The organism is Alcaligenes phenolicus (genome assembly GCF_032063905.1).
GTDB lineage: Bacteria > Pseudomonadota > Gammaproteobacteria > Burkholderiales > Burkholderiaceae_B > Alcaligenes > Alcaligenes phenolicus.
The window spans coordinates 1-169113 of the sequence record NZ_DAMBOE010000010.1; the positions used below are offsets into that span (position 1 = coordinate 1).

Below are 169113 nucleotides of genomic sequence, written 5' to 3' on the forward strand. Positions count from 1 at the left end.
AACAACAACAACAACAACAACAACAACAACAACAACAACAACAACAACAACAACAGGCACAGCATCGGGGCGGGTGTTCCCGTGCCTGGTGAGACACAGGAACACCCGCCCCCTTTAGTATCAGCCTGCGTGTCGTGTGCTCTGACGTTCAGCCACCAGATTCTGCACCATGGACTTGGGCACTTCCGCGTAGCGTTTGAACTCCATGCTGTACGTTGCACGGCCCTGGGACATGGAACGCAGCGTGGTGGCATAGCCAAACATCTCGGACAAAGGCACTTCCGCCTTGATCAGCTTGCCCGCCCCCACCATGTCATCCATGCCCTGCACCATGCCACGACGGCTGGACAGATCCCCCATCACATTACCGGCATAGTCTTCAGGCGTTTCCACCTCCACCGCCATCATGGGCTCCAGGATCACGGGTGATGCCTGCTTGGCCGCTTCCTTGAAACCAAAGATCGCCGCCATCTTGAAGGCTTGCTCGGACGAGTCCACGTCGTGATAGGAACCGAAGGTCAAGGTGACTTTCACATCCACCACGGGATAGCCCGCCAGTACACCACTGTTCAGGGCCTCCAGCACGCCTTTTTCCACCGCCGGGATGTATTCACGCGGAACCACTCCGCCCTTGATGGCGTCGACAAACTCAAAGCCCTTGCCCGCCTCTTGCGGCTCCAGGGTGAAGACCACATGGCCGTACTGTCCTTTACCGCCAGACTGACGCACAAACTTGCCTTCGACATCGCGCACGGTCTTGCTGATGGTTTCGCGGTAGGCCACTTGTGGTTTGCCCACATTCGCTTCCACGCCGAACTCGCGCTTCATGCGATCCACAATGATCTCCAGATGCAGCTCGCCCATACCGCCAATAATCGTCTGGCCCGACTCCTCGTCCGTGCTGACACGGAAGGACGGATCTTCAGAAGCCAGACGCGAGAGCGCAATTCCCATCTTTTCCTGATCGGATTTGGTCTTGGGCTCCACGGCCTGACGAATCACCGGCTCGGGAAACTCCATGCGCTCCAGGGTGAGGATGGCCGAAGGATCACACAAGGTTTCCCCCGTGCTGACCTCTTTCAACCCAACGCAGGCCGCAATATCACCGGCGTGCAGTTCATCAACTTCATGCCTGTCATTGGCATGCATCTGCACAATCCGGCCAATACGCTCTTTCTTGCCACGGCCCGGAATATAGACGCTATCGCCCTTGGCCAGCACGCCTGAATACACACGCACAAAGGTTAACTGGCCGACATAAGGGTCCGTCATCAGCTTGAAGGCCAATGCCGAGAACTTCTCATTGTCGTCAGATTGGCGAGTGACGATTTCGCCAGCCTCGTCCACGCCTTGCACTGCAGGCACATCTACAGGAGAAGGCAGCAGCTCCACCACCGCATCCAGCATGCGTTGCACACCCTTGTTCTTGAAGGCCGAGCCACACAGCATGGGCTGAATCTCTCCGGCAATAGTGCGCAAGCGCAAGCCCAACGTAATCTGGGCCACGCTCAAATCTCCGGTTTCCAGGTACTGATTCATCAGCTCTTCATTGGCTTCGGCCGCCGCTTCCAGCATGCGCTCGCGCCATTGCCTGGCCGGGGCGAGCAAATCCGCAGGGATGTCCTCAAAACTGAATTTCATGCCCTGAGAGGCCTCGTCCCACACAATCGCTTTCATCAAACGCAGGTCAATCACGCCCTTGAAGCCATCTTCAGCCCCCATGGGAATCACCACAGGCACGGGATTGGCCTTGAGGCGATCCACCATCATCTGACGTACACGGAAGAAATCCGCCCCCACGCGGTCCATCTTGTTGACGAAGGCCAGGCGCGGCACCTTGTACTTGTTAGCCTGACGCCACACCGTTTCAGATTGCGGCTGTACCCCGCCGACGGCGTCATACACCATAACCGCGCCGTCCAGCACGCGCATGGAACGTTCAACCTCGATGGTGAAATCCACGTGGCCGGGGGTGTCGATGATATTGATGCGGTGCTCGGGCAGCGAGCCATCCATGCCTCGCCAAAAGCAGGTGGTAGCCGCCGAGGTAATGGTGATGCCGCGCTCCTGCTCCTGGCTCATCCAGTCCATAGTGGCCGCCCCGTCATGCACTTCCCCCAGCTTGTGACTGACGCCGGTGTAGAAAAGAATGCGCTCGGTGGTGGTGGTTTTGCCAGCGTCAATATGCGCCGAGATACCAATGTTCCGATAGCGAGTGATGGGTGTATGGCGAGCCATGATGATTGTCCTTGGAGTCGACCTGCCTTGCGGTGCAAGGCACCTAGGCTCCGGTTGTTCCAGTGGTTGATAACAATCAGATAGTACGCCTACAATCGTACTATTAACAAGATTTTTTCCACGCACTCGTGCATCCAAACCACAGCACAAGGCCAAAACGGTACGTGGACACAGGTACAATCACCGCGACGAATAATGACAGGACTCTACATGCTTCCCAATCATCCCGAGCGCGCGCAGATTCGCTTGGAAAATGTACTGACTGCCCTGGGCAATCCCTTGCGCCTGGCCGTTGTGCGCGCTCTGGCCTCTGAAGGCGAACGCGCATGTGGCTCGCTGCTGCAAGGTCAAACCAAATCCACCATGACGCATCACTGGCGTGTCTTGCGCGATAGCGGCGTGATCTGGCAACGGCCTTCTGGACGAGAAAACCTGCTATCGCTGCGTAAGGACGATCTGGAGGAGCGCTTTCCCGGCCTGCTGCATTCCTTGCTGGGCGCGCTGGAAAATGATCCGGTGACTGAGGCGACCACCGCGCAGCATCTGCAAAACGCCGGTAAGTAATAAAAGTACCCTGAAAATCAAACTGCCCGCCAAAGGTCGGATCAGCATCCAACTTTTGGCGGGCAGTTCACAGACAGGATCAGGATTCTCGGGACAAGAACCCAAGCACGGAATCAGACCCGTTCAAACGGGCTTACTTGCCGCGCAAGGCTGCTTGAGCACCGCGCAGCGCCGTGCGCAAGCCCTCTTCCAATACGGGGTGGTAGAACGGCATGGCCAGCATCTGATCCAGGGTCAGCCCCATCTGCAAGGACCAGGCCAGCAAGTGAGCAATATGTTCAGCTTGAGGCCCGACCATCTCAGCTCCCAGGAACTTGCCTTCCTTATCCGCATACACATGCAGCAAGCCACGGTTGACCAGCATCACGCGGGCACGGCCCTGATTGCCGAAGTTCACACTCCCTGTCACCGCGCCTTCTGGCAGGGATTTAAAGGGCGTGCCAACCACGGCCACCTGTGGATCCGTGAACATCACCGCCATGCGCGCACGACGCGCCATAGGCTCGTCCTGGCCATTGCTGACGGCCTGCAAAGCGGCCAGACGACCATCATCCGCTGCCTCGTGCAAGATAGGCGCACGCTGGTTCACATCACCGGCCAGATAAATGGAAGTGCCTTTCAGCTGCAGGCTGGCAGGGTCATACACTACTCGTCCTTTGCTATCCCACTGTGCAGGGGTATTGTCCAGCCCCAAATTATCCAACTGTGGTCTGCGGCCTGCGGCGCCGAGAACGTAGTCGTAATCCTCGACCAGTTCCTTGCCATCCACCTGCAAGCGCACGCGCGCCTTGCCATTGACGACTTCGCTGCCCAACACGGTTACGTCAGCGCGAATGTTCAGTTCCTGGTTGAAAATCGCCCGTCCGGCTTCACGCACCTCAGGATCAGAAAGACCCGCCAGGCTCTGGCTGCGGTTGATAATGGACACCTTCACGCCCAAGCGCGCCAGCGCCTGGCCCAACTCCAGGCCAATCACGCCAGTGCCTACAACCAGCACGCTTTCCGGCAAATCCGTCCAGTCAAAAACATCCTCGTTATTGATCAGCAAAGCCCCCAGCGGCTCCAGCTCCTTGGGGCGCACGGGCGTGGAGCCGGTGGCAATAATCACGTGCCCTGCGGTGATACGGGTATGGTCATCCACTTCCAGCACGTGCTCGGACACAAAGCGGGCATGACCACGCACTTTGTCTTCGGCATCAAAGCCTTCCACATCGTCCACGACAAACTGTACAAAGCGATCACGCTCGCGACGCACGCGGTCCATGACCTCCTTGCCTTCAATGCGGATATTGCCGTCTACATGAACACCGAAAGGAGCGGTATGGCGGGCATGATGAGCAGCGTCCGCTGCTGCGATCAGCAATTTGGATGGCATGCAGCCAACACGCGCACACATGGTGCCATAAGGGCCTGATTCAATCATCAACGTTCGTTTGCCGGCTCGTTTGGCCGTACGATACGCTGTCATGCCTGCTGTCCCTGCTCCAATTACGGCAATATCACACTGAATTTCTTTCATAACCGCTCCTTGAGTCCATACTAAGGCTATCAGGGGCCTGATGACCTGCCCGACCACCCGTTCTACAATGTGCAGAATTGACTCTTTCAATCATAACGCAGTCCCCTTGCACTGCCCGAGGAAAGCCCATGCTGATTAGTGAAGCGGCCCGCGTAACCGGCCTGACACCCAAAATGATCCGGCACTATGAAGATCTGGGACTCTTGAATAGTGACCGTGCTCCCAATGGCTACCGCGTCTATCAGGATCAGGACCTGGACACCTTGCACTTTATTGTTCGTGCCAAGGACCTGGGTTTCAATCTGGCGGACATTCAGCAACTGACCAGCCTGTGGCGCGATCAGCAACGCCCCAGCAGCGAGGTCAAGCAATTGGCCCAGGCTCATATCAAGGATCTGGAAAGCCGCGCGGCCCTGCTGCTGGACATGGCTGCCAAGCTGCGTGTGCTGGCTGAGCAATGCCAGGGGGACCAGCATCCAGATTGTCCGATTCTGGATGGTTTGGAGGGAACATGCTGTCATACAGATGCCTCGACCAAGGCTCAACCGCATAAACCTGTCCATCAGAAAACCAGTACTTAAGGCCTCAGAGCGGGTTTAGACAGGCAGGAATCAAGACAAGAGAGCGGAGAATAGGACAAGGAAGCTACCGCCCCCTGCTGCTCATCCAGCCTGCATCACTTACTGAACAAGAGAAGACAAAAAAGCCTGGGTTCGTCATTGAACTCAGGCTTTTTCTTCACAATCGCGAACTTGGCTCGCGCAGGCTACCCCGCAAATTTAAGCAGGCTGCCACTCCGTCACGAACTTTTGTGGCTCGGGACGCTGGGCAGGACCCAGATTGTGAATAGGCGTACCTACCGACACAAAGCCCAGGAACTGGTAATCCAGGGAATCGAAACCCAGGGCTTCAGGAACTTCTTCACCATAGGTGCCCAGGCCGGTGCTCCAGAAAGCACCAAAGCCCAGTTGATGAGCCGCATGCAGCATATTGCTGACGGCTGCGCCCGTTGCCAGAACACGTTCCAGTTCAGGGATTTTCTCTTCGCCATGATCGATGTGGCTGGCCACGGCGATCAACATGGGCACTTTGGCCAGCCAGGCGCGTACGCTAGCGGCTTTCTGCTCGGTCAAGGGATTACCGGCGCGCTCATTGGCGGCAATGGCCAGTTCACCCAAAGCCTGCACGTTTTCGCCACGAATCAGGCAAAAGCGCCATGGCTGCAAACGGCCATGGTCAGGAGCAACCATGGCAGCGCGCAAAATCAGGTCCAGCTCTTGCTCGTTCGGGCCGGGGCCTTGCACCAGCTTGATGGAGCGGCGGGACAATAGGGAATCAATGGTACTCATAGTGCTTCCAGAATCAGTTAAGAGTGCCCTGCCCTGATGGCAGGGCTCAGTCAGGCTTGAGCAGGAGCGCCCGCTTGCACCAGCAGGGCTTTCATGTCGCGCACGGCTTTTTCCCAACCGTCAAAGACAGCCTGGGCAACAATAGCGTGACCAATATTAAGCTCCGTCAGCCCCGGCAAGGCGGCAATCGCTTGTACGTTGTCGTAGTGCAGGCCATGACCCGCATTCACACGCAGACCTTGCGACACACCTTGAGCAATACCGGCACGGATACGTTCCAGTTCGCTGGCGGCCTGCTCGGGCGTTTGAGCATCCGCATAGGTGCCAGTGTGCAGTTCGATCACGGTGGCACCAACGTCGCTGGCGGCTCGGATTTGCGCCGGGTCGGCATCAATGAACAGCGAGACGCGAATACCGGCGCCCTGCAATTGCTGCACAGCGGCCTTGACCTGGTCCAGATGACCGACCACATCCAGACCACCTTCGGTCGTCAGTTCAGCACGGTGTTCGGGAACCAGGCAGACATCGTCCGGTTTGATACGGCAAGCAATGTCCAGCATTTCGGTGGTGATGGCGCATTCCAGATTCATCCGGGTACGCAGTACGGGGCGCAGGGCCTCGACGTCGGCATCCTGAATATGACGCCGGTCTTCACGCAGATGTAAGGTGATCAGGTCCGCTCCGGCTTCTTCTGCTCGCAAAGCGGCCTGAATTGGATCAGGGTATGTGGTCAGACGCTGCTGGCGCAGCGTCGCCACATGATCGATATTGACGCCCAGTTCTAACATTCCCCAAGGACCTCCGTAGTTTCAGGGATGAATGACCAGACGTATTATCGCCTGTTTACTCCGGTGCTGTCCCAGTGGCCTGGGTCTTTGTTTCAGACTTGACGGTTTCAGCTGTCCAGCCGCCACCCAAAGCCTTGTACAACTCGACCCGGTTCATCAGGGATGCCAGGCCAGTCTGAATGTAGGCTTGACGCGTACCGTACAGGCTGACTTCCGCCGTTTGCACCTGCAGGAAGCTGTCTATACCCACTTCGTAACGCAGCTTGGCCAGACGCAAGCTTTCGCTGGCAGCCTGATCGACTTCCTGCAAGGCGTCGATCTGCTGACCGTAGGTGGCTTCGCCCGCCAGAGCATCAGCCACTTCGCGGAAGGCTTCCTGAATGGTTTTTTCATACTGGCTGATCGCAATATCACGACGAGCCTCGGCCAGATCCAGATTGGCCCAGGTACTGCCCGAGAGCAGCGGCATGGTAATTTGCGGCTGGAACTGCCAGTAACGGTTACCCGAACTGAACAGACCACCCAGCTCGGGGCTCATGAAGCCCAGCAGGCCGGTCAGGCTCAGACGCGGGAAGAAAGCAGCGCGTGCTGCACCGATGCTGTAGTTGGAACCACGCAAGACGTGCTCGGCGGCCAGAATGTCAGGACGACGCTCCAGCAACTCTGCCGACAACCCTACAGGCAAGCCAGGCATCAGCTGAGCTCGGGTAAAGGGCAAGCCAGCTGGCAGGTCAGCCGGTATTTCACCGCCCAACAAGACCTGCAAGGCATTGAGTGCACGCTGACGATCACGCTCGACAGCCTGCATATCGGAACGCACGGTGTTGTATTGCACCTTGGCCTGGTTCAGGTCCAGCGCCGACACCGTACCAGCATCGTAAGAAGACTGCACCAGACGCAATGTCTCTTGACGGCTGCGCAAGGTATTGCTCATCAAAGCATGCAGTTCTTCTGCAGTACGTACCTTGAAGTAGGCTTCGGCGGTGCCCGCCACCAGGGCGATGTGGGCGGTGCGCTGAGCCTGCTCAGTGGCAAAGTACTGTTCTTGAGCGGCACGGGCCAGATCACGCACTCGACCAAAGAAGTCCAGCTCAAAAGCAGTAATACCGACACCAGCCTGGAAAGTACGGGTTACCGGGGCCGAATTTGGGCCACCTGGGCGCAGTTCAGCCGGTGTGTGGGTGGCCTGCTCGGCCGCCTGCACACCAATGCTGGGCAACTGGTCACTGCGTGCCACGCCGTATTGCGCGCGAGCTTCCTCGATGCGCTGAGTGGCAATACGCAGATCACGGTTATTTTCCAGGGCCTGCTCGATCAGGGCATGCAGACGCGGATCGGTAAAGAATTCACGCCAGCCCAGATCAGCAGCCTGTGCCGCATCCACCTGGCCCTGCTGGGCCAGAGGGAATTGTGCAGGCACAGGGGAATCAGGACGTTCGTACTTCGGTGCCAAGGAGCAAGCCGACAAGGCAAACGCCACGGCCAGCACCAAGGGGCTACGTAAAAACATGCTAGACATCAGTGCTGTCCTCCTTGCGAACCGGCCGGCTGCGCAGCTTGTTTGGCCTGTTCTTCCTCGTGCAATTTAGCGGCTTCGCCAAACAGACGGGGTTTAGTTTTAAAGAGCTTGAGGATCACGACAAAGAAGGTCGGCACCATCAAGACAGCCAAGGGCGTTGCGGCCAACATACCACCCAGCACACCCAGACCCACGGCGTTCTGGCTGGCAGCACCCGCACCAGTGGAGGTAGCCAGAGGCACCACACCCAGCACAAAGGCGAAAGAGGTCATCAAGATAGGACGGAAACGCAAGCGAGCAGCTTCCAGAGTGGCGTCGATCAAGGTAGCACCACGTGCGTAGGCATCCTTGGCAAACTCCACAATCAGAATCGCGTTCTTCGCTGACAGACCGATCACCGTCACGATACCCACCTGGAAGTACACGTCGTTAGGCATACCCAGACCGGAGACCAGCAAGACCGAACCCAGCATACCCAGCGGTACGGCCAGCATCACGGACAGCGGAATCGCCCAGCTTTCGTACAAGGCAGCCAGCAGCATGAACACCACCAGAACCGCCAAGCCCATCAAGATAGCGGACTGGCCTGCGGCCTGACGTTCCTGATAAGACAGACCTGTCCAGTCCACACCAAAGCCGCTAGGCAACTGCTTCATCAGGTTTTCCATCTCGATCATGGCTTCACCCGAGGTATAGCCTGGAGCGGGGCCACCACCGATACGGACAGACTCGTAACTGTTGTAGCGCACGATCTGTACCGGACCTTGTTCAGTCGTCTGGCTGACAAAGGCCGACAGCGGAACCATCTTGCCTTCGCTATTGCGAGCGTTGAGCTTGAGCACATCGTCGATGGTCATGCGATACGGCGCATCAGCTTGTACCCAGACACTTTGCACACGTCCCTGGTTGGTGAATTTACCCACAAAAGACGAGCCCAGGGCGCCACTGATCAAGGCAGAGGCTTCGCTGAAGTTCACACCCAAAGCAGCCGCCTTGTCTCGGTCAATTTCCAGACGGATCTGTTTGCCAGGTCCCAAGCCCGTGATACGCACACTCTGTGGATCGAACACAGGGCTTGCCTTGGCCAGGGCCAGCAACTGATCCGCGGCTGCCATCAGGGCATCGTGACCCATGCCGCCGCGGTCTTCCAGACGCATATCAATACCCGAGGAGTTACCCAGAGCAGAAATAGCGGGTGGCACAATCGCGATCACCATGGAGTCGGGCAAACCGAACAGCAGTTGGCCCATGGCCTTGCCGGAAATGGCTTGAGCCGAGTTTTCCTTGCCTTTACGTTCGTTGAAGTCTTTCAAGGGCACAAAGGCAATAGCCGAGTTCAAACCACTACCGTTAAAGCTGAAACCTTGCACGGCAATGATGTTTTCAACCTGAGGCTGCTCTTTGAAGTAGTCCTCTACCTTGGAGATGGTTTCAATCGTGCGGTTGGCCGTCGAACCGGCAGGCAGTTCGATGTTGGCAATCACGTAGCCCTGATCTTCCTCGGGCAAGAACGCGGTTGGCATACGCATGTACAGGAAACCCAGCACCAGCACCATGATCAGGTAGATGAACATCATCCGACCACCACGACGCAAGGTCTTGCCAATAAAGCTTTCGTAGCCGTTGGTGGTACGCGTAAAGACACGGTTGAACCAGCCAAAGAAGCCACGCTTGGTTTCGTGATGGCCCTTGGGAATAGGTTTCAACAAAGTCGCGCACAAGGCAGGTGTAAAGGTCAGTGCCAAAAAGCCGGAGAAGGCAATCGACACAGCCATGGCCACCGAGAACTGACGGTAAATCACACCCACCGAACCGGCCATGAATGCCAGGGGCAAGAACACGGCCGACAGCACCAGCGTAATACCCACAATAGCGCCACTAATTTGCGGCATGGCTTTCTTGGTCGCTTCCTTAGGCGAGAGCCCGTCCTCCACCATGATACGTTCGACGTTCTCCACCACCACGATCGCGTCGTCCACCAAAATACCAATGGCCAGCACCATCGCGAACATGGTCAGCACGTTCACGGACATGCCAAGGACCTGCATCACCGCGAACGCCCCCAAGATAGCCACCGGCACCACCAGTGCAGGGATCAGGGTGTAGCGCACGTTTTGCAGGAACACGTACATCACGATGAACACCAGCACCATGGCTTCCAGCAAGGTGTAGACCACCTGAGTGATGGACTTGTCCACGTAGGGCGAGGTGTCGTAAGGAATGTCGTAGCGAATGTTTTCCGGGAAGAACTCGGCCAACTTCTCCATTTCGACTTTAATCGCTGCGGCGGTATCCAGCGCGTTCGCTTCAGGCAGCAAGGAGATAGCAAAAGCCGCTGTCGGTTTGCTGTTCAGACGAGCACCAAACTGGTAGTTGTCCGCCCCCACTTCCACACGAGCCACGTCCTTGATACGCACGGTCGAACCATCAGCCTGCGAGCGCAGAATGATGTTCTCAAACTCTTCCACCGTTGCCAGCTGACCGTTCACCGTAATCGGAGCGGCCACACGCTGGCTGTCCTGATTAGGTGGGCCACCCAGAATACCGGCGGACACCAGCATGTTTTGCTGACGAATCGCGTTGGTCACATCTGCCGGGCTCATCTGGTAGCCGACCAGCTTGGCAGGGTCGAGCCACACACGCATGGCGCGACCGGCTGCAAACAGCTGGAAGCGAGCCACACCAGGAACACGAGAAATCGTGTTCTTGATATTGCGTTCGATGTAGTCAGCCAGAGCGGTCTGATCCAGACTGCCGTCCGTGGAGGACAAGGTCACCACTTGCAGAAAGCCGGTACTGGACTGCTCCACGTGCAGGCCCTGCTCCATCACCGCTGTCGGCAAGGAAGCGGTAATGTTGCTGACCCGGTTCTGGACGTCCACCTGAGCCATGTCAGGATTGGTACCAGGACGGAACGTGGCGGTGATTTCGGTCGAGCCATAAGAGTCACTGACGGACTCGTAATACAGCAGGCCTTTGGCACCGTTCAGCTGATCTTCGATCACACTGGCTACCGTACTGGCAACGTCTTCCGCGGTTGCACCCGGGTAGGTCGCCCGGATGGTGACCGAAGGTGGTGCCACATCGGGATACTGCGCTACAGGCATATTGGGCAAAGCCAATAAGCCAAATAGCGTGATCGCCAAGGCAACGACCCATGCAAAAATGGGCCTTTCAATAAAAAACTGAGGCATGTCGCTTACTCGCTAGACTTGGCTTCGTTTGGCTCAGCAGCGGCGGCCGGTTCCTGTGCGGGAGCCGCATCAGGAGCAGGTGCAGCGGCTGACTTGTTGCCCTTCCAAGGCATCGTCTGGACAGGGGCACCGGGACGAATCTTCTGGAAGCCTTCGACAATGATCTGGTCGCCAGCTTGCAGGCCTTTGTTGACCACATACTGACCATCGCTCTCAGGTCCCAACACGACAGGTACGGACTGGGCTTTTTCTTCACGAACTACATAAATGTTGGAAGCACCATCCGAGGTGTACTGAACAGCTTGGGCGGGCACCAGCAAGGCATCCGGAATAACGCCTTGTTCCAGACGTACGCGTACGTACATGCCGGGCAAGAGGATTTCGTCAGGGTTCGGGAACACGGCACGCAAGGTTACTTGCGAGGTGGATGGATCCACGCTGACACCGCTAAACAGCAAAGCGCCGTCCTGATCGTACAGGGAGCCATCTTCCAGAACGACCTTGGCCTTGGCCTGGCCTTCACCAGCCGACTTCAAGGTGCCATCGGCCATGGCGCGACGCAGTTGCGTCAGTTCAGCGGTGGAGCGCGTCACATCAATATAGACACGATCCAGTTGCTGCACGGTTGCCATATGCGTGGCATTGGCGGCCGAGACCAGAGCACCTTCGGTAACCAGGGACTTGCCGATACGGCCCGACACGGGCGACACAATCTTGGTGTAGCCCAGATCAATATTGGCGCTGTCCAGGGTCGCTTGTGCAGCGGCAATGGCGGCATCGGCCTGCATGGCGCGGGCCTTGGCGTTGTCGTAATCCTGGCGGGAAACCGCGTTTTCCTTGATCAGACGCTCGTAACGCTGGGCCAATTGCTTGGCACTTTGTGCGTCAGCCTGGGCGTTTTTCAGCTGAGCTGCAGCCTGGTTACGAACTGCACGGTACGGAGCCGGGTCAATGGTAAACAAGAGCTGGTCTTGTTTGACATCAGCGCCCTGCTCAAAGTTGATCTCTTCCACAATCCCGGAAACACGGGCGCGGATTTGTGCATCTTTAATTGCTTCGACTCGTCCAGGCAGCTCGGAGAACAACTCGGTAGAGGTCGGTTGGACGGTAATCACACTGACCGGGACCTTCATCCCGCCGGCCGGAGCTTGAGGCTCTTTGTTGCCGCAAGCGGCCAGAAGAACCAAGGAAGAGAAGGCAGCAATGCGAAAAGTCTGCCGACCCAACAAGCTTTGAAATGACATGAAGAACTCCTGAGCTAAGCGTTGCATGGGAGTTTAACGCTTAAACTGACTGGATTGTATGGTTTGGACAAGCAGCAAGTATATGTCGAAAAAGCGCAAATCAAACAGGAAAATTTGCGATGAGACTCATTTCGATCCTGCCATTATTTGGCGACTACGATTAGCCAGCTACCCCCTTGCACCCGCTCCGCTGTCTGCCTATGCCAAAAGAACACGTATTATCATATACCTAGGGTTTCTTGAATATAAAAAAACCGCGTTTGACCCCTAGAGCTCACGCGGTTTTCCAAATCCGGGATAGTGCTTTCTAACCTAGCAATAAACTATCGTCGGCTAAAGTCTCGCCCCGAACCCGCTCGAACATCTCCAGCAGATCTCGCACATCCAGGCCTTGACGCTGTTCACCACTGACATCCAGAACCACCTTGCCCTGGTGCAACATGACCGTGCGGTCACCCACATCCAGAGCCTGACGCATACTGTGCGTGACCATCATGGTGGTCAGGCCACCTTCACGCACAATACGATTGGTCAGTTGCAAAACAAAGTCAGCCGTACGCGGGTCCAGTGCCGCCGTATGCTCGTCCAGCAGCAAGATCTTGGAAGGACGCAAGGCCGCCATCAACAGGCTGACGGCCTGACGTTGGCCACCGGACAACAAACCGATGCGGTCTGTCAGACGGTTTTCCAGACCCAGACCCAAGGTTTCCAGACGCTCTGCAAATTCAGCGCGCATGGAGTGACGCACGGCACGGCTCAGACCACGGCGGCTGCCACGGCAGGTGGCCAGCGCCATATTTTCTTCAATCGTCAGATCTTCACAGGTACCGGCCATCGGATCCTGAAACACACGTGCTACCCAATTGGCTCGCTCCCAGACCGGGCGGCGAGTCACGTCTACCTTGTCGATCATGATTTGGCCATCATCAACAGACTGGTCGCCCGAGATCGCATTCAGAAAAGTAGACTTGCCCGCACCGTTGGAACCGATCACGGTCACGAACTGCCCTTCGGGAATGGTCAGGGACAAACCGCGCAAGGCACGGGTTTCAATGGGCGTACCTGGATTGAAAGTCAGGGACAGATCTTTTGCTTCTAACATTACTGGGCCCCCTTCTGTTTACGAGCACGCTTTTTCTTGAGCAATGGAATCACCAGCGCCACGGTAACCAGCAAAGCGGTGACCAGGTTCAAGTCCTGCGCTTTCAGGCCGACCACATCGGCATTCAGAGCCAAAGCAATAAAGAAGCGGTACAGAATCGCACCCAGCACCACGGCCAAGGTGGCGTAGAACAGTTTGCGTGCGGGCAAGATGCTTTCACCCACAATCACGGCAGCCAGACCAATCACGATGGTCCCGATGCCCATGGAGATATCCGCCCCACCCTGCGATTGTGCAAACAAGGCACCGGCCAAGGCCACCAGGGCATTGGAAATAGCCATGCCCAGCAAAAGCATATTGCCAGTTGCCACACCTTGAGCACGGGCCATACGCGCATTGGCGCCGGTAGCGCGCATGGCCAGGCCAGTTTGCGTACCGAAGAACCAATCCAGCGCCAGTTTGGCAATGATTACCAAACCAATCAGCATCAAGGGACGAGCAATATAGTCAGCGATGGATTCGGGCTGCAGAATCGTGAAGACCGTCGGCTCCATGATAAGGGGCACATTGGGACGACCCATGATGCGCAGGTTGATCGAATACAAGGCGATCATCATCAGGATACTGGCCAGCAGATCCATGATTTTCAGGCGTACGTTCAACCAGCCAGTAATCGTGCCGGCAATGGCACCAGCAAAAGTGGCTACTACAGTCGCCAGGAAAGGATCATTGCCCTGGCTGATCAGGATGGCGGCAACCGCCCCACCCAAAGGAAAACTACCGTCGACCGTCAGGTCAGGAAATCGCAGGATGCGAAAAGAAATCAGAACACCCAGAGCAACCAGTCCGAAAATCAGACCAATCTCCAGGGCCCCCCACATTGAATAAATAGACATATTGTTGGACGTCTAGGATACAAAAGAAACAGGCGGGCAGCTTGTGGCAACCCACCTGCAAGAAGCAGTCAAATCAGGCTTATTCGACGATTTTTGTTGCGGACTTCACGAAGTCCTCGTTAAGCGAAACGCCTTGGCGCTTGGCAGCGCCCGGATTGACATACAGTTCCAGATTGCTGCTGGTCTCCGAGGCCATATCACCGGGTTTTTCACCCTTCAGAATACGGATGACCTGTTGGCCGGTCTGCAGACCCAGGTTGTAGTAGTTCACGCCTAACGCCGCGATAGCACCACGGGCCACACTGTCGGTGTCCGAAGCGATCAAAGGCACTTTGGCGTCCACACCCACTTTGACCAGGGACTCGTAAGCCGACACCACGTTGTTGTCGGTATTGGTGTAGATCACATCAACCTTGCCCACCAGACTACGAGCGGCTGCACCCACGTCCACGGTACGAGGCGCAGTAGCTTCCACCAGCGTCATGCCGTGCTTGGGCAGCAATTCTTTCATTTCCTTGACGACCACGGCGGAGTTGGCTTCACCAGGGTTGTAAACCATACCCACGCGCTTGGCATCGGGGACGACTTTCTTGATCAGGTCTACCTGGGCTTCCAGTGCCAGGGCATCGGACACACCCGTCACGTTGGTGCCGGACGGAGCCATGCTGGGCACCAGATGCGCCACCACAGGATCAGTCACTGCCGAATACACCACAGGAATGGTCTTGGTGGCCGAGACCACAGCCTGAGCCGAAGGAGTGGAGATGGCCACAATCACGTCAGCCTTGTCACCGACGAATTTACGAGCGATCTGAGCCGCAATCGCAGGGTTGCCCTGGGCGGTCTGAAACTGCCATTTGAAGCCGGAGGCTTCGTTATAACCGGCATCGGTCAGCGCTTTGTGTACTCCATCCTTAATGGCGTCCAGAGCCGGATGTTCCACAATCGACGATACCGATACAGATTGCGCATGAACTGCAGCGCCCGACATCAATCCTACACAAGCCAAAGCGGCCGCCACCTGATGCACCGATCTGATCAGTTTCATCCAATACTCCTTAGATGCAAAAAAACGAAAATTTTAGGTGTTTAGTCTAACGCGAACGGCAGGACTTTGACCCTTCAGGTAATCCCTGCCCCGCAACCCTACTGGTCCTGCATCTGGCGACGGAACGAGAGCAGTTCCCTGGCCCAACGTGTAGCCGGCAAACCATAATCGGCCTGCACTTGCTCGGCCCGACTCAGCAGCTCCCCGGCCGTCATCTCCAGCGTGCTGCCTTTGAAGGCTAGAACCACCTGATTGCCCTCGTCCATTTCAGGCAAGAGCAATACTTTGCCATTAAAGGCTTCACGAATGTTGTCAATATTATGTTTGAAGCTGGGATGGGCACCAAAAAGATTCACCGTCATGATGCCTTCATCATCCAGAACCGCGCGGCAATCCTGATAGAACTCCAGACTGTCACGTACCGGGCCTTCGGCATGCGCGTCGTACAAGTCCACCATCAAGGCGCGATACTGACTGTGCTGATCGCTATCCTGTACCCAGACACCGGCGTCAGCCTGATCAATCAGAGACCGTGGGCTGCGCGGCAGCCGGAAGAAAGCATTGCACATGCCAATCACCGACGGATTCCACTCCACCGTCTGTACCTGACAGCTGGTCTGCTTCAGGCAGAAACGCAGCAGGGAACCCGCCCCCAGCCCCAGAATAGCCAGTTTGTGCTCGGGTTTGGGATCTTCCATAAATAGCAGCCAGGCCATCATTTGTTGTGTGTAAGCCAAGACCAATTCAGCGGGCTTGCGAATACGCATGGCGCCTTGAATCCACTCCGTTCCAAAGTGCAGATAACGGATCCCTTCGCTTTCCGACAACGTAGGACTATCGTCCCCCTGCTCACCAGCCATGAAACTCTTCCTTGCAAAGCAGTCTGGCAACTCGGCTCAAACGGGAGCAATGCGGCACCCCACACAATCCTGAACCTGGATATAGCCTGACGACAGAGAAAACAGCGCCGGAAGGCGGCATTGCGCCACTTCCGGCGTTTTTTAGCAAGGCGCCATCATAACAGCGATCACTTGATGAGAACGGCTCACTGACGTTCGATAATCATGGCCACTCCCTCGCTACCGCCATGACACATGGTCACCAGAGCATACCGGCCCTGGATACGCTGCAACTCGTGCAAAGCCTTGACCACCAGTGCAGCCCCTGTCGCCCCCAAGGGATGGCCCATACTGATACTGCCGCCATTCGGATTGACACGCTCCGGATCAAAATCCAGTTCCCGGGCAACGGCGCACACCTGCGCCGCAAACGCTTCATTGGACTCGATCACATCAATATCAGCGACCGTCAGTCCTGCTCGCTTGAGCGCCAGGCGAGTCGACGGCACCGGCCCCATGCCCGCAAATTGTGGATCCACGCCCGCATGCGCCCATGAGCGCAGCTTGCCCATGGGCTTCAAACCCTGACGGTGCGCCTGCCCCTCTTCCATCATCAGCACCACTGCCGCCGCATCGGCCAAGCCCAGGATATTACCGGCCGTCACCGTTCCCCCGTCGCTCTGGAAAATAGGCTTCAAGTCGGCCAGTTGCTCCAGACTGCCATCATGCCGAACACGCTCATCCTGCTCGAAGACGCTCCCATCGTGGGCCACCATAGTGACGATCTGCTCTTTAAAGTAGCCGTTTTCAATGGCACGAACCGCTCGACGGTGCGACTCCAGGGCCAGTTGATCCTGTTCACAACGAGACACACCGTACTTTCTGGCGACATTCTCCCCCGTCACCCCTACATGCTCCCCAGTCAAAGGGCTGATGAAAATTTCCGACAAAACATCAACCAAGGCCACATTGCCCATGCGGCTGCCCCAACGCTGGCTTGTCGCCATATACGGCATTCGACTGGTGCTTTCCACACCGCCAGCCAAGGCCACACCAGCCTCACCCAGTGCAATCGCTTGCGCTGCCGAAATAATGGCCTGCAAGCCTGATGCACACAAACGGTTCACGCTCATGGCAACCGCCTCCTGAGCCACTCCCGCTTTCATGGAAGCCGCCCGCGCCAAATAGATATCCTGGGGCTCAGTCAGCACCACCTGCCCCATCACCACCTGCTCCACTGCCAAGGCAGATACTCCGCTTCTTCCCAACACTTCTTGCATGACCGCAGCCCCCATCTCAACAGGCGGGACGCTCCGTAAGGCACCACCGAAGTTACCAAACGCGGTTCGACACCCCTGAACCAGGACGACTTCTTGCATACGAATCTCCTTTTAATCTGACCAGAGAAAACAAGGGCTTCATGCTCAGCGACGAAAGCCACGCATTACTTTTAAAACAATTCGATGCATTTGGCCGGATGCTTAGGAGCCGCTACAAAAACAAATAATCAAGTCGGCGTTTTTATAAGATTTACTTGTATATGCCGAAAAAAAAAGCCGGAAGTGGTTTGGCACCACGTCCGGCTTTCTTGCTCTCTAAACAAACGTTAGAGACGGTCTATCCGCAAGGCTCAAGGGCGCTCGAAAATAGCCGCAATCCCCTGCCCGCCACCAATACACATGGTAACCAGCGCGTAACGTCCTTGAACGCGCTGCAATTCATGCAAAGCCTTGACGGTAATGGCCGCGCCGGTCGCCCCGATGGGATGGCCCAGGCTGATACCGCTACCGTTGGGGTTCACACGTGCCGGGTCCAGACCCAGTTCACGCACGACCGCGCAAGCCTGAGCGGCAAAAGCCTCGTTGGACTCGATCACATCCAGATCCGACACGCTCAAACCAGCACGCTCCAACGCCAGACGGCTGGCCGGCACAGGACCAATACCCATAATGCTCGGGTCCACACCGGCATGTCCCCAGGACACCAGCTTGGCCAACGGCTTCAGACCACGTTGACGCGCCTCTTCCGCGCACATCAGCAAGACTGCAGCAGCACCGTCATTCAGGCCAGAGGCGTTGCCCGCCGTCACACTGCCACCTTCGGGCAGGAACACAGGTTTCAGGCCAGTGAAGTTCTCCATCGTGGCGTCCAGACGTACGTGCTCGTCCTGATCAAACACGATCTCGCCCTTGCGGCTTTTCTGGATGATGGGCACGATCTGCTCTTTAAAGTAGCCTTGCTCAATCGCACGACGGGCACGCTGGTGCGATTCCAGTGCCAGCTCGTCCTGGTCAGCACGGGTCACGCCATATTGGCGCGCCACGTTTTCGGCTGTAATGCCCATATGAACACGATCGAAAGGATCAGTCAGCGCGCCAGTCATCATGTCCATCATGACCGAGTCCCCCATGCGGGCACCCCAGCGATGAGCGCTGGACATATAGGGCGCACGGCTCATGCTTTCTGCTCCGCCTGCCAAAGCCACCTTGGCATCACCGACCAGAATGCCCTGCGCGGCCGACACGATGGCTTGCAGACCAGAACCGCACAAACGGTTGACGTTCATGGCCGGTGTTCCGTGTCCCACGCCCGCCTGCACCGACGCCACACGCGACAAGTACATATCACGTGGCTCGGTCTGAATGACCTGCCCCATCACTACATGCTGAACGTCTGCCGCCGACACGCCACTGCGATCCAGTACTGCGCGCAATACCGTCGCGCCCATCTCGATAGGCGACACATTCTTCAAAGCACCACCAAAGTCACCAATCGCGGTACGGCATGCCTGGACTACAACCACTTCTTTCATATGAATCTCCCTCAATCCCGGTGGGATATGATGACCAGCATAAAAAAGCCAAGCTGACAAAAACGTCCACTCGAATATACACGGCTGCCATGGAAAACCATAAAGCAGACACAAAGACCGTAATTCGCAGTATGGTTTGATACCTTACCCACAAGACACGTTCTTGATAACCCTTTTTATAGGATTCCCCCTCATGTACGAGCGTATCCTGGTATGTACCGACGGCTCAGAACTGTCCGCCCACGCTGTCACCCATGCCCTGAATCTGGCCAAGACCAGCGGCGCCAAATTGCTGGCCCTGCGCGTCATCCCGCGCTATCGCCAAAGCTACCTGGAGGGCGGCCCCATTATCGACCAGAAGCTCGATAGCCGTATCGAAGCCTCCTGGGTAGAGCACGCCCAATCCGAGCTGGCCGCCGTCAAGCAAGCCGGTAAAGACATTGGTGTCTCGGTCAAGGGCCTGGTGGTGAAGTCCGAACTGGTAGCCGATGCCATTATTTCTACCGCTGAAAAACAGAAAGCCGACCTGATCGTCATGTCCTCGCATGGCCGCAAAGGCTACAAGCGCCTGCTCTTGGGCAGCGAAACCCAGCACGTTCTGACCTACTCGGAAATCCCCGTTCTGGTTATCCGCAAGAAAGCCAAGAAAAAATAAAACGCGGCCAGGCATCAAAACGCAAACTCCGGTTTGCGTTTTTTATTCTCAGGAGTCCCGCATGAACGTCAGCACACAGGAAAAACGACGCCGTTTTCGAGCCTTGCATGAAAGCGGCTTACTGATTTTGCCCAACCCCTGGGACATAGGTGGAGCCAAGCGTCTGGAACGACTGGGCGCAAAGGCGATTGCCAGCAGCAGCGCTGCGTTTGCCTGGTCAAAGGGATTGGAAGATTTTGAAGTGGGCCGGGATGCCCTGCTGGCGCATTTGCGAGAACTGGCGGCCAGCACGAATCTGCCACTGAACGCCGACTTTGAAAATGGCTTTGCCGATGAGCCGGAACAGGTCGCCGAAAACGTCCACCTGGCTATTGAAACCGGCATTGCAGGTTTGTCCATTGAAGATCGCCATGGCGACGAACTGTATGAACTTGAGTTGGCTGTGGCCCGCATACAAGCTGCCAGGCAAGCGATTCTCAACAGTGGCGAGGACGTTCTGTTAATAGGACGCAGCGAAGGCCTGCTGATTGACGCGCTGGATCTGGAACAAACCATAACCCGGCTAAAAGCCTTTGCCCAGGCAGGCGCCGATGTGGTCTACGCCCCCGGATTACGCGAGCTGGACGATATTGCCCAAGTGGTCCAGGCACTGGCACCTACGCCCGTCAATGTGCTGCTGATTCATTCGGGACTGAACGTACCCGATTTGGCCGCCATCGGTGTACGCCGTGTCAGCACAGGGTCACAACTGGCTCTGGCCACCTGGAACCGCTTTGAAGAGGCCAGCCTGCAACTGCTGGAGCAAGGGCATCTGCCGGCCACCCAAGCCCATCGCCGCTGGTCCTGAGACAAGACAGGCAGGCAGGCATAAAAAAAGCGCAAGCAGCAAGGCTTGCGCTTTTTAACCTTTCAGTCAGAACTTAGCTGTCCTGAGCCTGGTCGCTGGACGCGTCCACTTTGGCTTCCTGATCGGTTTCTACGACTGCTTTCTTGGGAGCCACCCAATTCAGGGGCTCAACCTCAAAGGCCTGTTTACGACGTACTGGTTTCGATTTGCTCACGAATAACTCCTGCTCAATATCGACAGGGGGCGCTGCCCTTAGCGCCCCGATTTCTTTATTATATCAATGATTAGACCACAAATCAATTTTGATTATGATATGAGCGCATTATGGATGCAAATTAGGCGACGTTAGAACAAAATAAAGGCAATTCAAAACAAGGCTTTTCATAGACAATTCAAGCCAAAATAACTGCCCTGAATACGCGGCTGCTCACATAGCCCCCCAGGCGCCCTTGAAAACTCATTTTTCACCCATTTGAGTACAACAATAAAGAGACAATGGCATGCACGAATCCCGCCCCATCGATCATCTGGATCGCTCCTTGCGCTGTTTTTTACGCATTGCACAATTAGGCTCGGTCAGCAAAGCAGCTGATGATTTGGGACAAAGCCAATCCAGCCTGAGCAAACAATTAAGCTCGCTGGAACAAAGCCTGGGCCAAACCCTGTTTAACCGTACCGGGCGCGGAGTCAGCCTGAATGATGCGGGCGAGCTGCTGCGCCAAGCAATCGAACCGGCCTATAGCCGTATTGATAGCGCTGTCCACGCCGTGCGTCAGGAGCACGGCGTCAATTCAGGCACCGTGCGGCTGGCCACCGTCCATACCCTGAGCTACTACTTCATGTCCGATGTCGCTGCCACTTTCATGAGTTCGCATCCCGGCGTGAATTTGTCCTTATTGGGACGCAGTTCGCCCGAAGTAGTGGCTTTAGTGGAAAGTGGCAAAGCCGATGTGGGGTTTGTGTACGACTCGGCGGTGGACTGTGGCGGCTTGATCTCGCACACCCTGTTTGACGACCAAATGTGCCGCATCTCCGCCAAGCAGGAGCCTTTTCCCAGTGCAGATTTAAGCCACCAGGCCTTGCGCCTGATCGGTTTTCCGCCCCATTACGCCCTGCGCCGCATGATTCACAGCAGCGGCCTGCACCCCGAATTTGTGGCGGAGGTCGAAACCATAGATGCCATGTTGCGACTGGTGGCGTCAGGATTGGGGGACTGTATCTTGCCGAGCCGCATTCCCGACAACCTGCTGCACGAGCACAATCTGCATAAATACCCGATTGAGCAACCTGCCCTGCAACGCCGGGTTGTGGCGATCTTGCGGGCAGACCGTGATCCCCAGGCACTGACTTCACGGCTGCTGGAATGTGCCTTGCGCACAGCGCAAAGCCTGTAGCAAGCCTCTGCAACACAAACCTGTCACAAGGATTCGTGGCAGATAGACAGCCCATAAAAAACGGGCCTGATGACAGACACTTCAAGTCTGGAAGTCTTCCAGAACCCTGAACATCCCTCATCAGGCCCGCTTGCTTCACTGCTCTACCCAAAAGCCGATGCCCTGCCCCGGCCCTGGATAGCAAGCTGCTTTACTGTGCCACGCAGTCCACGTAGTAACGCTTCTGACCGGAGGCATCCACCTCTTCCACAAAACCGTGGATATCCGTACCAAAGCCAGGACACTGACGATGCAGTTCACGCGAGAACTTCAGGAAATCCACAATCGTCTTGTTAAAGGCTTCGCCGGGAATCAGGAGCGGAATACCGGGTGGGTAAGGTGTGATCAAGTTGGTCGTCACGCGACCTTCCAGTTGGTCAATCTCGACCCGTTCCGTACGACGCTGGGCAATGCAGGCAAAAGCATCAGCCGGACGCATGACAGGCACCACATCCGACAGGTACATATCGGTCATCAAACGGGCAATGTCGTGCTTGGCGTACAACTGGTGCACGTGCTGGCACAAATCGCGCAAGCCCATTTCCTCGTAACAAGGATATTGGCGCGCAAACTGCGGCAGAACTCGCCAGACAGGCAGGTTGCGGTCGTAATCGTCCTTGAACTGTTGCAGCGCTGTGACCAGAGAGTTCCAGCGGCCTTTGGTAATGCCGATGGTGAACATGATGAAGAAGCTGTACAGGCCAATCTTCTCCACAATCACGCCGCGTTGCGCCAGAAACTTGGTCACGATAGAAGCTGGAATACCGGTTTCACCAAATGTGCCTGTCAGATCCAGGCCGGGGGTAACAATCGTGGCCTTGATCGGATCCAGCATATTGAAGCCATCAGCCAGCGGGCCGAAACCGTGCCACTCGCTATGCTCCGCATCGTCCGTAATGATCCAGTCCTCAGGCTTGCCCACACCGTCTTCTGCCAGTGTTGGCGGGCCCCAGACCTTGAACCACCAATCGTCTTCATCAAACTGCGATTCGACCTTGCGCATGGCACGGCGGAAATCCAGGGCTTCAATAATGCTTTCCTCAACCAGCACACGACCACCGGGTGGCTCCATCATGGCAGCGGCCACGTCGCAAGACGCAATAATCGCGTACTGCGGGCTGGTGCTGGTGTGCATCAGATAGGCTTCATTGAACAAATGACGATCCAGGCTACGAGTGACCGAGTCCTGTGCCAGCACGTGGCTGGCCTGGCTCAAACCGGCCAGCAGCTTATGCGTCGACTGGGTGGAGAACACCATGGTTTCTTGCGGACGCGGACGGTTCTTGCCCATGGCGTGAAACTGACCATAGAAGGGATGGAAAGCCGCGTGCGGAATCCAGGCTTCATCAAAATGCAGCACTTCCACGTAACCATCCACGGCATTCTTGATCACCTGGGTGTCGTAAATAATGCCGTCGTAGGTGGATTGGGTCAGCGTCAGCACACGGGGTTTGACCGTATCGGCATCCAGATGCGAGAGCAAGGGGTGCTTGCGGATCTTCTCGCGAATGGTCTCGATATCAAATTCGCTGCGCGCAATCGGGCCAATAATCCCGAAGTGGTTACGCGTAGGACGCAGAAACACGGGGATAGCCCCCGTCATCACAATGCTGTGCAGGATGGATTTGTGGCAGTTGCGGTCTACCACCACCACATCGCCCGGAGCCACGGCATGGTGCCAGACAATCTTGTTGCTGGTGCTAGTGCCGTTGGTCACGAAAAAGCAGTGATCAGCGTTGAAAATACGCGCGGCATTGCGTTCGCTGGCGCCAATGGCTCCGTTGTGGTCCAGCAGTTGGCCCAGTTCCTCGACGGCATTGCAGACGTCGGCACGCAGCATGTTCTCGCCAAAGAATTGGTGGAAGATCTGCCCGACCGGGCTTTTCAGAAAGGCCACGCCGCCGGAGTGGCCGGGGCAATGCCATGAATACGAGCCATCCTCGGCGTAATCGAGCAAGGCTTTCAGAAATGGAGGCTTGACGCCTTCCACGTAGCTGCGCGCTTCACGCACGATATGACGCGCCACGAACTCGGGCGTGTCCTCGAACATGTGAATGACGCCTTGCAGCTCGCGCAAGATATCGTTTGGCATATGACGAGCCGTTTTGGTCTCGCCATACACATAGATAGGTACATCGGTATTGCGACGACGCACAGCCCGAATAAAGGCACGCAGATTGACCAGCGCCGGGGCGCTGTCTCCATCTTGCGTGAACTCCTCATCATCGATGGACAAAATAAACGCGCTGGCACGACTTTGCTGCTGGGCAAATTGACTCAGATCGCCATAACTGGTGGTTCCCAACACCTCGAAGCCTTCGGCCTCGATCGCATCTGCTAATACACGAATGCTCAGACCAGACGCATTTTCAGAACGAAAATCCTCATCGATGATCACAATGGGGAATTGATATTGCATGCCATGTCCTTAATACAAGGGAGTGCCGCAGGGGCGGCAAAAAAAGGGAGGGACGTCAGTCGCTTTTGCGCAGCAGATCGTACCGTGTTTCACGTCCCGTCATGTGACACTTGCTTTTCCCTACGTCCTTGGGCATAATTCTACATGTCCCAGGACAAAACAAAAGGCGTGGTGACAGATTGGCTATGTGACGGACTGCAAATCCGTTCAGGTTGGTTCGATTCCAGCACACGCCTCCATCTTGCTTGCATTCAAGACAGACAAAACTGGCCTTCTTTCCGGTTTTGATCACACAGAAAAAGTCGCCATTACGGCGATTTTTTTATTCCCTTTTCCTGCATATCAAATCCTTGTACTACGCGCTGCGGCCAAGCCCTTTCATCGGTTTTGGCCCACCGTTCCAACTTGGCCTGCAATTTAACACAAGCAGGCACGTGATCTGCGCAAAAAACCCTCTTTTTCGTGCCCTAAAAACATCAATCTGCCCCAAGCGCGCTTTGGGTCTTGCCGCCTGACTTTGTGGCTGTTACATGCAGATGGTTTGAGGACAAATTTATTGTCTGAAAATGTCTGTTTTTCACTACGACCTAGAACAAAGCCCCGGCTCATCGGCCATTTTCATCCTGTCGGTGGCGCTGGCTTTAAAACCAGTCCCTGGCTAGCGCTGATATGATGGCGGCATTCGCGCACGCTAAGCGCCATCCTGCCCGTTTCCAACAGGCTGATGGCCGCCTCTGCACTACCTTTATCGACAAAGCCCTGTACAAGCGGCTTTCTCTGATTTACCGAGATTGTCTGACACCATGAAACTCACCACCTGGAACGTGAACTCTCTGAACGTCCGTCTTCCCCAAGTTCTGGACTGGCTCAAGGCCAACCCCGTAGACGTACTGTGTCTGCAAGAGCTCAAACTGCCCGACGAGCGTTTTCCCTTGGAGGCTTTTCAGGAAATGGGTTATCACGCTCACTGGGCGGGTCAGAAAACCTATAACGGCGTGGCCCTGATTTCGCGTGAGCCTGGTACGGATGTGCAACGCAATCTACCCAACTACGAAGACCCACAGCAGCGTTTGCTGGCCGCTACTTACCCCTCGCCTGACGGCCCGGTGCGTGTGATCTGTGCCTACTGCCCCAACGGGCAATCGCTGGAAAGCGAAAAGTACACCTACAAGCTGGAATGGTTTGCCGCCTTGCACGACTGGCTGGAAAAAGAATTGCAGCAGTATCCCCGTCTGGCCATTCTGGGCGACTATAATATTGCCCCAGCCGACCAGGACGTTTACGACCCGGTCAAGTGGGGAGTCGATGTTCTGGTATCCCCGCCCGAGCGCGCCGCGTTCGAGCGTTTGCTGGCACTGGGCCTGCACGATGCCTACCGCCTGTTTGAACAAAGCGGCAGCCCCTTTACCTGGTGGGACTATCGTCGTTTTGCCTTCCGCCGCGATGCCGGGCTGCGCATTGACCACGCCCTGCTGTCCGACGCGCTCAAGGCCCGTTGCACGGCCTGCGATATTGACCGCGAACCGCGCGCCAATGAACAGCCCTCGGATCACGCACCCGTTACCGCTACCTTGTCTTTTAGCTGACACACTCATTTCATTATGCAAATTCAAAGCCAAATCATCGAGCAGACTGACTCGGCCTATGTGCTTGAGATCACCTTGGAAGAGGAGCACAAGGTCTGGGCCTATCTGGCCATCAGCGAGCCTGATCTGGATGCGGTCGCCCATATTGTTCCGCCCGAGCAATTCGAAGCCGGTGGCGATGTGCACGTGATGGCCATTGCCCAGCCCGAAGATGCCCCGCAGGAAGTGGAGGACGTTCTGTTCTCCATGAACCCCAATGACACGGTGGTCTTTCTGTGCGCGGACCAGGCCAGCGTCATGGCCGTCTTGAATGAGTTTGGGCAAAACGACCCAAGCAGCAATTAATTCTTTTATAAAAATCTACTTCTAGAGTCTGCTCTCCATGTCCACGAGCTATCCTGGCACTGTTTTTATGGTTGTCGCCCCCAGCGGGGCGGGCAAATCCAGTCTGGTCAACGCCCTTCTGGCCAACGATTCCAACATCATGCTGTCCATCTCGGCCACCACGCGCGCGCCTCGCCCGGGCGAGAGCGACGGCCAGCACTATTTCTTTGTGGACAAAGCGCGCTTTGAAAAGATGGTCGCAGAAAACGCGATGCTGGAATGGGCCAAGGTGCATGACAACTACTACGGCACGCCCCGCGAACCCATTCAGAAAGCCCTGAATGCAGGCCGCGATGTGTTGCTGGAAATTGACTGGCAAGGCGCCCGCCTGGCGCGTGAACATTTCCCCGAAGCCGTCGGCATTTTCATTCTGCCGCCCTCCTTGCCCACCTTGCAGGCCCGTTTGCGCAAACGTGGACAGGATAGCGAAGAGATCATCGCCCGCCGCCTCGAGGCTGCCGAGCACGAAATCGCCCATGTTCATGACTGTCAATATGCTATTATCAATGAGGATTTTGATACGGCATTACAGCAGCTATTGAGTATTGTGCAGGCCAGTCGTTTGCGCACTGCCACTCAGTCAGTACGGCATCGCCAACTCTTTCAACAATTAGGCGCAGATGCCCTGCTGAATCAGGGCTGATCTCCTTCTTATTACTTTTTGATAACAGGTCTACTATGGCTCGCATCACTATCGAGGACTGCCTGGAGCAAGTCCCCAATCGCTTTAAGCTCACCTTGGCAGCCGCCTACCGTGCGCGCGAACTGGCTCAAGGCCACGAACCACGCCTGGAAAGCAAGAACAAGCCTACGGTTACCGCCCTGCGAGAAATCGCCTCCGGCGCGACCGGTCTGGAAATGCTGCGCAAAGTTCCTACCTGATAGGCACAGGCGGAGCACGGTATGGCATTTTCTGGTTTACGGGGCGCATCGTCTGGGCTGTTGGCCGTCCTTAAAAAAGGTTCACGGCTAGGTCGTCGCAAGCCTAAAGACAAGAACACCCCGGCACTGGCACAAGCTGCCCAGGAAAGTGCCAGTCCTCCTATTGCCTCGCTGGCTCCGCTCACCAAGATCATCTCGCAGTACCTGGACCCGAAAGATGTAGAACGGGTACGGGAGGCCTATCGTTTCTCCGATCAGGCCCATTTGGGGCAGTTTCGCGCCAGTGGCGAACCCTATATCTCGCACCCCATTGCCGTCACGGAAATCTGTGCGGGCTGGAAGCTGGATACTGATGCCTTGATGTCGGCCCTGCTGCATGACGTGATCGAAGATCAGGACGTCACCAAGCAGGAACTGGCTGAAAAGTTCGGGACCGATGTGGCCGAGATTGTGGACGGCCTGTCCAAGCTGGAACGCCTGGAATTTGCCACCAAGACGCAGCAACAGGCCGACAGCTTCCGCAAGATGCTGCTGGCCATGTCACGCGACGTGCGCGTGATTCTGATCAAGCTGGCCGACCGTTTGCACAATATGCGCACGCTGGATGCGGTCAAGCCGGAAAAACGCCGCCGCGTCGCCCAGGAAACGCTGGATATTTACGCTCCGATCGCGCATCGCCTGGGCCTGAACGCCCTGTTCCGCGAGCTGCAGGATCGCTGCTTCAAGGCCATCTACCCCAATCGCTACAAGGTGCTGCACAAGGCCTTGCTGGCAGCGCGTGGCAATCGCCGTGAAGTGCTGGGCAAGATCACCGAAGCCGTCAAGATCGCCCTGCCTGCCGCCGGGATTGACGCCGAAATTTCCGGCCGTGAGAAGTCGCTCTACAGTATTTTCTGCAAGATGGTCGAGCAGAAGAAGTCCTTTTCGGACGTGCTGGATATTTACGGCTTTCGCGTCATTGTTCATACCCTGCCCGAGTGCTATTTGTCCTTGGGTACGCTGCACCAGCTGTATCGCCCCGTACCGGGCAAATTCAAGGACTACATTGCCATCCCCAAAGTGAATGGCTACCAGTCCCTGCACACTACCTTGATTGGCCCCTACGGCACCCCTGTCGAGTTCCAGTTCCGCACCCGCGAAATGGACCACGTGGCAGAAGAAGGCGTGGCCTCTCATTGGCTGTACAAAGAAGACGACGTTACCCTGAACGATCTGCAAAAGCGCACACACCGCTGGCTGCAATCCTTGCTGGATATCCAAAGCCAGACGGGCGACTCTACAGAATTCCTGGAACACGTCAAAGTTGACCTGTTCCCCGATGCCGTTTACGTCCATACGCCCAAAGGCAAGATTATTTCCCTGCCTCGTGGTGCGACTCCGGTGGACTTTGCTTACAGCATTCACACCGATATCGGCAATCACGCTGTTGCTTCCAAAATCAATGGCGAGTTTGCCCCGCTGCGCACCGAGCTGAAAAGCGGTGACTCGGTAGAGATCATTACCTCCCCCGCCGCTCGCCCAAGCGCTCAGTGGCTGAACTACGTCCGTTCGGGCCGCGCCCGTTCGGAAATCCGCCATTACCTGCGCACGGTTAAATACGAAGAATCCGTGGCGTTTGGCCGCCGTCTGCTGGATCAAGCCTTTGACCAGCTAAGCCTGCCACATGCCACCGACGACGATCCCAACTGGGACAAGCTGGCCAAGGGTTCGGGCGCCGCATCTCGTGAAGAAATTCTGGCCGATATTGGCTTGGGCAAACGTTTGGCCGCCGTTGTAGCGCGCCGCTTTGCTCCAGAAAACCCCTTGCTGGAAACTACTGCGGCCGAGTTTGACGAAATTAACGCCAACACTTCTGCACCGATTCTGATTCACGGTAACGAAGGTCAGGCTGTACAGCTGGCACCGTGCTGTGGCCCCCTGCCCGGTGACGCCATTATTGGCGGCATCCGTCTGGGTCACGGTTTGGTTGTTCATATGGCTGAGTGTGCGGTGGCACAACGCGCCCAGGCCAAAGAGCCCGAACGTTGGGTTCCTGTCATGTGGGACAGCAATACTGCCCGCCACCTGTCCACCCGTCTGGATGTCACTGCGATCAACGAACGGGGTGTTCTTGGCCGTCTGGCTGCTGAAATTACCGATGCCGACTCCAACATCCTGCATATTTCCATGCCGGACGAATCGGCTGCAACCTCGGTGCTGCACCTGACCGTTCAGGTTGATAGCCGTACCCACCTGGCACGCGTGATTCGCGCTATCCGTCACGTACCGCAAGTTCAGAAGATTGTGCGTGTGAAGGGCTAAACCCACTTGCAAACCAGCTTTCAGCCGTACAAAAAACGCCTGCTCAATAGCAGGCGTTTTTTATGGTTCAAATACGATCAAAGTCGACTACTAGGTCAAGGTCTCGCGCACATGTTGTTCCAAGGCCCGAATAAAAATATCCACTGGCTCATGCGCATAGTCGTCCTGCGGCAAGAATAGAGAGACGGACGGCAATGCAATTCCGTCGAAAGGCAAAGGGACTACTCGCACGACGCCCTGTTCGCTGAATTGTCGGGCTGAAATAGAACCCAGCAAAACCAATGCCTGGTTCTCGCGTAGCACCGTCAGATTCGCCAAGGTCAAAGTCGACTCCAGCAGACAGCGAGGCTCCTGAAAGCCCTGACGGGCCAACCAGAAAGCCAAAGTACGACGCAAAGGAGCACCTTGAGGGGGCAGGACCCATTCATAGCTCAGAGCATCTTCCCAATCCACCGTTGATTTGGAAAAAATAGGGTGCTGCGGCTCGGCTACCATCACAATAGATTCGTTATACAAATGCAGGGTGTCAAAGTCTTCCAGGTCCTGGCTATCCAGCACCCGACCCAAGACACAATCCAGGCGCCCGTCCCGCAAACGCTCCAATAGGCTGGCGCTGCTACCCTCCTCGATACGCAAAACCACATCCTGAGCAGCCGCCCGCATGGCGGCCAAGGCTCCCGGAATCACCGCCCCGCAGGCTGGCGACACCCCCACACGAACCCGTCCCTTTGCACCTTGTTGGGCGACCTGAACCTCTTCGCCCAAACCATCAACCAGCCCCAGAAAGCGCTGAGCACGCAGCACCAAGGCCGCACCCGCTGCAGTGGGTAGTACCCCACGATTACTGCGTTCATACAAAGTGGTACCGACCAAGGACTCGGCCTCCAGCAAAAGTTTGCTGGCCGCCGGCTGGCTCATGCCCATCATTTCTGCCGCGTGCTTCAGGCTTGCATGCTCCCCCAATGCTGCCAGCAACTCCAGATGTCGCAAACGAATACGACGCGACAAGGGAGGAAGTTGGGAGGAAATACTTGTATCCGCCATATCTTTACACTCCGTAAGCAGCTTCTTTGCCCCCAAGAAACTGAGCAAATAGAACCAAGGTTTGATGCAGCGCCGGGTCACCCCGAACATGAGGGCCCGGCACCAAGAATGCAGGGGCATCAATGCCTGAGTCACCCGCTAGTTCAATCGGCCTCGCCACTCCAGCCTGCTGCATAAAAGACGCCTGAGCCGCTGGCAAGCAGACCACGGCGTCTGATTGGGCCACTACTGTACTCAGACCGTGCCCGGCGGGGATCTTCCAAATGCGCGCAGGCGCTTCCATGCCGACCTTGGCCGTCCAGTCCTGGAACGCCCGATGCCAAGAAACCGCTAACGTTGGCAAAATCCAATCCAAAGCCTGTACATCCTTGGGACTCAAAGACTTACCCGTCTTCAACAAGGGATGATGCATTCTTAAAACAGGCACCACGCGACTGCTGATCCGTAACTGTCCAGCCCATTCATCATTCATAGGCTCGTCCAGCAAAACAGCATCGAGATCCGCCTGAAGCAAAAGCGGCAACACCTGTTCAAACTCCAGATCCAGCAAACGCAGCTTCAAGGATTGGGACTGACGCCAGCGCACAAAGGCATTGCCAAGCGCCATGCCGTGCAAATCCGACATATAGCCAATCTTGAGAACAGGGGCTTGTTTCTCGTGATGCCCAGCACCCCGATCAAGTACATCCAGCAAATGCCCCACACGTCGTAAAACCAATCTCCCTAGTGTTGTTGGCTCGATGCCTTGCCGACTGCGTGTAAACAAAGTCGCACCCATCTGCGCCTCGATCTCGGCCAAGGCCTTACTGACTGCAGATTGGGTCAAGGACAAATCGCGCGCAGCACTATGAATACTGGAATTCCGCCCTAAGGCGGCCAAAATCAAGAGTTGGCGCGGTTCCAACCGCTTCATCAGGCAGGGAAAAACACAAAGAAAAATTCGTTTCTGGTATTCATCATAGTTATAACAAGACGTGAATTTTTCATTAACTGGGAATAGATGGCTGAGCATACCATGAACTTCATGTTCAACACTTACCCGGATTTATCTATGTTCTCCCTTAAAACCCTGCTGATCGACCAAGCCCCTGTGGCCTGTTTATCGATAGACGGAAAGGACTACTCCATTAACGCCTTGTGCCAGCGTGTGAACTCCCCTGCCTTGCCTGACAGCGTGCTTGATCTGCTGGCACAGTGGGAGACGAATCTGCCCAAGCTAAAGAGTTTGGCTGAGCAAGCGGCAGCTCATACGGACCTGATTCTAAGTGAAGCAAACGCCACTCTGCCGCCCGTGCTATATCCCGGCAAGATTCTGTGTGCCGGCGCCAACTACTACGACCACCTGCAAGAAATGGGTGTGCCCGCAGAGAAAAAAGACCAGCGCCTGTTCTTCTTTTTCAAGCCCGCACGCCAGGCCGCCATTGGTGACGGCCAACACGCACCCATCCCCAAGAACTGCCAGAAATACGATTGGGAAATTGAACTGGCCATGGTGATTGGTAAAACTGCCAAAGACCTGACACTGGAAAACGCGATGGAGCACGTGGCCGGTTACACCATCGCTATTGACCTCTCGGCCCGCGACTTTGCCCGCGCCCCCGAGCAGTTCTACAAATTTGACTGGGTAGCCGCCAAAGCCAATGACGCCAGTTGCCCCATCGGCCCTGCCCTGATACCTGCCTGCTTCGTCAAGGATCCGCAAAACCTGGATCTGAAACTGGAGCTGAACGGCCAGCTCAAACAAGACGCCAACACCTCCGGCATGATTTTTGATCTGCGCGAGCAACTCGTGCGCCTGACAGAAATCATGACACTGGAACCCGGTGACATCGTCCTGACGGGCACCCCAGCTGGTGTCGGCGCAGCCCGAGGCGAGTTTCTGGCCCCCGGCGACCAGCTATACGCTCACATCAGCGGCCTGGGCACGCTGAGCACCACGATTGCCTAAGCCCTTTCTTTTCATCATCAGGAGATCAACATGAGCATTGAACGCTTTCACCAAAACAAGAACATGAGCAAATACGTCATTCACGACAAAATTGTGTATATGTCGGGGCAAGTCGCCATGGACCCATCCGGCTCGTTTGAAGAACAGCTGCACCAGATTCTGAGTCAGATTGACGAGCAATTTGAGGAAATCGGCATAGACCGTAGTCACATTCTGCGTGCCATGATCTGGATCGACGACTACAAGAAATGGCCCTTATTGAACGAGATCTGGAATGCCTGGATTCCCGCGGACAAAAAACCAGCCCGCTCCTGCGTTGAATCCAAGCTCGCCTTTCCACAATACCAAGTCGAAGTTGAAATAACCGCCGCACTCTGATTTCAAGGCAGAGCGCGACACCGGGAGACATTATGAAAAAAATCAAAATAAATGTGGGCGCAGCAATCATTACTTCCTTTCTCTGCGCTGGGGGCGTGGGGACGGCTCAGGCTGACTCGGCGGCAAGCGCCAGGATTCTGGTGGGCTTTCCAGCCGGGGGAAATGTGGATATGGTCGCAAGACTGATTGCCCCTGATCTGTCCAAAGCATTAGGACGACCGGTGATCGTGGACAATCGACCGGGAGCCTCCGGGCGACTTGCGATCAATTTGGCCACCACCTCGGCACCTGATGGCTCAACCTTTATTTTGACTCCCGGAGTGGCGCTCACCCTATATCCGCATACCTTCACCGAGCTACGCTACGAGCCCTTCAAGGATCTGACTCCTGTCAGCAATGCGGTGAACTGGAACCTGGGGCTGGCTGTGCCCAGCAGTTCGGGCATCAAGAACTTTGCGGACTATGTGCAAAGCATCAAAGCCGACCCGAATCAAACCTTTTTTGCCAGTTCCTCTACCGGCAGCGGTCAGCATCTGGCCGGACTGTACTTGGGACAGACTCTGGGCGTAGCACTGGAACATGTAGGCTACAAAGGAGCCAGCGAAGCCATCGTGGCTCTGGTTGGCGCACAAGTCCCGGCAGCAGTACTGAATATTGGAGAGCTGATTAAGCAATCCGAAGCAGGCAAGATCAAGGTACTGGCGCTATTTGACAGCAAGCGGGACCCCTTGTTGCCGGACACCCCTTCCATTGCCGAGCTGGGTTATCCGCAATTGGAAATCAATGGCTGGCTGGCCTTCTATGCTCCTGCAGGCACCCAGCCTGAGCTTGTACAAGCAGCACAAGCGTCCATTGCCACGACCTTGAACAATGCAGCGGTAAAAGAAAAGTTGCGTTTGGCGGGCATGCAAAGTGCCAGCAGCACACCCGAGGAACTGGACGCCAAAGGCAAGAAAGAGTTCGAGCATTGGCAGACAGTCATCCAAAGCCTGCCAAACTTCAGCAAGTTTTAAACAGGAATCAAACCGCCCTTGAAAAGGCCCAGGCAGGCAGCGGCAAGCTCAGCAATCCACTTCCGACCTGCCTTCAACCTGCTTCAAGGGCAAAATAAGGCTGAACTAAACGCCAACGTAAGCCACGCACAGGCCATAGGCCAGCACGCCAGTCAGTGTTGAACCCGCAATGCCACCTGGCCAGCGCCGGCCCAGCAGCACCCCTGCCAGACCTGCCAGCAAAGGCGGCAAGTCCAGGGACATATGTTCAGGGCGCAGCAAGGAGATCAGGGACACGACCAGCAAGGACACCACACCTGCCGGGCCAATGGCCCCAAACAGGCGTGGCCAGATCGAAGCGCGGCTGGGGTCCGCCTTGCCTTGTCGTCCACCCAGACGCAAAGGCAGGTAACGAATCAAAAATGTGCCCAGGCCCGCCAGCACAATCATGAGCAGAAAACTCCAATCCATCTCTACTCCTTAAGCGCGGCGCAGGGCCATCAAACCACCGGCCAGCATGCCGACAATAATCGCCAGATACGATGGCAAGAAAGCCATAGCCAGAACAGCCCCTGCAGCGGCAGCCACCAACACCGGCACAGGTGCAGATCGGCGGATTTCCAGCAACAGGGCAAAGAACAAGGCGGGCAAGACAAAACCCAGCGTCTTCTCCAGCACGGGAGATTGACCCAGCAAATCGCTAGCGAAGAAGGCCCCTACGGCAGTGCCCAGCACCCAGGACAGGTAAGAGCCCAGTTGCAAGCCGCAGTACCAGGACTCCTGCTCCTGGGCCGGTTGGCGGGCTACTCCGGCTGCGGAAGCGGCAAAGACCTCATCGGTCAGGCCGGGAGCCATGAACAGACTGGAGACAGTTCTTGGGCCGGTAAAAAAGCCCATCAAGGTTGGGCCATAGAACACATGGCGCAGGTTCATGAGTAGCACAATACCCAAAATGCTGGGATAGGCGGCACCTGCCACCAGCAGACTGATCAAAATGAACTGACTGGCCCCCGCGTACACAATCAGGGACACCATCACTGCCAGCCAGGGTGACAAGCCCGCGTGCACAGCGCTCAAACCAAAGGAAATCGCAACGGGGACATAGCCCAGGGCGATAGAGGCGCTGTCTCGCAAGCCCCGTCGATATGCCGAACCGATGATCATGAAAAACCTTGCAGGGCCTGCCTAGGCCTGGAATGCACCAATAAAGATGGCGGGGTCCACCCGTGCGTTATTCAGACTGACGTTCCAGTGCAAATGAGGGCCAGTCGCACGGCCCGTTGCGCCGGAACGCGCCACCACATCGCCCCTGCTGACACGATCACCTACGCGCACATCAAAAGCCGACAAGTGACAGAACATGGTGATCAGGCCCTGACCATGATCCACAAATACGGTTTTACCGTTAAAGAAGTAATCCGCCACAATGGTGACGATCCCGTCAGCGGGCACTTTTACTGCCGTGCCGGTAGGCGCGGCAAAGTCCAGGCCCGAATGTGGATTACGCTCTTCACCATTGAAGAAACGGCGCAAACCAAACGGACTGGTCAGGCGACCCGGTACCGGCTTTTCAAAGACCACATTGCTGGGGCCTTCTGTGCGGAAGCTGGCATATGCCTGCATCTGCTCCTCATATTCACGCTCAAAACGGGCTTGCTGTTGCGGGTCCGGATTCACATGCGACTTGTTTTTCAAGGTGATGCGCTGCTCGCGGTAACGCTTGCTGCCAACCTGAAACGCCACGCCCGACCGCCCTTGCACGGAAATGCTGTGCTGGCCTGCTTGGGTTTTCAGATCCAGTCCGACAATCGCTTTCCAACGCTGATCAGCATCCTGAATCACCAGCACACGGTTGCCATTGAAGTGCACCACCGGCGCTGAGCCACCCGCCCCAAGGTCCAGCACAGCCACCCCGCCCGGCACAGGGCGATGCAAGGTGCGTTCGATAAAAGTGCCCTGACCAGGCGCAGCATAGGCCAAGTACGGTGCCGTCAGGCCCCAAACAGTTGCGGCGCCTAAAAGGCGCCGCCGTACCAGGGAAATATCAGTGTGATTCATCAGAATGCTCTTTGAAAAACACCCCTGGAGCCTGCTGGCTCCAGGGTTACAGGCTCTGATTCAAGCCGCTTTATTCATTTTCGCCTGTGGAGGTCAACTCTTTTTCTGCTTCTGGCAGAATCTGAACCTTCTCTTCCACACGCATGGCTTGCAGAACGGCCTGGGTCTCGGTGCGTGCCATGGCTTGAGTCAACTGTGCTGTCAACATGTCCAGACCAGGGTTGCCGGACTTGCCGGGCTCATGGCTCAGAATCTGCACCACGGTGTAGCCCTGGGGCTGGCGATCCCCCACATAGGCAGGCAGCTTGTCCACGGGATTGGCCAGAACCTTGTTCAGCAAGGCTTCGTCCATCTCGGGGAATTCTGCACGGCTCACGGCAAACTGGGCCGAGAAGTTCTCAGGTTCGGTACCGGCTTGCAACTGCTTCAGGTAGTCCTCACCGGCTTGAACCGCCAAGGCAGCCGCTTTTTCACGGCGCAGGTTTTCCTCAGCAATAGTGCGTACTTTATCCAGTGCAGGCACATGAGCCTCGGTAACGTCGGTTACGCGCAGGGCAATCAAGGTGTCAGGCGACACCTCTACAACGCCTGCATTCTTGCGCGAAGCCAGAGTTTCAGCATTGAACAAGGCTTGGCGAACACGGCGGTCATCCAGCACGGCTGCATCGGGGCTATTGGCGGCGGCCAGCTCACCTTCAACTTGCGAAGCAGGAATCAAACCTTGGCGGCTGATGCCTTCAGCCTGCTTCAGAGTCAGGCCCAAGGCATTGGCGGCGGCTTCCAGATTGTCTTCGTTGTCGTAAACCAGATTGGTCAGCTTGCTGGCCATATCGGCAAAGCGCTCGGAAGCCAGCTGCTTGCGCACTTCATCCTGCACCTTGCTGCGAGCTTGCTCAAAGGACTCGCCTTGTTCGGGCTGAACTTCGTTGCTCTTGAAAATGTGGAAACCGTTGGGGCCTTCAATCACGCCAGACACATCACCTTTTTTCAAGGCAAATACAGCGCTTTCCAGCACGGACGGCCAGGAGCCTTTGCTGATCCAGCCCAGTTCGCCACCTTCACGGGCGCTACCCTCGTCCTGGGAGTTGGCACGGGCTAGGTCGGCAAAGCCTTCTTTATTGGCCTGGGCTTTTTCAGCCAGTTCGCGAGCCTTGGTCTGGGCCGCTTCACGTTCGGTATCGGAGGCACCGGCGGGCAATGTCACCAGAATGTGACTGATGTTCACACGGCCAGCTTGCACGTAACGAGCCTTGTTTTGCTCGTAGTATTGCTTGAGCTGATCGTCGGTAGGTGTCGCCAGATCTTTGGAGGCCGCTGCTTCATTCAGCAGCAGGTATTCCACTTTAACTTGCTGGGGCAATTCCAGCGATTGCTTGTTGGCGTCATACCAGGCTTGCAGATCGGCATCGCTGATCTGAACCTTGGATTCGAAATCACGGGTCAAGAAGCTGCGTGTGCGTACACCACGCTCTTCGGTCAGAGCGATTTCCAGCTTGTTCATCACGCTGGGCAGCATGGAGGAGCTGGCAGCCACGGGACCGAGCACGCGTTGCAGGGCCATCTGGCCGCGCTGGCTTTGCTCGAAATCACGGGTATTGATGCCTGCCGAAGCCAGAACCTGGCTGTAAAGGGCGGGTGAGAAAGAACCGTTTTCCTGAAATTCCGGCATAGTGGCGATATAGTCGCGCAGGGCAATGTCGGAGACGTTAAAGCGAGCGGCAGTAGCCACTTCAATTTGTACACGCTGATCAATCAGGGATTCCAGCAATGCACGACGGCTTTCCAGGCTGTCAGCCTGGGCCAGATCAAAACCGGAAGGATTGTTGCGCTGCATATCGTCCAGCTGCATGCGGCGCGCACGATCAAATTCCTGGGACGTAATGGCGCTATCGCCAACTTTGACAATATCGCTATCGCCAGAAACGTAGCTGGAGTAGCCGCTGACGCCGATCAGTACAAAAGACGGCAGAATCAGCACTAACAGGACCAGCTGCATGACGCGTTGGTTCTTACGGATAATCTCGAACATTAATCATCACCTACTTTCGCTTGCAGCAGGGCGCTGCGGGTGGCGCATCAGGCCGGTGAGCCGGCTCGGCCTGAAAATATACCGTATATGAAAACCGTACAGTGTACAGCCCCGGTTAAAATAGTACATTGGCTTTTTATCACGCCTCTTGCGAGTCCGCCATGTCTTCAATGAATCATCACTGGCCCTACCCCGCTTTGATCGCCCACCGTGGCGCCGGCAAGATTGCCCCGGAGAACACCCTGGCCGCCATTCGGGTCGGTGCCCAGAACGGTTTTCGCATGATGGAGTACGACGTCAAACTGAGCCGTGATGCGGTTCCCGTGCTGCTGCACGATGACGAGCTGGACCGTACTTCCAATGGTCAGGGTATTGCCTCCAGGCTAACCTTGGCCGAGCTGTCCGCCCTGGACTTCGGTGCCTGGCATTCCTCGGCCTATGCCGGGGAGCCCATGCCCACATTAAGTTCGATAGCCGCCTTCACCCTGGCCAATCAAGTTCACAGCAACATCGAAATCAAGCCGACCACCGGGGACGAAGCCGAAACAGGCCGACTGGTCGCCCTGGCCGCCCAAGCCTTGTGGGCGCAGGCCAGCTTGCCGCCGCTGCTGTCGTCCTTTTCTGAACAGGCTCTGGAAGCAGCGCAGCAAGCCGCCCCCACCCTGCCCCGTGCCCTGCTGATTGAAGAAGAGGTTCCGGCCGACTGGCCCGAACGTCTGGAGCGTCTGGGCTGCATGGGTCTGAATTTGAATGACCGCTTTGTCACTCAGGCTTTGGTTCAGGCAATTCGACAAAAAGGCTATACCGTGGCTGTCTGGACCGTAAACGATGCCGAGCGGGTGCGCGAACTGCTGGATTGGGGGTGCAATGGCATTTTCACTGATAAAGTCACCACCATTCGCCCCGACACTCTTTAATTAAACCGCAACACCAGGATTTCTCTTGTTCAGTTACCGTCACGCCTTTCATGCTGGCAATCACGCGGACGTGCTCAAGCACGCCACTTTGCTGCATATCTTTAATTACTACGCTCAAAAAGACAGCGCTTTCAGCATCATCGATACCCACTGTGGTGCCGGTATCTATGATCTGGAGCACGACTGGGCGCAAACCAAGGGCGAGTTCTACGACGGCCTGGATCGGGTCTTGCAGCATGACGACTACCCGGAGCTGGTGGAACACTATATTGACGCCATTGCCGACCTGAACCCGGACGGGACCGCACGCTACTACCCCGGTTCACCCTGGCTGGCGCTGGAGCGCTTGCGCACGCAGGACAGCTTTCACGGCTTTGAACTGCACCCATCTGAATTCGAAGTCTTGAGCGACAACGTGGCGCAACTATTCCCCCAGGGAAACCGTCGGGTGCGCCTGTATCCGGAAAATGGGTTTGAACAGTTGGGACGCCTGCTACCGCCGCCCTCGCGACGTGCCATCGTGGTAATGGACCCCTCGTACGAGGCCAAATCCGACTACCAGCAGGTATTGAACAGTGTCAAAAACGCACTCAAGCGTTTTGCTCAAGCCTGTATTGTCGTGTGGTATCCCATTGTGCAGCGGCCCGAAGTACAGGCCTTGCAACGCAAGCTGGAGCAACTGGATACGCCCTGGCTGCATGTCAGCCTGTCGGTTCGTGCTCCGGCCAAAAATGGGTTGGGTTTGCATGGCAGTGGCCTGTTCATCAGCAATCCTCCCTGGACGCTGCTCAAAGCTCTGGAACAAAGCATGCCGTGGTTAACAAAAACGCTGGCCCAGGATGACAAGGCCAGCTTTCAACTTCGTCACTCGGGGCTGTAAGCCGCCCCTTTGCCTTCAGGCCAGGCTCTCGGATTCTTTCATGTAGCGCCACTGGCCCATAGGCAGGTCGCCCAGCACCAGATCGCCAATACGCACGCGCTTCAGACCCACCACTTTCAGGCCGACCAGCTCACACATGCGGCGAATCTGGCGTTTCTTGCCTTCGCGCAAGATGAAACGCAGCTGGTCATCGTTCTGCCAGGACACTTGGGCGGGCAGCAAGGGCTTGCCATCCAGGCTCAAACCAAAGTTCAGCAGTTCCAGGCCGCGCTCGCTCAGCTTGCCAGTGACACGTACCAGATATTCCTTGTCGATGACCGAGTCTTCGCCAATAATCTGCCGCGCAATACGACCATCCTGAGTCAGAATCAGCAATCCGGTGGAGTCGATATCCAGACGACCAGCCGGCGCCAGACCGCGCAAATGCGCCGGATCAAAGCGCTGGCTGCCGCGACCACCCTTGTACTGCGTAGAAGCGCCGATTAGGGAAACCGCATTGCGATAACCGGCTTCGGCTTGCCCCGACACATAGCCCACGGGCTTGTGCAGCAAGATAGTGGCACGTTGGGTCTGACGCTGACGCGCTTGTTTTTCCAGTGTGATTTTCTGATTAGGGTAGGCTTTGCTCCCCAGTTCAGAGACGATTTGACCGTCCACACGAACCCAGCCGCGCTCGATGAAAGCATCCGCCTCACGGCGTGAACACATGCCGCGCTGGGCCATTAATTTTGAGATACGTTCTTTTTCCATGAGCGCTATTTTATGGCTTTGGCGATAATACAGGACATGAAATTTCCCTCCAGCACAAAAAAACCCTGGCATGAGCAGGTTCACCCCTCTGCCACCCTTGCTCAAAAGTACTGGCTACACCGTCCCGGCGCCCTGACGGGCGGTCTGCGCCGCTTGGGCAAAGTCGATCTGGAAGTGGTCAGCGAATACGCTTGTCGCTTGAACCCGCAAGAAGCTGCTTTGATTCAAAAGCCGCCAGGCACGCTGGCCTGGATACGCGAGGTGTCCATGGCGGTGGACGGAATCCGCTGCGTGATTGCCCGCAGTTTCACCCCTCTGCCCGCCTCACACAGCGTCTGGCAAGGCATACGGCGGCTGCGCAGCCGTCCGCTGGCCGACATGCTTTATAACGATGCCCAGATACAACGTTCCGCCTTTTTAAGCTGCCGTTTGAATCGCGGCATGAGCTTTTTCCGCACCATTGAGCGCGCCCTGCACCCCAGTGGCGAGCCGGTTCCGCAGGCTCAACAGATTCTGTCGCGCTGCTCCGTCTTCTGGCGGCACGGTCAACCCCTCCTGGTGGCCGAATCCTTTATGCCAGCCTTCTGGGCACGTGGTGCTACACTGGTTTAGCTCATATTCAGCATTAGCTAATAAAACAAAGTTATATACAGAAACCAACCATGTCCACGCAAGCCGATCCAAGCCGTCGCAACGCCTTTATTCTTTCTGGAATGCAAGCACTAGGCGGGGCAAACCCGGCCTTGGTGGTTGCACTCAGCAGTCTGGTGGGCCAAAAGATGGCCAGCAGCCCGGATCTGGCGACCTTGCCGGTAGGCATTTTCAACCTGGGTCTGGCTGTGGGCATTCTGCCAGCCGCCTATCTGATGCGCCGACTGGGACGCCAGGGTGGCTATATCATCGGTGCCTTGCTGGGCATAGGGGCTGGCCTGCTGGCCGCCGCCGGGATCTACAGCCTGTCCTTTGTCATGTTCTGTGTGGGCACTCTGCTGGCCGGGCTGTATGCCTCTTACGTGCAAAGCTATCGTTTTGCCGCGGCCGATGACGCCAGTGATGCCTTCCGTCCCAAGGCCATTTCCTGGGTCATGGCCGGAGGGCTGCTGGGAGCGATTATCGCCACGCAGACGATTATCCATACGCAGGATATCTGGCCGGAGCACCCTTTTGCCGCCGCCTTCCTGGCACAAGCAGCCTTGGCAGCCCTGGTCCTGCCCTTCGCCTTTGGCCTGCGCCTGGCACCCGGCACACGGAATCAGCAAGAGAAAATCCCCTACACCGGACGTCCCCTGCGAGAGATTGCCTCCAATAGCTACTTCATCATTGCGCTCCTGGCCGGGGTCGCTTCCTATGTGCTGATGAACTTTTTGATGACGGCTTCGCCCTTGGCCATGGTAATGCACGGCCATAGCCTGAAAGAGTCCACCTTGGGGATTCAGTGGCATATTCTGGCCATGTTCGGCCCCAGCTTCTTTACCGGCAATCTGATCAAGCGCTTTGGCAAAATCCCCGTCACCTTTGCGGGCGTGCTCTTGCTGGGACTGGCCAGCATTGTGGCGCTGCTGGGCATGACGGTGCCGCATTTCTGGGTCAGCCTGATTTTGCTGGGTCTGGGCTGGAACTTCGGTTTCATCGGTGCCACCAATATGGTGGTGGACTGCTACCGCCCCGAAGAGCGCGGCCGCGTGCAGGCCTTGAATGACTTCATCATCTTTACCTGTGTGGCCTTGTCCTCCTTCACCTCGGGCCGCGTGCTGGCCGTGTATGGCTGGTACGGCGTCAATACTTGGACGCTGCCGATCTCGGCAGTGGTGATGCTGGCGTTGGCCTGGCTGTACTTCAAGAACAAGCGTCAGCCCTACTTCGCCAGTTAAGCAAAGCAAGGGCTCATGAAAAACGGCCCCCAAGCCTGGATGAAATCCAAGGCTTGGGGGCCGTTCTTCTTGCGTTCAAATCATCGGTAAATAAGCAGGCTTGGGGCCGCGTGGAAACTGGGCATCCAGTGCCTGAATATGCTCAGGCTGCAATATCAGATCCCCAGCAGCCGCATTTTGCTGGGCATGAGCCACACGCGATGCCTTGGGAATCACAAACACATTGGGGTCACGCAGCAAAAAAGCCAAAGCCACTTGCCGCGCAGTAGCCTGATAATGGCTGGCAATCTCGGCCAACAAGGCCCCGCCTTGAGAGTCCGGCTCGGGAAAATCATCGTGACCGAAGGGACTGTAAGCCACCACGCTGACTTGATGCTCCTGACACCAGGGCATGACTGCGTGTTCAATCGCGCGCTCGTTCAGGTGGTACAAAACCTGATTACAGGCAATTTCGCCTGGCCCGACGATGTCATACAGCTCTTCCAGATCTGGCACATCAAAATTACTGACGCCCCACTGCTTGATCTTGCCTTGCTGAACCAGCTTGTCAAAGGCAGCGCAGGTTTCTTCCAAAGGAATCTGGCCGGGCCAATGCAATAAGTACAGATCCAGATAGTCCGTGCCCAAACGCTTCAGGCTGGCTTCGCAAGCGCGAATCACGCCCTGACGGCTGGCGTTAAAGGGCAAGACCTTGGACACCAGAAACGCCTCATGACGACGACCTTGCAAAGCCTGCCCGATCAAGGTTTCTGCTTGCCCGTCGCCATACATCTCGGCGGTATCGATATGGTTCATGCCTGCGTCCAGCCCGGCCTGAAACGCAGCTATGCTTTGCGGCCAATCGGCCTGCTCTACATACCAACTGCCCTGGCCCACCCGCGAAACACGGGGTGCCGATCCTAGTTGTTCATATCGCATCAGCTTGTCCTTTCATCACTACTGTCCAAACCCGTCTCGCCATGAGCACCTTACAGTGCGTCGCGACCGCTTTCCGAAGTACGGATACGGATAGCCTGCTCGACCGGCGTCACAAAAATCTTGCCGTCGCCAATCTTGCCCGTATGGGCGGCTTTGATAATGGCTTCGATGATCGCGTCACAGCGATCAGCCGCCACCACGATATCAACACGAATCTTGGGCAGAAAATCCACCACATATTCGGCACCGCGATACAGCTCGGTATGTCCCTTTTGACGACCAAAGCCTTTCACTTCAGTCACGGTCAAGCCGTTAACATCCAGCTCTGCCAGGGCTTCGCGAACTTCATCCAGCTTGAAGGGTTTGATGATGGCCGTAATTTGTTTCATGGTTACTCGCACGTCAAATTTAAAGAGGATCGTTGGCCCCGCCCGGCAAGGACGGGCGATGACTTTCTGCTGCCAGACTCAAGCCCAGGCTCAAGTCACGACCGGTAGGCGACTGGAACAGACGCAAGCCCAGCTCAGGCAGCACCGCCAGAATGTGGTCAAAAATATCGCCCTGGATGCGCTCGTGGTCCACCCAGGCGGTTTTATTGGTAAAGCAATACACCTCGATAGGGATACCGTCTGCCGTGGGCTCCATCATGCGCACCATCTGAATCATGTCCTGATGAATTTCAGGGTGACGCTTGATATAAGCCATGCAATAAGCACGGAAGGTACCCAGGTTGGTCAGGCGACGGTAATTGACCGCATCCAGACCCGCACGGCTCAGCTCCTGATTGGAGCGCTCCAGATCTTCTTTTTTCTCGTTCAGGTAATCGCGCAGCAAGGCAAAGCGCGACAGGCTATCGACTTCAGTTGGAGTCAAAAAACGTACGCTGGAGGCATCGATGCTCAGGGTGCGCTTGATACGGCGGCCGCCCGATTCAAACATCTGACGCCAGTTGCGATAGCTCTCGGAGAACAGCTTGTAAGTGGGAATGGTGGTGACCGTCTTGTCCCAGTTCTGGACCTTGACCGTGTGCAGCGCCATATCAATGACAAAGCCATCCGCCCCGGCCTGCTTCATTTCGATCCAGTCGCCGATGCGCAACATGTCATTGGTGCTCATCTGCGTGCTGGCCACCAGCGACAGCAAGGTGTCTTTAAAGACCAGCAAGAGCACCGCCGACAAGGCACCCAGACCGGAGAGCAGCAGAACGGGGGATTGATCCAGAATGATGGAGATCATGACAATAATGCCAATCGCCCACACCGCTATCTTGGCTACTTCCACATAGCCCTTGATGGACTTGGTGCGCCCCTTGCTGGAATTGGCGTAGACCTCTTGCCAGGCCCCCAACAGGCTGACAATCGCCATGATGAGAAAGACCAGAAAGCCCAGCAAGGCCACCCGCTCTATGATTTCCAGCAAGGTCTTGGCCAGGGGCAGCAAGGTCAGATTAGAGCTGACCACCAGCAAGGGCACGGCATAGCCCACGTTGCGCACAAAGCGCTTCTTGACCAGGGCACGCGCCCAATCGTCCTTGCCCGCCACTTTCAGCAAGCGCCGCACAAGGCGCGAGAGTACGGAACTGGTCAACCAGCTGACAATCCAGACCAGCACCGTCAGCATGGCCAAACCGGCCAAAATCTGTACCCAGCGATCCTGCGGTAAATACGCTTCGATCCATTGCCATCCCAACAAATCGGCAAAGGTGCGTTCTTGCTCCATGTATTCTTCCTTGTCCAGCCAACCCCAAAAAGGGCCCGCATGGTTTCCTAGAGTCTGAAAACTATCTAATATACTGCACAGCGTCTGTTTCCTGCGGGACTGGATGACCTGCGTCAGCCCGTCCGATCCACTATAATTGCCCTCTATGTCATCAAACACCCCCTCCTCTTCCCAAGACCAGTTCGCCAATAAGGCCATGGCCTGGTCAGCTCGCTTTTCCGAGCCCGTCTCTGACCTCGTCAAACGCTACACAGCGTCGGTGGACTTTGACAAGCGCATGGCCCGCTTTGATATTCAGGGTTCTCTGGCCCACGCCAGCATGCTGGCTGCCGTCGGTGTGATCACCGAGCAGGACAAGGCCGACATTGAACGCGGCATGAGCCAGATTCTGGACGAAATCGCCCAAGGCCAGTTCCAGTGGTTGCTGGATCTGGAAGACGTGCACCTGAACATTGAAAAACGTCTGGTCGAGCTGATTGGCGATGCGGGCAAGCGCCTGCACACTGGCCGTTCACGCAATGACCAGGTCGCCACCGATATCCGCCTGTGGCTGCGCAATGAAATCGACATTGCCCTGGACCTGCTGGCCCAGATGCAGCGCAAGCTGGCTGAATTGGCACTGGCTCAGGCAGACACTATTTTGCCCGGTTTCACCCACCTGCAAGTGGCACAGCCCGTTACTTTTGGCCACCATTTGCTGGCCTATGCCGAAATGTTCCAGCGCGATGCTGAGCGTCTGCAAGACTGTCGTAAACGCGTGAACCGCCTGCCATTGGGCGCTGCCGCTCTGGCCGGTACCAGCTACCCAATCGACCGCGAAATGGTTGCCAAGCTGCTGGATTTTGACGATGTGTGCCGCAACTCGCTGGACGCTGTGTCGGATCGCGACTTCGCCATCGAATTCTGCGCCGCTGCTGCCCTGATCATGACGCACATCTCCCGCTTCTCCGAGGAGCTGGTGCTGTGGATGAGCCCACGCGTTGGCTTTATTGATCTGGCTGACCGCTTTTGCACCGGTAGCTCCATCATGCCGCAAAAGAAAAATCCCGACGTTCCCGAACTGGCCCGTGGCAAGACCGGTCGCGTCAATGGTCACCTGATTGCCTTGCTGACCTTGATGAAAGGCCAACCGCTGGCCTACAACAAGGACAACCAAGAAGACAAGGAAGGCCTGTTCGATTCGGCTGATACCATTCGCGACACCCTGACCATTTTTGTCGACCTGATCTCGGGCATCAAGGTCAAGCCAGAAGCCATGCGAGCTGCTGCGCTGCAAGGTTTTGCGACCGCTACCGATCTGGCTGATTACCTGGTCAAGAAAGGCCTGCCTTTCCGTGATGCCCACGAAACTGTGGCTTTGGCCGTGCGTGAATGTGAACAGTTGGGTTGCGACCTGGCTGATCTGAACCTGGAACAGCTGCAAAAATTTGATAGCCGTATCGAGTCGGATATTTTTGGTGTGCTGACGCTGGAAGGCTCGGTCGCTTCGCGCAAACACATCGGTGGCACCGCACCTGAGCGGGTGCGAATTGAAGCACAGCGCATTCTGGATCGTATTCCAGGCTAATAAGAGCTTCGGCTGAAAGCAGAAAAAGCCGCTCCTGTTCCAGGAGCGGCTTTTTTTATAGGTGTTGACTCAGATTTGGGCTGACGTGTTTTGTCAGTTGCGTTAGGGTTGGGACTGGAACTGCTGCTTTCGGCCAAAAGCGGACACAACTCTACTGAGGTAAAACATGATGAATCAGGTCTTCCAGTCCGCCGTAGGAGTTGACCTTGGTGGGACAAAGCTACTACTGAGGTATCGAGATCACGTCCTGCGGTTCGAAACCGGACCCGATTTCGGTGCTGCTAATCTAAGGGATATCTTGAAGGATTTTATTGGGCAATACGTCGAACCAGGCGTTGTGATCGGTATCGCTGTACCTGGCGTCGTCGAAAACGATACTGTGGTTGCCTGTGATGTCTTGCCGAAACTTGCTGGGTGGAGAGCAAATACTCTGCTTTGCCAAAAAGTCGACCAGGTTTCTTTGGTAAACGATGCGAATGCAGCACTACACGCTACTGTAATTGACTTGGCTAGTGACAAGACAGCCGTCACCGTTATGGTGGGTACTGCCATTGGTTGTGGTCTTATGCTCGACGGCAAAGTATTCCGCGGTGCAAGGGGGTGGGCTGGCGAACTTGGATATTGGCCAGTGCAGGCATCTGGCTCACAGTGGAAAAGGCTCGACGACATCGCTGGCGGACGCCACATGGCCAATAGACTTAACGTTGACGCAAACCAGTTGGCACTGTTAAGCCAACAGGGTCATCCGGCGGCATTAGAAGTGATTGCGGAAGGAGGACGCGCTCTTGGACGTGCACTTGGGGGAATCATCAATCTATTGAACCCACATCGTCTTTCAGTCGGCGGGGGCACCCTCAAGCTTGTTAGGTATTGGGCAGAGGCGCAAACCCAAATCGAAGCCTCGGCGATCCCAAGCATGCTAAAAGAGTGCGAGATACGGACAGTTCACGAATTGGAGGATCTCGTCGCGATGGGCGCCGCTCAAATTGCGCTGACAGCTCCTCGCTGAGTTCGTGGCTCGCCACCTATTTCCGCTCTAGGTCGTTTTCTGCCTAATAGATCTGCCAGCGTCTGTCAGATCAACCTGAGTCAATAAATTTATATCGCTTCAACCCACTTCCGATCCTGCCCGGATTTGCAGCTTAGACTTCATACTCAGCTTCGCTCCTGATACTGACAGGCTATTTTTACTAATTTACAACTTCAGGCTACATCTCCTGGCCAGCTAAACCCTCCAGCAACGATCAAAGAAGCGGCACCGCCCCAAAGAGCAGGTGCCGCACCCAACTTTAAGGCTGAGGCTGAATCAACAGCATTGTGCTGCTTTGTGCGTTACGACGAATATCCGAGTGCGTCACATCCATGGTCTTGCACTCGAAGTTCTCGTACAACTTCAGTTGATCCTCGTAATGCGGGCTGCGCACACCATTACGGTCGGTGAAACCGCTTTGGCCGGGCGGCATGGCATCGCAGAACTCCACGCCCTTGGCATCAAACACCACACGGTTGTTCTCCGTGCCACGGTTCTGATAGCCGGTAAAGGCAAAGGTATTGCCCGACGTCGTCTGCGGAGTGCCCGTGAAGTTCTTGTCGCTGAAGCGATGCACCGAGGTCGGCATGGTCCAGCTCTCCATCTTGGCACCCTGCTCCTGGCTCAAGCGGGCCTGCGCATTTTGCAAAGCTGTGTGCATGATTTCCTGAGACGAACGCTCACCAAAGACATTCACACGCTTGGGATCAGGGTTGGCTTCCAACGCCAAAGCACGCAACAGAACCTTGGTGCCCATGCTCAAGTTGATCGAACCAGGGTTAGGACCTTGCTGCGTGGCAAAACCAGTCTGGCTGTACATGGCGCGATGCGATTCAGGTACCACCGGAATCAGAACAAGCTTGTACATTTCTTCCAGCCAGGTTTTGAATAGCACCCGTGCCGGTCCGGCATTTTCTCCAGCTTGATCATGTTCCATGCCGTCCCAGGCCAGCAAGGTCATCAACGCCGCCTGACCAGCATCATTGGCAGGCAGACTTTGCGCCAGCTTTTCCAGATGCGGCCGGAAATAGCGCCAGTTCACATCGCTATAAGACGCCTTTTTATTGAACTCCCAGATCTCCTGCACGCTATGGACGTCCTTGTCCTGATACTGGCTGGTCAACTCGTTCATGCGGTCACCATAGGTCCAGTAGTAAGTATCCGTATTGGTCTTATCCGGCGCAGGCTTGTTGTTCCAGTTGACCAGATAGCCTTGCGGCGGATTGTAAGCTTTAGGAATCGCGTCAAAACTCTTGATGCCCTGCCACTCCATGCTGCCGTCCCCTTTGGCTGGCACGCGGATGTCCTGATCGGCAGGACGTTGGGGCAGAAAAGCAGGCGATACGTAGCCGATATTGCCGTGCTTGTCGGCGTAGTACCAATTGATCGAAATCGCCATCTTGCTGGCCTGATCCAGAAACTCCGTCCAGTTGCGCGCCTTGGCTACATTCAGCCAAGCCAGCAAGGACTGCACCTCATAACCATCCCAGCTGCGTTTCTTGCTGTAAGCCGTGCCCTGTTCGTAATCAAACTGCATCACGGGGCCGTGTACAGTGCGCCAGACCGTCATTTCACGATCAGCCTGACCGCGTACCTGGATACGCTCCTTGCGCTGCTCCATCGTGCGCCAGGCATTGTTGAACCAGTACTGATCGGCGCGCGCCGGGTTCAGTTTCTCCTGGTACATATCCACCACGTCCTGGGGACCAGCAGTCGCCCCCCAGGCAATCTCGCTATTGGTACCGAACAGAACAATCGGATAAGCAAAAGGCGTATTGCCCACCACATCAAAACCCGCGCCGTGCAGACCAATACCGTAGGTATAAGCCGGGTTGTACCAGCCAAACTGCGGGCCGTTGATCAGAACCGTAGAGCCATCCTGAACACGCTCGGGGCGGGTACTCCACAGATTGCTGGCTTTGGGTGCAAAGTCCGGGCCACGGCCACCCCAGTGCTTGTCCTGACGCTCCAGCTCAGCAGCCAGAACTTGTGAAGAAACATGGGCCAAATTCTGTGCCTCTGCTTGCGCCTTTGGTTTGGACTCGGCGGCGGGTGCCGGAGCGGTGGTGGGCGCTGTTGTGTCATTAACCCACAGCAGTTCATCAAACAAGGCACGGCCACGTTCCGGGCCGTGCTGTTTTTCCAGAGACTGACGCATGGCCAGTGCCGTCACTTCCAGATTCGTGTCGGAAAAGCGATTGGCCATGGAGCCCACCCAGATCATGACTACATCAAAGTCCGTCAGTGGCTCGGGCTGGAAATCAAAATCCACATATTCTTTAGGCAGCAGTTCAGGACGACGGCGCACCTGCTCCAGATAGGCGTTATAGCCATCGGCATAGCCACGGAAAATATCGCGCTCATCCTTGGACAAGGCTGCTATCTGCCGCTGAATGGAAGCCGGGGTGAAGTTCTGACGCACCTGCATGTCGTACTTGACGTAGACATCCTGCTCGCCAGGACCCAGAACGGCGGCTGTTGTGCCTACAAAGGAGCGGCGCGCCATATCCATCTGGAACAGACGGTCTTGGGCGACCGCATAACCATAGCCGTAATACAAGCCATAGTGGCTGTCGGCAAAGACGTGCGGCACACCATAGCTGTCACGCATCACCTCTACCGACTGCACCTGCGCGTGGGCTGGTGCCCCCGCCAAACCCAAGATCAAACCAGCGGCCGCAACCCCGGTACGAACAAGCCCTTTCTGCATATCTGTCCCTTGTTTTTATGATACTGAAAATTCTTATGAACCTAAAATATTGAAGCCAATACAAATAGGAAATCACAATGTAAAACAATCAGGATCGAAAACAAGTAAGGGCTTGCCCTAGTCAGCGCTGCTAAATAGGGGCTTGAAAACGTATTTAAAAGGACACCAGACGACCGGGATTCACTGCACTCATCATGCCAATGGCAGCCTTGACCACAGGGATCGCCAGGCCGGATAACTGATGGCCCAGAGGAATGCTGCGGTGGGTAATATCCGTCAGCATGGCAAAGTCCTCGTTGCGACCCATGACGTCGTCACTAATGGCTTTACCAATACGCACGGTTTGCGCCACGCCGTGACCACTCCAGCCATGCACCATGTACACGGGTACCGCATCCTCGGTTTTACGCGAGTCAGTTGCCCCGTTCAGAGTAAAGTCACTGATCCCGCTCCAGGAAAAGTCCAGTTGCACCTGCTCCAGCTGTGGGAAAACCGTCTGGATACGATCCAGCAGGTAGTCATTGATACGTTCGGGGGACCAACTGGTGCCGGTGCCCTGCCCGCCAAACAGCAAGCGGTTTTGACGCACGGCGCGGTAATAGTCGATCTGGAATTGCGTGTCATACACCGCACGGTCTGTTGGCAGCAACTCGCTGACTGGACACTCCAAAGGTTCAGTCACACCCACATAGGTATAGAACGGGACAGTGGTATTGGATTGCGTCGGCAAGAACTGCGAAGTCGTATCATGCACGGCCAGCACCAAGGCCTGACGGGCCAGAATCGTGCCACCGGGGGTGATAGCCAAAGCGCCCTTTTCCGTCTGCTCGATTTCCTCGACCGGGCTGCCTTCGTAAACTCGACCGCCGTGCTGAACCAGGCCGTAAACCAGTCCGCGCAGTAGCGCCAGGGGATGTAGTTGACCACCCAAGGTATCCACCACGGCACCGTGATACAAGGGCGAGCGGATTTCCTGCTCCAGTTCGTAGCTACCCACAACTTCCACGCTGGTATCACCCAGATAGCGGCGAGCATCCGCCCCCTCTACCAATGCACCCATATGACCTGCGTGAACAGCAGCCGTTAAATGACCACGGCGACGATCAAAATCCAGCTCGTAATCCTGAGCAATCTGATCGAGCAGATCCATGGCTTCATGCGACGCGAAGCGCCATAAACGACGAGCCTCATCCAAAGGCAGATGGGCAATCATATCCGCGGCTTCCCAACGGGCCAGGCCGGGAGTCAGCTGACCACCGTTTCGACCTGAAGCGGCGGAGCCAATACTGTCTTTTTCTACCAGCACCACGTCCAGGCCGGAGCGGGCCAGGTGCAAGGCGGTAGAGGCCCCCAGCAAGCCACCACCCACTACCAGCACATCACATTGCGTGTCGGCTTGCAGGGGCTCAAAGCGGTTCCAGGGGGCAAGCGATGCTTCGTAATACGTCGCGGGCGCGACGGCTTCGTTCAGATGGCCTTGTCGCCAGTTCCACAATCGGGGGTTACTGACCAGCAGGCTCTCTGCATTGGAAACATCATTTAAAAGAGTCGGTTTAGAAATAAGCATAAATGTCCTGTGTCTGTTACGGCCTTTTGGCCGCCTGGATCACAGAGCGGAATGCTCCGGTGACGCCCCGTCAACGCGGCGTTCCGTTCTGTCTCGTTATCAACACCCCGTTGTAAAAACGGGGTGGAACGATCTTCTTCTACGCTGTAGAATTAATTTATTCTACTCTGTAGAGTTAAACTTGGCAAATCTGCCCTTTCCCTATCAAAGGAACTCTATTGGCCCAAGCACCCGCCACGCGCACACGCAAACTGAATAAGGACGAGCTGGTCATCGCCGCCGTCACCTTGATGGAGGAAGCCGGAGACAGCGGCTTTTCTTTACGCAAGCTGGGAGAGCGAGTCGGTTGCGATCCCATGGCCGTGCTCTATCACTTCAAGTCCAAGGACGGCTTGCTGCGTGCGATGGCAGATTATTTGACGGGCCGCATTCAGGCCGTGGATACGGGTCTGTCGTGGACAGAGCGTTTGTATGAATTGGCCCGACAGTATCGTGAGCTGGCCTTGGGCCACCCACAGACTTTTCAGCAAATGCAGCGTTTTCTGAATACCGGCAAGGCCGACTATCTGGTTCTTGAGCAGGTATACAGGGCCTTGCGCGATGGCGGTTTGAGCGATGCCGAAATCCCCGCCGCCTGTGTGGGCTGGTATGCCGCTTTATATGGATTGATTCAGGGCGAGCTGGGTGGACTTATCCGCCCGGTGACTGAAGAAGAGCTAAACGAACTGGAACAATGGCCCGCCGAGGATGTGCCTATGCTGCGCCAGATTCTGCCGCGCTTTGTGCATCTGCAATCCGAGCAGGTATTCAAGATGATGATGGAGCTGATACACGATGGCTTGATTGCCCATGCTGGTAAAGCGGCGACACCTGCCACCAAGCAGTAAAACCAGCAACGGACCGAATCAAACACACAAAACCGATCAGCCAGCCTAGCCTTCAAACGTGGTGATGAAAAGCATGTAGCTGCCGGCCACCTTGGCAAGGACACGGGCTGGCTCATGCCCACATTTCGAGAAAAACACCTGAACGGGACTGATCCTTCAGCCAGCCTTTAAAACGTGACACCACCGAAATGGTCGGTGTTGAAGGCAACAGCACCTTGGACGAACGAGCCGACAAAGCCCTCCAAGAAAAACAAAACGCCCCACAAATTGGAACTTTGTCCAATTCGCAGGGCATTTCATATCAAGCCTTCTTAGGTGTACTTAGCGGGTAAAGACTGCAATCGATTCCACGTGTGCCGTGTGCGGGAACATATTCACCACACCCGCCGATTCCAGCGTGTAACCACCTTGGTGAACCAGTACACCGGCGTCACGAGCCAAGGTGCCAGGGCTACAGGACACATAAACCAGACGCTCGGGGCGTTCGTGCTTTTCCAGCTGCGCCAAAGCAGTGGCGACCGCAAAGGCACCATCACGCGGCGGGTCAATCAACATGCGATCAAAATGGCCCAGGTCACGCAGCCATTGCACGTCCACCTCAAACAGATTCAGCGTTGTAAATTTCGCCTTGTCCTGCAAATTGTGGGCCAAGGCCGCTTCACCGGCACGTTCTGTCAAAGTGCTGCTGCCTTCAATGCCAACCACCTCGGCGGCACGGCGTGCCAGCGGCAGGCTGAAGTTACCCAGACCACAGAACAAGTCCGCCACACGATGCTCGGGCTTGACGTCCAGCAGGGTCAAGGCACGCGAGATCAGGCTGCGGTTAATGTCGTGGTTCACCTGCGTAAAGTCCGTAGGACGATACGGCATACGCAAATCAAATTCGGGCAGTGCGTAGGCCAGCTTGTCCGCATCTTCACGCAGCAAAGGATGCGCCGTTTCCGGGCCCTTGGGCTGCAGCCACCAGCTAATGTCGTGCTCCTGACCGAAGCTCTGCAAACGCTGGATATCCTCGCTGGTCAGCGGCTCCATATGGCGCAAGGTCAAGGTGGTGATCTTGTCGCCCATGGCCAGCTCGATCTGCGGCAAGCGATCCGGGCGGGACAGGCCTGCCAAACAAGAACGCAAGGGCTCCAGCAAGGCAGAAACTTTGGCGGGCAACACACGACATTCCGTCATGTCCACCACATAGCGACCATTCTTTTCACGAAAGCCGACCAGCACCCCACCCTTTTTGGGCACGTAGCGCATGGAGAACCGGGCGCGGTAACGGTAACCCCAGTAAGGGCCGTGCAAGGGTGACAGCACGCGACCTGGCTTTACCTTGCCAATATGACCCAGGGAATCTTCCAGCACGCGCTGCTTGACCGCAACCTGGGCCGAGGGCTCCAGATGCTGCATGGCACAGCCACCACAGACACCAAAGTTGGGACAGGGAGGTTCAGCACGCTGCGACGAGACTTTCAACAAGGCCGTCATGCGGGCTTTATCGTAAGAGTCCTTGGAGCGCACCGTCTCGGCCAGCACTTCCTCGCCGGGCAAGGCACCTTCCACAAACACCACTTTGCCCTCTTTGTGGGCGACGCCGCGTCCTTCCAGATCCAGCGATTCAATTAACAATACGTCAGACATTCGATAAAAACCTAAATAAGCGTCCTGCCAAGCAGAATGGCGCAGTTGCATTGCTGCAAACGATGGCGAATCGCTGATTTTACAATGAGCATTCGGCACAACGGGTAAAAACAAGCAGAACGCGGCCATAGCGGCTCGGCGACACGATGAAATCTGTTGTACCCGGGCTGAACAAGAGGCATGGCCTTCAAGCATGGAGGTGGATTTTAATTAAACGAGTCATTCCTCTCCGAGCGGCCAGCGACAAGGCACAAAAAAAGCGGCCAGAAGCCGCTTTTTTCAGTCCAGATACCCAGCTTATCGCGTAGGCAGGTACGAGATCGGGTTGACCGGCGTACCGGAGCGCCGAATCTCGAAGTGCAGTCGTGGCGAGGTGGTGTCAGATTGACCCAGATCGGCAATACGCTGCCCTTTCTTCACCTGCTGACCCGTTTTAACGTGCAAGACACTGTTATGGGCGTAAGCAGTAATAAAGCCATTGCTATGACCGACCAGAACCATGGAGCCTAAACCGCGCACACCGTTACCGGCGTACATGATCTTGCCATCCGCTGCGGCAACCACGGGGTCACCCACCTTGCCTTCGATATCAATACCCTTGGTCGAGGCATTGAAACCCTGGATGATCTTGCCACTGGCAGGCCAGCCCCAGGCGATCAGAGCCGCGTCGCTGGCGCGAGGCGCAGACACGGGCGTTTCAGTCTTGACCGGGGTGGCCGGGCTGACTGGCGAGGTCTGTGTGCTACCGCTACCGGCTGGGCGAGTCGTCACTGCCGCCATCGAGGTATTGCCGTCCAGACGCAAGGTTTGACCCACGCGCAACATGGAAGGATCCGTAATCTGGTTCAACTGGATCAGCGAGTTCACGTCCATGCCGTGCGCTTGTGCAATCTTGTAGAGCGTATCGCCGGGGCGTACCACATAGGTACCCGAGGCACTGCTGACGCTGCCTGCCGCCGAAGAGGAACTCAGGTCAGTGACTGGGGCACGCTCATTACGGCTTGCACAACCAGCCAGCAGGGTACTGGTGACCACAGCCGCCACCAGGCACTGACGGGGCGTCAAGAACCACTGTGTACCGGTGGAAGCAGCGGTTAACGGTAACCTGACTGCATGCTGCATATAAATCTCCTGAGAATATCTGACTAAATCTGGGTTCCGGCTCGCATCGGCACGAAGCGAACCGCATCAAGTTCTTCACGACGCCAAGTGGCCTGTCCGGTGCGTTCCACCAAAACCAGGCGCTGTTGTGTCGTACCTTCAGGGGCGATCAGTCTCCCCCCCAATGTTAATTGTTCCAATAAGGTTCTGGGAATGACCGGACCGGCTGCCGCCACAACAATAGCATCATATGGTGCCGCGGCAGGGTAACCTTGCATTCCGTCACCAAACATTATTCGAGCCCGTTGCGACAGCCCTAATTGGCGCATGTGATCGCGGGCCATATCACACAAGCCTTTGATACGTTCTACCGCATACACTTCTTTGACCAATTGTGCCAAAACAGCAGCCTGATAACCACATCCGGCCCCCACTTCCAGCACCTTGGTCGGTATTTTCTGGTCACACACCAGGCTGATCATATGGGCTACAACCCAAGGCTGGGAGATGGTCTGCGCAAAGCCTATAGGCAAGGCATCATCTTCATAGGCCCGACTGGCCAAACCCTGATCAACAAACTGATGGCGCGGTACTGCCTGCATGGCCGCCAGCACTCGTTCGTCGGTAATTCCCTGTCGGCGCAAGCGCTCGATCATCATGCCACGCGAGCGTTCCGAGTTCAAACCCAGGTTGACACTTGTTGACACTTGCGGTGACAAAATGGCCGACGGTGTCGGTTGTAACTGGCCCCGTTGCACAATACGGGTATTGCTGTTGCTGGCAGACAGGCCACTGCCCAGGCTGGACTTGCCAAACCGGTTCCGAGTGCCGTCTGCAAAAGGATAGCGCTTGCCTGGTTTACTTGTCATTGCATCCAGTCCCGCAATCCGGCCAGTTGCTCGTGGTGAGTCAGGTCCGCGCGCAAGGGAGTAATGGATACTGCACCTTGTTCGACGGCACCGAAATCTGTGCCCTTCTCGCTATCGGACACACCACCAACACGGCCAATCCAGTACACGGGCTCGCCATAAGGCGTCTGGCTTTTTACAACCGGCTCCGAAGGATGACGCTTGCCCAGGCGGGTGACTTGCGTGCCCTTCAAGGCTTCGTAGGGCAAACACGGAATATTCACGTTCAGCAAGGTATTGGCCGCCAACGGCTTCTTCTGACAGCGCTGTACCAGATCTCGTGCCACGCGCGCTGCGCTGTCCAGGTTCTTCCAGCCGCGTTCGATCAGGGAAAACGCAATCGCGGGAATACCGAACAAATGGCCTTCCATCGCGGCCGCCACCGTGCCCGAATACAAGGTGTCGTCGCCCATATTGGCGCCGTTATTAATGCCGGACACAATCAGATCGGGACGGAAATCCAGCAGGCCTGTCAGGGCCACGTGCACACAATCGGACGGTGTACCATTAACAAAATAAAAACCATTGCTGGCCTGGCGCAGCGACAGGGGACGATTCAAGGTCAGGGAATTGCTGGCACCGCTGCAATTGGTCTCGGGTGCAATGACAGTCAGCTCACCCAGTCCTTGCAAGGCTTCATACAAAGCCTCGATACCGGCTGCTGTATAGCCATCATCGTTGGAGACCAGAATACGCATGCTTTACTTTTCCGTTAAAAATCTAACAGGGGCAGCAAATTGTACCCGCTGCCTTTGGTATTTTGCTGCAAGGCCGGTAGAATCCGCGCAACAATAATTGTGGAGCTCAATCCTCATGAACGCCGTTTCTTTTGCTGTGGCCGCCCCGCTTGTCGCCCTCTTGTCCTATTTGCTGGGATCCCTGCCGTTTGCCGTAATCGTCAGCAAGATCATGGGCTTGCAAGACCCTCGCACCTTTGGTTCGAAAAATCCGGGAGCCACTAATGTACTACGTAGCGGCAATAAAAAAGCAGCTGTCCTGACCTTGTTGGGCGATGCCTTCAAAGGCTGGCTGGCTGTCTTTCTGACCCAACAGGCCATCGGCAACTGGGGCTGGGCACCGACTTTACTGGGTGTCAGCGCCTTTTTTGCCTTTTTGGGTCACTTGTACCCGGTCTTTCTGGGCTTTAAAGGCGGTAAAGGCGTGGCAACCGCGCTGGGTGTCATCCTGGCCCTGCTGCCCTGGCTGGCTCTGGCTACCGCCGCTACCTGGCTGATTATCGCTTATGTCAGCCGTTACTCGTCGCTGGCAGCCATCATCAGTGCCGTGTTCGCCCCCTTGTTTTACCTGCTCGGTGCCAAGGTGGTCTGGCCCATGAATGCCTCTATTGCCACGGCCCTGGTCCTGATCAGTGCCTTCTTGCTCTGGCGTCACCAGGAAAACATTCGTCGTCTGATGACGGGTAAAGAAAGCAAGATCGGTTCCAAGAAAAAATAAGCACTAGCGCTCTTGCTGGGAGACAGGCTGGTTCACACAAGCCAGATCCCAGCGAGGCCGGATGGCAAAGCCATGCTGGCTATCATCCAACGTCACCAAACCGTGCTTGACCCGCATGGCCGCCGCAAAAGCAATCATGGCTCCGTTATCGGTACAGAACTCCAGCGGTGGAAAGAACACCTCGCCCTTCAAACGCGCCACGGCTTTCTGTAAATAAGCCCGCAAGTGGCGGTTGGCACCCACACCACCGGCAACCACCAGACGTTTCAAGCCCGTTTGCTTCAAGGCCTTGATCGCCTTGGCGGCCAGCACGTCCACAATGGCGGCCTCGGTCGCAGCAGCCAGATCAGCGCGTTGCCGTTCGGTAATCCCGCCCTCTTCCGCTTCCAGCTTGCGCAAGCGCGTCAGCACGGCGGTTTTCAAACCACTAAAGCTGAAATCCAGATCCTTGCTGTGCATCATGGGACGCGGCAGCTCGTACACGCTGGGGTCACCCTGTTCAGCCAGGCGCGACAAGGCCGGGCCGCCGGGATAGCCCAGGCCCATCAGCTTGGCGCTTTTATCAAAGGCTTCGCCCGCTGCATCGTCCAGCGTTTCACCCAGCAATTCATACTGACCCACACCATCTACACGCATCAGCTGAGTATGGCCCCCCGAGACCAGCAAGGCCACAAAGGGAAAGTCGGGACGCGGCTCGGCCAATAAGGGCGAGAGCAAATGACCTTCCAGGTGATGGATAGCAATCGTCGGTTTTTTCAGCGACCAGGCAATCGACTGCGCCACACTGGCTCCCACCAGCAAGGCACCGGCCAGACCGGGGCCGGCGGTATAGGCAATGGCATCGACCTGATCGAGCTGCATATGGCAAGAAGCCAACACCTGCCGTGTCAAAGGCAGGACGCGGCGGATATGATCGCGAGAGGCCAGTTCAGGCACCACCCCACCATATTCACGGTGCATGGCGATCTGGCTGTGCAAGGCATGGGCCAGCAGGCCCTGTTCCGTGCTGACCAGCGCCACGCCGGTTTCATCGCAGGAACTTTCAAATCCAAGAATATTCATGGCGCTTATTTTAGCCTGCTGTATTGGGGAAAATAGGAATTTATCCCCTCAAGACAATCAGCGGATAGTGTCTGGGTTGTGCCGATACATCGCGACAAAGGGGGGCGACGCAGTGGCACACTCGTGGTTAAAATCCCGCATCGATAATTTCACGCTCCGATCGCCTAATAATCACAAGGAGGCTGCCCATGTTTGAACGTCTCTTCAAACTCACTGAGCATGGCACCAACGTCCGTACCGAGGTCCTGGCTGGTATCACTACCTTCCTGACCATGTCCTACATTATTTTTGTGAATCCAGACATCCTGTCGTCCACAGGGATGGATCGCAATGCCATTTTTGTAGCCACCTGCCTGGCTGCTGCTCTGGGCACGTTCATCATGGCCTTTGTGGCCAACTGGCCTATCGGCATGGCGCCGGGCATGGGCCTGAACGCCTTTTTTGCGTTCACCGTGGTCGCCACCCTGGGCTATACCTGGCAACAGGCACTGGGCGCGGTCTTTATTTCCGGCGTGATCTTCCTGATTCTGACAGTGACCGGCATCCGGTCCTGGCTGATTCGGGGCATTCCCAAATCCCTGCAAAGCGCCATTGCCGCCGGTATCGGCATGTTCCTGGGCCTGATCGCCCTGATGAACTCGGGCATTGTGGTTGCCCACCCCGCGACCAAGATTGGTCTGGGTGATCTGACCCAACCTGCTGCACTGTACGCGATTCTGGGCTTTTTCATTATTGCCGCCCTGGACGCACTGAAAGTACGCGGTGCAATCCTGATCGGCATTCTGGCCGTGACCATTCTGTCCATGCTGACCGGTCACAGCGAATTTGGTGGTGTCGTCTCCACCCCGCCCTCACTGATGCCCACCTTCATGCAGCTGGACATCATGGGTGCCCTGCACACCGGCTTTGTTCACGTGATTCTGGTTCTGGTTCTGGTTGAGGTGTTTGACGCCACGGGCACCATGATCGGGGTAGCCAAGCGCGCTCGCCTGATTGAAGAAGGCAAGCCCAATCGCCTGGGCCGCGCCCTTCTGGCTGACAGCACCGCCATTGTGGCGGGTTCCATGTTGGGTACCAGCAGCACCACAGCCTACGTGGAAAGCGCCTCGGGTGTGCAAGCCGGTGGCCGTACAGGTCTGACAGCGCTGACCATTGGTGTCCTGTTCCTGCTGGCCCTGTTTTTCTCACCACTGGCCGCGACCGTTCCCGGTTACGCCACCGCCCCCGCCTTGCTGTATGTGGCGTGCTTGATGATGCGCGAAATTACTGAGGTGAAATGGGACGACATGACCGAGGCCGTGCCTGCTGCCCTGGCTGCCTTCACCATGCCCTTCACCTACTCGATTGCCAACGGTCTGGCCTTTGGTTTTATCAGCTACGTGATCCTGAAGCTGACGACCGGCCGCTGGCGCAGTATCCACCTGGCCACACTGATTGTCGCCATCTTGTTTGTGATCAAGTACGCAATCGCTACGGAATGAAAAACCCTTTAGCAAACTCGTTTGGCGCTTTAGGGCTGCCTGGAAAACGAGTACACTGATTGCATGTTTAACGAAGCGGCTGAACACCATCAGCCGCTTTTTTATTGCGGAGGCTCCCCCATGAGCATCGTCGAACTGAACGAAGAAACATTCCAGGCTGCAGTAGAAGACGGCAAACCCCTGATCATCGACTTCTGGGCTCCTTGGTGCGGTCCATGTCGCCAATTCGCCCCTGTCTTTGACGCAGCAGCGGCCAAGCACCCCGGCGTGACCTTTGGCAAGGTGAACACGGAAGAAGAGCAGGAACTGGCCGCTGGCCTGCGTATTCGCTCCATCCCTACCCTGATGGTCTTCCGTGAAAACGTCTTGCTGTTCTCGCAAGCCGGTGCCCTTTCCGCTGCCCAGCTGGACGATCTGATCGAACAGGTCCAGGCTGTGGACATGGAAAAAGTCCATGCTGAAATTGCTGCCCAGCAAAACCAGCAGCCTGACCAGGCCTGATTTGCCCGGCCCCAGAAAAAACGCCAGACAAATCGTCTGGCGTTTTTTTTGCATGAATGCGATTTAGTCGCAGTTTTCCAGCTCGATAATCGCGAAGCCGCTGCGTTTGATTTCATTTTCGACCGGCGCAGAAGCCATTTCCGTATGGCAAAAGCGGCACTCGCGCGAGGTGAAGTTTTCCACATTCACCCCTTTGGCCGCCAGATAGCGCTGACCATAACTCAAGACCTTGTCCATATCCTTGGCATCGTCGCTGACCAAGATATCAAAGTGCATACGACGCCCATCAGGACGCACAACGTAGGTATCAAACACCGCAATCTTCATGACAAACCCTTTTCAGCAAAAAACCTAGTAGGTACAGGTCGGCCCGCAAGAGGAAGAATCCTGCTTGTCCGCCACCCCCTCTTTCTTGTCCGCTTGCGCCGGGCGGCGAGCAATCAGCTGGCCGACAAACGCACCCAGACGCAGATCGTCCAGATGGCCCAATTCCTTCAGAGCCAGATTGCCATCACGATCAAAAATAATGGTGGATGGCGTCCCGCCCAGGCCCCATTCCTTCATTGTGCGCGGCAAGGGGCCGCTGTCTGAGGGCTGATCAATAGCGATGGGGAAATTCAAGCGGTACTCGTGGGCAAACGCCTGCAAAGCCGCAGGGCCCATCACGTCGTGATGCTCGAACACGCTATGCAGGCCAATGATGCGTAGATCATCGCGCGAGAACAGCGTATCCAGCTTCTTGGCTTGCGGCAGGCTGTTGATGACACAGCCAGGGCAAAGCATCTGAAAGGCCGTGACCACCACCACGCGGCCACGCAAGGACGCCAAGCTTAATGGAGCGGTCGTATTGAGCCACTGACTGGCATGGATCTCGTAGGACATGGCTTACACCCACAATGCTGACTAAACCCGATCATACCCGCAGGCTGGATACAGACTTAGAAGGAATCAGAGGTATGTAGTATGGCCACTGCCTGGACGGTGCAGAGGGATAATCGTCTGGAAAAGATACCTTTTCGTCCAGAAAACTCCATCAAGGACGATGGCGACCAGAGGTCCATTGCAGACCTTGGGCAGAACCGAGGATGACTTAGGCTTGCTCCAGGGGTTCACACTCCCCCTGACCACGCGTCATATTGATAAAGGACTGTTGAAAATCCGCTTTATGCTCGACCGGCAGATTCAACAGCCACCGCACGCCTTCAGCATCGAATTGCTCGTCCTGAACCTGAACGCCAAAGCTGTCGAAACGGGATTGAACTAACGCCAGATCGGCAAAGGAGCAACGGCAGCGCAAAGCCGCCATGGGAATCAGTTCCTGTTTGTCAGCAAGACGCAAACATTGAGCGGCCACGCCGCCATAGGCGCGCACCAGGCCACCCGTACCCAGCTTGACGCCCCCAAACCAACGTATCACCAGCACCGCAACACGATCGCAATCCTGGCCTTCTATGGCTTGCAGAATGGGACGCCCGGCCGTGCCGCCGGGTTCGCCATCATCGTTAAAGCGGTATTCCGACCCGATCTTGTAGGCCCAGCAATTATGCGTGGCATCGGGCACACCCTTGGCCTGGAAAAAAGCCAAAGCCTGACTGGCACTGTCTACGGGCGCAGCCAGTGCCAGAAAGCGGCTTTTTTTGATGTCCTGCTCAAAGCTGGTGGGCTCACGCAGGGTAAACACCGCCACCCCTAGCCTCAGTCCTGCTCGCGGCTGGCCAGGTAATCTTCGTAGCCACCGCGGTAATCCACCAGACGGCCTTCAGGCATCACTTCGATAATGCGGGTTGCCACGCCGGAGACGAACTCGCGGTCATGGGACACGAAAATCAGGGTGCCTTCAAACTTTTCCATGGCCATCTGCAAGGACTCGATCGATTCCATGTCCAGGTGGTTGGTCGGTTCGTCCAGCAACATGACGTTGTGACGGCCCAGCATCAGGCGCGAGAAAGTCATGCGGTTTTTCTCGCCACCAGACAGCACTTTCACGGGCTTGATGATGTCATCGGCCGAGAACAACATGCGGCCCAGCACCGAGCGCAAAGACTGATCGTCGTCGCCGGCCTGACGGAACTGGCTGATCCAGTCAAACACATTGTCCTCGGTATCGAACTCGTCAGAGACGTCCTGAGCCATATAGCCAATATCAGCGTTCTCGGACCAGACCACCGAGCCGCTGTCGGGAGTCAGATCACCGGCCAGCAAACGCAGCAAAGTCGTCTTACCCACACCGTTCGCACCCACAATCGCAATTTTCTCGCCCGCTTCAATCATGGCCGAGAAATTCTTGATAATGGGACGCTCGTAGGACTTGCTCAAACCCTCGACCGTCACGGCCAGGCGATGCAGAACTTTTTTCTGTTCAAAACGAATAAACGGGTTCTGACGCGAAGAAGGCTTCACTTCGATGGTCTCTGCCTTCAGGCGACCAATCTGTTTCAGGCGCGAGGTAGCCTGACGGGACTTGGACTTGTTGGCGGCAAAACGGCGCACAAAGTCCTGCAGCTCGCCAATACGCTCTTTGGCCTTGGAGTTGGCCGCCAACACACGTTCGCGCGACTGCACCGACGCCAGCATGTAATCGTCGTAGTTGCCGGGGTAGACACGCAGCTCGCCGTAATCCAGGTCAGCCATGTGAGTGCAGACCTGATTCAGGAAGTGACGATCGTGACTGATGATGATCATCGTGCTCTGGTAGCTGTTGAGCACATCTTCCAGCCAACGAATCGTGTTGATATCCAGGTTGTTGGTCGGCTCGTCCAGCAGCAAAACATCGGGGTTGGAGAACAGGGCCTGTGCCAGCAGCACACGCAGTTTCCAGCCCGGAGCAATTTCGCTCATAGGCAACTGATGCTGTTCGACCGGAATTTCCAGACCCATCAGCAATTCACCGGCACGGCTCTCGGCGGTATAACCGTCGTACTCGGCAAAACGGGCCTCCAGTTCGGCGGCCTTCATATAGTCTTCTTCGGTGGCCTCTGGATTGTCGTAGATGGCATCACGCTCTTGCATGGTGCTCCACATTTCTGTGTGGCCCATCAGCACCACGTCCAGCACACGTTTGTCTTCGTAGGCAAACTGGTCCTGACGCAGCTTGCCCAGGCGCACGCCCGGGTCCAGCGATACATTACCCCCGCTTGGCTCCAGGTCGCCGCCAATGATTTTCATGAAGGTAGACTTGCCCGACCCGTTGGCACCAATCAGGCCATAGCGGTTGCCTCCGCCCAGTTTGACACTGACGTTTTCAAATAAAGGCTTGGCACCAAACTGGATCGTTAAATTAGCGGTGGAGATCACGTAAACGTACTTTGAAAAAGGTTGAGTTCAACCCAGTAGTGTATCAAGCAGGCGCGAAATCCGTTAGTGTTCGTGCTCATCCAGAACCAGATAAGCCATGCCGTCCTCGGTAGCCAGGCCCACTTCCTTGCCAATAGGCAGGCTGACCTTGACGTCCACATGACCATAAGGCAGGCCCGTTACGACCGGGACTTTGACGGTTTCACGCAACCAGCGCACCACCGAGTCCATATCAAAGCCGTTATCCGAAGCCCCTGTCTTGTAAGCCGTGAAACGGCCTAATACCACCGCCATCTGACGATTCAGCACGCCGGCATGCCAGAGTTGCGTCAACATGCGCTCGACCCGGTACGGGGCTTCGCCCACGTCTTCCAGGAACAGGATGCCGCCGTCGATCTGAGGGAAATAGGGGGTGCCCAGCAAGGAGCAGACCAGGGCCAGATTGCCGCCCCACAGAACACCGTGACCATCGACGGCATCCGAACCCTCGGACTCAAAGCTGAACAGCTCCAGCTCGCCACGCATCAATTCGCCAAACAGTTCGGTCGTCAATTCATCGGTTTCATCGCCACCAAAGTCCGCAATGGCGGTGGGGCCGGTGTAGCTGATGGCGCCAGTTTGCGCCAGCAAGGCCAGATTGAAGGCCGTGAAATCCGACATGCCCACAAAACGCTTGCCGCTATCGGCCACCGCGCGCCAATCGATCTGGCCCAGAATACGGCTTAAACCGTAGCCACCGCGTGTCGCCATCACAATGGGCTGAGGCTGTTGTAAGGAACGCTGTACCGCAGCCAGACGCTGAGCGTCCGTACCGGCAAAGCGTTCATCCACCTCCAGGGCATCCGGGTCTATGTCAACGGCAAAGCCCAGTTGGTTCAAGCGCTGGCTTGCCAGCTCCAGGCGTTTGGGTTCAAGGATCTGGCCAGAGGGCGAAAACAGGTAAATGCCCGAACTGTCCTGCTGCCCACAATGGCATTGGCCATGTTCGTGGTGATGGTGATGATGGTCGTGCTCGGGGCTGCTCATGATTAACCTTGAAAATAAAGTGCTGATATTTTAGCGAGACTACTGGGCGCCATCCAGCGGCGATTGGACTGTTTGAGCCTGCTTTTGCAACTTCTTTTGTTCGCGTCGTTCGCGGAAAAAATCCCGCAAGGCTTGGGCTGCCTCTTCGGACATCAAACCACCCGAGACACGGGTGTGGTGATTCAAAGTGGGATGCAAATGCAAGGACTCCACACTGCCACACACGCCGGTCTTGGGATCGGCTGCGGCCCACACCACACGTGACAGACGCGCATGCAACAAGGCTCCCAAGCACATCATGCAAGGCTCCAGCGTCACGAACAGGCTGGCGCCGGGCAAGCGGTAATTGCCAACTTTACGCGTCGCGGCGCGCAAGGCCACGATCTCGGCATGCTGGGTGGGATCGTGATCACAAACCGTGCGATTGGAGCCCACAGACAGCAGCCTGCCGTCCGCATCCAATAGTACGGCACCTACAGGCACCTCGCCGATGCTGGCCGCCAGTTGAGCCTGCTCCAGGGCTAAAGCCATAGCCTGAGCATCACTCAAAACGTCACTCTCTGTTGGCGGTGGTAAGCTAGTTGGCATCGTCAAATCCATTGCGTTATTCAAACCCTGTCGGCACAGCAAAAGGGTCATTTTACTGTCTATGCAGAACACTCCTGATTCTCACGCTATTTTGCGTGTTCGAGGCCTGAGCAAACAATACGCAAACGGGCATCAAGCCCTGCACGCTTTGGACCTGGATATCTGGCGGGGCGAGATTTTTGCCCTGCTCGGCTCCAACGGCGCAGGCAAAACCACCTTGATCAGTATTATCTGCGGGCTGGTCAATCGCAGCAGCGGCACCGTTCTGGTGGATGGCGCAGACAATGTCGCCGACTACAAGCGCGCCCGCCAGAAAATTGGCCTGGTGCCGCAAGAGCTAAGCGCCGACTCCTTCGAGACAGTCTGGAATACCGTCAGCTTCAGCCGTGGCCTGTTTGGCAAAGCACCCAATCCGGCCCTGATCGAGCAGATTCTGAAGGACTTGTCGCTATGGGACAAGAAAGACAGCCCCTTGATTACGCTCTCGGGCGGCATGAAACGCCGCGTCCTGATCGCAAAGGCACTTTCCCATGAACCGGAAATCCTGTTTCTGGATGAACCCACCGCCGGTGTGGACGTGGCCTTGCGCCAAGGCATGTGGGCCTTGGTGAAACGGCTGCGCAGCCAAGGGGTCACCATTATTCTGACCACCCATTACATCGAAGAAGCCCAGGAGATGGCTGACCGCATCGGCTTCATCAATAAAGGTTCACTGCAACTGGTGGAAACCAAAGACAATCTGATGCGCCGCCTGGGCGGTAAAACTTTGAGCCTGAATCTGGCCGAGCCGATCAGCACCCTGCCCGCTGCGCTGGAAACGCTGGGACTGCAAAGCACTGCGGATGGCATGGGCCTGCTCTACCCCTTGACCAACCGCGAACAAGGTCATGACCTGAGCAATTTGCTGGCGGCAGTTGGGCAAGCGGGGCTGACCATTACCGACATTCATACCCGCGAGCGCAGTCTGGAAGATATTTACGTTGAGTTTGTAGGGGCACAGTCATGAACTGGTACGCCATCCTGGCCATTTATCGCTACGAAATGTCACGCACCCGACGCACCCTGCTGCAAAGCATCGTAGCCCCCGTGATTTCCACCGCCTTGTATTTTGTGGTGTTTGGCGCTGCCATTGGCCATCGCATCAATGAAATCGGCGGCGTGCCCTATGGCGCGTTTATCGTGCCTGGGCTGACCATGTTGTCGGTGTTGACCCATAGCGTCTCCAACGCCGCCTTCGGAATTTACTTTCCGCGCTTTACGCGCAATATTTACGAGATTCTGTCTGCCCCCATTTCACACTTCGAGGTGACCTTGGCGTTTGTGGGCGCAGCAGCCACCAAGTCGCTGTTTCTGGCGGCCATCATCCTGATCACGGCGCGCTTGTTTGTGCCTTACGAGATTGCCCACCCTATCTGGATGCTGTGCTTTCTGGCCTTAACCGCCCTGACCTTCAGTCTATTGGGTTTCATTATCGGTATCTGGGCCGACAACTTTGAAAAGCTGCAATTCGTGCCCATGCTGATTCTGACGCCACTGACCTTTTTGGGCGGCACCTTCTATTCCATCGACATGCTGCCCGAGTTCTGGCAGAAACTGACCTTGCTGAACCCGGTGCTGTACCTGATCAGCGGCTTTCGCTGGAGTTTCTTTGATCTGGCCGATGTGAATGTGTGGCTGAGCCTGGGCATGACACTGCTGTTTTTAAGTGTGTTTCTTGCCGTGGCGGGCTGGATTTTCAAAACGGGCTATCGATTGCGCCCGTGAATAAAAAAGGCCGGGAATATTTCCCGGCCTTTTTTTTGGAGCTCGAACAGGACACGCAGTCGCTAAATACTGAACGCCCCCTCAGAACAGTTCAATCGGGATGCACAGCGCAATCCATAAAACTGGCTTGCTCTCCATACTGACGCAGCTTTGCTCCCAGCACAGGTGCAGGCACCCCTTCAATCGGCTTGTAGCCCAGACGCTGCCAATAAGCCACAGCAGGCCCCAAGGACACCAGACTGCACCGACGCAAGCCACGCTGCCAGGCATAGCGGCGACCGGCTTGCAACAGGGCCCCGGCTACCCCACGGCCTTGCGCACGACGCATCACGGCGCAGTCGTGAATAAACCATTGGTCCGCAGGTGAAGGCAGGCTGTTCAGTGCATCGCCCAGAGACGGCGGCAGAAGGCCTGCCCAAGGATAGGACACCAAATAACCCTGCAATTGATTGTCGGTATCACGTGCGACCCAGCAGCTATCCGGAGCCAGATCCAGACGGTTCTGATAGAAGCTGCGGTCTTCCAGAATATCCGCGTCGTACACATCCGCCTGGACTTCCAGCACCTGACCCAGATCGTGCACACGCATTAATTCAATTCGTACATTCATAGCTGATACACGGCGGCGTCACGTCGCCACCGTGCCGTTTCACTCGCTTTAGTCGCGGAAGTTATCGTACTGCAAAGGCAATTCCACATCGGTCTGTTTCAACAGAGCGATGGCAGCCTGCAAGTCGTCCCGTTTCTTGCCGGTTACACGCAGTTTTTCACCTTGAATCTGCGTCTCTACTTTCAGCTTGGCGTTCTTGATGGCAGCGATCAGTTTCTTGGACGTAGGCTGGTCCAGACCCTGACGCACTTTCACTTTCTGACGCGCGCCGGCCACGTTTTCCAGAACCTTCTCGGTGTCCAGGCAGCGCACATCAATACCGCGGGCAGCAATACGGCCACGCAGAATCTGCATCATTTGCTCGAGCTGAAACACGCTGGGAGCCGATTGCAAAATGGTGTTCTCGTCTTCGAGTTCAAATTTGGCATCCGTACCTTTGAAGTCAAAACGGGTGGCCAGTTCACGGCTGGCTTGTTCCACTGCATTACGCAGTTCGTGGGTGTTGACCTCGGATACAACGTCAAAAGATGGCATTCCTAACCGTCCTGTTCCTTAAGTGCAGACAGGCCGCATGAAGCGACCTGTGTGCTTTTTAGAAAACGCTGGTCTTAGTCCGAAGCGGCTTGCTTGGCCTGCTGACGCAGCGCGAATTTCTGTATTTTACCTGTTGCCGTTTTGGGCAACTCCATAAAACTGAAATGTCGCGGTATTTTAAAGCCAGCCAAGTACTGACGGCAATGCGCGCGCAGTTCCTCCACCGTCACTTCCGCACCGGGGCGCAGCTCCACATAAACATGAGGCGCTTCACCCCAACGCTCGTCCGGCTGGGCTACAACGGCCGCCGCCTGCACAGCTGGATGGCGGTACATGACGTCTTCAATCTCGATGGAGGAAATGTTCTCGCCCCCGGAAATGATGATGTCCTTGCTGCGATCCTTGATACGTACGTAGCCGTCCGGCTCGCACACAGCCAGGTCGCCGGTATGGAACCAGCCACCACCCAGGGATTCCTGGGTAGCCTGCGCGTTCTTCAAATACCCCTTCATGGTGATATTGCCGCGGAACATGATCTCGCCCATAGTCTCGCCATCGGCAGGAACGGGCTCCATGGTTTGCGGATTCAAAACCTGTACGCCCCCTTGCAGGTGATAACGCACACCTTGACGGGCATTGCGCTGCGCACGTTCCTGGATATCCAGCTCACTCCAGGGTGCATGCTGCGCACAGACCGAAGCGGGGCCATACGTTTCGGTCAGGCCATAAACGTGGGTCAGCGCAAAGCCCATGCGCTCCATGCCTTCGATCATGGTCGCCGGTGGTGCCGCGCCAGCCACCATGGCCGACACGCCCTTGGGCAGGCGGGACTTCAGCGCTTCGTCGGAGTTGACCAGCAGGGAGTGCACAATCGGTGCACCACAGTAGTGGGTAACGCCGTAATCGACCATATTGTCGACCATGGCCTGGGCTTCCACCTTGCGCAAACAGACGTTCACACCAGCACGGGCCGCGATCACCCAGGGGAAAGTCCAACCATTGCAATGGAACATGGGCAGGGTCCACAGATAGACCGCATGCTTGGGCATGTCCCATTCCAGGACGTTGGACAAAGCCCCCAGATAAGCGCCACGGTGGTGATAGACCACGCCTTTGGGCTTGCCGGTGGTACCGCTGGTGTAGTTCAGGGCAATCGCATCCCACTCGTTGGCGGGCAATTGCCAGTCGTAATCCGGGTCACCACCGTCCACGAACTCTTCGTAGGTTTGCGAGCCGATACGCTCTGCGCCAGTGTCAAAATAATTGTCCACGACGTCGATGACCAGAATGGGCTCTTTGCTTTCGCGCAGGCTCAAGGCCTCTTTCATGACGGCGGCAAATTCGCTGTCCACCAGCACCGCACGCGCTTCGCCGTGATCCAGCATATAAGCGATGGTGCTGGCATCCAGACGGGTATTCAAGGTGTTCAGTACGGCACCGCACATGGGCACGCCAAAGTGTGCCTGAACCATGGGCGGAGTATTGGGCAACATCACGGCCACGGTATCGCCTTTGCCAACCCCTGCCTTGGACAGCGCACTGCCCAGCTGACGAGTACGGGCATACAGCTGCGACCAGCTCATCTTGATGCCGTTTTGGGCGGGCCCATAAACCAGAGCCGGGTAGTCAGGGTAGACAAAAGCACTGCGCTCGATGAAATCCAGCGGCGACAAAACACGATAATTGGCGTCTGTCTGGGGCAAATCCTGATCGTAAATACTCACCACAAAGTCTCCAAAAAAGGGCGGGCTAACCGAAATTCACGGCGGTCCGTCTGATAATTGCGCTCTTACATTAGCTGGCTACGCGCCTTTGGGCAAGGTCGCCTTTTCAGTCATAGAGGCGCATAATGACACGCTATCCTAGGTATATATCGCGACCGGCTGACTGCTCGCTGACAGTTTGCCCCCTACCTGAAGGCCCTTCATGCCCGTAGCCATGCTGTATATTGCCGCCGGTGGTGCCCTGGGCGCATTGGCGCGTTGGTTCCTGAGTCAGGCTTTGAATGCCCTGTTCCCCACCCTGCCCCCCGGTACTTTGCTGGCTAACTTGATTGGCGGCTATTTAATGGGTATCGCAATGGCCTATTTCAGCGGCTTGGGCCTGGGTCACGAAGGTTGGCGCATGTTCGTCATGACGGGCTTTCTGGGTGGCCTGACCACTTTTTCCACCTTTTCCGCCGAGATCATGACCTTGATGATGCAGCAGCGTTATCTGTGGGCCATGGGCGGCATTGCCATCCACGTTGCCGGTTCCCTGCTCATGCTGGGTCTGGGCATGGCTACGTGGAGCCTGTTGCGGGGGCAAGCATGATAGACGTCCATTTTCTTCAAGCCGGTTTCCCTCCTCCCGATGTCGAGCAGCGCTTTGGCAACCAGAATGCCTGGTTCAAACGCGCCTTGCAGCCCCTGGAGGTGAATGTCCACACCTGGCGAGTCCACCAGGACGAGGCCTTGCCTGCGCCGGACTGCCCGGATCCTGTGGTGATCAGCGGCTCCTGGAACATGGTCACCGACAAACTGGACTGGAGTGAAAACCTGGCCGCCTGGATTCGGGAACGCTATCAGACACAAATGCCTTTGCTGGGTATTTGCTACGGCCATCAGTTAATGGCCTACGCCTTGGGCGGCTGCGTGGATTACCACCCCAAAGGGGCCGAGGTGGGTTACCTGCCCATTCACCTGACCGAGCAGGCCCACGAGCATGAACTGCTGGCCAATCTACCCATGCAATTCCCTGCTCTGCTTACGCACCAACAAAGCGTACTGAGCTTGCCAGACCATGTGGAAATACTGGGCAGCTCTGCACACGACCCGCATCAAATACTGCGTTACGGCCCTGCGCAGTGGTCGATCCAGTTTCACCCTGAATTTTTTGCCGGCCTGCTGCGTTACTGCGTGCTGCGCAAGGCCGAATCCTGGCGAGCCCAAGGCATAGATCCCCAAACACTGGCAGACCCTATTCAGGACACGCCCGACGCCCATCGTCTGCTGTGCAATTTTGTACAGGCTTACTCGTCCAGCGGCCCTAATGGCCGACGGAAAAACTCGCCGGGCGTTTGACCCATCAAATCCCGAAAAGCTGCCACAAAGGCCGACATGCTTTCATAGCCACAAGCTAACGCGACATCAGTAACACGCTCTTGCCGCTCCAGCAAAGGCAAGGCACTCATGACACGCAGTCGCTGACGCCAGACCCGGAACGTCAGCCCGGTCTGCTGACGAAACAGACGGCTCAAGGTTTTTTCTGACAAACCCTGTTGCTCTGCCAAATCCTGCAAACTCCAATCGCCCGAAGGTTGGGCCTGCAATAGCTCGCAGACCTGCAAAAGACGCGGGTCCGAAGGCCAAGGCAGAATCAGGCCACTTTCAGGCGCAGCCAGCAAGCGATCCAGCAGGACCTGCACCAGACGCCCCTGCGCCCCCTCGCGCTCGTACAACACAGGCAAAAGACTGAACTCGCGTATCAGTTCACGCAGCAAGCGGTCTACCACAACCACTCGACACACCGTAGGGGCCTCTGGCAAGGCACTGACATCGATATAAAGACTACGAATCTGCGCATCAGGCGAGCTACGCACCCCATGTTCCACGCCCGCAGGCACCCATACCGCCTGTTGAGGCGGCGCCATGAAGCGCCCACTGGCAGTACGCACTTCGATCACCCCCGTCAGCGCATAGGAAAACTGCACCCAGGGATGCCGGTGTGGGCGAGCAATGGCCTGATTGGGCAAGGTACGCTCCTGACCATATAAAGGCCTGGGTAGATAGCGCAGCTGCTGCAAACTCTCTGGAATTCGCTCCGCAGGCATGAGAATGTCCGTTTGTCGATAATCCATATCCGTTTAGCGATAAACCCCCAAAAAGGTCTACGGTAAAGTGAGGCCTTTCATAACGCAAGCCTTTCAAGCCTCTAACAAACCCATGTTCTCTCAACTGCGACTGCTTTTTGACAACTTCACCCTGATCCTGATCGGCGTAGTGGCACTGGCAAGTTTCTTTCCCGCCTACGGCCAAGGTGCGGTGTTCTTTGACGTGATCACTGGTCTGGCCATTGCCCTGCTGTTTTTCATGCACGGGGCCAAGCTATCCCGCGAAGCCATCATTGCTGGGGCCACCCACTGGCGTTTGCACCTGCTGGTCTTTGGCTGCACCTTTGTCATGTTCCCCTTGCTGGGCCTGCTGTCCAAGCCCATCTTGCTGCCATTGCTGGGCATGCCCTTGTTTGTGGGCATTCTGTACATGTGCGCCCTGCCCGGCACCGTGCAATCGGCCATTGCCTTTACCTCGATTGCTCGCGGTAACGTACCTGCCGCGATTTGCAGCGCCTCGGCCTCCAGCCTGATCGGTATTGTGCTCACCCCCGTCTTGTTGAAACTGCTGCTTGATGCAGACGGTGGTTCGGCCACTTCGACCCTGGACGCCATCAAGAAGATCAGTCTGCAATTGTTGTTGCCTTTTGTGGTCGGCCACTTGATGCGCCCCCTGATTGGCAAATGGATGGATCGCAACCGTAAATGGCTGCGCAGCGTGGACCAGTCCTCCATCTTGCTGGTGGTCTACACCGCTTTCAGCGCCTCGGTGATTGGTGGCCTGTGGCAAGCCGTACCGCCCAAGTCCCTGGCTATTCTGGCTGTGGTTTGCCTGGTGCTGCTGGCCATCATTCTGTTCCTGACCACCTGGCTGGCCCGCAAGCTGGGCTTCAATAAAGAAGACGAAATCACGATTGTCTTCGGTGGCTCCAAGAAAAGTCTCGCCACTGGCGTACCTATGGCCCAAGTGTTGTTTACTGGCGCCGCCATTGGCCCGGCCCTGCTGCCCATCATGATCTTCCACCAGATCCAGTTGATGGCTTGTGCTTTCATTGCGAATAAGTATGCGCAACGGCCTGAGACTCCTGAGGAAGCGATCAGCTTGCAAAAGGCCTGATAGCACTCCATCGTCAGCAGCCCCCAAACACGTGGGGCTTGCTTTGGAGACAGCGGCACAATAAAGAAACCGGCTTGATGCCGGTTTCTTTATTTAAAGATTCGAAATGTAGACAAAGATATCGGTGCCGTCGTACCTGAAGGAGCCATCGGGATTTTTTTGAGTGAGCACCTTGCGCAAATCGACCGGATGTAGCCAGCCTGCTCCCAGCAAACCGCCATTGATCGCCCGAATTTCGGTCCCTCCGACCGCGACGGCTGCGTGGAAGAACTCCATGCCCTTGACTCGACAAAAGCCAATGGCCTTGCCGCCAGGCAAGGAATTCCGACCATCCCACATTCTGCCTTCAGCAAACTTGAATACCGGCAGCCAGTTCTGCGCCGAAATGGAAGTCAGCCGATCAAAACTGATTTTCGCATTATATAAATAACGCATATAAGCAGCGGCGTCATAACACACACCTTTCATATAAGCCGTAATATCATCTGGCCCATGGATCAGGTGATTATCTGCATAGATAATTCTATCGGACGCCGAAAGCTTCGCCGTCTTCGTTCCTTTCTCTGTCAAATTCATGGCTAAACCCTTGTAAACAGATAAAAAACAAGGGCCTATAGTAGCAGTCGGATTCTGTTAAAAACCTGAAACCAAGTTTGATTGCTGATTGAATTAACTAATCGAAAATAAGACGACAGCCTAATTAGCATATTTATATTATTTGAATAAAAACTAGTTTATTAAAATAAATATAACCATTTAAAAAAACAAAAAAGAAAAAACCGGAATCAATATCAGCAAAATATATCTATTTCAGCTTATTGATCTTGTCGTTCAAGGTTGCAGCAGACAACTCCCCGGCTCGGACATCCACCAAACGTCCCTGCTCGTCCAAAAACAAGGTTGTAGGCAAGCCACGGCTGCGCACGGCCTGGCCCAGCTGCATTTGCGGGTCGCGCCACATATTATCCAGCTCCAGGTTCTCGTCCATCAGGTACTTCTGGATCTCGGCCAGTTCCTCGCCCTGATTCGCGAACACGATATTCACGTCGGACCGGGTGGATTGCACTTGCTTGAAGGCAGGCATTTCGCGGCGGCACGGAGGACACCAGCTGGCCCACAAGTTAACGACCGTGACCTTGCCTTTATACAAATCCAGATTTTCCGGAGCACTGACATCAAGCTGCATAGGGATCAAGTCTATCTCGGGCAATGGCATGGTGGTTTCCACTCCCCCTCGCCCTGTCGCGACCATGATTAGCGAAAATGCCGCAACACCAACGGCCAACCCTCCCGATACAGCAGGCAAAACGGCCTTGTCACGCAGCACGCGCCACAGCACATAGAACCAGCCTGCCGTCACGGCTGCCGGAATCATCAGACCGCCGTCGCGCAAATCCAGCCAGCTCAAGGGTTCGCTTTGATAAAACTGCCATTGCTGGATCAGAAAACCCAAACGACCGACCAGCACACCCAGAATAATCGCGCGCCACAGCACCGATTCGGCACGGGTTTGCCTGCGTCTATCCAGCCAGGCGGCAAGAAACAGCCCCAGCAATGCCGCGACCATAAAAGCAAATAGAGACGTGGCAAAGGTAAAGGGACCGAGCTGTATGCTTTGCATAAACATAAATCCTGACAAGACCAAATAAAAATCGACCCGCCATAAGCGGGTCGGGGCAATAAGTACAGACAGCGTCGCAGCTAAAAGATTCCCTCAATCAGGAGGCGCTACTCAAAATCTGCATGAATTGGCCCATTTTCGTTTTGCATTTGATGCCGGGTTCCAGCTCGACTCCACTGCTGACATCAATCGCATAGGGGCGATGCAAGGCGATTCGTTCGGCCACATTGTCGATACGCATGCCCCCGGCGAGAACCAGCGGCGGCAGCCCGTCCTGGCCTTCCAGACGCGCCTGCAGCCCCTGAATCAGCTCCGGATCAAAAGCCGTACCGGTGCCGCCATAGGCATCGTGATAACCATCCATCAACCAGGCACGAGCATCCTGATACTTCAAGCATTGTTCCAGCAGGCCATCCACCGTCTCCAGACCGGGCGCACCGACTCGAAAAGCCTTGATATACGGATGTGCATAGCGACGGCATTCTTCCGGGCTTTCCTCACCATGAAATTGCAGCAGATCCGGCTGCACCTGTTCCAGAATTTCCCGAACAAAGCTCTCGGACGCATTCACAAACAGGCTGACTGCCTGCACAAACGCCGGCACACGGGCGCGCAGGGCAACAGCCTGTTCCGTACTTAGCATACGGGCACTTTTCGGGTAAAAGACAAACCCCACCGCATCCGCGCCCAACTGCACGGCAGCATCAATATCCTGCGCTCGGGTAAAGCCACAAATCTTGACTCGGGTACGGCTGAACATCACACATCCTTGAATAAAAAACGGGGGCCAGATGCCCCCGTGTGAATCATGAAATCACTTTATTGGAAACTGCTGGCCGCGTCATCCGTTCCAAATCCGTAGCTGTCAGAACCGTAAGTCGATTCCGTACCAAACTGGATTTGCGAATCCTCCAGCAGAACTTCGCCGTGTTTATAGTGCGTAACCAGTCCGGGGAAGACCAGTACCGTTGCCACCATCAACAACTGAATGATAATAAACGGTACCGAGCCCCAGTAAATATCCGTTGTGGCCACACGCTTGATGCGCTCGCCCGTCACCTTGTCGGTGTAGTCCTCTTTGGGGGCCACCGAACGCAGGAAGAACAGCGCAAAACCAAAAGGCGGGTGCATGAAGGAGGTCTGCATATTGACCGCCAGCAAGACACCGAACCAGATCAGGTCAATGCCCATCTTGTCGGCAATCGGCCCGAGCAGCGGCACAATAATGAAGGCCAGCTCAAAGAAGTCCAGGAAGAAAGCCAGCAGAAAAGTCAGGATACTGACGATAATCAGGAAGCCCCACTCGCCACCGGGCATGTCGATCAAGAGGTGCTCCACCCACAGATCGCCATTAATGCCACGGAAGCTCAGGCTAAAGACGGTCGAACCCACCAGAATGAAGACCACAAAGCAGGACAGGCGGGTCGTCGATTCCATGGCCTGACGCAGCAGCTTCCAGGACAGGCGGCCACGAGATACCGCCATGATGATGGCGCCGACTGCCCCCATCGCCCCACCCTCTGTGGGCGTTGCCACCCCAATAAAGATCGTACCCAGCACCAGGAAGATCAGGAACAGCGGGGGCACCATCACAAAGACCACACGCTCGGCGATCTTGGACAGCATTTTCAGCTTGAGCAGCTTGTTGATCAGCGCGATCACCCAGGCCGTTACGCCCCACAACAGCAGCAGCACGACAATGTGCTCGTCCATCGGGATATTGGGATGCGTGGCAAAGTAATGCTGCGAGCCGAAATACGCCACGGCCGAGGCCACAATCGTCAAGGCGATCAGCGAAGTCAAACCACGACTGCCGTTAGGCTCTACATACACACGGGCCTCGGGTGGCAAGGCGGGAGCCGACTTGGGCTTGATGTAAGACATCACCACAATGTACAGAATGTAGATCGCTACCAGCAGCAGACCCGGCAGCATGGCGCCTCGGTACATATCACCGATGGAGCGGCCCAGTTGGTCAGCCAGAATGATCAGCACGATGGAGGGCGGGATGATTTGCGACAAGGTGCCTGAGGCGGCAATCACCCCGGTTGCCAGCTTGCGGTCATAGCCGTAGCGCAGCATGATGGGCAAGGAGATCAGGCCCATGGAGATGACGGAGGCCGACACCACACCCGTTGTAGCTGCCAGCATGGCACCGACCAGCACCACAGCAATTGCCAAACCACCACGCAAAGGCCCAAAGAGCTGGCCAATGGTATCGAGCAGGTCCTCTGCCATGCCTGATCGCTCTAATATCAAGCCCATCAAGGTAAAGAAGGGAACCGCCAGCAAGGTATCGTTCTCGACAATACCAAATACACGTTGAGGCAAGGCCTGAAACAAGGCCGGCTGCATCATGTCCAGTTCAATGGCAACCAGACCGTACAAAATCCCGATTGCCGACAAGGTGAAGGTAACGGGAAAACCCAATAGCAAAAACACGATCAGGTTAAAGAACATGATCGGAGCCAGATTATCAATCAGGAATTCCATTGTTACTGGCCCTTGGAAACAGAGGTTGTCACTTCATTTGCCTGGGCCATCTCGCGAATCTCCTGGGCAAGTTCTTCTTCTGCACTCAGTCCGCCATTCCTTAATAAAGGATTAGGACAGGCACCAAGCAAAAAGCCTATGCATTTGATCAGGTGGGATACACCTGCCAACGCCAATAGAGCAAAGCCGACGGGAATCAGCAACTTGACCGGCCAACGTACCAGCCCCCCCGTATTGGAAGACTGCTCGTTAAGCACGTAGGACTGCTCAAAAAATGGAATCGAGAGCCAGAAAATCAGCAAGGTCGCGGGCAGGAGAAAAAAGATCACGCCGATAATATCGATCCAGATCTGAACGCGCGGCGGAAAACGTTCCGCCAGGGCATCCACCCGAACATGCTCGTTCACAAAGAAGGTATAACCAGCGGCCAGCAGGAAAATTGCACCGAACAAATACCACTGCAATTCCAGCCACTGATTGGAACTGACGCCGTAGACCTTGCGTACTACAGCGTTAATCGCACTGACCAACACCACGATCAGGGTCAGCCAAGTCACGGACTTACCAACGACCGTATTCAGACGGTCGATCAAACTAGACAATCGTAAGAAGAATTTCATGGCCTTGCTCAGGATATGGTCGCCTTCAGGATTCGCTTGTGGCTAATGCTCGAAGGTGGTCGGCCTTATACAGATAAGAATGTAAGAGAAGAAAATGGCTTCACATTTTATACGATTGAAGCATGTGAAGCCGGTTCGAATACCGGGGATAAACCCTTTAGAAACGGACTGAATCATGATTTTTCTTCAGGCCGTTTCACCAAAACGCAATCCACTTAACTCATAGAGCAAATCGTAGGGATTGCTGGCGGGAATATCAAACTGATCGGGGTAATCCACCCCGGCCAGATACAGACCACTGGCATCGAAGGTCGGGGCTGACAAGCGGCGATCGCGTTGTGCCAATAAATGCAGCGCCCAATCGGGCGGCTGACGACCTTGGCCAATATAAATCAGCATGCCCATCAGATTGCGGATCATGTGATGTAAAAAGGCATTGGCGCTGAAACGGAACAGGAAAAAGTCGCCCTGCTGTTCAATCCGGATCTGCGACATGGTGCGCACCGGACTGGCCGCCTGGCATTGCGAGGAACGAAATGCGCTGAAATCATGTTCGCCCACCAGGTGCTGGGCGGCCTCTTGCATCAGAGCCAGGTCCAAAGGACGAAACACCCAGGCCACTCGACCATGCAACAAGGGGGAACGCACCCGGTGCTGGCGCAGCAGATAAACGTAATGACGGCCTTGGGCCGAGAAGCGGGCATGAAAATCATCCGGCACTTCGCGTGCCCATTGCACGGATACAGAGTCCGGCAGCAAGGCATTCAAACCGCGTACCCACGACTCCAGGCTGCGCTCGGCAGCCGTATCCAGATGAACCACTTGATTAAGGGCATGAACGCCAGTGTCGGTGCGACCGGCGCAGATCGTAGAAACAGGCTGGGCCGTAAAACGGCCCAGTGCCTGCTCCAGAACATCTTGAACGGTGTTGCCACCGGCCTGACTTTGCCAACCCAGCCAGGGCGTCCCTTCATAGCAGACACCCAATGCAATACGTCTCATGGTGGGTTTGCCTTACTGACGAACGGGAGGCTCGTCCGAAGGCGGCTGATCCAAGTCCAGATTAATTTTTTCCAGCTTTTCCCGAACCATCGCTTCACTGACAGGCGCAGGGGAATCATCGCCATGGCGATTTTCAGTATTGGCACGACGCAAAACCCAGGTCACCAGGACCACAATCAACGCCAGTACCACGGCCATCACGGCCAACATATGTTCTTGAATCCAGGACACGGTCTTTTTTGCCTTGTTAACTGCACCGGCCATCTTGCCCTGTTCGGGCTCGGATGGCACGGAAATCGCTCCTGCCACCGCGGCAGAAGAAGCGGCGCCTGAGGCGCCAGAAGAAGTATTACCAGTAGCAGCATCGCTGCCGGAGTCACCCAGACCCAGCTCCTGCGCCGAATCCAGGATCAGATCTTTAGCGGCCTCGCCTTGGGACTGCAAGGCACGGCCCAGGGTGGAGACATTCTCTTCCAGCTGCGAGACACGATCGCCGGTCTCGCGCAGCTCGTGCTGCAATTGCTGTTTGGCGTCACGGGCATCTGCCCCTGCCGACAACAGCAAACGATCCTGGCCTTTCGCCTGAGCACCTGGATCACCGGAGCCTGTTTGTGCCACACCTTGAGATGCATCCGCCTGATCCTGCCCTGCTTGCGCAGCGGAGCGCAAGGCCTGCGCCTGGTCAACATAGAAGCGGCGGGCTTGGGCATCGTCAATGGACAACATGGCCGCCGCATCAGGAATCTGTAGCGTTTGCCCCGCCTTCAGGCGATGCATATTCTGGTCGATGAAGGCATTCGGGTTCTGCTTTTGAACCGCCATCATCCACTGATAGGAGCTGACACCATCCACCGCATGGCGGCGCGCCAGGGCATGCAGGGTATCACCCGATTTCACGCGTACCGCGCTTTGGGTCTGCACATTGGAAGCGGAAGTCGAAGTAGCAGCCTGCACGGACACCGGTGCCCGATAGCCTGCCTGTGGCTGGGCCACTGCCTTCACGGCCACCGGGGCCGGGGCCAGTACGCTGACCTGATGCAGGAACTGCCCGCTATCACTTTGAATCTGCAAGAGCACATCGGCCACCGAGCCCGAGAACATCTGCTCGGAGGACAACCGAATGCGTCGCACTTGCCCCTGCCCGTCCCGGTCGATGACGGCCTTCAGGGAGTCCAGATCAACCGGAGGGGTCAAGCCCGCCTGTTGCCAGGCGGACAAGGGGGCGGGTGTCACCTTCAAGGACAGGCTTTCTTCCGGGCTGATCTGTCGAATGCCCACATCCAGCTTGAAAACCTGATTAGGAGCCGACACAAAACGACTATGACCGATTTCCAGGGCGGAAACCGGCGCAGCCGCCAGCATCCCGGCCAATAGCAGGGCCGAACCCAGCGTACGTACAGGATGCAGACGGCCAGCCATGATTAGAGCTCGCCCAAAGCGATGCGCAACATGCGGCGCAGCGGTTCAGCCGCACCCCACAGCAACTGGTCGCCAACCGTGAAGGCGCTCAGGTACTCGGGGCCCATGTTCAGCTTGCGCAGACGGCCCACAGGGATGTCCAGCGTGCCGGTGACAGCAACCGGAGTCAGCGCTTCTACCGTGGCTTGACGCTCGTTAGGCACAACCTTGGCCCACTTGGAACCTTCAGCCAGGATGTCGGTGATCTCGTCAAGCGGAACATCGCGGGTCAGCTTGATAGTCAGCGCCTGGCTGTGGCAGCGCATGGCACCGATACGCACGCACAGACCGTCGATAGGAATGTGCTTGTCCTGTGCACCACGGCCCAGGATCTTGTTGGTTTCCACACCGCCTTTCCACTCTTCACGCGTCATGCCATTGCCCAGATCGGAGTCGATCCAGGGGATCAAGCTACCGCCCAGGGGTACGCCAAAGTTTTTCTGAGGCAGATTGGGGTCGCGTTGTGTCTGCAAGACACCGCGGTCAATATCCAGAATGGCCGATGCGGGATCGTCCAGCAGGCTGGAGACGGACTGGTTGATCAGACCGAACTGAGTCAGCAGTTCGCGCATATGCTGTGCGCCACCACCGGAAGCGGCCTGGTAAGTCATGCTGGTCATCCACTCAACCAGATTCTGGTTGAACAGGCCACCCAGACCCATCAGCATGCAGCTGACCGTACAGTTGCCACCGATGAACTGCTTGCCACCTTTGGCCAGTGCAGCATCGATAACAGGACGGTTGATCGGGTCCAGCACGATCACGGAGTTTTCATCCATGCGCAGCGTGCTGGCCGCGTCAATCCACAAACCGTTCCAGCCAGCGGCACGCAGCTTGGGGTAGATCTGGCTTGTGTAATCTCCACCCTGGGCGGTCACAATAATTGGCAACTTTTTCAAGGCATCAATATCGTGGGCGTCCTGCAATGGGCCAGCACCGTCAGCCCACGAAGGAGCTGCGCCGCCAGCATTGCTAGTCGAGAAAAACACCGGCTGAAAAAGGGAAAAATCGCCTTCGTCGCGCATGCGCTGCATGAGCACGGAGCCCACCATCCCACGCCAGCCGACCAAACCTACCGCTTGAGTCATGGTAATACCACCTGGATATATAAAAAAATAAAACGATAAAAGATACTATCGCAAAGCCTTGAGCACTGCATCCCCCATAGCACTGGTACTCAGCAATTGGCAACCGTCTTCGTAGATGTCACCGGTGCGCAGACCTTGTTCGAGCACGCTGGCAACCGCCGCTTCGATACGCTTGGCCTGGTCTTCTGCATTGAGCGAGTAGCGTAGCAACATGGCAGCGGACAAAATGGTGGCCAAAGGATTGGCCTTGTCCTGACCGGCGATATCGGGTGCCGAGCCGTGGCTGGGTTCGTACAAACCTTGCTGGGATGCGTTCAGAGATGCCGAAGGCAACATGCCAATGGAGCCTGTCAACATGGCCGCTTCATCCGATAGGATATCGCCAAACAGGTTGCCTGTGACGATCACGTCGAATTCTTTTGGTGCGCGCACCAATTGCATGGCGGCGTTGTCCACATACATGTGGCTCAATTCCACGTCCGGATATTCGCGGGCCACATCGATCATGATGTCGCGCCAGAACTGGGACGTTTCCAGCACATTGGACTTGTCCACGCTGCACAAGCGCTTTTGACGCTTTTGTGCGGCCTGGAAACCCACGTGAGCGATACGGCGCACTTCGCTTTCGGCGTAGTGCATGGTGTCAAAGCCCTGACGCTCGCCCGCGAAGCTGCCCTCTTCCACGGTACGCACGCCACGCGGCTGACCGAAGTAGATATCGCCCGTCAATTCACGCACGATCAGGATATCCAGACCGGACACAACCTCTGGTTTCAAGGTAGAGGCGTTAGCCAGTTGCGGGTACAGGATGGCGGGACGCAGGTTGGCGAACAGGCCCATGGCACGACGCAAACCCAAAATGGCTTGCTCGGGACGCAGGTGACGCTCCAGCGAGTCGTATTTCCAGTCACCCACGGCGCCGAACAGCACAGCGTCGGAGTTTTGAGCCAGGCTCAGCGTTTCAGGTGGCAGGGGGTGGCCGTGCAAATCGTAAGCGGCGCCGCCCACGGGAGCCACGGTCATTTCCAGATCCATGCCCAGAGCACCCAGTACGCGCTGGGCCTGTTCGGTAATCTCGGGACCGATGCCATCACCGGGCAATACTGCAATTTTATGAGTCATGATGAGTAGGACGTAAAAATTAGGGAGTAAGTGTGAAGAACTCCGGCCTGATGGCCGGAGCATCTTGGCCGCCATACGAAGGCAGCCACAGTGAGGCTTTTACAAAAGGCCTGCAAACAGGCTCAAGGCTGACCAACCAGCCAGGGGTGACGGGCCAGACGCTCGGCTTCGTACTGACGGATCATGTCCGCTTTCTGCAAAGTCAGGCCAATTTCATCCAGACCATTCAAGAGGCTGTGCTTGCGCGAAGCATCAATGGTGAACGGCAGTTCACGGCCTTCAGGCGTGATCACGCGCTGCTCGGCCAGATCAATACGCAGCTTGTAGCCGGGGAAGGCTTTGACTTCATCGAACAGGCGGGCAATATCCAGCTCGTTCAGGACGATGGGCAGCAAGCCGTTCTTGAAGCTGTTGTTGAAGAAAATATCGGCAAAGGACGGCGCGATAATGGCGCGAAAGCCATATTGCATCAGGGCCCAGGGAGCGTGCTCACGGCTGGAGCCACAACCAAAGTTCTTGCGCGCCAGCAGCACGGAAGCGCCCTGGTAGCGGTCCTGGTTCAGCACAAAATCCGGGTTCAGCGGGCGGCGCGAATTGTCCATGCCGGGCTCGCCGTGGTCCAGATAGCGCAATTCATCAAACAGGTTGGGGCCAAAGCCGGTGCGCTTGATGGATTTGAGGAACTGCTTGGGGATGATCAAGTCCGTATCCACGTTCTCCCGATCCAAGGGAGCGACCAGACCTTCATGAGTAGTAAATGCTTGCATGGTGTGGATTTCCTCAGTTGAACGAACGCACGTCGACAAAATGACCGGCAATGGCAGCGGCAGCCGCCATGGCTGGGCTGACCAGGTGGGTACGACCACCCTGCCCCTGACGTCCTTCAAAGTTACGGTTGGAGGTCGAAGCGCAACGCTCGCCCGGTTCCAGACGGTCAGCGTTCATGGCCAGACACATGGAGCAACCAGGCTCACGCCATTCAAAACCGGCGTTCAGGAAAATCTTGTCCAGACCTTCTTGCTCGGCCTGACGTTTCACCAGACCGGAGCCGGGAACAATCATGGCCTGCTTGACGTTGGAAGCGACTTTGCGACCCTTGGCCACGCTGGCGGCTGCACGCAAGTCTTCAATACGGGCATTGGTACAGGAGCCGATAAACACGCGGTCAATGCGGATGTCAGTCAAGGGCATATTGGGCGTCAGACCCATGTACTCCAGGGCGCGCTCCATACCATTGCGGGCAACTTCGTCTTTTTCTTTCTCTGGATCGGGTACGCGGCTGTCGATAGGCAGCACCATTTCTGGCGAGGTGCCCCAAGTCAGCTGAGGGGTGATCTGACTGGCGTCGATGCGAATCACGCGATCAAACTCGGCACCTTCGTCAGTGTGCAAGGTGTTCCAGTAAGCCACAGCCTGATCCCACAACACGCCTTTGGGCGAGTAAGGACGGCCACGCAAGTACTGAATGGTTTGCTCGTCCACAGCCACCATGCCTGAACGTGCACCGGCTTCGATCGCCATATTGCACACGGTCATGCGGCCTTCCATGGACAAGGCGCGAATCGCCGAGCCGCCGAACTCAATGGCGTAGCCGGTACCACCAGCAGTACCGATTTGACCGATCACGTAAAGGATCAAGTCCTTGGCGGTACAGCCAAAAGGCAGCTTGCCGTCTACCTGGATCAGCATGCTTTTGCTTTTCTTCATCAGCAAGGTCTGAGTAGCCAGCGTGTGCTCGACTTCCGAGGTACCAATACCAAAGGCCAAAGCGCCCACGGCACCGTGCGTGCTAGTGTGAGAGTCACCACACACCACGGTCATGCCGGGCAAGGTCGCGCCCTGCTCGGGGCCGACAATGTGCACAATGCCCTGACGCACGTCGTTCATGCGGAATTCGGTAATGCCGAATTCTTCGCAGTTGGCGTCCAGGGTATCGACCTGCAGACGCGAGATCGGGTCTTCAATACCGTTCTGACGGGAGGTGGTGGGGACGTTGTGGTCCGCCACAGCCAGGTTGGCACTGATGCGCCAAGGCTTGCGGCCGGCCAGTGTCAGACCTTCAAAGGCCTGGGGGCTGGTCACTTCATGCAGCAAGTGGCGATCAATGTAGATCAAACAGGTGCCATCCGTGTCCTGATGCACGACGTGTTCGTCGAACAACTTATCGTATAAGGTTTTTGCCATTGCGCTCTCGCGATTCAGTTGAAATTACAGTCCGCACAAAGCGGGCTGCACATTAATTTTTTCTTATTATGACAGGCGTAGTAACTGGGACAAGGCCAGTCACTATCCTAGTATTGAAACTACTAGGATAGTTGAACGAAAAAGCCCAAAGAGCCGAACAACACGGAGTAACGGCATAAATCTGCAGTCTAATGACGGAGTCACGGACAGAACGCTCACCAGGCAACTCGAACAGCTCGATTACCTGATAACAAATCAAATAAGAATGACCTGCCTTAATGATTGCTGAAAACGGCAATAGCTGCGCTCAAGCGCCGAACCCAATCATCGGCCATGCGTTGATCGCTGATATTGGCAAAGCCCATCAACAGACCCTTATGCTCGGCAGGCGGCATTTGCCAATCGCTCAGTGCCTGTACCGCCAAACCTTTTGCCTGCGCCGCCTTGGCCAGAACCCGGTCATCTTCAGCCTGCTTCAGATTGGCGAGCACATGAATGCCCCCTGCCTGGCTTTGTATCTGCAAACGCTCTCCCAAGGTCTGCTCCAGCGCCTCTACCAACCAGGCACGTCGCTGCGCATATAAGGTCCGCATCTGGCGCAGGTGCCGCGCAAAATAGCCCTGCTCCATGAAGTCCGCCACCGTGGCCTGCGTCAGGATGGACCCCGGCCCGCCTGAATAATGAGCCGCCTGCTGGAAACGCTCCACCTGGGACAAGGGTGCAACCAAGTACGCCAGCCGCAAACCGGGATTCAGAACCTTGCTGAAGGTGCCGGTATAGATCACCCTGTCGTCCCTATCCAGACTTTTCAGGGCAGGCAAAGGACGTCCGTGATAGCGAAACTCGCTGTCGTAATCGTCCTCCACAATCCAGGCCTGCTGCTGTCTGGCCCACTCCAGCAATTGCAAACGCCTGGGCAGGGACATGGCCATGCCCATGGGGCTTTGATGAGTGGGGGTCACGATGGCAAAGCGTGCCTGTGGGCAATGCTGCTGCCCGGCTATAAGGTTCAGGCCGTCTTCATCCAGCGGCACCGCATGCACGTGCATGCCGGCCTGCTTCAAGAACTGGCGGGCAAAAATATAGCCAGGATTTTCGTACCAGCCCGCATCACCCGGATTCAGAACGCTACGACACACGAGCTCCAGCGCCCCCCAATACCCGGCCGTCACAAAGATCTGCTCCGGCAGGCAAGCTATGCCGCGCGATACGCCCAAATAAGCCGCGATGGCCCGCCGCAATGGCGCATAGCCCACCGGATCGGGGTAACGCATTGCCACTCCCCCCAAAGAGCGCTGATTCTGATTGGCCAGCCGAGCCCAGGTCTTGCGCGGAAAGGCATCCAAAGCCGGCAAACCCAACTGAAATGGCAAAGGGGGTGAGTCTTCGGCGGGTACATATGGCGAGGAGCGCAGGGATGAGGCAGGCACACTGGCATATCTTTTCGCAGCCAGACTGGCCAACTGCGGTGACACCACCGTTCCTGCCGGCCCCAGTGCCAGAAAGTAGCCTTCACCCAGCAGGATTTGATAGGCCTGCTCCACCGTACCCTTGGCCACATTCAGCTCACTGGCCAGACTACGTATGGATGGCACCCGGTCGCCGGGGCGCAATTGGCCTGCAGCAATCGCATCCCGAAAGCGCTCGTACAACTGCTGATAAATAGGAATGCCCGGTTCCCGGCTGGGTTTCCAGTGGCGTAGATCCATACCTATGTCCTAGTCAATTAATGATTTCTTGTCACTGATGACTGGGACATTACTCATGGATAATCAACAAGTAAAGCAGATAGCCCGGCTTGATGACTAGACTGCTACAAACAGTGCATCAAACACAGCCACAGAACCAAAGTCTGCCCTGCCCCCTGCCTTACTTTCGATTGGATACCTCATGAGTACACTTCGCCTTCCCTACGACACCCTGTCTCCCAAAGCCTATCAAGGTCTGCTGCAAACGAAGCTGGCCTTGGACAAAAGCAGTCTGGGCAAAGAGTTGATTGAGCTGGTTAATTTGCGCATTTCGCAAATCAACGGCTGCTCCTTTTGCCTGGAAATGCACGCTGCCTCCTTGCGCAGCTCGGGCGTGCTCAATGCCAAGATAGATAGTCTGGCAGGATGGCGTGTCAGTGCGCACTTTGACGAACGCGAACGTGCGGCTCTGGAATGGACGGAATCCGTGGTGGATATTGCTCACACCCATGCACCCGACGAGCACTTCGAGCCTTTGAAAGCGCATTTCAGTGATGCAGAAATTTCGGACCTGACCTTTGCAATTGCCTTGATGAGCGCCTTCAACCGCCTGGCTATCAGCATGCGCAAGTGAGCGTGAGTGATGATTCTGCAGCGGCAAGAAACAAGAACCCCGCACCAGAAGTCAACCCTCAGACGGAATAAGACCGTTCAGCAGCAACACTGGACGGTCGGCTTATTTGCCAACAATCCCGCCTTAACCGCAGGCCGTACCGCAATCACATCAAGCGATCACTGAATTAGCCATGCAGTAAACCCCCGAAGCTTGGAATAATGTCCAAGTTCCGGGGGGCAGTTCAGGGGCGGCTCCCCAATCTGCAGGAATGCGACTACTTCAGATCGGCCTTCAGGGTTTCCAGGGCCCCTACGGCGCACGCTTCGTCCAGGTGGCCGCCAGGCGCACCGCCCACGCCGATGGCACCTATCGTGTCATTACCGACCTTGACTGGCACGCCGCCGCCCAGCAGTAGAAAGCCCTGGATATCACCCAGATTGGCGGCACCGGCATTTTTCTGCGAACCCTCCAGCATGGCGCTGGTCAGGCTGCGGGCCGAAGCGGACGTATAGGCCTTGTCGATGCTGGCATTGACCGTATGCGGACCGGCCTGGTCGGCACGCTGGAACGCACGCAGTACGCCAGCGCGGTCAACCACAGCCGCCGACACGTTGTAACCTTTGGCCGAGCATTGCTTGACGGTTTCAGCAGCCAAACGGTTAGCCAGATCCAGGGAGATGTTTTTTTCGGTCAGCACACCCTGGGCCTGGGCGGCGCCAGCGGCGAACAACAACGCCATCAAAAGGGAAGAGCGCAACATAGCAGTAATCTCCATTTATCAGTTCCGACAACACTGTCGGCATGGAAAAACTATACTTGCGCCGCCCGAACAGGACTATTCGGACGCTTACCCTGGCATCTACGTAGTTTTACGGAGAGACACTCACCAGGCTGGCGTAATGCCGAATCAGGTGGGCCAGGTTATCGACCTGCAGTTTGGCAAACAGGTTGGCACGATGCGTTTCAACTGTACGGGGCGACAGCGACAGCGCACGACCTATCTCCTTGTTGGTCAAGCCCTCGACAATCAGCGCCAGCACCTCGCGCTCGCGCTCGGACAAACTTGTGTAACGTTCACGCACCCACTGGTCGGCCGCAAGACGCTCACGACGGCGCACGTGCTGACGCACGGCCTGCTGAACCGTATCCAGCAGCACATCGTCACTGACCGGCTTTTCCAGGAACTCGACAGCACCCGCCTTGAAGGCGCGCCGGCACATATCCACCGTGCCGTGCCCGGTCAACAGAATGATAGGCTGATCCACGCCTTGTTCAATCAGGGTATCGAGCAAGGTCAATCCGCTGATGCCGGGCATGCGCACATCCAGAATCAATGCCCCGATAGACTGCCGATCAAAAGACTCCAGAAACTGCTGCGGATCCGCCCAAGTCTGCACCCGTAACCCGACTGTGCTGATCAGCAAGGACAAGCTTTGACGCACGGCGGCATCATCGTCCAGCAGGTGGATCAAGGGCGACAGGCTAGAGCCATTTTCAGTCGGGTTCATGATGCTTCCTCATCCACGAGTTGCAGTTCCAGCGCAAACACGGCTCCCCCCATGGGATCGTTGAACGCCTTCAAGCCGCCGCCCATGGCCTGAGCCAGCGACTCGCTCAGGCTCAGGCCCAGCCCCAGGCCGTCGGGGCGCGTCGTAAAAAAAGGCTCGAACACACGATCCAGATGCTGCGGGACTATTCCCGGGCCATTGTCACGCACGGTCAATTCCACGCGCCCTTGTCGCTGCAACACCTCGAGCCAGATGCGCGGATTGCTGGTCTGGGCTACGCCCAAAGCGGATACGGCATTATTGAGCAGATTGTGGATGATTTGTCCGAGCGCCACGGGTTCACCAACAACAACGACATCGTGTGAAGGAAGGCGTTTTTCCAGGGTAATGCCATGCCGCTCCAACTCCGGCATCAGCAAATGCACAGCCTCGCCCAACACTCGCGTCAAGGACACCGGGCAGCACTGCTCAGCCAGACCGCTTTCACGCAAGCTGTGCCGCAGGCGTGTCAACACGCTGGCCGCACGCTTGATCTGCTCTACCGAATGCGCCATGGCTTCACGTGCCGGCACCAGGTCGGGGGGATCATCCTGCAAGAGCCGCAGGCTGGCTTGTGTATTGGCCAGCACGGAGGTCAAAGGTTGGTTCAATTCATGCGCCAGGCCCGCGGCCATTTCGCCGAGCGCATTCAAACGGCCCACCTGACCGATACGCAGTAGCTCCTGAGCGCGCAACGTCTGTTCACGTTGTTTGCGCACATAGATGACCAGCGCCACCAGCAAGGCGCTGGCCAGGGCGAACAGTGCTGCCTGTCCCCAAGGCAGGTCGGCAAAGCCCACGACGCGACGCGTGTGCAATTGAAAGGGTTGGCTGTTGGAAGTCATTGTCTTGCCTGACTGGAATACCACAGGCCCGGCATGGTCCAACCCAGGACTGATTACCCATTGCTGGTCCTGCCACTCCAGCACCACGCGCACGGGACTGCCATTACGCCGAAAAGGCCATTCATCCCAGGCAATGGCGGCATTCAAATCCAGCATCACGGCAAAGCTGGCCGGATGCGCCGCTACCAGCAGACCATAGCGCCCTTGTGCCAGTTGCACATCCGTCAGTACGGCGCGCTCGGCCTTTAGAGACTGCAACTGCGCCTGCTGCCATTGCGGATTGGCCCACGCGACGTCGCTCTCTTCGCGATAGATCGCCATGATCTGGGGAAACATGGCTTTCAGCGTTCCCAGACGTTCAATGCGCTGCACGGGCGGCTGCAACAGGGCCAGCATTTGTAAAATGGCGTCATGCTGGGCCAGACGCTGGCCCAGCAGCCGGTAGGCTATATTGCTTTGCACCGTGAATGCCTCCTGCTGCCGCGCCAGCTCAGCGCGCGTCAACACGATGGCGCCGGCCAAAGACAGGCCGAGCCAAATCAACAAACCATACAGAAAAGTGCGATGGCGCGATTTCATGAGTGCATTGTGAGGATGGGAAGCAGTCAGATCAATACGCCGGCGGCACCTTCTGCGAGCGCAGATTTCAAGGACCGTCGGCCACGAACAGGCCTGCACTGCAAAATCCTATGGTCAGCCCAATTCTTGCAAGATAATCGATACGGAATAAAGTAAGCCTGCTTAAATCTATCCGGGGTCTATATGGGAGCATCTGTTCCCACTCCATGATGAGAGCGACGCTTGGCAATCCTCAACAAAGCCTCATCAAGGGCATTCTTCATTTCAAATTCGATTTCAAAAAATCAGCTTTTCACGGCTTGGCCGCCTGCTGATACAAAGGCATGACCCGTTCCGAGATCGCCTGCAAATCCGCAATACGGGTTGAGGAAGCCGGGTGGGTAGACAGGAATTCCGGCTGACTTCTGCCCTGCTCCAAGGCCCCCATCTTCTGCCACAAGGTGACCGCAGCACGCGGGTCGTAGCCTGCACGCGCAGCCAGCTCAACACCAATCAAATCTGCCTCGGACTCATGGGTACGGCTATTGGGCAACTCAAACATCACTTCGCTGAGCGTACCGCCCAGATCGTTCACGGCTTGCACACCAGTAAGGGCGGAGAGCACCGTCAAACCGAAAGAAGTCGCCATTTTCTGGGAAACCTGCTCACGCGAATGCTCGCGCAAGGCGTGAGCAATTTCATGCCCAATGACAGCAGCCAGTTCCGCGTCCGTTGGCTGAATCCGTTTAATCAAACCGCTGTAAACCGCCATCTTGCCGCCCGGCATGCACCAGGCATTGACCTCGTCCTCATTGATGAGGTGGACTTCCCAATTCCAGGAGCGGGCGTCGGCCCGGAAAACACCGACTTGATCAATCAAGCGTTGAGCAATGGATTTGACCCGACGAGTCTGGGCCGCATCGGTATCCAGCGCCTTTTGCTGCCGCGCCTGGGACAAGACCTGAGCATAATTCTGGGCGGCCGCCTGATTGAGCTCGGCCTCGGACACCAGATTGGAAATGAATTGTTTGCGCTCGACACCCACCGTCCCGCTTTCCGTCGTCTGTACGGTGGCACAGCCCGTCGTGGCCAGTATCAAACCCGCCGCCAAAAAGCGTTTTCCTTTCGCAATACCTTTCATGCTCAGCTCCAAAAAACAAACCTGACAAGAAGATGAAGTGCTAGGGTCCTGCGCAAACCCTCAGTTTCAGACGCCGCACTGTGAACGATGACGCAGACAATGATCCATCAAGACAATGGCCAGCAAGGCTTCGGCAATCGGCGTGGCACGAATGCCCACACAAGGATCGTGACGACCCAGTGTCTGCACTTCAACCGCTTCACCGGCCCGATTCACGGAAGGACGCATGGTGCGGATGCTGGCGGTAGGCTTGATCGCCAGGGAAACCGTCACGGCCTGCCCCGAGGAAATCCCGCCCAGTACGCCACCGGCCTGATTGGTCTTGAAACCGTCCGGATACAGCGCATCACCGTGCTCCGAGCCTTTTTGCGTAATGCAGTCAAAACCAGCGCCAATGGACACACCCTTAACGGCATTCAACCCCATCATGGCGTGGGCGATATCGGCATCCAGACGGTCGTAAATAGGTTCACCCCAGCCAGCGGGCACGCCTTCGGCCACAACTTCAATGCGCGCGCCAATGGATTCGCCTTCTTTGCGCAGCTCATCCATATAGGCTTCCAGCTGCGGCACCACGTCCAAGTCCGGCGCGTAAAAGGGATTCTGCTCGACCACGTCCCAGCTTTTGAAAGGAATGGCGATAGGACCCAGTTGGCTCATATAGCCGCGAATCTTCACGCCGAAGTGCTCGGCCAGCCATTTCTTGGCAATCGCACCGGCTGCCACGGTAGGCGCAGTCAGGCGAGCCGAAGAACGACCGCCACCACGCGGGTCGCGGTTCTCGAACTTCTTCCAGTAGGTGTAATCCGCATGGCCGGGACGGAAAGTATCCAGCAGATTGCCGTAATCCTTGCTGCGTGCATCGGAGTTGCGAATCAGCAGGCTAATGGGGGTGCCCGTGGTACGGCCTTCGTAAATGCCGGACAGGATTTCCACCTGGTCGGGCTCACGGCGCTGAGTCACGTGGCGCGAGGTACCAGGACGGCGGCGATCCAGTTCAAACTGAATATCCTGCTCAGACAGCTCCAGGCCCGGAGGGCAGCCGTCGATCACTGCGCCAATCGCTGGACCATGAGATTCGCCGTAATTCGTGACGCGGAAGCTTTTACCTAGAGTATTGCCGGACATAGAGAGAGTGAACGCAAAGAAATGAGGAAAAATAAAAGACAGGCACGATTATGGCATTGTTCCCGAATCTGGACATGCCCTGGACCGCACCCGATCTTTTAGGAAGAGCAACTGACTGCCAGCTCCGCGCTACCTTCAGGAGGCGGCATGGCATAGGCCTCAAAACCGGCCCGCTCGGTGTAAGGGTCGCGCAGCAACATCAGCAAGGTGTCGATTTCGCTGGCGTCGTCCTTGGCAGCGGCCTGAATGGCCTGCTCGGCCAAGTGGTTACGCAAGACGTACAAGGGATTGACGCGATTCATGGCCTCGCGCTGCTCTGGCGTGTCGGAACCGTCCAGTGTCAGACGCTGGCTATAGGCTTGCCACCAGGCCTGAGCCTGATCTTCGGAGCCTTCAAACAGACTCAAGAAAGCCTCGGGCGCCTTGCTGGCCTGGGCCAGAGCACGGAAGGACAAGGTGAAATCCGCCCCGCTGTTGTGCAGCAAACGCCACCAGTCATCGACCAGTTGTGCATCATCCGCCTGCCAGGTGCGCAGACCCAGCTTGGCCTGCAAATTGGCGTGATAGCGGTTCAGGAAACTGGCTTCAAAGCTTTGTAGACGCTCTTTTACCGCATCTACATCCGGATCAAGCACCATCAAGGCACTGGCCAGGCGGTACAAGTTCCAATGCACAATCGCAGGCTGTGCATTCCAGGCGTAACGACCTTGATTGTCACTGTGATTACAGACGTGATTCACGCGGAATCGGTCCATGAAGCCGTAAGGGCCGTAATCAATGGTCAGGCCCAGAATGGACATATTGTCGGTATTCATGACGCCGTGGCAAAAACCTACGGTTTGCCAGTCGGCCACCATCTCGGCGCTGCGGTGGGTGACTTCCTGCAAGAAGCGACAGACGCGCTCCTGCTCCGAATCGCCTTCAAGCAGCAGTTCCGGGTAGAACTCGCGCAGCACATAACCCAGCAGTTCACGCACACGCGTGGGGTCGTTGGCCCAATGCTCAAAGGAACCAAAACGTACAAAGCTGGGGGCCACACGTGTCACAATCGCGCCCGTTTCCACCGTTTCCCGGTACACAGGCGTATCTGAAGTCACCAACGCCAAAGCCCGGCTGGTGGCAATGCCCAAACCGGCCATGGCTTCACTGGCCAGATATTCACGCACACTGGAGCGCAGCACGGCGCGGCCATCACCCATACGGGAATACGGCGTTTTACCAGCGCCCTTCAACTGCAATTCCTGCGGACCCGTGGGGGTGTCGATTTGCCCCAGCAAATGCGCACGGCCATCGCCCAACTGTCCTGCCCAGACACCGAACTGGTGACCGCTATAGACAGCCGACACCGTCAGGCCACCCGGCAAGGGGGCCTGGCCGCTGACCACATCCAGAAATTCCTGCTCACCCAAACGGGAGACATCCAGGCCCAGTTGCGCCGCCAATTCCTTATTGACGTGCAGCAGGCGAGAATTGGCCAGGGGTTGTGGCGGAACTGCCGTATGGAAAGCCGGCGGCAAATCCGCAAAATGGTGACTGATGGCCAGGCCATCGAACAAGCTGGACATACAGACCCCCTTAGGCCGATTTGGCGGCTTTGGCAGCCTCGGCTTTTTCGGCCTTGCTGCGCTGCTTGGCCGCTTTCTTGGCTGGCCAAAGATAAAAAATGGCGCAGAAGTAATAAATCAGGGACAAGACAATTTCTGCAATCGCCCAAGGCAACACTTCTGCCACCGGATCCGACCACGCACGCATGACCCCTTCTGCGAAATACAGCAGAATCATCATGGACGTCCATTGCAGGGTATATAAATTGCCCTTGAGCACGCTGCGCAAGGGCAGCACCAAAGGAATCACTTTCAGCACCAGCCAGGAGCCGCCGGGTTTCAAGGGCGCAAAATGAAGCTCCCAGGCCAGGCACAAAGCAATCAAGGCGACCAAAGCCAGGGCCGCCACTCGATGAAGTATGGGGTTTAAAGGTTCATGCATGCTGTTATTATCACCTGAACCCTGTCGAAAAGCAGCGTCCGCCGCATCAAACCGCTATGAAAAACGACGAGAACTTCCCTATGCCCTCTGAGCAAGCTGAACAAACAGACTTGAACCCAGATAACACCGATCCTGTATCCCGGCAGGAGCCCTCGCCCGCCCCCACTGCCAAACATCACTTTTTAAGTGTGGCGCGTTTTGCCATCAAGCGGGTGGCCGAAAAAGATCTGATGAAGGTGGCCTCCAGCCTGACCTACACCACGATCTTGGCCATTGTCCCCATGCTGACGGTGGTGCTGGCGCTGTTCACGGCCTTTCCACTGTTTCAGGAATTTGAAAGTGCCCTGGAAGGGTTCTTGACCCGTAATCTGATGCCCGAAGTGGTGTCAGAAAACATCATGTTGTATCTGAACCAGTTTGCCTCCAAAGCGTCAGGCCTGACGGCGGTAGGCAGCTTGTTCCTGATTGTCACGTCCATCATGCTGATCATGACCATTGACGAGACCTTCAACAATATTTTCCAGGTACACGTGCAACGCCCACTGGGGCAACGCCTGCTGGTGTACTGGGCCATTATTTCGCTGGGCCCGATTCTGACCGGTGCCAGCCTGTGGGCTACGACCATTCTGGCTCGCGAGTCCTTGGGTTATATCGGCGACTTGTCCGGCATAGTGACCTTTGCCCTGTCTTACGTCCCCTTCCTGTTTACCGCCCTGGGGCTGACGGCGCTGTTCATGTATGTGCCCAACCGCCGCGTATGGTGGCGCGATGCGCTGATTGGTGGGGTAGTCACCGCCGCCTTGCTGGAGCTGATGAAGGCCGGTTTCGCCTTTTACCTGACCCGCTTTCCCACCTACACGATTATCTACGGTGCCTTTGCCATCCTGCCGATCTTCCTGCTGTGGATTTACATCTCCTGGCTGATCGTCCTGCTGGGCGCCTCCATGGTGGCGATTCTGCCCGACTGGCGTGGCCGCAACTGGGTCAAGACCAATGTGCCCGGCATCGCCTTTACTGATGCCGTGAACCTGCTCTACCAGCTGTGGCTGAACCGTCAGAACCCGCAGGGACTTAGCGTACGTGAACTCAGCCACAAGCTGGAACGTGACCCGGACGAGCTGTACGGCATTTTATGCAAGCTCAAGTCCATGGGGCTGATTGCTGATACCCAGCAAGACAATGACGAACAGTGGGTACTGAGTTGCGATCTGCGTCAGGTCAGCCTGAAACAACTTACCAAAGCATTTCTGCTGGACCGCGCCCATACCCACGAGGGTCCGCTAGAATATGTATTCAATTATCTTTCTCAGTTTTTCGATCAGCGACTATCCAATCTGGAAGAACTGTTTGAGTCGCCACAAGGCATTCTGACAGGACAACCAGCCATACTAAACGCCGATCCCGGTCAGGAGACCCAGTATGCTAAAAGTCAGTGAAATCCTGCGTGTCAAGGGAGACACGCTTTATACAGGCACCCCCGAAATGACCGTCGAAAAAGCGGTACAGAGCATGAGCGAGCTGGATATCGGTTCGCTGGTGATCATGGAGCATGGTCAGTTGGTGGGTATGTTGACCTTTCGCGAGATCATTCGCCACTGGCACGCCCAGGGTGACAAAGCCCAGGGCTTTACCGTGCGCAGCATCATGGATGACGCCCCCGTCAGCGTCACTCCCAACACCAGCGCCGACGAAGTGCAGCGCCTGATGCTGAACAACCACGCACGCTACATGCCCGTAATGGACGGCCCGGTGCTGATGGGGGTTATTTCCTTCTTTGATATGGCGCGCGCCATTGTTCACGCCCAGCAGTTCGAGAACAATATGCTCAAAGCCTATATCCGCGACTGGCCTACCGATTCCGAACAAGCCAGCGCGTCCTGATCCACCCGGATCCTGCCGTCTTTACTGACGGCGCTGCAATTCTTCCCAGGCCTGCGCAAGCAGGCCTGGATCGTTTTTGGCCAGCCAAGTGTGATCGGACAAGGTACGACGCCACTGTCGTGCGCCCTTCTTGCCGTGCGGCCAGCCCAGCATGCTTTTAATCACAATGCGCAGCGGTACACCGGCCTGCACATGAGGGCGGGCGTAGGCAATCATCTGCTCGACGACCGAGTCTTCATCCAGCAGCAGATCCTCGGGCCACAGGCGGCGGTGAATATCGCTCAAGACCGCCGGGGTGTGCCAAGCGGCGCGACCGAGCATTACGCCATCAAACTGCTCTTCCAGCTCGACAGCCTGATCGGTCTCGTGAATGCCGCCGTTCAAGATGAACAGTGCTTCGGGAAAGTCCTTTTTCAACTGCATGGCCATGTCATAGCGCAAAGGCGGGATCTCCCGGTTATCCTTGGGCGACAAGCCTTTCAAGACTGCATTGCGAGCATGAACGGTAAAAACACGGCACCCGGACTCGAACAGAAGCCCCACAAAATCCCGCACAAAATCATAGGACTCGTTGTAATCCAGCCCCAGCCTGTGCTTTACCGTCACGGGCACGGACACCGCATCCTGCATGGCTTTCACGCAGTCAGCCACCAATTGCGGCTCATTCATCAAACAGGCACCGAAAGCACCCTTTTGAACCCGCTCCGAGGGGCAACCGCAGTTCAGATTAATTTCGTCGTAGCCCCACTTTTCACCTGCCAGAGCACTGGTCACCAAGGCCTCCCGGTCGCTGCCACCCAGTTGCAAGGCCACCGGATGCTCTGCCTGATCAAAATCCAGATGACGTGCCTGATCGCCGTGCGTCAGTGCACCGGTGGTGATCATCTCAGTAAACAGCAAGGCGCGCGGCGCCAGCAGACGATGAAAAAAGCGGCTGTGGCGGTCAGTCACGTCAATCATGGGCGCCACACTCAAACGCCACATCTGGCTGTCCGGCATCACAAAATTAGTCATAAACAGGGAGCAAATCGCCTGATTGCAGGCTTGGTGAAAAAGGGAAAACACCCATTTTAATGGTTTCAGCCGACCACAGGATGAAGATAAAGCGCGGTAAATCGCCGCAAGGCTCCAAAAAGCGAGCGCACTGGTCTAAAATCGGCCGTTTGACATACTTGCGCGCCTGATAGTGCGCCAACAACCGGACCCTCACTGAAAGCATGGCTGTTTTTACTTCTGTCAGCGAACTTGACGCCCGCGAACTGCTGGAACAATACACAATTGGCGAATTTGTTTCCTTACGTGGCATTACCGCCGGCATTGAAAACACCAATTACTTTCTGAGCACCACCCAGGGCGAGTACGTTCTGACTTTGTTTGAAGTCCTGACGCTGGAACAACTGCCCTTCTACATCGAGCTGATGCACCACCTGGCCGCCAAAGGTGTCCCAGTGCCCGAGCCCATGACACGCCGTGATGGCAAACGCATCTGTGTCATGCACGGCAAGCCTTGCTCGATTGTGACGCGCCTGCGTGGTGGTTACGAGCCCGAGCCCACGGTTGAACACTGCCGCCAGATCGCCCGCACCCAGGCCCAGGCTCACCTGGCCGCTCAGGACTTTCCCCTGGAGCAACCCAATCTGCGCGGCCTGAGCTGGTGGCAAGCCACCGTTCCCCAGGTTCTGCCTTTCCTGGATGCGAGCCAGTCCGAGCTGATTCAGACCGTTCTGCAAGAACAAAGCAGCTTTGCCGACAGCGACACCTATCGCTCCTTGCCACAAGGCCCGGCTCACTGCGACCTGTTCCGCGACAACGTGCTGTTTGCCGGCACCTCGGAAGCGCCCCAGATGGGCGGCATTATCGACTTTTACTTTGCCGGTTGCGACACCTGGCTGTTTGATGTGGCCGTTGCCGTAAACGACTGGTGTATCGACCGCCTGAGCGGTGCCCTGAACCTGGAAAAGGCCCAGGCCTGGCTGGAGTCCTACGCCCAGGTACGTCCCTTTACCGAAGCCGAGCACAGCGCCTGGCCTATACTGATTCAGGCCGCCGCGCTGCGCTTCTGGATCTCGCGCCTGTACGACTTTTATCTGCCCCGCCCCGCTCAAACCCTCAAGCCGCACGATCCGCGGCACTTTGAGCGTGTGCTGCGCCAGCGTCGCGACCATGCTGTACCGGCGCTCCCTCGATAAACACGGATACTGATATGCAAGCTGCCAAGCTCCCCTTTCTTTACGGGTGGTACTGGATTCAGGAAGGATTGCGCTTGTTCAAGCTGCAACCGGCTGCTCTGTTCTTCTGGAGCTTGATCACCTCCATCCTGATCAATCTGAGCAATATTTTCCCCATCATCGGCCAGATGGTGCTGATCGTGCTGGTCCCGACCATGACCTTTATCATTCAGAATGCCTGTCGCCGCATTCATGAGGGAGAGGTCATTCGCCTGGGCATGTGGACCGAGCCCTTGAAGCCCGCCCCGGTACGCAACCGCCTGATCAAACTGGGCATCATTTACTTGTTAGCCTGCCTCGTCGTCGGCTTTGTGGCGACTTTCCCTTTTGTGAATGAGCTGTCCCAGTTGATGGACAACAGCAATGCCACTCCACAGGAGGTCATGGCGGCCTTTCGCAAGCCCATCATTTTGTTCTTCGTACTGTACCTGGGCCTGTCCGCCCTGTTCTGGCACGCTCCGGCCCTGGTAGGCTGGCATGCCATTCCAGTCAAGCAAGCCCTGTTCTTTTCCATGGTGGCTTGCTGGCGCAACAAGGCCGCCTTCCTGCTTTACGGCCTATGCTGGGCGGCTGCCTTCTTCGCTATCCAGACCCTGGGCGAATTGCTGCTGGGAGCGGGTTTAAGCCCAGGCACGGCCACCATGGTGCTGACGCCTATCAATCTGGCGATGGCTGCCATTCTTTACGCCAGCTTCTACCCGGCTTACCGCAGCGTGTTTGGTGATCCGATGCGCGACGCCGCACAAGGCTAAGCCCGGTCCAGCCATACCCCACCCCCTGTTTGACGTATTTCCTGCAGGGCGGCGGTCCAGGGCGAAAACTGCTCCGGCCCCGACAGAAAAGTGACCGGCGCCTCCAATACCGATCTGGCTTTTCTGTGCCAAAGTATCGCTCCCGCAGGTACAGCCGGACAAAATCTCAAGGGCTGATCACCTTCACCCAGAAAGCAGATATCCAGAGCCTGCCGCATTCCCCATAGATGAACGGCTCGGCAAGGCCGCAGCCACACAGCAGTTGCGAAAGCCTTGTTCTGTGGCAGTGCCTTCCAGCCGCGCCAGCGGGCCCAAAAAGTATGAGCATCGAATAAATACAAAGGCTGTTGTTGCTCCTGTTGCGACGGCTGTTTAACCAATACAAATCCAGGCATCTCTCAAGCTCCCCCTGCTAGCCACGGACCTAACAGGCTCATCGCAATCACCAGAAACGTGCAGGGAAAAATGCACACGACCAAGGGGGCCAGCAAATAAACGGGTAGCTTGAGGGCTCTTTGCTCGGCTTCCAAGTGCAAATGACTACGCAATTTTTCTGCTTGAGCGCGTAGCAACAAAGCCAAGGACAAACCCGTGTCCTGTGCCAGTTCCAAAGACAAGGCCAATTCTTCCAGCTCTGCCTGTCTGAAACTCAAAGCGACATTGCGCATGGCTTGCGGCAAACGTCGTCCCGCCCGAACCTCGCCCTGTACCTTGTTCAAGCTGATCAGCAGACTGCCTTGCGGTAGAGCCTGCGTTGCACGCGCCCAGGCTTGCTGCAAGCCCAACCCGGATTCGACAGCCAGCACCAGCAGATCCAGAAAAAATGGCAAGTCCCGGCGGCAACGGAAATGATGCTGACGCTGCAGTTTTCTTCCCCGTGAGATAGCCTGCAATATGCTCAAGAGGAGACCTGTCACCGCCAAGCCTAGAAGCTCCATCAAGGAAGCTCCCTGCGTCAACAAAAAGGCGCTGACAAGACTTGTGAGCAATCCGGTCAAAGCCACGCGTTTACTTAGAAAGCCCCGTACTTCGTTGGCATAAGAACCCCACAATCGCTCCGGCCACTCATGGATGAAAGGCAGGGACAGGCATAGATACAAAACTCTGGAGAACGGTGCTTCCCAAGCCTGCCAGGCCGCCTGCCCCAAACTGCTGCCTCCTTGCAGCAAAAGCAGATAACGACCGCGCCAAGCCCACAAGAATGCCATCAGGAACAAGGCTGCACTCAAGGCAGAGAGCATCCAGATCAGTGTGAGCATGATCACCCCTCCCCTCGCAGGATTACTTGCATCCACCAAAGCCCCATCAGCAGCATGGCCACTAGCGCCCCCGCCACCCAAACACCCAATGTATTGAACCAGGCTTGCTCAAATGCCGTGGCATCCAGAAAGTACAAGGCTCCCGCCACAAAGCCCGGCAAGCAGAACATGATTCGCGCCTGCAAACGCGCCTGAGCCGTCAAGGCAACAATCTTGTCCTCGATAGTCAGTCGCGCCCGAATGGTTTGCGCCAATATTTTCAAACGCTCCCCCAATCCAGCCCCCGTGCTCTGGCCCATCTGCAAGGCACTGAGCAACATGGCCAGTTCTGACACCGGCACTCGATCCAGAAGGTCTTGATACGAGTCCTTGGCATTTACCCCCAAGCGCTGCTGACGCAATAGCAAACGCAGCTCTTGCCCCAAGGGCGCAGGCAAAGATTGAGACAGCTGCTGCAAAGCCGCTTGCAAGGCCAAACCTGCTTGCAGACTCAAGGCCAAAGACAGAACAAAGTCAGGCAACTGTCGTCGTAAGCTTGCCAAGCGCCGTCGTCCCATCCTGCGCAGAACCAGTAAAGGCGTGACTGCAGCCAGCAGGGCTACCATTGCTGCCAGCCAGAACGACTGCATCAGCCACCAAACCGTCAAAAAGATCAGAGGCAATAAAGCCCAGGCCCCAAAAGCCAAATATTGACTGCGCACAAATACAAAATGCGATTGCAAACTCTGCTCGGACTGCCTGAGCAGTTGCTGCCTATAACGCTTGGCAAGACGCTGCCCTGAACGTAGCAATACATAGGCCAACGCAGTGGTACCCAAGACAATCAGCAAAATACTGAGAAATCTCATGCTTGCCTCTCTGCAGGCGAAACATGCTCGGAACGCAAGCCACTGGCAGCAAAGCCAAACTCCGGGCAATAGCTGTACAAGGTTTGCAATTGAATACGCTGCGCCTCGATGCCGGTCACCTCCACAATCTCGTGCACCAAACGCTTCCCATCAGGCAAGCGGCTCAATTGCACGATAATGTGCAAAGCCCGCGCGATATGCTCTCGCACAACAAGCAAGGGCAAATCCAGACCTGCCATCAACACCATCCCTTCCAGGCGGGACAAAGCATCGCGAGGCGTATTCGCATGCAAGGTCCCCATCGAGCCTTCGTGGCCGGTGTTCATGGCTGACAACATATCGAAGGCCTCCGCGCCCCGGCACTCTCCCACCACAATCCGGTCTGGCCGCATGCGCAAGGCTTGTCGCAGCAGACTCCGTATATCCACCTGCCCCTGACCTTCTGCATTCGCGGGCCGTGACTCCAAGGCCACCCAATTGCTGTGCTGCAACTGCAACTCGGCCGCGTCTTCCAGGGTCACGATTCGTTCGCCAGAATCAATGCAGGTGCTGAGCACATTCAGCAAGGTGGTTTTGCCCGTACCGGTTCCGCCCGAGACCAGAATATTGCAGCGCTGCTGCACCGCCTGTTGCAGGAAAGCGGCCATCTCCGGCGACAAACTGCCCGTCTGCAAAAGGTCCTCCAGCCCCAGGCGTCGTTTGGGGAACTTGCGTATGGTCACGCAGGTTCCCTTGACCGCAATAGGCGACAGTACCGCATGAAAACGCGAGCCATCGGCCAAGCGCCCATCCACTGCGGGCGAGCTGATATCCAGCCGTCTACCCAAGGGAGCCAGGATGCGGTCAATAATCGCCCGCAAGGCCGACTCGCTGCTGAACACCAGGGGATGGGCTTGAAGCCGCCCCGCCTGCTCAACAAATACCCGATCATAATGATTGACCATAATTTCCGAGACCGAGGCATCAGCCAGTAAAGGCTCCAGAGGGCCCAAACCCACCGCCTCGGCACAAACACTGGCTTGCAGGCTGGCTTGCTCATGCTTGGGGACAGCACATTGGGCCTGGATCAAACGACCCAAGCAATCAAAGGCTTCCTGCTTCAACTGTCTGTCTGTGACGCGGGAGAGGTCTCGACGCTCCAATTCCAACGCACTCAACAAGGCTTGATGCAGGCGTTGCTGTTCCTGTCTGAACAGATCACTATCGGATACCGGAAGATCAGCTTGCCCAGGAGGGAAAAAACCTTGCTCACCTTGTGGTGTCTGACGCGGTTCTTCCATCGTAAAGGACTGTGGTGTTGAGGTTTCCGGTGGGTTTCCCAAGTCCGAAACGGCCATGTCAACTCTGGGCAGAACCTTCTGCCCAAAACCGGCAATGCGCAACTTGAACCCTCCCAGCACCAGCACATCGCCCAAGCGCAAAGGCCCATCGTCATAAACCCGTTTGCCGTTAAGCTGTACGCCCGTCAAAGAGCCGTGATCCTGGATGTACACCGCGCCCGCCCGCTCCAGAAAACTGGCATGCTGGCGCGCGATACGCCAGGACGGCAGAACCACATCACAGGCCGGGTCACGCCCTATCAAGGCCGGCAAACTGACCGTGCAGGGGCGCGTCGTCCCCAGCTCCGACTCAAGCTCAAGGTTCAACACGAAATACCTCACTATCAGGTTCTACCCATTGCGACCAGGTGCCTCGCCCTGCTCCCTTGGGGATGGCACGCACAGGTGTATTCAAGCGCGGAGCATCAGGAAAAGTTTGATCCAACCACTGGGTAGCATTGGCCTGCCGAGCCAGCAAATCAGGATGTTCCGCAGCCACCAAAGTCGGGGTCACAAATACCGCCAACTCCGTTTCCTGTCGGGCAAAGCGTTCGGAACGAAACAAGGCGCCCAGCACTGGCAAACTGGCCAATCCCGGTAGACGATCCACATGCCGGGACTCTTCGCGCGAGATAAACCCTGCCAGCACCAGTGTCTGTCCTGAACGCACATTGAACTCGGTCGAGGCTCGTCGGGTTTTCAAAGACGGCCCCGCTGGTTGGGACAGGCTGGCATCAACGGAGCTAACCTCCACCTCGATCTGCGAGCGCACCAGCCCGCCACGCTCGACTCGCGGCACAATGCGCAGCGACACACCGTAAGGCTTGAAGCTGGTCTTGCTGTTTCCCTTGTCGTCCGTGGTGGTGTAAGGCAGTTCCCCTCCGGCCAGAAACTCGGCTTGAGAACCACTGCGTGCCAATAGCTGCGGTTGCGCCAGTACGACCGCATGTCCTTCCTGTGCCATGGCCTGAACGCGAGCAGACATCAATGCGCCAACGCCAAAGAACGCCGCCCCCTGCTTGGCAGGAAATGCCAAAGGCAAAACAGCTTCACCTGGCCTGTCCAGAAACTGATGAGTAGCCGCATCCCAGGCACCGCCCATACTCAAACCACCTTGGGAACTCCCGTCCCAACGCACTCCCAGCTCTCGCAGACTGTTGCGCGGTACCTCCACTACCTGCACATCCAGCAAGACCATTGGTTCCCAACCGTCCTGCTGCGTAAAATCCAGCAATTGAGGATGTTCCTGACTTAATGCCTGAATGCGTTGCTTGTCCTGATCACTTAAACCTTCTCCTTCCAGCACCAGCTTGCCACCCAGTTCGCTGATGCGTAACTCGGGAATGCGTTCCAGCAAACTTCGTAGCTCCGCCAAGGTTTGCCTATGATTTTCTGGCGACACCTCAATTTGGTAGGACTGGCTTTGCCCGGAATGGGACCAGACTTGCACCACCGTGCTGCCCGTCTTGCGCGCAAACAGAATCAACTCGCCCGATTCCGTGGTGACGGCGTGAACAATATCACCGTCGCCGACCGCCACCCGCTCCACCTGCGTGTCAGGCAAAACCATCAACTCACCGACTTGCAGCCCCAAGCCCTGGGCCTGACTTTGCAAACTTGCACTACATAGGGCACCAGACAGCAAACTCACAGCGGCCAGCCTACACCAATAGCGATTTTTGCTCATGGTTGCTGCCCCATAGAAAAGCCGTCCGGCATATCCAGCCAACCCAGGCGCTCCACTTCTGCCTGGCCAAGTTGGCCTGCCGGTCTGTTGCCGTACAAAACCTGTACAGGCTGTTTGGGCCTTGCACCCGGCCCCAGACCAAGAATGTCAGCCAGCTCACCCCGCACGGCAGCCTGATGGGGGGTATGGTCATCCGGATTACGCAGCAAGGCACTGATGCGTCCATGTTGCCTGGCCGCCAGCAACTTCAAGGCATCGTCCGGGCCTACATCCAGCGTCAAGGTGTTGTAGGCATCCTGATCCAATCTGGCCGTGGCCGAGCCTTCACCCGACTTTTGTCCGGTCGCCAAAACCAGAACAGACTGCAGTAAGGGGGCCGTTACCCGCCGCTGCCGGTCGTCAAAACTGACATAAATATCGATCAGATCTCCAGGCCGGATCAACCCCGACACCGAACTGATCGCATCCACCGGCACAGTCAGGGCACGCCTGCCAGATAGCAATTGCTGTGAAAATGGACTGCTGACCTCCTGCACATGCGCCTTGCTGATCAAATCCCCTGCCCGCAAAGGCTGGCTTAACACTTGCCCTAGCAGACTCTCAAACTGCGCCACATCCCAACTGTCACTAGGCACCAGTTCAGCAGGAAAGGCGCGGGCGGCCAAATGCTCCGCCTGCAACACCGTCCCCGCTGTCAGACTGGAGGCGGCTACCACCCTATCCAATTGCACACGATGCGCCGCCTGCCGCAGAGCCTCCTCCTGCCGGTCCAAGTAACGACTGCTGGTCCCGGCGGCCATCAAACCAGCCACCAAGGCCAGCAGGCCAAACCCTGCGCTGGGATGACGGCATAGCCACAAGAATTTCGCCCGAATCATGAGGCCTCCTTTCCACAGGCACGGCAGATCAAGAGCAAGTAGCGCTGCTGCTCATGCTCCAGCTTCATTACATCCAGCTCGGCCGGGCCTTTGCGCCAATAACGCTCGCCCGCCTCGGCTCCCCAGTCCTTGCGACGCAAATCGGCTTGCCATCCAGGCTCGGCCTTCAACAGCCAGCTTTGCACTTGCCCTGGCTGTTCGTGTTGCCACAGGACGACACCAGCAACGGGTGGCGCTGTCCAAACCGATGAGGGGGAAACAGGCTGACTGTGTTCGGAAACACTTAACAAACCCGACAAGGTCGAGGCCTGTACATCCTCCAACCACAAAACGCAATTCCTGCCATCTTTGGCACGCAGAAATACCCATTGCCCTTCCAATCTGATTGCGCCGTAATGAGCTCCACAGAATGGCTCCAAACGAGAAGCCAAGGTCTGCGCATCCAGGTCTGTGCTCAGTCCCCAGCTATACACAGGTCCAACATCGGTCTGTGCCATTTGCCCTTGATCCCACTGAACTTGGGAATCCTGCAAAGGTAGGAGCAAAGGCTGCGTTTTGGCCGGCACAGGGCTGAACATCAAGAAAAACAGCAAGAGTAAGGCAAGCAGCTGTCTCATGACCGCTCCTTGGATCCATGATCCGGCACGTAATCCTGCCACCGGCTCAGCCAATCCAAATCGGCTGGTGTCCGCCCCCAGGCCGCATCCATAGGCCCTGCCTGCCGTATCGTTTCTCTGGCAGCGGGCCGGCTTGAGGCCATAGCCTGACCCCAAGCAGTCGTACTGTTTTCCAAACGCTGACGAGTTTGTTGTGTACTGTTAGCCTGCCCCGCAGCCGCCCACAGCCGGGATTGCCGCTGCAACGGTGTCTTGGTGGGCAGAGCAGCCAGCCAGCGCGGCCACGGAATGGAAACGCGCGACTGTGCCGCCCAGAACCCACTACGCAGGCTCAAGAGCTCCCATTGCAAGGATTGGGTGGTCGCTATCGGGGATTCAGAAAAATAGACTGGTGCTGCTTCTTGAACTGAACTACTCACTGCTGAAACCGGCATGCCATGAGCATCGTGCATGAACAGGCTTAAATGCGTGCGTTGCTGCATTTGCTGCAAGCGATACTGCTGCTGCATCAGCCAGCGCCCCGCCATCACCATCAGGCCCAACACCACACCCAGCAAACAGGCCTCGACCAGTGCGATTCCTTTTTGTCGCGTGCTCATGATCGGCGGCCTCCTGCATCCATCAGCCGTGCCTGCCAAAAAGGCAAAAACAGGCTGGGTTTGGCATCCACACCAGAATCTGCCCTATCCGGTGGCAACGAGAAAAACGATTGCGCCGCCGCCCGTGTATGAACGGTTTGTCCCAAATTGCCTTGGGCCTGTAATGTCAGCACCAGATCGGGGCCTGCTCTCTTTTCAGAATCAGCCAAGGTATACCCGTCTACCCATGACCTTTGACTCCAGGTGCTGGCATCTCGTCGCGCCCAGGATTGCGCCACTGTATTGCCTTGAGCCGATAGCAAAGAGCCATTGCCCTGCTCCAGCGCCCACTTCCAGAAGCTCTGCCCTGAAAAGTCGTCTGGCGCATCAATTCCGGACGCATGAGTTGGCGTTTGCAAGGCCCAGGCCATGGCATATTCACGGAAATAACAGCCTATCCAACGGTTGGAACGAACCATATGCATGGACTGCGTATCGTTGGAATGCCAGCGGCCCGAACGGTCAAACTCGGTACGACCAGCACGACGCAAACGATGCCGCCACAAGGGGCAACGCCGATCGACACCGGGATAAGAGCGAGCCTCGTAATCCCGTGGGGCCAGAAACCCGTATAAAGACACCAGATGCGCCAAGCCCGACTGCCACTGGGCTTGTCCGGGCTGTAGCGACAGAAACTGCGGCCAATCGTCCTGCTCAAACTGCCAGCGGATGGCTTGAGCAGGCCAATCCGGCAAACTGCCATCCAAGGTCGCCTGAATAATGGCTTGTCGCCGTTGCGGTAAACCCTCTACCAATTGCTTTTGGGCCAGCGCCAGCACGTCCTGAATCAAACGTTGATGGGCCTGAAAAGCCTGCTCCAACGCCTGCTGATTGTCTCCAGCCGATCGCGCCTGGGTATACGCCAGCCCATGTGCAGGACCAAACATCATGGCGACCAAGTGCACAGGCGGATTCGCCCTACGCGCTTGCCCGGACTGGGTTTGCGCTGCCCTGTCCCATGTTGCCAAGGTCAACAAATGCCCCAAGGCCAGTTGATGCCCCAACTGCGCCCGGTTGATATAAGCCAGCAGGTTCAAGGTACGTGCCTGCTCGGTGGCCGCACCATAGGCAGCCGCATCCAGCACCAGGGACAAACGCCCGTGTTGCTCGGCAATCTGGTTCACATGATAGTAGCCGCCCCAGGCGACAGACAGAAGTGCCAGCGCGATCAGCCCCCAGGCCAGCGCAGCCCCCTCTTGTGGTCGGTTGGGCGGCCTCATTGCGCATTGCCCGTAAAGGATTTCAGGCTCTTGGCACTGCCTTGCGCGGCCGCAGCCGAAGCGGCCGATTGCGCTTGCTGAGTCTGCTCGGAGCCATCCTCCCCCGCCAGTTCCTTGGCCATAGCCGCGGTCTGGTTGCGAATCACCTGACCAAAGGACTGATAAACGGCAATAGCCGCCACAGCGACCAAAGCCACAATAATTAAATACTCGACCATGCCCTGGCCGCGCTGCCGCCTGATGAACTGTCTCATTGGAATCTCCCAAAAGTCAGTTCACAGTCTGCCCCTTGGCAGCGGGCCAGAATATTCGCAAAAGCCGAGCCGGATGGGCTTGTCCGGCTTTACTACTTATCGGCTCATTACACCCCGAAAAGCATGTTGCTCATGAGTAGTGACTGCCTCCCAAAAAACAACTTGCTCACTGCACGGCCAATAAAAAAAGCCAGTCAGTGTTAACTGACTGGCATTACGCCTGGAGGCGATTTTGTCTTCAAGCCGATATGGCTTAGACCAGACGCACGTCTATGCTGCCCAGACCGTCGATCGCCCCGTGCATCACATCGCCACGTTCCACCGAGCCGACACCGGCTGGGGTTCCCGTGAAAATGATGTCGCCTGGGAACAACTCGAACAGACCCGACAGGTAAGCGATGGACTCGGCCACATTCCAGATCAGCTGATTCAGATCGCCGGTCTGGCGACGCTCGCCGTTGACGTCCAGGGTGATGGCACCTTGGGACAACTCGCCAATACGGCTGCGTGGGACCAGAGGGCCGGTCGGTGCGGAGTGGTCAAAAGCTTTGCCCACTTCCCAGGGACGACCAGCTTTTTTGGCTTGCGTCTGCAAATCCCGGCGGGTCATGTCCAGACCCACCGCGTATCCCCACACACATTCAGCAGCCTGCTCCACGGTCAGATCACGCCCGCCCTTGGACAAAGCCACGACGAGTTCGATCTCGTGATGCAGATCCTGGGTACGGGAGGGATAAGGCATGTCGCAGACCTGGCCGGGCAGCACGTTCAAGATGGAGTCTGCCGGTTTACAGAAGAAAAAAGGATCTTCGCGACCGGTAAAACCCATTTCCTGTGCATGCTCGACGTAATTGCGGCCGACGCAGTAAATGCGGCGTACAGGAAAAACCTGCTCACTGTCCTGTACATTCAGGGCCGCAACGGCGGGTGCGGGGATGACGGTACTCATTTTGCCTGGCCGTCAGCAAAGCGCTTGGCACCGTCTACCAGCTCTTTCTTGGCAGCTTCGATACCGTCCCAGCCCTTGACCTTGACCCATTTGCCTTTTTCGATGTCTTTGTAGTGCTCGAAAAAGTGCTTGATGCGCTCCAGCTCTTCAGGCTGCAGATCTTCAGGCGACTTCACGTTGCGGTACAGGGGGTACAGCTTGTCGGTAGGCACGGCCAGCAGTTTGGCATCGCCACCGCCTTCGTCGTCCATGTGCAGTACGCCGATAGGACGGCAAGGAATCACGGCACCGATCTGGATTGGGAATGGAGCAATCACCAGCACGTCAACCGGGTCGCCATCGTCCGAAATGGTTTGTGGAACGTAGCCGTAGTTGCAGGGGTAGTGCATGGCGGTCAGCATGAAACGGTCCACAAAAACCACGCCGTTCTCGTCAACTTCGTATTTGACGGGGTCCGAGTTCATGGGGATTTCGATGACTACGTTGATCTCGTCGGGCAGTTTTTTGCCAGCAGGTACTTGGGCGAGGCTCATTCGTGCAAACCTTTAAAAATAAAAGAAATTAATCGTTGGAGCGTCGAGGACGATCCGAAGTTTGAGAGAGATCGACCCCAGGGATGGGAGCCGTATCAAAGTAATCATCCAGATCCGAAGAGGAGCTCAAGCTGTCTTGCGAAGGCGTGGCAGCAGGAGGCACTGGCTCGGCCACCACCGGCAATGGACGGCCCTGATCCGGCAGGTCCTCGGCCACGACGCTGGCGGCATAGGTGTAATGCGGCAGATCGTCGTCATCCTGCGATGGCAGGCTGTCTGCATCGGTATGGCTAGGGTCATGACGAGTATCTGCTGCTGGCAACGCCGTGCTGACCGCCAGAATCGGTAAGGTGCCGGCCATGGAGGCGGCCTTGCGCCAGTAAGAGACGGCTTCGTCGTGGCGACCCAGGCTGTCGTACAGATTACCCAACAAAGCGTGATTACGCAGATCGCCCTGAATTTTCAGGCTACGCAACAGGTAATGCTCGCCCTGCCCCCACAATTGGCTGGTCAGGCACAGATGGCCCAAGGTGGACAGCAAGACCGGATTGTTGGGCTGACTGCGCAACCACTCTTCGGCCTTGGCCAAACGGCGGCCCACATATTCAGGTGGGCACTGGGCGTAGGCTTCCAGCAAGCGGCTGTCGAAACTGGCTGCAATCGCAGGTTCCAGGATACGACCGGCTTCTTCGTAATTGCCTTCGTGTTCTTGAATCAAGGCAGCTTCCAGCGCGACGCCGGGCAAGACCTTTTCCTCGGACTTCAGATCCGACCATAAGGCCTTGAACTGTTCAGCACCGCCCACACGCAAACGAGCAGCAGCGGCAAATTCGATGTAGTTCAGTGCCTCTTGACGTTCGATGCCACTGCGGCGCACCAGCAAACGGGTCAACTCGTAAACACGTTCGGCATTACCTTGCTGACGATAGGCGCGCAGCAACAAACGAGTGGCGTGCAGATGGCGCGAACTGGCATCCTGCAAATCCTGCAGCAGCTCGATGGCTTCTTCGGTACGATTCTGATCCAGGTACAGCTCGGCCGAAGCGACGGCACTGGCTTCCTTCAAACGGGCATCATCGCCAGCGGCAGCACGAGCGGCGGCCAAGGCTTCGTCACGTTGAGCAATCTGACCTTGGTAATGCGCAGCACGCGCTGCTGCCAAACCTGCCACGACTTTGCTGGACTGCGAGCGGGTTTTGCTCATCAGCTTCATCAAGTCTTTTTCAGCTTGCTCGTAACGGCCTTCCAAAATACTGATCCAGCCAGTTTCCAGCAAAGCCTGGTCACGGCGTTGAGCGCGACGACCACGCCACAGGCGGAAACGCTCCGGACCATCGCTGAACCAGGCCAGCAGGCGCAGCAGCACGTACAGAACGATGAACAGACCCAGCGCGCACAGAACCACGTAAGTCAGCGAGGCGCGCGCCAAATAATGCGGCGTAACTAAATAGACGTTACCGGCGTGTTCACGCAAGACCAGAGCCAGCGCGACTGCGGCGATAAATAAGATGAGAGTCCAGAACCAAGTACGCATACCTTACCCCTGCGCCTGAGCCGGCTGTTCCGTCTCGGACTGAGCGGGAGTCGCCGACTCAGTCTGTTCGGCAGCAGGAGCAGCGGGCTCCTGCTGGCTGGCAGGCTCTGTGGATTGAGGAGGGTCGGACAAAACAGGATCCGTATCGCCCTGCTCGGTCTTGGTGTCGTCGGCATTGTCCTGACTGCGACCGGCCTGAGCCTGACGCAGGCTTTCAATAGCCGCCAAGGTGTTATTCACGGTAGGCAAACGAGCACCGATGCGGGTGTCCTGCAATTGGCGTGTCAGACGCAAGGCCTGCTGAACCTGACCGGACTGCGTATCAAAACGTTTTTCCAGCGCTGTCGCTATTGCATTCAGCTCGGTCTGCCAAACGGCGGACTGGTTCATCATCATGGCCAGTTGGGCAGCCATAATGCGCAGACGCAGGTTCTCTCGCAGACGGGCAGCCTGATCGGGCGACATCAGCAAGGCGGCGGCATCGTCGACACGGCGGATGGAGACAAACTGCCCCAGATCGTGGCTGACCGAGCGCCAGGCGCTGCTACCCCACTGTTCCACCGTATTCCAGCTGCGCTCCCACCAAGGGGCATCAGCAGCCAGTTCCGTGGGTTCCTGAACGTCGGACTGCAAGTCCAGCGCTTCAGTATTCGCACCACCGGCAACGTCATCCGGCACCAGCAAAGGCGCTTCCGAGACGTAGCGCGACAAGGTGTCCAGCTGACGCGACAAGGAGGCCACATCCACCGTGGCAGCGGCGCGCAGGCGTTCCAGATCGCCATTCAGTGTTTGTTGCAAGGAAGCCAGACCGACGCGATTGGCCCGTGCCAATTGTGCCTGAGCAGCTTCCAGAGAAACGATGGCATTGGCCACATTGCCACCCAGCATCAGCTGTTGCTGCGCAATCGTGGCCAGGTGATCAATATCGTTCAGCAAAACCAGTTCCGACCCGCTGTCTGTCATGGTCTGGAAGGCTTGGCTCAGATCATGAAACTGTTCGGTGGAATCGTTAAAGGATTTTTCCAGCTGGGCAAGCTTGTCGGATTGACGCTGCGCCAAGGTCAGGGCCTGCTGCGCGGTTTGGCGCGCCTGCTCTGTGGTGTTGATATTGGTTGCCAGCTGGGCTTGCAGCTCGGCCTTATGCTTTTCCAGCAATGAATTCTGGTACCAAAGACCGGCAGCGGCCAGCACCACCACAACAGCCGTCAAAGCATAAGCCGGACCCGCGCCACTTTTACGCTTTTGCGGTGTAGTGGTACTGTCTTTGGGTTCGGAATACGGACGAGGAGCCGCTGTATTGGCTGGGCTGGAAATGGAAGTCTCCGGTTCGCTTGCGGATGCGTTCTCTGTTTTATCGTTCATGGCAAGATTGTAATCCGTGTGAGGCTAATCGCGCGAGAGCACCGCCATCAAGGCAGCGACAATGTCATCATCGTCTGGCGTACACCTTTTTACCACTGGTGGCGCTGCGATTCCAGCCTGCAACAATAAGGACTGTAAATGTTCTTCAATACGCGGATGTATGACCACATAGGCACATTGCGCCCAAACATCCAGTAAACCCAAGCTTTGTACATTGGCAAAAACCGCATCGGCGCTTTGAGAACTGCTGAGCAACACGGCCAGGCAGCCCGCCTGCAAACTGTCACGAATTTGGCGGCCCTGGTCTGTACTCCACTGGGCTGGGCTACGCTGGTAAATGGCCAGGCGCTGGACCTGAATACCGTGATTTTCCAGTTGCTGTCCCAACCACTCACGACCGGTATGGCCGCGCACAATCAGAACCCGCTCAAATTGAGCCAGCCGCGGCTTCAGCACCGCCCACAGAGCCTCTGAATCCTGCAAGGAATTCGTATTTTCAGGGTGAAGTACGGCATCTGGAGAAACACCCGGCTGGGCGCGCAAACAAGCTGCTGTGGCAAAACCAACCGCAGCCAGCAATACCTTGTCAGGCCAGCGTTGGCCGCGCGCTTGCAAAGCCGCAAAGTAAAAATTGACTGCACTGCTACTTACAAAGAGCACCAGGTCAAAGTCCTTGGGATCTTGCCATTGTTCTTCGGACAGGTTTTGCGCTTCCAGGCTCAAGGCGGGCATAAGCAAGGAAGAAAAACCCTGCGCGGCCAAGGCAGCCGACAGGGTTTCGTTCCGTCCCGCGGGGCGGGTCAGTAAGACACAGGGCAGGTTCATGCCGCTTTACTCGCCTTCTGCGGGCTGTTCCGTAAGCAAGCGATCCAGAATGGCTTGAGCACCTTGCTGCTTCAGATCTTCCGCCAGCGACAGGCCCAAGGCTTCCGCATCTTTAGCCGCACCTGTGATCTGAGCGCGGTACACCGTTGAGCCATCGGGTTCGGCAACCAGGCCGCTCAGACTCAGTTCCTCGCCATTCAGGGTGGCATAAGCCGCCAATGGCACCTGACAGGAACCACCCAAGGCACGCGATACAGCACGCTCGGCCAAGGCACATACGTGGCTGGTGGAATGAGCCAGAGGCGCCAACCATTGAGCCACATCGGTACGGGTTTTCAGAATCTCGATGCCCAAGGCCCCCTGCCCGGCGGCAGGCAAGCTATCTTCTATCGAGATGTAATCACGAATACGCTCGGCCAATTCCAGACGGCGCAAACCAGCCGAAGCCAGAATAATGGCGTCGTAATCGCCACGATCCAGCTTGGACAAACGGGTCTGAACATTGCCACGCAAGGGACGGATGTCCAGGTGCGGGTAGCGCTCTCGAATCTGGGACTCACGGCGCAAGCTGGAGGTGCCTACGATGGCACCAGCAGGTAAAGCCGCAAGATTGGGATAAGTATTGGAAACAAACGCATCGCGTGGGTCGTCCCGCTCCATGATGATGGGCAGGTCAAAGGACTCGGGCAACACCACCGGCACGTCTTTCAGGGAGTGCACGGCCAAATGGGCACGGCCATCCAGCAAGGCGGTTTCCAGTTCTTTGACAAACAGGCCCTTGCCACCCACTTTGGACAGCGTGCGATCCAGAATCTGGTCACCACGGGTGGTCATTTCCAGCAAGGACACCTTGCACTGCGGGTACAACTGCTGCAAAAGGTCGCGAACATGCTTGGCTTGCCACAAGGCCAGTTGACTGGCACGAGTGGCAATAACCAATTCCTGAGGAGTAGAAGCCACAGCGGTCATGCAGCAAAATAGCGCACGATGGCGGCAGCAACAATACCGATAATGGCCAGGATCCCTAAGCCTTGCAGCAGGGACAAACCGCTTTCCTGACCTTTGGCATCGGAGGATTTAAAAATTGCCATAGAACTAAGCTTCCTTGGTAGAACCTTTACGGTGCGCCAGCCATTTGCCCAGCGCCACCACTAATAAGGCACAAACAATCTCGACCCCGAGTTTAACAGGCTGGGGCTGCACGCCAAATTGATTTTCCACAATCTTGTCCGTGACCAGCATGCCGCCTGCAATCCAGCCCAGCAAGGCACCGCCCAGGGTGACGACAATAGGGAAACGGTCGATCAGTTTCAAAACCAGGGTGCTGCCCCAGACAATAATGGGGACACTTAGCAATAAACCAAAGATCACGTAGCCCAGTTGATGATCCAGGTGCGCGTTTTGTGCTGCACCGGCAATGGCAATCACGTTATCCAGGCTCATCACGAAATCCGCGATGATGATGGTTTTGACGGCAGCCCAGATGGTTCCGCCCCCTTGAATATTGCCGTGTGCGTCGTCGTCAGGCATCAGCAGCTTGATCCCGATCCACAAGAGCAAAAGACCGCCCACCACTTTCAAAAACGGCAGATCCAATAAAGTCAGAGCAAAGAAAATCAGGACTACACGCAGGATAATTGCGCCTGCTGTCCCCCACAAAATGCCTTGCATGCGCTGCTGCTTGGGCAAGTTGCGACAGGCAAGTGCGATCACGACGGCATTGTCGCCACCGAGCAAAATATCAATCAGTACAATTTGAAACAGTGAACCCCAATGCAGGGTTTGGAGGAATTCAATCATTTCGTTCCCGTATAGCTAAACGTGAGTTCTCTTCCCAGCCGCGGGACAAACGTTCTTTTTCTGTCGCCAGGCTGTCCCAAGACAACAACGCCCCTTAAAGCAGCAAACTAATCCTAGCCTGTGCAACATCGGGGCTTCTTTTTCTTACTTGATTCGTTTGAGCATGATCAGGCTGGCCAGATTCGGGAAGGAATGCGCCGGGTTGTGGTGTTTTTCTTGACGAAACCGGCTGGCCAATTTTGCCCGGCTGCACAGGGCAGCCAGACAAAGAGCCCGCCAAAGCGGGCCCCGGTACTACTATTTACAGCACTTCTTTGAGCAGCTTGCCCATTTCGGATGGGTTGCGAGTGGTACGAATACCGCAAGCTTCCATCACTTCCAGCTTGGCGTCGGCCGTGTCGGCACCACCGGAGATCAGGGCACCAGCGTGACCCATGCGTTTTCCGGGAGGCGCTGTCACACCAGCGATAAAGCCAACAACAGGCTTGGTCATATTGTCTTTAGCCCACAAAGCCGCGTTGACTTCGTCTGGACCGCCGATCTCGCCAATCATGATAACGGCATCGGTATCAGGATCGTCGTTGAACATCTTGAGCACGTCGATGTGCTTCAGACCGTTGATTGGGTCGCCACCGATACCCACAGCCGAGGACTGACCCAGGCCCAGTTCGGTTACTTGAGCAACGGCTTCGTATGTCAGCGTGCCGGAGCGGCTGACCACACCGATGCGGCCCTTGCGGTGAATGTGGCCGGGCATGATACCAATCTTCAGCTCGTCAGGAGTGATCAGACCGGGGCAGTTCGGGCCCAGCAGCAAGGTTTTGCGGTTTTCAGCGCGCATGCGGTTGCGAACTTCCAGCATGTCGCGAACAGGGATGCCTTCGGTAATGCAGATAACCAGGTCCAGGTCAGCTTCAACCGCTTCCCAGATGGCAGCCGCAGCACCTGCGGGCGGAACGTAGATAACCGACACAGTTGCGCCAGTTTCAGCCTTGGCGTCGGAAACGGAGGCGTAAATAGGTACACCTTCGAAATCCTCACCAGCACGCTTGGGGTTCACGCCAGCCACAAAGGCTTCCATGCCGTTACCGTATTCACGGCACATGCGGGTGTGGAACTGGCCGGTCTTGCCGGTGATCCCTTGCGTGATGACTTTGGTGTCTTTATTGATCAGAATCGACATTTGCTAATCCTCAACCTTTTCTTACTTGGCGGCAGCGACAACAGCAGTCGCCGCTTCGGCCATGGTGTCAGCACTGATGATGGGCAGACCGGAATCGGCCAGCATTTTCTTGCCCAGCTCTTCGTTGGTACCCTTCATGCGTACCACCAGAGGCACGTTCAGGTTGACGGCCTTGCACGCAGCGATCACGCCTTCAGCGATCACGTCGCAGCGCATGATGCCGCCGAAGATGTTAACCAGAATGGCTTTGACGCCCTTGTTGGCCAACATGATCTTGAAGGCTTCAGTAACTTTTTCGGCCGTAGCGCCACCGCCCACGTCCAGGAAGTTGGCAGGCTCGCCGCCAAACAGCTTGATGGTGTCCATGGTCGCCATGGCCAGACCGGCACCGTTCACCAGGCAGCCGATGTTGCCGTCCAGCTGGATGTAGGCCAGGTCGTACTTGCTGGCTTCAACTTCAGCAGGATCTTCTTCAGCCAGGTCACGGAAAGCCACGATATCGGGGTGACGGAACAAAGCGTTGCCATCAAAGTTGAACTTGGCGTCCAGAGCGATGATATCGCCCGAGCCGGTCAGGATCAGAGGGTTGATCTCGGCCAGTTCAGCGTCGGTTTCGGTGTAGCACTTGTACAGCTTCTGGAATTCAGCAACGGCTTTTTCGATAGAAGCGTCAGGAACGCCGATACCGCGAGCCAGCTTGGTGGCTTGCTCGTTGGTCAGGCCAACAGCAGGGTCCACGAATTCTTTCAGAATGGCGTCGGGGTCGCGCTCGGCCACTTCTTCAATTTCCATGCCGCCTTCGCTGGAGGCCATCACGGCCACGCGCTGGGTAGCACGGTCGGTAACGATACCGACGTAGTATTCCTTCTTGATGTCCGCGCCTTCCTCGATCAGCAGGCGACCCACTTTCTGGCCTTCAGGGCCAGTTTGGTGAGTGATCAGCTGCATGCCCAGGATTTCCGAGGCCAGTTGACGCACTTCGTCCATCGAGCGAGCCAGCTTGACGCCACCGCCCTTGCCACGGCCACCGGCGTGAATCTGGGCTTTGACAACCCACACAGAGCCACCCAGCTCCTGCGCAGCTGCAACCGCTTCATCGACGGAGAAGGCAGGAATTCCGCGTGGCACGGCAACGCCAAACTGCTTAAGCAGTGCTTTGCCCTGATATTCGTGAATTTTCATGTGATACCTGTCAGTCTAAAAACACAATAAAAAAAGAAGGCAGGAACTCCGGGCCTGAGCCCGAGACCTGACTAAAACAAAAAACTAATCCACCCCGTCTGTGACTTTGGGTCGATACCAGACGGGATAAAACTCCTCAACCACGGGACCGCTCAAACGCAAGGCATGGCAGCCATCCAGATGGAAAGGCTGCTTGTCGGTGCGATAAATCTCTGATTCCCCGCTGCTGCGACGTCGCCCGGCCATGGTCTGTACGGCGGCGGTTGGCAACACTTGCGCCAGCTCGCTCATGTGCGTACAGCCAGCCGAACGCCCAAAGCGCTCTTTGACACCCTGACGAAACTGCTTGAGCAAATTCAGGCCCACCAACTTCTGGTAGGCGTCCGCAATGGACGAACAGTTGTCCTGGTAAGGGGCTGCATCGTAGACCGCCACGGCATCCACAATTTCGAAGCTGCTATCGATGGTGACACGCAGGTGCATCAAGTGGACGGGATCGCCTGCCTTGTGGGTCTGGCCATTGCGTATGGGAAAGTCGTAGGACTTCACATCCAGCAGCGAGGCCTCCAGGTCCCAGAGGCCATCTTCCCGTGCAAACGACTGTACCGTGATGGTACGTGTATGCATCGGTTCACGGGCGACGGACGGCGGGGGTAAAGGCATTGATATGGACGAGGCGGCAAGATTGAAACCGATCAAGTATAACGCACCTCGTATGTTCCGTATCAGCCACTTACATAATCAGCAAGCGCATCCAAAGCGGGCAAAACACAGGGTCTACGCGGCATCGATACTACGGTATACCAAATTTGCATGAAAAAAACGACCGCCCGTCAGGTGGTCATTTTCGTTCTGCCTGGAAAATCCGGGAACAAGGTGGGATGTGCCTTGCCCTGACAGTCCATTCTGGCGGTTTATTTCATGCCTGCACTAAATCAGGCAGCCGCCCGCAGTGCTGTGGCAGCCTCCACCATGGCCAGCAAGGCAGCCTCAGTTTCAGACCAAGCGCGCGTCTTCAAACCGCAGTCGGGATTCACCCACAAACGGTCGGCGGGCAAGCGCTTGGCCGCCTCCCCCATCAAGCGCACCATCCAGTCCTTGTCAGGCACGTTGGGAGAGTGAATGTCGTAGACGCCAGGGCCGATATGGTTGGGGTACTCGAAGTTTTCGAAGGCATCCAGCAAGAGCATATTGGAGCGCGAGGTTTCAATTGTGATCACATCCGCGTCCATATCCGCAATGGACTGCATGATGTCGTTGAACTCCGAATAGCACATATGCGTGTGGATCTGCGTTTCATCCGAGACCGCGCTGGTAGACAGGCGGAAACAATCCACGGCCCAATCCAGATACGCCTGCCAGTCGCCTTGACGTAGCGGCAAGCCTTCGCGAAAGGCCGGTTCATCCAGTTGAATGATACGAATCCCAGCTTGCTCCAGATCGGAGACCTCGTCCCGCAGCGCCAAGGCCAACTGACGGCAGGTATCCGCACGCGACTGGTCGTCACGAACAAAAGACCATTGCAACATCGTCACTGGCCCAGTCAACATGCCTTTGACGGGTCGTTCGGTCAAGGACTGGGCATAGGAAGACCAGGCCACGCTCATGGGTGCCAAACGCAACACATCACCAAAGATAATCGGCGGCTTCACACAACGTGAACCGTAGCTTTGCACCCAGCCATTTTGTGTAAAGGCAAAACCGCCCAGCAGCTCACCAAAATACTCCACCATATCGTTGCGTTCGGCCTCGCCATGTACCAGAACATCCAGTCCAACGCGTTCCTGAAAACGGATGACCTGCTCGATTTCAGCTTGCATGGCTTTTTCATAAGCTGCATCACTGAGAGCACCACCGCGCCAGTCGCGACGAGCGGTACGGATTTCCGTGGTCTGGGGGAACGAGCCAATCGTGGTGGTGGGAAAAGCAGGCAAATTCAGCTTGTTGCGTTGGGCCTGAATACGCTGGGCAAATGGCGTACGTTGACGCTTGAGTTGGTCAATTTTGGCCATCTGAGCTTGTACGGCAGGATTGTGGGTGCGCTTGGACTCACGGCGCGCTCTCAACGCGGCTTGTTGCGCTTGAACCGCCTGCTGCCCCGCTTCATCCAAAGTGCCATCCAGCAATCCTTGCAAGAGCTTCAGCTCGTCCAATTTCTGCACGGCAAAAGACAGCCAGCTCTTTAACTCCGCATCCAGGCCGGTTTCACTTTGCACATTTACGGGTACATGCAGGAGCGAGCAGGATGGCGCAATCCACAATCGTTCGCCCAACGCCGCTTTCAAGGGCTCTAGGGTTTGCAGTGTTTTTGCCAGATCAGTACGCCAAATATCACGCCCCGAGATGACACCGGCAGACAGCACCTGGTCTTGCCCCAATACCGCTTGCACCGCCTGTAAAGCAGCCGGGGCGCGCACAGCGTCCACATGCACACCCGCAATGGGCAAGTCTTTCAAGACCGTGACATTTTCGTGCAGATCATCAAAATAGGTCGCCAGCAGCAGTTTCAAACCGGATTGGTTCAAATCTTGATAGACGCGGCGGAAGGCGTCCTGCCACTCTTGAGGCAAATCCAGAACCAGAACAGGCTCATCAATCTGCACCCACTCCACACCCTGAGCTTTGAAACGGGCCAGCACTTGTTCATAAACGGGCAACAAGGCATCCAGCAAAGCGAGCTTACCCACATCAGCCAGACCGTCATACGCGTCGCCCTTGCCCAGCCACAACCAGGTCAGCGGGCCGGGAATGACAGGCTTGACCTTGTGTCCCAAAGCCTGGGCTTCGTCAACCTGCTCAAACAAGCATTCACGAGCAATCCGGAAGCTTTGGCCGGGTGTGAACTCAGGGACGATGTAGTGGTAATTCGTATCGAACCACTTGGTCATTTCACAAGCGGCGGCCGGCCTACCGCTAGGCGCACGGCCACGCGCCATGCGAAACAAGGTATCCAAAGATACGGGCGCATTGTCGGCCTGGCCGAACCGGGCGGGAACGGCCCCCAGCAAGGTGCTCCACTCCAAAATCTGGTCATACCAGGCAAAGTCACCCACAGGCACGGTGTCCAGGCCAGCCTTGCTTTGCAAATCCCAATGCCGGGCGCGCAGGGCTTTGCCGGTATCCAAAAGCTCTTGCTGGCTTAGCTGACCGGCCCAATAGGCTTCCAAAGAGCGCTTCAGTTCGCGCTGCTCACCCATACGGGGGAAACCCAAATTATGAATAATAGTCATAGTAAGCCCATAAATTAGAAATAGGATGCCCGTATCAGGCTCTTGGAAACCATTGTTCCTGTATAATTACTTGAAAAAAAATCAAATACACCATGCTAATTATGAATTTTCCTCAATATGCTTGAAATTCGTCATCTAGAGACTCTGACCGCCATTCGGGACAGTGGTAGCCTGCAGGAAGCCGCCGAGCGCCTGCATGTCACGCAGTCCGCCCTCTCCCACCAGCTACGCGATCTGGAAGTGCGGCTGCAAGTGCAATTGCTGAACCGGCGCACCCGCCCTGCCCGCCTGACCACGGCTGCCTTGCGCATTCTGGTTCTGGCCGATGACATCTTGCCGCGTGTGCGTGCTACCGAACGCGACCTGCAACGGCTTGCCGCCGGACGTACGGGTCGTCTGCATGTGGCGATTGATTGCCATTCCTGCTTTCAATGGTTGATGCCCGCGCTGGACGCCTTCAGGCAGCAATGGCCTGATGTCACGCTGGACTTGAGTGCGGCGTTTTCTTTTGCACCCTTGCCCGCCTTGATGCGAGGGGATCTGGATGTGGTGATTACGTCGGACCCACAGGACAATCCCGCCGTCCACTACGAGCCCCTGTTTCGCTATGAACTGGTGCTGGCTGTCTCCAACCAGCACCCCTTGTCGCAATACCGCTACGTCGAACCTTTCCAATTGACGGATCAGGTTCTGATTACCTACCCGGTAGAACGCAATCGCCTGGATATTTTCACGCAGTTCCTGACGCCTGCCGATGTAGAACCCGCTGCTATTCGGCAGGCCGAGCTGACGCCCATGATCGTGCAACTGGTCGCCAGCCAACGCGGCGTGACGGCTTTGCCGAACTGGGCTTTGACGGAGTTTCTGAACCCGGCCTCCATTCGCACTTGCCGCTTGGGAGACCACGGCATCTGGCGCACGCTTTACGCCACAGTACGCAGTGAGGATTTACAGGCGGATTATGTGCAGGCCTTTTTGGCACAGGCACGCGAGACCTGCTTCAAGAGCCTGCAAGGGATTGTGGCGGCACAGCCTTGAACTCGTTAACCAAGGCATGGCAAAACGCTTGAGCCACTCTATAGATAGAGGGAACGTACAGGCGAGTGTGATTCAATTCGAACGCGCCCGCTTTTTTTAGGGGCGTCAGTATTACAAGCCAGGGGCACTACATAAGGCAGCACTGTAGATGAAAGAAGAAATTCAAGCCGGATCGTCTTCCCAGTCACCCAATATTTGCTGCAAGATACGGCCCGAGAAGCCGCGGCTGGCCATGAAGCGATATTGTTTGGCGTAACTGCGGGGATCATCTGGTGGCGCACTGAACTTTTTGCCCCACACTTGCTTGGCCCGTTCCAGCTCGGTCGCCATCAATTCTTCTTTGATGATTTCAGTCTGCTCTACATCCACGCCATGCTGGCGCAGTTCTTGCAGAATGACCCGCGTGCCCACACGCGAGGCACGGCGGTTGACGACACTATGCGCAAAGCGCTCGTTGGACAGCCATTTCTGTTCAACCAAGGCGTCGAGCAAGGCTTCCACTTCTTCAGCACTTTCTGCATGAGGGGCCAGTCGGCGGCCCAATTCCAGGCGCGAGTATTCGCGCCGGGATAAAAAATTCAACGCTCTGGCTTTAAGAGACAGCCCCGGCCGTTTGGACGGGGCTTTCTTTTCCGCAGCCGGAGCATCATCACCCGAGCTTTCTTCTACGTTTCTGCCCGCCCGCGTGGGCCGGGCAGAAAGCGCAGCAACGCGCTCCCTTTGAGCTTGTTTACGTTCCCGGATTTCCTCCGGGTCTGTCTCAAAGGGTTCGTCATCGAACTCTGGGGGAAAAATCAGACTTCTCCCTCGGCCGGATCAACCACTGGAGCTACGGCTGGACGGCTGACAGCAGCGCTCATCAGGGCAACGCCCAGCTTTTCACGCACTTTGTTTTCGATTTCGCGGGCCAACTCGGGGCGCTCTTTCAGGAATTCGCGCACATTGTCCTTACCCTGGCCAATGCGGTTGCCGTCGTAGCTGTACCAGGCACCGGCCTTGTCGACCACGCCGGTTTGTACGCCCAGATCGATAATCTCGCCTTCGCGGGAAATACCGCTGCCATACATGATGTCGAATTCGGTTTGCTTGAAAGGAGGCGCAACCTTGTTCTTGACCACTTTGACGCGGGTTTCGTTACCCACCATTTCGTCGCCACGCTTGATGGAACCGATACGGCGGATATCCAGGCGAACGGAGGAGTAAAACTTCAGTGCATTACCACCTGTGGTGGTTTCAGGGTTGCCGAACATGACGCCAATCTTCATACGGATCTGGTTAATGAAGATGACCATGCAGTTAGCGCGCTTGATGGTGGCCGTCAATTTACGCAGGGCCTGGCTCATCAGACGGGCCTGCAAACCGGGCAAGGAATCGCCCATATCGCCTTCGATTTCAGCCTTGGGCGTCAAGGCAGCCACCGAGTCGATAACGATCAGGTCTACCGAACCCGAACGCACCAGGGCTTCGGTAATTTCCAGAGCCTGCTCGCCGGTATCAGGCTGGGAGATCAACAGATCGCCCAGGTTCACGCCCAGTTTTTGAGCGTATTGCACGTCCAGCGCGTGTTCGGCGTCAATAAAGGCGCACGTGCCTTTGAGCTTTTGCATCTCTGCAATGACTTGCAGGGTCAGCGTGGTTTTACCCGAAGATTCCGGGCCGTAAATTTCAATAACGCGACCACGTGGCAGACCACCAACGCCCAAAGCAATGTCCAGACCCAAGGAACCCGTGGAGACCACCTGGATGTCATGCTCGACGTTGTCGTCGCCATAACGCATGATCGAGCCCTTGCCGAACTGCTTTTCGATTTGCGACAGAGCGGCGGCCAGCGCTTTGGAACGTTCCGAGGCCACTGCTTTGCTATTTTTATCGTCCATGAAAAATCCTTGACTGTGGAATGGCGCCCCAACGGACGGGCACGGCAATTAAAAATCAAACCTAATTATTGCATCAAATTATACTGTATATATACACAGATATTCAAATAAATTAGCTAGCCGCCATCGTTATCCCCTACTGACCAGCCTTACAGCCTTGTGCAACAATGCCGAACAGCCATTCAATCATCTGTTTGTGTAGGGTCATGCGCATACTCATAGCTGAAGACGACAGTATTCTCGCGGATGGACTTTCTCGCTCCTTACGCTACGAAGGCTATGCGGTCGATGTCGTGCACGATGGCGATAGCGCCGACTCGGCCTTGCAGCTGCAAAGCTTTGACCTTCTGATCCTGGATCTGGACCTGCCCAAAAAGACCGGCCTGTCAGTGCTGCAGTCTATCCGACAGCGCCAGGACACCCTTCCCGTACTGATTCTGACAGCCAGCGATACGGTCGAGCAGCGTGTGCGCGGTCTGGACCTGGGCGCGGACGACTATATGTCCAAACCCTTTGCCCTGACCGAGCTGGAGGCCCGCGTACGCGCCCTGACGCGTCGCAGTACCGGCACCAGCAGCGCCTTGCTGCATCACAAGCGGCTAAGCTTCGACCTGAAAGGTCGCATGGCTTATATAGATAATCAGCCCCTGGAGCTGTCCGCACGGGAAACCAGCTTGCTGGAAATTTTCCTGTCACGTAGCGGTCGCATGATCAGCAAGAACCAGTTTGTGGATCTGCTCTGTGAGTGGGGTGAGGAAGTCACCCCTAACGCCATCGAGGTCTATATCCACCGCCTGCGAAAAAAGCTGGAGCCGAGCGGCGTACGCATCCTGACCGTGCGTGGTCTGGGATACTGTCTGGAACCGGAAAAACTGCGAGAAGACGCTCCAGCCTAAAGGATCGTCCATGCAGCACGCTACACCCCCACCCAATAACACGGCTGCGCCTGCCAAAGGCAAGCGCGTTGCACCGCGCCCGCTCATCCACAAGATCATGATCTGGATTTTCGGGCCTTTGTTTTTGCTGTGGACGGTGGGCATTGTCATTACCTACTTCATCGCCCAGCACATAGCGAACTCCCCCTATGACCGCACCTTGCGCGATCATCTGGACTTGTTGCGGGTGGAAATCAGCCATCAGGATCTGAGCCAGCCCATCCATTTATCGCACGGGGCACAGACAATTTTGCGTCAGGAAAGCCCGACCCCTACGCTGTGGCAAATCCGCGATGCCAATGGCGAGCCGCTGGCTGGCAACGCGAACTTACCGGTTCCCGACAGTTGGGGATATGACACTGACCTGCTGCGCTACCGTGACGTTGTTCTGGACGACCAAAGCCTGCGGCTAGCGTATGTCTGGGGGGGCAAGGACAAAAACGACACGCCCTTTCTGGCGGTTGCCGCCGAAACCAATGAACATAGAGCGGTGCTACACAGAGAAATCCTGATCGGGATGCTGACACCACAATTCATTCTGGTACCGCTGGCGGCCATGCTGGCCGGCCTGGGGCTGACACATGGCCTGGAGCCGCTGAACCTGCTGCAAGCGCGCTTGAGAGCTCGTGCGCCCGGTGATTTATCGCCGGTAGATCAAGAGCAGGCTCCTGCCGAAATTGTCCCGCTGATTGATGCCATGAATGGACTACTGGCCCAGCAAGCGCAGTTTTCAGCCACTCAAAGGCAGTTTGTGGCCAATGCGGCCCACCAGTTGAAAACGCCGCTGGCGGGAATACGCACCCAAGCCGAACTGGCCCTGCGCGAGCGCGACCCCAAGCAGACCGAAGCCAGCTTGCAACAACTGGTACGCGGCACCGACCGGGCCACGCGCCTGGTCACCCAAATGTTGGCCTTGGCTCGTGCCGAAAGCAGCGATGCCCTGTACGCCCCCACCAAGCAAACCCTGGACCTGAATACGCTGACTGAATTGCATGTAGGCCAGCGTGTGCCCGATGCCTTGAAACTGGGGCTGGACCTGGGGCTGGAAAACACGGCCAAGGCCATCCTCTTGCAAGCGGATCCGGTCCTGCTCGATGAGCTGATCAACAATTTGCTGGATAACGCCTTGATCTACACCCCTGCTGGCGGCTGGATCACCATGCGTACCGGCCAGACGCAAGGCAAGGGCTGGTTGGAAATCGAGGACAATGGCCCCGGCATTCCCACGGAACATAAAGCAAGAATTTTTGATCGTTTTTATCGCATCATGGGTAACCAGGCAGACGGTAGTGGCCTGGGGCTGGCCATTGTGCGGGAGATTGCCGACATTCACGGCGCCTCCATCGACTTCATGCCACTGACTGGAGGCCAGGAAAGCGGCCTGCGCTTGCGCGTCAGTTTCCCACTGTCTTTGCCTTGGAGAGCCTGAGCACATGCCCCAGACAATCACCAGTGCAGCCCTCCCGAAAGCCAAGAACAAGCTGGACACCCAAGGCCGCAAAGTTATTTTTGCCTCCGCCCTGGGCACCATGTTCGAGTGGTACGACTTCTACCTGTACGGCTCCATGGCCGCCATTCTGGCGCAACACTTCTTTTCCGCCGTTAACCCGACAGCCGGCTTTATCTTTGCCTTGCTGGCCTTTGCCGCCGGTTTTGCCGTACGTCCCTTTGGAGCCTTGCTCTTTGGTCGTATTGGCGACCGCGTGGGCCGCAAGTACACCTTTCTGATCACCATCTTGCTGATGGGACTGTCCACCTTTTTGGTCGGCGTACTACCCAGCTATGAAGCCATCGGGATTGCCGCCCCCATCATGCTGATCGTCCTGCGTCTGCTCCAAGGGCTGGCCATGGGTGGCGAATACGGCGGTGCCGCCACCTATGTGGCGGAGTACGCACCCCAGCACCGTCGCGGTTTTTACACCAGCTGGATTCAAACCACGGCATCCGTGGGCTTGTTACTGTCCCTGCTGGTCATCATGGGCATACGCAGTCTGGTCGGGGAAGAAGCATTTGTAGTTTGGGGCTGGCGCATTCCCTTTCTGATTTCCGTGCTGCTGCTGGCGATTTCCGTCTGGATACGGATGAACCTGAAAGAGTCACCTGCCTTCCAGCACATCAAGGAAGAAGGCACGCTGTCGACCTCGCCCATTACCGAATCCTTCGGGCGCTGGGCGAATCTGCGCATCGCCTTGCTGGCGCTGTTCGGCCTGACGGCCGGCCAGGGCGTGGTCTGGTACACGGGGCAGTTCTACGCCTTGTTCTTCATCACCCAAATGCTGGGTTTGCATGCCACTCTGGCGCAAACCTTGATGGTAATTTCACTGCTACTGGCCACCCCGCTATTTATCTTTTTTGGCTGGCTATCGGATCAAATCGGACGCAAGCCCATCATCCTGACGGGCTGTTTGCTGGCCGCCCTGACCTACTATCCGGTCTTCCAGGGCCTGGCCTATTTTGCCAACCCCGCTTTGGTCCAGGCGCAGCGCAACGCGCCCGTCACTGTCATTACCGACCCGGCCAGTTGTTCCTTCCAGTTCAATCCGGTGGGCAGCCACACCTTCACCAGCTCCTGCGATATTGTGAAGTCCTACATGGCCAGCCACGCGGTCAGCTACAACAACGTCAAGGGTTCGCCCGGTCAGGTAGCCCAGGTACGCATTGGCGATCATGTAATCGATGGTTTTGAAGGCGGACATCTAAGCCGCGCCGATTTTGCCCGTCACTCGCAAGAGCTGCGCAATGAGCTGACTCAGACCATGCGCCAGTACGGCTACCCGGACGGCGCAGACCCGGAGCAGATCAATAAAGTGATGCTGGTGGTCCTGCTGACCTATCTGGTGGGGCTGGTAACTGCGGTCTACGGCCCCATTGCGGCCATGCTGGTGGAGATGTTCCCGATCCGTATCCGCTACACCTCCATGAGCCTGCCTTACCACATTGGCAATGGCTGGTTCGGGGGCTTTTTGCCCACCCTGTCCTTTGCCATGATTGCCGTCACTGGCAATATTTATGATGGTTTGTGGTACCCGATTCTGATCTGTCTGTTGACGGTTGCGATTGGTGCGCCCTTTGTGCGGGAAACCCGTCATAACGACATCAATCGTTAGCCAGTCCAGGCAAAAAATGCGTTGCACCTGCCATTTCCCGCGCTCTGTCAAGCAAATGCAAGGGTCCGTAAATGGCGGGGCGACACGGGAAGATCTGCGCGTACAATCGAACATTGCCTCGGGCTTCATGCCCGCCCCTTTTCTTCTGTTTATTTATCTTCGTATCCATGTGGTTTAAGAATCTACGCATCTATCGCCTCTCCCCCGACTGGGTATGTTCCGCCGAAGAGCTGGAAGAAGCTCTTTCCAAACACAGCTTCACCCCTGGTTCCAGCCAGGAGCCGCTAAGCCTGGGCTGGGTCAGCCCACGCGAGAACAGTGCTCTGGTGCACGAAGTTAACGGTCAGTACCTGATCGCTCTGCGCGCCGAAAAGAAACTGCTGCCAACCACAGTGATCAATCAAGTCGCTCGTGAAAAGGCTCGTGATATCGAAGAACAGCAAGGCTACAAACCTGGCCGCAAGCAAATGAAGGAAATCAAGGAGCAAGTCATTGTGGACTTGATGCCTCGTGCCTTCGCCGTCTCGCGCGACACTCGCGTCTGGCTGGATACCCGCAACCACTGGCTGGCTATTGATGCCGCGGCTACCGCCAAGAGCGACGAAGTTCTGGGCCTGCTGGCCAAGAGCGTGGAACCTTTCCCCGTGCAACCTCTGTATACCGAGCAATCACCCGGTGCCGCCATGACCTCCTGGCTGGTGGACGAAGAGCAACTGGCCAACTTCACCGTTGACCAGGACACGGAACTGCGCTCCACCGGCGACAGCGGTGCAGCCGTACGCTACGTGAAGCAAAGTGCCGACATTGAGGAAGTGCGCAAGCACGTTGAAGCCGGTAAGCAATGCACCCGTTTGGCCATGACCTGGGCGGATCGCATCAGCTTTGTGCTGACCGATGCACTGGACATCAAACGCGTGGCCCCACTGGACATCCTGACTGAAAAACAAGACGTGACGGCCGTCAACGATGACGAAATCTTTGATGCCGACATGACCTTGATGACCTCCGAGTTGGCCAAGATGATCAGCGATCTGGTCGAAGTCCTGGGCGGCGAACGCAAGTAAGCCTGGACCACACAGCCTGCTTGGCTGAACCGCCCTTCAGGCCAGTTCCTGCTGGGCGGCGCGATACACACCGGGCGTCATGCCCGTCCAATGGCGGAAAGCCCGGTGAAATGTCGCTGGTGAACTGAACTTCAATGCATAAGCAATTTCAGCCAGCGACATATCTTTGCGCAGCAATTTGAAAATCGCCAAATCTCGGCGCAGCTCATCCTTGATCCCCTGAAACGACAGGCCTTCTTCTTGCAGCCTGCGTATCAGCGTGCGCGCCGACATATGCAATTTACCGGACACATCCTGCAAGGTGTAGCCCAGGTCGGTATGCAGAATCTCCCGCACTTTCAGGCGCAAGGCGTGCTCGTGATAGGAGGTAAAAATCCAGTCACGCGGCGCCCGTTCCAGAAAGGCCCTGGCCTCTACCTGAGTGCGTTGCGGACGCACCTGGCCCAGCTCCGCCCCGAACAAGATATGCGAGCACGGAGCATCAAAACTGACTGAAGCGGGAAACAGCACCGAATAGTCCGCCGCAAAAGCCGGTCTTGGAAATGCAAAGGCCACTTGCTGCACCGGCACCTCGCGCCCCATCAGCCAGGACACAATTCCGTGCGTCAGCTTCAGCATCAGTGCATGGCCGAAACGATGCACATAGGCGGTGGGATAACGCGGCACCAGCTCAATGCCCAACTCTTTATCCGTGCGTATCAGATTCAGGCTGAAATCATCCAGCAGCAGATTCCAGAACTGGGTGAAACGGTACAAGGCCACATTGATAGATGGCGCATCCCGCACCGTACGCACAATGTATTTCAAGGCCCCGGCACGTATGGGCCGAGTCCAGAAACCCATCATCTCATCGCCCGTTTTCCTGGCGCTTTCCTGATACAGGCGCACCAGTTGATCCCGCGTCAACCGAGCGCCGGGCCGATCAATAAAGTCTTTCACGATGCCCGACTGCTTCAGGCAGTGATCCAGCACCTCTTCGGAGTAGCTGGTACGCAGGCTATGAAACCAGTCCTGAACCAGATCCAGCGCCACCGTGGCGGTATGGGCTGCATCAACAGGCACCGGGAGCGTGCCGGGCAAAGCATTCATTTCCTATGACCTCTCAAAGATTGTCACTTTTTGCATATTCGACGTCAGTATTCGCTATTGGGTAAGGTGCTAAACCATCCTATGCTGACACACATAATACAAGGAGACATCACCATGTTAGGCACTGGAAATATGATGCATATGCCCTTGCTCATCAGTTCAATTCTCACCCACGCCGTAGAGAATAACCCTGAGCAGGAGATTGTTACCGCTTTGGATAATGGCGAGCTTCATCGCTACAGCTATCTTGAATTTGCCCACCGGGTTCAGGATCTGGCACTGGGACTGCGCCGCGAAGGCCTGCAGCCCGGCGAGCGCGTGGCAACTTTGGCATGGAACACCTACCGCCATCTGGAAATTTACTACGCCACCTCGGGCATCGGTCTGATCTGTCACACCGTGAACCCGCGTCTGACGCGCGAGCAAATTGCCTTCATCATCAATGATGCTCAAGACACGGTGATGTTCTACGACGAACATTTTGAAGAAATGGTCAGCTATCTGCGCGGCCAATGCCCCACCGTCAAGCAGTGGGTACGCATGGGCAGCCAGGCTCAAGGCCCCTTGGCCGATGAATACGAAAGCTGGCTGGGCAATGACAGCACGGGCTTTGAGTGGCCTGTGTTTGATGAAAATACCGCCAGCGGCCTGTGCTACACCTCCGGCACCACGGGCGATCCCAAAGGTGCCCTGTACACCCATCGCTCCACCCTCTTGCATGCCTACGCCTCGGCCCACCCGAACGCACTGTGCATTGCCAGCGCTGACGCCGTCATGCCTTTGGTCCCCATGTTTCACGTCAATGCCTGGGGCCTGCCTTACTCCGGCCTGATGTCCGGAGCCAAAATTGTTCTGCCCGGTGCAAATTTGCAGGGAGAGCGCATTTACTCCCTATGCGAACGCGCTGGCGTCACCTTGTCCGCCGGTGTACCCACCATCTGGAAAACCGTGCTGGACTATGCCAAAGCCAATGGCAAGCAATTCACTACCCTGAGCCGCATCCTGATCGGCGGTTCCGCTTGCCCACCCAATATGATTGCCGCCTGGGCGGGCTACGGCATTACCGTGCGCCACGCCTGGGGCATGACTGAAACCTCGCCGCTGGGCACTGTGTGCCAATTGCTGCCCAAACACAGCGATCTGCCCGAAGCCCAGAAGCAGCATGTGCTGGCCTCGCAAGGCCGTGCCCTGTTCGGCGCACGTCTGAAAACTGTTGACGACGAGGGCAATACCTTGCCACGCGACGGCAAGAGCAGCGGCCACCTGCTGATCCAGGGCAACTGGATCATGGACCGCTATTACGGCAAACCCGATCTGGCCAGTGAAAACGGCTGGTTCCGCACAGGCGACGTAGGCTCCATCGACGCCGATGGCTACGTCTACATTACCGACCGCAGCAAGGATGTGATCAAGTCCGGTGGCGAATGGATCTCCTCGATCGAGATCGAGAACATCGCCATGGAAGAGCCTTTGGTTGAGCTGGCTGCCTGCATCGCCCAGGCCGACGACAAATGGGGCGAACGCCCCGTGCTGTTCGTGGTGCCACGCGAAGGCGCTGAGCTGGACGAGGCCCACATGCTGGAGCGCTATCAGGATCGCGTCACCCGCTGGTCCGTACCCGACAAAGTAATTTTCATCGACCAGATGCCGATGACGGCAACTGGAAAGATTCAAAAAATGGCACTGCGCAAAATGCTGGCGGATCAAACCGACCCCAGCTGATTTGCACCATTGCCCTCGCATTTACGTAACACAAGGAGTTTTTTATGGCCGCCCCTTTCCTGCTCACCACCGAGTTGGACAATATCGGAATTGTCACGCTGAACAAGGCGCACAAGCGCAACGCCCTGGATGAAGATGCCATTGCTGAAATTGATGCCTACTTCTCCAATATTCCCGAGCACATCCGGGTCATTCTGATGAAGGCAGAAGGCGACCATTTCTGCGCGGGCCTGGATCTGAAAGAACACCATGACAAGGAACGCGGCGCCGTGGATTTTCTGCGCGTCTGCCAAAGCTGGCACCGTGCTTTTGACAAGATCGAACACGGCGGCATCCCCGTCATTGCCTGCCTGCAAGGCGCGGTCGTGGGCGGGGGCCTGGAACTGGCCAGTGCCGCACATATTCGCGTGGCCGACAGCAGCACCTTCTTTGCCCTGCCTGAAGGCACACGCGGCATCTTCACCGGCGGTGGCGCAACCGTTCGCACCGCAAAAATCATTTCTCCCAACCGCATGATCGAACTGATGCTGACAGGCCGCGTGCTCGATGCCGTGGAAGGAGAGCGACTGGGGCTGGCGCATTACGTGTGCAATAACGAAGCCAACCCCAAAACAGCCTATGAGCTGAGCCTGGAACTGGCCCAGCGCATTGCAGGCAATGCCATCTTGTCGAACTACGCCATTGTCAGCTCGATCACCCGCATTGCCGATATGTCTGCCACCGATGGTCTCTTTGCCGAGGGCTTGATGGCAGCAGTAGTTCAAACCGGGCGGGACGTGCAGGAACGCTTGGGGGAGTTTGTTAATAAGAAAGCTCATAAAGTGAAGCCGACCAAATAATATCGGCCAGGCGGACATGGGCAGTAATCACAACAATACGGAGACAAAACCATGCTGTCGCATCAAGAGTTAAGCCGGCAACTAGCCGGGCTACAGGAATATGAGCAACTCAAGTCGCAGCGTCGGCGTCTGGCATTTGCCTGCGCCGGCATCTGCCTGGGGCTGACCAGCCTGTTTATCGTGACGGCCATTTTTTGGCCTGGCGTTCTAACCCATGACCTGGGCAGTGGAGGAGCTGTCAACAGTGGCATGGTGTACGGGGTAGGACTGATTTTTGTGTCCTGGTTATTAACAGGCGTGTATATCCACGTCGCCAACACGCGCTTTGATCCGCTTTGCGAACGTGTACTGGCAAAGGTGCGCCCATGAATACACAAGCGATTCTGATTTTTGCCGCCTTTGTGGTCGTGACCCTGGGCATTACCTACTGGGCCTCGTCGCGCACTCGTTCCAGCTCGGACTTTTACACCGCCGGGGGCGGTATTACCGGCACGCAAAACGGCCTGGCCATTGTAGGTGACTACATGTCCGCCGCCACCTTGCTGGGTATTTCATCCCTGGCCTTTACCAACGGTTTTGACTCGCTGCTGTATGCGGTCTGCGCCTTCATGGGCTGGCCGGTCATCATGTTTCTGATTGCCGAGCGCTTGCGCAATCTGGGCCGCTACACCTTGAGCGATATCGTCTCGTACCGCCTGGATGAACGCAGCACCCGCATCTTTACCGCAATCAGCTCGCTAACGGTGGTGCTGTTCTACCTGATCGTGCAGATGGTCGGTGCAGGACAACTGGTGCAACTGCTGTTTGGCATCGACTACACCTACGCCGTGGTGGCCGTGGGCTTGCTCATGATGGTGTACGTCGTGGTGGGCGGCATGGTGGCAACCACCTGGGTACAAATCATCAAGGCTATCTTGATGATGGGTAATGGCTTCTTGATGGCTGGCCTGGCCCTGTACTACTTCAACTTCGACTTTTCTGCCCTGGTCGGCGCTGCAGCTGAGCATCACCAGGCGGGCGCGGCCATGAAGGGTCCCTGGAAGCTGATGGCTGATCCGTTCTCGGGCCTGTCTCTGGCGGTATCACTGGTGTTTGGTATTGCCGGTCTGCCCCACATCATGATGCGTTTCTTCACGGTGCCTGATGCGCGCGCTGCCCGTAAATCGGTCTTCGTGGCAACGGGCTTGATGGGCGTATTCTTTGTGGTGATCTGCTTCCTGGGTCTGGCTGCCATGGCCATCCTGCCCAACTACCCCGAGTTCTATGTGGACGGCAAGGTAGGCGGCATGGTGCTGGGTGGCTCGAACATGCCCATCATGCACCTGGCAACGGCTTTGGGTGGCAACCTGCTGTTTGGTTTGCTGGCCGCCGTGTCCTTTGCCACGATTCTGGCCGTGGTCAGTGGTTTGACCCTGGCCGGTGCCTCGGCAGTTGCACATGACCTGTACGCCAAAGTCATCCGCCGCGACGATGTCACCCCCTCGCAAGCCATGCGCGTCAACCGTCTGGCTTCGATCGGCATTGGCATTGTCGCTATTTTCCTGGGCCTGCTGTTCCGTGACCAGAACGTGGCGTTCCTGGTTGCCCTGGCCTTCAGTATTGCCGCCTCGGCCAACTTCCCGGTCTTGCTGATGTCCATGTACTGGCGCGGCATGACCACTCGTGGTGCCATTTATGGCGGTTTGAGCGGCCTGCTTGTGGCCCTGGGTCTGGTGATTCTGTCGCCAGCCGTCTGGGTCCGCATTCTGGGCTTTTCCGAAGCTGTATTCCCCTACGACTTCCCCACCCTGATTTCCATGCCTTTGGCATTTTTCATGATTTACTTTGTATCGAAACTGGACAGCAGCCGCCGCGCCAGCGAAGACCGAGATGGCTTTGACGCCCAACAGGTCCGCGCTGAAACTGCAGTCGGTATTGCCGCTGTATCTCACTAGATACTTGGTACTCTGGCGGTAGCCCAGCCCGATCGGGTTACCGCCCCTTGTTTTAATTCATCCCAGCAGGAGCATCACCATGACAGAGTTAAACACCCCCGAAATTGCTCACTACATCGGAGGTGGCCAGCAGGCTGGCGCCGGTACACGTACTCAACCGGTGTACAACCCGGCCACCGGCCAGGTCAGCGCCAAGGTCAAACTGGGTAGCCAGCAAGATATTGACGCCGCTGTGGCCAGCGCCCAGGCCGCTTTCCCCGCCTGGGCCGACACCCCACCGCTACGCCGCGCCCGTGTGCTGTTCAACTTTTTGGCCTTGCTCAACGAGAACAAGGAAAAGCTGGCAGCCATGATTACGGCCGAGCATGGCAAGGTTCTGTCCGATGCAATGGGCGAAGTCACCCGCGGTATTGAAATTGTGGAATTTGCTTGCGGCATTCCTCAACTGCTCAAGGGCGATTTCACCGAACAGGTCAGCACCAATATCGACAACTGGACCATGCGCCAGCCCTTGGGTGTGGTGGCCGGCATCACCCCGTTCAACTTCCCTGTCATGGTGCCCATGTGGATGTTCCCTGTCGCCATCGCGGCGGGTAACACCTTTGTGCTCAAGCCCAGCCCTATCGACCCCAGCCCCAGCCTGTTCATTGCCGAACTGCTGAAACAAGCCGGTCTGCCCGATGGCGTGTTCAACGTGGTGCAAGGTGATAAAGACGCGGTTGAGGCGCTGGTCAATCACCAGGACGTGCAAGCCGTCTCCTTCGTGGGCTCCACCCCGATTGCCAATCGCATTTATGAAATGGGCGCCATCGGCGGCAAACGCGTGCAAGCCCTGGGCGGTGCCAAGAACCATCTGGTCGTCATGCCGGATGCCGACATCGACCTGACCGTGGACGCCCTGATCGGTGCCGCCTACGGCTCGGCTGGCGAGCGTTGCATGGCCATCTCGGTAGCCGTGCTGGTGGGTGACTCTGCCGAGCGCATCCTGCCCAAGCTGGAAGAACGTACTCGCAGCCTGAAGATTCTGAACGGCACCAATGCCGCCGCCGAAATGGGTCCCATCGTGACACAGCAAGCGCGCGAGCGCATCAGCAGCTGCATCGACAAAGGTGTACAGGAAGGCGCCAAACTGTTGGTCGACGGTCGCGAATTTGACGGCGCCAAAGCCGGTGAAGGTTGCGAGAACGGCTTCTGGATGGGTGGCACCCTGTTCGATCACGTCACCCCCGACATGAGCGTGTATCAGGAAGAAATTTTCGGCCCTGTGCTGTGCTGCGTACGCGTACCGGATCTGGCCAGTGCCATTGAACTGATCAACAAGCACCAGTTCGGCAACGGCGTAGCTTGCTTTACCAGCGACGGTAACGTGGCCCGTGAATTTGGCCGCCGCATCCACGTGGGCATGGTTGGCATCAACGTGCCAATTCCAGTGCCAATGGCCTGGCACGGTTTTGGTGGCTGGAAGAAGAGCCTGTTTGGCGATATGCACGCTTACGGTGAAGAAGGCGTTCGCTTTTACACCCGCCAGAAATCCATCATGCAGCGCTGGCCTGAAAGCATCTCCAAGGGTGCGGAATTTGCCATGCCTACGTCCAAGTAAAAGTAGATTTTCCGGGCTGAATCGTCACTTTCAAAAAACGGTTCAGCTTGGCATATCGTTATAGGTCTGCTCACCCAGCAGGTTTATAAAACACGTTTCAAGAGCAAAAAAACCGGGGTTCTGAATCAGAGCCCCGGTTTTTTTTAAATGCCTGCGTGTACTTAGCGCTGACACCTGCTCAACTTAGTACATGCCGTGGAAAACCGCATCATCAGGACCGATGTGCGAAGGAGGATTCCAGGTCACATCACGCATGGAATGCTGCACCAGCGTTTCCACACCCAGCAGCACAGCAAAAATCGCCATACGCACGGGAATACCGTTGTCTGCCTGACGGAAGATGGCCAGACGCGGATCATGGTTCAAGTCCACGCTCAAGTCATGTGCGCCTTCGCGGCTATCGCGTGGCAGTGGGTGCATCACGATCACATCGGGGCCGCAGCAGCGGTCGATAATGGCTTTATTGACCTGGAAGTCGGCCGTGAAGCTGCCGTCCTGCCCTTCTTCGAAGCGTTCTTTCTGCACACGCGTAGCATAAATTACATCCACACCAGGCAAGCCCTTTTCCAGGGACGTCGTCTGCTCGATGACGTGCTTACCTTGCTTGGCCACCTGCTCCACAATGTGCTCGGGCATTTCCAGGCCGGGGGGCGAGATCAGAGTGAATTTCAGGCCACGGTACATGCCCAGCAACTTGATCAGCGAATGGACGGTACGGCCATACTTCAAGTCACCCACCAGGGCGATATGCGCACCATCCAGCAATTTGCCCAGACGGGAGAACTCCGTGCTGATGGTGTACAGATCCAGCAAGGCCTGGCTGGGGTGTTCGCCCGCGCCGTCACCACCGTTCACCACAGGAATATTGGTAGCACGCGCAAATTCCGCGACCGAGCCTTGCTCGGGGTGACGGATCACCATGGCATCCACATAGCCGCTCATGACGCGGCTGGTGTCGTAAATGGACTCGCCTTTGGCCATGGAGGAAAAGGTAAAGCCGGTGGTGTCACACACCGAACCACCCAGGCGGCAAAAGGCCGAGCCGAAGCTGACGCGAGTACGGGTCGAGGCTTCAAAAAACAGGTTACCCAGCACAGCACCTTCCAGCACGCGCGACACTTTTTGACGGCGGGCGATGGGCTGCATGATATCGGCCAGGCTGCACAGTTCTTCGACGGTTTCGCGGGTGAACTGGTCTACGGACAAGAGCTGATGCTTGCCGCCGGTGGCAATACGGTCACGCAAAGGACCGGACTGTGCGCTTTGCGCATACTTGCTCAGCAAGGCTTCGTTTTCCACGATTTCCGTGACAAAACGCTGCACCACTTCGGGCATGGCCCGCGACTCCAAAGAGCCTTCAGGTAGCAGCCAGGTATCCAGTGCACGACGCTTCACCCCAATACGTGCCGCAAAAACGTCACGAGTCAGGTTCAGGCGACGCATTGCATCACGCAAAAAAACTTGTTGGGAGACGGCCATATCAGCTCTCGCTTATGAAATATACGCAATGCGCACATTTTAAGACTGCGGCTGATAAAAAAGCGAGCAAGAATTGAGACTATTGCAGAAAATACAACGACACTCTACGCAGCAGGCTTGAAACGCTGCTGTCTGAACGTAGCGTTCAAATGGAAGGCAAGCTAAGGATGTTGCCGATAAGGCATGGTATAGGGCTGGGCTTCGTCATTATTGGGAACGACAAAACCGTCGTAATCTTGCTGGCCGGAGGTAAGCCACTCGCTATGCTGATAGGCAAAATCGGCCAGGCCCAAGGTACCCCATACGCCAATTACAAAAAGAGCCAGGCTCAAGGCCAGAAAGAAGGCCGAACAGAAACCGGGTATCCAGGCCCAGCGTCGCCCTGCTTTGGAGCTGTGCCACGCCAGGGTCCAGTGACTCCAGCACAAGGCCAGAAACGCCGAAACCAGCCCCATCAGAAAAACGAACAAGGGCAGGCGCAAAAGAGCGGGGACGAAAACAGATCCAATCGCTCCGGTGCCCATCAGCATGATGAACAGCAGCGCAGCCCCATGCAGGCAGACCAGAACCCGAAAAGAAAGAATATAAAAAGCGAGACTGCCTGGCGGGGTCACCATACCGACTTTCCTGTTAGTAACAAGAGCGGCGGGTGTACACCCACCGCGTTTTTCAAAAAGCCGGGCATGGGTGAACCCAGGACCAGGACAGCATTCAGACGAGCCAGCAGCGCTTACTTCTTACCGTTGGTCTGGGTAGCCTGTGGACCGGCAATCGCACGGGCAGCAGCCAAAGCGTTAGCTTCCGTCCCGACCATGAAAATCAGGCGACCATCTTTAACGGGCGAACCGTAAGCAGGGGCAGCCAGCATGGTGTCACCCACGACCAAAGCCAGACGCTTTTTGGGGAACTGAGTGGTAACTTGCAACAGACGCTGAGCAGCCTCTGGGGTCAGATCCAAAGCCAGCAAACCTTCTTTGCTGTCGTTGGTGCCGGCTTGCACGCCAACCAGATCCTCACGCACCACCACGGCACGTGGATTCACAAACAAGACACCATTAGGTTGCACGTCGACACGTGCCCAACCCGCTTGTTCCTGAGTATCAGCCAGGAAGATCTGTACAGGCGCAGCTTGCTGCTCGGCACCAGCTTGAGCCTGAGGCTGCTGAGCACCCGTCGCAGGCGTGGAGGGAGTGGTTTGCGTTGCGGCGCTGGAGGTGCCAGCTTTGTCGCTCGGCTTTTCTTGAACGGTTTGACAAGCGGCCAAGGCGACCAGGCCAACAGGAGCCAAAATTCGAGCGAGTGTGCGTAAAGTCATCATGGTGAAGTTCCCCCCTCTCTTTACGAAGAATCAATAAGGATAGCAGTGTATCAGTCATGTAAAAGCGCAAGCGGTTAATCTTTGTTAAAGCTTGTCATTTGCGCACCCCTAATTTGTACGCTGACTTGATCCATTAAGCGACCTTGTTCAGTTTTCAATTCAATGCGCAGCGTTCCTGGTACCAATGGAATTCGCAACTGCGCCCCCTTCCCTGCTTCTACCCCCTGCACCCACCATACCAAGGGCTCGGTAATCTGCCCCTGGGCCAGCAATCGCAGCTGCTGGTTTTGCGGTGGAATATCCGGGTCCAGCGCGAAAATGGTGCCATTGACCGGCTCGCGGATTCGGGCCGGGCCGGCATAGGCCAGATTCACATCGCTTAATTCCACGCGATCAGTCTGCGTGCCTTCAACAAAAAATTCTTCGCGGTCAGGCTCCATGGCAGGCACAAACTCAATCTGGCGCACCTGCACCTGAGCAGGCATGGCCGTTTGACGACCGGGGCGACGCTGGTTCAAGAGCGAAATCACCTCGTGCCAAATCGGTGCTGCTCCGCTGACACCTGATACATCTTGCATACTTTGACCGGCACTATTTCCCACCCAAACGCCAACGGTATAGTGCTCCGTCCAACCCAGGGCCCAGTTGTCACGCATGTCTTTACTGGTCCCGGTTTTAACCGCACTCCAAAATGGCGTACTCAAAGCACTGTCCAAACCAAAAGTCAGCACCCGAGCCTGACGGTCCGACAACATATCACCCACAATCCAGCTGGCACCCTCACCCATCACAGAATGAAAGGGAGCGGCTTGCTGATCCATACGTGTTTGCACGGCTTGCGTCTGGCCCAGATTGGCCAGTGCACGGTAAGCATTGGTCAGTTCCAGCAAGGTGACATCGGCGCTGCCCAAGGCCAGGCTGTAACCATAGAAGTCGCCGTCCTGGCGCAAATTCAGGCCCAGCGCACGCAGGCGATCCACCAAGTTGGCAGGCCCCAGCATGGTCAGCACACGCACGGCAGGAATGTTCAGGGAAGAGGCCAGGGCATTGCGCGCACTGACCCAGCCCACAAACTGCTTGTCGTAGTTTTGCGGGATATACAAACCATTGCCGGTGGACAGATTCAGCGGCGAATCCTCCAGCAAGGACGCGGCGGTCAACAGGCGCTTTTCAATCGCCATCTCATACAAAAAGGGCTTGAGCGTGGAACCGGCTTGCCGCAAGGAACGGGCATGGTCTACCTCGGCCGCCTCGGACAGATCACCACTGGACCCCACATAGGCCAGGACCTGTCCGCTATGGTTATCCAGCACCACCACGGCAGAATCCTGAACACGTGCGGTGCGCAGATCCAGCAAGTGGCGCCGCATACTGGCTTGCACTTGAGTTTGCAGGCGTGTATCCAAGGTCGTACGAATACTGTCACCGGCTTTGATTTCAGGATTCTGATCCAGAACCCAACGGGCAAAATGAGGGGCCAGTTGGGCTTGCCCCAAGGGGGCTTGTCCGGCCCGGCGCAAAGCCACCGGTACCAGATTACTTAATTCTCGACATAGTTCGGCGCGTCCCATCTCTTGCAGGGTCGTACACGCCCGACGCTCGACCATCAAGGCCGAGGCATTGGGGCCGCGCAGCAAAACTGCGGCAATGGCAGATTCGCGTGCATCCAGCGCAGCGGCCTGCTTTTGAAACAAGGTACGCGCCATCGCGTCCACCCCAACCAGTTCACCCCGAAAAGCCACCTGATTCAGATAGGCTTCCAGAATTTCCGGCTTGGTCCAGGTGTCTTCCAGCGACTGGGCGGCCACCACCTGATCCAGCTTTTGCCAGACCGAGCGCCCGCCTCGACCACCGATCAGATCCTGATCCATCAGACCGGCCAGCTGCATGGTAATCGTAGAAGCACCGCGACTGCGTCCGGCAAACAGGCCATCCCAGGCGGCGGAGCCGACTGATAACCAGTCCACCCCACCGTGAGATTCAAAACGGCGGTCTTCAGACACCAGGACCGCCATTTGCAAGGCCGGAGAAATTTGCTCCAGCGCGACCCAATCGCCGCGCCGTTGACGAAAGTCCAGACGGACTCGCTGGACAAGCTGGCCCTGACGATCCAGGACCTGAACATCGGACGATCGGTAGGCTTGCCGAACTTCCTTGTAGCTGGGCATGGCCTGCCCGGGACTGGCCCACAGGGCCAGTCCCAACACCAGCAGTCCTGCTTTAATTGGCTGGTGCATCCACAACTTCCAGAACTTGCTCGTTAGGCCAGACAGCAAACACGTCGGGCTCGTACAGGGCTTCAGCACGGCTGGCTGGCAGCACGAACTGACCCACTGTATTCAGACGCACCGTATAGCTGACTTCGGTCGTGCCTTCTTCAAAGCGCTCGTAGTAAGCACGGTAGCCATCAAAGCGGCGCTCGACAAAGCTGGGCCAATGACCGGACTGCTCTTCACCGGCCGTTGCCATGGCAGAGTCGCGACCCAGGCCGCTGCCCAGGATAGTGGCACCGGCAGGAATCGGATCCGACACCACCACCCAGCTTGCCTGACCTTGAGCCTTGACCTTGATCTTCACGCGCATGATGTCACCACGACTCCATACACCGGGTTTGGCCTGCTCGACGGCTTCGATATGACGCTCCATGCTCAAGCCAGCAGCAATTGGCTTGGTCACGGGCACCGCAGCCAGGGAGCGAACTTCGATCCAGGCCTTGCCCTCACCCATTTGCTCAACGCTCAGGTTATCGGCCTGATCGCCGCGCCACGGCACATCAATCCTGGAAGAACGCACACCCTGACCGTCAGGCTTGAGCATGTCCCAATCCACCACCTGGGCACTTTCCGAGCCCAGAATCACCATGGACTGACCGCTAGGGTTCTGTTCGTGATGACGGCTGAACTGTTCAATGGCCAAGCTACCCAAGAGGTTTTCAGTGGTCATGCGCCATGCACCACGTTGCTGCTCCGCCAACAATCCTTGGGCCAGACGAGGCATGTCCTCGGTCCAGTCCGACATTTCATTGGCCAGCAGCATCAGGCGAGCCTGGTTGGTCACGCGGCTGGTCATGGCCCATGGGCTGCCGTTAAGCGCGTCCTCACCAAAGACCAGACGGGTACCACGGCTGACCAGACGTGCCTGGATCAGATTCATGGCTTCTTTACGTGTCTGCTCGGCTTTCTTGATGCCCGGCAAACGCTGAGTCAGATCCACCCAGGCCAGCAGGATTTCAGTGGGCCAGCTTTGCAGGTTCAGTTCCACCGAATCCAGCATATTGACGCGAGCACGGCCATACTTGGCCAGCACGGCCGTCGCACGAATCACTTCGAGATCCCGTTCTTGGCGCGAGACCGTTTGCATGCTCGGGATACGACCATTCACCACGTTTTCCAGCGCTTGCAGCATCTCGTTGCGGAAGCCGTCCGGGATGGGATAGTTCAAGCCCATGGATTCCGCAATGTAGCTGATATCCAGGATGTAGCTGGTCAACACGCGGCTGCCCCAACCGTAGCTGCTTGGGAAGTAACGCAACAAACCATTCTCGTCCAAATAAGACGGCATGCGCTGCATCAGGCCAGACCACGCCTCTTCGGAACGCAGGCCCATGAAACGCGAGGCTTGCTGTTCAAAGCAGCTGTAAGGATAGCGTTCAAACCAGGCACGCACCCCTTCCATACCGCCCCCCAAGGAGGAACGGAACAACATTTGCAGACCACCTTGAACCACGCCTTGTTCGTTCTTCAAGGCACCGGCCGGTGCTTGCACCGACATGTTCAGTGGCTCATCCATACCGACAGCTACCAGTGTTCCCTGCTGAACCGTAACGGGAGTCGCGGTAAAGACTTCCTGCTTGATTGCCAGGCTGTCCTTGGCGGCCTTACCTGTGGCACCGGACTGCTGAACCTCCTGCGCACTCACCGTCCACTCCATCTGGTGCGAATCAGCCGAACCGCTGGACAGTGGAACCGACATGGGCCAGGAAACCACTTTAGCCGAGCCCGAGGCCAGTTCAACGGTTTGCTCTGGCAAGTCTGCCGAGGGCAAGCCTTTACCGCGGTACTGCGCCTGCACCTTCACGGTCATGGCGCGTGGGCTACTGTTACGCAGCGTCACTTGAGCCTGGTAGTCATCACCCTCACGAGCAATGGCTGGCAAACCGGAAATAATCTGCAGGTCTTGCGTCGTGACGATCTGGGCCGAGCCACTACCAAAGCGATCGCCTGCCAGATCGGCGACGGCCACAATACGGTATTGGGTCAGGGAGTCTTTCAGCGGCACGGTCACCGTTGCGCGACCTTGTGCGTCCAACTCCACATTGCCCTTCCACAGCAGCAAGGTATCCAGCAATTCACGAGTGGGACTCTTGCCACCGCCACCACCGGCTGCTACAGCCTTGCGACCATAGTGACGACGACCCACGATTTCAGACTGCGCCGTAGCGGTCTGCACGTTGTACCCGCGCAAGGCACGCATGGCGTTGAGCAAGTTCCAGCTATTGTTCGGGCTCAGTTCCAGCAAAGCCTGATCCACAGCGGCCAAGGCCACGGACGCACCGGCTGCCGGTGTGCCATCGGACTTGAGGACCTGAATATCAACCTTGGCCTGCTCACGAATCGCGTACTGGCTGCGATCCGTCGTTACCTTCACATCCAGCGCATCTTGCTGGCTGCTGACTTCAATGCTGGCCAGACCAAAACGATAGCTAGGTTTGGACAAGTCCACGGTAGTTGTCGGGGCAACAAATTCACCACCGCCTTCCGAGTAGGCTTTGTACCAAGTCAGAGGCTGACTCCAGCCCCAGCTAAAGAAAGAGTACCAAGGCACTTCACGCAGACGGCCACGCAGAACCAGCACGGACACGTAAACGTTCGGCCCCCATTCGGGCTTGATCTCCACGCTGACGTTAGGGCTGTCGCCTTCCAGCTGAACCACTTGAGCCTGCAAGACACCTTCACGCTCCACCGACACCAGGGCCGTGGCTTCGCGGAAAGGCATGCGCACCTGGAACTCGGCTGTCTCGCCAGGAGCCCACGTTTTCTTTGCAGGAATCACGTCGATACGGTCATCGTTCTGACCACCGAACCACAGGTAACCAGAACCACTGACCCAGACTGTGCTGGCAGCAACGGACTCACGGCCTTCGCCATCACGTGCAATGGCACGCAGCTCGACCTGACCGCCCTTCTCCAGTTTCACATCACACTGCACCAGACCCTGATCGTCGCTGCGACCTTCGCAGATCGTGCCCAGGTCTTCGCGCTGCTCCTGATTGTCGTAACTGTAGAAGCCACCCACCATACGCTTGCGGATCGAGAAACGCTGCACATTGGCCGCCTCAATACGCACAGGCACGTTTTTCAGTGGCTTGCCGTCCGGGCTCACCGCGATAGCCGAGAGCTTGGTGGACGAACCGGCTGCCAACCAGCTACCTGCACGCAGACCCACCACTACATCGGCCGGCCATACGGATACGGTTTGGGTCAAGGTTTGAATTTCACCGTTCGGATCGGCAAAAGTGGCTTCTACCAGAAATTCGGAAGGACGATCCACTGCAGGCAACTCATCCAGCGTGGCACGCAAACCACCCTGTGCATCCAGCTGAAAGCGCTTCTTGTTCAGGAAAACACGGGAGTCCGAGACATCAGACTGTTCAACTTTCTCGGGAGGAACAAAGCTGAAATCGTCATAGGCGCTGAAGGACGTTCCTGCCGAGCGGACAACCGCCGACAACTGAACCGGCAAGTAATCAGCCGGGCCACCAGACAGGTACTGCAACTGCAGGTCGGCCTGCAGTTCTTTGGGTTTGACCAGATAAGGACGATCCTGACCGTCACCCAACTTGATGCTGCCGCCCAATACAGGCAGCTTGAACTGCTCTACGCGGAACTCGCCGAAGTTGAAGTACTGATCCTCACCTTCGGTTCGCAAGCGATACACACCCAGCTCGGCGTCCTTGGGGATTTTCCAGTCGGTCAGAGCAAATACGCTGCCTGCCGCTGTCTTTTGCCACTTCAAAGGCAGCTCAATTCGCTTGCCGCTGCCATCGTGCTCGACAATCATGGTGTCGGGATAACGAGCTGGAGCCTTGAAACCGTCACGCACGCGTTCGCGTACATAGTGTTTCATATGGGCCACTTCACCCGCACGGAACAGGTTGCGATCCATCACAGTGTGAGCAATGGCCTCATCGCGACCGCCCCAGTTGTAAGGCACATTGAAGCGCCAAGGCTCGATACCCGAATTCCACTCGCTCAAGGCAAAGCTGAAATCATCTTTACCACGAGCCATGGGGTTGTTCTTGTCGATTCGCGCCGTCACGAACAAACCGGACAAACCGGTGTCCTGGCAGTAATCCGGGCTGGGCACCGCCTGCGGGTGATGGAACATCCCATTCTCGTCTGTTTCACCTTGCAGCAGCTCTTCACCACGGCAGTTCATCACGCGAATTTTCGCGCCGGGCACGACTTTGGCATCATCCAGTGTCGTGACCCAGACCAGCAAATCGTCACCACCTTTCTTGATATGCACACCCAGGTTGGTCACCAGCACAGAGCTACGCACGTACATGGTACCGGCCGCCTCCAGCAAGGAAGCTCCCAGACGTGGAGAAGCAACTTCCAGAACATGGAAACCAGGCTCTTTCAGCGGTACACCGATCAGCTCAAAAGGACGCTCGCCTTTTTGATCCATGCCAGGCAAATCCAGCTTCTTGACCTCTTTGCCAATCAGCAGCGGCTGGCCACGCAAATCCAAATCGCCATACTGGTCAACGGGTGCCGTGATACGGAAATCGCTGTCCATCATGCTGCGCAATTGCTCGGCACTTATTCTCCAGGAATAGTTCAGCTGACGTAGACGGGAATACCAGGTCAGAACCTCTCTATCGTCCTTCACAGCCAAAGCCCCAACCTGTCCAGCCGACACCAGCATTTGCTCGGTCCTCAGATCAGGCTCGACATTGCGCAGGTTCAAGCCAATGGCTGGCGGATCGGAATCGTCCGAACCGTCGCGATCCGCATGGCCGAAACGCTCCACAATCCCGAAAGGCTCAACCGCAAACTTCACCAGCGGCGGATAGGTCGTGGTGCTCATGCCGTTGCTCAGCACTTGCGGGTTCTTCAGGCGGCGACCCGCATCGTCCGTCAGACCGTCCGGAATCTTGACCGTCAGCTTGGCGTTTTCAGGGAAAGGCCCCTCGAAACGTACGTACTGGCCAGGGCCACGATCTTGCCAGGCCTCGTCGCTATCAGACTTGGGCTCCCAAACCTGCTTGCCGGCTTCCAAACGAATCTGGCTCAAGTACTCGTAAGCGACAGGCGCGGAGAACTGCACACCGAAGCTGCCAACCGGCGTGCAAGGCGCTTCTGCGCGTTCGCGCATGCAAGAGAGCGAGGCCGTAAACTCGGGGCGCACGTTGTAATCGTAGGTGTAGCGGTCCGTATTAGGGACGCCCTTGCGATTTTCAATCTGGGTCATGATGCCCGGTTCCAGCACCACTGACACGCTGGCATCCGCTGGCAGGGGGCGCGCACACTGGACAGCCTGGTATCGGTCGTCCACCTCGTCTACATAGAACTCGGCACGAACCATGGCATCGCGTTCGGCACCCTCAATGGCTTTCAGGCCAATACGCTCGCCAATACCCTCTACCCGGCAATAGCCGTTCTTGACTAAAGAGGCGCTATTAACCGGCGCATTGAAGCTGAATAGAAAGACCTGGTCTTCATCAATAATGTTGTAATACGGGCGGTTGCTTTCCAGAATGGCGCCGCCTGAATTAAAACGATATTGAGCCGGTCCGCTAATCGCTTCATTATTGATGCTGCGAAAACTTTTGGACACGACGGCTGTACAACTCAAGCCTGGTCCTGGACGCTCGTCGAATTCATAAATCCAGCGGCGCGAATCAAGCCAACGGCCCTGACCGACTACCGAAGGATCATCACACTGCACCTGAACGGGTGCAGGCAATTGCGAATCCCCAAAATGAACTGCGGGTGTGGCAAAGGTGACTTTGACATCCCGCAAATCCGATGTCGCCCCTTGGGGCGAAAAACTGCTTATCGTAATGGCTTGGGCGCTACTGACACCCAGCAAGAACATCAAACCCAGCAAAGACTGGCGATGCATCGTTCTTCCCCTATGGAATGTGCTATTTTCGGCGCCAGTTTAATAGAAATCAGACCCTCTGAGCGTGTCTGAACAGCCCCGAAAGCTCATAAAGAATGCCACCAAGTGCAACAGAAAAAGACACCGGGCTTTAATTGTTCACGACACCCGTTTGCAGAAGCACTCATGGCATTTGAAAGAAAAAATTTCAAATGCGACTAATACCCTGCTTTTTTCCCCAAACTGGCGGCATCCACTACGATAAGAAACATAATTGCCCAGGCAGTCACTGGAAAAGCACGATACTCGCCCCATATGTGTTAAGGCTTGCACGATCAATCCGCTTAGATTTCAGGACAGACACATGAGCACGATGACACTGCAGGAACTGGATAAAACCCGCGAAGAATGTCGCAAACTGATCAGTCGGCGCGCTCTGCTGTCGGCAGCGGCAGCCGTGGTGCCCATACCCGGTGTGGATGTGGGTACAGATGTGGCGATTCTGATGAAAGTCATCCCCATTATCAACGCGCGCTTCGGCTTGACGGCCAACGATGTGGACGCCCTGAGCCCGGAGCTGAAAAAGCTGGTGGTCGTGGGGGGAACCAGTATGGGCCTGGGCATGGTGGGACGCGTGCTGACTACAGATCGCGTGGTCAATATTCTGGTGCGTCTGGGAGCGAAGAAACTGGCCGGGAAATACGGCGCCAAATATGTGCCTTTGATAGGCAGCGCCATTTCCGCTTCCATCAGCTTTGTGGTGCTGCGCAAGGTCGGCAACCAGCATATTGAAGAATGCTATGAAATTGCCCGTCGCCTGGCACTGGAAACGCAAAGGAAGGAAGCCGTCCACACCATTGATGGCGGTGAGGAAGGCTTGATCCGCGAAATCAAGGGCTAAGCCCTTGATCCCGTTTTAGGCCGCAGGAACCACGCCCGGCGTTTTGCTGCGGCCATTCAACATATAGTCCATCAGCTCGCGCACCGATTTCATGGCTTTGCCAAAAGGCAAGGCTTCGGAACTGCGGAAGAACAGACCGCGCTGCACATCACCTTTCAGGGCATAGGCCAACTGACGGTCAATGCAAAACTGACCATGACGCTGCACGCCATCGCGCAAGCCACAATGTGCCAGGCAATCAAAGCCTTCCGTGCAAGCACGCTCTCGCGCCACCGATTGCAGCTTTTGCTCTTTATGCAGGTAAGCATCCAGCCACGGCGTACGCACGGCACGGGCAGGCAGTCCGGCCACGCTCATAAAGGTCACGATGTCCTTGGGCTCGGCATCCAGCAACACGCGCTTGAAGTTCTCATGCGCATCACCTTCTTCGGTGACGGCAAACGCGGTACCCATTTGCACCCCATCTGCACCCCAATCCATTAATTGACGCAGTTGTTCAGGACGGTGAATCCCGCCTGCGGCGATCAAGGGGATACGCTCGGCCTCCAGGCCCAGCTCGCGAAACAAGGCACGGCAGCCTTCAAGAACGCGCTGGAAAGCGTATTCAGGTTTGTTCAAGGATTGGTCATCGGCGGCCCCCAGGTGGCCTGCGGCAAAACGGGGATTTTCCAGAACAACCGCATCCGGCAAACGCTTGCGACGCAGCCATTTCTTCACCAGTAAAGTGACGCCGCGCACATCCGACAAAATAGGAATCAAGGCAACTTTGGGATGATCCTGAACCAGCTCAGGCAAATCCAGCGGCAGGCCAGCGCCCACCACCACAGCATCTGCCCCGCTTTCGCAAGACTGACGCACATACTCGGGATACTGCGAGACGGCCTTCATGATGTTGACGGCGATGCCACCGTTACCACCCGAACGCTCTCGGGCACGATTGATTTCGCGGTCCAGGGCCTGCAAATTGGCTGCATCGACCACGCCTTTTTCGACATCACCCCCGGTGCTGTCCATCAGGTCTTCGTGATGACGCCGTAAATCCACGCTGGAGATCGTCCCCAGCCCGCCCAATGCGGCCACAGTACCGGCCAGCCGGGACGCCGAAATACCGACTCCCATGCCGCCTTGAACTATAGGCAAAAGCAGTTTTCCCTTCAGGGACATGAGACGTAAATCCGTCTTTAGCACGATGTTGATACCTTAGGTTGATGCAAGAACCTGCCGGCCACGTCGGGACCAGAAACAGGGCAATAGAATCGTGGCCGTCTGCAAGGACGGCCACGGTGTTAAATCAGTCGGGAATAGCGGGCACCGCTTTCCTGGCTCAAGTACTTGTCGAACACCATACTGTAGGCGCGCACAAACAAACGACCTTTGGGCAGAACCTGGATGGATTGAGCATCGACAGTCAGCAAGCCGGCGTCGGCATAGCTGTTGAGCTCTTGCAGCTCGGCAGAGAAGTAGCTGGCAAAATCAATGCCGTAACGCGCTTCCAGACGCAAGATAGGCACTGGCATGCTGCACATCAAATGCATGATGACTTCCGCCCGCAGGCGATCATCCTGCTGCATCACAATACCCCGCTCGATAGGCAAACGCCCCCGGTCTATATCGGCGTAGTAATTGCGCAGGCTGCGGGCATTTTGCACATGCATGGTACCCACCTGACCAATAGACGACACGCCAAAGGAAACCAGATCACAGGCTGCGCGGGTGGTGTAGCCCTGGAAGTTGCGGTGCAGGCTGCCGTCCAGACGGGCCAGATTCAGCTCGTCCGTCGGCAAGGCAAAATGGTCCAGACCAATATAGACATAACCCGCATCCAGCAGACGCTGCGAAGACATCAGGAACAACTGCAAGCGCTGGTCGGCGTCAGGCAATTCTTCCTCGTTGATTAAACGCTGCGCCTTGAAGCGCGTAGGCAAGTGCGCGTAGTTATACAAAGCGATGCGATCTGGCCGCAGTTGCACCAAGGAGTCAATGGTGATGGCAAAGCTTTCCAGAGTCTGCAAAGGCAGACCGTAGATCAGATCGGTGTTGATGGATTGGAAACCGGCAGCCCGGCTCTCTTCAATGGCGCGTTTGACCATTTCGAAGGGCTGAATACGGTTGATCGCTTTTTGCACATTGGGGTCAAAGTCCTGCACCCCGAAGCTGGTACGGTTAAAACCCAGAGCCGCCAAGTTCTGGAGCGTGCCTTCCGCCAAGGTACGCGGGTCAATCTCGATGCCCAGTTCAGCATCGTTCGTGAACGCGAACTGCTCCTTGAGCTTGGCCATCAAGCGGGCCAACTGTTCGTTGTCCAGGAAAGTGGGCGAGCCGCCGCCCAAATGCAGTTGTTCGGTGCGCCGGTCTTCACCCATATATTGGGTGACCATATCAATTTCGCGCAGCAGGTAATCCAGGTACTGCTCGCTCTTGCTACGATCCTGCGTGATGATCTTGTTGCAGGCACAGAAGTAGCAAAGCGACTGACAAAACGGGATGTGCAGGTAAACCGACAGAGGCGGATTACTGCTGCTCAAGGCGCGCCGCGATAATTCGTGAATATAAGGCTGAGCAGGAAAGTCCTGAAAAAAACGGTCTGCAGTGGGATAGGAGGTATAGCGAGGCCCCGAACGATCAAAACGCCGGATCAGGGCTTCAGAGATTTCGATATCCGGCGCGGTGGGGGCGCTGGCATCCGATGCTTCCAGTGTTTGCGGCATAAAGGGTCCTCCTGCACGAGACCTGTTTCTTCTAGTCAAGCATTCATTGTGAGAGAAAACCTCAAGCATGCGCTTGACCTGCATCAAGGCCGCAATAACTAAAAAAACGCTTTTTTTATGGCTGTTGGGCTGAATTTAGCTTCATATATCGTATTATTAAGCGCTAGCCGCCTAAATTACCGCCTGTTGGAGTCAGATGTATTTGCTCGTGATCCTAGCTCTACCGTTTATCGGTAGCTTGCTATCTTCCCTGATGCCCGCGAACTCTCGCAAACTCCAGGCATCTCTTGCAGGCGCTGTCGCCGTTACGTGCGCCTTACTCACTCTCTACGCCTATCCGGACATTGCTCGCGGAGAGGTGCTGGAGTCGTCACGCTCCTGGATACCCGCCCATGGCTTGACCTTCAAGCTGCGCATGGACGGCTATGCCTGGCTTTTCAGTATCATCATTACCGCCATGGGGGCCTTGATCGCCCTTTATGCGCACTATTACCTGTCCGCCCAGGATCCGGTCCGACGCTTTTTCTCCTTTCTGCAAGCCTTTATGGGCTCGATGCTGGGGGTGGTGCTGTCGGGCAATCTGATCCAGCTGGTCGTGTTCTGGGAGCTGACCAGTCTGTCCTCCTTCATGCTGATTGCCTACTGGTATCACCGCATGGATGCGCGTCGCGGTGCGCGCATGTCGCTGATCATCACGGGTACTGGCGGTTTCTGCTTGCTGGCGGGCGTGCTCATGCTGGGCCAGGCTGCCGGCAGTTACGACCTGAGCGTCGTTCTGGAGTCGGGTGAGCAGATTCGCAATCACCCCTGGTATACCGGGATGCTGATCCTGATTGCCTTGGGTGCGCTCACTAAAAGCGCGCAGTTCCCCTTCCATATCTGGCTGCCTCACGCCATGGCCGCCCCCACACCTGTGTCCGCCTATCTGCACTCGGCCACCATGGTCAAGGCCGGGGTATTCCTGCTGGCGCGCCTGTGGCCTGCCCTGTCGGGCACCACGGAATGGGCTGTCATTATTGGCGGCGCTGGCCTGTGTTCCCTGACGCTGGGGGCTTATGTGGCCATGTTCCAGCGCGACATGAAAGGCGTGCTGGCTTATTCCACCATCAGTCATCTGGGGCTGATTACCTTGTTGCTGGGCCTGAACAGCCCACTTGCTCTGGTCGCGGCGATATTTCACATGATGAACCACGCGACGTTCAAGGCGTCCCTGTTCATGGCGGCCGGTATTGTGGACCACGAAACCGGTACCCGTAACCTGAACCGGCTTTCCGGTTTGCGCCACGCCATGCCCTTGACTGCCACCTTGGCTACCGTTGCGGCGGCTGCCATGGCCGGTGTGCCGCTGTTGAACGGCTTCATCTCCAAAGAAATGTTCTTTGCCGAGACCATTCTGGCCAGCAATGGCAACACCTGGGAATATGCTCTGCCCGTGGTGGCCGTGATTGCGGGCTCCTTCAGCGTGGCCTATTCCTTGCGCTTTATTGCACAGGTGTTTTTTGGCCCTGTCGCCAAGGACTTGCCCCGCGAGCCACACGAGCCGCCTCGCCGCATGTTGATCCCCAGCGCGATTCTGGTACTGACCTGCCTATTGGTCGGCATCATTCCCAGCCTGACTTTTGGCCCCTTCTTGCATACCGCGGCCAGCGCGATTCTGGGCGCTGAAATGCCTCAGTACGACCTGGCCGTCTGGCATGGTTTCAACCTGCCCCTGATCATGAGTCTGGTCGCAACAGGCATGGGTGTGATCTTCGTTCTAATCATCAACCGCTTCTACAGGAACCGCCAAGGCCGTACGCCTTTGCTGACCCGTGCGGATGGCCGACGCTTCTTTGAGCTGGCCATGGAGTATCTGGAAGTGGCAGCCAACTGGGCCGTGGGCAAGCTTTACTCGCCACGTCTGCAGCGTCAGACCTTGCTGATTATTGTGGCCACAATCTGTGTTGCCGCCCTGCCCCTGGTTCGCGGCAACTGGTTCAAATCCACTATTTCCACCCCCATCGACCCCTTCTTTGCCCTGATGTGGGCGGTCGGAATTGCCTGCGCGATTGGTGCGGCTCGTCAAGCCAAGTTCCACCGCCCGGCCTCCTTGCTGCTATCTGGTGGCGCTGGACTGGTCACCAGCCTGACCTTTGCCTGGCTTTCCGCCCCTGACCTGGCGCTGACCCAGCTGGCGGTGGAAGTGGTCACCGTTGTGCTGATTTTGCTGGGCCTGCGCTGGCTGCCGCAACGCGTCAGTGATATGCCTGGCGGCCAGGACAATAGTGGTCGTGCCCTGTTCCGCCGTAGCCGCGACTTGATTATTGCCATTCTGGCCGGTTGCGGTATTGCCGCCCTGGCCTACGCCATGATGACACGCCCTCACCCCAGCGGCATCTCGCCCTTCTTTGTCGAGAAGGCCCTGCCCCTGGGCGGTGGAGCGAACGTGGTGAACGTGATTCTGGTGGACTTCCGCGGCTTCGATACCTTTGGTGAAATCGTGGTGCTGGGCATTGTGGCCCTGACGGTCTTTGCGCTGCTGCGACGCTTCCGTCCACCGATCGAAGCCATCGCCCAGCCTCTGGCCCGTCGCCAGAACGTCAAGGACAGCCGTGAAGCCGTCTTTGTGGAGCCGGATCCCAAGACACCGTTACCAGAAGGCATCATGCAAATTCCAGCAGTATTGCTGCGCCTGCTGTTGCCTATCTCCACGCTGATCGCCCTGTACTTCCTGCTGCGTGGGCACAACCTGCCCGGCGGAGGTTTTGTGGGCGGCCTGATCATGGCAACCGGCATTATCCTGCAATACATGGTTAGCGGCGTGGTGTGGATGGAGTCCCGCCCTCTGATTCAGCCTCAAACCTGGATTGGCTTGGGTCTGCTGACAGCCGGTGTCGCTGCCATGCTGGTCTGGGCCTTCAACAAGCCCTTCCTGTCTGCCCAAAGCTGGGATCTGCATCTGCCCCTGGTTGGCGACGTGCATACCTCCAGCGCGCTGATCTTTGATATTGGCGTATTCATGCTGGTGATTGGTTCCACCATCCTGATTCTGGTCGCGCTGGCCCACCAATCCCTACGTTTTTATCGCAAACTGCCGTCGCTGCAATCCGCCTCGAACGCTGCATCCGGGATGGAGAATAAATAATGGAAATCGTGCTTTCAATTGCGATTGGTGTGCTGGCGGGCTCGGGCGTCTGGCTCCTGCTGCGCCCGCGTACCTTTCAGGTCATCATGGGGCTGGCTTTAGTGTCCTATGCCGTGAACCTGTTCATTTTCAGCATGGGCAGGCTCAAAATCAGCGCCGCTCCCGTTATTAACGCCGGCAAGCTGGGGGCCGACTATGCCGACCCCCTCCCCCAAGCGCTGGTCTTGACCGCTATTGTGATTGGCTTTGCCACCACCGCCCTGTTTCTGGTCGTCATTCTGGCCAATCGTGGCCTGAGCGGTACCGACCACGTTGATGGCCGCGAGGAAGACGATCTGTGAGTCTACTCAACCAACACTTGCCCGTATTGCCCGTTGCCATCCCCATGATGGCCGCGGCACTGATGGTGATGCTGCGCGACAAGCGCCGTCACTACAAGCTGCTGATCGCTTTCAGCTCCTTATTGGCCCAGTTGTTCTGCGCGGTCTATCTGCTCCTGTTGGCCGATGGCACACTGGACCCGATCTGGCCCCAGTCCGTGGGTGTGTATCTGCTCGGTGACTGGCCCGCTCCCTTCGGGATTGTGCTGGTCGTGGACCGGCTGGCCGCCTTCTTGCTGGTGCTGACCAATGTGCTGGCCTTTTGCTGCTGGTTCTATTCGCTGGCACGCTGGGATCGCGTAGGGGTACATTTCCACTCCTTGTTCCAACTGCTTCTAATGGGCCTGAACGGCGCTTTCCTGACTGGCGACCTGTTCAACCTGTTTGTGTTCTTCGAGGTGCTGCTGGCAGCGTCCTATGGTCTGATGCTGCACGGTTCGGGCGCGGCCCGCGTCAGTGCCGGTCTGCACTACATTGCCGTCAACCTGATCTCTTCTTTCTTGCTGCTGATCGCAATTGCCCTGGTTTACGGTGTCACCGGCACCCTGAACATGGCTGATCTGGCTCTGCGCGCCGGTTCCATGCCGGACTCGGACCGTCTGGTTTTTGAAGCGGCCATGGCCATTCTGGGTATTGCCTTCCTGATCAAGGCCGCCGCCTGGCCCCTGAACTTGTGGCTACCCAATGCTTATGGCAATGCCAGTGCGCCGGTCGCTGCCATGTTTGCGATCATGACCAAAGTAGGTATTTACGCACTGCTGCGTATCGGCTCCTTGCTGCTGCCTACGGGAGCTCCTGCCGCCTTTGGCGTGGCCTGGATGTTCCCAGCCGGGATCGCCACGCTGGCCTTTGGCGCTATTGGTGTCATGGCCGCACAGCAACCCGAACGACTGGCCAGTTATTGCATCATCGTGTCCTCCGGCACCTTGCTGGCTGCCTTGGGCATGCCCGGCGTCATCCTGACCGGCCCTGCCCTGTACTACATGCTCAGCAGCGTTCTGGCCCTGGGTGCTTTCTTCCTGCTGCTGGAACTGGTTAGCCGTACCAAACCCTTTGGTGCCGACCTGCTGGCCGTCAGTCAGGAAGTCTTTGATCTGGACGACCCGGAGTCCGAAGACAACAGCGATGACGTGGTAGGTGTGGCTATCCCTGGCGTGATGGTGTTCCTGGGCATGTCCTTTATTGCCTGCGCCTTGCTGATTGTGGGCCTGCCACCGCTGTCCGGTTTTGTGGCCAAGCTATCCTTGCTGACAGCCGCGCTGAAAGCTTCGGGCCAATCACCCGAACCGCTGAATGCCTGGATTCTGACCGCTGCCGTACTGATTTCCGGCGTAGCCGGTTTGATCGCCATGGTACGTGTGGGCATTCGTCTGTTCTGGAGCAATAGCTCCCTGACGATTCCCCGCCTGAAACTGATCGAAGCTGCTCCCATTGCCAGCATTATTGTGGCTTGCGGGATCTTGAGCTGGTATGCCGGCCCGATCACCACCTACCTGGAACAAACAGCCCAGCAACTGGATGAACCCCGTATTTATATAGGGTCCGTCCTGCGGCAGAACCCGCTACGTTCTGTTCAAGCGGAGTGATTCTGATGCGACGCTATACCAAACATCTTTTCCTGCCCTTGCTGCTGCTTGGCCTGTGGCTGCTGCTGAACGACTCGCTCTCGGCCGGTTACGTGGTGCTGGGCCTGTTCCTGGCCATCGCCCTGAGCTTAGCCGCCATTCCATTTCGTCCGGTTAAAGCCAGCATCCGCCACCCCTTTCTGGCCTTGAAACTGATCTTCCAAGTAGCTTGGGATATTGTGCTGTCCAATATTGCCGTGGGTCATCTGGTCCTGAAAGGCGGCAATGCGCCCCGCCCCGGCTTTCTGGCCATCCCTTTGCAACTGACTGACCCACATGGTCTGGCAGCCTTGGCGTGCATCATTACCTACACCCCAGGGACCGTCTGGTCCGGCTTCGATTACGAGACCCGCGTCCTGACCTTGCACATTCTGGATCTGCAAGACGAACAGGTCTGGTTAGACACTATTCAGAAGCGCTACCAAGGACCGCTACTGGAGATTTTCCAATGATAGACATTGTTTACTGGGCCTGTCAGTTTGCCTTGGGCTGCTTTGTCCTGGGCATGGGCTGCGCTGTCATCCGCCTGCTTAAAGGCCCCTCTGCCGCCGACCGCGTGCTGGCGCTGGACACCATGTACATCAACGGTATGCTGGCCTTGCTGGCCTTGGGCATTCGTTTTGACTCTACCTTGTACTTTGATATCGCCCTGCTGATCGCCCTGTTCGGTTTTGTAGGCTCGGCAGCCATGGCGAAGTTCCTGCTACGTGCCGAGGTGATCGAGCCATGAATACGCCTTTATTACCTTGGTGGCTGGCCGTCCCGGTTGCCCTTTTGCTGGTTCTTAGCGGCATCGTGGCCCTGGTGGGTTCGGCTGGCTTGCTGCGCTTCAAGCACTTCTATTCACGCATCCATGCCCCCACCATGGGGAACACGCTGGGTACGTTTTTCATGGTGCTGGCCGTCGCCATCAGCGCCAGCCACTTGATGAGCCGCCCTATTCTGCACCCGCTCATCCTGAGTGTGCTCCTGATCATTACCTCGCCAGTCACCGCCATCTTCCTGATGCGCGCTGCCATCAAACGCGAGCATCGCCAGCGTCTGGCCGAGTACGGCCCGGACGAGCCAGGCTATCTGGACATGCCACACAAAGCGCCTCTGTCCAGAGATTTGGCTCAACCACCGGCCAGCGACAAGACCTGAGTCAAGCAGTGAGGGTTTAGACAAGTTTTATTACCCTCACTTGCAACTGCTCCACTTATACTAGTAAGTGTTTACTGCGTATCGGGAATTGCCCCATACGCAGTCGCTTTTGGGGCTTTGCGGCCTGCTACTCATACCTGCTCGTAACAGTGCTCGCCAAGCCGGTGATTCCCTTAGCAAGTAAAGGAGTGAGATCGATGAGTCTACTTACACGCCCATCCCGAGTTCTGAGTGCTGGCTTGCTCAGCCTGGGTTTGCTGTCCTCTGCTGCCTGGGCTCAAACCCCGTCCCAAGACTACCGACACGACATCCAGCGCTGTGAGCAATTCAAAGGCGACCAGCGCACCACTTGCCGTCGCGAAGCCGGTGCCGCGCTGCAAGCCGAGCGTCAGCACAAGCTGGACAAGCGCGATCACAATCTGGATGCCAACCGGCAAGCGCGCTGCCATCGCTTACCCGCTGATCGCCAGCAAGACTGCCTGAAATCCATGACCGGCCAGGACACAACCGTGCGCGGTAGCGTGGAAGGCGGCGGTATCCTGCGCGAAACCACGACTGTGGTGCCTGCTCAGTAAGCGCAGGAAGCAAGGCTATCTGGAACAGGTAGCCACATAAAAAAAGAATGGGCCTTTTCAAGGCCCATTCTTTGTTTCTACTGACTGCAATAGCTAGCTGTAGCTGCAAATGTCTCCACCTACAGCTCCACCTGTATCCCCATCTCCACCACGCGATTAGGCGGGATCTTGAAAAAGCGCGTGCTACGGCTGGCATTACGCGCCATGAAAGCAAACAAGCGGCGACGCCAGCCCAAGTACCAGGGCTGACGGGATTGAATCATCACCGTCTGACGCGACAGGAAGTAGGATGTCTGCATAGGCTCCAGATTCAGCTCCGGGTGCTCCAGAGCAATCTGCTCCAGCAATTGCGGCACATTGGGCTCTTGCTTGAAGCCCCAGGCGGCCACCGCCTGCCAGCTGCCTCGGCTTAGACGTTGCAGGCTATAGCGCTCCCCAAAAGGAACGTAAGGCACACCGGCACTGGCTACGGTCAAGAACAGGACCTGCTCATGCAGGACTTTATTATGTTTCAGGTTATGCAATAAGGCCGGAGGGACCGAGTCGGGAATGGTGCTCATGAAGACCGCCGTCCCTGGTACGCGGGTGGGAGCGTACTCTTCCAGGCTCAATAGAAACTCTTTTAGTGGCTGCTTGTTTTCCAGCAGACGCTCGTGCAAAGCAGCACGCCCCTGGCGCCAGGTCAGCATCAAGCCCAACAGCACAGCCCCTACCAGCAATGGCAGCCAGCCGCCTTCCAGAATCTTGAGCGCATTGGCCGAGAACAACAATATGTCCAGAATCAGGAAAACACCCAGGAGCCCCAGCCAGGCCCAGCGCTTGATTCCGCTAGCGCGGCGCGGCAGCAGCACCAGAGCCAGCAAACTGGTCATCAGCATGGTACCCGTGACTGCAAAGCCATAAGCATGGGCCAGGCGATCCGAGGAGCCAAAGCTCAGGACCAGAATCATCACCGCCACGCATAGCAGCAAGTTCACACGCGGCAAGTAGATCTGCCCTTCTTCTTTGGCCGAAGTATGTTGGATCACCATGCGCGGCCAGAAACCAAGCTGCACCGCCTGACGAGTTACAGAAAACGCCCCGGAAATCACGGACTGGGAGGCGATCACCGTTGCAACCGTTGCCAACATCACCATGGGCACCAAGGCCCAGTTGGGAGCCAGGAAGAAGAACGGATTACGAATGGCGGCCGGATCGGAAATCAACAATGCGCCTTGGCCGAAATAACACAGGACCAGGCAGGGCATGACAATCATGAACCAGGCTTTGCGAATTAAAGGACGGCCAAAATGGCCCATATCGGCGTACAAGGCCTCGGCCCCCGTCAAGGCCAGGACCAGCGCCCCTAAAAGCAAAAAGGTTTGCCAGGGAGCCTCAGCAATAAAAGCCACGGCCCACCGTGGGTCCAGGGCCATCAAAACTTGGGGATGCTCAATAACACGCCACAGACCCAAGCCACCCAGCACCAGAAACCAGGTCAACATAATGGGGCCGAACAACTTGCCCATGGTGCCCGTGCCATGGGACTGGATCAAAAACAAGGCCAGCAAGACACCCAGGGCCAAAGGTACGACCCAAGGGTCCAGCACGTGAGACACCATACCGATGCCTTCCAGCGCCGACATCACGGAGATAGCCGGGGTAATAATACTGTCCCCATAAAACAAGGCAGCACCAATAAGACCCAGCACCACAATAATCTGCCGACGTGGCCCCTGAATGCCGCGTGCCGCCAATTCCATCAAGGCCAGCGTGCCGCCCTCACCTTTATTGTCCAGACGCAACACCACCGTGACGTACTTGATGGAGACCACCAGAGTCAGCAGCCAGAACAGCAAGGACAGCACACCATAGACCTGTTCAGCACCAGGCTGTCCGTAAGCGCTCAAGGCCACTTTCATGGTGTAGAGCGGGCTGGTTCCAATATCGCCATACACCACGCCTAAAGCGCCCATTAGCAAGGCGGCCTGAGCCGCTTTTTTGGGGTTTTCTGTTGCTGTGTTCAAGGCTTAGTTTCCAATCAAAGTATCGTGCCGGGTCAGACGCGCACCAATACGCGGACCGGGAAAAACAATGGTAATGCGAGTGCCTGGAAAATCAGGGCGACTCATCAAGCTCCACCAGGCGCCATGCGCACGGGCAATCTCCTGCACAATGGCCAAACCCAAGCCAGAACCTCCTGCTTGTGTGCCAGGGGAGCGATAAAACGCTTCAAATACGCGCTGCTGCTCGCTGGATTCAATACCCGGCCCGTGATCTTCCACTGACAAGGAGGGTGGATTACTAGCCACCCGCAAGACAATGCGGTCTGTCCCTTGTCCGTAGCGCAAGGCGTTATCCATCAGATTTGACAATAACTCCCGCAAGAGCACGGGGGCAGCATCAATCCAGACCGGCTTTTCAGGTGCCAGCAAATGGATTTCCACACCATGCTGACGAGCCTGCAAGAACCAGTCACCGCCCTCCTCGCGCGCCCATTCACACAAATCCAGACGCACAAAACTGTCTTTAATATTGGTGTCCGCATCAGTACGTGCCAGCACCAACAACTGCTGGCCCAGACGAATCATGCGGTCCGAGACACTTTTGATGCGCTCGGCCCGTTGGCGGATATCTTCTGGCAAAGGCCGTGCCAGCATCAGCTCGGACTCCAGCTGCAAGCCCGTCAAGGGTGTGCGCAACTGATGCGCAGCGTGACCAATAAAGCGCTTTTGCGCCTGCAGGGTATCACGCTGACGTTCCAGCAACTCGTTGAAATGCTCCACCAGCGGCACAATCTCGGCGGGCAAGGCACTGGCATCCAGACGCTCGAAGTCATCATCAGCACGGTTGCGGATTTGCTGCGATAAATCATCAATGGACGCCAGCTGCGAGCGAATCCCCGACAGCAACACCCAGGCAATCAGACTGACCAGCAGCACCTGGCTCAATGCCATGGTCCAGAAAATATCGCGCAGCAGCCAGTCTTCCAGGCTCATGCGGCGTGTCAGTATCCAGGTAACACTCAGGTCGAGCACCACCAGAATGGAGATCGGGGGAAACAGACGGCCCATCAGCTTGCGGGCCAAAGAACCGGGAGCAAGAAAGCGCTCCAGCCAGCCTCGCAACAAGGAGGTTTTTACCGCTGGAGAAAGATGCTGATCGGGCATGGTTGACCTAAGGTTTCAGGCAGCGGGCACGGGCTGCCGTTATGCTCCGGCCACGCTCTCCACATCGAGCAAATAGCCAAAGCCGCGCACAGTCTGTATGACAGCCCCGGTGCCTTCCAGGCGCTTGCGCAAACGATACACGTAGACTTCGACCGCATTGTCGCTGAAATCGGCATCCCAGGCAGACAAGGAGTTGATAATTTGCTGCTTGGTGACCACACGGCCCGCGCGCATCATCAGCATTTCCAGTACAGACAGCTCGCGCACCGACAAGGTCACACGTTGACCGGCACAACGCAGTTCGCGGCCAATGGTATCAAAGCTCAAGGGACCCACATCAATAATGGGCTGTACCTGACCACTGCGGCGGCGGCCAAAAACACGCACACGGGCGGCCAGCTCGGACAGGTCAAAAGGTTTGATCAGGTAGTCGTCAGCACCGGCATCCAGGCCGCCGACACGATCATCCACACCATCACGCGCAGTCAGAATCAGAACGGGAATGGCGTTGCCCTGCTGACGCAATTGGCGCAGCACATCCAGGCCACTGATGCCGGGCAAGTTCAAGTCCAGGAGCAGAAGATCGTAGACCTGGGCAGCCAACTCCTTCAAGGCACTTTCGCCTTCCCGGAGCCAGTCAACAGCGTAGCCCTGATCGTTGAGAAATTCCTGCAGTGCGGCGCCCAGTATGGCGTCGTCTTCGATAACTAATACACGCATTCGAGGGATTTTATTACGAAACTGGCCCCTCGCGTTGCAGATGCAATGCGAGGGGCCAGAAAAAACAACACGAAGAAGAACCTGGAATTACAGAGCAGTTTTAGGCTCGGCCGCCTTCTCGCCAGCGACTGCGCCTTCCTTGGCTTTACCGTCGTCACCCGCTGCCTTGGTCGTTGGACCTGGACGCGTAATGAAACCCAGACGGGTCAGGCCGGAAGCCTTGGAGCGGCTCATGACCTGGGCCAGGGTTTCGTAGCGAGTATCAGTATCGGCACGGATACGCAATTCAGGCTGAGGCTGATCCTTGGAATAAGGGGCCAGCGTGGCGGTCAGGTCTTCCAGCGCCACCGGCTGCTCGTTCACGAAGATCTGCCCTTCTGCGTCAATCGCCAGATCAATCGTCTTGGGATCTTGCTGGACTGGTTCAGACGTCGCCTGGGGCAGCTGAATCTTGATGGAGTGCGACAGCAGCGGAGCAGTGATCAGAAAGATCACCAGCAACACCAGCATGACGTCGATCAGCGGCACCATATTGATTTCGGACAGCGCGGAGCCCGAATTGCGATTATCAAAGCTGCCAAAAGCCATGATTAGTGCTCCCGCTTGGCAGCCGCTGCCGAGCTCGATGCTGCACCACCGCCCGAGCTAGGGACACGACGCAGAACAGGTTGGTTATCTTGCACAGGCTGGCCTGTGGTCAGGAAAGTGAACAGGTCGTGAGCAAACGCGTCCAGCTGGGACAGGTAAACGCGGTTTGTACGCACAAAAGCGTTGTAAGCCAACACGGCAGGAATCGCCACGGCCAGACCCAGACCCGTCATCACCAGGGCTTCACCCACAGGGCCGGCGATCTTGTTCAGGGTTACACCATCGGACAGACCGATATTGATCAGTGCGTGGTACACACCCCAAACCGTACCGAACAGACCCACAAACGGAGCGGTAGAACCCACCGAAGCCAGCAGCGTCAGGCCGTTTTCCAGCTTGGCGGTTTCTTCATCCATGACTTTACGCATGATGCGCGAGACAAAGGCATCCGTAGAGCCTTTCTCTTCCAGACGCATGGCGCCGTATTTCACATGGTGTTTTTGAGCGTGAATAGCGTGGCTGGCCAAGTGGCTGAAGGGATCGCGGGCACCGTGGGTGGCGATTTCGTTTTCAACCTGCTCCAGGGAGCTGGCGGACCAGAATTCGCGCATGAAACCTTGCGAGCGACGCTTCAGGCGGAAGGACAGCACGCCCTTGACGATAATCAGGTACCAACTGGCAACCGACATCAAGGCCAGAATGACGAACAAGGTCTTGCCAACCACATCACTTTGCTGGATAAAGTGCAGCACCCCGGTCGCTTCCTCAGCGGCAGCAACACTGGCGGCAGCCTGATCTGCAACAGGCCCTGCAACTTGTGCCAGGCTTACCCATACGCTTTGAAATAGTTCCTGCATCATTGATATATCCTAGTAAACAAAGTCGAAAGGAATATCGGCCATGGCACGATAGGCCACACCATTTTCCGTATACGGTTTGAAACGCGCTGTGCGCACTGCTTTCAGTGCCGAATCATCCAGACGTTCATAGCCTGAGGAGCTTTGCACTTTAGCTTCCAGCACGGTTCCTTGGGTTGAAATCACTACACGAACCACCACGCGGCCCTGCTCACGACGGCGCTCGGAAGCCCGTGGGTACACCGGCACAGGACGACGTCCCAAATAGTCCACACGACCAATCAGCTTGGGCCGATCACCATCCGTAGAACGGGCGGCAGTTTGGGAGGACGTATTGTCCGTAGCTGGACCTGCTTGAGCGGCAGGAGCGGCTGGTTGAGCAGGCTGCGGTGTTTCTGCCGGTGGGACCTCGGGCTTGGGCTGTGGCTTGGGCTTAGGTTTCGGCTTGGGTTTTGGTTTGGGCTTGGGCGGCTCGGGAATCGGAGGTTTTTCCACGATAGGCTCTGGCTCGGGTTCCGGCTCAACAACCGGTTCGGGCTCTGGTTCGGGATCCGGTTCCACCTCGGGTTCGGGCTCAGGTTCCGGCTCGGCCAACACCTCTTCAGGAGGGGCGCTGACCTGCTCTTGCTGAACCGGGGACTCCGACACTTCCACCAACGTCACCCCAACAACATCCATGGGGGCGGGTTCACCCACAATCTTGGGGGTTTCCGTCCACAAGATGGTAGCCACGACACCCACGTGCAATCCCAGTGCCAATGCCAAACCAGTTGCCTTCAAGGCCAGCATCGAGCGATTATTCTTTTGAGAAGCAATTCCGGTCATAATCCGTTCTACACATTCTGCAACCCGCATGGACCATGACGGGACCGGACAGGATGCCCAGTGAAGTACCGAATCTTAACAGAAACAGGAATGATTCTCAATACTAAATTCCTGTAATATTTCCTGCTCCAACCCGCCCTGCAAAAAACCTCCAGATACTAACGCAGACAGGCTGACCTAGGGTCAGCCTGTTGCGAATAATTTGCAAAAAATCAGGATAATCGCGCTTCGGTTTGAGATTCGATAGGGAAAGCGCTGAACTTGCGTGGCAAGGCTAAAGCCCGCTCACCAGGCCGCAAGCCCAGCTGCGACCAACGCTGATGATCGAACTCGGCCTCCCAAGCACGCTCGCCCTCGTTCAAGGCCAGTTCAACCCGTACTGTCGCCCCCAAAGGAATAATGCGCTGCACAGCCACGACGATGCCCTGGCCATCCAATTGGCGTTGCAAATCCAGATCATGCGGGCGCACATAGCCAACTGCTTGCCCCTGCCCCGCGTCTTGAGCGTTCAAGGCTTGATTGGACTCGAATTGTCCCAACTGAGGATCAGCCACAAAGCGTCCGTGCTGGAACTGACCCGGCAAGCGATTCGCCGCCCCCAGGAACTCATACACAAAAGGACTGGCAGGGTGGTTATAGACATCCTGCGGGGCGCCTTCCTGCTCAACCCGGCCTTTATTGAGCACCACAATACGATCAGCCACTTCAATGGCCTCTTCCTGGTCGTGCGTCACAAACAAGGTACTGATATGGAGGTCATCATGCAGACGACGCAACCAGGAACGCAGTTCCTTGCGCACCTTGGCATCCAAGGCACCAAAAGGCTCATCCAGCAACAAGACACCCGGTTCCACCGCCAAGGCACGTGCCAGAGCAATACGCTGCCGCTGGCCACCCGACAAGGCCGCCGGGTAGCGATCGGCCAGCCAATCCAGCTGCACCAGCTCCAAGAGCTCGTGCACACGCTGTCGAATCTGGGCCTCGGGCAAGCGCTGCTTGCGTGGCTTGATACGCAGACCAAAGGCAACGTTTTCAAATACCGTCATGTGGCGGAACAAGGCATAGTGCTGGAACACAAAACCCACCTGGCGATCACGCGTGCCCACGGCAGCCACATCCTTGCCGTTGATCAGCACCTGACCCGCATCCGCATGTTCCAGGCCAGCCACGATACGCAGCAAGGTCGTCTTGCCGCAGCCCGACGGCCCCAGCAAAGCCACCAGCTCGCCCGCTGGGAAATCCAATGTCACATCACCCAGTGCCGTAAACGCACCAAACTGTTTAGATAGATGACGAACTTCGATACTCATAATGAACTCCGAATGCGATCATCCACGATGACCGTCTTGAACCATTTTGCGCTCGGCCCACAATTTAAGCGCCAACGTCAGTAAAGCCAAGACCGCCAGCACCGAAGCCGCCGCAAACGCGCCCACCGTGTGATAGTCGTTGTACTCAATCTCTACATGCAAAGGCAGCGTGTTGGTCTGGCCCCGTATATGGCCTGACAACACCGACACCGCCCCAAATTCGCCCATGGCACGGGCATTGCACAGAATCACGCCATACAGCAGGCCCCACTTGATCTTGGGCAGAGTCACCCGCCAGAACATCTGCCTGCCATTGGCCCCCAGCACCCGCGCGGCCTGCTCTTCCTCGCTGCCCTGCATTTGCATCAGCGGAATCAACTCACGCGCCACAAAGGGGAAAGTGACAAACAGGGTTGCCAAAACCAAACCGGGCAAGGCAAATACGATACGAATGTTATTGGCGTCCAGCCAATCCCAAAATGGGCCTTGGCGACCAAAAATCAGTAAAAACATCAAGCCGGCAATGACAGGCGATACCGAGAACGGCAGGTCGATCAGCGTCGTCAGAATGCTTTTTCCACGGAACTCAAAACGCGCAATCGCCCAGGAGGCTGCCAGGCCAAACGCGATATTCAAAGGCACGGCAATCACGGCAACCAGAACTGTCAGGCTGGCGGCATGCAAGGTATCGCTCTCGCTCAAGGCGGACAGATACGGCATGATGCCCCGGCTAAAAGCCGTCATGAAGACCAGGATCAAAGGCAGGAGCAAGAACAGCACAAAGAACAGCAAGGCAATGCCAATCAATATGGCTTTGACGGCCGGACCTTCATCCTGCGCCGCCCGCAAGCGCGCCGTATGTACCGGCACCGCCTGCACAGATGAATCCATCGTCAGGCTGCTCATCGTGCGCCCTCCAAAGTCAAAGGCGCTGCCACCTTGGCTGCCTTGCCACTAGCCTGGCCCGAATGGCGCGACTGCAAGTACCACTGCAAGCGATTGATCGCCAGCAAGATAATGAAGGACAGCACCATCATCAAAACGGCCAGCGCCGAGGCTCCGGCATAGTCAAACTGCTCCAGCTTGATCACGATCAGCAAGGGGGTAATTTCCGAAACCATAGGGACATTACCGGCAATGAAGATCACGGAACCGTACTCACCCACCGCACGGGCAAAAGCCAGCGCTACGCCCGTCAAGCAGGCGGGCAAGATAGCGGGCAGAATCACCTTGGTGACCGTCTGAAAACGATCCGCCCCCAGGCAAGCGCTCACCTCTTCCTGCTCCTGCTCCAGCTCTTCCAGAACCGGCTGCACGGTACGCACAACAAAAGGCAGACCAATAAAAACCAGGGCGATCAGCACGCCCCAAGGGGTAAATGCAATCTGCCCTACATACGGTTCAGCCCAGGAGCCGATCCAGCCGGTAGGCGCATAAATCGCCGCCAAGGAAATCCCGGCCACCGACGTTGGCAAGGCAAAGGGCAGATCAATCAAGGCATCCACAATGCGACGACCCGGAAAGCGGTAACGCACCAGGACCCAGGCCAGAATCAGACCAAATACACCGTTGATCAACGCCGCCAAAGCGGCCATCCCAAAGGTCAATTTCAAGGAAGCCAAGACGCGCGCAGCACTGATGGTTTCCCAAAAGGCCGACCAACCCATGGAGGTGGTCTTGAGCAAAACAGCAGACAAGGGGATCAGAACAATCAGGCTCAAATAGCTGATGGACAAACCCATGGTCAAGCCAAAGCCTGGCAAAGCCCGCTGCTTGCAAGCAGCGGGCAGAAATCCCCAAAGACGAGCCTGTGACATCGAACGGTCCTCGGTGGTAGTGGGGTTACTTGCTCAAGTAGATGCTGTCGAACACGCCACCATCCGCAAAGTGCTTGGCCTGAACCTGAGTCCAACCGCCCAGTTCATCGTCAACCTTGTACAGTTTCAACGCCGGGAACTGATCGCGGTACTTGGCGGCCACCGACTCCAGGCGAGGACGGTAAAAATGACGGGCGGCGATTTCCTGACCTTCCGGGCTATACAGATATTCCAGATAGGCCTGAGCCACTTTTTCCGTGCCATGCTTGGCGGCATTGGCATCTACCAGCGCCACGGGCGGCTCGGCCAGAATACTGCTGGAAGGCACCACAATATCGAAGCGATCGGGCCCCAGATCCTTGACGGACAAGAGCGCCTCGTTCTCCCAGGCAATCAATACATCGCCAATACCCCGCTCCACAAAGGTTGTGGTCGACCCACGCGCACCGGAATCCAGCACGCTGACGTTGCGATACAGCTTGGCTACAAAGTCACGGGCCTGCGCTTCATCCCCATTGCCTTGCTTCAAGGCGTACAACCAGGCCGCCAGATAGTTCCAACGCGCCCCTGCCGAGGTTTTAGGATTGGGCGTAACCACCTTCACATCGGAGCGAATCAAGTCGTTCCAGTCGTGAATCCCTTTGGGATTACCCTTGCGCACCAGCAAGACAATCGTGGAGGTGTAAGGCGTACTGTTGTCTGGCAGGCGAGCCTGCCAGCCTTTGTCCAGCAAACCGGACTGAGCGATCTGATCAATATCGGAAGAAATACCCAGCGTCACCACATCAGCGGGCACGCCATCAATCACGGTACGGGCCTGCTTGCTGGAACCACCGTGGGAACTACGGATGACTACACTGTCACCCGTTTGCTCTTTGTAATGCGCCTGGAAAGCCTTATTGAATTCAGCATACAGTTCACGCGTTGGGTCGTACGAAACATTCAGAATACTGACCTCGGCTGCAACAGCGGTTGCCGCCGCCAGCACCAACGCCAGCAAAGCCCCTGCCCGAACGCCCTTCCACTTCTGTTGAATCCGCTTCATTTCCCACCCCCTAGAAACCATTTCCAAGCAATGAGAACGAGTCTAGCAAGGGTGTTACACCCGGCTAAATACCGATTCTTTGGTTAGATATAGCGGGGAGATGGAGGGGACCGAAACGGCTGCCAGATCAAGGACGGTCAAGGGCCGGGAATCAGTCTGACAACTGCCCTTTCTCCAGCACCAGCTCCCACATCGCTTTTTGCTTTATATATTTGTGCGATGTCATGTGCTGGACAGAAATCCGGCGCCATTCAGCCCCGAACAGCTGCTCTACGCTGGTCTGATCAAAGAAACGCTTGCAATTGCCCTGGTCGCGATAGAAGTTGGCTTCAATCAACTCGCCCTGCCCGGCACCGAAATGCACATCCTCGGTGGAGTTCAGACGACATAGAAACAAGGCACCAGGCCGCAAGCTATTCCAGATTCTGCGCACAATGGTCCGGGTTTCATCCCATGGAAAATAATGCAGGGACAGGCTGGCCAGGACCAGCTCAAGATTATTCGCCGCTTCCGGCCAAGGGCCGCGCGTATCCCTACACTCAATTTGCGCCTCGGGCGCACGCTGCTGCGCGGTCGCCACCCCTTCAGGCGAGAGATCAAAAGCCATCACCTTCAAGCCAGCCCGGATCAAGGTCAGCGTATCGTCACCAAAACCACAGCCTATCTCAAGTACTGGCGAAGAAATCTCACGTTGAGCAATCAAGGGCAACCAGCGATCAAGCCAAGGGTCCGAATACATAAACACGTTTCTCGTACAACAAGGGTAAAAATCAGGTCGCTGGGACGTCAAGGTCACGGACCAGTAAAGTCAGGACAATCACCGCCAACAGGCACTCGCCTACATTGAACCAAAGGTGCCAGGGCTTGGACTTGTCACTATTGCCCAAGGCGTAACGTATCCCTCTGTAATTGATCCAGCCCAGGCTCACGACCAGCACCGGCCACAAAATCCATAGCGGCGGGAAAAACAAAAGAAACATAAAGGCCAGCCATGCCAGAATCAAGGTGGCAAGAGGGGACAGGCAAGAAAGTAGTTTGCTCATGAAGACCCGAGGACCGCATATCGACAAGGTGTAGTGTTGCCTGAATAGCCACTACGCTCAGGACCGGGCAGCTGTTGCTATTGCTGCTGTCTTTGTCTTTGTCTTTGTCTTTGTCTTTGTCTTTGTCTTTGTCTTTGTCTTTGTCTTT

At 56.6% G+C, this 169113-nt stretch carries 156 protein-coding genes and 1 tRNA gene; 52 read left to right on the forward strand and 105 right to left on the reverse strand.

The annotated features are described in order from the left end of the window. Positions 1–120: 120 nt before the first annotated feature. Positions 121–2238: an elongation factor G gene (fusA, locus tag U2949_RS17340; RefSeq protein ID WP_321289059.1), complete on the reverse strand. Its 2118-nt coding sequence runs from the start codon at positions 2236–2238 to the stop codon at positions 121–123. A gap of 210 nt (positions 2239–2448) precedes the next feature. Between fusA and U2949_RS17345 the strand changes: the two genes are divergently transcribed. Next, positions 2449–2802, forward strand: a complete 354-nt coding sequence (locus U2949_RS17345) for an ArsR/SmtB family transcription factor (RefSeq protein ID WP_045929915.1) — start codon at positions 2449–2451, stop codon at positions 2800–2802. Between the two features lie 133 nt (positions 2803–2935). Here the strand turns inward: U2949_RS17345 and U2949_RS17350 are convergent, their stop codons facing one another. Beyond that, entirely contained in the window at positions 2936–4321 is a 1386-nt protein-coding gene (locus tag U2949_RS17350) for a dihydrolipoyl dehydrogenase (RefSeq protein ID WP_257722601.1), read from the reverse strand. A 128-nt stretch (positions 4322–4449) separates the two neighbouring features. Here U2949_RS17350 and U2949_RS17355 point away from each other — a divergent pair, with 128 nt between their 5' ends. Beyond that, positions 4450–4902: a MerR family transcriptional regulator gene (locus tag U2949_RS17355; protein ID WP_026483307.1), complete on the forward strand. Its 453-nt coding sequence runs from the start codon at positions 4450–4452 to the stop codon at positions 4900–4902. Positions 4903–5100: 198 nt separating this feature from the next. Here the strand turns inward: U2949_RS17355 and U2949_RS17360 are convergent, their stop codons facing one another. The 11 genes from U2949_RS17360 to U2949_RS17410 form a co-directional block, all read right to left on the reverse strand. After that, the gene (locus tag U2949_RS17360) at positions 5101–5670 is read right to left on the reverse strand and encodes a nitroreductase family protein (protein ID WP_026483308.1); all 570 of its coding nucleotides are present in this window, start codon (positions 5668–5670) and stop codon (positions 5101–5103) included. A 50-nt stretch (positions 5671–5720) separates the two neighbouring features. Further along, on the reverse strand, positions 5721–6458 hold the full coding sequence (gene pdxJ / locus U2949_RS17365; RefSeq protein ID WP_321289063.1) for a pyridoxine 5'-phosphate synthase: 738 nt from the start codon (positions 6456–6458) through the stop codon (positions 5721–5723). A 55-nt stretch (positions 6459–6513) separates the two neighbouring features. Beyond that, positions 6514–7977, reverse strand: coding sequence for an efflux transporter outer membrane subunit (locus U2949_RS17370; RefSeq protein WP_257722602.1), 1464 nt, complete (start codon positions 7975–7977; stop codon positions 6514–6516). Continuing rightward, the gene (locus U2949_RS17375; protein WP_026483311.1) at positions 7977–11171 is read right to left on the reverse strand and encodes an efflux RND transporter permease subunit; all 3195 of its coding nucleotides are present in this window, start codon (positions 11169–11171) and stop codon (positions 7977–7979) included. The genes U2949_RS17370 and U2949_RS17375 overlap by 1 nt, the downstream gene beginning before the upstream one ends. A 5-nt stretch (positions 11172–11176) precedes the next feature. Beyond that, a complete protein-coding gene (locus tag U2949_RS17380) occupies positions 11177–12415 on the reverse strand; it encodes an efflux RND transporter periplasmic adaptor subunit (RefSeq protein ID WP_321289067.1) in 1239 nt (412 codons plus the stop codon). Between the two features lie 307 nt (positions 12416–12722). Beyond that, positions 12723–13517, reverse strand: a complete 795-nt coding sequence (locus U2949_RS17385; RefSeq protein WP_009457077.1) for an ABC transporter ATP-binding protein — start codon at positions 13515–13517, stop codon at positions 12723–12725. Beyond that, positions 13517–14413, reverse strand: coding sequence for an ABC transporter permease (locus tag U2949_RS17390; protein ID WP_321289071.1), 897 nt, complete (start codon positions 14411–14413; stop codon positions 13517–13519). The genes U2949_RS17385 and U2949_RS17390 overlap by 1 nt, the downstream gene beginning before the upstream one ends. Before the next feature lie 79 nt (positions 14414–14492). Further along, positions 14493–15461, reverse strand: coding sequence for an ABC transporter substrate-binding protein (locus U2949_RS17395; RefSeq protein ID WP_009457081.1), 969 nt, complete (start codon positions 15459–15461; stop codon positions 14493–14495). Positions 15462–15559: 98 nt separating this feature from the next. After that, a complete protein-coding gene (locus tag U2949_RS17400; protein ID WP_257722605.1) occupies positions 15560–16321 on the reverse strand; it encodes a class I SAM-dependent methyltransferase in 762 nt (253 codons plus the stop codon). A 185-nt stretch (positions 16322–16506) separates the two neighbouring features. After that, entirely contained in the window at positions 16507–17679 is a 1173-nt protein-coding gene (locus tag U2949_RS17405; protein ID WP_125304416.1) for an acetyl-CoA C-acyltransferase, read from the reverse strand. 251 nt (positions 17680–17930) lie between these two features. After that, positions 17931–19112: an acetyl-CoA C-acyltransferase family protein gene (locus U2949_RS17410; protein WP_026483317.1), complete on the reverse strand. Its 1182-nt coding sequence runs from the start codon at positions 19110–19112 to the stop codon at positions 17931–17933. Between the two features lie 193 nt (positions 19113–19305). On the opposite strand from U2949_RS17410, the gene U2949_RS17415 reads away from it, so the two are divergent. Continuing rightward, positions 19306–19767, forward strand: coding sequence for a universal stress protein (locus U2949_RS17415; RefSeq protein ID WP_009457090.1), 462 nt, complete (start codon positions 19306–19308; stop codon positions 19765–19767). Positions 19768–19828: 61 nt separating this feature from the next. Then, the gene (locus tag U2949_RS17420; RefSeq protein WP_321289073.1) at positions 19829–20614 is read left to right on the forward strand and encodes an isocitrate lyase/PEP mutase family protein; all 786 of its coding nucleotides are present in this window, start codon (positions 19829–19831) and stop codon (positions 20612–20614) included. 73 nt (positions 20615–20687) lie between these two features. Here U2949_RS17420 and U2949_RS17425 read toward each other — a convergent pair whose 3' ends face one another. Beyond that, the gene (locus U2949_RS17425; RefSeq protein WP_021446543.1) at positions 20688–20828 is read right to left on the reverse strand and encodes a hypothetical protein; all 141 of its coding nucleotides are present in this window, start codon (positions 20826–20828) and stop codon (positions 20688–20690) included. Between the two features lie 286 nt (positions 20829–21114). Here U2949_RS17425 and U2949_RS17430 point away from each other — a divergent pair, with 286 nt between their 5' ends. Next, a complete protein-coding gene (locus U2949_RS17430; protein WP_321289076.1) occupies positions 21115–22008 on the forward strand; it encodes a LysR family transcriptional regulator in 894 nt (297 codons plus the stop codon). A 190-nt stretch (positions 22009–22198) separates the two neighbouring features. Here U2949_RS17430 and U2949_RS17435 read toward each other — a convergent pair whose 3' ends face one another. Continuing rightward, a complete protein-coding gene (locus tag U2949_RS17435) occupies positions 22199–24466 on the reverse strand; it encodes an arginine/lysine/ornithine decarboxylase (protein ID WP_021446542.1) in 2268 nt (755 codons plus the stop codon). A 165-nt stretch (positions 24467–24631) separates the two neighbouring features. Here U2949_RS17435 and U2949_RS17440 point away from each other — a divergent pair. From U2949_RS17440 to U2949_RS17465, 6 genes are all read left to right on the forward strand, one after another. Further along, positions 24632–24705, forward strand: a tRNA-Cys gene (locus U2949_RS17440). A gap of 564 nt (positions 24706–25269) precedes the next feature. After that, entirely contained in the window at positions 25270–26052 is a 783-nt protein-coding gene (gene xth, locus U2949_RS17445; protein WP_203145797.1) for an exodeoxyribonuclease III, read from the forward strand. 15 nt (positions 26053–26067) lie between these two features. Continuing rightward, positions 26068–26397: a hotdog family protein gene (locus U2949_RS17450; protein ID WP_026483320.1), complete on the forward strand. Its 330-nt coding sequence runs from the start codon at positions 26068–26070 to the stop codon at positions 26395–26397. 37 nt (positions 26398–26434) lie between these two features. Then, positions 26435–27079, forward strand: a complete 645-nt coding sequence (gene gmk, locus U2949_RS17455) for a guanylate kinase (protein WP_026483321.1) — start codon at positions 26435–26437, stop codon at positions 27077–27079. 35 nt (positions 27080–27114) lie between these two features. Next, positions 27115–27318: a DNA-directed RNA polymerase subunit omega gene (gene rpoZ, locus U2949_RS17460; RefSeq protein ID WP_003799665.1), complete on the forward strand. Its 204-nt coding sequence runs from the start codon at positions 27115–27117 to the stop codon at positions 27316–27318. A 21-nt stretch (positions 27319–27339) separates the two neighbouring features. Then, on the forward strand, positions 27340–29619 hold the full coding sequence (locus tag U2949_RS17465) for a RelA/SpoT family protein (RefSeq protein ID WP_026483322.1): 2280 nt from the start codon (positions 27340–27342) through the stop codon (positions 29617–29619). A gap of 90 nt (positions 29620–29709) precedes the next feature. Here U2949_RS17465 and U2949_RS17470 read toward each other — a convergent pair whose 3' ends face one another. Together U2949_RS17470 and U2949_RS17475 are read right to left on the reverse strand one after the other, a co-directional pair. Further along, positions 29710–30663, reverse strand: coding sequence for a LysR substrate-binding domain-containing protein (locus U2949_RS17470; protein WP_321289080.1), 954 nt, complete (start codon positions 30661–30663; stop codon positions 29710–29712). A 4-nt stretch (positions 30664–30667) separates the two neighbouring features. Next, the gene (locus tag U2949_RS17475) at positions 30668–31675 is read right to left on the reverse strand and encodes a LysR family transcriptional regulator (protein ID WP_321289082.1); all 1008 of its coding nucleotides are present in this window, start codon (positions 31673–31675) and stop codon (positions 30668–30670) included. A gap of 39 nt (positions 31676–31714) precedes the next feature. Between U2949_RS17475 and U2949_RS17480 the strand changes: the two genes are divergently transcribed. From U2949_RS17480 to U2949_RS17490, 3 genes are read left to right on the forward strand one after another with little or no spacing between them, the layout of a single operon-like run. Further along, positions 31715–32611 carry a fumarylacetoacetate hydrolase family protein gene (locus U2949_RS17480; protein ID WP_257722610.1) on the forward strand — a complete coding sequence of 299 codons (897 nt, stop codon included), beginning with the start codon at positions 31715–31717 and terminating at the stop codon, positions 32609–32611. Positions 32612–32641: 30 nt separating this feature from the next. Continuing rightward, complete coding sequence (locus tag U2949_RS17485) at positions 32642–32989, forward strand: RidA family protein (protein WP_239054302.1); 348 nt, start codon at positions 32642–32644, stop codon at positions 32987–32989. A 32-nt stretch (positions 32990–33021) separates the two neighbouring features. After that, positions 33022–34002, forward strand: a complete 981-nt coding sequence (locus U2949_RS17490) for a tripartite tricarboxylate transporter substrate-binding protein (protein WP_321289087.1) — start codon at positions 33022–33024, stop codon at positions 34000–34002. Between the two features lie 105 nt (positions 34003–34107). On the opposite strand, the gene U2949_RS17495 is transcribed toward U2949_RS17490, so the two are convergent. The 4 genes from U2949_RS17495 to U2949_RS17510 all read right to left on the reverse strand — a co-directional run bounded on the left by U2949_RS17495 (position 34108) and on the right by U2949_RS17510 (position 38068). Beyond that, on the reverse strand, positions 34108–34452 hold the full coding sequence (locus U2949_RS17495; RefSeq protein WP_026483327.1) for an AzlD domain-containing protein: 345 nt from the start codon (positions 34450–34452) through the stop codon (positions 34108–34110). Between the two features lie 9 nt (positions 34453–34461). Next, complete coding sequence (locus U2949_RS17500; RefSeq protein ID WP_257722612.1) at positions 34462–35145, reverse strand: AzlC family ABC transporter permease; 684 nt, start codon at positions 35143–35145, stop codon at positions 34462–34464. Positions 35146–35166: 21 nt separating this feature from the next. Continuing rightward, positions 35167–36039: a M23 family metallopeptidase gene (locus U2949_RS17505; protein ID WP_257722613.1), complete on the reverse strand. Its 873-nt coding sequence runs from the start codon at positions 36037–36039 to the stop codon at positions 35167–35169. A 70-nt stretch (positions 36040–36109) separates the two neighbouring features. Beyond that, entirely contained in the window at positions 36110–38068 is a 1959-nt protein-coding gene (locus tag U2949_RS17510; protein WP_321289090.1) for a SurA N-terminal domain-containing protein, read from the reverse strand. A gap of 170 nt (positions 38069–38238) precedes the next feature. On the opposite strand from U2949_RS17510, the gene ugpQ reads away from it, so the two are divergent. Together ugpQ and U2949_RS17520 are read left to right on the forward strand one after the other, a co-directional pair. After that, on the forward strand, positions 38239–38985 hold the full coding sequence (ugpQ, locus tag U2949_RS17515) for a glycerophosphodiester phosphodiesterase (RefSeq protein ID WP_080655489.1): 747 nt from the start codon (positions 38239–38241) through the stop codon (positions 38983–38985). 25 nt (positions 38986–39010) lie between these two features. Continuing rightward, positions 39011–39865: a 23S rRNA (adenine(2030)-N(6))-methyltransferase RlmJ gene (locus U2949_RS17520; protein WP_026483332.1), complete on the forward strand. Its 855-nt coding sequence runs from the start codon at positions 39011–39013 to the stop codon at positions 39863–39865. Between the two features lie 15 nt (positions 39866–39880). On the opposite strand, the gene U2949_RS17525 is transcribed toward U2949_RS17520, so the two are convergent. Then, complete coding sequence (locus U2949_RS17525; RefSeq protein WP_009457119.1) at positions 39881–40615, reverse strand: pseudouridine synthase; 735 nt, start codon at positions 40613–40615, stop codon at positions 39881–39883. A 36-nt stretch (positions 40616–40651) separates the two neighbouring features. Here U2949_RS17525 and U2949_RS17530 point away from each other — a divergent pair, with 36 nt between their 5' ends. Both U2949_RS17530 and U2949_RS17535 read left to right on the forward strand, forming a co-directional pair. Continuing rightward, positions 40652–41227, forward strand: a complete 576-nt coding sequence (locus tag U2949_RS17530) for a chorismate--pyruvate lyase family protein (RefSeq protein ID WP_026483333.1) — start codon at positions 40652–40654, stop codon at positions 41225–41227. A 50-nt stretch (positions 41228–41277) separates the two neighbouring features. Next, positions 41278–42486 (forward strand): MFS transporter, encoded by a 1209-nt coding sequence (locus U2949_RS17535; protein WP_035271794.1) that lies wholly within the window; start codon positions 41278–41280, stop codon positions 42484–42486. 75 nt (positions 42487–42561) lie between these two features. On the opposite strand, the gene U2949_RS17540 is transcribed toward U2949_RS17535, so the two are convergent. Genes U2949_RS17540 through U2949_RS17550 form a run of 3 tightly spaced genes read right to left on the reverse strand, consistent with a single transcriptional unit; the run spans position 42562 to position 45123 of the window. Further along, the gene (locus tag U2949_RS17540) at positions 42562–43404 is read right to left on the reverse strand and encodes an aldo/keto reductase (RefSeq protein ID WP_321289096.1); all 843 of its coding nucleotides are present in this window, start codon (positions 43402–43404) and stop codon (positions 42562–42564) included. Between the two features lie 50 nt (positions 43405–43454). Beyond that, positions 43455–43793 carry a P-II family nitrogen regulator gene (locus U2949_RS17545; protein WP_003799650.1) on the reverse strand — a complete coding sequence of 113 codons (339 nt, stop codon included), beginning with the start codon at positions 43791–43793 and terminating at the stop codon, positions 43455–43457. Between the two features lie 19 nt (positions 43794–43812). Next, a complete protein-coding gene (locus U2949_RS17550) occupies positions 43813–45123 on the reverse strand; it encodes a mechanosensitive ion channel family protein (RefSeq protein ID WP_026483336.1) in 1311 nt (436 codons plus the stop codon). Positions 45124–45268: 145 nt separating this feature from the next. Between U2949_RS17550 and argH the strand changes: the two genes are divergently transcribed. Together argH and U2949_RS17560 are read left to right on the forward strand one after the other, a co-directional pair. Then, positions 45269–46690, forward strand: coding sequence for an argininosuccinate lyase (gene argH / locus U2949_RS17555; RefSeq protein ID WP_026483337.1), 1422 nt, complete (start codon positions 45269–45271; stop codon positions 46688–46690). 166 nt (positions 46691–46856) lie between these two features. Beyond that, complete coding sequence (locus tag U2949_RS17560; RefSeq protein WP_026483338.1) at positions 46857–47699, forward strand: ROK family protein; 843 nt, start codon at positions 46857–46859, stop codon at positions 47697–47699. Positions 47700–47979: 280 nt separating this feature from the next. Here U2949_RS17560 and U2949_RS17565 read toward each other — a convergent pair whose 3' ends face one another. Together U2949_RS17565 and U2949_RS17570 are read right to left on the reverse strand one after the other, a co-directional pair. Beyond that, the gene (locus U2949_RS17565) at positions 47980–50430 is read right to left on the reverse strand and encodes a penicillin G acylase (protein ID WP_321289099.1); all 2451 of its coding nucleotides are present in this window, start codon (positions 50428–50430) and stop codon (positions 47980–47982) included. A gap of 154 nt (positions 50431–50584) precedes the next feature. Then, positions 50585–51997: an NAD(P)/FAD-dependent oxidoreductase gene (locus tag U2949_RS17570; protein ID WP_321289101.1), complete on the reverse strand. Its 1413-nt coding sequence runs from the start codon at positions 51995–51997 to the stop codon at positions 50585–50587. A 218-nt stretch (positions 51998–52215) separates the two neighbouring features. On the opposite strand from U2949_RS17570, the gene U2949_RS17575 reads away from it, so the two are divergent. Beyond that, positions 52216–52884: a TetR/AcrR family transcriptional regulator gene (locus U2949_RS17575; protein WP_257722621.1), complete on the forward strand. Its 669-nt coding sequence runs from the start codon at positions 52216–52218 to the stop codon at positions 52882–52884. 321 nt (positions 52885–53205) lie between these two features. On the opposite strand, the gene rlmD is transcribed toward U2949_RS17575, so the two are convergent. The 4 genes from rlmD to surE form a co-directional block, all read right to left on the reverse strand. Then, a complete protein-coding gene (gene rlmD / locus U2949_RS17580; protein ID WP_321289104.1) occupies positions 53206–54516 on the reverse strand; it encodes a 23S rRNA (uracil(1939)-C(5))-methyltransferase RlmD in 1311 nt (436 codons plus the stop codon). A 297-nt stretch (positions 54517–54813) separates the two neighbouring features. Continuing rightward, a complete protein-coding gene (locus U2949_RS17585) occupies positions 54814–55638 on the reverse strand; it encodes a peptidoglycan DD-metalloendopeptidase family protein (RefSeq protein WP_009462088.1) in 825 nt (274 codons plus the stop codon). Between the two features lie 23 nt (positions 55639–55661). Beyond that, complete coding sequence (locus tag U2949_RS17590; protein WP_009462090.1) at positions 55662–56486, reverse strand: protein-L-isoaspartate(D-aspartate) O-methyltransferase; 825 nt, start codon at positions 56484–56486, stop codon at positions 55662–55664. After that, positions 56483–57223 carry a 5'/3'-nucleotidase SurE gene (gene surE, locus U2949_RS17595; RefSeq protein ID WP_226349772.1) on the reverse strand — a complete coding sequence of 247 codons (741 nt, stop codon included), beginning with the start codon at positions 57221–57223 and terminating at the stop codon, positions 56483–56485. Before surE ends, U2949_RS17590 begins: the two co-directional genes overlap by 4 nt. A 115-nt stretch (positions 57224–57338) precedes the next feature. Between surE and plsY the strand changes: the two genes are divergently transcribed. Then, positions 57339–57980 (forward strand): glycerol-3-phosphate 1-O-acyltransferase PlsY, encoded by a 642-nt coding sequence (gene plsY, locus U2949_RS17600; RefSeq protein ID WP_321289108.1) that lies wholly within the window; start codon positions 57339–57341, stop codon positions 57978–57980. 3 nt (positions 57981–57983) lie between these two features. On the opposite strand, the gene tsaD is transcribed toward plsY, so the two are convergent. After that, a complete protein-coding gene (gene tsaD, locus U2949_RS17605; RefSeq protein WP_321289110.1) occupies positions 57984–59042 on the reverse strand; it encodes a tRNA (adenosine(37)-N6)-threonylcarbamoyltransferase complex transferase subunit TsaD in 1059 nt (352 codons plus the stop codon). A gap of 188 nt (positions 59043–59230) precedes the next feature. Here tsaD and U2949_RS17610 point away from each other — a divergent pair, with 188 nt between their 5' ends. Further along, positions 59231–60523, forward strand: coding sequence for an NCS2 family permease (locus U2949_RS17610; protein WP_021446536.1), 1293 nt, complete (start codon positions 59231–59233; stop codon positions 60521–60523). A 120-nt stretch (positions 60524–60643) separates the two neighbouring features. Next, positions 60644–61024, forward strand: coding sequence for a thioredoxin (gene trxA / locus U2949_RS17615; protein ID WP_009462103.1), 381 nt, complete (start codon positions 60644–60646; stop codon positions 61022–61024). A 63-nt stretch (positions 61025–61087) separates the two neighbouring features. Here trxA and U2949_RS17620 read toward each other — a convergent pair whose 3' ends face one another. The 6 genes from U2949_RS17620 to tadA all read right to left on the reverse strand — a co-directional run bounded on the left by U2949_RS17620 (position 61088) and on the right by tadA (position 65932). Continuing rightward, the gene (locus tag U2949_RS17620; protein ID WP_009462104.1) at positions 61088–61351 is read right to left on the reverse strand and encodes a DUF2024 family protein; all 264 of its coding nucleotides are present in this window, start codon (positions 61349–61351) and stop codon (positions 61088–61090) included. Positions 61352–61375: 24 nt separating this feature from the next. Next, positions 61376–61906 (reverse strand): peroxiredoxin family protein, encoded by a 531-nt coding sequence (locus U2949_RS17625; RefSeq protein WP_009462106.1) that lies wholly within the window; start codon positions 61904–61906, stop codon positions 61376–61378. A 208-nt stretch (positions 61907–62114) separates the two neighbouring features. After that, a complete protein-coding gene (locus U2949_RS17630; RefSeq protein WP_026483348.1) occupies positions 62115–62711 on the reverse strand; it encodes an IMPACT family protein in 597 nt (198 codons plus the stop codon). An 8-nt stretch (positions 62712–62719) separates the two neighbouring features. After that, positions 62720–64318: an ABC-F family ATPase gene (locus U2949_RS17635; protein WP_321289115.1), complete on the reverse strand. Its 1599-nt coding sequence runs from the start codon at positions 64316–64318 to the stop codon at positions 62720–62722. Between the two features lie 63 nt (positions 64319–64381). Beyond that, positions 64382–65344 carry an LD-carboxypeptidase gene (locus tag U2949_RS17640; protein ID WP_321289117.1) on the reverse strand — a complete coding sequence of 321 codons (963 nt, stop codon included), beginning with the start codon at positions 65342–65344 and terminating at the stop codon, positions 64382–64384. 39 nt (positions 65345–65383) lie between these two features. After that, positions 65384–65932: a tRNA adenosine(34) deaminase TadA gene (gene tadA, locus U2949_RS17645; RefSeq protein WP_051359103.1), complete on the reverse strand. Its 549-nt coding sequence runs from the start codon at positions 65930–65932 to the stop codon at positions 65384–65386. A gap of 61 nt (positions 65933–65993) precedes the next feature. Between tadA and U2949_RS17650 the strand changes: the two genes are divergently transcribed. After that, positions 65994–66938 (forward strand): ABC transporter ATP-binding protein, encoded by a 945-nt coding sequence (locus U2949_RS17650; protein ID WP_321289119.1) that lies wholly within the window; start codon positions 65994–65996, stop codon positions 66936–66938. Then, entirely contained in the window at positions 66935–67696 is a 762-nt protein-coding gene (locus U2949_RS17655; protein ID WP_009462119.1) for an ABC transporter permease, read from the forward strand. Before U2949_RS17650 ends, U2949_RS17655 begins: the two co-directional genes overlap by 4 nt. Positions 67697–67787: 91 nt before the next feature. On the opposite strand, the gene U2949_RS17660 is transcribed toward U2949_RS17655, so the two are convergent. From U2949_RS17660 to U2949_RS17670, 3 genes are all read right to left on the reverse strand, one after another. After that, on the reverse strand, positions 67788–68306 hold the full coding sequence (locus U2949_RS17660) for a GNAT family N-acetyltransferase (RefSeq protein ID WP_321289120.1): 519 nt from the start codon (positions 68304–68306) through the stop codon (positions 67788–67790). Positions 68307–68354: 48 nt separating this feature from the next. Then, positions 68355–68840, reverse strand: a complete 486-nt coding sequence (locus U2949_RS17665) for a YajQ family cyclic di-GMP-binding protein (RefSeq protein WP_026483353.1) — start codon at positions 68838–68840, stop codon at positions 68355–68357. 74 nt (positions 68841–68914) lie between these two features. After that, complete coding sequence (locus U2949_RS17670; RefSeq protein WP_009462125.1) at positions 68915–70567, reverse strand: acyl-CoA synthetase; 1653 nt, start codon at positions 70565–70567, stop codon at positions 68915–68917. Between the two features lie 199 nt (positions 70568–70766). Between U2949_RS17670 and crcB the strand changes: the two genes are divergently transcribed. Both crcB and U2949_RS17680 read left to right on the forward strand, forming a co-directional pair. Further along, complete coding sequence (gene crcB, locus U2949_RS17675; RefSeq protein ID WP_026483354.1) at positions 70767–71153, forward strand: fluoride efflux transporter CrcB; 387 nt, start codon at positions 70767–70769, stop codon at positions 71151–71153. Then, positions 71150–71902 carry a glutamine amidotransferase gene (locus U2949_RS17680; protein WP_321289125.1) on the forward strand — a complete coding sequence of 251 codons (753 nt, stop codon included), beginning with the start codon at positions 71150–71152 and terminating at the stop codon, positions 71900–71902. The genes crcB and U2949_RS17680 overlap by 4 nt, the downstream gene beginning before the upstream one ends. Here the strand turns inward: U2949_RS17680 and U2949_RS17685 are convergent. Then, a complete protein-coding gene (locus tag U2949_RS17685; protein ID WP_257722627.1) occupies positions 71851–72651 on the reverse strand; it encodes an AraC family transcriptional regulator in 801 nt (266 codons plus the stop codon). The two genes, U2949_RS17680 and U2949_RS17685, sit on opposite strands and share 52 nt — an antisense overlap. A gap of 112 nt (positions 72652–72763) precedes the next feature. Between U2949_RS17685 and U2949_RS17690 the strand changes: the two genes are divergently transcribed. Continuing rightward, a complete protein-coding gene (locus tag U2949_RS17690; protein ID WP_060185163.1) occupies positions 72764–73768 on the forward strand; it encodes a bile acid:sodium symporter family protein in 1005 nt (334 codons plus the stop codon). A gap of 93 nt (positions 73769–73861) precedes the next feature. On the opposite strand, the gene U2949_RS17695 is transcribed toward U2949_RS17690, so the two are convergent. From U2949_RS17695 to pdxR, 12 genes are all read right to left on the reverse strand, one after another. Continuing rightward, positions 73862–74344, reverse strand: a complete 483-nt coding sequence (locus U2949_RS17695) for an urea amidohydrolase (RefSeq protein WP_321289129.1) — start codon at positions 74342–74344, stop codon at positions 73862–73864. Between the two features lie 229 nt (positions 74345–74573). Further along, on the reverse strand, positions 74574–75389 hold the full coding sequence (locus tag U2949_RS17700) for a TlpA disulfide reductase family protein (protein ID WP_321289132.1): 816 nt from the start codon (positions 75387–75389) through the stop codon (positions 74574–74576). A gap of 97 nt (positions 75390–75486) precedes the next feature. Beyond that, positions 75487–76149: a phosphoribosylanthranilate isomerase gene (locus U2949_RS17705; protein ID WP_257722628.1), complete on the reverse strand. Its 663-nt coding sequence runs from the start codon at positions 76147–76149 to the stop codon at positions 75487–75489. A gap of 59 nt (positions 76150–76208) precedes the next feature. Further along, complete coding sequence (locus tag U2949_RS17710) at positions 76209–77882, reverse strand: TRAP transporter large permease (RefSeq protein ID WP_026483361.1); 1674 nt, start codon at positions 77880–77882, stop codon at positions 76209–76211. A 2-nt stretch (positions 77883–77884) separates the two neighbouring features. After that, on the reverse strand, positions 77885–78502 hold the full coding sequence (locus U2949_RS17715; protein ID WP_026483362.1) for a TRAP transporter small permease subunit: 618 nt from the start codon (positions 78500–78502) through the stop codon (positions 77885–77887). Positions 78503–78688: 186 nt separating this feature from the next. Further along, positions 78689–79504, reverse strand: a complete 816-nt coding sequence (gene truA, locus U2949_RS17720) for a tRNA pseudouridine(38-40) synthase TruA (RefSeq protein ID WP_026483363.1) — start codon at positions 79502–79504, stop codon at positions 78689–78691. Positions 79505–79516: 12 nt separating this feature from the next. Beyond that, a complete protein-coding gene (locus tag U2949_RS17725) occupies positions 79517–80923 on the reverse strand; it encodes a type IV pilus assembly protein FimV (RefSeq protein WP_321289136.1) in 1407 nt (468 codons plus the stop codon). Between the two features lie 2 nt (positions 80924–80925). Next, positions 80926–82050, reverse strand: coding sequence for an aspartate-semialdehyde dehydrogenase (gene asd / locus U2949_RS17730; protein WP_026483365.1), 1125 nt, complete (start codon positions 82048–82050; stop codon positions 80926–80928). A gap of 45 nt (positions 82051–82095) precedes the next feature. Then, positions 82096–83172 carry a 3-isopropylmalate dehydrogenase gene (leuB, locus tag U2949_RS17735; protein WP_026483366.1) on the reverse strand — a complete coding sequence of 359 codons (1077 nt, stop codon included), beginning with the start codon at positions 83170–83172 and terminating at the stop codon, positions 82096–82098. Between the two features lie 122 nt (positions 83173–83294). Further along, positions 83295–83939 carry a 3-isopropylmalate dehydratase small subunit gene (leuD, locus tag U2949_RS17740; protein ID WP_009462149.1) on the reverse strand — a complete coding sequence of 215 codons (645 nt, stop codon included), beginning with the start codon at positions 83937–83939 and terminating at the stop codon, positions 83295–83297. A 13-nt stretch (positions 83940–83952) separates the two neighbouring features. After that, the gene (gene leuC, locus U2949_RS17745; RefSeq protein WP_257722630.1) at positions 83953–85356 is read right to left on the reverse strand and encodes a 3-isopropylmalate dehydratase large subunit; all 1404 of its coding nucleotides are present in this window, start codon (positions 85354–85356) and stop codon (positions 83953–83955) included. Positions 85357–85631: 275 nt separating this feature from the next. Then, positions 85632–87065 carry a MocR-like pyridoxine biosynthesis transcription factor PdxR gene (pdxR, locus tag U2949_RS17750; RefSeq protein WP_321289139.1) on the reverse strand — a complete coding sequence of 478 codons (1434 nt, stop codon included), beginning with the start codon at positions 87063–87065 and terminating at the stop codon, positions 85632–85634. Positions 87066–87246: 181 nt separating this feature from the next. Here pdxR and U2949_RS17755 point away from each other — a divergent pair, with 181 nt between their 5' ends. Beyond that, positions 87247–87678: a carboxymuconolactone decarboxylase family protein gene (locus tag U2949_RS17755; protein ID WP_026483368.1), complete on the forward strand. Its 432-nt coding sequence runs from the start codon at positions 87247–87249 to the stop codon at positions 87676–87678. A gap of 256 nt (positions 87679–87934) precedes the next feature. Here the strand turns inward: U2949_RS17755 and U2949_RS17760 are convergent, their stop codons facing one another. From U2949_RS17760 to U2949_RS17790, 7 genes are all read right to left on the reverse strand, one after another. Next, on the reverse strand, positions 87935–88435 hold the full coding sequence (locus U2949_RS17760; protein ID WP_210938461.1) for a GlcG/HbpS family heme-binding protein: 501 nt from the start codon (positions 88433–88435) through the stop codon (positions 87935–87937). Between the two features lie 94 nt (positions 88436–88529). Next, on the reverse strand, positions 88530–89168 hold the full coding sequence (locus U2949_RS17765; RefSeq protein WP_026483370.1) for a response regulator transcription factor: 639 nt from the start codon (positions 89166–89168) through the stop codon (positions 88530–88532). Next, the gene (locus U2949_RS17770) at positions 89165–90631 is read right to left on the reverse strand and encodes a sensor histidine kinase (protein ID WP_321289142.1); all 1467 of its coding nucleotides are present in this window, start codon (positions 90629–90631) and stop codon (positions 89165–89167) included. The genes U2949_RS17765 and U2949_RS17770 overlap by 4 nt, the downstream gene beginning before the upstream one ends. A 292-nt stretch (positions 90632–90923) precedes the next feature. Then, entirely contained in the window at positions 90924–91751 is an 828-nt protein-coding gene (locus U2949_RS17775; RefSeq protein WP_063690485.1) for a M48 family metallopeptidase, read from the reverse strand. A 66-nt stretch (positions 91752–91817) separates the two neighbouring features. After that, positions 91818–92879 carry a chorismate synthase gene (gene aroC, locus U2949_RS17780; RefSeq protein ID WP_045929988.1) on the reverse strand — a complete coding sequence of 354 codons (1062 nt, stop codon included), beginning with the start codon at positions 92877–92879 and terminating at the stop codon, positions 91818–91820. A 98-nt stretch (positions 92880–92977) separates the two neighbouring features. Continuing rightward, positions 92978–94444: a protein adenylyltransferase SelO gene (locus U2949_RS17785; protein ID WP_321289146.1), complete on the reverse strand. Its 1467-nt coding sequence runs from the start codon at positions 94442–94444 to the stop codon at positions 92978–92980. A gap of 10 nt (positions 94445–94454) precedes the next feature. Beyond that, positions 94455–94865 carry a DUF2069 domain-containing protein gene (locus U2949_RS17790; RefSeq protein WP_035274661.1) on the reverse strand — a complete coding sequence of 137 codons (411 nt, stop codon included), beginning with the start codon at positions 94863–94865 and terminating at the stop codon, positions 94455–94457. Positions 94866–94945: 80 nt separating this feature from the next. Here U2949_RS17790 and U2949_RS17795 point away from each other — a divergent pair, with 80 nt between their 5' ends. Continuing rightward, on the forward strand, positions 94946–96301 hold the full coding sequence (locus tag U2949_RS17795) for a YihY family inner membrane protein (protein ID WP_321289147.1): 1356 nt from the start codon (positions 94946–94948) through the stop codon (positions 96299–96301). After that, the gene (locus U2949_RS17800) at positions 96285–96746 is read left to right on the forward strand and encodes a CBS domain-containing protein (protein WP_009462173.1); all 462 of its coding nucleotides are present in this window, start codon (positions 96285–96287) and stop codon (positions 96744–96746) included. Before U2949_RS17795 ends, U2949_RS17800 begins: the two co-directional genes overlap by 17 nt. A 21-nt stretch (positions 96747–96767) precedes the next feature. Here U2949_RS17800 and dusA read toward each other — a convergent pair whose 3' ends face one another. Further along, a complete protein-coding gene (dusA, locus tag U2949_RS17805; RefSeq protein WP_266140661.1) occupies positions 96768–97760 on the reverse strand; it encodes a tRNA dihydrouridine(20/20a) synthase DusA in 993 nt (330 codons plus the stop codon). 203 nt (positions 97761–97963) lie between these two features. Here dusA and U2949_RS17810 point away from each other — a divergent pair, with 203 nt between their 5' ends. Further along, complete coding sequence (locus U2949_RS17810) at positions 97964–98935, forward strand: homoserine kinase (protein WP_026483379.1); 972 nt, start codon at positions 97964–97966, stop codon at positions 98933–98935. 14 nt (positions 98936–98949) lie between these two features. Next, positions 98950–99726: a BPSS1780 family membrane protein gene (locus tag U2949_RS17815; protein WP_026483380.1), complete on the forward strand. Its 777-nt coding sequence runs from the start codon at positions 98950–98952 to the stop codon at positions 99724–99726. Positions 99727–100124: 398 nt separating this feature from the next. Here U2949_RS17815 and U2949_RS17820 read toward each other — a convergent pair whose 3' ends face one another. From U2949_RS17820 to metE, 21 genes are all read right to left on the reverse strand, one after another. Then, positions 100125–100985 (reverse strand): type II secretion system F family protein, encoded by an 861-nt coding sequence (locus tag U2949_RS17820; RefSeq protein ID WP_266140660.1) that lies wholly within the window; start codon positions 100983–100985, stop codon positions 100125–100127. Positions 100986–100987: 2 nt separating this feature from the next. Further along, on the reverse strand, positions 100988–101833 hold the full coding sequence (locus tag U2949_RS17825; RefSeq protein WP_257722639.1) for a type II secretion system F family protein: 846 nt from the start codon (positions 101831–101833) through the stop codon (positions 100988–100990). Further along, positions 101830–103479, reverse strand: a complete 1650-nt coding sequence (locus tag U2949_RS17830) for an ATPase, T2SS/T4P/T4SS family (protein ID WP_407654205.1) — start codon at positions 103477–103479, stop codon at positions 101830–101832. Before U2949_RS17830 ends, U2949_RS17825 begins: the two co-directional genes overlap by 4 nt. Beyond that, on the reverse strand, positions 103469–104839 hold the full coding sequence (locus tag U2949_RS17835; protein ID WP_321289156.1) for a type II and III secretion system protein family protein: 1371 nt from the start codon (positions 104837–104839) through the stop codon (positions 103469–103471). The genes U2949_RS17830 and U2949_RS17835 overlap by 11 nt, the downstream gene beginning before the upstream one ends. After that, positions 104836–105717: a Flp pilus assembly protein CpaB gene (cpaB, locus tag U2949_RS17840; RefSeq protein WP_321289158.1), complete on the reverse strand. Its 882-nt coding sequence runs from the start codon at positions 105715–105717 to the stop codon at positions 104836–104838. Before cpaB ends, U2949_RS17835 begins: the two co-directional genes overlap by 4 nt. After that, positions 105714–106334 carry a hypothetical protein gene (locus U2949_RS17845; protein ID WP_321289160.1) on the reverse strand — a complete coding sequence of 207 codons (621 nt, stop codon included), beginning with the start codon at positions 106332–106334 and terminating at the stop codon, positions 105714–105716. Before U2949_RS17845 ends, cpaB begins: the two co-directional genes overlap by 4 nt. Further along, entirely contained in the window at positions 106331–106933 is a 603-nt protein-coding gene (locus tag U2949_RS17850; protein ID WP_321289162.1) for a pilus assembly protein TadE, read from the reverse strand. Before U2949_RS17850 ends, U2949_RS17845 begins: the two co-directional genes overlap by 4 nt. Continuing rightward, positions 106930–108192, reverse strand: a complete 1263-nt coding sequence (locus tag U2949_RS17855) for a hypothetical protein (RefSeq protein ID WP_321289164.1) — start codon at positions 108190–108192, stop codon at positions 106930–106932. The genes U2949_RS17850 and U2949_RS17855 overlap by 4 nt, the downstream gene beginning before the upstream one ends. Continuing rightward, complete coding sequence (locus U2949_RS17860) at positions 108189–108446, reverse strand: hypothetical protein (RefSeq protein ID WP_009462197.1); 258 nt, start codon at positions 108444–108446, stop codon at positions 108189–108191. Before U2949_RS17860 ends, U2949_RS17855 begins: the two co-directional genes overlap by 4 nt. 253 nt (positions 108447–108699) lie before the next feature. After that, entirely contained in the window at positions 108700–109395 is a 696-nt protein-coding gene (locus U2949_RS17865) for a fumarylacetoacetate hydrolase family protein (protein WP_026483391.1), read from the reverse strand. Then, positions 109392–109928 (reverse strand): inorganic diphosphatase, encoded by a 537-nt coding sequence (ppa, locus tag U2949_RS17870; protein ID WP_009462201.1) that lies wholly within the window; start codon positions 109926–109928, stop codon positions 109392–109394. The genes U2949_RS17865 and ppa overlap by 4 nt, the downstream gene beginning before the upstream one ends. Before the next feature lie 28 nt (positions 109929–109956). Continuing rightward, positions 109957–111462, reverse strand: a complete 1506-nt coding sequence (locus U2949_RS17875; RefSeq protein WP_257722673.1) for a heme biosynthesis HemY N-terminal domain-containing protein — start codon at positions 111460–111462, stop codon at positions 109957–109959. Between the two features lie 3 nt (positions 111463–111465). Beyond that, the gene (locus U2949_RS17880; RefSeq protein WP_026483393.1) at positions 111466–112824 is read right to left on the reverse strand and encodes a uroporphyrinogen-III C-methyltransferase; all 1359 of its coding nucleotides are present in this window, start codon (positions 112822–112824) and stop codon (positions 111466–111468) included. Positions 112825–112848: 24 nt separating this feature from the next. Next, on the reverse strand, positions 112849–113649 hold the full coding sequence (locus U2949_RS17885) for a uroporphyrinogen-III synthase (RefSeq protein WP_321289169.1): 801 nt from the start codon (positions 113647–113649) through the stop codon (positions 112849–112851). 6 nt (positions 113650–113655) lie between these two features. Next, positions 113656–114618, reverse strand: coding sequence for a hydroxymethylbilane synthase (gene hemC, locus U2949_RS17890; protein ID WP_026483395.1), 963 nt, complete (start codon positions 114616–114618; stop codon positions 113656–113658). After that, the gene (locus U2949_RS17895) at positions 114615–114740 is read right to left on the reverse strand and encodes a hypothetical protein (RefSeq protein WP_003799533.1); all 126 of its coding nucleotides are present in this window, start codon (positions 114738–114740) and stop codon (positions 114615–114617) included. Before U2949_RS17895 ends, hemC begins: the two co-directional genes overlap by 4 nt. A gap of 4 nt (positions 114741–114744) precedes the next feature. Beyond that, positions 114745–115449 carry a TerC family protein gene (locus U2949_RS17900; RefSeq protein WP_026483396.1) on the reverse strand — a complete coding sequence of 235 codons (705 nt, stop codon included), beginning with the start codon at positions 115447–115449 and terminating at the stop codon, positions 114745–114747. Between the two features lie 301 nt (positions 115450–115750). Further along, positions 115751–116632, reverse strand: a complete 882-nt coding sequence (sucD, locus tag U2949_RS17905) for a succinate--CoA ligase subunit alpha (RefSeq protein ID WP_009461784.1) — start codon at positions 116630–116632, stop codon at positions 115751–115753. A 21-nt stretch (positions 116633–116653) separates the two neighbouring features. Continuing rightward, positions 116654–117814 (reverse strand): ADP-forming succinate--CoA ligase subunit beta, encoded by a 1161-nt coding sequence (gene sucC, locus U2949_RS17910; protein ID WP_009461782.1) that lies wholly within the window; start codon positions 117812–117814, stop codon positions 116654–116656. Positions 117815–117898: 84 nt separating this feature from the next. Then, the gene (locus U2949_RS17915) at positions 117899–118477 is read right to left on the reverse strand and encodes a DUF2889 domain-containing protein (protein ID WP_257722674.1); all 579 of its coding nucleotides are present in this window, start codon (positions 118475–118477) and stop codon (positions 117899–117901) included. Between the two features lie 272 nt (positions 118478–118749). After that, positions 118750–121044 (reverse strand): 5-methyltetrahydropteroyltriglutamate--homocysteine S-methyltransferase, encoded by a 2295-nt coding sequence (gene metE / locus U2949_RS17920; RefSeq protein WP_257722675.1) that lies wholly within the window; start codon positions 121042–121044, stop codon positions 118750–118752. Between the two features lie 117 nt (positions 121045–121161). Between metE and U2949_RS17925 the strand changes: the two genes are divergently transcribed. Then, positions 121162–122082, forward strand: coding sequence for a LysR family transcriptional regulator (locus U2949_RS17925; protein ID WP_321289174.1), 921 nt, complete (start codon positions 121162–121164; stop codon positions 122080–122082). A 162-nt stretch (positions 122083–122244) separates the two neighbouring features. Here the strand turns inward: U2949_RS17925 and recX are convergent, their stop codons facing one another. Both recX and recA read right to left on the reverse strand, forming a co-directional pair. Then, the gene (recX, locus tag U2949_RS17930; RefSeq protein WP_259672520.1) at positions 122245–122880 is read right to left on the reverse strand and encodes a recombination regulator RecX; all 636 of its coding nucleotides are present in this window, start codon (positions 122878–122880) and stop codon (positions 122245–122247) included. Then, complete coding sequence (gene recA / locus U2949_RS17935) at positions 122877–123959, reverse strand: recombinase RecA (protein WP_026483399.1); 1083 nt, start codon at positions 123957–123959, stop codon at positions 122877–122879. The genes recX and recA overlap by 4 nt, the downstream gene beginning before the upstream one ends. A gap of 206 nt (positions 123960–124165) precedes the next feature. Here recA and U2949_RS17940 point away from each other — a divergent pair, with 206 nt between their 5' ends. The 4 genes from U2949_RS17940 (at position 124166) to U2949_RS17955 (ending at position 129065) form a co-directional block, all read left to right on the forward strand. Beyond that, positions 124166–124855: a response regulator transcription factor gene (locus U2949_RS17940; protein ID WP_321289176.1), complete on the forward strand. Its 690-nt coding sequence runs from the start codon at positions 124166–124168 to the stop codon at positions 124853–124855. Between the two features lie 10 nt (positions 124856–124865). Further along, positions 124866–126323 carry a sensor histidine kinase gene (locus U2949_RS17945; protein WP_321289178.1) on the forward strand — a complete coding sequence of 486 codons (1458 nt, stop codon included), beginning with the start codon at positions 124866–124868 and terminating at the stop codon, positions 126321–126323. 4 nt (positions 126324–126327) lie between these two features. Beyond that, entirely contained in the window at positions 126328–128001 is a 1674-nt protein-coding gene (locus tag U2949_RS17950) for an MFS transporter (protein WP_321289180.1), read from the forward strand. A gap of 167 nt (positions 128002–128168) precedes the next feature. After that, complete coding sequence (locus tag U2949_RS17955) at positions 128169–129065, forward strand: recombination-associated protein RdgC (RefSeq protein WP_026483402.1); 897 nt, start codon at positions 128169–128171, stop codon at positions 129063–129065. Positions 129066–129101: 36 nt separating this feature from the next. Here U2949_RS17955 and U2949_RS17960 read toward each other — a convergent pair whose 3' ends face one another. Then, positions 129102–130154 carry an AraC family transcriptional regulator gene (locus U2949_RS17960; protein WP_321289183.1) on the reverse strand — a complete coding sequence of 351 codons (1053 nt, stop codon included), beginning with the start codon at positions 130152–130154 and terminating at the stop codon, positions 129102–129104. A 114-nt stretch (positions 130155–130268) separates the two neighbouring features. On the opposite strand from U2949_RS17960, the gene U2949_RS17965 reads away from it, so the two are divergent. The 5 genes from U2949_RS17965 (at position 130269) to U2949_RS17985 (ending at position 136249) form a co-directional block, all read left to right on the forward strand. Continuing rightward, complete coding sequence (locus U2949_RS17965) at positions 130269–131876, forward strand: long-chain-fatty-acid--CoA ligase (RefSeq protein ID WP_026483404.1); 1608 nt, start codon at positions 130269–130271, stop codon at positions 131874–131876. A gap of 44 nt (positions 131877–131920) precedes the next feature. Beyond that, a complete protein-coding gene (locus U2949_RS17970) occupies positions 131921–132715 on the forward strand; it encodes a crotonase/enoyl-CoA hydratase family protein (RefSeq protein WP_321289185.1) in 795 nt (264 codons plus the stop codon). Between the two features lie 51 nt (positions 132716–132766). Beyond that, positions 132767–133084, forward strand: coding sequence for a DUF485 domain-containing protein (locus U2949_RS17975; protein WP_321289187.1), 318 nt, complete (start codon positions 132767–132769; stop codon positions 133082–133084). Then, on the forward strand, positions 133081–134649 hold the full coding sequence (gene actP, locus U2949_RS17980; RefSeq protein ID WP_026483406.1) for a cation/acetate symporter ActP: 1569 nt from the start codon (positions 133081–133083) through the stop codon (positions 134647–134649). The genes U2949_RS17975 and actP overlap by 4 nt, the downstream gene beginning before the upstream one ends. A gap of 79 nt (positions 134650–134728) precedes the next feature. Then, positions 134729–136249: a CoA-acylating methylmalonate-semialdehyde dehydrogenase gene (locus tag U2949_RS17985; protein ID WP_026483407.1), complete on the forward strand. Its 1521-nt coding sequence runs from the start codon at positions 134729–134731 to the stop codon at positions 136247–136249. A 183-nt stretch (positions 136250–136432) separates the two neighbouring features. On the opposite strand, the gene U2949_RS17990 is transcribed toward U2949_RS17985, so the two are convergent. The 5 genes from U2949_RS17990 to U2949_RS18010 all read right to left on the reverse strand — a co-directional run bounded on the left by U2949_RS17990 (position 136433) and on the right by U2949_RS18010 (position 147176). After that, complete coding sequence (locus U2949_RS17990) at positions 136433–137728, reverse strand: aspartate carbamoyltransferase (RefSeq protein WP_026483408.1); 1296 nt, start codon at positions 137726–137728, stop codon at positions 136433–136435. A 161-nt stretch (positions 137729–137889) separates the two neighbouring features. Next, positions 137890–138345: a hypothetical protein gene (locus U2949_RS17995; RefSeq protein WP_257722682.1), complete on the reverse strand. Its 456-nt coding sequence runs from the start codon at positions 138343–138345 to the stop codon at positions 137890–137892. 113 nt (positions 138346–138458) lie between these two features. Then, positions 138459–139046 (reverse strand): hypothetical protein, encoded by a 588-nt coding sequence (locus U2949_RS18000; RefSeq protein ID WP_009461761.1) that lies wholly within the window; start codon positions 139044–139046, stop codon positions 138459–138461. 74 nt (positions 139047–139120) lie between these two features. Next, the gene (pbpC, locus tag U2949_RS18005; protein ID WP_026483409.1) at positions 139121–141283 is read right to left on the reverse strand and encodes a penicillin-binding protein 1C; all 2163 of its coding nucleotides are present in this window, start codon (positions 141281–141283) and stop codon (positions 139121–139123) included. Then, entirely contained in the window at positions 141267–147176 is a 5910-nt protein-coding gene (locus U2949_RS18010) for an alpha-2-macroglobulin family protein (RefSeq protein ID WP_321289192.1), read from the reverse strand. Before U2949_RS18010 ends, pbpC begins: the two co-directional genes overlap by 17 nt. Positions 147177–147519: 343 nt before the next feature. On the opposite strand from U2949_RS18010, the gene U2949_RS18015 reads away from it, so the two are divergent. Continuing rightward, positions 147520–148056, forward strand: a complete 537-nt coding sequence (locus U2949_RS18015; RefSeq protein WP_009461759.1) for a hypothetical protein — start codon at positions 147520–147522, stop codon at positions 148054–148056. A 15-nt stretch (positions 148057–148071) separates the two neighbouring features. Here U2949_RS18015 and U2949_RS18020 read toward each other — a convergent pair whose 3' ends face one another. Together U2949_RS18020 and hemN are read right to left on the reverse strand one after the other, a co-directional pair. Next, positions 148072–149220, reverse strand: a complete 1149-nt coding sequence (locus tag U2949_RS18020) for an NAD(P)H-dependent flavin oxidoreductase (RefSeq protein ID WP_080655493.1) — start codon at positions 149218–149220, stop codon at positions 148072–148074. Between the two features lie 122 nt (positions 149221–149342). Beyond that, a complete protein-coding gene (gene hemN, locus U2949_RS18025) occupies positions 149343–150764 on the reverse strand; it encodes an oxygen-independent coproporphyrinogen III oxidase (protein WP_257722685.1) in 1422 nt (473 codons plus the stop codon). A gap of 196 nt (positions 150765–150960) precedes the next feature. Here hemN and U2949_RS18030 point away from each other — a divergent pair, with 196 nt between their 5' ends. From U2949_RS18030 to U2949_RS18060, 7 genes are all read left to right on the forward strand, one after another. Continuing rightward, the gene (locus U2949_RS18030; protein WP_026483414.1) at positions 150961–153888 is read left to right on the forward strand and encodes a monovalent cation/H+ antiporter subunit A; all 2928 of its coding nucleotides are present in this window, start codon (positions 150961–150963) and stop codon (positions 153886–153888) included. Next, positions 153888–154229 carry a Na+/H+ antiporter subunit C gene (locus tag U2949_RS18035; RefSeq protein WP_009461754.1) on the forward strand — a complete coding sequence of 114 codons (342 nt, stop codon included), beginning with the start codon at positions 153888–153890 and terminating at the stop codon, positions 154227–154229. Before U2949_RS18030 ends, U2949_RS18035 begins: the two co-directional genes overlap by 1 nt. A 44-nt stretch (positions 154230–154273) precedes the next feature. Then, positions 154274–155854, forward strand: a complete 1581-nt coding sequence (locus U2949_RS18040) for a monovalent cation/H+ antiporter subunit D (protein ID WP_250757232.1) — start codon at positions 154274–154276, stop codon at positions 155852–155854. A gap of 5 nt (positions 155855–155859) precedes the next feature. Further along, the gene (locus U2949_RS18045; protein ID WP_026483416.1) at positions 155860–156345 is read left to right on the forward strand and encodes a Na+/H+ antiporter subunit E; all 486 of its coding nucleotides are present in this window, start codon (positions 155860–155862) and stop codon (positions 156343–156345) included. Then, positions 156342–156623 carry a K+/H+ antiporter subunit F gene (locus U2949_RS18050; RefSeq protein ID WP_009461751.1) on the forward strand — a complete coding sequence of 94 codons (282 nt, stop codon included), beginning with the start codon at positions 156342–156344 and terminating at the stop codon, positions 156621–156623. The genes U2949_RS18045 and U2949_RS18050 overlap by 4 nt, the downstream gene beginning before the upstream one ends. Further along, a complete protein-coding gene (mnhG, locus tag U2949_RS18055) occupies positions 156620–157036 on the forward strand; it encodes a monovalent cation/H(+) antiporter subunit G (protein WP_321289195.1) in 417 nt (138 codons plus the stop codon). Before U2949_RS18050 ends, mnhG begins: the two co-directional genes overlap by 4 nt. A 197-nt stretch (positions 157037–157233) precedes the next feature. After that, positions 157234–157611 carry a hypothetical protein gene (locus U2949_RS18060; protein WP_009461749.1) on the forward strand — a complete coding sequence of 126 codons (378 nt, stop codon included), beginning with the start codon at positions 157234–157236 and terminating at the stop codon, positions 157609–157611. 119 nt (positions 157612–157730) lie between these two features. Here the strand turns inward: U2949_RS18060 and U2949_RS18065 are convergent, their stop codons facing one another. The 12 genes from U2949_RS18065 to U2949_RS18120 all read right to left on the reverse strand — a co-directional run. Beyond that, positions 157731–159566, reverse strand: a complete 1836-nt coding sequence (locus U2949_RS18065) for a potassium transporter Kup (protein ID WP_321289310.1) — start codon at positions 159564–159566, stop codon at positions 157731–157733. A gap of 54 nt (positions 159567–159620) precedes the next feature. Next, the gene (locus U2949_RS18070) at positions 159621–160760 is read right to left on the reverse strand and encodes a sensor histidine kinase (RefSeq protein WP_009461745.1); all 1140 of its coding nucleotides are present in this window, start codon (positions 160758–160760) and stop codon (positions 159621–159623) included. Between the two features lie 39 nt (positions 160761–160799). Next, on the reverse strand, positions 160800–161480 hold the full coding sequence (locus U2949_RS18075) for a response regulator (RefSeq protein ID WP_026483419.1): 681 nt from the start codon (positions 161478–161480) through the stop codon (positions 160800–160802). A gap of 87 nt (positions 161481–161567) precedes the next feature. Further along, positions 161568–162068, reverse strand: a complete 501-nt coding sequence (locus tag U2949_RS18080; protein ID WP_026483420.1) for an ExbD/TolR family protein — start codon at positions 162066–162068, stop codon at positions 161568–161570. Between the two features lie 2 nt (positions 162069–162070). Then, a complete protein-coding gene (locus U2949_RS18085) occupies positions 162071–162928 on the reverse strand; it encodes a MotA/TolQ/ExbB proton channel family protein (RefSeq protein ID WP_009461741.1) in 858 nt (285 codons plus the stop codon). 9 nt (positions 162929–162937) lie between these two features. Continuing rightward, positions 162938–163714 carry an energy transducer TonB gene (locus U2949_RS18090; RefSeq protein WP_321289313.1) on the reverse strand — a complete coding sequence of 259 codons (777 nt, stop codon included), beginning with the start codon at positions 163712–163714 and terminating at the stop codon, positions 162938–162940. Between the two features lie 248 nt (positions 163715–163962). Then, complete coding sequence (locus tag U2949_RS18095) at positions 163963–165060, reverse strand: sulfate/molybdate ABC transporter ATP-binding protein (RefSeq protein ID WP_026483423.1); 1098 nt, start codon at positions 165058–165060, stop codon at positions 163963–163965. Between the two features lie 18 nt (positions 165061–165078). Beyond that, entirely contained in the window at positions 165079–165966 is an 888-nt protein-coding gene (gene cysW / locus U2949_RS18100; RefSeq protein WP_026483424.1) for a sulfate ABC transporter permease subunit CysW, read from the reverse strand. Continuing rightward, the gene (gene cysT, locus U2949_RS18105; protein ID WP_321289199.1) at positions 165963–166877 is read right to left on the reverse strand and encodes a sulfate ABC transporter permease subunit CysT; all 915 of its coding nucleotides are present in this window, start codon (positions 166875–166877) and stop codon (positions 165963–165965) included. The genes cysW and cysT overlap by 4 nt, the downstream gene beginning before the upstream one ends. A gap of 25 nt (positions 166878–166902) precedes the next feature. Continuing rightward, on the reverse strand, positions 166903–167922 hold the full coding sequence (locus tag U2949_RS18110) for a sulfate ABC transporter substrate-binding protein (RefSeq protein ID WP_060185199.1): 1020 nt from the start codon (positions 167920–167922) through the stop codon (positions 166903–166905). Positions 167923–168073: 151 nt separating this feature from the next. Continuing rightward, positions 168074–168661 (reverse strand): class I SAM-dependent methyltransferase, encoded by a 588-nt coding sequence (locus U2949_RS18115; RefSeq protein ID WP_026483427.1) that lies wholly within the window; start codon positions 168659–168661, stop codon positions 168074–168076. 137 nt (positions 168662–168798) lie between these two features. Next, on the reverse strand, positions 168799–169113 hold a 315-nt coding region (locus U2949_RS18120; protein ID WP_321289201.1), incomplete at its 5' end, for a hypothetical protein.

Bases quoted from the DNA above. Each gene is read 5' to 3' on its own strand.
- U2949_RS17355 (WP_026483307.1), top strand. From the start codon at position 4,450: ATGCTGATTAGTGAAGCGGCCCGCGTAACCGGCCTGACACCCAAAATG.
- U2949_RS17585 (WP_009462088.1), bottom strand. From the start codon at position 55,638: ATGCAGCATGCAGTCAGGTTACCGTTAACCGCTGCTTCCACCGGTACA.
- U2949_RS18080 (WP_026483420.1), bottom strand. From the start codon at position 162,068: ATGGCTTTTGGCAGCTTTGATAATCGCAATTCGGGCTCCGCGCTGTCC.
- U2949_RS18095 (WP_026483423.1), bottom strand. From the start codon at position 165,060: ATGAGTATCGAAGTTCGTCATCTATCTAAACAGTTTGGTGCGTTTACG.
- U2949_RS17960 (WP_321289183.1), bottom strand. From the start codon at position 130,154: ATGAATGCTTTGCCCGGCACGCTCCCGGTGCCTGTTGATGCAGCCCAT.
- pbpC (WP_026483409.1), bottom strand. From the start codon at position 141,283: ATGCACCAGCCAATTAAAGCAGGACTGCTGGTGTTGGGACTGGCCCTG.
- U2949_RS17405 (WP_125304416.1), bottom strand. From the start codon at position 17,679: ATGCAAGAAGTCGTCCTGGTTCAGGGGTGTCGAACCGCGTTTGGTAAC.
- U2949_RS17540 (WP_321289096.1), bottom strand. From the start codon at position 43,404: ATGCGATATGAACAACTAGGATCGGCACCCCGTGTTTCGCGGGTGGGC.
- U2949_RS17895 (WP_003799533.1), bottom strand. From the start codon at position 114,740: ATGGCAATTTTTAAATCCTCCGATGCCAAAGGTCAGGAAAGCGGTTTG.
- U2949_RS17945 (WP_321289178.1), top strand. From the start codon at position 124,866: ATGCAGCACGCTACACCCCCACCCAATAACACGGCTGCGCCTGCCAAA.
- U2949_RS17775 (WP_063690485.1), bottom strand. From the start codon at position 91,751: ATGAAAGGTATTGCGAAAGGAAAACGCTTTTTGGCGGCGGGTTTGATA.
- U2949_RS18035 (WP_009461754.1), top strand. From the start codon at position 153,888: ATGGAAATCGTGCTTTCAATTGCGATTGGTGTGCTGGCGGGCTCGGGC.
- U2949_RS17480 (WP_257722610.1), top strand. From the start codon at position 31,715: ATGTTCTCCCTTAAAACCCTGCTGATCGACCAAGCCCCTGTGGCCTGT.
- U2949_RS17875 (WP_257722673.1), bottom strand. From the start codon at position 111,462: ATGCGTACTTGGTTCTGGACTCTCATCTTATTTATCGCCGCAGTCGCG.
- U2949_RS17925 (WP_321289174.1), top strand. From the start codon at position 121,162: ATGCTTGAAATTCGTCATCTAGAGACTCTGACCGCCATTCGGGACAGT.
- U2949_RS18075 (WP_026483419.1), bottom strand. From the start codon at position 161,480: ATGCGTGTATTAGTTATCGAAGACGACGCCATACTGGGCGCCGCACTG.
- truA (WP_026483363.1), bottom strand. From the start codon at position 79,504: ATGAGACGTATTGCATTGGGTGTCTGCTATGAAGGGACGCCCTGGCTG.
- U2949_RS17860 (WP_009462197.1), bottom strand. From the start codon at position 108,446: ATGAGACAGTTCATCAGGCGGCAGCGCGGCCAGGGCATGGTCGAGTAT.
- U2949_RS17755 (WP_026483368.1), top strand. From the start codon at position 87,247: ATGAGTACACTTCGCCTTCCCTACGACACCCTGTCTCCCAAAGCCTAT.
- U2949_RS17865 (WP_026483391.1), bottom strand. From the start codon at position 109,395: ATGAGTACCGTCATCCCCGCACCCGCCGTTGCGGCCCTGAATGTACAG.
- U2949_RS17680 (WP_321289125.1), top strand. From the start codon at position 71,150: ATGATAGACGTCCATTTTCTTCAAGCCGGTTTCCCTCCTCCCGATGTC.
- leuD (WP_009462149.1), bottom strand. From the start codon at position 83,939: ATGCAAGCATTTACTACTCATGAAGGTCTGGTCGCTCCCTTGGATCGG.
- cpaB (WP_321289158.1), bottom strand. From the start codon at position 105,717: ATGATTCGGGCGAAATTCTTGTGGCTATGCCGTCATCCCAGCGCAGGG.
- U2949_RS17715 (WP_026483362.1), bottom strand. From the start codon at position 78,502: ATGAAATTCTTCTTACGATTGTCTAGTTTGATCGACCGTCTGAATACG.
- U2949_RS17795 (WP_321289147.1), top strand. From the start codon at position 94,946: ATGCCCTCTGAGCAAGCTGAACAAACAGACTTGAACCCAGATAACACC.
- U2949_RS17655 (WP_009462119.1), top strand. From the start codon at position 66,935: ATGAACTGGTACGCCATCCTGGCCATTTATCGCTACGAAATGTCACGC.
- fusA (WP_321289059.1), bottom strand. From the start codon at position 2,238: ATGGCTCGCCATACACCCATCACTCGCTATCGGAACATTGGTATCTCG.
- U2949_RS17835 (WP_321289156.1), bottom strand. From the start codon at position 104,839: ATGAGCAAAAATCGCTATTGGTGTAGGCTGGCCGCTGTGAGTTTGCTG.
- U2949_RS17385 (WP_009457077.1), bottom strand. From the start codon at position 13,517: ATGTTAGAAGCAAAAGATCTGTCCCTGACTTTCAATCCAGGTACGCCC.
- argH (WP_026483337.1), top strand. From the start codon at position 45,269: ATGTCATCAAACACCCCCTCCTCTTCCCAAGACCAGTTCGCCAATAAG.
- U2949_RS17380 (WP_321289067.1), bottom strand. From the start codon at position 12,415: ATGTCATTTCAAAGCTTGTTGGGTCGGCAGACTTTTCGCATTGCTGCC.
- U2949_RS17525 (WP_009457119.1), bottom strand. From the start codon at position 40,615: ATGGAAAAAGAACGTATCTCAAAATTAATGGCCCAGCGCGGCATGTGT.
- U2949_RS17590 (WP_009462090.1), bottom strand. From the start codon at position 56,486: ATGACAAGTAAACCAGGCAAGCGCTATCCTTTTGCAGACGGCACTCGG.
- U2949_RS18115 (WP_026483427.1), bottom strand. From the start codon at position 168,661: ATGTATTCGGACCCTTGGCTTGATCGCTGGTTGCCCTTGATTGCTCAA.
- sucD (WP_009461784.1), bottom strand. From the start codon at position 116,632: ATGTCGATTCTGATCAATAAAGACACCAAAGTCATCACGCAAGGGATC.
- cysT (WP_321289199.1), bottom strand. From the start codon at position 166,877: ATGTCACAGGCTCGTCTTTGGGGATTTCTGCCCGCTGCTTGCAAGCAG.
- crcB (WP_026483354.1), top strand. From the start codon at position 70,767: ATGCCCGTAGCCATGCTGTATATTGCCGCCGGTGGTGCCCTGGGCGCA.
- U2949_RS18030 (WP_026483414.1), top strand. From the start codon at position 150,961: ATGTATTTGCTCGTGATCCTAGCTCTACCGTTTATCGGTAGCTTGCTA.
- U2949_RS17660 (WP_321289120.1), bottom strand. From the start codon at position 68,306: ATGAATGTACGAATTGAATTAATGCGTGTGCACGATCTGGGTCAGGTG.
- U2949_RS17420 (WP_321289073.1), top strand. From the start codon at position 19,829: ATGAACGTCAGCACACAGGAAAAACGACGCCGTTTTCGAGCCTTGCAT.
- U2949_RS17815 (WP_026483380.1), top strand. From the start codon at position 98,950: ATGCAAGCTGCCAAGCTCCCCTTTCTTTACGGGTGGTACTGGATTCAG.
- U2949_RS17360 (WP_026483308.1), bottom strand. From the start codon at position 5,670: ATGAGTACCATTGATTCCCTATTGTCCCGCCGCTCCATCAAGCTGGTG.
- U2949_RS17345 (WP_045929915.1), top strand. From the start codon at position 2,449: ATGCTTCCCAATCATCCCGAGCGCGCGCAGATTCGCTTGGAAAATGTA.
- ugpQ (WP_080655489.1), top strand. From the start codon at position 38,239: ATGAATCATCACTGGCCCTACCCCGCTTTGATCGCCCACCGTGGCGCC.
- surE (WP_226349772.1), bottom strand. From the start codon at position 57,223: ATGCGTATTCTGGTCTCCAACGATGATGGCTATACAGCAGCCGGTATC.
- sucC (WP_009461782.1), bottom strand. From the start codon at position 117,814: ATGAAAATTCACGAATATCAGGGCAAAGCACTGCTTAAGCAGTTTGGC.
- U2949_RS17990 (WP_026483408.1), bottom strand. From the start codon at position 137,728: ATGGCCGTCTCCCAACAAGTTTTTTTGCGTGATGCAATGCGTCGCCTG.
- U2949_RS17725 (WP_321289136.1), bottom strand. From the start codon at position 80,923: ATGGCTGGCCGTCTGCATCCTGTACGTACGCTGGGTTCGGCCCTGCTA.
- pdxJ (WP_321289063.1), bottom strand. From the start codon at position 6,458: ATGTTAGAACTGGGCGTCAATATCGATCATGTGGCGACGCTGCGCCAG.
- U2949_RS17955 (WP_026483402.1), top strand. From the start codon at position 128,169: ATGTGGTTTAAGAATCTACGCATCTATCGCCTCTCCCCCGACTGGGTA.
- U2949_RS17475 (WP_321289082.1), bottom strand. From the start codon at position 31,675: ATGCTCAGCCATCTATTCCCAGTTAATGAAAAATTCACGTCTTGTTAT.
- leuC (WP_257722630.1), bottom strand. From the start codon at position 85,356: ATGGCAAAAACCTTATACGATAAGTTGTTCGACGAACACGTCGTGCAT.
- U2949_RS17450 (WP_026483320.1), top strand. From the start codon at position 26,068: ATGCAAATTCAAAGCCAAATCATCGAGCAGACTGACTCGGCCTATGTG.
- hemN (WP_257722685.1), bottom strand. From the start codon at position 150,764: ATGCCGCAAACACTGGAAGCATCGGATGCCAGCGCCCCCACCGCGCCG.
- rpoZ (WP_003799665.1), top strand. From the start codon at position 27,115: ATGGCTCGCATCACTATCGAGGACTGCCTGGAGCAAGTCCCCAATCGC.
- U2949_RS17785 (WP_321289146.1), bottom strand. From the start codon at position 94,444: ATGTCCAGCTTGTTCGATGGCCTGGCCATCAGTCACCATTTTGCGGAT.
- U2949_RS17985 (WP_026483407.1), top strand. From the start codon at position 134,729: ATGACAGAGTTAAACACCCCCGAAATTGCTCACTACATCGGAGGTGGC.
- U2949_RS18020 (WP_080655493.1), bottom strand. From the start codon at position 149,220: ATGTCCCTGAAGGGAAAACTGCTTTTGCCTATAGTTCAAGGCGGCATG.
- U2949_RS17565 (WP_321289099.1), bottom strand. From the start codon at position 50,430: ATGCAGAAAGGGCTTGTTCGTACCGGGGTTGCGGCCGCTGGTTTGATC.
- U2949_RS18000 (WP_009461761.1), bottom strand. From the start codon at position 139,046: ATGATGACTTTACGCACACTCGCTCGAATTTTGGCTCCTGTTGGCCTG.
- U2949_RS17915 (WP_257722674.1), bottom strand. From the start codon at position 118,477: ATGCCTTTACCCCCGCCGTCCGTCGCCCGTGAACCGATGCATACACGT.
- U2949_RS17855 (WP_321289164.1), bottom strand. From the start codon at position 108,192: ATGAGGCCGCCCAACCGACCACAAGAGGGGGCTGCGCTGGCCTGGGGG.
- U2949_RS17390 (WP_321289071.1), bottom strand. From the start codon at position 14,413: ATGTCTATTTATTCAATGTGGGGGGCCCTGGAGATTGGTCTGATTTTC.
- U2949_RS17885 (WP_321289169.1), bottom strand. From the start codon at position 113,649: ATGAACCTGCCCTGTGTCTTACTGACCCGCCCCGCGGGACGGAACGAA.
- U2949_RS18010 (WP_321289192.1), bottom strand. From the start codon at position 147,176: ATGCATCGCCAGTCTTTGCTGGGTTTGATGTTCTTGCTGGGTGTCAGT.
- U2949_RS17845 (WP_321289160.1), bottom strand. From the start codon at position 106,334: ATGAGACAGCTGCTTGCCTTACTCTTGCTGTTTTTCTTGATGTTCAGC.
- U2949_RS17500 (WP_257722612.1), bottom strand. From the start codon at position 35,145: ATGATCATCGGTTCGGCATATCGACGGGGCTTGCGAGACAGCGCCTCT.
- metE (WP_257722675.1), bottom strand. From the start codon at position 121,044: ATGACTATTATTCATAATTTGGGTTTCCCCCGTATGGGTGAGCAGCGC.
- gmk (WP_026483321.1), top strand. From the start codon at position 26,435: ATGTCCACGAGCTATCCTGGCACTGTTTTTATGGTTGTCGCCCCCAGC.
- U2949_RS17995 (WP_257722682.1), bottom strand. From the start codon at position 138,345: ATGGTGACCCCGCCAGGCAGTCTCGCTTTTTATATTCTTTCTTTTCGG.
- U2949_RS17685 (WP_257722627.1), bottom strand. From the start codon at position 72,651: ATGCCTGCGGAGCGAATTCCAGAGAGTTTGCAGCAGCTGCGCTATCTA.
- xth (WP_203145797.1), top strand. From the start codon at position 25,270: ATGAAACTCACCACCTGGAACGTGAACTCTCTGAACGTCCGTCTTCCC.
- U2949_RS17430 (WP_321289076.1), top strand. From the start codon at position 21,115: ATGCACGAATCCCGCCCCATCGATCATCTGGATCGCTCCTTGCGCTGT.
- U2949_RS18015 (WP_009461759.1), top strand. From the start codon at position 147,520: ATGAGCACGATGACACTGCAGGAACTGGATAAAACCCGCGAAGAATGT.
- hemC (WP_026483395.1), bottom strand. From the start codon at position 114,618: ATGACCGCTGTGGCTTCTACTCCTCAGGAATTGGTTATTGCCACTCGT.
- dusA (WP_266140661.1), bottom strand. From the start codon at position 97,760: ATGACTAATTTTGTGATGCCGGACAGCCAGATGTGGCGTTTGAGTGTG.
- U2949_RS17650 (WP_321289119.1), top strand. From the start codon at position 65,994: ATGCAGAACACTCCTGATTCTCACGCTATTTTGCGTGTTCGAGGCCTG.
- U2949_RS17550 (WP_026483336.1), bottom strand. From the start codon at position 45,123: ATGGAGCAAGAACGCACCTTTGCCGATTTGTTGGGATGGCAATGGATC.
- U2949_RS18110 (WP_060185199.1), bottom strand. From the start codon at position 167,922: ATGAAGCGGATTCAACAGAAGTGGAAGGGCGTTCGGGCAGGGGCTTTG.
- aroC (WP_045929988.1), bottom strand. From the start codon at position 92,879: ATGTCCGGCAATACTCTAGGTAAAAGCTTCCGCGTCACGAATTACGGC.
- U2949_RS17690 (WP_060185163.1), top strand. From the start codon at position 72,764: ATGTTCTCTCAACTGCGACTGCTTTTTGACAACTTCACCCTGATCCTG.
- U2949_RS18040 (WP_250757232.1), top strand. From the start codon at position 154,274: ATGATGGCCGCGGCACTGATGGTGATGCTGCGCGACAAGCGCCGTCAC.
- U2949_RS17410 (WP_026483317.1), bottom strand. From the start codon at position 19,112: ATGAAAGAAGTGGTTGTAGTCCAGGCATGCCGTACCGCGATTGGTGAC.
- U2949_RS17950 (WP_321289180.1), top strand. From the start codon at position 126,328: ATGCCCCAGACAATCACCAGTGCAGCCCTCCCGAAAGCCAAGAACAAG.
- U2949_RS17760 (WP_210938461.1), bottom strand. From the start codon at position 88,435: ATGGAGATTACTGCTATGTTGCGCTCTTCCCTTTTGATGGCGTTGTTG.
- trxA (WP_009462103.1), top strand. From the start codon at position 60,644: ATGAGCATCGTCGAACTGAACGAAGAAACATTCCAGGCTGCAGTAGAA.
- U2949_RS17625 (WP_009462106.1), bottom strand. From the start codon at position 61,906: ATGTCCTACGAGATCCATGCCAGTCAGTGGCTCAATACGACCGCTCCA.
- U2949_RS17820 (WP_266140660.1), bottom strand. From the start codon at position 100,985: ATGCTCACACTGATCTGGATGCTCTCTGCCTTGAGTGCAGCCTTGTTC.
- U2949_RS18045 (WP_026483416.1), top strand. From the start codon at position 155,860: ATGCGACGCTATACCAAACATCTTTTCCTGCCCTTGCTGCTGCTTGGC.
- U2949_RS17965 (WP_026483404.1), top strand. From the start codon at position 130,269: ATGTTAGGCACTGGAAATATGATGCATATGCCCTTGCTCATCAGTTCA.
- U2949_RS17705 (WP_257722628.1), bottom strand. From the start codon at position 76,149: ATGTTCAGCCGTACCCGAGTCAAGATTTGTGGCTTTACCCGAGCGCAG.
- pdxR (WP_321289139.1), bottom strand. From the start codon at position 87,065: ATGGATCTACGCCACTGGAAACCCAGCCGGGAACCGGGCATTCCTATT.
- U2949_RS17470 (WP_321289080.1), bottom strand. From the start codon at position 30,663: ATGGCGGATACAAGTATTTCCTCCCAACTTCCTCCCTTGTCGCGTCGT.
- U2949_RS17975 (WP_321289187.1), top strand. From the start codon at position 132,767: ATGCTGTCGCATCAAGAGTTAAGCCGGCAACTAGCCGGGCTACAGGAA.
- U2949_RS18060 (WP_009461749.1), top strand. From the start codon at position 157,234: ATGAGTCTACTTACACGCCCATCCCGAGTTCTGAGTGCTGGCTTGCTC.
- cysW (WP_026483424.1), bottom strand. From the start codon at position 165,966: ATGAGCAGCCTGACGATGGATTCATCTGTGCAGGCGGTGCCGGTACAT.
- U2949_RS17435 (WP_021446542.1), bottom strand. From the start codon at position 24,466: ATGCAATATCAATTCCCCATTGTGATCATCGATGAGGATTTTCGTTCT.
- U2949_RS17490 (WP_321289087.1), top strand. From the start codon at position 33,022: ATGAAAAAAATCAAAATAAATGTGGGCGCAGCAATCATTACTTCCTTT.
- U2949_RS17800 (WP_009462173.1), top strand. From the start codon at position 96,285: ATGCTAAAAGTCAGTGAAATCCTGCGTGTCAAGGGAGACACGCTTTAT.
- actP (WP_026483406.1), top strand. From the start codon at position 133,081: ATGAATACACAAGCGATTCTGATTTTTGCCGCCTTTGTGGTCGTGACC.
- U2949_RS17665 (WP_026483353.1), bottom strand. From the start codon at position 68,840: ATGCCATCTTTTGACGTTGTATCCGAGGTCAACACCCACGAACTGCGT.
- U2949_RS17570 (WP_321289101.1), bottom strand. From the start codon at position 51,997: ATGCTTATTTCTAAACCGACTCTTTTAAATGATGTTTCCAATGCAGAG.
- U2949_RS18050 (WP_009461751.1), top strand. From the start codon at position 156,342: ATGATAGACATTGTTTACTGGGCCTGTCAGTTTGCCTTGGGCTGCTTT.
- U2949_RS17700 (WP_321289132.1), bottom strand. From the start codon at position 75,389: ATGCAAAGCATACAGCTCGGTCCCTTTACCTTTGCCACGTCTCTATTT.
- U2949_RS17850 (WP_321289162.1), bottom strand. From the start codon at position 106,933: ATGAGCACGCGACAAAAAGGAATCGCACTGGTCGAGGCCTGTTTGCTG.
- U2949_RS17465 (WP_026483322.1), top strand. From the start codon at position 27,340: ATGGCATTTTCTGGTTTACGGGGCGCATCGTCTGGGCTGTTGGCCGTC.
- U2949_RS17900 (WP_026483396.1), bottom strand. From the start codon at position 115,449: ATGATTGAATTCCTCCAAACCCTGCATTGGGGTTCACTGTTTCAAATT.
- U2949_RS18085 (WP_009461741.1), bottom strand. From the start codon at position 162,928: ATGATGCAGGAACTATTTCAAAGCGTATGGGTAAGCCTGGCACAAGTT.
- U2949_RS17610 (WP_021446536.1), top strand. From the start codon at position 59,231: ATGTTTGAACGTCTCTTCAAACTCACTGAGCATGGCACCAACGTCCGT.
- U2949_RS17505 (WP_257722613.1), bottom strand. From the start codon at position 36,039: ATGAATCACACTGATATTTCCCTGGTACGGCGGCGCCTTTTAGGCGCC.
- rlmD (WP_321289104.1), bottom strand. From the start codon at position 54,516: ATGTCTGACGTATTGTTAATTGAATCGCTGGATCTGGAAGGACGCGGC.
- U2949_RS17350 (WP_257722601.1), bottom strand. From the start codon at position 4,321: ATGAAAGAAATTCAGTGTGATATTGCCGTAATTGGAGCAGGGACAGCA.
- U2949_RS17710 (WP_026483361.1), bottom strand. From the start codon at position 77,882: ATGGAATTCCTGATTGATAATCTGGCTCCGATCATGTTCTTTAACCTG.
- U2949_RS17400 (WP_257722605.1), bottom strand. From the start codon at position 16,321: ATGGCTGGTGAGCAGGGGGACGATAGTCCTACGTTGTCGGAAAGCGAA.
- U2949_RS17560 (WP_026483338.1), top strand. From the start codon at position 46,857: ATGATGAATCAGGTCTTCCAGTCCGCCGTAGGAGTTGACCTTGGTGGG.
- tadA (WP_051359103.1), bottom strand. From the start codon at position 65,932: ATGCCAACTAGCTTACCACCGCCAACAGAGAGTGACGTTTTGAGTGAT.
- U2949_RS17415 (WP_009457090.1), top strand. From the start codon at position 19,306: ATGTACGAGCGTATCCTGGTATGTACCGACGGCTCAGAACTGTCCGCC.
- U2949_RS17695 (WP_321289129.1), bottom strand. From the start codon at position 74,344: ATGAATTTGACAGAGAAAGGAACGAAGACGGCGAAGCTTTCGGCGTCC.
- U2949_RS17765 (WP_026483370.1), bottom strand. From the start codon at position 89,168: ATGAACCCGACTGAAAATGGCTCTAGCCTGTCGCCCTTGATCCACCTG.
- U2949_RS17495 (WP_026483327.1), bottom strand. From the start codon at position 34,452: ATGGATTGGAGTTTTCTGCTCATGATTGTGCTGGCGGGCCTGGGCACA.
- ppa (WP_009462201.1), bottom strand. From the start codon at position 109,928: ATGAGCCTCGCCCAAGTACCTGCTGGCAAAAAACTGCCCGACGAGATC.
- U2949_RS17375 (WP_026483311.1), bottom strand. From the start codon at position 11,171: ATGCCTCAGTTTTTTATTGAAAGGCCCATTTTTGCATGGGTCGTTGCC.
- U2949_RS17485 (WP_239054302.1), top strand. From the start codon at position 32,642: ATGAGCATTGAACGCTTTCACCAAAACAAGAACATGAGCAAATACGTC.
- tsaD (WP_321289110.1), bottom strand. From the start codon at position 59,042: ATGAATATTCTTGGATTTGAAAGTTCCTGCGATGAAACCGGCGTGGCG.
- U2949_RS17940 (WP_321289176.1), top strand. From the start codon at position 124,166: ATGCGCATACTCATAGCTGAAGACGACAGTATTCTCGCGGATGGACTT.
- U2949_RS17880 (WP_026483393.1), bottom strand. From the start codon at position 112,824: ATGAACGATAAAACAGAGAACGCATCCGCAAGCGAACCGGAGACTTCC.
- U2949_RS17640 (WP_321289117.1), bottom strand. From the start codon at position 65,344: ATGAGCAGCCCCGAGCACGACCATCATCACCATCACCACGAACATGGC.
- recA (WP_026483399.1), bottom strand. From the start codon at position 123,959: ATGGACGATAAAAATAGCAAAGCAGTGGCCTCGGAACGTTCCAAAGCG.
- U2949_RS17620 (WP_009462104.1), bottom strand. From the start codon at position 61,351: ATGAAGATTGCGGTGTTTGATACCTACGTTGTGCGTCCTGATGGGCGT.
- leuB (WP_026483366.1), bottom strand. From the start codon at position 83,172: ATGACTCATAAAATTGCAGTATTGCCCGGTGATGGCATCGGTCCCGAG.
- mnhG (WP_321289195.1), top strand. From the start codon at position 156,620: ATGAATACGCCTTTATTACCTTGGTGGCTGGCCGTCCCGGTTGCCCTT.
- U2949_RS17970 (WP_321289185.1), top strand. From the start codon at position 131,921: ATGGCCGCCCCTTTCCTGCTCACCACCGAGTTGGACAATATCGGAATT.
- U2949_RS18070 (WP_009461745.1), bottom strand. From the start codon at position 160,760: ATGCCCGATCAGCATCTTTCTCCAGCGGTAAAAACCTCCTTGTTGCGA.
- U2949_RS18065 (WP_321289310.1), bottom strand. From the start codon at position 159,566: ATGGGCGCTTTAGGCGTGGTGTATGGCGATATTGGAACCAGCCCGCTC.
- U2949_RS18090 (WP_321289313.1), bottom strand. From the start codon at position 163,714: ATGCTGGCCTTGAAGGCAACTGGTTTGGCATTGGCACTGGGATTGCAC.
- U2949_RS17825 (WP_257722639.1), bottom strand. From the start codon at position 101,833: ATGAGATTTCTCAGTATTTTGCTGATTGTCTTGGGTACCACTGCGTTG.
- U2949_RS17510 (WP_321289090.1), bottom strand. From the start codon at position 38,068: ATGTTCGAGATTATCCGTAAGAACCAACGCGTCATGCAGCTGGTCCTG.
- plsY (WP_321289108.1), top strand. From the start codon at position 57,339: ATGAACGCCGTTTCTTTTGCTGTGGCCGCCCCGCTTGTCGCCCTCTTG.
- U2949_RS17395 (WP_009457081.1), bottom strand. From the start codon at position 15,461: ATGAAACTGATCAGATCGGTGCATCAGGTGGCGGCCGCTTTGGCTTGT.
- U2949_RS17535 (WP_035271794.1), top strand. From the start codon at position 41,278: ATGTCCACGCAAGCCGATCCAAGCCGTCGCAACGCCTTTATTCTTTCT.
- U2949_RS17530 (WP_026483333.1), top strand. From the start codon at position 40,652: ATGAAATTTCCCTCCAGCACAAAAAAACCCTGGCATGAGCAGGTTCAC.
- U2949_RS17810 (WP_026483379.1), top strand. From the start codon at position 97,964: ATGGCTGTTTTTACTTCTGTCAGCGAACTTGACGCCCGCGAACTGCTG.
- asd (WP_026483365.1), bottom strand. From the start codon at position 82,050: ATGACTCAAGCGGTAGGTTTGGTCGGCTGGCGTGGGATGGTGGGCTCC.
- U2949_RS17545 (WP_003799650.1), bottom strand. From the start codon at position 43,793: ATGAAACAAATTACGGCCATCATCAAACCCTTCAAGCTGGATGAAGTT.
- U2949_RS17790 (WP_035274661.1), bottom strand. From the start codon at position 94,865: ATGCATGAACCTTTAAACCCCATACTTCATCGAGTGGCGGCCCTGGCT.
- U2949_RS17370 (WP_257722602.1), bottom strand. From the start codon at position 7,977: ATGTCTAGCATGTTTTTACGTAGCCCCTTGGTGCTGGCCGTGGCGTTT.
- U2949_RS17770 (WP_321289142.1), bottom strand. From the start codon at position 90,631: ATGAAATCGCGCCATCGCACTTTTCTGTATGGTTTGTTGATTTGGCTC.